The sequence below is a fragment of the Pseudomonas sp. WS 5411 genome (assembly GCF_012985595.1).
In the GTDB taxonomy this organism is placed as follows: domain Bacteria; phylum Pseudomonadota; class Gammaproteobacteria; order Pseudomonadales; family Pseudomonadaceae; genus Aquipseudomonas; species Aquipseudomonas shahriarae.
In genome coordinates this window covers 1-227,635 of sequence record NZ_JAARMC010000001.1, presented here as the reverse complement: position 1 = coordinate 227,635, position 227,635 = coordinate 1, and the positions used below count along the sequence as shown (strand labels likewise).

Genomic DNA, 227,635 nt, shown 5'->3' with positions numbered 1-227,635 from the left:
GAGGCCAGTTCCAGGCTGGCTGCGGAGCCACGAACCATCTGGTGAGTTTGTTCGTAATCGAAAAACAGGTTGCTGTAGAGCGTGTAGACCAGCGCGGCGGAGCAAAAGGCGCCGGCAACCTGGGCGATGATATAGAAGGGCAGTTTGCGCTTGTCGAAATCGGCAAAGATGCACAGCGCGATGCTGACGGCTGGATTGAGATGAGCCCCGGAAATGCCGGCGCTCAGGTAGATCGCCATGCTCACGCCGATCCCCCAGATGATGCTGATTTCCCACAGGCCAAAGCTGGCACCCGCGACCTTGAGCGCAGCGACGCAACCGGTACCGAAGAAGATCAGCAGCGCGGTGCCGAGGAACTCGGCCATGCATTGGCTGGAAAGTGAAGGCTGTTGAAGAGCAGTTGTCATTGAAAACCTCGATTTTTTTTCTTGTCTGGCGCTGTGCCGCAACGGGCGATGCGCGATTTTCACCGTGGTCAGGATCCCCATCCTGCGCACGGCTTACTGCTCGGACACTGTGGATAGATTCTTACAGTATTCGGAAACGAAAAAATATAGACAAGAAACGCCGCTGTCAAAGGTCGAAAGTGAACGGCCGGTCATTTTCAAACTATTCGCGTGATGAATGATCTCGGCAACCCATCGGCGGGGCTGGCGGCAAGCGTGGCCAGGATCTGCGCGGATTCGTCGCACGACCCCCTGCACTAGAGCGTTTTGCCCGGGTTTGTCCTAGAATCGGCGGTCTGTTTTTCCACGTTTTCCCCAAGCCTGGAGCCTCCATGACACCTGCATTGGACTTGTTGAAAAAAGTTCGCGCCGAACATCGCATCCACAGTTATGAACATGACCCCAAGGCGGCATCCTATGGCCTGGAGGCCGCGGAAAAGTTGAGCCTCGACCCGGCGCAGGTGTTCAAGACGTTGCTTGCCAGCAGCGAAAAAGGCGAATTATTGGTGGCTGTGGTGCCGGTCGTCGGAAGTCTTGATTTGAAGGCCCTGGCTCACGCGGCGGGCGTAAAGAAAGTCGAGATGGCCGACCCGGCGGCGGCGCAGCGCTCGACCGGTTATTTGTTGGGCGGGATCAGCCCTCTGGGGCAGAAGAAGCGCTTGCGCACCTTCATTGATGTGAGCGCAGAGCCTTTTGCGACAATTTTTGTCAGCGCGGGCAGGAGAGGGTTGGAAGTGGAGTTGGCGGCGGTGGTGTTGGCCGAGCATACCCAGGGAAAATTTGCGCCGATTGGCCGGGCGTGATTTCAAGAGCGGTGGAGTCAGATCTGGGAGCCAGCCTCTGTGGGAGCTGGCTTGCCTGCGATAGCCTCACCTCGCTGTAGCTGACAGCCCGAGGCGCCTGCATCGCGGGCAAGCCCGGCTCCCACACAAGCCCGCTTCCATCTTTTTGACTCGGTTTGTTCAACTGGCGGTGCTGTAGCGCCGCACACCGGACTCCACCTGCGGGATCTGCGCCGCCGTGCTCCCCGAAGCCTGGAACAACACCAGATGCTCGGCCGCCACGCGGATCCCCACGTGTACACCCACCTGATGATCGGCATGGCTGGGGAAAATCGACTCCAGCTGGGCGCCGGTCGGCAACTGCAGGCGGTACAGGGTCGAGGCACCCAGGAAGGTCTTGCCGACGATCAGCGCGTTCAGCGGGCTGTCCGGTGCATACACGATGTCATCCGGGCGCAGCAACACATCCACCGCGCAGCCGGTTGGCCAGGTATAGGCACGATTGCCGCGCAGCTCGCCCAGTTCGGTAGTGACCGACTCCGGGGTGCTCAATTGGCCACGGATGAAATAACCCTGGCCAATAAAACTCGCGACGTAGGGCGTCAGCGGTTCGTGATAGAGGTTGTAGGGCGTATCCCACTGCTCCAGGCGGCCTTCCTTGAACACGCCGACATGGTCGCTCACCGCAAAGGCTTCTTCCTGGTCATGGGTCACCAGGATCGCACTGGTGCCACGGGCCTTGAGGATATCGCGCACTTCATGGCTGAGCTTGCGCCGCAGTTCGCCGTCGAGGTTGGAGAACGGCTCGTCCAGCAACAGCAATTGCGGTTCCGGCGCCAGAGCACGGGCCAGGGCCACGCGCTGTTGTTGGCCACCGGACAGTTCGTGGGGGAAGCGCTTGCCCAGGTTCTTCAGGTTGACCAGCTCCAGCAGTTCGGCGACCACCCGCTCTTTGTGCGGGTGTTTGCGAATGCCGAAGCCGATATTGTCGGCCACGCTCAGATGTGGAAACAGCGCGTAGTCCTGGAACACCATGCCAATGCGACGCTTCTCCGGGGCCAGGGTAAAGCCGGCGCTGGAGATCACTTCGCCAGCCAGGTTGATCTCGCCTTCGTGCACCGGCTCAAACCCGGCAATCGCCCGTAGGGTGGTGGTCTTGCCACAGCCCGAGGAGCCCAGCAGGCAACCGATATCTCCAGCGTTGAGGTGCAGGTTGAGATTCTGCACCACCCGTTGGTCCTGATAGCCGCATGCCAGATTGCGCAGGTTCAGCAGAAGTGGCTGGCTCATGCGTGGTGATACGCCGGTGGGACCAGGAATTCCAGCAGGGCCTTCTGCGCATGCAGGCGGTTTTCTGCCTGGTCCCAGGCGACGGAGCGCGGGTCGTCCAACAGGTCGAGGCTGATTTCTTCGCCGCGATGGGCCGGCAGGCAGTGCATGAACAGCGCATCCGGGGCGGCGAGGTCGAGCAATTCACGGGTGACTTGATAAGGCGCGAACAGGGCCAGGCGCTTGGCGGTCTCGTCTTCCTGGCCCATGGAGGTCCAGACGTCGGTGCTCACCAGGTGCGCGCCGATCACCGCGTCTTTCGGGTCACGCACGATTTGCACGCGGGCGTCGGCCTTGGCCAGGAATTCGGCGCTCGGCTCGTAGCCCTCGGGGCAGGCGATGCGCAGGTGGAAGTCGAACTGGATCGCCGCTTCTATATAGCTGTTGCACATATTGTTGCCATCGCCGATCCAGGCCACAGTCTTGCCCTGGATCGAGCCGCGATGTTCGAGGAACGTCTGCATATCGGCGAGCAACTGGCACGGATGCAGGTCGTCGGACAGCCCGTTGATCACCGGCACTCGCGAGTTGGCGGCAAATTCAGTCAGGGTGCTGTGGGCGAAGGTACGGATCATCACCGCATCGAGCATGCGTGACATGACGATGGCGCAATCGCTGATCGGCTCGCCACGGCCCAGTTGGGTATCCCGAGGCGACAGGAAAATCGCCTGGCCGCCGAGCTGGATCATGCCGGCTTCGAAGGACAGGCGGGTACGGGTGGACGACTTCTCGAAAATCATCCCGAGTACGCGGTTTTTCAGAGGCTCGAACAGTACGCCGCGATTACGCAGGTCTTTAAGCTCAATGCCTCGACGGATCACGCTGACCAGCTCTTCGGGCGTGCAATCCATCAGGGAGAGAAAGTGCCTTGCGCTCATCATTAACTACCTTTTTGCAACAGACCGCAGATACTCAAAGCCTTGTTTATTGTGACAACGGGCGAGACCTGCGGCGAAAGCCGCACGGGGCGACGAAATAGGGGAAGGCGCGATATTGACATTAAATGTCGCGTCTTACCAATAGGCTACGGTTTTTTAGGGGTGTTCAAAGGGGCGGGAATTGCACTTTTGAGGCCTGTTTACGGACAGCAGCGGGTCATTTGTACACTGGCGCCGCGACCTTTTGCAATGTGTGATGGCGGCCCCGGGCCGGTTGCGTCGGTTTCCGGGGCGGTGTGGGCGGTTTCTGAAACATTTGCTCATGCTTGCCCATGGTCTGGCCTGATGCCCATTGATTCACGGGGCGAACGATGCTGGTGCCGCCGCTGGCCGCAGCCCATAGTCGGGCCAAAGCCCTAATAAAGAGACTGGCCATGACCAAGACTCTCCATCACCGTGCCTGCCACCTGTGCGAAGCCATTTGCGGCCTGACCCTGGAAACCACCACTTCGGATGATGGCAGCATTGCCATCACCTCGATCAAAGGGGACGCCCAGGATACCTTCAGCCGTGGCCATATATGCCCCAAGGCCGTGGCCCTACAAGATATCCAGAACGATCCCGACCGCCTGCACCAGCCGATGTTGCGGGTGGGCAGCGAGTGGCAGCCGATCCCCTGGGACGAGGCCTTCGCCCTGGTGGCCGAACGGCTGGCGGGGATCCAGGCGCGGCATGGGCAGAATGCGGTGGCGGTGTATCAGGGCAATCCCAGTGTGCATAACTACGGCTTGATGACCCACAGTAATTACTTCCTCGGGCAGTTGAAGACGCGCAATCGCTTCTCCGCGACGTCGGTAGACCAACTGCCCCATCACCTCACCAGCCACCTGATGTACGGCCATGGCCTGTTGCTGCCCATCCCGGATATCGACCAGACCGACTTCATGTTGATCCTGGGCGGCAATCCACTGGCCTCCAATGGCAGCATCATGACCGTGCCGGACGTGGAGAAACGTCTGAAGGCCATTCAGGCACGGGGCGGCAAAGTGGTGGTGGTCGACCCCCGACGCAGTGAAACGGCGGCCATGGCCGACCAGCACCTGTTTGTGCGCCCCGGCGGGGATGCGGCGTTGCTGTTCGGGCTACTCAACACATTGTTTAGTGAGCACCTGACCCGCGACAGCCATTTGCCGGTGGACGGCCTGGAGGAGGTGCGCCGGGCTGTCGCAGGCTTTACCGCCGAGGCCATGAGCGCCCACTGCGCGGTGCCGGCCGAGCAGATCCGCCAGTTGGCGCGGGATTTTGCGGCGGCAGACAAGGCGGTCTGCTATGGGCGGATGGGGGTATCGACCCAGGCGTTCGGTACCCTTTGCCACTGGCTGGTGCAGTTGATCAACCTGGTCACCGGTAATCTGGACCGGGTCGGGGGCGCCTTGTGCACCGAACCAGCGGTGGACCTGGTGGCCGCCACGTCTGGTGGGCACTTCAACCGTTGGCAGAGCCGGGTGTCCGGGCGTCCCGAATACAGCGGCGAGCTGCCGGTGTCGGCCTTGGCCGAAGAAATGCTCACCGAGGGCGAAGGACAAATCCGTGCGCTGGTGACAGTGGCCGGCAACCCGGTGTTGTCCACCCCCAACGGACGCCAATTGGAGCAGGCCCTGGACGGTCTGGAGTTCATGGTCAGCGTGGACCTGTATATCAACGAAACCACGCGCTATGCCGACCTGATCCTGCCATCGACCTCGGCCCTGGAAAACGATCACTACGACACCACCTTCAATATGTTTGCGGTGCGTAACGTCACGCGCTTCAACCGGGCGATCCTGCCCAAGCCCGAGGGCGCGTTGCACGACTGGGAGATTTTTGTCGGCCTGGCCCAGGCGTTTGCGGCCCGCACTGGCAACCCGCTCAAGCCAACCCTGGCGCCGGCGCAGATGATTGACCTGGGCCTGCGGGCCGGGGCCTATGGCGATGCTTCCTCGCACAAGCTGTCGGTGGCGATGCTGGCCGAGCATCCCCATGGCCTGGACCTGGGACCGCTGAAGGCCAACCTGGCGGGACGCTTGAAAACCGCCAATGGTCGGGTGCAGGCGGCGCCAGCAGTGATCCTCGTGGACCTGGCGCGGTTTGCCGCATTGCCGTTGCCCACGGTTGATGAGTTGCTGCTGATCGGCCGCCGGCACGTGCGCAGCAACAATTCGTGGATGCATAACTATCACCGACTGGTGAAGGGCAAGCCGCGGCATCAGTTGCTGATGCACCCGGATGACCTCGCCAGTCGCCAACTGAGTGACGGCCAGCGCGTGCGGGTCAGTTCGCGGATCGGCATGATCGAGGTGCACGTACTGGCCAGCCTGGAGATGATGCCCGGCGTGGTCAGCCTGCCCCACGGCTGGGGTCATGACCGGCCGGGTGTGCAGATGAGTATTGCCAGCGCGCAGCCGGGGGCGAGTGCCAACGACCTGACGGATGAGCGTCAGTTGGACGAACTGTCAGGTAACGCGGCGTTGAACGGCGTGCCGGTGCAGGTCGCGGCGGCGTGACGCAGTGAGTCTGTCGGGGAGCCCGAGCACCACGCTGGGATTTTGCGTTACAATGCGCCACCGTGCCGACCTGTGAGTCGCAAAGTTCCAGCCGAGGTGTTCCATGGATATCATCGAAACGATTAAAGAGCAGATTGCTAACAACACCATTCTGCTTTACATGAAGGGCGCACCGAATGCCCCGCAGTGCGGCTTCTCCGCGAAGGCCTCCCAGGCCGTCATGCAGTGTGGCGAAAAGTTCGCTTACGTCGATATCCTGCAAAACCCGGAAATCCGCGCCAACCTGCCGAAGTACGCCAACTGGCCTACTTTCCCACAACTGTGGGTGGCCGGTGAGCTGGTCGGCGGTAGCGACATCATCACCGAAATGGCGGCTGATGGTTCGTTGCAAGCGCTGATCAAGGACGCAGCTGAAAAAGCAGCGGCCAAGACCGAAGCGTAATTCGCGCGCAATAAAAAGCCCCGCTTCTCATTCGAGAGCGGGGCTTTTTTGTGCCTGTTGGCGCGGTTATTCACCCATCTGCGATTGCAGGTAGTTTTCCAGGGTCACTTTGTCGATCAGGCCGATCTGGGTTTCCAGCCAGTCGATATGCTCTTCCTGGTCTTCAAGGATATCTTCCAGCAGTTCGCGGCTGCCGAAGTCGCCCTTGGTCTCGCAATGTGCAATGGCGGCCTTGAGGTCGGCATGGCTCTTGCGCTCGAAGCCCACATCGCTGTTGAGCATTTCCAGGGTGTGCTCGCCGATGTTCAGCTTGCCCAGGTCCTGGACGTTCGGCAGACCTTCGAGGAACAGGATGCGCTTGATCAGCGCGTCTGCGTCCTTCATGGCCTTGATCGACTCTTTGTACTCACGCTTGCCGAGCTTTTCCAGGCCCCAATCGTCATACATGCGTGCATGCAGGAAATACTGATTGATCGCGACCAGTTCATTGGCAAGGATTTTGTTGAGTTGCTGGATGACTGAGATGTCGCCTTTCATGATTGGGGTCCTGCCCTGTATTCGTTGTATATAAGGCGGAGTTTGAGCTGCACAACTACTAGTGTCAAACCTAAGTTATTGAATAATAAATGAAAATTAATCGGAATAAGAATGTTTGTGTTCCGCGTCTTGGCGCTAACTATTTGAATTACAGGCATAAAAAAACCGGACGCTAAGTCCGGTTCTTTAAAACACGCCACTTCAGGCGTGTGTAAATTCTGCCGAGTAGGGGATCGCGGCCTGGGCTGTTTGCAGCGATGTCAGGGTTTCCCGTACCACTTGCTTGGCAAGGCAGGCACATTTGCCACATTGGCTGGCAACGCCGGTGGTTTCACGCACTTCCTTGTAGCTGCAGCAACCTTCATAGATCGCTTCGCGGATTTGTCCGTCGGTGACGCCAGTGCAGAGGCAGACATACATAAGGGAGAACCATCGCGGTTTAAGGCTTAAGTGCGATGGATCTTAATGTTAACGAGAATGATTGTCAAAGTGCTTTCTCAAACCTTTGCCCGCCGTGGGCCCCTCACTGACGAACGGCTTTTTTCAGGTATGATGGTCGGTCTTTACGAAGCGTGATCGCGTCACAGGCCTGTCGTCAATTCACGGCAGACTCAGGGGCGGTCCATTTACTTCAATTACCATCAGGAGATAACCAATGAGCGTACTCGTCGGCAAACAAGCCCCGGATTTCGACGTACCTGCCGTCCTCGGCAATGGCGAAATCGTTGACAGCTTCAAGCTGTCTGAAGCCATCAAAGGCAAATACGGCCTGGTGTTCTTCTACCCGCTGGACTTCACTTTCGTCTGCCCATCCGAGCTGATCGCCCTGGATCACCGCATGGACGACTTCAAGGCACGTAACGTTGAAGTGGTTGCCGTGTCCATCGACTCCCATTTCACCCACAACGCCTGGCGCAACACTGCCATCAATGATGGCGGCATCGGCAAAGTCAAATACACCATGGCTGCCGACATGAAGCACGACATCGCCAAGGCCTACGACGTTGAGTCCGAAGGCGGCGTGGCTTTCCGTGGCGCGTTCCTGATCGACGACAAGGGCGTTGTGCGCTCGCAGATCATCAACGACCTGCCGCTGGGCCGTAACATGGAAGAGCTGATCCGCCTGGTCGACGCTCTGCAATTCCACGAAGAGCACGGCGAAGTCTGCCCAGCCAACTGGAAAAAAGGCGACAAAGGCATGAACGCTTCGCCAGAAGGCGTTGCGGCTTACCTGACCGAGAACGCTGGCAAGCTGTAAGCCAGATTCGCGGTAAAAAAACCGGCCTGAGAGGGCCGGTTTTTTTATGCGTGGGATTTAGCGACCTGATCAGTCGCTGAAATCTTCCCAGCCGCCCATCTGCTTCCAGCGGTTGACGATGCCGCAGAACAGATCGGCAGTCTTCTCGGTGTCGTAGCGAGCCGAGTGGGCTTCACGACCGTCGAAGTCGATACCGGCAGCCTGGCATGCCTTGGCCAGTACGGTCTGGCCATAAGCCAGGCCAGCCAGGGTCGCGGTGTCGAAGCTGGAGAACGGGTGGAACGGGTTGCGCTTCATGTCCAGGCGCGCCACGGCGGCGTTGAGGAAGCCCAGGTCGAAACTGCTGTTGTGGCCGACCAGGATCGCGCGTTTGCAGCCGTTGGCCTTCAGGGCCTTGCGAACGCCACGGAAGATGTCGGTCAATGCCGCTTCTTCGCTGACGGCCATGCGCAACGGATGGTCGAGCTTGATTCCGGTGAACTCCAGGGCCGCCGCTTCGATGTTGGCACCTTCAAAAGGCTCGACGCGGAAGAAATGGGTGTGTTCTGGATACACAAAGCCCTGTTCGTCCATGCCGATGGTAGTCGCGGCAATTTCCAGCAGCGCATCGGTGGCGCAATTGAAACCGCCGGTTTCTACGTCGATAACGACAGGCAGATAGCCGCGAAAACGCTCGGCCATCGGGTGGCGCGAACCGCCGCCACTGTGTTCCTGTTCGTCGTCGTAATGGTCTTCACTCACGTGTGTTCCTCCAGCAGGCGCCAGCGCAGTGTTTCACCGGCGCGCAGCGGGATAACGGTCAGCTCGCCAAATGGCAGGCTGGTGGGGGCGGTCCAGTCTTCACGGACCAGGGTAATGCGGTCGGTATTCGCCGGCAGGCCGTAGAAGCGCGGGCCATTGAGGCTGGCGAAGGCCTCGAGTTTGTCCAGGGCGTTGCGTGCCTCGAAAGCCTCGGCGTACAGCTCGATCGCCGCATAGGCGGTGTAACAGCCGGCACAGCCGCAGGCAGCTTCCTTGGCGTGCTGGGCGTGGGGGGCCGAGTCGGTACCGAGGAAGAACTTCGCATTGCCACTGGTGGCGGCATCGAGCAGTGCCACCTGGTGGGTGTTGCGCTTGAGGATCGGCAGGCAATAGAAGTGCGGCCGGATCCCGCCCACCAGCATGTGGTTGCGGTTGTACAGCAGGTGATGCGCGGTGATGGTCGCGCCAACGTTGGCCGAAGCCTCGGTGACGAATTGCACGGCGTCGGCAGTGGTGATGTGCTCGAACACCACCTTGAGGGTCGGGAACAGCTCGACCACACGGCGCATGTGTTCGTCGATGAAGATCTTCTCGCGATCGAACACATCGACATCACCACGGGTGACTTCACCGTGGATCAACAGCGGCATGCCCACTTCGGCCATGGCTTCGATGGCGGGCAGGATCTTGTCGATACTGGTCACGCCGGAGTCGGAGTTGGTCGTGGCGCCGGCCGGGTACAGCTTGGCGGCATGCACGTAACCGCTGGCCTTGGCCTCGCGGATTTCTGCGGGCTGGGTGCGGTCGGTCAGGTAGAGCACCATCAACGGTTCAAAGCGGCTGCCGGCCGGTCGTGCAGCGAGGATGCGCTGGCGATAGGCGTCGGCTTCTGCGGCATTGCGCACCGGAGGTACCAGGTTAGGCATGATGATGGCACGGCCAAACGTGCGCGCTACATCAGCCACGGTTTGGGGCAACGCAGCACCATCGCGAAGATGAATATGCCAGTCGTCGGGACGCAGCAGGGTCAGGCGGTCGGACATTGGGGATTCCAGGCGGGTCAATCTGGTGGGAATGCTACCGGAAAAGACTCTTGCAGGCACTCGCTATCAAGTTTTGCAGGGCGCGACCGATATCCCTGGGTATGCCTTAACGATGTATGACGCCTTGTTGTGTTGTAGAAACCAGTGGAGCCGCCCGTGCGCCAGCAATATCTAGCCCTGCTCAGCGTGTTCGCCAGCCTGCCTGCGATGGCCCTGACCTTCCAGACGCGCCTGGAAAATATCGAGTGGAAGGTGGAAGGCGACAAGTTCGAGTGCCGCTTGAGCCAGCCGATCGCCGATTTTGGTTCGGGTGAGTTCGTGCGCCGGGCCGGCGAGCAGGCGACATTTCGCTTGAAGGCCTACAACAGCGCGCTGGGCGTCGGCTCCGCAACACTCTTGGCGGCGGCGGCGCCGTGGCAGCCGGGGCGCGGTGATATCAACCTCGGTGCGGTGCGTGCGGGCAGCGGCGATGTGCTGTTCAACAGCTCCCAGGCCCAGGCCGGGCGCCTGTTCAATGGCTTGCTCGATGGCCGCAGCCCGACTGTGCGCCACTATTCCCGGGATGGTGGCTATTCGGAAATCCGCTTGCTGCCGGTGCGCTTCAACAAGGCTTACAGCGATTACCAGTTATGTACTGCGAAATTGCTGCCGATGAATTTCGAGCAGGTCAAACAGGCTGAAGTCGGCTTTCCGGGTGGCGGTATCGACCTCGACCCGGCGGCCAAGGCCAAGCTGTTGGTCATGCTTGAGTTCATCAAGGCCGACCCTACGGTCAACCATATCGAACTGGACGGCCATTCGGATAACAGCGGCAATCGCCTGACCAATCGCGACCTGTCCCGGCGTCGAGGCCTAGCGGTGATGGACTTCTTCAAGGCCAATGGCATTCCCGAATCGCAGATCGTCCTGCGCTTCCACGGCGAGCGCTATCCGCTGGTGCCCAATACCAACCCGGCCAACCGGGCGAAGAACCGGCGGGTGAATATCCATCTCGACCGGGTGCCAGCCCCCGAGAAACCGGCACCCCAGGCCACCGCCCCGGCGAATGCGGCGGCGACCTCGTAGGCATCGGCCATTCGTCGCTCGCCCGACATAATCTGTCGCTTTATCTTCATTTGCTGTCGCGCCCCTGTAATTTCACGGTTTTGATCGGTAGAATCGACGCCTTTCCGTAAAACCCCGTGGAGTGATGGCATGGCCGACGTAAACAAGGTCGTTCTCGCGTATTCCGGCGGCCTGGACACTTCGGTGATCCTCAAGTGGCTGCAGGATACTTATAACTGTGAAGTGGTGACCTTTACCGCTGACCTGGGTCAGGGCGAAGAGGTCGAACCTGCACGAGCCAAGGCGCAAGCCATGGGCGTCAAAGAGATCTACATTGACGACCTGCGCGAAGAATTCGTCCGCGATTTCGTTTTCCCGATGTTCCGCGCCAACACCGTCTACGAAGGCGAGTACCTGCTGGGTACTTCCATCGCACGTCCGCTGATTGCCAAGCGCCTGATCGAAATCGCCAACGAAACCGGCGCTGACGCCATTTCCCATGGCGCCACCGGCAAAGGCAACGACCAGGTGCGTTTCGAACTGGGCGCCTATGCCCTGAAGCCTGGCGTGAAAGTGATTGCTCCTTGGCGTGAATGGGACCTGCTGTCCCGTGAAAAACTGATGGATTACGCTGAAAAGCACGCCATCCCGATCGAACGCCATGGCAAGAAGAAGTCCCCGTACTCGATGGACGCCAACCTCCTGCACATCTCCTATGAAGGCGGCGTGCTGGAAGACACCTGGACCGAGCACGAAGAAGACATGTGGAAATGGACCGTCTCCCCGGAGAACGCTCCTGACAAGCCGCAGTACCTGGAACTGACCTACCGCAACGGCGACATCGTCGCGCTGGACGGCGTCGAAATGACCCCGGCCACCGTACTGGCGACCCTCAACCGTATCGGTGGCGAGCACGGTATCGGCCGTCTGGACATCGTCGAAAACCGCTACGTGGGCATGAAGTCCCGTGGCTGCTACGAAACCCCGGGCGGCACCATCATGCTGCGCGCTCACCGCGCCATCGAGTCCATCACCCTGGACCGTGAAGTGGCTCACCTCAAAGACGAGCTGATGCCTAAATACGCCAGCCTGATCTACACCGGTTACTGGTGGAGCCCTGAGCGTCTGATGCTGCAGCAGATGATCGACGCCTCCCAGGTCCATGTGAACGGTGTGGTGCGCCTGAAGCTGTACAAGGGCAACGTGATCGTCACCGGCCGCAAGTCCGATGAGTCGCTGTTCGATGCCAATATCGCGACCTTTGAAGAAGATGGCGGTGCCTACAACCAGGCTGACGCTGCTGGCTTCATCAAGCTCAACGCACTGCGCATGCGCATTGCGGCCAACAAGGGCCGCAAGTTGTTCTGAAGTACCTGACGCGTCATAAAGAGTGGCCCCTTGAAAAAGGGGCCATTTTTTTGTCCGTCATTCAGGAGGTCCGGGTTTTGTTTATCAGTGTTTAATGTCTTGCCGATGTGTTTGGGGCGTTGCTGTTTATTAGTTTTGCTTTTGTTTTTTTTGTGTCGGGAAGTTGGTGCTTCAGGCATGCAGCCTTGTTTGTGTTTAAAATCATTCGGTTGTTTAGTAGGAAAGAGATGGAGTTCTATTTTATTTGTGGAAATATCTGTCAGATAATTCCAAGTGTTGTTAATGACTGTTGCACCGAGGGAACTTTTTTGCAGGGGCAATGGCCGCGTCGAGGCACGCAGGTCTGGCCCGTGCAAGGGGCATTTCCTGAAAATGGCGTGCGTCATGTTTACTTTTCTAGGGTAAACGGTGCTTTTTTTGCTCAAAATATGTTTGCCCACGGAAAGTTCTGAAAGGCTGAACAATAACCGACACATCCATAGAGGCGTTTTTTTGTAGGTCTATTCTCATAACTTTGTGGGTTGGGTCTCTGCTTGTCGTTACTTGGGGGGGAGTGCTATGCCAAGGAGGAAACGACTAGGCTATTGTGCTGGCTCTGAATAATTCGAACAGCGAAATTGGACTTGCCCATGAATAAAGTGCTGATCGTGGATGATCATCCCGTCATTCGCCTTGCTGTACGCATGCTAATGGAGCGTCATGGTTATGAGGTCGTTGCAGAGACCGATAACGGAGTCGACGCGTTACAACTAGCGCGGGAGCATATGCCGGATATTGTCATCCTGGATATTGGAATTCCCAAACTTGACGGTTTGGAAGTTATTTGTCGCCTGTCTTCCACAAAGCAGGCGCAACCCTTCAAGGTGTTGGTGCTGACCTCCCAGGCTCCCGGTCACTTCTCCATGCGCTGCATGCAGGCGGGGGCGGCGGGCTATGTGTGCAAGCAGCAGGACCTTACCGAGCTGCTGAGCGCAATCAAGGCCGTGCTGTCTGGCTACAGCTATTTCCCCAACCAGGCACTCAACTCGGTGCGGTCCACCCAGGGCAATACCAGCGAGGCGGATATGGTCGAACGGCTCTCAGGCCGGGAGATGATGGTGCTACAGCAGTTGGCCCAGGGAAAAACCAACAAAGAAATCGCCGACGGCATGTTCCTCAGCAACAAGACGGTGAGTACCTACAAGACGCGTCTGCTGCTCAAGCTCAATGCCCGGTCCCTGGTGGACCTGATCGAGCTCGCTCAGCGCAACGGCCTGGTTTAAGAAGCAGGGAGCAACAGGCAGGAAAAGCCTCCATCGCGGAGGCTTCTGTGTGATCGTTTGGCTAGAGATCGAAATCGTAATCGGCCAACTGTTTTTGCAGGCGTCGCTCTTCCAGAAGATTGTCGATGGTGCGGCGTTTGCTCAAATTGGTCTTGGCCACTTCTACGGGCGCCTCGGCTACTTCGTCAGTGTCCGTTGCCACAAAGTCATCTTCTACATCCAGTTGTTCTTTGCCAGTGCTCATAAGGTTAACTCCAGGCTAAGACTGCCGTTGGCGCTCCTTATATCGGCAATTGCGCACCGGGTAAAAAAGATTTTTTCAATCGACTCATCAATAAAAGCAATGACGGCTCAATCGTCAGACGTCTTTTCCTTGTATTCACACAGATCCTCGATGCGACAGCTGCCACAACGCGGCTTGCGGGCCTGGCACACATAACGGCCGTGCAGAATCAACCAGTGGTGGGAGTCGAGCAGGTAAGGCTTTGGCACAAATTTCATCAGTTTTTTCTCCACCTCCACCACATTCTTGCCCGGTGCGATCCCTGTGCGGTTACTCACGCGGAAAATATGTGTGTCCACCGCCATGGTCAATTGGCGAAACGCTGTATTGAGCACCACATTGGCCGTCTTGCGACCCACGCCGGGCAAAGCTTCAAGTGCTTCCCGGGTTTGTGGCACTTCGCCGCCATGCAACTCGACCAGCAGTCGGCAGGTTTCTATGACGTTTTTTGCCTTGCTGTTATACAGGCCAATGGTCTTGATGTACTGCGACAGCCCCTCCACCCCCAGGGCATGGATCGCCGCTGGAGTATTGGCCACCGGAAACAGCTTGGCCGTGGCCTTGTTGACGCCCACATCCGTCGATTGCGCAGACAGGATCACCGCAATCAGCAGCTCGAACGGCGACGAGTAGGCCAGCTCGGTCTTGGGTTCTGGGTTGTCCTCGTGAAACCGACGAAAGATCTCCAGGCGTTTTGCGGCATTCATGGGGCGAGCGGTTCCTTCAGTGTGGTTTGCGGCGTTGGGTCCAGGCTTGCCACCCGGCAAGCCACAACCCGAGCAGGATAAACCCTGTGGGGGCGAGGGTGGCGATGCTGCTGCCGAGTAACAAGCGCGAGAGGGTGATTGCAACCAATAGCCCGGTAGCAACGGTGAATAGCTGAAGCTGCGCCCTGCGCTGGTTGGCGGCGAACAGGCCGGCATGTTCAAGCAATACGCATTGCACGCCAATTAACCCCAGGTACGCTCCCAGGGCCATAGACGGGCCAAAGGCCAGGGCCTGGGCCACCAAATGTGCGCAACTGACCCAGGTGGTGGCCAGCAACACATTGGCAATCAGCCGCCAATTGCCACTGAGGCGATTACGCACCCAGGCGCAGCTCCAGCCATGCAGCGTCACGATCAGCACCCACAGGGCCCAGAAGGCAGCGGCGCCGGCCGGGGTGGCGCTGACACCCAGCAGTGCAGGCAGCAGCAACAGGCTGCCAAGGGCGAATGGTTTAGTCATGGCTGGCAGTCTCCAGCAGCGCCTGACGATGTTCCTCAAAATACCGCAAGGCATCATGGGTTGCGTTAATCACCGCGCGGGAGGTGATGGTCGCGCCCGCCATCTGGTCGAACTGGCCACCGTCTTTCTTCAGCGCCCATATCTGCGGACTTTCCCCCGACAACCCTTTGAACGAGGCAAGCCAGGGATTGCCGGGCTCGCCAATAGGTCCGCCCAATGTGGGGGTTTCTGCGTGGGCCAGGGTCTTTACCCCGAGCAGCTTGGCGTTGTGGTCGATGGCAATCAGCAATTGGATACGTCCACCGTAACCATCGACCTGCGCGCGCAGCACGACGGCGCTGGGTTTACCGGCCAGGGTCGCGAGGTAACCACCCAGCAGTTGACTGTTATCCAGCATTTCCGAGGCGATACCCAGCGGGCGCTCCAGGGGGTGATTGTCATAACTGCCAGCGGGCAGTACATCCAGCAACGCCCGACTTTGCATCTCACGCTGCTGCGCGGCAATGGGCTTGGTCGTCAGCTGTTGCAGGCCAACGGTCAGGCCCACCGCGCCGACGGCGATCAACAGCACGATCAAGGCTTGCCAGGTGCGCGTCATGCCTTCACCGCCTGCGGCCGTGCCCAGCGCTCCAGGGTCGGCACCGCGAGGTTCATCATCAGTACGGCGAACGCCACGCCATCCGGGTAGCTGCCCCAGGTGCGGATCAGGTAGGTCAGCAGCCCCACGCCCACCCCAAACAGCAAGCGTGCCCGCGCACTTTTCGCGCCCGACACCGGTTCGGTGATGATAAAGAAGGCCCCGAGCATGGTGGCCCCGGTCAGCAGGTGAAACAGCGGCGAGCCATTGGAGTCCGAGCCCGAGCCGTTCCAGCCCAGCAGGCTGATGACAAACAGGCTGGCGAGCATGCCCACCGGCGCATGCCAACTGAATACCCGTTGCTGCAGTAAAAAGACGCCGCCGGCGAGAAACGCCAGGTTTACCCACTCGCTGCCGGTGCCGCCGATCTGGCCGAACGCCGGGTTGCTGGCAAACAGTTCATCAATGGTCAGGCTGTTATTGATGCGTAACGTATCCAGCGCCGTGGCCCGGGCCCAGGCATCGGCGGTCTCGCCGTGCAGGCCGAACACCTGTTGCAGGCCGGCCAGCAGGTCCAGGCCGTGGGATGCCGGCCAATGGGTCATTGGCTGGGGAAAGGCCAGCAGCATCAGCGCATAACCGAGCATGGCCGGGTTGAAGGGGTTCTGCTTGCCGCCATACAGGTGTTTGCCCAGCAGCAATCCACTGCTCACAGCGCCCACGCATAGCCACCACGGGCAGTAAGGTGGCAGCGCCAGGGCCAGCAGGACCGCGCTGACCAGGCCACTGAGGTCGCCACCGCCCTGGCCGCGCAACCGGCGCACCCCGGCTTCGACGGCCCAGGCACAGGTGCCGGCCAGCAACAGATTGATCAACACGCCCCAGCCATACAGCCAGAACAGCACCAGCACGCCGGGCGTTACCGCCATCAACAGGCGCTGCATGGCCTGTTGCTGGCGCTCAACAACGTCAGGCCCCGACATGTTCATCCACCAACCGCTGAGCGTCAGCCAGGCGTTGTCTGGCGTCGATTAACGCGTTGGTACTGCTGGCGGGCTGGCGTTCGAGTTTGTTCAGGTCGGCGCGGGCATAGGCCAGGGCGGTCTTCAATTGGCGCAGTTGGCTGTCGATGGGCCGTTTCTCGACACGTTGCAAATCAGGCCTGGGCTGCTCGGAGGCTTCTTCGGCCGCATGCAAGGCTTGTTCAGCGTCGGCCAGGGCGGCGCCCAGGGCGGCCAGTTGTTCGGCATCGGCCAGTGCGTCCTGAGCTTTTTTCAGCTCGGCGCGACGCATGGCCAACTGGATTTTGGCGCGTTTGAGCGCTGGGTCTTTATTGGCCTGGGGGATCACAACAGCGGGGGCGTTGGTTTCAAGGGCGGCCAATGCCTGTTCGGCGGATTCAAATTGCTGTTGCAGGATGATCAACTGCGACTGTTGCTCAAAGGTCGGCGGATGGCCGAAGGCTTTCAGGGATTTATGCAGTTGCGCCCGGCTCATCGCCAGGTTGATCTTGGCCTTTTTTAGCGCTGCGTCGATGTCGGCGTCTTTTTGCGCGCGCACGCGCTCGATGGCAGCCTGCAGCGGGTCGCCGTTGCTCTCTGCGCTGGGGGCCGGGCGTTTGCTGCGGGCCAGGCGTTCTGCCAGCTTGTGCTCTTCCTCGCGTTGCAGCCTGGCGTTGCGTTGCTCGAAGCGGCGGCGGGCGCGCTCACGCTTGGTCCCGCGCTCTTGGCGCTCCTCGGCGGTGCTGGCATAGCCCGCGACAATTGGCAGCACCGTGGCCAGCGGCAAGGGCAGCATGTCGATGCAGTCCACCGGACAGGGCGCGACACACAAGTCGCAACCGGTGCATTCATCCACGATCACGGTGTGCATCAACTTGGCCGCGCCGACAATCGCATCCACCGGGCAAGCCTGGATGCACTTGGTGCAACCGATGCACTCGGCCTCACGGATAAAGGCAATCTGCGCGGGGGCTTCACCACGAGTACTGTCCAGCTCCAGGGGCGCCAGGTTCAACAGCTGCGCCAGCTCGGCGATGGTTTCTGTGCCGCCTGGCGGGCACTTGTTGATAGCCTCACCCCGGGCGATGCCTTCGGCGTAGGGTCTGCAACCCGGGTGCCCGCATTTGCCGCATTGGGTCTGGGGCAGCAGGGCGTCGATACGTTGAATCAGGCTCATGGTTTGATCATTGCGTTTAAGCCCAGCAACGCCACGGCCATCAGCCCGGCACTGAACAGGTCCATGGGCAGGCCTTTGAAGGGCTGGGGGATATCGTTGTGGTCTATGCGCTGGCGCAAATCGTTGAACAGGCTGAGGGTCAGCCAGAATGCCGGGCCGATGCCCAGGCTATAGATCAGTTGGGTGGTATTGCCAGGGCCCAGGAATACCACGCTGAGCACGCCGGCGTTCGCCAGCAGCGGCAGCCACAACCCGTCGAAGGGCAGTGCGGGCACGCGGCGGGAAAGTACCGTCAGCAATGGCTGGCTCAACAAGATCGCCACCGGCACATAAGCAAACAGCCATAACGCGTCCAGCGCCAAGGGGTGCAACACAAAGTGAACAACCAGGTAGCTGAAAGCGCCGCTGAGGGCGACCAAGAGTGTGGTCGCGAACCCCAGGGCGTGCACCCGCCGTCGTTCCAAAGGCGGATCCCCGGGCAGCGCAACACGCAGCAGGTATTGGCTGATCAGGGCAGCGCAGGGAAGGGCGACAAGCAGTTCGGTCATGGTCGAGCCGGTTAAGCAAACAGGGCCTGATTATCCGGCAAGCAGGGAGAGGGTACTAGCGCAAACCGCCCTGTCGCGGCCAATCACCGCGACAGGGTTTTCCGGTTACTTGATGCGCTGGCCAGGCTTGGCGCCACTGTCCGGGCTGAGCAGGTAGATTTCCTCGCCGCCAGGGCCGGCTGCCATCACCATGCCTTCGGAGATGCCGAACTTCATTTTGCGTGGCTTGAGGTTGGCGATCATCATGGTCAGGCGACCATCGAGCTTGGACGGGTCCGGGTAGGCACTTTTGATCCCGGAGAACACGTTGCGTTGCTCGTCACCGATATCCAGGGTCAGGCGCAACAGCTTGTCGGCGCCTTCCACGGCTTCGGCCTTGATGATCAGCGCGACCCGCAGGTCCACGGCGGCAAAGGTATCGAAGTCGATTTCCGGCGACAGCGGATCCTTGGCCAGCTCGCCATTGCCCGCTGGGGCGGCGTTGCCGGTGTCGGTCTGGCTGGCGGTCAGGTCTTCCTTGGAAGCATCCGTCATGGCCTGCACCTTGACCGGGTCGATACGGGTCATCAGCGGCTTGAATTCGTTGAGCTGATGGTTGTTGAGCAGGCTGGTGTGGTCATTCCAGGTCAACGGTGCAACGTTGAGGAACGCCTCGGCGTCGGCGGCCAGCAACGGCAGCACCGGCTTGAGGAAGATCACCAACTGGCGGAACAGGTTGATGCCGGTGGCGCAGATGGCCTGGACTTCATCCTGCTTGCCTTCCTGCTTGTTCAGCGACCACGGTGCCTTGTCGGCGATCCAGGCGTTGGCTCGGTCGGCCAGGCCCATGATCTCGCGCATGGCGCGGGCAAAGTCGCGGGCTTCATAGGCGTCGGCGATGCTTGGCGCGGCCGCCAGGAACGCGTCGGTCAGCTCCGGTGCGGCGTTGACCGGCACCATCACCCCAGCGTTGCCTTTGTGGATAAACCCGGCGCAGCGGCTGGCGATGTTGACCACCTTGCCCACCAGGTCCGAGTTGACCTTCTGCACGAAGTCTTCCAGGTTCAGGTCCAGGTCGTCGACGCCACGGCCCAGCTTGGACGCATAGTAGTAGCGCAGGTATTCCGGCGACAGGTGGTCCAGGTAGGTGCGCGCCTTGATAAAGGTGCCACGGGACTTGGACATCTTCTGGCCGTTGACCGTCAGGTAGCCGTGCACGGCGATGCCGGTCGGCTTGCGGTAGCCCGACCCTTCGAGCATTGCCGGCCAGAACAGGGCGTGGAAGTTGACGATGTCCTTGCCGATGAAATGGTACAGCTCGGCGGTGGAGTCCTTGCCCCAGAACGCGTCGAAGTCCAGCTCCGGCGTGCGGTCGCAGAGGTTCTTGAAGCTGGCCATGTAGCCAATCGGCGCGTCCAGCCACACATAGAAGTACTTGCCCGGCTCATCGGGGATCTCGAAACCGAAATACGGCGCATCGCGGGAGATATCCCACTGTTGCAGGCCGGCATCCAGCCATTCGGCGATCTTGTTTGCCACGGCGTCCTGCAAGGTGCCGCTACGGGTCCAGGTTTGCAGCATTTCCTGGAAATCCGGGAGCTTGAAGAAGAAGTGCTGGGAATCCTTGAGCACCGGGGTGGCGCCCGAGATCGCCGACTTCGGATCTTTCAGATCGGTCGGTGCGTAGGTGGCACCGCATTTTTCGCAGTTATCGCCGTACTGGTCTTCGGTGCCGCACTTGGGGCAGGTGCCCTTGATGAAGCGGTCGGCCAGGAACATTTTCTTTTCCGGGTCGAAATACTGGGTGATCGAGCGGGTGGCAATGTGCCCGGCATCACGCAGTTTCAGATAGATCTGGCTCGACAGCTCGCGGTTCTCTTCGGCGTGGGTCGAGTGGAAGTTGTCGAAATCCACCAGGAACTCGGCAAAGTCGGCGCTATGTTCAGCCTGGACGTTGGCGATCAGTTGTTCCGGGGTGATGCCTTCCTTTTCGGCGCGCAACATGATGGCCGAACCGTGGGCGTCGTCCGCGCAGACATAAATGCATTGATTGCCGCGATGCTTCTGGAAGCGCACCCACATATCGGTCTGGATGTACTCAAGCATATGGCCAAGATGGATGGAACCATTGGCATAGGGCAGGGCGCTGGTGACGAGGATCTTGCGTGGCTCGGACATGGGGCTCGGCTACTTGATGAAACGGAGGTCGGCCACTATAAAGCGCTGGGGAATTTATTTCACCCCGTGAGGCTGTTTCAGGGTTTTCCAATATCGCGAAAGCATGCCCCTCACGCCTCGGAACGGTTAGGATAGCCGCCTGTTTTAGTCTGTCTTTTCCGGGAGTAGCCCATGAGCGCCGTCAATCGCGCAGCGGTGGAAGCCGTTCTTCGCCAGTACACCGACCCCTACCTGAACCAGGACCCGGTCAGCGCCGGCTGTGTCCGGGCCATTGAGGTGCAGGGCGATCAGGTCACGGTCCAGCTTGAGCTGGGCTACGCCGCAGGCCTGTTCAAGAGTGGCTGGGCGCAGATGCTGCAAATGGCCATTGAAGGCCTGGACGGCGTGCGCTCGGCCAAGGTCGACATCCAGTGTGTGATCGCCGCGCATAAGGCCCAGGCACAGATCCCCGGCCTGGCCAACGTCAAGAACGTGGTGGCGGTGGCGTCCGGCAAGGGCGGCGTGGGCAAGTCGACCACGGCGGCCAACCTGGCCCTGGCCCTGGCCCGTGAAGGTGCGCGGGTGGGCATCCTCGACGCGGATATCTATGGTCCCAGCCAGGGCGTGATGTTTGGCATCGCCGAAGGCTCGCGGCCAAAGATCAAGGACCAGAAGTGGTTCGTGCCGATCCAGGCCCATGGCGTGGAAGTGATGTCGATGGCGTTCCTGACCGATGACAACACCCCGATGGTGTGGCGCGGGCCCATGGTTTCCGGGGCCTTGATGCAACTGGTGATGCAGACCGACTGGGGCAACCTGGACTACCTGGTGATCGACATGCCGCCGGGCACCGGTGATATCCAGCTGACCCTGGCGCAAAAAGTGCCGGTGGCCGGTGCAGTGATTGTCACCACCCCCCAGGACCTGGCGTTGCTGGATGCGCGCAAAGGCGTGGAGATGTTCCGCAAGGTCAACATCCCGGTGCTGGGTGTCGTGGAGAACATGGCGGTACACATCTGCTCCAACTGCGGCCATGCCGAGCATCTGTTCGGTGAAGGCGGCGGCGAAAAGCTCGCCACCCAATATGGCGTTGAGCTGCTGGCTTCGCTGCCGCTGGCGATGGGCATTCGTGAGCAGGCAGATGGTGGCAAGCCGACGGTCGCCGCCGAACCCGATGGGCAGATCGCCATGGTCTATCAGGAACTGGCCCGTCATGTAGGCGCGCGGATTGTCTTGCAGGAAGCCGGTGCCCAGGCAATGCCGACCATCACTGTCAGCGACGACTGATCGACCTGAAGGCAGACAAGCCTCGACCCTGTCGGGGCTTTTTCTTGTCTGGCGTAAACCTTTTGGGAGGGTGGGTGCGCATTTCCCTAATGGACGGTGTAAGCATTCGCTTACTTTTTCGTAAGTGTTTGGTTTTTTAACCGGACCTGGATGCCTCGAATCACCTGGACATATTTCTATATTATTGAAATATAACGCTTATTTATTTGTGGTCGAGAGCGGCGGCGGGGTGTGCTTGGGAATGGATCCCGTTGAACTTGTCTGGGAAGTCTCTACTATCAGCCCTGTGTCCACGGATTGACACAGTCATCACGGAACGATGATTCAGGGAACCTCGCAGGATGCGATTCATCAGGACGATGAAAAGGAACACAGGGACTAGGGAAAAAATGTGGGCGGGTCAAACCGCCCCTTTTTTTTGCCTGCAGAAAAGTAAAAGACCCGCGCGCAAAAACGCAAAAAGGCCCGCAAGGGGCCTTTTAGAGGGGCGCGACGCTGTTAGCGTTCGAGGTCTTTGATCTTGCCTTTAACGCCATCCCACTCTTCCGCATCTGGAAGCGATTCTTTCTTTTCAGTGATGTTGGGCCAGATTTCCGCCAGCTCGACGTTCAACTGAATAAATTCCTGCATGTCCTCCGGGACTTCATCCTCGGAGAAAATCGCAACGGCCGGGCATTCTGGCTCACACAGGGCGCAGTCAATGCACTCATCCGGGTGGATTACCAGGAAGTTCGGGCCTTCGTAAAAGCAGTCCACCGGACACACTTCTACGCAGTCGGTGTACTTGCACTTGATGCAGTTGTCGGTGACGACGAAGGTCATTTCTAGTTTTCTCCTCAGGCGGCGGCAGCGAAACCCCTTCTGGCAGGGCTCGCGAGGTTTGGGAGCGATAGTCTGCAGGCCAGGCTAAAAGCCCGCAGCATCCCAAACCGCGCGAGATTCTATCAGCTTGCACGCGTCTGCGTTAGACCCGTGTCTTCAGTGCATAGAGCAATTCCAACGCTTTTCGTGGAGTCAAGTCGTCCAGGTCAAGCTTTGCCAACTCATCCAGTACCGGGTGGGGCAGGCTGGCGAACATATCGCTCTGCATGGGCACACCCGGTTTGCTGGTGGCCTTGGCTGGGCTTGCAACCACGGTTTCGTGGGGCAGGGCGGTGGTTTCCAGGCGGCTGAGGTGCTCGCGGGCGCGCAGGATCACATCGTTCGGCACACCGGCCAACTGGGCCACGGCCAGGCCGTAACTCTGGCTGGCCGGCCCTGGCAGCACATGGTGCAGGAACACGATGCGCTCGTTGTGCTCGGTGGCATTGAGATGCACGTTAGCCACCAACGGCTCGCTTTCCGGCAGCACGGTCAGTTCGAAATAGTGGGTGGCGAACAGCGTGTAGGCCCGCAGGTGGGCCAGGCGCTCGGCAGCAGCCCAGGCCAGGGACAGGCCGTCGAAGGTACTGGTGCCGCGCCCCACTTCGTCCATCAGCACCAGGCTGCGGTCGCTGGCGTTGTGCAGGATATTGGCGGTTTCGCTCATTTCCACCATAAAGGTCGAACGGCCACCGGCCAGGTCATCGCTGGAACCGATCCGGGTGAAGATGCGGTCTACCAGGGACAGCTCGCAACTGGCCGCCGGCACAAAGCTGCCGATATGCGCCAGCAGCACGATCAAGGCGGTCTGGCGCATGTAGGTGGATTTACCGCCCATGTTCGGACCGGTGATCACCAGCATGCGGGTATCGTCGTCTAGCGACAGATCGTTGGCCACGAACGGTGTGGTCAGCACTTGCTCCACCACCGGGTGGCGACCCTGGACGATGCGCATGCACGGCTCGCTGACAAAACGCGGGCAGTTCAGGTCAAGGTTCAGGGCGCGCTCGGCAAGGTTGCTCAACACATCCAGCTCGGCCAGGGCCGCTGCGGTGTCCTGCAGCGGTGCCAGCTTGCCGATCAGGTCCTCGAGCAGGGCTTCATAGAGCATTTTTTCCCGGGCCAGGGCGCGGCTCTTGGCCGACAGCGCCTTGTCTTCGAATTCTTTGAGCTCGGGTGTAATAAAGCGCTCGGCACCTTTAAGGGTCTGGCGACGCTGGTAATCGATAGGTGCCTGCTCGGCCTGCTTGCTTGGCAACTCAATGAAGTAGCCGTGCACACGGTTGTAGCCGACCTTCAGGTTGGCCAGGCCGGTGCGGGCTTTTTCGCGGGCTTCCAGGTCGATCAGGAACTGCCCGGCGTTCTCGCTCAAGGCTTGCAGCTCATCCAGCTCGCTGTCGTAACCGGTCTTCAGCACGCCGCCGTCGCGGATGATCGCGGGCGGGTTGTCAATAATGGCTTTTTCCAGCAGCGCAGCCAGTTCCGGGTAGGTGCCGGCCGTGACAGCAAGTTGTTGCAGGTGCGGCGCGTCCAGTTCGGTCATCGCCTGTTGCAACTCGGGCAGCACGCCCAGCGCGTCACGCAGGCGCGCCAGGTCACGCGGGCGGGCGTTACGCAGGCCGATCCGCGCAAGAATCCGCTCGATATCACCGATTTCCTTGAGCTGCGGTTGCAGCTTTTCAAAGCGGTAGCCGTCCAGCAGGCAGGTAATGGACGACTGGCGCGCCTGCAATACGGTCAAGTCGCGCAGCGGACGGTTCAGCCAACGGGTCAGCAGACGGCTGCCCATGGCGGTCTGGCAACGGTCCACCACCGACTGCAGGGTATTGTCGCGCCCGCCGGCCAGGTTGGTGTCCAGCTCCAGATTGCGCCGGCTGGCGCCATCGAGCACCACCGTATCGTCCAGGCGCTCATGGCGCAGGCTGCGCAAATGCGGCAGGGCGGTGCGCTGGGTTTCCTTGGCGTAATTGAGCAGGCAACCGGCGGCGCCGATGGCCAGGGTCAGGGTCTCGCAACCAAAACCCTTCAGATCCTGTACGGAGAATTGCTGGCACAGACTTTTCAGCGCCGAATCGCGCTCAAAATCCCACGGCGCACGGCGCTTGGCCCCACGGCGTTTTTCCGCCGGCAGATCCTTTGGCCAATCATCCGGGATCATCAGCTCCACCGGATTGATGCGCTCCAACTCCGCCAGCAGGTTCTCCCAGCCCTTGATTTCCAGGACCGTGAAGTTGCCACTGGTGATATCCAGCACCGCCAGGCCGAACAACCGCTCGTCCCCCAGCACCGCCGCGATCAGGTTGTCGCGCCGCTCATCCAGCAGCGCCTCATCACTCACCGTCCCCGGGGTAATGATGCGCACCACCTGACGCTCCACCGGCCCCTTGCTGGTCGCCGGGTCGCCGATCTGCTCACAGATCACCACCGACTCACCGAGCTTGACCAGCTTGGCCAGATAACCTTCCAACGAATGATAAGGAATCCCGCACATCGGAATCGCCTGCCCAGCCGACTGCCCGCGCGCGGTCAGGGTGATATCCAGCAGCTTGGCGGCCTTCTTCGCGTCTTCATAGAAGATCTCGTAGAAGTCGCCCATGCGATAGAACATCAACTGATCAGGGTGCTGGTTTTTCAGGCGCCAGTACTGCTGCATCATTGGGGTGTGGGAGGACAGATCGGACGTGTTTTTACTCATTGGGTAGTAGGCAAATTCGTTGAAAGTGATGGGGCAAAGGGGGCGCTTGGCCCAGCATTTTTTGCGATGGCGGCAAGGTTAACATGCAAGGTCCGTGCTTCGCAGTTCACAAACGGCCAGTACATCCACATACCCCATGCACAAAATATGCAAATTAGCATTTGCCAACCCCAAAAACTCCCGTCACTATCCCCGTTATGCAAAAACGCAACGTTTCAATCGTCTTAAGAGAGCTGCTCGATCGCGACGGGATCTCCCCCACGGAGCTTCACCGGCGTACCGGCGTGCCTCAATCCACTCTGTCACGGATTCTCAGCGGCAAGATCGTTGATCCGTCGGACAAGCACATCTCGCGTATCGCCGATTACTTCCGGGTGAGCACCGACCAGTTGCGCGGGCGCGCGGGGTCGGCGTGGCAGGATGAGCGCGACCCGATGCATTCGGAGCTCAAGGATATAAGCCTGTGGGACGACGACACGCCCGTTAATGATGACGAGGTGTCGATCCCCTTTTTGCGCGAGGTTGAATTGGCTGCTGGATCAGGAAGATTCGTCATCGAGGAAAGCGAGAAGGCCAGCCTGCGTTTTGGTAAGCGCAGCCTGCGGCATAACGGTGTGCAGTTCGACCAGGCCAAGTGTGTGACGGTACGCGGCAACAGCATGCTGCCGGTGTTGCGTGATGGCGCCACGGTGGGGGTGAATGCCGGCAAGAGCGGGATCGGCGATATCGTCGATGGCGACTTGTATGCCATCAATCACAACGGTCAATTGCGGGTCAAACAGCTCTATCGTCTGCCTTCGGGGATCCGCCTGCGCAGTTTCAATCGTGATGAGCACCCGGATGAGGACTACAGCTTCCAGGATATCCAGGAAGAGCAGATCAGCATCCTCGGTCACGTTTTCTGGTGGGGCATGTACGCCCGCTAACCCTTCTCTGTAAGAAACAGCCCGCCTGAGAGCGGGCTTTTTTTCGCCTATGGAAAACCGCCCAGGGCCCACCACTCAAGGGGTTTATGCGCCAATGCATTATCCGAGTAAAAATAAATGCATTTGTGCATTGACTGTATATGCATACATGCATATTCTCCATCTCAAGCCAGCCAACAAGGTCTGGTGGAGGCGGCAAGGATGCTGCCAAGGAAGACAAGGAAGGCACGCAACACTGGCATGGACGCCACCGAGTGATGGCAAGGACGCCAGGCAACACCGGCAAGGATGCCGACGCTCTTTAGTTTCACGGTTTACAACAGGCAGCGATGAACCGGCCTTGACGGTTCAGAGGGTTGGCAACTGACCCGGGTGTGCAGCGTAAAGCACCACAAGCAGTTATCCGGCAGACAGGGATCGTGGTCGGAAAAACATCGAGGAAAGATCCGTACCGCGCCAGTAGCGCCGAAAGATCCAAGGACCGCATTACTGAAAAGCCCGGGCTACCGGGCTTTTTGGAATGCCTACCGACACACCCATCCATCTATTTATCAAAGCACCGGCCACCTGCCGGTTTTACGCATTCCAGGAGGCGTGACATGACAAACGAGCAGCAAGCGTTGGCAGAAATGCCTATCTGGCTGGTGATTATTCTGGCCCTGATCGGCGGCGTGTCCGGGGAGATGTGGCGCGCCGACAAGGAGGGTGCCCGCGGTTGGTCGCTGGTCCGCCGCCTGGCCCTGCGTTCCGGGGCGTGCATGGTGTGCGGGGTGTCGGCGTTGATGCTGCTGTACGCCGCCGGCATGTCGATCTGGACGGCGGGCGCCCTCGGCTGCCTGACCGCCATGGCCGGTGCCGACGTCGCCATCGGCCTCTACGAGCGCTGGGCCGCCAAGCGCATCGGGGTGAATGAGCCGCCCGGTTCGCCCCCGGACTCAAAGTGATCGTTGCAAGGAAGCCACACCATGACCCTCATTGAAAAACCGTCACAACTGCCAATAGCCATCGGCCAGGCCCTGCGTAAGGCGTTCCCGGCGTTACGGGTGGGCAGCCCGCCGGGCATCCTGGCGGCGGATGAAACCGCCGTGGCAATCACAGTCGAGCGTAATGGCCCGGGCGTACGTTCCCTTGAAGGACGCAAGGCCCATGTGTTGTCGATCTCGCTCAAGGTCATGGCCGCCGAAGGCGCGCAAGCTTTTGACGCCTGTGACCTGGCGAGCCGGCTGATGGACCTGGTGCTGGATAACCGTTGGCAGTTGCCGGCGGCCCAGTGCGATGTGCCAGTCAACATTGTCGCGCTGCCATCGACCCTGGCGGGGGCCGACACCCAGTACGACAGTTGGACCGTGTCCTTCAACCAAACCCTCTACATCGGCCCGCCGCTGCTGGACGACCCTATGGGCAAGCCGCTGTTTGCCCGCACCTGGGAGGTGTCGAATATCGACGACCCCGATCAATACCGGCCCCTGCAGGAGTAGCCCCATGTTCGACGCACTGTTACGCCTGCAATTGGCGCCCATCGTCGAGCGCCTGGCGCAGATGGAAACCCAGCTTGAAGACCTCTATCGGCGGGCCGAGAGTTTTTGCCGGATCGGCGTGTGTCATGAGGTCGACGCGGCCAGCAATACCTGCAAGGTCAGGCATGGCGAGTTGCTGACCCCGGCGATTCGCTTTTTCAACCCCAGCGCCGGGGCGCAGACCGAAACGCGGATCCCCACGGTGGGGGAGCAATGCCTGCTGCTCAACTACGGCGGCGGCGAGGGCGGGGGGCAGTCGGTGGCGCTGTTTGGCCTGAACAGTGATCGCTTCCCGCCGCTGTCCAGTGTCGCCAGCCTGACGAGTCGGCGTTACCCGGACGGCACGCAAAGCGCCTACGACGCCGCCGGTCATGTGCTGGATTGGAGCAACGGCCCCACGGCATTCACTGGCTCTCGCGAGCAGGTGGAAATGAGTCTGGGCGCTGCCCGTTTGGTCATGACCGCCGCAAACATCAGCGTGCACGTCGGTGCAGTCGGCCTGCTGCTGGATGCGTCCGGCGTTCACTTGAGTGGCCCGGTGGTGGACCACCAGGGTCGAGTTATCAGCACGGCATAAGGATTTGCCATGATCGGAATAGAGAGAAACACCGGAGCCGTGGTGGACGACTGGCCGCAATTTGTCCAGCGCGCCACCCGGGCCCTGACCACACCTTTGGGCACACGGCAGAAACGCCCGCTGTACGGTTCGCTGATCCCGCAACTGCTGGGGCAGAACCTGGGCGACGACCTGTTGATCCTCGCCCAAAGCCACGCTGCCCAGGCTTTTTACAACCCACAGAACGGCATCGCCGATTTTGTTCCGCAAGTCATCGTCGCCAATCGCCAGGGCGCTGGCCTGTTGCTGCGGTTTGCCGGCACCTGGAAAAACCGCAAGCAATCCTTCGAGGTGGTGACATGAGCATGTTGATCCCCGGGCAGAACCAATTGGCGCCGCCCGACCTGATCGCCGTCGACGAGTTCGAGCCGCTGTTGGCGCAGTTCAAGGCGTTTGTCGTCGACTATGTCGCCGCCCGCGCCCCGCAAAGCGCGGCCAAGCTCAAGGTCAGCCTGGATAACGAAAGCGAGTTGCTGACCCTGGCCCTGGAAGCGTTTTGTGTGCGCCTGCAAACCCATGAGCGCAAGTACAACGCGCGCATCCAGCAGATGCTGGCGTGGTGGGCCACCGGCAGCAACCTGGATGCGCGCCTGGCCGATATGGGCCTGGAGCGCCAGGTGCTCGACCCCGGCGACCCGGCGGCATTCCCGCCCGTGCCGCCGACCCTGGAAAGCGATGATGATGCTCGTCTGCGTTACTACCTGGCCCCCCACGCACCGGCTGCCGGTTCGCGCATGCAGTATCGGCGCGAGGTCTTTACCCTCGGCGAGCGGCCGGCGGTGAAAGTCCACGGTACGGCTGCGGGGGTGGTGACGGTCAGCTATACCTTCGACCCGGATGGCTATGCCGCCCAGGTCAAGGACGGCAACGCCCGGCGCACCGCGCCTGGGCAAGTCATGGTCACCGTGCTGTCCCGCACCGGCAATGGCACGCCGTCGGCGGATTTGCTTGAAGGGGTGCGGCGCCATTTCGCCCGGCCCGATGTACGCCCGGAAACCGATTGGGTCACGGTGCAGGGCGCGCAGATCGTGCCGTACAAGATCCGCGTGGTGGCCAAGATCAACGCCGGCCCGGACTCGGGGCTGACACAAGTGGCGGCCCAGCAGTTGCTGCAGACCTATGCCGAGTCCTGTCACTGCCTGGAAGGGCGCGTGGACCCGAGCTGGATCGACTACACCATCCACACCGCCGGGGCGGCGCAGCTGGAGATTCTCGAGCCGCTGGCGCCGATCATCACCACGGCGTTCCAGGCCCCGTATTGCACGGGTGTCGAGGTGGAGGTGCGCAGCTTATGACTGAACAATCTCCCAGCCTGTTGCCTGCCAACAGCTCACCGCTGGAGAAGGCTTTGGACCTGGGCTTTGGTCGACTGCTCGAACGGGTCGTCCCGCCCTTCCCGGCGCTGATGAACCCGCTGCAAACGCCTGCGCCGTTCCTGCCTTACCTGGCCGCCGACCGTGGCGTCAGTGAGTGGAATGCCTCTGCCGATGAAACCGAAAAACGCCTCACGGTGGCGCTGTCCTGGCAAATCCAGCGCCAGGCCGGTACGCCCAAGGCGTTGAGCCACGCGGTCGAATCCCTGGGGTTTACCCCCAATATTCTGGCCTGGTACCAACAGCGCCCACAGGCCCAGCCCTACACCTTCGACGTGCAGGCGATCATCGGGCGCAGTTGGTCCAGTGGCGACCACAACCGCTTGATCCGCCGTATCAACGCGGCCAAGAGCGAGCGCGACCTAGCCACCATCACCCTGGTGCATGAAGTGCACGGTGGGCTGCCGATGACCGGCGCCGCCCACCGGGCGTTGAGCGACGGCGAGTTGTCGCTGTGGGGCGCGCTGCCGGAACTGATGCTCAGTTCAAGGCTTAACAGTGCGGGCGTGGCCCAGCACTACACCATTAACGACTACGACCTCAGGGCGCAGCCATGACCGATGACATCACACGCCTGGTGCGCTTCACCTCCAAGGGATTGGATGAAGTGCTGCAGGCAAAGAACCAAGGCTTGAAAGGCGAAATCACCCACATCGCCGCCGGCACCGGCCGCTACAACCCCACCGGCAACGAAACCGCCCTGCGCAATGAGCGCCAGCGGGTGGCGATTGTGGACTACGAAGACCTGGGCCAGCGCCAACTGCGCATGGCCGCGCTGTTTGATGGCGATGGCGAGTATGAGATTGGCGAGTTTGGGTTTTATCTCGCCAGTGGGACGTTGTTGGCCGTGTATTCGGTGGCGGGGCAGTTGCTGACGTATAAGGCGGCGGCTGCTCGGGTGCTGCAGAAGTTTACGTTGGATATTTCGCCGTTGCCGGCGGATAGCGTCACCGTGATCGTGGGCTCGGAAAACCTCAACATCCTAATGGTGGATGAGTTGGCGTCGCTCTCGGCGGCCAGCATCGACAATATGGCGCGAGGAGTCGGAGTTTTATTTCGATTGATGGCGCTTGAAGCGAAGGCTTAACACAAGATCAATGCACTACAAGGAGTTTAAACATTGAGTACTGAACAGCAATTGGCCGCGGTTGTCAGCGCGGCAAATAATCTGACGGGTGTTGTGACGGGCAAGATTGGCGAGATTGATAAAGCCCTTGAGGCGGCACAGCGAACTTACCGTGAACAGATCGCAAGTTTGGATCAGCGATTGCCCAGGCTGGCGCTTACGCAAAATTTTAGTATGGCGCCGGATGCCACAGGCAATTTGATCCAGGGATGGGATATCCATCAGCAGGTAACTACAACGAAATTGCGGGCAATCACTACTGTTTCTCAGAAAGCTGGGCGCCCCCAAGCAGATATCGATTTTATGCTACAAGTCCAAGCTGATGTTCGGGAACAGTTTCCTGATTTTGATATTAGGGCCTCTGAATATTGGAGAAATGTTATTCATGTCTGGCAAATGAAATGGTCGAGTACTACGGCAGGTACTTGGCTCGCTTATCCAAGGTCAGCCGATGACGGAAAGTTAAGTGGTGGCCGCCCGTTGATTCTGAACTCGAGCCTGACGATAGGTGCTTTTGTTCGGATTGTTGAAGGGGAGGTTAATAACGCGTGGTGTACAGGGGCCGTAAAGGGCAAGTGGCGTTGGTGTTCAGTAGTCATGCAACCGACTCATATGTTTGGCCATTACTGGTTTATCCACCCAATGTGTATCACGGCAGATGGGGTCGTTGAGGTCATGCTTGCAGGCGCCTGTACGGGTGTCGTTACTCATCCCTCTGATTGGTCATACATGTTGGCTTTGGATTAAGGAGAACGTTAATGAAACCTGTTTTTACACTTGCTGAACTGCATCCTCTGATTAAGTGGGCGGAAATCCGAGCGTCCCGAGACGCCGATCTTTCCGCCAGCGATTATGCGGCAATGCCTGATTACCCCATGGCGGATAAAGACCGCCCGGTGTTCGTCGCCTACCGCAAGGCACTGCGCGATATCCCCGACCAGGGCGCCGACCCGGACGCCGTGATCTGGCCTGAAAAGCCGGCCTTCCTGAAGTAATTCACCCCACCGCGACAGCGGTTTTTTTTCGCTCGCCCAAAGCCCCTCCCGCAGGGGCTTTGCGCTTTTTGCATCCGGAGAATTCCCCCCATGGCCAACCGCCAAACCTACACCGTCCTCATCCCATTCCCCACCGGAGGTGGCCACTGGTCCGCCGTCGGCCAGGAACTGGACCTGCTGGACGTCGAAGCAACCGCCCTGCGCACCGCCGGCCGCCTGGAATTGACCAGCGTGCTGGCTGCCGCCCAAGACACCCCACCGGCCAAGAAGGCCGTCACCAAGAAGGCTGAATAATCATGGCTGAGGTTTTGAACTTCGAGCATAACGGCATCACCGTCAATGCCAGCGAATCCCCCGAGGCCATGGGTGGCCTGGGTGACAACGTGATCGGTCTGGTCGGCACCGCGCCCAATGCGCACCTGTCGATCCCGAAAAACGCCCCGTTTCGCATCAACAGCTTCACCGCCCAGGCGCTGCTGGACCCGACCGGCGCCGAGTCGGGCACGCTGTTTCATGCGGTGTACCAGATCCTCAAAGTGGTCAAGGTGCCGGTGTATGTGGTTATCGTCGAAGAGGGCGCGACCCCGGCCGATACCCTCAACAACGTGATCGGCGGCAACGAGCCGGTAACCGGTCGCAAACTGGGCCTCGCGGCGCTGAGCAGCGTCCCCGAAGACCTGACCATCATCGGCGCCCCGGGCTTCACCGGGACCAAAGCGGTGGCCGGTGAATTTGCCGCGTTCGGCAAGCGCATCAAGGCCCGTGTGGTGCTGGACGGCAAAGACGCCAGCGTCGCCGACCAAGTGACCTACAGCGGCGAGCTGGGTGGTGCCGACCTGGGTTTCGACCGCTGCTTGCTGGTGCACAACATGCCGTCGGTGTACTCCAAGGCGGCGAAGAAAAACGTATTCCTCGCGCCGTCGTCCCTGGCCATCGCCGCATTGGCCAAGGTCAAGCAATGGGAAAGCCCGGGCAACCAGGTGACCTTCGCCGAAGACGTGTCCCGCGTGGTCGAGTACAACATCCTCGACACCTCCACCGAAGGCGACCTGCTCAACCGTTACGGCGTGAGCTACTACGCGCGCACCATCCTCGGTGGCTTCTCGCTGCTGGGTAACCGCTCCATCACCGGCAAGTTCATCAGCTATGTCGGCCTGGAAGACGCCATCAGCCGCAAGCTGGTCAAGGCCGGGCAGAAAGCCATGGCACACAACCTGACCAAGTCGTTCATGGACCAGGAGGTCAAGCGCATCAACGACTGGCTGCAAACCCTGGTGGCCGACGAAACCATCCCTGGCGGCAGTGTGTATCTGCACCCGGAACTCAACAGTGTCGAGAAGTACAAGAACGGCACCTGGTTCATCGTGATCGACTACGGCCGCTACGCGCCGAACGAACACATGGTTTATCAACTCAATGCCCGCGATGAAATCATCGAGCAGTTCCTGGAGGACGTTCTCTAATGTTTACCAACCGAGTCAGACAGGCCATTGCGGCGACCCTCCAAGGCCTGCCGCTGTCGGCGACTGTCGAGGAATTCACCCCGCCGAAGATCGAATTCGAGATGGAGTCCATGTCCGGCGGGCGCTTTATCGCCGAGGAAATGGCCAAGAGTGCCAAGGTGCTCAGCGCCAAGCTGGTGCTGCAAGGCGCCGGTCCCGAAATCATGCTGGCCCTGGGCGTGCGCCTGGGCGAAGACATTCTGCTCAACGTGCGCGAAGCGGGTCAGGACCAGGACGGCAAGACCTACTTCACCTACCACACCGTCGGCGGCAAGCTCAAATCCCTGGAGGAAGCCAAGCTGAAGATGGGCGAAAAGGCCACCACCACCCTGGACCTGTCCTGCCGCACCTACCATCGCCTGGACAACGGCGTGCCGGTGATCGACATCGACGTGCGCACCCAGAAGTTTGTGCTCAACGGCGTCGACATCCTCGGCGATGCCCGGCGTGCGGTGTTGATGCCGTAAGCCCTTCCACAAATCGGAAATAGGCACGGCCAGTGTGGGAGCTGGCTTGCCTGCGATAGCGGTCTACCAGTGACAAATGAGGCTGCTGACACAGCGCGATCGCAGGCAAGCCAGATTCCACATTGACCGTGTCCACGTGTTCAACATTGTTCATCAAGGAATTTCGCCCATGGCCTGGAAGCCACCCCTGCATATCCTGCTGGCGCCCATCACCGCCGACAGCGGTGCGACGATCGAGCAGATCCAACTCAAACCCTTGTTCTACGCCCCACAAAAACAGGCCCTGGCCCGTGCGGGCGATGATGAGGACGACCAGTTCTTCGAGCTGGCCAAACTGGCCACCGGCCTCTCGGAAAAGGAACTCGACCAACTCAAGCGCCCGGACTACGTGAGCATCGTCCAGTACGTGCACGACCTGTCGACGCGCCCGGCTTCGTTCTTTCTGGAAGGTTCCACCGAGCCCGGCGAGCAAGTGCAACTGCTGCTGCCACTGGAAGTGGCCGGCCGCGTATTGACCAGCGTCACCCTGGAAATGCCTGCCCTGCGTGCCACCCAAGTGATGAAAAAACTCGCCACCAACAAAGAGCGCGCCGAGTTCATCACCTCGCACTGCACCGGCCTGATGATCCCCGATCTGGACGGCCTGACGGTGCCTGATTGGACGGAATTGCAGGAGCGCATCGACGATTTTTTAAACAAACCGGCGGACTTCTTTCGCAGCGCGACATCGAAGTAATCCTCGACGTTGTACCGCTGGTTTACTCGGTAAACGAAGCGGAAATCCTCGAATGGGATGCCGCAAAAGCATTGCGCCGCTACGACATCGCGATCAATCGCCTTGGCGTCAAATAGGAGTAGAGCGAGATGCAAGACCCTCGATATACGCTCAAGCTCGCCGACGAAGACAAACGCTGGATGACCTTTCCCGCACTGGCCGAAAGTGGCGCCTTGCAACTGCCGGGCCTGCTTGAAGCACAGGACGAAAGTCTGGTTGGCGCCTCCAGTGTGGGCGGCGCAACCGAGCCGCCGTCTGAGCTGAGCCTGGCCCTGGCCAACGCCAGCCTGCATATCCACGCGTTGACCGAGGAACAGGTGCGCCTGCGCGAGAGCCTGGAAACCCTTAATGGCACCCTGTTTATCACGGGTGGGCCGCTGGGCGGCACGGTCGCTGAAGCCATGACCAGTGCGCCGCAAGCTGCGTCCAAAGACAAGGCCTCGGCGACTGAGTCCTGGTTGAGCAAGAGTTCCAAATGGGTGGGTGAAAGCTTGCTTGATACGGTCAAGAGCCGGGTATCGGGCAAGGTAGTCGATGCAACGCTGGGCAAGTTGCCCTACGTCGGGAAATTGTTCCGGGACGATAGCAAGGACTGCTGCTGCCCAGGCGCCAGCGAACCCTTGACCGGGCGGGCTCGTTACGGGCCCAAAGGGTCACGAAAAACGGTGAGGCAAAACGGCACTGGCCGCACAAGCCCACCGATGCCGAGAAAAACCTCAGGGACCGGCAGGAGCGCCACTGGGCCCATGGCAATCATGAGGAGCCTGGGCGAGCGCGCAGGCAAGGTGTTTGACGGCCTGAAAACGGGGTTCCTGGCGCGGGTGACTTCGGTAAGCGCTAGCCTGCGAAGGGTTTCTACCCGTGCGTTGAACACAGGCAAGGCGTTGCTATTAAAGAGTGCATCAGCCCTCGGCCTGCGCAAGGCCCCAGCCTCCCGCCTGGTCCCAACCCTGAGCCGGCTGGGATCTATCGGCGTGCGCAGGTTGACGCCATTGCGCTCCGCCGAGGCGGCCATCAACGTCGTCCGGGGCGTGCGCAGCGGCAACATGCGAGCCGTCGGCAGCGGCCTCGGTACCGCCGGTGCCGCATGGGCCGGCGCTTCTGCCGGGGCGGCCCTTGGCACCCTGGTATTCCCTGGCGTGGGCACTGCGGTGGGCGGCGTTATCGGTGGCCTGTTGGGCGGCGAGGGCGGTAGTTGGTTCGGTGAAAAATTGTTCGGCCCCAGTGACCGCCTGCCATCGCCCGATGCCGTGAGCAAAGAGCTCAACAGCGCCCGCTCGGACAACGTCCAGGTCACCCTGGCGCCGAGCATCCAGATCACCGGCGTCAACCCTGCCGACGCCCAGCAGGTGGTCGACCGGGTCCTGCAAAGCCTGCAAAACCAATGCGTGCCGATGCTCAGCGATTCACTGGCGGTTCGGCGCAATGCGGCACTGACCGACGGAGGTGATTGATGCGACAGCAGATGGTGTTGGGCGACTTTATTTTCGGGCTGTCCCGAGGGTTCGCCTATTCCGCGCTCCAGCGCAGCAGTGATGGTGGCTGGGGCGACCTGGAGATTATTGCCAGCAAGCCCCAGTCGCGACAGAACGGTCAGAAGCTGGAAAAACTGACCTTCAATGGAACCGCCATGGCGGCCGTCGGCATGCAGCGCCTGGACCAATTGCGCGCCTTGCAGGATGCACGGGCACCGCTGCCGCTGGTCGATGGCATCGGCCGCAATTGGGGGTTGTGGCGCATTACGGCGGTCACGGAAAACCAGGCCAGTGTGATTGATGACGGCACTGCCATGGTGATCAAGTGGACGCTGGTGCTGGAGGAATTTATCAATGCGTAGAGTCCGAAGTATTGCCGGTGATTCGGTCAACCTCCTGCTCTACCGTGAGCTGGGGCGGTGCGATGACGCGGCCGAAGAAACCCTCTGGCGCTTGAACCCCGGGCTTGCCGAGTATGGCCCAGTGTTGCCGGCGGGCATCGGGGTGATCGTGCCCGAGATGGACGCGCAACCGGGTGTTGCAAAGCCGGTTTCGGCCTGGGATTAAGGAGGCAACATGGCAATGGGATTTACCCCGGTCGTGGAGATTTATGGCGCCAACGCGGCCTTGATCAACCCACGGCTGATGCAGTGGAAGCACACCGACGCGGCGGGGATCGAATCCGACCGCCTCGAACTGACCATCAATATCGAGGGCCTGGAAGGCCTGCCGAGCCTGGGCGCCAAGATCGGTTTGCGCGTGGGTTACCGCGAGTCGGGCCTGGTGGAAAAAGGCGAGTTTGTGATTACCCAGCGCACGCCTTACCTGTTTCCCATGCGCCTGGTGATCGTGGCCACGGCGGCGCCGTTCAGCGTGATGGACCAGAGTGGCTACCGCCAGCGCCGTTCCGCCAGCCATGGGCCCACGACCCTCGGTGCGCTGTTTCGCCAACTGGCGACGCGGCATGGGTTTTCGCCCAGGGTGGCGCCGTCGCTGGATGGGATTGCGATTGATCATATCGACCAGTCCAACGAGACGGACATGGGCTTTATCACCCGACTGGCCGGGCGTTACAACGCGGTGACCAAGCCGGTCAACGAGCTGTATGTGCTGGCGGAAAGCGGCCAGGTCAAGTCGCTCTCGGGCCAGCAACTGCCGGATGTGCGGCTGTCGGTGACCCATGACAACCGTCCCGGCGAGCAGGCGTTTATCAGTGCCCGGGTTGATGAAAATGCGCGGGCCAAATACCAGGGGTGCCGTGTCAGTTGGTGGGATGCCGCGGCCTCTCGCCAGCGCGTGGTCGAGGTGGGGATCGCGCCGTTCAAGACGTTGCGCCAACGGTGCCAGAGTGAAACCGAAGCGCGCTCAGTGGCACAGGGCGAGTTGCGCCGGGTGGGGCGTGAAGGTTTGAGCATCACCATCGACTGCCCTGGTAACCCGTTGCTGTCCGCCGAAGGCCTGTTGTTGCTGGATGAAACCTGGCCGGGCTATATGCAGGGGCGCTGGTCGATTGACAAGGTGACCCATGTAGGCGACACGACGACGGGGTATCGCAGTTCGATCATGGCCCGTGGATTGGCCTCTTAAATGCTTGGAGATCAAGGATGATCACGCTGAAGCAGTTGCAACAGATCCTGCCTAACGCCCGCGCCCAAGCGGGCGTTTTTATTTTGGCGCTGAACGCCGCCATGCTCCATCGACACATCACCGGGCCTAAGCGGGTGGCGGCGTTTATCGCCCAGGTCGGGCACGAGTCCGGTGAGCTGCGTTACGTGCGTGAACTGGGCGGCGAGCACTACCTGAGCAAATACGACACGGGCGCCTTGGCTGCACGCCTGGGCAACACTCCCGACGCCGACGGTGACGGCCAGAAGTACCGGGGCCGCGGCTTGATCCAGATTACCGGGCGGCGCAATTACCTGGCCTGCAGCCGGGCGCTGTTTGGCGATGAACGTCTGCTGCATTTCCCCGAACTGCTGGAGCAGCCGCAATGGGCGGCCGAATCCGCCGCCTGGTTCTGGCACAGCAACGGCTTGAATGAATTGGCCGACCAGGACCAATTCACCACCATCACCCGCCGTATCAATGGTGGCCTCAACGGACTGGAGCACCGCCAACAGCTGTGGGAAAAGGCGAGGGCGGTGTTATGCCGTTGAGCGGGCGCATATGGGCGGTTGCCCTGCTGATGGCTATCTCGGCGGCAGCCAGTTGGCAGGTCCAGGCCTGGCGTCATGGCCTGGCCTTTGAGCGCCAGGCCGCACGACATTCAGCCCTGCTCAACCGGCAAAGCCAGGAAGCACAGGGCCAATACCGGGCCGAACAGGACAGGCGTCGGGCGTTGGAGCAACAGCTTCACGCCAGCGATCAACAACACACGCGGGAGTTGAGCGATGCACAGCGTCACCAGGTTTATCTGCGCGATCGGTTGGCCACTGCTGATGTGCGCTTGTCAGTCCTTCTCGACGCCACCGACCCCGCCAATGGCCGCGCAATGCCGGCCACCGCCGCCGGCAGCGTGGTTCATGGAGCCCCGCGAGGTCGACTTGACCCGGCGCATGCTCAACGAATTATCGGCATCACCGATGCCGGCGATAACGGACTGATCGCGTTGCGGGCCTGCCAGGCGTATGTAAGTGCCATCACCCGGTAATCTGTTGAAGCCGTCTGCTGCTTGCGTGGCCGATGGGCTCCTGTAGGGTAGGCAAACCCCCGCACTTTCCTGGAGACGACCGTGAAGGAAATTACCCAACTCGCCGCCGAACTTGGCCGACGTTTGCAGGTGCTCAATGCCCACGTCACCACCGCCGAATCCTGCACCGGTGGCGGCATCGCCGAAGCCATCACCCGTATTCCGGGGAGTTCGGCCTGGTTCGAGGCCGGGTATGTGACCTATTCCAATCGCCAGAAGACCCGTCAGCTCAATGTGCCGGAAGGGTTGTTTCCCAAGGTCGGCGCGGTGAGCCGTGAAGTGGTCGAGGCCATGGCCCGGGGCGCCCAGGAAAAAAGCCTGGCGCGGTTTGCGGTGGCGGTCAGCGGCGTGGCGGGCCCCGATGGCGGCTCGCCGGACAAACCGGTGGGTACTGTCTGGCTGGCCTGGGGTGTCGGTGACGAGGTTACGGCTGAGTGCCAGCACTTCCCCGGCAACCGCGACGAGGTCCGCCGACAAACGGTAAAAGCCGCATTAGAGGGGCTGTTGCGACGAGCTGCAGCAGAAATAGAAAATCAGGGGTAGGCGATCCCCGATCTTTATGGAACAATACTGTCTACTTATACAGGTGTTGGCCGTCAGGCCTTATTGATTACGTGAGGACTTTAATGGACGACAACAAGAAGAAAGCCTTGGCTGCGGCCCTGGGTCAGATCGAACGTCAATTCGGCAAGGGTGCCGTAATGCGTATGGGCGATCACGACCGTCAGGCGATCCCGGCTATTTCCACTGGCTCTCTGGGTCTGGACATCGCGCTCGGCATTGGCGGCCTGCCAAAAGGCCGTATCGTTGAAATCTACGGTCCGGAGTCTTCTGGTAAAACCACCCTGACCCTGTCGGTGATTGCCCAGGCACAAAAAATGGGCGCCACTTGTGCGTTCGTCGATGCCGAGCACGCCCTGGATCCTGAATATGCTGGCAAGCTGGGCGTCAATGTCGACGACCTGCTGGTTTCGCAGCCGGACACCGGCGAGCAAGCCCTGGAAATCACCGACATGCTGGTGCGCTCCAACGCCATCGACGTGATTGTGGTCGACTCCGTGGCAGCCCTGGTACCAAAGGCTGAAATCGAAGGCGAAATGGGCGACATGCACGTCGGCCTGCAAGCCCGTCTGATGTCCCAGGCGCTGCGTAAAATCACCGGTAACATCAAGAACGCCAACTGCCTGGTGATCTTCATCAACCAGATTCGGATGAAGATCGGCGTGATGTTCGGCAGCCCGGAAACCACCACCGGTGGTAACGCGCTGAAGTTCTACGCTTCGGTCCGTCTGGACATCCGCCGTACCGGCGCGGTGAAGGAAGGTGACGAGGTTGTCGGTAGCGAAACCCGCGTCAAGGTTGTGAAGAACAAGGTGGCTCCGCCATTCCGTCAGGCTGAGTTCCAGATCCTCTACGGCAAAGGTATTTACCTGAACGGCGAGATGATCGACCTGGGCGTGCTGCACGGCTTTGTCGAGAAGTCCGGTGCCTGGTATGCCTACAACGGTAGCAAGATCGGTCAGGGCAAGGCCAACTCGGCCAAGTTCCTGCAGGACAACCCGGATATCGCGGCGACCCTCGAGAAGCAGATCCGCGACAAGCTGCTGACCCCGGCGCCAGACGTCAAGGCAGCGGCCAACCGCGAACCTGTTGATGACATGGCAGAAGCCGACGCTGATATCTGAGTCCAACGATGACAGTTGTACTCGATACGCTGGTTGCCGTACGGCGTACGGCAATGGACCTGCTCGCACGACGCGAGCACGGTCGTGTCGAGCTGACGCGTAAACTGCGTCAGCGTGGCGCCCCCCCCGAAATGATCGAAACAGCCCTCGACCGCTTGACGGAAGAGGGGCTGCTTTCCGAAGCCCGTTATCTCGAAAGTTTTGTTTCCTACCGGGCACGCTCGGGCTACGGCCCTGCGCGGATTCGTGAGGAATTGAGTCAGCGGGGCTTGCAGCGCGCCGATATTGAACTGGCGTTGCGTGAGTGTGGCATCAGTTGGCAAACGCAACTGGAAGACACCTGGCGTCGCAAGTTTGCCGGCCATCTGCCGATTGATGCCCGTGAGCGTGCCAAGCAAGGGCGCTTTTTGAGCTATCGCGGGTTTTCAATGGAGATGATCAGCCGCTTGTTGAGCGGTCGAGATCTGGACGACTGATTCTTCGGCAAGCGGCGATCAAAGGGGCTCGACAGCTCCCACATAAAACAGCACTAAAACAAAAGGCCCGCTATGAAAATAGCGGGCCTTTTTTGCGTTTTACGGCCTCACGCCGGTTCCGGCGCTACGCGTTGCTGTGTTTTACCCTGGGCTTGGGCCCAGTTCTCCGGCAAGTTGATGTAATCCACCAACTCCCGCAACCGCCCCTGATTACGCCCGGTGAAGTTGAACACCAGTCGCGTCAGGTGGCTGAAGTGCGCCTCATCGTGCTCTTCGCCCCCATAGGCCAATTGCTGGAAGTCATCACTCAGCCGCAGGTCAGCGAATGCCGTCTGTATATGCGCCAACGCACGCTCGCTGAGAGGGTGGTTCATGCGCACCACAAACTGGCGTTTCAACCAGCGGGTGGAGTGGAAGTTCGCGTAGAACTGGTTGATTTCGTTCACTGCCTCTTCGGCGCTGTGCACCAGGCGCACCAGCTTGAGGTCGGTGGGCAAGATGTAGCGGTTGGCCTCCAGTTGGCTGCGAATAAAGTCCAGGGCGCCTTGCCAGAATCCACCGCCGGGCTCGTCCAGCAGTACTACTGGAACCAGCGGGCTCTTGCCGGTCTGGATCAGGGTCAAGACTTCCAAGGCTTCATCCAGGGTGCCGAAGCCACCCGGGCACAGCACTAACCCATCGGCTTCCTTGACGAAAAACAGCTTGCGGGTAAAGAAGAAGTGGAACGACAGCAGGTTTTCCGTGCCATCAATGGTCGGGTTGGCATGCTGTTCAAAGGGCAGGGTGATATTGAACCCCAGGCTGTGGGCCAGTCCGGCGCCTTCGTGGGCGGCAGCCATGATGCCGCCGCCACCACCGGTGATGACCATCAGGTCCGAACGGGCCAGGGCCGCGCCCACTTCGCGGGCCAGGGCGTAGAGGGGGCTTTCCACTGGGGTGCGGGCCGAACCGAAGACGGTGACCTTGCGGCGGCTTTTGAACTGTTCGAGTACACGAAACGCGTGGTCCAGTTCATTGATTGCTTTCAAGGTGATCTTGGCGTTCCAGCGGTCACGGTCGTCCTGGGCCATGCGCAGCACGGTGAGGATCATGTCGCGATACAGCGAAATATTCGGGCTACTGGGGGCAATCAGGTTGAGTTGCGCTTCGACCTGCTGGGCGAGGTCGGTCCCGTTTCCTGGAAAATGACGGTTCAGCAGGTCATTCGGTTGATCAGGCATTCAGCTTCTCCTTCGTTACAGAGCCCCGGCGTCTTATTGCAGGCTGCTGACGGCGACGAAACAGGCTCTGTATGTTCCTTGTGATTAAAAACCTTTGCACTGCAAGTCGCGCGAGGGCAACCTTTTTTGCCCTGGAAATGTTACCGGATGGCTCGATCATGAGCCCCTAAAGTCTTGTCTGGCAATAACTTAATAGGGATTGATCAAGGTTTTGCAGGAAGGGCTGTGGCGAGGAGGCTTGTCTGCCGTTGGGCTGCGTAGCAGCCCCCCTGAGGTCTGGCAGATAGGCCGACAACTCAGGTTTCAGGGCTGCTGCACAGCTCAACAGGGGCCATGTTGGCGCTTGGGGAGGGACTTACTTTTTCTTCTTGGCCGGAGCCGGGCAATCCGCTTCGACGAACTTGACCGACGCCACCGGGCGGTTGGTCTTGTTTTCGGTGATTTCGTAGCGCATCACCGCGCCCTTGGCCATCAACTCGCGATAACCTTTGTTCAGGCAGACGCTCTGTCCCAGCTGGAAATACACGGCCTTGGGGTTGGCGCGCATCTGTTCGGCGCGCTCTGGCAGGACGCTCAGGTGGTCAATCAGTTGCATGCCTTCGACGGTGTAGGCCACTTCCAGGGTTTGTTCATCAATTTCCCTGGGCAGGTCCTTGTTGCTTTCTGCCGCGACGCTTTGCAGTTTCTTGTTCATTTGCAGCTCCACCAGGGAGGCTGCCTGGGCGCCGACGGGTAATACCAGCGCCAGGGCGACGGTCGGGGCGGCAAGACGCAACATAAGACGCAGCATGAAACTCTCCTGATTCGGTTACTGGTCCATAGACCCGTCACTGCGCTATGCGTTCAGTGGCGCGGGATTATAGGTGACCTGTCGCCGCGACGGCCAGGCGTATTGGTTGGGCGGCTCTGGTAAACTGCCGGCACTTTTGCTGCCCCGAGTTTTGCCCGTGTCGATTTTCATCGTTTCACAACGGCACCCGCTATGAGTCATGCGGTCTTCCGTCTGCGTACCCAACGCCTGGCCCGTGCCGTCAGCCCCTTTGTCGCACGCGGCTCGCGTGCCGAACGTTGCCCCAGATGCCGGGTCATCCCCGAATACTGCTTGTGTGCGTGGCGCCCCAAGGTCCAGGCCAGGTCGGCCATGTGCCTGTTGATGCATGACGTGGAACCGATGAAACCGAGTAATACCGGTTGGTTGATAGCGGATGTAATCGACGATACAAGTGCTTTTCCCTGGGCGCGCACGGCCGTCGAACCTGAGTTGCTGGCGCTGCTGGCCGACCCGCAATGGCAGCCCTATATCGTCTTCCCCGGCGAGTTTGTAGCGCCGCAGCGGGTGGTCAGCGAGGTCAAGGTGGCGGATGGCAAGCGTCCATTGTTTATCCTGCTGGACGGCACCTGGAGCGAAGCGCGCAAGATGTTCCGCAAGAGCCCGTATCTGGAGCACCTGCCGGTACTGAGCCTGGAACCGGAGCAGTTATCGCGCTACAAGTTGCGCCGCTCCAAGCGCGATGACCATTTCTGCACTGCCGAAGTGGCTGCCTTGTGCCTGGAATTGGCCGAGGACCAGCAGGCCAGCGAAGTGCTGGACGCCTACCTGGATGTTTTCAGTACCCATTACCTGGCGGCCAAGTTCCAGTTGGCGCTGGATCCGACGGACAGTGTCCATACCCGTCTTGCACCTTATCTGTAGGACTTCGCGGCCAGATGACATTTGCATGATGGCACTGCATCGCCTGAGGCGGCTAAAATGCCATCAAGCGTAACTGTTCGTGACAGCCGCTGGCTGGCACCTCGTACGTTGGTGAGCACCGAACCCATCGGTACTCCCATAAAAAACAGGATCATTTAATAAATGGCCACATACGAAATCCTGATTGCCGATGACCATCCGCTGTTCCGTAGCGCGCTGCACCAGGCGGTTACGCTGGAGCTGGGCGCGGATGTACGCCTGGTTGAAGTGGGCAGCATCGCTGAACTGGAAACCCAGCTCACTGACAAGACTGATTGGGATCTGGTGCTGCTGGACCTGAACATGCCCGGCGCCTACGGGTTTTCCGGCCTGGTACTGTTGCGCGGGCAATATCCGCAGATTCCGGTGGTGATGGTGTCGGCCCAGGAAGAGGCAGACGTGGTAGTGCGCTCCCGTGAGTTCGGGGCCAGTGGCTTTATCCCCAAGTCCAGTTCCATGGAGCAGATTCGAGCTGCGGTACGTACGGTGCTGGACGGTGATGTCTCATGGCCGCCCCAGGCATTTGAAGAAATCAACGTGTCTGCCGAAGCCAAGGCCGCCCAGGAAGGGCTCGCCAGCCTGACGCCCCAGCAGTTTCGTGTGCTGACCATGGTCTGCGAAGGCTTGCTGAACAAGCAGATCGCCTATGAGCTGAGCGTATCCGAGGCGACCATCAAGGCGCACGTCACCGCGATTTTCCGTAAGCTGGGCGTGCGCACCCGCACCCAGGCGGCGCTGCTCTTGCAACAGCTTGAGTCAATTTCCCATTAATAGAGCGGTGCTGTTCACGCTTTTTTGACTTGACGTGCTCTAGCTTCCTTCCATCATTTTTTGCTCAGTTGCCTGCCTATGTCGCCGTTCAAGGGTCAAACCGGTATCAAACGTATCTTCAACGCCGGGGGCTATTCCCTGGATGGTTTGCGTGCGGCTTTCACCGGCGAGGCGGCCTTTCGCCAGTTGGTCCTGCTCAACGTGATCCTGATTCCGTTGAGCTTCTTCCTCACGGTCAGCCGCGTAGAGCGCGCACTGTTGATTGCCGTGTGCCTGCTGGCGCTGATTGTCGAGTTGCTCAACTCGGCCGTGGAGGCGGCGATTGATCGGATTTCCCTGGATCGCCATCCCCTATCTAAAAATGCCAAGGACATGGGTAGCGCCGCGCAATTCGTGGCGCTGACCATGATCACCGTGGTGTGGGCAGTCATCCTGATCTAGGCGATATTCGGCAGCACGATCTCGTCACTGCGCTGTACCCCGGCGGTAAAGGCGCGGCACAGCTCGAGGAATTCGCGCATGGCCGAGGTCTGGTACTTCTGTTTATGCCAGATAAAGTAGAACTGCCGGGCCAGGTCCAGGTCCGGGGTCTCCACCGGCACCAGGCTGCCGCGCCGGAACGCATCCCGTAGTGCCAGCCGGGAAATGCAACCAATCCCCAATCCTGACTCCACTGCGCGCTTGATCGCCTCGGTGTGCTCCAGCTCCAGGCGAATATTCAGCGCGCTGCGATGATGGCGCATAGCCTGATCAAACGTCAGGCGCGTCCCGGAGCCCTGTTCCCGCAGGATCCAGGCTTCATGGGTCAACTGCTCCATGGTCGCCTGCCCGCGCAGGGCCAGGGGGTGTTGGGGCGCGCAGAACACCACCAGTTCATCCTCGACCCAGGTTTGCACCTCGATGTCCGGGTGGCTGCAGTCACCCTCGATTAGACCCAGATCAATTTCGTAATGCGCGACCTGATGCACGATATGTGCAGTGTTCTGTACATGCAGCTTCACTTGGCTCTCGGGATGCTGCTGCATGAAGCTGCCGATCAGCAGCGTCGCCAGGTAATTGCCGATGGTCAGGGTGGCGCCGACCGCCAGGGAGCCGAAGCCGGACTTGCCGTTGAGCAGGTCTTCGATTTCCTTGGCCTGGTCCAGCAGCGCCACCGCCTGGGGCAGCAATTGATGACCCAGGGCATTGAGGCTCAGGCGTTTACCGGCGCGGTCGAACAATTGGCAGCTGGATTGGCGCTCCAGCTCGGTGATCGAGGTGCTGGCGGCGGATTGAGATAAGGCCAGAAGGCCAGCAGCGCGAGACACGCTTTCCTGCTGGGCGACGGCGACGAAGACTTGCAGTTGACGGAGAGTAAATCGCATATCTATATAACCGATAACCCTTATCTTAATAATCCAGTTAACAGATATTGTCGCCGCCATTAGAATACTGTGCAATTGCGCACCTATCATTTTTGGCGCTGACCCATTTCCAGGAGTTCCCCGTACATGAGCAACATGAACCACGAGCGTGTCCTCAGTGTTCATCACTGGAACGACACTCTGTTCAGCTTCAAGTGCACCCGCGACCCGGGCCTGCGCTTTGAGAACGGTCAGTTCGTGATGATCGGCCTGCAACAGCCCAATGGCCGCCCGCTCATGCGCGCTTACTCCATCGCCAGCCCTAACTGGGAAGAGCATCTGGAGTTCTTCAGCATCAAGGTTCCGGATGGCCCGCTGACTTCCCAATTGCAGCACTTGAAGGAAGGCGACGAGATCATCATCAGCAAAAAACCGACGGGCACCCTGGTGCTGGACGATTTGAAGCCGGGCAAACACCTGTACCTGCTCAGCACCGGTACGGGCCTCGCGCCCTTTATGAGCGTGATCCAGGACCCGGAAACCTACGAGCGCTTCGAAAAAGTGATCCTGTGCCACGGCGTGCGTTACGTCAACGAAGTCGCCTACCGCGAGTTCATCACCGAGCACCTGCCGCAGAACGAGTTCTTCGGCGAGGCGCTGCGTGAAAAGTTGATCTACTACCCGACCGTGACCCGTGAGCCGTTCGAAAACGAAGGCCGCCTCACCGACCTGATGCGCAGCGGTAAGCTGTTCAGTGATATCGGCCTGCCGCCGATCAATCCTGAAGACGACCGCGCCATGCTGTGCGGTAGCCCGAGCATGCTCGACGAGACCAGCGAAGTGCTGAACAGCTTCGGCCTGAAGGTTTCGCCACGCATGCGTGAGCCGGGTGACTACTTGATCGAGCGTGCGTTCGTCGAGAAGTAAGCACGACTATAAAAATGTGGGAGCTGCCCGATGTGGGAGCTGACTTGCCTGCGATGGCATCACCGTGGTGTAGCTGATACACCGAGGTGCCTATATCGCAGGCAAGCCAGCTCTCACACCGGCCAGCTCCCATATTTGTTTTTGGCGTTTATTCGGCCGCAACCACTTCAAGCACGCAAATCACCCCAGCCTCGGGATAGTGCCAACGCACGTCCACATCCCAGAACCGCACACCATACTCGCGCTCCGGCCCTGGCGTCTGATACGCCGGCCGGGGGTCCTGTGCCAGGCACTGCTCAATCAGCTCCACCAACGGCTCGCCAAGGCGCTGGGCGTGGCCTTGTGCCTGGTGCAGCGCGGTCTTCAGCCACTGCACGGGAATCAGCTGTGGCGCGCTGCTTGCGATGCGGTTGGTGGCCGTGTCGATGATGTCGGCATAGGGCACATACGGCTTGATATCCAAGACCGGCGTGCCATCGAGCAAGTCGATCCCGGAAATCCACAGCCGGCCCGGCTCCACCTTGTCCAGCTTCACCACCGACTGGCCGATGCCATTGGGGCGATGGGTCGCGCGGGTGGCAAATACGCCCATGGACGTGTTGCCACCCAGGCGCGGCGGGCGCACTTTCAAGCGCGGTTTGTCTTCCAGGGCCTTATGAAACAGGAACAGCAGCCACACATGGCTGACCTGCTCCAGGCCCTGTACGGCCTCACCCTGGTCGAACGGCGCCACCAACTCCAACACGCCCCTGGCGGCGGGCGCCAGTTGGGGTTGGCGCGGGATGGCGAACTTCTCCTTGAAGCAGGAGCGCACGAAACCTACGGGCGAGACGTTGTAATTCATGGCTTACGCGCGAACCCGCAGGGTCAGGCCCTTGAGGAAGTTACGCAGCAACTGGTCGCCGCACGGGCGATAGTTGGTATGGCCGAACTTGCGGAACAGTGCGCTCAATTCCGGCTTGGACACCGGGAACTCGGCCGCCTTGAGGATGGCGTGCATGTCGTCTTCCTTGAGCTCGAAGGCCACGCGCAGCTTCTTGAGGATGATGTTGTTGGTCACCGGGGTTTCGATCGGCTGTGGGGGACGGCTTTCGTCCTTGCCGCGCTTGAAGATCACCAGGCCATCGAGGAAGTGCGCCATGACTTCGTCGGGGCAGAACACAAAGCCTTCTTCCTCGTCTTTCTTGAGGTAGGTCAGCAGGTCGTCCTTGGACACTTCCATGCCGCCGATCTTGATGATCTCGACCATCTTGTTGTCGCTGATGTCGAGCATGTAGCGCACGCTGCGCAGTACGTCGTTGTGAATCATGGTGGGCAATCCTGGTATTCGACTGTAGACATCGCCCGGGCGGGCGATCTCGAGAAATAGGGTGGCTTAGAACTTTTCCTTGCCGGACATGTAGCGCCATTGGCCGACCGGCACCTTGCCGATGGACACGCCGCCAATGCGGATGCGGCGAATGGCCACAACCTTCAGGCCAATGGCTTCGCAGAACAGGGCGATGATGCCGGGCTGCGGGTTTTTCAGGGCAAAGCGCAGGCGGTTCTCGTTCTGCCAGCTGGCTTTGACCGCAGGCAATTCCTTGCCTTTGTACATCAGGCCATGGGCGAGGCGGTTCAGACCGTGCTCTGCCACGTCGCCGGAGACCTCAACCACATACTCCTGCTCGATCTTGGCGGCATCGGCCGTCAGCTTGCGCAGGATTTTCCAGTCCTGGGTAAACACCAACAGGCCGCTGGCCTTGGCCTGCAGATCGGCGCTGGCGGTCAGGCGCAGGAAGTGGCCCTTGAGCGGGCGCTTGCTGAAGCGGTGCTCTTCAGACAGGGTTTCGGCGCTCAGGGACTGCATCGCGCTGTCGACATCCACACCAACCGGTGCATGAAACAGGATAGTCACAGGCTCTGGAGCCGTGGCCTTGGCCTCGGGATCAAGTTCGACTTTTTGTGTCGTGACCTTGAACTGTGGCTCATCAATCACTTCGCCATCTACCGAGACCCAGCCGCCTTCGATGAACAGCTCGGCCTCCCGACGGGAGCAACCGACCAGTTCGATAAGGCGTTTGGAGAGGCGTATGGGGTCAGTCATGACAAGGGCCGTAACAAAAGGGGGCAGCTATTGTACCTGCCTGGAGCCGGTTAATCCCGGCCCCATTTCGCCGCAGTTGCTTTTTGTGGGCGCAGGCAAGCCAGCGCCAACATTTGATTTGGGCTGTGTCAGCCGCTGCGTGTTTGCTGCACCTGGCGCAAACGCATATGCAGCAACGGATAGGGCTGGCCCATGCCGTCATGCTCGGTGCGCCCGATCACTTCAAAACCCTGCTTGAGGTAGAAGCCCAGGGCCTGGGGGTTTTGTTCGTTGACGTCCAGTTCATCGGCATTCATCGACGTAACCGCATACTGCAGCAACTGCTGCCCCAGGCCCTGGCCCCGGTAGTGCGGGTCGATAAACAGCATTTCCACCTTGCCCGCCGCAACGCCGGCAAATCCGGTGATCCGTTGGCGCGCGTCCTTGGTGCAGATCAACATCACGGCATCCAGGTAGCGCGTCAGCACCAAGTGTCTCAGGCGCTCGATGTAGCTATCCGGCAGGAAGTCATGGGTGGCTCGCACCGAGGCCTCCCAGATCCGGGTCAATTCCGGGTAGTCGCTGGTTTTCGGGGTGTGGATAACCGAGTGCTGGCCCATGCCCGCTGCTCCTTGCTGCTTGTTGGCGGTGATGGGGCAAACGATAGACCTAAAAAAGCCCCGCATCTTGTCCAGAAGCAGGGCTTTTTCAATTTTTTACCGCTTAGTCGCGTTTTTGCGCCCAGAGGTCGTACTCATCGGCGTCGGTGACCGTGCACCAGACCTTGTCGCCGGGCTTGAGGCCGCTGGCATCGTCGATAAATACATTACCGTCGATTTCCGGCGCGTCGAAGAAGCAGCGGCCGACCGCGCCTTGCTCGTCCACTTCGTCGATCAGCACTTCGATTTCCTTGCCGATGCGCAGTTGCAGGCGGGCCGAGCTGATGGCCTGTTGATGGGCCATGAAACGCTCCCAACGGTCCTGCTTGACATCATCCGGCACCACCGCCAGGTCCAGCAGGTTGGCCGGGGCGCCTTCCACCGGCGAGTACTGGAAGCAGCCGACGCGGTCCAGTTGGGCTTCGGTGAGCCAGTCCAGCAGGTACTGGAAGTCTTCTTCGGTTTCGCCGGGGAAGCCCACGATAAAGGTCGAGCGGATGATCAGGTCCGGGCAGATCTCGCGCCAGTTCTTGATCCGCGCCAGGGTCTTGTCTTCGAAGGCCGGGCGTTTCATGGCCTTGAGCACTTTGGGGCTGGCGTGCTGGAACGGGATGTCCAGGTACGGCAGGATCTTGCCGGCGGCCATCAACGGGATCAACTCGTCGACGTGCGGGTACGGGTACACGTAGTGCAGGCGCACCCACACACCCAGGCTGCTCAGGGCTTCGCACAGTTCGGTCATGCGGGTTTTCACCGGCGCGCCGTTCCAGAAACCGGTGCGGTACTTCACGTCGACGCCGTAGGCACTGGTGTCCTGGGAGATCACCAGCAGCTCTTTGACCCCGGACTTGACCAGGCGCTGGGCCTCGTCCAGTACATCGCCCACCGGGCGGCTGACCAGCTTGCCGCGCATCGACGGGATGATGCAGAAGCTGCAACTGTGGTTGCAGCCTTCGGAAATCTTCAGGTACGCATAGTGACGCGGGGTCAGCTTGATGCCCTGGGGTGGCACCAGGTCGATCAGCGGGTTGTGGTCCTGGCGCGGCGGCACCACATCGTGCACGGCGTTGACCACCTGCTCGTACTGCTGCGGACCGGTCACCGCCAGCACGCTTGGGTGCACGTTGCGGATATTGCCTTCTTCCACGCCCATGCAGCCGGTGACGATGACCTTGCCGTTTTCCTTGATGGCTTCGCCGATCACTTCCAGGGACTCTGCCTTGGCCGAGTCAATGAAGCCACAGGTGTTGACCACCACCACGTCAGCGTCCTGGTAGGTGGACACAACGTCGTAGCCTTCCATGCGCAGTTGCGTGAGGATGCGCTCGGAGTCGACCAGAGCCTTCGGGCAACCCAGGGAAACAAAGCCAACCTTTGGGTTGGCTTTTGCGATGGTGGTGGACATGTCTAACCTCGGTATTGAATGACGCCGCCAGTCGGGCACGACAGGGCAACGGATGGGCACTTGATGTGCCTCTGATCAAAAAGTGCGCAATTCTAGCGACGGGAAACGCGCTTGACCAGCTTTATGCAGGGAAATACGACGAGTGCTGCGTTATGCTGCGCGCCGTTGCACCGGGGGTAGATCGGTAGTCAACAAATAATCTGTTACTAGAAGTACAGCAGCACGCGCTGTGTATAGCTTAGCGTTGGGCTTAAGTGTATAGCTGTGCTGTTTATAAAAGACCTCAGGTCAAAAGGGCAGGAGTGGTTGATGGGTCAGGTAAATAGTCAGGCGGCAGGTGCCGGGCATTCCAGCGCAAAGCCAATCGGCATGTTGGTGGCGGCGGTCGGGGTGGTTTATGGCGATATCGGCACCAGCCCGCTCTACACCCTTAAAGAGGTGTTTTCCGGCAATTACGGGGTCCAGGTCAATCATGACGGCGTGCTGGGGATCCTGGCGCTGATTTTCTGGTCGCTGATCTGGGTGGTGTCCATCAAGTACATGTTGTTCGTGCTGCGCGCCGACAACCAGGGCGAGGGCGGCATCATGGCCCTGACGGCGTTGGCCCGACGGGCGGCGGGCAATCACCCGCGGCTGCGCAGTTTCCTGGTGGTGTGCGGCCTGTGCGGCGCGGCGTTGTTCTATGGCGACAGCATGATCACCCCGGCGATTTCCGTGTTGTCGGCCATCGAGGGCCTGGAGCTGGCGTTCGACGGCCTGGAGCATTGGGTCGTGCCCGTGTCACTGGTGGTGCTGGTGGGGCTGTTCCTGATCCAGAAGCATGGCACCGACCGCATCGGCAAGCTGTTCGGGCCGGTGATGGTCACCTGGTTTTTGGTGCTGGGTGGCCTGGGTATCTATGGCATCGTCCAGCACCCTGAAGTGCTTAACGCGATGAACCCGATGTGGGGCGTGCGCTTCTTCATGGTCCACCCGGGTATCGGCGTGGCGATCCTCGGCGCCGTGGTGCTGGCCCTGACCGGTGCCGAAGCGCTGTATGCCGACATGGGCCATTTCGGCCGCAAACCCATTGCCCGCGCCTGGTTTATCCTGGTGCTGCCGGCCCTGGTGCTCAACTATTTTGGCCAGGGCGCGATGCTGCTGGGTGACCCCGAGGCCGCGCGCAACCCGTTCTACCTGCTGGCGCCAAGCTGGGCACTGCTGCCGCTGGTGGGCTTGTCCACCCTGGCCACGGTGATTGCTTCCCAGGCGGTGATTTCCGGTGCGTTCTCGTTGACGCGCCAGGCGATCCAGCTTGGTTACATCCCGCGCATGCATATCCAGCACACCTCCAGCGCCGAGCAAGGCCAGATCTACATTGGCGCGGTGAACTGGTCGCTGATGGTTGGCGTGATCCTGCTGGTGCTGGGCTTCGAGTCTTCGGGCGCCCTGGCCTCGGCCTACGGGGTGGCCGTGACCGGGACCATGCTGATGACCACGATCCTCGTCTCCGCGGTGATGCTGCTGCTGTGGAAATGGCCGCCGGTCCTGGCAGTCCCGGTGTTGCTGGGCTTTTTGCTGGTGGATGGCCTGTTCTTTGCGGCCAACGTGCCGAAAGTAGTGCAGGGCGGTGCGTTCCCGGTATTGGCGGGGATCGTGCTGTTTGTGCTGATGACCACCTGGAAGCGCGGCAAGCAATTACTGGTGGAGCGCCTGGACGAGGGCGGGCTGCCGCTGCCGATCTTTATCAGCAGCATCCGCGTCCAGCCGCCCCATCGCGTGCAGGGCACGGCGGTGTTCCTCACCGCCCGCCCGGACGCGGTGCCCCATGCTTTGCTGCATAACCTGCTGCATAACCAGGTGCTGCACGAGCAGGTGGTGCTGCTGACGGTGGTCTATGAAGATATCCCGCGTGTTCCGGCCCAGCGCCGTTTCGAGGTGGATTCCTATGGAGACGGTTTCTTCCGCGTGATCCTGCACTTTGGCTTTACCGATGAGCCGGACGTGCCCGAAGCCCTGAAGCTGTGCCATCTGGACGACCTGGACTTCAGCCCTATGCGCACCACCTACTTCCTCAGCCGCGAGACGGTCATCGCCTCCAAGCTCGAAGGCATGGCGCGCTGGCGCGAAGGGTTGTTTGCTTTCATGCTGAAGAACGCCAACGGCAACCTGCGCTTCTTCAAGCTGCCGGTGAACCGGGTGATTGAGTTGGGCACCCAGGTAGAAATGTAGATCCAACAAAAAGCCCCCGTTGCCTTGCGGCAGCGGGGGCTTTTTGTTGTGCTGGCTATTAACCTGCAATGCGATCAACTGTGGGCGCTGGCTTGCCTGCGAGGGTTCATGATGACAGATGAACACCTGGCACCCCGGGGCGTGCCTACTGGCGTCATCGCAGGCAAGCCAGCTCCCACATTGACCGAGTCCATCAGACGTTACTCTGCCTTGACCTGACGCTTCTCGATGATATCCACCAGGCGCTTGGCCAATGCCGGGTAGTTTTCGTCGAAGTGATGGCCGCCCGGTAGCTTCATGGCTTCGCCCACAGCGGTCTTGTCGGTGCAGCCGCTCTCGTCGACTTCTTCCTCACCGTAGATGCACACCACCTTGGCCGCTGGCAGCTTGGCCATTTCCGGGCCGGTGGCGGCTTCCTTGCCGGCGTTGCCCAGCCAGCCTTCCACTTCGATTTCGAAGCTGCCGGTGCGGGCAAAGGCCAGCAGGATAATGGCGTCGACCCGCTGCTGTTCGGCTTCCGGCAGGCGGTTGTAGATAGCTGGCAGTACATCGGCACCGAACGAGTAACCCGTCAGCACAAAGCGTTTGGTGCCCCATTTCTGCCGGTAGTGCTGCATCAGCTCGGTCAGGTCTTTGGCGCTCTGTTCCGGGCTTTTGTGCTGCCAGTAGTAGCGCAGGGTGTCGACGCCGACCACCGGGTAGCCGATCTTCGCCATCTCGCCGGCCACGTCGCGATCGAGGTCGCGCCAGCCGCCGTCGCCGGAGAGGAACAGGGTCACGGTGTCCTTGGCCTGGCCGGCCGGTACTTCGACCACCGGGATCGCCAGGCCGCCATTGTCCGACCCCACCAGTTGCTTGCGCAGTTCATTGTTCAGCACTTGCGGGTAGTTGATGTCGTAGTCGCTGATGCTGGTGGTGGCACGCGGGGTGTCGCGTACGAAACTGGCGCTTTCGTCGTCGGGGTTGTCGTTCCAGGCCACCAGCCAGTTGCCGTGGGCGGCGGTTTTGGGCAGTGGGTCCGTGCAACCTTCCTGGACCAGGGCAAAGCCCACCGAGATGGCGTTGGCCTTGTCGTCGTTCTGCGTCGCCAGCCAGCGCCAGGCCAGGCCAGCGCCAGGGCCGATGCCGCTGACCAGGGTGGCCGGGCCCTTGAGTTGGCCCAGGGCCGCTTGCAGGGCTTGTTCCTGCAGTTTGCAGTCTTCCTTGGGCAGGATCACTTGCACGATCTGGGCACTGCCGCCCTGGCTCAAGGCAATCAGTTGGTGATCGGTCAGGCTGGCGTCGGCCATCACGGCGACCGCTACGCGGGCCTTGGTGGTAGTGCCAGGTGTTACGCGGGTCATGCTCGAGCCGTCGGCCTGGGGCAACTGTTCCAGGGTCGGTTGAGGAGCAGGGCGATTCCAGTACCAGTAGCCGCCACCCAGGATCAGGGCCAGCACCACCAGACCTGCCAATACATACCGCCAGGAGCGTCGAATCATCAGCGTTTCACCAATCCAGTCAAGCCGCCCGCGATCAGGGCGGCGGTATCGGCCAGTGCCACCAGCGGATCAAGTCCTGCGGGCACGGCCATGTAACGAGGTTCCCAGTCAGGCTGGAACTTGTCTTTGAAGCGGCGCAAACCTTGGAAGTTATACAGTTGCTCGCCACGGCGGAACACCATCGAGCCCAGGCGCTGGGTCAGCGGTGCGCCACGACGCGGTTGCAGGCCCGACAACGGCACCATGCCGAGGCTGAAGCGTGCATAGTTGTGGCTTTTATAATGCTGGATCAAGCCGATCATCATGAACTCCATGGTCTGCTTTGGCGCGTCGGGGTGCGCGCGCATCAGGTCCAGGCTGGCCAGGTCATGGCTGTAGGTCTCCAGCAGGTTGGCGAAGGCCACCGGCTGCCCCTCGAAGCGAATCACCGCGATGCGAAAATGCTTGAGGTATTCATCGCTGAAGCGGCCGAGGGAGAAGCCCTTTTCCCGCACGTTCTTGCCGGTCAGCCAGGCATCGGAAATGACTTTCAGCGCGTCCATGGGCGCCTGCCCCGGCTCGAAGATTTCCAAGGACAGGCCGTCCCGCGTCCCGCGGTTCCAGGTGTAGCGCAGGTCCTTCATCTCCTTGCCCTTGGCTTCCAGGTCAAAGCGCTTGAGATCGACCCGGGCTTCTTCGCCCAGCTTGATCGCCGTCAGGCCGATGTCCATATAGAAGGGCAGGTTCTCTGCGCGCACCTGGTAGAACACCGGGCGGGCGTGATGGATGTCGCACAGGTCGCGGAACTGCCAGATCATCTCGGCCCGTGGCTGGGTCGGGCCGATCGGGTCGTACAGCGCCACCAGGCTGCGGCCACGGCGGGCATACATCAGGAAGGCTTCGTCGTTGGGGTGGAATAGCAGGGCCTTGTCGCCGGTCAGGGCCAGGCCGCCGTCGGGTTGCGACGAGGCCATCAGGATCTTGGTGGCCCGCTCCAGCTCATCGGCGCTCGGCAGGTGGATCACCGGGCGGGCGGTGCGCAACAGCCAGGTCAGCGAGACAATCACCAACAGGATCGCGGCACCCAGCAGTGAGCGCAGGCCACGCGGGGCGTTGGCGTCGAGGGTGAACTGCCACCACAGTTGATGGCTATAAGGCACATCCTGATAGGCAAACAGCAGCAGCCAGATCGACGCACCGAGCACGCAGACGCTGGCCACCAGGTACAGCGGCGAGAACGGCAACTCGGTCAGGCGGCTGGCACGGTAGAACGAGCGGCGGAAGATCGCTAGCAGCACGGCGGTTATGGTCATCAGGCTGGCTTCTTCCCAGTCGAAGCCTTTGAGCAGTGAGAGCAGGGCGCCCACCAGCAGCAGCACCATGGTCAGCATCCACGCTGCCGACAGGCGCCGACGCAGGCCCTGGGCCAGCAACAGGCACAGCACGCCGATCAGGCTGGCGCCAAAGTGCGAGGCGTCAATCAGGCGGTGGGGAATCAGGAAGCCGATGTTTTCCAGGCGTGAGTCGATTTCCGGGGTGGCGCCGGAGAACAGCAGCACCACCCCGGACAAAAAAACCAGCACGGCCAACACCGGTGCCGCGAGGCCCGAGGCCACCCGCAGGCTCTGCTGGGTCTGGAACAGACGCTGAGCCTCGCTGATCAGTAGGAAGATGCACGCGATCAACAGCGGCAGCACCACGTAGATCATGCGGTACAGCAGCAGTGCGGCGGCCAGCGGTGCGGCGCCGAGCGTATCGGCAAATGCGGCCAGCAGGATCGCTTCGAATACCCCAACGCCGCCTGGTACATGGCTCAGGACACCGGCGGCAAGTGCCAGCAGGTAAACCAGCAGGAACGGACCGAATGGCGGCGCTTCTGGCAGCAGCAGATAAAGCACGGTAGCGGCGGCGGCGACGTCCAGGGCGGTGATGATCAATTGCAGGAAGGTCAGTCGGCGCCCTGGCAGGCGCAAGGTGCGGCGGCCGGCCCGGACCAGCAGGTTGTCGGGATAGGGCTGTTCTGGCAGTCGACGGCGGTAAATCCCGATACACAGTACGATCGAGAGCAATAGCACCGCACCGGCGATCCCGCCGAGCAACGTTGCGGGTAAGTGCAGGGCATTGGAGGCGGCGGGCAGGTTGCTGAGGGTGGCCAGGGCGGCGAGCGGCGGTAGGGCACAACCCAGGGCCAGGCTGGCAAACACGGTCATCCGGGCAACTTCCGAAGCCCCGACGCCATGCCGTGCATATAAGCGGTAGCGCACCGAGCCGCCGGACAGCATCGACAGGCCAATCGCATTGCCAATGGCGAACGCGGTAAAGCCGCCGTAGGCCAAAGTCTTGGCCGGCAGTTTTACCCCGGCGTAGCGTGCGCCGGAAAATTCGTAGCCCAATAGAATGATGAAACCGGCAATTGCGGCGGCGAAGGCGCCCAGCAAGGCGGGCTTCGGCACTTCCAGGATCGAGTCGTGGAGGGCGTAAAGGTCCAGCTCTAGCAGCAAGTGGCGGCAAGCGATCAAGGCAATGGCAAACAGCAGCAAAGTGACCGCCAGCCCAATGGGTTGGCGATACTTGCTCAACAGATCCAGCCAGCGCAGACGGGTGGAGGCGATCGGTTGTGTGGCTGTGACGGTGTCTTGTGGTTCAGACGAATTGGCGCGCATCAATCACCTCGTGGATTGTGCGCGACAGGATGGGGGTATCCAGCCAAGTTACCAATCCCTATGTACAAAATAATTACAAATAGTAACGCGGATCACCGGGTCCGGCGACAGCGTCCATTGGTCGCGCAAAAATGGGCTCGACACATGAGCATAGCTTGCAAATGGACGGGCTCTGAAACCCATGGGCGGTTTCATCAAAGATGCCATGCCATTGTTTCAAAAGAACTTTTCCATCAGACACAAAAAAGGCCACTCTTTCGAGTAGCCTTTCTTGATGTTTGGTTGCGGGAGCCGGATTTGAACCGACGACCTTCGGGTTATGAGCCCGACGAGCTACCAGACTGCTCCATCCCGCGTCTGTGGGCGGCATTCTACAGCGCAACGACGAGGTGTCAACCGTTAATGGCATAAAGGGCCAAATAACTGCAAATTAGCCTAAGTGCTCGATTGAACACGACTTTTCACTGCGTCGGCATATTGCATCAGGCGGCAGGGCAAAAACCTGCGCGCACAAAAAAGGCCACTCTTTCGAGTAGCCTTTCTTGATGTTTGGTTGCGGGAGCCGGATTTGAACCGACGACCTTCGGGTTATGAGCCCGACGAGCTACCAGACTGCTCCATCCCGCGTCTGTGTGTCGGCATTCTACAGAGGAATGACACGGTGTCAACCGCGGATTCAAAGAAAAGCGCTTGTGCTTCAATCGCTTAGCTCTCCAAATCAACTGCTGGAACGGTTTGCGGCCAGTCTGGCCGTGGCTTCCAGCTCTATTGGGGCGTGTTCTTCGATTGAGAAAATAAATTCATCCGGGCTTTTTCCTACCGCTTTGTCAGATGATTCAAAGTACTGGTGCTATATACAGGTGTGAATGCGATACTGGCGATCCGTCCACTTTATGTCCTGATCACGCCTCTCTTTATATGACGCAGCGCAAAATCATCCACGTCGACTGTGACTGTTTCTACGCTGCCATCGAAATGCGGGATAACCCGAGCCTGGCGCAAAAGCCCCTGGCGGTAGGTGGCTCGGCGGACCGGCGCGGGGTGATCGCCACCTGCAATTACGAGGCGCGGGCCTATGGCGTGCGGTCGGCCATGTCTTCGCGCCATGCGTTGAAACTGTGCCCCGACCTGACCATCGTCAAGCCGCGTATGGATGCCTATAAAGAAGCATCGAAAGAAATCCACACGATTTTCCGTGACTACACCGATCTGATCGAGCCGTTGTCGCTGGACGAAGCCTATCTGGATGTTTCCGATTGCGCGCATTTCGGCGGCAGCGCCACGCGTATTGCCCAGGATATCCGTCGGCGGGTCTCCAATCAGTTGCATATCACGGTTTCTGCGGGGGTGGCGCCGAACAAGTTCCTGGCCAAGATCGCCAGCGACTGGAAAAAGCCCAATGGACTGTTTGTGATCACCCCGGATCAGGTGGAGGACTTTGTTTCGGCGCTGCCCGTGAGCAAGTTGCATGGCGTCGGCAAGGTCACTGCTGAAAAACTGGCGCGGCTGGGAATAGAGGACTGCCTGCAACTGCGCGAGTGGAACAAGTTGGCGCTGGTGCGGGAATTCGGCAGTTTTGGTGAGCGGTTATGGAGTTTGGCGCGTGGGATTGATGACCGTGCGGTGCATAACGACAGCCGCCGGCAATCCATCAGCGTAGAGAATACCTACGATGTCGATCTACCGGACCTGCCCAGTTGCCTGGAAAAACTCCCTGAGCTGATGGAGACCCTGGCCGGGCGCATGCAGCGTATCGACAGCAGTTATCGGCCGGGTAAACCCTTTGTCAAAGTGAAGTTCCATGATTTTACCCAGACCACCCTGGAACAGGCGGGGGCAGGGCGGGACCTGGAGAGTTACCGGCAGTTGCTGACCCAGGCGTTCAATCGCGGGGGTAAGCCGGTGCGATTGCTGGGGATTGGTGTGCGCTTGCTCGATTTGAGCATGGGCAATGAACAGCTGGAGCTGTCCTGGTAGACGGCTGAAGGTGGGCCTTATGTGGGAGCGGGCTTGCCCGCGATGGCAGTGGGTCAGTCGAATAAATCTAACCTGACACTCCGCTATCGCGGGCAAGCCCGCTCCCACACAAGCCCGCTCCTACATTGAGTGCTGCCTCAGCGGGTACCCGGGTCAGCCACCAGACGGCCGCCATCCTGGGTCAGCGCCTTGAGAAATTCCTGCTGCAACTCCGGATCATTGCGCGTCAGTTCAATCAGGCTCTGTTCCAGTTCGCTGGCTTCTTCTTCCAGGCCCAGCTCCGACAAGCGCTTGACCCGATGCACCCATTGGCTGACTTCGTCATCCTCCAGGTCGTCGTAGATCAAGGCATGGGCTTCCAGCAGCTTGCCGCGCAAAGTGGTGCTGATGGCCAGGGATGAGTCCGAGTGCACGTCGTCCTGGGCATCTTCAATGCTGATCCGCAAGGTGCGGACCTGGCTCAGGTCCTGCTCGGCAAACGGGCTGTCCAGCAGGTTCAGGCGCAGGACGCCATTGCGGTCGGTAGTCATCTCGTGGGTCTGCTTGCCGGCCTTGACCTGCACCGGTCGCTCGCTCCACGGCAGGCTGGTGTATTCCAGGCGGCGGTCACGCTGGATTTCGTCGATGCCTGCCAGGTTCTGCTGCGCCCGGCCGTGTGACTGCACGTTCATGAACGGGTTGAGCCCGGCCACGCCGTAGCTGATCCAGTCATGGGTCATGCTGTCGGGCAGGTTGCCCAGGGCAAAGATGTTCGCCACATTGGCCCCGGCGCCCGCGACCACTGCCACGGCACCCAGCGGGATCTCATAGAGTTCGCGCCAGGGCTGGTAGGGCGTGTAGCGATCATAGTGGCGCGTGACTTCAAACTCAGTGACTTCGAAAGTCCGCTGTTCATGAATACGCACGCGGCGTTGCGGCAGCTCAAGTACTTTGGGTTCGCCGACATCAATCTGCAGGCTGTGGTCGAGCAATTTGCGCTCGATCCGTTCCTCGTGCTCGCTACGCTGCGACATGTGATTGGCGCAGCCGCTGACCAGCAGGGCGCCGCACAAGGCGGCGCCCCCCAGGGCTTTGGTGTTTCGCTTGAACATGACTTCTCTTGATCTGGTTTTCAGCGACGAATACGCGCCTGAAGGAAGGGCAGCACGTCAGCCACCGGCAACGGTTGGGCTTCGGCTTCGGTCCGGCTCTTGTATTCCAGATTGCCATCGGCCAGGCCGCGGTCACTGACCACGATCCGGTGAGGGATGCCAATCAGTTCCATGTCGGCAAACTTGATGCCCGGGCTGGTCTTCTTGTCGCGATCATCAAGCAGCACTTCGAAACCGGCGGCCGTCAGTTCGGCATACAGTTTGTCGGTGGCTTCGCGAACCTGCTCGGTTTCGTAGCGCAGCGGTACTAGGGCGATCTGGAACGGCGCCAGGGTGTCGCTCCAAATAATGCCTTTCTCGTCGTGGTTCTGCTCGATGGCAGCGGCCACCACGCGGGAAACGCCAATGCCATAGCAGCCCATTTCCAGGGTCACCGGCTTGCCGTTTTCGCCCAGCACTTCGCACTTCATCGCCTTGCTGTACTTGTTGCCCAGCTGGAAGATGTGCCCCACTTCGATGCCGCGCTTGATTTCCAGGGTGCCCTTGCCGTCCGGGCTTGGATCACCGGCCACCACGTTGCGCAGGTCGGCCACGGTTGGAACCGGCAGGTCACGCTCCCAGTTGACGCCGAAGTAGTGCTTGTCGTCGATGTTGGCACCGATACCGAAGTCGCTCATCAGCTCGACCGAGCGGTCGATGATGATCGGCAATGGCAGGTTCAGCGGGCCCAGGGAGCCGGCGCCGGCGCCAATGGCGTCACGCAGTTCGGCGTCCGAGGCCATGACCAGCGGGCTGGCGACGCCAGGTTGCTGGGCAGCCTTGATTTCGTTGAGTTCGTGGTCGCCACGGATCACCAGGGCGATCAACTTGCCTTCTTCCTCGGCATGCACGATCAGGGTCTTGATGGTCTTTTCAATCGGCAGATTGAATTTTTCGACCAGGGCCGCAATGGTCTTGGTGTCTGGGGTATCGACCAGGCGCAGTTCTTCAGCCGGCGCAGGACGGGAAGTTTCCCGTGGCACCGCTTCGGCTTTCTCGATGTTGGCCGCGTAGTCGGAGCCGTCGCTGAAGACGATATCGTCTTCGCCGGACTCTGCCAGCACGTGGAACTCATGGGAGCCCGCGCCGCCGATGGAGCCGTTGTCCGCTTCGACCGGACGGAATTTCAGGCCCAGGCGGGTGAACACGTTGCAATAGGCCTGGTGCATGCGGTCATAGGTGACCTGCAGCGAAGGCTGATCGGCGTGGAACGAATAGGCGTCCTTCATGATGAACTCGCGGCCACGCATCAAGCCGAAGCGTGGGCGGATTTCGTCACGGAACTTGGTCTGGATCTGATACAGGTTGAGGGGCAGCTGTTTGTAGCTGCTCAACTCGTTGCGCATCAGGTCGGTGATCACTTCTTCATGGGTCGGGCCTGCGCAGAAGTCGCGGCCATGACGATCCTTGAAGCGCAGCAACTCAGGGCCGTACTCTTCCCAGCGCCCGGATTCCTGCCACAGTTCAGCCGGCTGAGTGCTCGGCATCAATACTTCCAGAGAGCCGGCGGCGTTCATTTCTTCGCGAACGATCGCTTCGACCTTGCGCATCACCTTCAAGCCCATGGGCAGCCAGGTGTACAGGCCTGAGGCCAGTTTGCGGATCATACCGGCGCGCAGCATCAGCTGGTGGCTGATCACGACCGCGTCGGAAGGCGTTTCTTTCTGTGTGGCGAGCAAATATTGACTGGTGCGCATGGTAGGCCGTTGTCGGTTGCTTGGACTTGAAGTGACCTGGGATTGTACGGGCGGTCGCCGCCAGAGTACAGGCATCAGGTGGTGACTGGATTTCTGTGGGGTGCTGGCTTTAGCCAACCCCCACAGGTATCAGCCTTCTTCGGGCGGGTTCAAACGGATCCGCCGGCTTTCCTGGTACCAGTGCAAGGCAATCAGCAGCAGTGTCGGCACACCGAGCATCGCGGTGATCAGGAAGAAGTTGTGATAGCCGAACTTTTCCACCATGACCCCCGAGTAACCACCGATCAGTCGTGGCAACAGCAACATGATCGAGCTGAGCAGGGCGTATTGGGTGGCGGAGAACTTCAGGTTGGTCAGGCTCGACAGGTAGGCGACGAATGCCGAGGTCGCCAGGCCCGAGCTGAAGTTGTCCAGGGAAATGGTGAAGATCAGCATCTGCAGGTCGGCACCCATGTCGGCGAGCATCAGGAACAGCAAGTTGGTGCCGGCCGAGGTGATGCCACCGATAAACAGGATTGGCAGGATGCCGAATCGCACGATCAACAGGCCACCCATGCCGGCGCCGACCAGGGTCATGATCAGGCCGAAGATCTTGCTGACACTGGCGATCTGGTCCTTGGTGAACCCCTGGTCGATATAGAACACGTTGGCCATCACGCCCATCACCGTGTCCGACATGCGGTAGGTGGCGATCAGCCCCAGCAGCAACAGGGCCTGCCAGCGGTAGCGCAGGATAAAGTCGTTGACCGGCGTCAGCACCGGCGCCAGGCCTCGACGGCCCATGGCCGAGAGGCACAGGGCGGTGAGGGTGATATAGAGGATGGCGCGCAGGAAGGCGCGGTCTTCCAGCAGCAGGTCGAGCAGGCTCACGCCTTCGAACAGCACGCTGGCGAAATCGGTGTTGTACAACTGGGTGAACATCGCCGGGACCGACACCAGCAGGACGATCAGCACAAACACCGACATCAGTTGGTGGGCAAACGTGTAGCGCCCGGCCTGCAACTGGGTGCGCAGGGGCACGTCGGGTTCACGCATGAAAAAGCTGGTGAGCAGGGCAGGGATCATCAACACGCCGAACAGCACGTAGGTGCCGGTCCACGCCGAATGCTTGTAGTTGAAGCCGGTGGAACCAAAGCCTTCGGCAAAGAACAGCGCGCCCGCCGTGGCCAGCAGGGCGGCGATGCGGTAGCCGGACATATAGCTGGCGGCCAGCGCGGCCTGGCGGCTGTCATCGGCGATTTCCAGGCGATAGGCGTCTACCGCGATGTCTTGGGTTGCGGAGGCGAACGCAACGATAACGGCAATGGCGATCAGCCACGACAGGTGTTTCTGCGGGTCGCAGAAGCCCATACCGATCAAGCCGAGAATTACCAGGGATTGGGACAGCACCAACCAGGAACGACGACGACCCAACTTGCCCAATAGCGGCAGGCGCCATTGGTCCAGCAGGGGTGACCAGACCCACTTGAACGCATATGCCAGGCCGATCAGGCTCGCATAGCCAATGGTCTCGCGTGCCACACCGGCTTCGCGCAACCAGACTGAGAGCGTCGAGAACACCAACATGTAAGGCAGACCGGCGGCAAAGCCGAGCAATAACAGCACTAACGTCGAGGGGCTGGCATAGGCAGCGAGCGCGGCGCGCCAGGTTTTACGGGGCATGGGCTGGAGTCTGCCTCAGATTTACGGAAACAAAGCGCGCACTCTAACCGCTGTGCTCTACCGGGCGCCAGCCATGGCGCTGAATATCAACGCGATTGTTCAGGATACTGACACCTTCGCTGCGCAAACGCGCACGTTGTTCATCACCTGAAGCGCTGCCCGCCGGCAGACTTATCCGACCGCCGGCGGCGACCACCCGGTGCCAGGGCAATTTCGAACCCTCTGGTAGCTGGCTCAGGGTGCGGCCTACGAAGCGTGCGGCACGCCCCAGTCCAGCCAGGTGCGCCAGTTCGCCATAACTCACCACGCAGCCTTCGGGCACTTGGGCCAAGGTCAGGTACAGCGCAGTACGGCGCATTTCGGACGGGGTTTGCGGCGTTTCGGCGGGCTCGTTCACTGTTCTGGCTGGCTCGGTTGAAATCAGTCGTTTCTATGTAAGAAACATCTGTAAAGATGGCGTTGAGAATTGAACTCAATAGAAAACCTTGAGTCAGTCCTTGCTAAGACTTCAGCTACGCCGATAATGCCCCTTTTTTCGCCAAACTTGAGCCCCGTAAACGCTTATGTTGTCCAGAACCCTGCTGTGCCTCGCTGTTTTTACTGCCCCTACCCCTGTGCTGGCCGATACCATCTGGTTGAAAAACGGTGATCGCCTGACCGGCAAGATCAAGGTTTTCGACGGCGGCAAGCTGTTGATCCAGACTGAATACGCCGGGGCGATCCCGGTGGACTGGAAACAGGTGAAAACCCTGGAAAGCGACCAGGAACTGCTGGTCAAGCAAGACGCCTACACCGGCGAGAAGGCCAAGTCCCTGCACCCGGCCGAGGATGGCAAGGTGATCCTGGCCAACGGCGAGGCTCCCAAGACGGTGGAGTTGGCCAGCATCCAGCAGATCATCAAGCCAAAGCCGGTGATCGAGGATCTGGTGTGGAAGGGCAATGTCGACGTGGCGCTGGACTACAAGCGTGCGGAAAAAGACACCGACGACTACGACATCGACTTCAAGACCACCGCCCGTCACGGCAAGTGGCGGCATATTGCCGAAGGCGAATACAACCGCGAATTCCAGAACGATGTGGTCACCACCGACAACTGGAGCGCCGAGTACGCGCTGGACCGCTTTATTACCGACCAGTGGTTCTGGCAGGGGCGCTTGACCTACAAGCACGACAAGGTTGAAGACCTGCGTCGCCAGCGCACCGTCGGTACCGGTCCGGGTTATCAGTTCTGGGACGATGAACTGGGAGCGTTCTCCCTGGGCTCGCTGCTCAACCGCACTGACTATGAGTACCAGGAAGGCGGCAAGGACAACTTCTATTCCCTGGCCATGAAGTGGGACTACAACCGCTACCTGATCGGCAAGACCGTGGAGTTCTTCACCAACGGCGAAGTGGGCAAACCCCTGGCCGGTCCGGCCGACTACGCCCTCGATGCCGAAATGGGCCTGCGCTATAAAGTCACCGAATGGGCTTCGCTCAATCTCAAGGCCGAGCGCGACATCATCAGCGGCGCCTCGGACAGCAGCCTGAGCAAGACCCGTTACACCGCAGGGTTTGGCGTGACCTGGTAACTGGAATGTAGGAGTTGGCTTGCCTGCGATAGCATCACCGCGGTTTCTCAGTATTACCGAGGCGATGCTATCGCAGGCAAGCCAGCTCCCACACGCCCGGCCCTACACGAGATTTTGCGGTGTCAGTTACAACCGCAGCCCGCCATCCAGCTCCAGGATGCGCCCGGTGTAATAGTCGTTCTCGAAGATGTACGCCGCCGAATGGGCGATTTCTTCCGGGCGGCCCATGCGCTTGAGCGGGATCCCCGACGTCATCTTCTCCAGCGCTTCAGGCTTCATGCCCAGCGTCATCTCGGTCTCGATAAATCCCGGCGCAATGCCCGCCACGCGAATGCCATAGCGCGCCAGTTCCTTGGCCCAGGTCACCGTCGCTGCGGCCACGCCGGCCTTGGCCGCCGAATAGTTGGTCTGGCCCACGTTACCCGCGCGGGAGATCGACGAGATGTTGATAATGGCGCCCTGGTTGTTCAGCTCTACCATTTTTGCTGCCACTTCGCGGGTGCAGAGGAACACGCCGGTCAGGTTGACGTCGATCACCGCCTGCCACTGGGCCAGGCTCATCTTGGTCATTTCGCCGTCCTTGACCTTGAGCAACAGGCCATCACGCAGGATCCCGGCGTTGTTGATCAAACCGTGGATCGCGCCGAAATCCTCGGCGATCTGCGCTACGGTATGAGTCACCTGATCTTCATCTGCCACATTGCACAGATAGCTGCGTGCGGTGACACCGTGGGACTGGCAGGCAGCCAAGGCCGCATCGAGCTTTTCCTGATTGAGGTCCACCAGTGCCAGATGGGCACCTTTGCTTGCAAAATACTCGGCCATGGAGCGGCCCAGGCCCTGGCAACCGCCGGTGATAATGATTACTTTGTCGTTGAGATGCATTCGCATGTCCTATGAGCAGATTTAAGCGGTTGCCCCAGTCCGTTTTCTGACGGAATTTATCGAAGGAGTCATAAATTGAGCGTCCACGTTGCCAAGAATGCACGAGAACTACTGCTCAAGGAATACCGTGGGGCGCTCGCCACCCACTCCAAGGCCATGCCCGGCTTCCCCTTTGGTTCGGTGGTGCCTTATTGCCTGGATGCCGAAGGCCGGCCGCTGATCCTGATCAGTCGTATTGCCCAGCACACCCACAACCTGCAAAAAGACCCCAAGTGCTCGTTGTTGGTGGGCGAGCGCGAGGCTGATGATGTGCAAGCTGTCGGGCGCCTTACCTATCTCGCCGAAGCCGAAAAGCTCGAGGACGAGGCGGCCATTGCCGCCGCCGCCGAACGCTACTACCGGTATTTCCCGGACTCGGCCAACTACCACAAGGCCCATGACTTCGATTTCTGGGTGCTCAAGCCGGTGCGGCATCGCTACATCGGCGGTTTTGGGGCGATCCACTGGGTCGATCAGTTGACCCTGGCCAATCCGTTCGCCGGCAAGGCCGAGTTGAGCATGATCGAGCACATGAACAGCGATCACACCAAGGCCATCGCCCACTATGTCGAACTGGCCGGCCTGCCGACGTCCGAGCCGGCGCAACTGGCCGGTATCGACAGCGAAGGCATGCACCTGCGCATCGGTCAGGGCCTGCACTGGTTGCCCTTTGCGGGTACTTGCAACACGCCGACACAAGTGCGCGAGGCCTTGGTTTTCCTGGCTCACGCCGAGGCTTGGCCGAAAAAAGCCACCTCGCAAGCTTGAATTCACGAAAGGGCGACGTCATCTAGGGTCTAGTAGCAAGGCATTCTTGCGTTGAGGAACCATTTGATGCGCCCTTTTTTATTGCTCTTTCTGCTGTTTCCGGTGCTGGAGCTGTTCGTATTCGTCAAGGTCAGTGGGGCTATAGGGTTTTTCCCGGCGCTGCTGCTGATTATTCTCGGCTCGATGCTCGGCGTGTTCGTGCTGCGTATCGCCGGCCTGGCCACTGCACTGCGTGCCCGTGAAAGCCTGAATCGCGGCGAATTGCCGGCCCAGACCATGCTTGAAGGCTTGATGATGGCTTTGGCCGGTGGCCTGTTGATCGTGCCGGGTTTTGTCAGTGATGTGCTGGGTTTGATCCTGCTGCTGCCATTCACCCGGCGCTTGCTGGCAGGCAAGCTGCGCCAGCGTGCCGAAGAAGCGGCGATCCGCCAGCGTGCGTTTGCCGATGACCTGCAGCCTCGTGGTGGCCCGGCACCTCGCCAGCCGTTGGGGCGTGAAGGTGATGTGATCGAAGGTGAGTTCGAGCACCGCGACTCCAAGTAACGCCATCCCTGGCAGGGCACCTTCGGGTGCCCTGCTGACACAAAAATTTTCATCTGCGGCCCTTGTAATAAGCATATACGCCCTTATGTAACGGTCACCGCAAGGTTTCTGGTGGCGACACCAGACAGACTTCCGCGTTTCGCTTGGCGAACCGCGACCGGCACCGCCGGAATACCACCCGCCGGTACTGATACCGGCCGATGAAACTTACAATTAGGAGAGATCGACAATGAGCAAGCTTCGTCCTCTGCACGACCGCGTCGTTATCCGTCGCAGCGAAGAAGAAAAGAAAACCGCTGGCGGTATCGTTCTGCCAGGTTCGGCTGCTGAAAAAGCCAACCACGGTGTGATCGTCGCTGCAGGCCCAGGCAAGACTCTGGAAAACGGTGAAGTGCGTGCGCTGGCCGTTAAAGTCGGTGACAAGGTTGTATTCGGTCCTTACTCCGGCAGCAACACTGTGAAAGTCGACGGCGAAGACCTGCTGGTTATGGCTGAGAACGAGATTCTCGCTGTACTGGAAGGCTGATTCCCCGCTCATTTTCCCGTTACTACAAAGTATTTAAGGAATATCGATCATGGCTGCTAAAGAAGTTAAATTCGGCGATTCCGCCCGTAAGAAAATGCTCACCGGTGTCAACATCCTGGCTGACGCAGTAAAAGCGACCCTGGGCCCGAAAGGCCGTAACGTGATCATCGAGAAGAGCTTCGGCGCTCCGACCATCACCAAGGACGGCGTTTCGGTCGCCAAAGAAATCGAACTGGAAGACCGTTTCGAAAACATGGGCGCGCAGCTGGTCAAAGACGTTGCCTCCCGTGCCAACGATGACGCCGGCGACGGCACCACCACCGCCACCGTTCTGGCTCAGGCCATCGTCAACGAAGGCTACAAAGCCGTCGCTGCCGGCATGAACCCGATGGACCTCAAGCGCGGCATCGACAAGGCGACCATCGCCATCGTTGCTGAGCTGAAAAACCTGTCCAAGCCATGCGCTGACACCAAGGCTATCGCTCAGGTAGGTACCATCTCCGCCAACTCCGACAGCTCCATCGGCGACATCATTGCCGAAGCCATGGAAAAAGTCGGTAAAGAAGGCGTGATCACCGTTGAAGAAGGCACTGGCCTGGAAAACGAACTGTCGGTTGTAGAAGGCATGCAGTTCGACCGTGGCTACCTGTCCCCGTACTTCGTCAACAAGCCAGAGACCATGGTTGCCGAGCTGGACAGCCCGCTGATCCTGCTGGTCGACAAAAAGATCTCGAACATCCGCGAAATGCTGCCAGTACTGGAAGCCGTTGCCAAAGCCGGCCGTCCACTGCTGATCGTTTCCGAAGACGTTGAAGGCGAAGCCCTGGCGACTCTGGTTGTGAACAACATGCGCGGTATCGTTAAAGTCGCAGCCGTCAAGGCTCCAGGCTTCGGCGATCGTCGCAAGGCCATGCTGCAGGACATCGCCGTCCTGACCGGCGGTACCGTAATCTCCGAAGAGATCGGCCTGAGCCTGGAAAGCGCCACCCTGGAAAACCTGGGTAGCGCCAAGCGCGTGACCATCTCCAAAGAAAACACCATCATCGTTGACGGTGCTGGCGTTGAGCAGGACATCCAGGCGCGCATCACCCAGATCCGTGCCCAGGTTGCCGAGACTTCCTCGGACTACGACCGTGAAAAACTGCAAGAGCGCCTGGCCAAGCTGTCTGGCGGCGTTGCAGTGATCAAGGTTGGCGCTGGTTCCGAAGTTGAAATGAAAGAGAAGAAAGCCCGCGTTGAAGACGCCCTGCACGCAACCCGTGCGGCCGTTGAAGAAGGCGTGGTACCTGGCGGTGGCGTTGCACTGATCCGTGCTCTGGAAGCCCTGACCAACCTGACCGGCGACAACGCTGACCAGAACGTCGGTATCGCTGTGCTGCGTCGTGCTGTTGAAGCACCGCTGCGCCAGATCGCTGCCAACTCCGGCGACGAGCCAAGCGTTGTAGTCAACGAAGTCAAGAACGGCAAAGGTAACTACGGTTACAACGCTGCGACTGGCGTCTACGGCGACATGATCGAAATGGGCATCCTGGACCCTACCAAGGTGACTCGTTCCGCGCTGCAGGCTGCAGCCTCCATCGGTGGCCTGATCCTGACCACCGAAGCTGCAATCGCTGACAAGCCGAAAGCAGAAGGCTCGGCTGGCGGCGGTATGCCAGACATGGGCGGCATGGGTGGCATGGGCGGCATGATGTAAGCCAGCCTTACCCCCGATGCATAAAAGCCCCGCCTGAGTGATCAGGCGGGGCTTTTTTATCGATTGAAAACAGTAATCGGTTGACCGTTCAGGCCTAGCGGTAAGCCATACTTGGCCTTAAGCTGCGCGAGCCAACACGGCTGTTACCGCGTACGGAGACACTGCCCATGCGAATTTTATTGGTTGAAGACAACCGCGATATTCTGGCCAACCTGGCGGATTACCTCGGACTCAAGGGCTATACCGTGGACTGTGCGCAGGACGGTTTGTCTGGCCTGCACCTGGCGGCCACCGAGCATTACGACCTGATCGTGCTCGATATCATGCTGCCTGGGATTGATGGCTACACCCTGTGCAAACGCCTGCGTGAAGACGCGCGCCGCGACACACCGGTGATCATGCTCACCGCCCGCGACCAATTGGACGATCGCCTGCAAGGCTTCAAGTCGGGGGCCGATGACTATCTGCTCAAGCCGTTTGCCCTGTCGGAACTGGCCGCACGTATCGAAGCCGTGCTGCGTCGCGCCCAGGGTGGCGGCCGGCGCGAGCTGCAAGTCGGCGATCTGTCCTACGATCTCGACACCCTGGAAGTGACCCGCGAAGGACGCCTGCTCAAGCTCAACCCTGTCGGCCTGAAATTGCTCGCGGTGTTGATGCAGAAAAGCCCGCATGTCCTGCGCCGCGAAGTGCTTGAAGAGGCCCTGTGGGGCGATGACTGCCCGGACAGCGACAGCCTGCGCAGCCATGTCCACCAACTGCGCCAAGTGATCGACAAGCCATTTGCCAAACCCTTGCTGCAAACCGTGCATGGCGTGGGTTATCGCTTGGCCGAGGGGCGTGATGGAGTTTAAGCAAAGCCTTGCCCAGCGGATCATCATCGCCTTTGCGCTGATGAGCGCGCTGGTGGCGGGGGCCTTCGCCATGGGCATCGTCGCCACGGTGCACCTGGTGGAAGAAAAACTGATTTCGGCGGGGCTGGGCGGCGACCTGCAGCGTCTGCTGTTGATGGACAGTGTCGAAGACTGGCGCCACCGTCCCGAGCCGGACCAACTGTTCTATTTCAGCGGCGGACGCGGGGATTTCCAACTGCCCAAGGACTTGCGGCATCTGGACGCCGGCTTTCACGAAGTATTTCGCGATGCGCTTTCCTACCATGCCATGGTCGAGATCGTCGACGGCCGTCGATATGTCCTGCTGCAAGACCAGAGCGATTTCGAAGAGCGCGAGCGCGTGTTGTTTGCAGTGGTGCTGGTAGGGTTTGTACTCAGCCTGGCACTGGCGGTATTCCTCGGCTGGGTCCTTGCTCGTAAGGTGATGGCACCGGTGGTGCGCCTGGCGCGCCAGGTGCGGCATCGTGACCAATTACTGGGGCTGGCGCCGCCGCTGGCGCCGGACTATGCGGCCGACGAAGTGGGCGAACTGGCAGTGGCCTTCGACGCCACGCTTGGCCGTCTGCGCCAGGCCCTGACCCGTGAGCGCCTGTTCACCAGCGATGTCAGCCATGAACTGCGCACGCCGTTGATGGTGCTGGCCAGTTCCTGCGAACTGCTGCTGGAAAACCCGGCGATTGATTCACGGGGGCGTAAACAGGTCGAGCGTATCGCCCGGGCCTGCGAGGAAATGCGCGAGCTGGTGCAGACCTTCCTGATGCTGGCCCGTGACCAGCATGACGACACCACGATGTCGCCCCAGGTCAGCCTCTCCGAGGTTGCGGAGGGCTTGCTGGGGATCTGGCGCGAACCTATCGAGCGCAAGGGCATCGAGTTGTTCTACCTGCCGGGCAACCCACTCGACACCCGCTACAACGCCACCTTCCTGCATGCGGTCATGGGCAACCTGCTGCGCAACGCCCTGCACTACACCGAACACGGGTTTATCCGCCTGACCCTGGAGCCTACCGGCTTTGTGGTGGAAGACAGCGGGGTGGGGATTCCCGAAGACAAGCGCGAAGCCATGTTCGAGCCGTTTGTACGCGGTAACGAAAAGCGCGGTGACGGCCTGGGCCTGGGTTTGTCACTGGTCCAGCGCATCTGCGAGAGCCAGGGCTGGGTGGTCAGCCTCAGTACCATGGAGCCCAGTGGTTGTCGCTTCCATGTTGAATTGAATCAGGTCAAATCCTGAGCCCTTTCCTGCCCCTTCCCCAGGGGCAGATTCCCGCCTGTTCGGCGAAGATGGCTTCATGCCATGCTTTTTCCCTGTAAAACCTTGTAATTCTTTAGGGTTAGACGGGACGTTTTTTTCACAAAGGGTTGACCTGCGGATGACGTGCGACTGCTTAAGGTTGCAGGCATCAGTCTAGGAGATCCGTTGATGGCTACCCCTATCAAACTTGAATTTTCCGCCAAGTACGACGACCGGCACGCTCAACAATATCTGCTTAAACATCAGGGCAAGTTGGCGCGGCGGCTGTCGCACAAACGGGATGAGCAATTGGCCCGCGGTGCGCTGGCGATGGCCGGTGAGCCTGGTCTGGTGTTGGATTTACCGTGCGGTGCCGGGCGCTTCTGGCCACTGCTGGCCGAAAAGCCCAACCGGGTGATTATCGGCGCGGACAATTCCGAGGCCATGTTAAGCATCGCCACTGCGTCGCAACCGGCGGATGTGCTCAAGCGGGTACGGCCCTTGCAGACATCAGCGTTTGATATCGACCTGCCAGACAACGCAGTGGACAGCATTTTCTGCATGCGTCTGCTACACCACATCGGCGACCCGGCGCATCGGCTGGCGTTATTGAAAGAATTTCAAAGGGTTACCCGCGATAGCGTGATCATTTCGTTGTGGGTGGATGGCAACTTCAAGGCCTGGAAACGCAAGCGCCTGGAAATGCAGCGCCGCAACAAAAGTGAGCAGGAGAGTTACCGAAATCGTTTTGTGTTACCGGCTGCTACTGTTGAAGCTGAGTTTGAGCAAGCTGGTTTCCGCGTCCAGGAGTATTTGGACTTCATACCGCTGTACGCCATGTGGCGAGTGTATGTATTGCGCAAGAGGTAGCAGGATGGCAGTTGAGTACGTAGCAGGCAGTCACGTAGCTCCCGAAGAGCGCTTCGATTACTTCTGGCGGCAGCAGGGCGAGTGGGTCGAGGAGCCCAATCGGCGTCGAGGGGGCGAAAGCGGAGTACAGCGGGTAATCGGCACCAATGGGCGCTTGCTCTACAGCAAGCGCCAGACAGGTCACACCTATCGCAGTTGGCTGCATCCTTTTGGGCGGCCCACGGTGTTGCGCGAGCGCGATGCGCTCAGGGGCCTGCGCTTGCTCGATGTGGGGGTTCCGGAACTGGTGTTCTGTGGCGCCCGTCGTGATCCGGACCAACAGTGGAAGGCTTTGCTGGTGACGGCGGCTTTGGATGGCTTTGTGGATATCGACAGTTGGTACGCCGCCGGTGGCCGCGCGCAATGTGGGGAACTGGCGCATGAGCGCCTGCTAGCTGAGTTGGCGCAAACCCTGGCGCGCATGCACAAGGGGCGCTGGCAGCATGGCTGCCTGTACAGCAAGCATATTTTTGTGCGGGTCAGCGGGGCGGCAGAGGGCGCGACGGTCGAAGTGGCGCTGCTGGATCTCGAGAAGAGTCGCCAACGCTTGACCGCCCGCCGGGCCGCTGACCATGACATGCAGCAGTTGCGGCGCCATTCGTCGTGGAATGCCGCCGACTGGCAAAAACTCAGCTACTTTTACGAAGCGGCGTTTGGCAGCGCTATCAAGGGTTTAACCTAATGAAGCTAGAAATAGCACGAGGTTTGTTTCTGTTGGGGGCCTTGGGCATCGCCTCCCTGGCCCTGGCTGCCTGGGAGCAGCCCCGCACAGAAGTCCTCAGCGCGGCGCACAACGGCGGGCAATGCCCGGTGCCGCGGATCGCCAAGACCACGGGGGTTACGCAGCCTGATCATCAGCTTTTGCTGTTTATGTTTGGGATGTCCCAAGGGATGAGGCCTGCGAGTTGAAGAGATTGACGCCCCTGTAAAAGGCCCCGCAGTGCGGGGCCTTTTGTTTTTTGCGTGTTGCTGCGTTCTTGGTCTGGGATGGCGGCTATACGCTCAGCCCTGGCGGGGCGCCTCAGATCAAGATCAAAAGCAGAGCCACAGTAGAACCGGAGCGCGAAGCCGCGTTCCCCGGTGGGTGTGGGAGCTGGCTTGCCAGCGATGGCGCCGGCACTGCTAGCTTTTATGTTGTCTGACACACCGCTATCACAGCCTCGCAGGGCGAGACAGCTCCCACAGGGGCCGCAGAAACGGATAGGTACTCAATCAATCCACCGCAGCCAAGACCTCACGCTTAGCCAACAACGTATAAACACACGGCAACACAAACAGCGTAAACAACGTACCCACAGACATCCCCGTAGCAATCACCATCCCGATATCAAACCGACTGACCGCCCCGGCCCCTGTGGCAAAGATCAACGGCACCATGCCAAACACCATCGCTGCCGTGGTCATCAATACCGGGCGCAGGCGAATCGCCGCCGCTTCTTCCACTGCTTCACGGGGCGTAAGGCCCTTGTCCTTGCGCAGCTGGTTGGCAAACTCGACGATCAGGATACCGTGCTTGCTGATCAGCCCGATCAAGGTCACCAACCCCACCTGGGTGTAGATGTTCATGCTCGACCAACCCAGGAACAAGGGGATCAACGCGCCGCAGATCGACAGCGGCACCGTCACCAGGATCACCAGCGGGTCACGGAAGCTCTCGAACTGTGCCGCCAGCACCAGGAAGATGATGGCCAACGCCAGGCCAAAGGTGACCCACAGCGCGCTGCCTTCCTGGATGAACTGGCGTGAGGCGCCGCTGTAGTCGAAGGCGTAGCCGGCCGGGGTTTCTTCGATGGCGATCTGGCGCACGGTGTCGATGGCCTCGCCCATGCTGACAATCGGGAAGCCCGAGATCAGCGCCGAGTTGAGTTGCTGGAACTGGTTCAGTTGGCGCGGGCGCGCGCGGTCACTGATGCTGATCAGGGTCGACAGCGGCAACAACTCGCCCTGGGTGTTTTTCACGTAGTAACTGTTCAGCCACTCGGGGTTGTCCCGGTAGGCCCGCTCGACCTGGGCGATGACCTTGTAGCTGCGCCCATCAATGGTGAACCGGTTGATTTCCGCCTCCGCCAGCAAGGTCGCCAGTGTGCTGCCCAGATCCTGCATCGACACCCCCATCTGCGCCGCCTTGGCACGGTCGATGTCCACCACCACCTCGGGTTTGTCGAACGCCAGGTCGATATCGACAAAGGCGAACTTGCCCGACTCCATGGCCCGTTTCTTCACGCGGTCGGCCACTTGCAGCAACGACTCATAGTCATTGGGTGTGTTGATCACAAAACCGAAGGGCAGGCCTTCGCCGGTACCGGGCAGTGATGGCAGGTTGAAGCCGAATACCTGCAAGCCGGGGATCTGCTCCAGGCGTTTCTGCACCTCAGGCAGGATCTGCATCTGCGTGCGGTCGCGCTCGTTCCACGGTTTGAGCAGGAAGCCGCCGATACCCGATTGCACCCCGTTGAACCCATTGATCTGGAACGAGGAGTAGTACTCCGGGAAGTCCTTGAAGATCGTGATGAACTCGTCGGTGTAGGTGTTCAGGTAGTCCAGGTTGGTCGGCTGCGGTGCGCTGGCCATCATAAAGATGATGCCCTGGTCTTCATCCGGGGCCAGTTGCGACTGGGTGAATTTGAGGAACACCGGGATCAGGCACAGCACGATCAGGGCAAACACGATTACCACCGGCCGGGTGTTCAGTGTGCCGTGCAGCATTGTCTGGTAGCGGCGCTTGAGGCCTTCGAAGATGCGGTCCAGGCGATGGGCCAGCCCCGTGGGGTTTTCGTCGTGGCGCAACAGCAGGGCGCACATCATCGGTGACAGGGTCAGGGCGACGATGCCGGAAATCACCACCGCACCGGCCAGGGTCAGGGCGAACTCCTTGAACAACGCCCCGGTCAGCCCCTCGAGGAAACCGATGGGCGCATACACCGCCGCCAGGGTGATGGTCATCGACACCACCGGCACGGCAATCTCCCGCGCGCCTTCCAGCGCAGCGTCCAGTGGCGTCTTGCCTTCTTCAATATGGCGGTGGATGTTCTCCACCACCACAATGGCATCATCCACCACCAGGCCGATGGCCAGCACCATCGCCAGCAGTGTCAGCAGGTTGATGGAGTAGCCCATCAGTTGCATGAAAAACAGCACGCCAATCATCGACAGCGGGATGGTCACCACCGGGATCACCACCGAGCGCAGCGCCCCGAGAAACAGGAACACCACGACGATCACGATCAGCACCGCTTCAAATAGGGTCTTGACCACTTCGTTGATGGACGCCTGGATAAACAGCGTGGCGTCGTAGGCGATTTCTGCTTTGAGATTGGGCGGCAACTGGGATTCCAGCTCCGGCATCAGCTTGCGTACTTCTTTGATCACATCCAGCGGGTTGGCACTGGGCGTGGCCTTGATGCCGATGTACACCGAAGGCGTACCGCCAAAGGAACTGATGGCGTTGTAGTTTTCCGCGCCCATTTCCACCCGGGCCACGTCGCCCAGCAGCACCCGGCTGTCGCCATCGGTCTTCACGGTGATGGCGGCGAAGGCCTCGGCGGTCTTCAAATCGGTGTTGGCGTTGATGCTGGTGACCACATACTCGCCCTTCACTTCGCCGGCGGCGGAGAGGAAGTTGTAGTGGCGCACGGCATCGGTGACGTCACTGGCGCTCAGGCCAAAGCCCGCGAGCTTGACCGGGTCCAGCCACAGGCGCATGGCAAATACCTGGTTGCCGAGGATCTCGGCTTCGGCCATGCCGGGCAGGGTCGCCAGCTTGGGCTGGATCACCCGCGACAGGTAGTCGGTGATCTGCGGGTTGCTCAGTTGCTGGCTGGAGAAGCTGATGTACATCAGCGCCGAGGCATCTGCGGCCTCCTTGCTCAACACCGGGTCTTCGGCGTCCTGGGGCAGTTTGTTCTTGACCTCGTTGGCCTTGGCCAGCAGCTCGGTGAACAGCCGGTCGCTGTTGGCGCCGATCCGCGCATAGATGGAAATCACCGAGAAGTTCTGGCGACTGACCGAGGTCATGTAGTCGATACCTTCGGCACTTGCCAGGCTTTGCTGCAACGGCTGGGTGATATAGCCCTGGATCGTCTCGGCATTGGCCCCGGGGTACGCGGTAGTCACCGTGATCAGGGCATTTTCCATGGATGGGTATTGGCGCAGTGGCAGTTTGCTGTAGGCCTGGAAACCCAGGAGCACGATCAGCAGGCTGACCACCATGGCCAGCACCGGGCGGCGGATAAACGTGTCGGTAAACGCCATGGCTCAGTTCCTTGAACCGTCGTTGCGCGGAGGTTGGCCAGGGGCGGCCGGCAGGTTTTTATCCGCAGTGATGGCGATATGCGCACCGGTGTCGAGCTTGATCTGCCCGGCGCTGACCACTTGCTCGCCACTGCTCAGGCCTTTGGTGATCAGCACCAGGCCATCGCGCCGTTCGCCGGTTTCGATAAAGCGCCGTTCGGCGATCAGGATCGGTTGACCGTTGGCATCTTTTTCGAGGCTGCCGTCCTCGCTCTTTTTCTGTGTTACCACGTAGGCTGAGTTGCCGTAGAGGGTGTAGGTAATGGCACTTTCCGGTATCACCACCTGCGCTTGCGGGTCGGGCAGCAGCACTTGCAGGCTGCTGAACATGCCCGGTAGCAGTTTATTGTCCGGGTTGGCCAGGGTCGCTCGAACCAGCACGTTTCGGGTGCTGCTCTCGACTTTCGGGTTGATCGCACTGAGGGTGCCGGGGAAGGTCAGTTTCGGGTAGGCCGAGACTTGCACCTGCACCCCCTGGCCCACGGCCAGCTTGGGCACCGACTGCTCGGGCACATAAAAGTCCACATAGAGGCTGCTCAGGTCCTGCAAGGTGGCAATCACCGTGCCGCTGGCCAGATAGTCGCCCACATCGACCTGACGAATGCCGATAGTGCCGCTGAACGGCGCGACGATGTGTTTCTTGGCCAGGGACGCTTTGAGCTGGTTGACCGTGGCCTTGTTTTTTTGCAGTTGCGCCGAGAGCCGGTCGAACTCGCCCTTGGAGATCGCCTGGCTGCCCACCAGTTGGCTGCCGCGCCCGTAATCGAGCTGGGCCAGGCCCAGGTCGGCCTGGGCGGTTTGCAGCAGGGCGTCTTCCACCGCACTGTCGAGTTGCACCAGCGGCTGCCCGGCCTTGACCTTCTGCCCCGACTCGAACTGCACGTCCTTGACCGTGCCGGCAATCTCCAGGGCGAGGTTCACCCCCTGCAAGGCCTTGAGCGTACCCACCGCCGGCAGGCGCTGTTGCCACGGTTGTTCGACCGCGGTGGCCACCGCCACGCTGATCGGCGGTTTGGGCGCGGAAAAGACCTGGATCTGCTGATAGATGGAAAAGGCTTTATAGCCCCCCAGCAGCAGGACGATGAGCAGCACAACGGCCAACATGATCAGCATGCGACGACGCAGCATATTCCGGTTCCTTGGAAAAAACTGAGGCAGACGAAGACGAACGATTCGGCACATTACTCCGAGTTTCGGGGGGATTCCAACTGGTAAATTTCAGCGCTCGTGGGCAGGCTCAAGCGCAATGGTTTTAAGGCGCAGGGGAATAGGGAAAGGGGTGTCAGGCCTTTCCCATATGAGGTCAGGGGGCGGGCATGTCACGCTTGGCCAGCGCCGTATATACCGACGGCAGGACGAACAAAGTGAACAAGGTCCCGATCGACATCCCGGTGGCGATCACCATGCCGATATCAAACCGGCTGACCGCGCCGGCACCGCTGGAAAACACCAGCGGGATCACCCCCAGCACGGTAGCGATGGTGGTCATTAGCACCGGCCGCAAGCGGATCGCGGCGGCTTCTTCGATGGCGGCACGCGCCGACAGCCCCTGCTCCTTGCGCAACTGGTTGGCGAACTCGACGATCAGGATGCCGTGCTTGCTGATCAGGCCGATCAGCGTGACCAGGCCGATTTGTGTGTAAATGTTCAGGGTCGACCAGCCGAGGAACAGCGCAATCAATGCGCCGCAGATCGACAGCGGCACCGTCACCAGGATCACCAGCGGGTCACGCAGGCTTTCAAACTGGGCCGCCAGCACCAGCCCGATGATCGCCAACGCCAGGCCGAACGTACCCCATAGCGCATTGCCCTCCTGCACAAACTGGCGCGTGGCGTTGCTGTAGTCGAAGGTGTAGCCCGCCGGAGCCTCTTCCTGGGCGATGGCTTGTACGGTCTCCAGGGCGTTGCTCATACCGACAATCGGGTAAGCCGAGACCAGCACCGAATTGAGCTGCTGGAACTGGTTCAACTGTCGCGGGCGTACCTGTTGGCTGGAGACGGTGATCAACGTCGACAGGGGCAGTAATTGGCCCTTGGCATTTTTGACGTTGTAGTGACTCAGCCAGTCCGGGTTGTCGCGGTAGGTGCGCTCGACCTGGGCAATGACCTTGTACAGATTGCCATCAATCCTGAAGCGGTTGATTTCCGTTTCAGCCAGCAGGGTCGCCAGGGTAAGGCTCAGGTCCTGCATGGACACGCCCATTTGCGCGGCCTTGGCCCGGTCAATGTCGATCACTACTTCGGGCCGGTCGAAGGCCAGGTCGATATCCACGTAGGCAAACTTCCCGGAGTCGATGGCCCGCTGTTTGACGCGCTCGGCCACCGCCAGCATCGACTTGTGGTCCTGCTGGGAACTGATGACAAAACCAAAAGGCAGGCCTTCGCCCGTACCCGGCAAGGACGGCAGGTTAAAGGCAAATACTTGCAGGCCGGGGATGCTGTCGAGCTTTTTGCGCAGCGGCGCCAGCACCTCCATCTGCGTGCGCTCGCGCTGGTCCCACGGGCGCAGTTGGAAACCGCCCACCCCCGAATGCACGCCATCGAGGCCATTGATCTGGAACGAGGCCTGGTACTCGGGCAGGGTCTTGAACAGCGCGATGAAGTCCTGGGTGTAACGGTTGAGGTAGGCCAGGTTGCTCGGCTGCGGTGCGCTGGCGAGGATAAAGATCAGGCCCTGGTCCTCATCGGGGGCCAGCTCGGAGAGGGTGAAGGTGAGCATGGCGGGAATCAGGCCGAGGATCAGCAGGGCGAACACGATGACCACCGACTGCGCCTCCATGATCTGATGCAGGCGGCGCTGGTAACGCTGCTTCAGATGGTTGAACAGCCGGTCCAGGACCAGGGACAGGCCCCGTGGCTGTTCTTCAGGGCGCAATAACAGGGCGCACATCATCGGTGACAGGGTCAGCGCAACGATACCGGAAATCACCACGGCCCCGGCCAGGGTCAGGGCAAACTCCTTGAACAGCGCCCCGGTCAACCCCTGCAGGAAACCGATGGGCGCATACACCGCGGCCAGGGTAATGGTCATCGAAATCACCGGCACGCACACCTCCCGCGCGCCTTTGATCGCGGCCTCAAGGGGCGACTTGCCTCGTTCGATATGCCGATGAATGTTCTCCATCATCACAATGGCGTCATCCACCACCAGGCCAATGGCAAGGACCATGGCCAGCAGCGTCAGGACGTTGATCGAGTAGCCCATCAGTTGCATGAAGAACAGCGTGCCGACCAGCGACAGGGGAATGGTGATGACGGGAATCACCACGGCGCGCAAAGAGCCCAGAAACAGGAACACCACCAGCACCACAATCAGGATGGCTTCCAGCAGGCTCGACAGCACATGGTCGATAGAGGCGTTGATATACAACGTCGAGTCGTAGGCGATATCGGCTTGCAGATGAGGTGGTAACTGCGCCTGCAGCAGGGGCATCAGTTCGCGTACGCGCTTGCCCAGCTCCAGCGGGTTGGCGTCGGGGGTCGGCTTGATGCTGATGTAGGTCGCGGGCAGGCCATTGAATGAACTGAAGCTGTCGTAGTTCTGCGCACCCAGCTCCACCCGCGCCACATCCCCGAGGCGGACCTGGCTGTCGCCGTTGGTTTTCAAGGTGATGGTCCGGAAGCCTTCAACCGACTGCAGTTCGGTATTGGCCGTGACACTGGTAACGACTAATTCACCTGTGGCGTCGCCGGCAATGGACTGTACGTTGTAGCGCTTGATGGCCTGGGTCACATCGCTGGCGCTCAAACCAAAGCCTGCGAGTTTCAGCGGATCAAGCCAGATACGCATGGCAAAGCTTTGGTTGCCGATGATCTGGGCCTCGGCCATGCCCGGCAGAGTCACCAGGCGAGGCTGGATCACACGCAGCAGGACGTCGGTGATTTGCGCATTGTTCATGGTGTCGCTGGAAAAACCCAGGTACATCAGCGCGGTGTTATCCGCCGCGACCTTGTTCAGCACCGGATCCTCTATGTCCCGGGGCAGTTGGTTCCTTACTTCATTGGTCTTGGCCAACAGCTCGGTGAACAACCGGTCGCTGTCGGCCCCGACCCGCCCGTAGATGGAAATAATCGACACATTCTGCCGGCTGGTGGCGCGCATGTAGTCGATGCCTTGCGCGCTTGCCAGGCTTTTCTGCAGAGGTTGTGTGATGTAGCTCTGCACGGTCTCGGCACTGGCGCCTGGAGAGACCGTGGTCACCGTGACCAGCGCACTTTCCATCTGCGGGAATTGGCGCAATGGTAATTGCCCAAACGCCTGCCAGCCCAGCAACACGATCAACAGGCTGACCACCAGGGCCAGTACGGGGCGGCGGATAAACAGGTCGGTGAACGTCATTTGTCGTTCTCCCGTTGGGCCGCCAGTGGACGCTCATCAGGTTGGTTCCGGTGGATGCTGATGCGCACCGGGGTACCGTTTTGCAATTTGATCTGGCCGGCAGTAACGACCTGTTCGCCCTTGGCCAGCCCTTTGGCAATCACGATGGTGCCGTCGCGTCGCTCGCCCGTTTCGACCAGGCGTTGTTCGGCGATCAGCAGCGGCTTGCCCTCGGCATCCAGCTCGTCACGGCCTTCGCTGTTTTTGCGCGGGGCTACGACGTACACATACTGGCCATAGGGGCTGTAGGCGATTGCGCTCTCCTCGATCACGATATGCAAACCCGGGTTCGTCAGCAGCACCTGCAAGTGGGCGAACATTCCCGGCAACAGGTCGGCGGGCGGATGAGTCAGGGTGGCGCGCACCAACACATTTCGCGTCTGGGTGTCGACGATGGGGTCGATGGCGCTAATGGTGGCGAGACTGGAAAGTCCTGGGCGTGCCGAAACTTCAATGCGCACGGACTGGCCGATCTTGATCAGTTGAACAGCGTGCTCGGGGATGTGGAAATCGACGTAAAGGCTATGGGCGTCTTGCAGGCTGGCGATCACGGTGGCGCTTTGCAGGTAGTCGCCGATGTTGACTTGGCGGATGCCAAGGGTGCCGTTGAACGGGGCGACGATGCGTTTTTTGTCCAGCGCCGTGCGGCGTTGTGCAACGACGGCATTGTTGCGGTTGAACTCGGCGGACAGTCGGTCGAACTCCTCTTGGGAGATGGCGTTGATCGCCACCAGCTCGCGGCCGCGCTGGAAGTTCTGCCGGGCCAGGCTGCGGTCCGCCAGGGCTACGTCCAGCGCGGCCTGCTCGGCCTGATTCTCAAGTTGCAGCAGGGTTTGCCCCTGCTTGACCACTTGCCCGGAGTCGAAGTGCAACTGGGTGACGACGCCGGGCACCTCGATACTCAGGTTGATGCCCTGCAATGCCTTGAGGGTGCCAGCGGCGGGCAACTGGCGCTGCCAGGGTTGTTCGAGGGCGGTTGCCACCGCCACGCTGACGGGCGGCTTTGGCGCATGCAGCAGCTGCAGCTGTTGGTAAACCCAGAACGCTTTATAGCTGGCGAGCATCAGCACGACCAGCAATACGATGCTGAGCATGGTAATCATCCGGCGGCCCGGCATAGTTGCTTCCTTGTGAAGGTGACAGGGTGCGGAGGGCGCGCGCAGGGGCGCTCGCTGGCACGATGAGCCAGGCAGTCTTCATCAGAAAGGCGAGTGCTATAAGGCGGAAAGTCGGACGTGTCTGTGAGATGAGTAGTCCCCGTGGCGGGGTTTTTTCACAGGTTGCGTAGGGTTTTTCTGGTGAGTCGGCTCCCAGGTGTGGGCCCGGGAGCGCGACAGTGGCTTTAGATCAGATGCAGGTGGTTATCCCAGAACCCAGCTGGCAGATCCAGGGGCTTGGCCACCAGTTGGGGCTGCCGGCAATCGTAGAAACGGCAACGACCCTGGCCAGAGGTCACGACAAACCCGTCGGCCACTGCGCCGACGCCGGCGCAGTCGGGCAACGGCCCGTCCAGGCGCAGTTCGCCACTGTCCATGTCCCAGATAAAGAAGCGATTGCCCCGTGGCGCGGTCAGTGCCACCAGACGCAACTCGCTGTGTACGGCCACGCTGGCGGTGTAGTGCCCCATGGCCTGCAATTGCTCATCGGCCACCGGGAACGCCACGAACGGTTGCCCCGGACGCTTGATCGCCAACAGTTCGGAACGCTCCTGGGAAGGCCCCATAAACTGTTGCCCGGTGAGGATCGTGCCATCGCTGGCGATCCCCATATGGCGCACGCTGTTCATTGGCTGGCTCAGGGTTTCCTTGCTCAGCAGGGTGCCGTCGCGCTGCATCAGCACCAGGCTCGGCTCCATGGCGTTGAGGTTCATCTCGACCCGGCTTTCGGCCTCGGTGCGAATGCCACCATTGGCCACGATCAGAGTCTCGCCATCGGGCATCCACGACACCTGGTGCGGGCCGATGCCGTGGGTGGACATCTCCCCGCTGTGTACCAGGCGCTCACCTTCGAACCTGTACACGCCCAGTAGGCCGCGACCGGGGTCGGTGGTGTCGTTTTCCGTGGCGTATAGCCAGTCGCCGCTCTTGTGGATGACTGCATGCCCATAAAAGTGCCGGTTGGCCTGGGACGTCACGGTTTGCAGCAGCGTGCCGTCGCGCAGGTCCACCAGGTAGCTCTCGGTGCCCGGACGGCGGGCCACGAACAGCGCGATGGGCAGGCTCGGGTGGTTGATGATGTCGTGGCAACGCTGGCCAACCTGGGTGGCGAACACCTGGCTGCCGTCCAGGCGATAGCCCACGGCGTAGTGCTTGCCGTCGGCATCATCCCGGGCCGACAGCAACAGCGGGCTGTCGCCCTTGCGCTTGAACAGCGTCCAGCCGCCCAGGGTGATTGCACTGAGCAGCACGCTGCCGATGGCCAAAGCCTGTCGCCTGAGCATCATCAGTCACCGTCGTTGGCATTGAAGCCCAGTTGGATGCCCAGCGCCTTGGCCAGTTCGCCTTCATGCAGGCGGTGGACCACGTTGAGGCTGTCGTAGATAGCGTTGAGTTGCTCGCGCCCGGCGTCGTCGGCCAGCAGTTCATTGAGCGAACGCTGGTTGCTGTCGAACAGCTTCAGGGCGGCGGCGTAGGCGGCGTCGATCTTTTCGGCCAGAGGTTTCTGGTCGGCAGGCAGCAGGCCGCGCAGGCCTTTGTTGTCGACCCCGACCCACACGGTCTGGGCCGCTGCGAGGCTGGCTCGCAAGCCTTGCAGGGACGACTGGCTGCGCCACGCATCGGCCTGGAATGGCTGCGGGATGCCCTTGGACAGGCGACCCATCGGTGTGCCGAGCTTTTTCTTCAGGGTATCCAGGGCCGTGACCTGCACGCGCAGCAGTTCGGCGATGGCTTCGTGGGAATCGGCGTAGCGCTGGTTAGGAAACTTGGTCATCTGCGCGAGCATGCCGTCGGTGCTGTTCCAACTGGCCAGAATCTCTTCGGCCAATTGCTTCTGGCGCTCGCCGATGGCCATCAGCAGCGGGCAGTAGCGGGCTTTCTGGGCGTCGTTGGCGATGTCGGTCTTGGCGTCATACAGGATGTATTCGTAGGCCGACAGGCCTTGCACTACCACGCTGGACTTGGCCAGGGCGGCGGCGTCGATCTGTGGCTGGGCGGTGGCCAGTTGCTCGACCTGGCGGCCGACGAGGTTTTTCTTGTCGGGCCAGAACTGCACCTGCCAGGCGCGATTGCCTTCGGCCAGCGGGCCGATCAGCAGCGGTTGCAACTCGGCCCAGGCTTTTTGCGCATGGAGGAAGTCGGCGCGGGCGGTCTCCAGGGATTCCTTGCCTTGGCAGTAAGCCAGGGCGCTGACGGCCAGCTGCCGGTCAGCTTCGACCCAGCGGCTGTAGGTCGGCAGGATCACTTGCTTGGCGATGGCTGCCGAGGTGACCGCTTGCGGATCCTGCGGCGAGCAGGCGCCAAGGGCCAGGGCGGCCAGGCTGGTGAACAATAACTTGGGACGGAACATGTCGAGCTCCCTTCAATAATTGGGGCAAAGCTTATAGAGAATTCAGGAACGCGAGCAATGCTGCTCGCTGCTGCGCATTAAAAGACAACACCTGTTGCTGCGCCGCCTGGGCCTCACCGCCGTGCCACAGCACGGCTTCGAGCAGGTTGCGGGCACGGCCGTCATGCAGGAACTGGGTGTGGCCACTGACGTTTTGCGTCAGGCCAATGCCCCACAACGGCGGCGTGCGCCAGTCGCGGCCACCGGCCTTGAACTCGCTGCGGTTATCGGCCAGGCCCTCGCCCATGTCGTGCAGCAGCAAATCGCTGTACGGGCGGATGACCTGGTTGGCCAGCTCCGGTTCGGCGGCATTGCTGGCGGTGGTGAACTTCGGTGTGTGGCATGCCTGGCAACCGGCCTGGAAAAACAGGTTCTTGCCGTCCAGCACTTGTTGCGCGTTGACGTCGCGTCGGGCGGGCACGGCCAGGTTCCGGGTGTAGAACAGCACCAGGCGCAGGATGTTATCGCTGACTTCCTGCTCGCCATTTTCGCCGTTGCCGTTGGGCGCCTGCTTACAGGCAACCTGTGCGTCGGTGCAGTCGTCCATGGGCCGCAGGCTGGTGGTCAGGCCCATATCACCAGAGAACGCGTGAACATTTTGTTGATTGAGGTTCGGCTGCCCGGCTTTCCAGCCAAAGCGCCCGAGCACGGTTTTTTGCTGGGCATCGTCCCAGACCCAGTTCGGGCGGCCGAGCACGCCGTTTTTGTCCGGGCGTTTGCTGGCGTTTTGCAGGATGTCCGCGTCGCTGATGGCTTCGAGCAGGCCCAGGCCGATCATCGGCGGTGCTACACGGGCGGAAAACCGCGTATCCGGGTGCATCGGCCCGTAGCCGAGCTGGGTGATCTGCAGGCTCGGCTTGCGCAACTCCACCACCGTACCGTCATTGAACGTAACGTTGACCGGTGTGTAGTCGACCCGCACTTTGCCTTCCGGGACGACACCGGGCACGGCCATGTCCTGCAACTGCCCGCCATACACCGGCTCGGGCACGATCCCCAACTGTTCGATGACCTTGGCATAGGGCGGCGAATCCGGGATCGACAGGCGTACCAGCATCGACACCGCATTGTTGGCCTCAGGCGCGGGCGGATGGCCGCGCCCGTCCTTGATATGGCAGTTCTGGCAAGCATTGGTGTTGAACAGCGGCCCCAGCCCGTCGCGGGCGGTGGTGGTGGCCGGGGCGATCACCCATGGATTGCGGAAAAAACTGTTGCCGACGCTGAAGTCCAGGCGGCGGGTTGGTGCCAGGTTGGCCGACGGCAGAGAAAAGGCATTCTGGTCGGTCTTGCGCACTGTGGTGCTGCCCCCCGAACGGGCTTCACCGGGCTCGGCCTGGGTAAACGTCGGCGGCGGGGCGTCATCGCAGGCACTCAGGCTCACGGCCATCAAGAGTGCAGACAGGCGAAGAAGCAAACGGGGCATCAAGAATCCTGGAAGACGGGCGAGGGTGGATGAAATTCAGGGGCAAAGTCTAACAGGGCGGGGCGGATTGAATAAGAGCAATTATCGTTTGCTCCAATCTGATGCATTCCCGCTAGAATGACCGCACATTTTTTTTGGAGGTGGCCAATGCAGGCTCTCGACGCTTTGCTCAACCGTGTTTCCGTACCGCGCCTGCTGGAACCGGCCCCTACTGCCGAGCAGCGCGAAGTGCTGTTCGCGGCAGCCATGCGTGCGCCGGACCACGGCCAACTGCGGCCGTGGCGCTTCCTCACCGTGGAAGGCGCAGCCCGCGAGCAAATGGGCACCCTGCTGGCCGAAGCGGCCCGCCTGCAAGACCCCGAGGCCCCGCAAGCGGTGATCGACAAGGCGCAGAATGGCCCGTTGCGTGCGCCGTTGGTGGTGGTGGTGATTGCCCGTCTGCAGGAGCACTTCAAGGTGCCCAAGTCCGAGCAATTGCTGGCGGCGGCCTGTGCGGCCCACGGTATTTTGCTGGCGGCGTATGCCCAGGGTATTGGTGCGGTGTGGCGGACCGGGGATTTGTCGTATTCGGCGCATGTGGCCAAGGGGTTGGGGCTGAGTGCGGGTGAGGAAGTGATTGGCTTCCTTTATTTGGGCACTGCGCAAAACCCGCCGCGGACGGCGGCGAAAGAAGACATCACGGCGTTTGTCAGCGCCTGGACCGGTGTCTGACTCACCGCAAATCTGCTGGTGCTGTATGTGGGAGCGGGCTTGCCCGCGATAGCGCAGTGTCAGTCGCCGGATTTACTGACGGGTCCACCGCTATCGCGAGCAAGCCCGCACACACATGGGGTATTTCATCGTTTCCGGACCTGGGTCTACACCCGGAACTGATCCATCAGTTTCATCTGCTGGTTGGCCAATGCATTCAACTGGCTGCTGATCGCTGCCGATTCAGTGGCCTGACCGGTCAAGGTCTCGGTCACGGTACGGATCGCCGAAACGTTGCGGTTGACCTCTTCGGCCACGGCGCTCTGTTCTTCGGCAGCGCTGGCGATTTGCAGGTTCATGTCGCTGATCACCGTCACCGCATCGCTGATCTTGCCCAGGGCCTGGACCGCCTGCTGGATCTGCCCGGCGTTGTTCTGCGCCTGGCTCTGGCTCGAATGCATGGTGGTCACTACCCCACGGGTCGCGCTCTGGATACGTTCGATGACCAGGCGGATTTCTTCCACTGAGTCCTGGGTGCGTCGCGCCAGGTTGCGCACTTCGTCTGCCACTACCGCAAAACCCCGTCCGCTTTCCCCGGCGCGTGCCGCTTCAATCGCCGCGTTGAGCGCCAGCAGGTTGGTCTGCTCGGCAATGCTGCGGATCACCTCCAGCACCGAGCCGATCTGCTCACTGTTGACCGCCAGGGCTTCGACCTCGGTCACCGCCTTGCTGACTTCTTCGGCGAGGGTGGTGATATCGCGGGTACTGCGCTCGATAATCGCCATGCCTTCACGGGCCGATTGATCGGCGCCGCGTGCTGCACTGGCCGCATTTGAGGCGCTGTTGGCCACCTCATGGGCGGTGGCGCTCATCTCGTTGGAGGCGGTGGCCACCTGGTCGATCTCGCGAAATTGCACCTGCATGCCTTCGCTGGTCTGGCGCGCGATTTCCGAGGACTGATCCGCAGTGCCACGGGCTTCAGTGATGCTCTGCTTTATCTGGGCGATGGTCGGCTGCAGCTTGTCGAGGAAGCGATTGAACCAACTGACCAGCTCCCCCAGTTCGTCTTTTTTCGTGTAAGTCAGGCGCTGGGTCAGGTCGCCGTCGCCGCTGGCAATATCCTTGAGCATCGCCGCCACGCTGTTGATCGGGCGAGTCACACCCGTCGCGGTCAGCCACATCAGCAGCAGGCCCAGCAGGCCAGCCACGGCGCCCACCAGCAACGCCTGGAGTGTGCCGCGGGCCTGGGCGTCATCGAGCACGCCTTGCAACTTGACCGAATCGGCCAGCAGCACGTCCTTGGGCAGCTTGATCAACACGCCCCAGGGCTTGGCACCAGCAATCGGCTTGAGCGGATATACCGCGCGGATCGTGTCGTCCTGCTCGCGGACCTTGCGCGTTTCACTGGCCAGCAGTTGCACGATCTCTTTGCCTTCGCCGCCAAGCATATCGACGATGCTCTTGCCGACCTTGTCCGGCTCGCCACTGTAGCCGGCGATCAGGCCACTGCTGGAGAGGATTTCCATGATTCCGGCGCCGTCGAACAGCTCTTTTTGCGCGGTATTGGCCGCCGCTTGCAGGGCGTCCAGGGCAATGTCGATGCCGATCACCCCAATCACCTTGCCGTCGGCCAGCAGCGGCAGGGAGATGGTGGTCATCAGCATCGACTTGCCGGCCACTTCGTCGGCGTACGGGTCCAACAGGCAAACGCTGCGGGTATCCCGTGGGCAGGTGTACCAGATGTTGTAGGGCGTGCCGCTGAGATTGAGGGTGGTCTTGGTCAGGTCCGCTTCCACCATGATCGTGTTCAGGCCTTCACCGCCGGCCCGGCTCCAATAGCTGGAGAAACGCCCGGCTTCGTTGGAGGCGCGCAGCTTGTCGTCGATAAATTCGCTGTCCTTGCCATCCAGGCCGTTGGGTTCAAACGACAACCAGATCCCCAGCACCTTGGTGTTGCGCTCGAAGGCGGTCTTGATCTGCTGATTGAGTTCCTCGCGCACGGCCCCTGCTTCCAACGAGCGCTTGGCGGCCATGTTGCGCAAGTCCTTGACCTGATCGGCGAGGGCGGTGACCACCAACAGGCTCTCGCCGAAGGCTTTCTGTACCTGTACCGCCTGCTCGGCGGCCTTGGCCTGGAGCAGGTTTTCCACGCTGGTGGTGAGCATCTGCGAACTTGAGGCGCTGACCAGTTGGTCGTTCTGGTTGGTCTGGTAGATGTTCAGACTGACGATCAGCGCAATCACCCCCAACAGGCAGAGGCCGGAGAGCAGCACGATTTTCAAGCGGATGGAGAGGGTGTCGAACATGGGCTTACTCGCGATTGGACTTGTTGGTGTGCAAGCAGGGCAACGGCCAAGTCCATTCGGCGCTATGCCCGGAACATCGGCACCGACGGGTAATTCATGAGGAACAGGCGATGAGCGGTAGGGCGCTCAGGCGGGGGTTCGCGCCAGGCGTTCGGGGCGTGACCAGATCCACAGGTTGCCCAGGCTCATGCCGGCGATCGCCAGGTAGATCGGCCAACCGTGATCGAGCATCACCAGCATCAGGCCGGCACACAGCAGCATGCTCACGGTGGCGCTGACCTTGGCCCGGCGCGCGATGATCTTGCCGTTGCGCCAGTTGAACAGGATCGGCCCGAACAGCCGGTGGTTTTCCAGCCACGCGCTCAGGCGCGGCGAGCTCTTGGTGGCAGCCCAAGCGGCCAGCAGGATGAATTCGGTGGTGGGCAGGCCCGGTATGACAATTGCGATCAAGCCGATCCCCAGGCTGACATAGGCCAGCAGGCCGAACAGGATTCGGGCGAGCTTGGAGGAGGAGGGGGCGGGGGCTGTCATAGGTACGATTTGTCTGGGTTTCGAAAAATCTGCAAATGGAGCGCGATCAACATGTGGGAGCTGGCTTGCCTGCGATGCAGACGCTTCGGTGTATCAGTTAGACCGAGGCGATGCTATCGCAGGCAAGCCAGCTCCCACATACGCCAGCTCCCACATTCATGACATGCCAGCAGCGGGTCAGGCCAGTTCTGGGGCGCTAGCGTACGCCTGTTCCAGCAACACGGTGAAGCGTACAAAGGCATCCACTGCACCTTTTTCCGCCGCCGCTTCTTCTTCGGCGCTCAGCTCCAGGCTATCGAGGGTGCGGGTGAAGCGCTTCCAACCTTCGGCACGGCCACCGGCCGGCTCGCCGAGGTGGCGGGCCCCGAAGGTTTCGCTCAGGCCCAGGCCAACGGCACGTTTGATCAGGAATGCCGCGCCCAGCTTGGAGCCTTCGGAGACGAACAGCCAGCCCAGGGCCTCGGCCTTGCTCGGGTTCTGCACGGCACCGGCCACGGGGGCAGGCACTTCGGTTTCCAGGTCGGCCAGGTCCAGCTTGGCGGCGTCGGCGCGGCAGCGCTCGGCCAGGTCGGGCACCAGCTTGATCAGCTCGGGATCGTTGTACAGCGCCACCAGTTCCGACTGGAACAGGTACTGCGCGACCACGAAACGGGCGAAGTTGGCCTGGGTTTCAAACGGGGCGTGAGCCTTGACCAGGGCGTCGAGCTTGGTGTGTGGCTCGTGGGTGATCTGGTTCAGGCGCTGGGAGCGCAGGCTTGCGCGTTCTGTGGTGGTGGAAGCGGTCATTGGATGTCCTTGAGAAGGAAAAGCGCCTTGTTGCCAGGCTGTTATTACTAGACGAACAAGAAGACGCGTCACAGTAAAAAATCCTCACCCCGGCCGGCGATAAAGCCGGCGAGGCGGGGTTGCGTGGGTCAGATGTCCCAGATCAGGTTGATCGCAAAGTTACGCCCTGGCTGGGTCAGGCGGTCCAGGCTGGCCGGCGAGGTCACGCCGGCTTCGCCCACGCCGTCGTAGCTGCGCACGTCATCCCAGTTCCAGTATTTCTTGTCGGTCAGGTTGTACAGGCCGCCGTTGACGGTCAGCTCGTCGGTGACTTTGTAGAAGCCGGTCAGGTCGACGATGCCAAAGCCCGGGGTCTTGAACGGGCCGTTGGCCTTGATGCCGGTCGGGGTAAAGAACGTGGCGCTGTCCACCCGGTTCTGTTTCTTGACCAGTGTCCAACTGACCAGCGCACCGTAGGTGTCCTGGTCGTAGCCCAGGCCGAACACACCCTTGAGCGGGTTGACGCTGTTCAGCGGCTGGCCGGTTTCGTCGTTGCGGCCGTGGGCGTAGGCAATCGCGCCTTTGCTGTACAGGCCTTGCGGCGCGCCGAAGGCGTCCAGGTTCAAGCGCCCTTTGACCTCCATGCCCTTGATGGTGGCGCGCTTGATATTGCCGGGCTGGAAGATGGTACCGGTTGGACTCAGTGCGGCGTTGTCCTCGTCAATGAAGTCACGGTACTTGTTATAGAACACCGCGACGTCGAAATTGCCTGAGTCGAAGTTGCCACGGATTCCGGTTTCGTAGCTTTTGCTGGTTTCCGGCTTGAGGTTCGAGTTGGGCTCGACGACATAGTTTTCTTCCAGGTTTTCAAAACGGCCATACAGCGCTTTGGCTGATGGCGTGCGGAAACCTTCGGCGTACTGGCCAAACCAGGTGTACTGCTCGGTCAGTGCGTAGGTCACGCCCAGTTTTGGCGAGAAGCGATGCCAGGTTTTGTTCGAGTCGTCGTGGGGGTACTTGCGGTCCGGGTCGGTGGTATTGAGGAACGCTTCGGTCAGTTTGGGTTTGAGCTGGATGTAGTCGTAGCGCAGGCTGGGCAGGAAGGTCCAGTCATTCCAGCTGATCTGATCCTGGGCAAACAGCGCGTAGCTGTTGATGGTCGGATCGGGGAAATCGCTGGCTTTTTTCACGCTGTCGGCAGGGGTTGGGCTCGGTGCGCCGATGGCAGTGCAGCCCGCGCCTACAGCCAGGCAGGTCGCCGCACCTTCGCGCGAACCGGTGACTTTCTGCTGCTTGATCGTGGTGCCGTAGGTCAGCAGGTGATCGGTATCGCCGATGACGAAGGCCTTGTCCAACTGCGCGTCGAACACCCACTGCTTTTCTTCGTAGAGGGTGTCGCGGGTACGCAGCACGCGGCGGCCGGCCTGATAGATTTCGCTGGTGGCCTGGTCGGTCTTGGCGATCTGGTAGTTGAGGCTGGTCTTGATGTGATCGGCAATCGGCGAGTCGAGTGAAAACTTGTTCTCCAGGCCAAAGCGTTCGCGGGTGATGGTGTCGTTACCGCGGCGGTCACGGTACATGTTCGTGCCCTGGCCCTCGAGGAAGATCCCGCCCACCGCACTTTTCTGGTTGATGTCGCGGTCGTCCTTGTACTTCTCGTAGGTCAGGCCCAGGCGGTTGTCTTCGCCGTAGTTCCAGCCCAGCTTGGCCAGCACGTTGGTAGTGCGCACGTCTTCCGGGTTGGCGCCGGTGCGGGCCAGGCCGGTGGCGTTGTTGCCGTTATGAGACTCCATCTCGTGGCCGTTGCGCTGACTCAGGTGCAGCAAACCGTCGAAGTCCTGCACCCGGCCGGCGACGGTGCCGGAGGTCAGCCAGCTTTCGTCCGCCGAGCTGTAGCCGGTCTTCAGGCGCGCGCCCACATCCTGGCCGGGCTTGATGATGTCATCCGGATCGAGGGTGAAGTAGCTGACGGCGCCGCCGATGGCGCTGCTGCCGTACAGGGCCGAGGCCGGGCCACGGATGATTTCCACGCGCTTGACGATTTCCGGGTCGACATAGTTGCGCCGGGTCTTGGCGTACGGGCCGTTGAAGAAGTTGTCCGGCACCTCTACACCGTCGACCTGGGTGAGGATGCGGTCGCCGTCGATCCCGCGAATGTTGTAGCCGGTGTTACCGGAGCGGGTGCCCGCGCCACCGACCGAGACGCCCGGTTCGTAGCGCACCAGTTCGCGGATGGTGTTGACGTTCTGGCGGTCCAGCTCCTCGCGCTCATGCACGGTGACGGTGCTGGGCACGCTGTCTACCGCTTGTTCCTGACGGGTGGCGCTGATGGTCATTTGCTGCAGGGTGATAGCACTGCCCGCCGTGCGCTTTTCCAGGACGATGTTGTTGTTGCCCAGTTTGCGGTAGTTCAGGTTGGTCCCCACCAACAGCCGATCCAGGGCCTTTTCCGGTGTCAGTGAGCCCCGTGCGCCGGGGGAGGAAACCCCTTGGCCCAGTTCGGCGGGCAGGCCGATCTGCCAGCCGGTGACGGCGGTAAAGGCGTTGAGCGCCGACACCAGGGATTGCTGCTCGATGCTGAAGGTGTAATTGGCGTGGCTGCGCGCAGCGGGTTCGGCGGCAGCGGCCGTCAGGACCGGGCTGCCTGCCAACAGGATCGCGGCGGCCAGCAGGCAAAGTGTGGGCGAAGAGGACCGGCGGTTGAAACGAGAGGACATCGAGAGCGCTCCGAGGTACGAGTCTTATAGTTGCGAGCCTGAATCAAATAGGAATCAGTTGCATTGGCTAAGACGAGACGTACCAGCAGAGGTTATCGAGTAAAAATAATTATTCTCAATTGAGAATGACTAGCGCGGGGAACTCCGAGAGCCTGGCCGAGGTGATATGCGCCAGGGAGCGCACTACGTCCAGGGGCTGGTCCAGGCGGTAATTACCGGTCACCGCGACGCTGGCCAGTTGCTCGTTGGTGTTGACGATCCAGCCCGGGTAATAGCGCCGCAGCTCTGCCAGCACTTCACTCATCGGGCAGTTTTCAAAGACCAGTCGGCCCTGGACCCACGCCAGCTCCTTGGTCGCATCGAGTTTGGAGGGTTGGCCGAAGCCCTCGGGGCCGACGCGGATGCTTTCGCCGGCACTCAGGCGCACCCGGTTGTTGCCGAAGGGGGTACTCAGGTCAACGTCTCCGCGTTGCACCTGAACCTGGGCCTCACCGTTGAGATAACGCACAGCGAATGCCGTATCGCTGACACTGGCGCGCACTGGGCCGGCGTCGATTTGCAGGGGCAGGCCACGGTTGGCCGCGACTTCGAAAAACGCCTCGCCCTGGTACAGGCGGGCGATGCGCTGATGTTCGTCGATGGTGCTGGAAAACGCCGAATTGGTATTGAGCAGCACCTTGGAGCCGTCATCCAGCTGCAGGCGCTGGCGCTCGCCGACCACGGTCAAATGGTCGGCCTGCAGGCGCACCGGCAGGTTGCTGAAGCTGAACAGCCCGAGCAGCAACACCGCCGCCGTGGCCAAGGGCTTCCAGTGCGGCTTGATGCGCCGCCAGGCGCTGGGCTTGCGCGGTGCATTGAGGGCCACGGCGGCGCTGTGTACCGGCGCACCGCCCCAGGCGGCCTGGGCTTTGGCGAAGGCTTGGGCGTGACTCGGGTCGGCGGCGAGCCAGGCCTGGAACTCGGCCTGCTGGCCTGGCTGCGGGCATTGCAAAGCGATCAGCCAGTCGAGGGCTTGGTCCATGGCCGCATGTTGCAACACCTCATGAGCCAGCTCATGGGGGCGCAGTTTGTTCGGGTCCGTCACGGTGTTCCTCGGGTCTTCGCCACGTTTTATTCAGTGTCTTGCGTATTTTTGCGACATTTCTGTCGGCTTGTCCCGACAAAGCTTAAGGGTGATCGAGTCGTTCGGCCACACCTATGCAGATGGCCATGATCAATTTCAGTTCCTTTTGCACGGTGCTCAAGGACACCTGCAACTGGTCGGCAATCTCCTGATAGCTGCAGCCGTGCAGGCGGCTGAGGATAAAGATCTGCTGCTGGCGGGCGCTCAACTGTCCGAGGCTGACACTCAGGTGCTCCAGCAATTGCTCGGCGTGGGCGGCATCTTCGGGCGTCGTGACCGGGGAGGCGACGCTTTGCAGGACATCCAATGGGACATCTTCCTGCAAGGTGCGGGACTGGATCCGACGCGCGCGCAGATGGTCGAGGGCCAGGTTGCGTGCGGTCTGGAACACGAAAGGTTCGAGGTGATCAATCGGTCGCTCGCTGAGCGCCCGGGTGACGCGCAGGTAGGTTTCCTGCAACAGGTCCTCGGCGGTGCTGTGGTTATTCACCATCCGCTGCAAGGTGCGCAGTAGCACCACCCGTTGGGTGAGGAAGACTTGATTGAAGCGAGATAGGCTCACAGTGATACCGGACCAATTGGCAGTTAATGATAATGCTTATCATCAACGCAAATGGCAAGTGGCTATTTCTCTGAACCCACGCAAGACAAATGTGGGAGCGGGCTTGCTCGCGAATGCGGTGGGTCAGTAATGAATGTATTGACTGACCCACCGCATTCGCGAGCAAGCCCGCTCCCACAGGGGGGGTTACTCGGCGTTACACAGCGCCAGGCAGTTATCCAGCATACGGTTGGAGAAGCCCCATTCGTTGTCGTACCACGCCAGTACCTTGAGCAGCTTGCCGCTGGACTTGGTGTGGTTGGCGTCGAAGATCGACGACAGCGGGTTATGGTTGAAGTCACTGGAAACCAGCGGCAGGGTGTTGTAGCCGAGGATTTTCGAGTGTTGGCTGGCTTCTTTGAGCAGCGCGTTGACCTCATCGGCCGTGGCTTCTTTTTTCAGTTGCACGGTCAGGTCCACCAGCGACACGTTGATCACCGGCACGCGCACCGCCATGCCCGTCAGCTTGCCCGCCAGTTCCGGCAGGACCAGGCCCACCGCTTCGGCTGCACCGGTCTTGCTCGGGATCATGTTCTGCGTGGCCGAGCGGGCGCGGTACGGGTCGGTGTGGTAGACGTCGGTCAGGTTCTGGTCATTGGTGTAGGCGTGGATGGTGGTCATCAGGCCGCTTTCGATACCCAATTCGCGGTGCAGCACCTGGGCCACCGGCGCCAGGCAGTTGGTAGTGCAGGAGGCGTTGGAGATGATCTGGTGGGATTGACGCAAGATGTCATGGTTGACCCCGTAGACCACGGTGGCATCCGCGCCCTTGGCCGGGGCCGAGATAATGACCTTGCGCGCGCCGGCGCTAATATGGGCCGCGGCCTTGTCACGGTCGGTGAACAGACCGGTGCATTCGAACACCACGTCGATCTTGTGCGCCGCCCACGGCAGGTCGGCGGGGTTGCGAATGGCACTCACGGCGATCCGGTCGCCATTGACGGTCAGGCTTTCCTGATCGTGAGCAACCTCTGCATCGAAAGTGCCATGGACGGTGTCGTATTTGAGCAGGTGGGCATTGATCGAACTGTCGCCCAGATCATTGATGGCGACGATCTGCAAATCCTGGCGGTAACCTTGGGTATAAAGTGCGCGCAGGACGTTGCGGCCAATACGGCCAAAACCATTGATTGCAATCCGAAGAGTCATTTGAAAGCGCCTGTCGTCGATTTGTTGTAAGAATTACAAGATTATTCGCATAAAAATAGAAAACAAGCCTTTTTAGTGGCAATATTTTGTTCAATCTACAACGAGTGACCTGAATCAACTGGTCCGATGATCCAAACGACTCCCTGCCATCCCATGAGCGGTGGGCGTTTGATCAGCATAGACACTCAGGTCGCCACATCCGTTAGCCTGGAGTTCTACACATGCATCCCCGCGTACTTGAGGTCACCGAACGCCTTATCGCCCGCAGCCGGGCAACCCGTGAGGCGTACCTTGCGCTGATTCGCGGCGCGGCCAGCGACGGGCCGATGCGCGGCAAGCTGCAATGCGCCAACTTTGCCCACGGCGTGGCCGGGTGCGGCACTGAAGATAAAAACAGCCTGCGGATGATGAATGCCGCCAACGTGGCAATTGTTTCGTCATATAACGACATGCTCTCGGCGCACCAGCCGTACGAACATTTCCCGGAACAGATCAAAAAAGCCCTGCGCGAAGTCGGCTCGGTCGGCCAGTTCGCCGGCGGCACCCCGGCCATGTGCGACGGTGTGACCCAGGGCGAGCCGGGCATGGAGCTGAGCCTGCTCAGCCGCGAAGTGATTGCCATGTCCACGGCGGTAGCGCTGTCCCACAACATGTTCGACGCCGCGCTGATGCTGGGGATCTGCGACAAGATCGTCCCGGGCCTGATGATGGGCGCCCTGCGTTATGGCCATCTGCCGATGATCTTCGTGCCCGGCGGGCCGATGCCCTCGGGGATCTCCAACAAACAGAAGGCCGATGTGCGCCAGCGCTATGCCGAAGGCAAGGCCAGCCGCGAAGAACTGCTGGAATCGGAGATGAAGTCCTACCACAGCCCCGGCACCTGCACCTTCTACGGCACCGCCAACACCAACCAGTTGCTGATGGAAGTGATGGGCCTGCACTTACCCGGCGCTTCGTTCGTCAACCCGTACACACCGCTGCGCGATGCACTGACCCGCGAGGCTGCGCACCAGGTCACGCGCCTGACCAAGGCCAATGGCAACTTCACACCGATCGGCGAGATCGTCGACGAAAAATCCCTGGTCAACTCCATCGTCGCTCTCAACGCCACCGGCGGCTCGACCAACCACACCCTGCATATGCCGGCCATCGCCATGGCCGCGGGCATCATCCTCACCTGGCAGGACATGGCCGACCTCTCGGAAGTGGTGCCGACCCTGTCCCACGTCTACCCGAACGGTAAAGCTGATATCAACCACTTCCAGGCGGCGGGCGGCATGTCGTTCCTGATCCGCGAGTTGCTGGAAGCCGGCCTGCTCCACGAAGACGTCAACACCGTGGCCGGCCATGGCCTGAGCCGCTACACCCAGGAGCCATTCCTGGTGGATGGCGAACTGGTCTGGCGTGAAGGCCCGATCGAAAGCCTCGACGAAAGCATCCTGCGCCCGGTGGCCCGTGCCTTCTCCCCGGAGGGTGGCTTGCGAGTGATGGAAGGCAACCTCGGCCGTGGGGTGATGAAAGTCTCGGCCGTGGCCCTCGAGCATCAAATCGTCGAAGCGCCGGCCGTGGTGTTCCAGGACCAGCAGGACCTGGCGGACGCGTTCAAGGCCGGCCAGTTGGAGAAGGATTTTGTCGCGGTGATGCGCTTCCAGGGCCCGCGCTCCAATGGCATGCCGGAATTGCACAAGATGACGCCGTTCCTTGGTGTGTTGCAGGACCGGGGTTTCAAAGTCGCATTGGTGACAGACGGGCGCATGTCCGGCGCCTCGGGTAAGATTCCCGCCGCGATTCACGTCAGCCCCGAAGCCCAGTGCGGTGGGGCGCTGGCGCGGGTCAAGGATGGCGATATCATTCGCGTCGATGGCGTCAAAGGCACCCTCGAGCTTAAGGTGGACGCCGAAGAATTTGCAGCGCGCGCGCCTGCCACGGGCCTGTTGGGCAATAACGTGGGGGCCGGTCGCGAGCTGTTTGCATTTATGCGCCTGGCCGCAAGCTCCGCAGAGCAGGGCGCCAGCGCCTTTACCTCTGCCCTGGAGACACTTAAGTGAAACTTGCGCTGGTTGGTGACATCGGCGGTACCAACGCCCGGTTTGCGTTATGGCGGGACCAGGCACTGCATTCGATCCGGGTGCTGGCCACGGCGGATCACGCCAGCCCTGAAGAGGCGATCAAGGTCTACCTCGCCGAGGAAGGCCTGGCGCCGGGTTCCATCGGCGCGGTGTGCCTGTCGGTGGCCGGGCCGGTAAGTGGTGATGAGTTCAAGTTCACCAACAACCATTGGCGCCTGAGCAAGACCGCGTTCTGCAAGGCCCTGCAAGTGGACGAGCTGCTGCTGGTCAATGACTTCTCGGCCATGGCCCTGGGCATGACCCGCCTGCAACCCGATGAGTACCGCGTGGTCTGCGCCGGCACCCCGGAGCCGTGGCGCCCGGCCGTGGTGATCGGCCCAGGCACAGGGCTGGGCGTGGGCACCTTGCTGGACCTGGGCGCCGGCCGCTGGGCCGCGTTGCCGGGCGAGGGCGGGCATGTCGACCTGCCCCTGAGCAGCCCACGGGAAACCCAGTTGTGGCAACACATCTACAACGAGATCGGGCATGTCAGCGCCGAGACCGCCCTGAGCGGTAGCGGTCTGCCACGCCTGTACCGGGCGATCTGCGCGGTGGACGGCCATCCGGCGGTATTGGAAACCCCGGAGGCGATTACTGCGGCAGGGTTGGCTGGCGATCCGGTGGCGATGGAGGTCCTCGACCAGTTCAGCATCTGGCTGGGCCGCGTGGCCGGCAATAACGTGCTGACCACCGGCGCCCGGGGTGGGGTGTATATCGTGGGCGGGGTGATCCCGCGGTTTGCCGAGTTCTTTATCAACAGTGGCTTTGCCAAGAGCTTTGCGGACAAAGGTTGCATGAGCGACTACTTCAAAGGGATCCCGGTGTGGTTGGTGACGGCGCCGTATTCCGGGTTGACCGGGGCGGGTGTGGCGTTGGAGCAGGCATTTGCGTAGGCAGTGATGGCCTCTTCGCGGGCAAGCCCACTCCCACATTTGATTGTGTTCACAAATCAAAATGTGGGAGTGGGCTTGCCCGCGAAGAGGCCCTAGAGAGCACCCCATAACAACAAGGAGGCCCCCGTGAGCGTAATCAGTAAATCCATTCTTCTCGTCGATGACGACGAGGAAATCCGCGAGTTGCTGCAAACCTACCTCAGTCGCGCCGGCTTCCAGGTGCGGGGCGTGCCCAATGGCGCAGGGTTTCGCCAAGCCATGGACGAAGCCCCATGCGACCTGGTGATCCTCGACGTCATGCTGCCCGACGAAGACGGCTTCAGCCTCTGCCGCTGGGTACGTCAGCACCCGCGCCAGGCCCAGGTGCCGATCATCATGCTCACCGCCAGTTCCGACGAGGCCGACCGGGTAATCGGCCTGGAGCTGGGCGCCGACGATTACATCGGCAAACCCTTCAGCCCCCGTGAGCTGCAGGCACGCATCAAGGCCCTGTTGCGCCGCTGCCAGTTTGGCCAGGAGCGCAGCGGTGGCGATGTGCTGGTGTTTGATGAGTGGCGGCTGGACATGATCAGCCATCGCTTGTTTCACGTTGATGGCGAGGAAGTCATCCTCTCCGGTGCCGACTTTGCCCTGCTCAAACTGTTCCTCGATCACCCGCAGCAAATCCTTGATCGCGACACCATTGGCAATGCCACCCGTGGCCGTGACCTGATGCCCCTGGACCGCATTGTCGATATGGCCGTCAGCCGCCTGCGACAACGCCTGCGCGACACCGAGAAACCGCCACGGCTGATCCGCACCGTGCGCGGCAGCGGTTACCAACTGGCGGCCAGTGTGGTTGCCAGCAATGCCCACTGAGCGCCGGCGCATTCCGGTCCCGCGTTCCTTGTTGGGGCGCATGCTGCTGCTGACCCTGTTGGCGGTGCTGTTTGCCCAGGCTTTATCCAGCGTGATCTGGGTCTCGCAGCTGCGCGCCACCCAGCTTGAGGGCCTGGTCACCAGCGCCCGCAGCCTGGCCCATTCGATGACCGCCAGCGTCAGTTATTTCCGTTCCCTGCCGGTGGCTTATCGCCCGCTGGTGCTCGACCAGTTGCGCAGCATGGGCGGCACGCGCTTTGTGGTGACGCTCAACGACAAACCGCTGGATATGCAGATCTTGCCGCAAACCCCGCGCAAACAGGCGGTGCTCGGCGCGGTGGACGAAGTGCTGCGCCAGACCCTGGGCGGTGACGTGCATTTTTCGGTGGAGTTTGTCAGTGCAGAAGACCTGCGCATCTTCAATGCCGGCCTGAAACTCGATGAGCTGCCACGTTCCTGGGCGCATTACGCGCTGACCCTGGAGCCGGTCAACCCGCCGGTACTGGTGACGCAGATCGAGTTGGGCGCCGGCGAATGGCTGTATATCGCCTCGTTGCTGCCCGAGCCCTACACCAGCCTCGAAGAACAGGGTCTGCCGTCCCAGCAAGTGTGGTTTATCGTGCTGACCAGCGGCTTTCTGTTGCTGTTTATCGGCTTGCTGGTGCACTGGCAAAGCCGGCCGCTCAAGCGCCTGGCGCGGGCGGCGCGGGACCTGTCCCTGGGCGCCGACGTGGAGCCGGTGGCCGAAGGCGGCGGCAGCGAAGTGGTGGAGGTAGGCCGCGCGTTCAATGCCATGCGCGAGCGGATCAGCCGCTACCTGACCGAACGCAGCCAGTTGTTCAGCGCAATTTCCCACGACTTGCGCACACCAATCACACGCCTGCGGCTGCGGGTGGAACTGCTGGAAGACGAAAAGCTGCAAGCCAAGTTCGGCCGTGACCTGGATGAGCTGGAACTGCTGGTCAAGGGCGCGTTGCAGTGCGTCAAGGACACGGACATCCACGAGAACATCGAGCCAGTGGACCTCAACCATGTGCTCGACTGCCTGGTGGAGCCGTATCTGGCGCCCAACGGCAATGGCCGGGTGACCCAGCACGGCCGGGCGTTGACGGCCTATCCGGGCAAGCCGCTGGCGCTCAAGCGCTGCATTGGCAACCTGATCGACAACGCCTTGAAGTACGGGCAGAACGCCCATCTGCGTATCGAGGACGATGGTGCGCAGTTCATCCTGCATGTGGATGACGAGGGGCCCGGTGTACCGGAGCAGCGTCTGGAGCAGGTCTTCGAACCGCACTTTCGTCTGGCCGGGCAGCAGCAGGGCTATGGCCTGGGGCTGGGGATTGCACGCAATATCGCCCATAGCCATGGCGGCGAAGTGAGTTTGCAGAATTTGCGCGAAGGTGGCCTGCGGGTGACCTTGCAACTGCCCCGCACCCCGGACTAAGTAGCGCTGCCGAGCCTATGTGGGAGCTGGCTTGCCTGCGATAGCGGTACATCTGACCCACCGCCATCGCAGGCAAGCCAGCTCCCACAGCGGTCCGCAGTAGGTCAGAGGCTCTGGCGCAACCTGGCCAAATCTCTAAGCGGCGGCGCCCCAAACAATCGGCTGTATTCCCGGCTGAACTGCGACGGGCTCTCATACCCCACCCGATACCCCGCCGCCGAGGCTTCCAGGCCTTCGGCGATCATCAGGCGCCGCGCTTCCTGCAAGCGCAGTTGCTTCTGGTACTGCAACGGACTCATGGCCGTGATGGCCTTGAAGCGGTGGTGCAGGGTCGACACGCTGAGATTCACTTCCTTGGCCAGGTCATCAATGCGTAGCGGTTGTTCGTAGTTGCCGTTCAGCCAGGTGATTGCGCGGCTGACCCGATGGCTCTGGCTATTGGCCACGGCAATTTCGTACAGGCGATAGCCCTGTGGCCCACGCAGCAAGCGGTAGAGGATTTCGCGATTGATCAACGGCGCCAACATCGCGATATCTTTGGGCGTATCCAGCAGGCGTGCCAGGCGCAAGACGGCGTCGAGCAACTGGGTGTCGATCCGGTCGACATACATACCGCGCGCGGTCGGGCGCGTGGGCACCCCCATCGGGCCAGCTTCGGCTATCAGGGCGGTCAGTTGCGCCGGGTCGATATTGATGCGCACCGACAGGTTGGGGTCTTCGACCGTGGCGTCGATGACTCGCCCGGCCACCGGCATCGCGACCGAGAACACCAGGTAGTTGAGGGGGTCGTAGGCAAAGATTTCGTCGGCCAGGCGCACTTCCTTGCTGCCGTTGGCGAGGATGCACAGGGCAGGTTCAACCAGCACCGGCATGAAGTCGCGCGGCGTATTGTGGCGGTTCAGGTAGAGCGAAGTGATCGCGGTGCCGTAGGAACCGTCCTCCCAAGTGTGCCGGTGCACAATGCTGGCCAGTTCGGCGCGCTGTTTTTCCATCTCGGCATCGAGGGGAATGGACTGCTGTTCGGGCGACGACATGGAGCGTCCTCTGCATGCTTCTTTGATGGGCACAGCTTAGCGGTGGCGCTGCAAGCAGTGTTATGTCGATTCTGCACAATCCTTGCCTGATTCTGCGGCGCGTCTGGAATCAGGCAAGCCCCTCGGCCTGTCATCTGCCTGAAACAAGGCGCTTGTCCCTGCAATAAAGCCTGGGGCCGAGCCGGGTGTCTACGCTTCTGGCAGGATTGTGCAATAAGCCGGCAGGAATCGACTAACCGCGCAGGGGCCTGCGCCCGTATCTTTGATTGTGTGGCAACACGCCCTCACAGTGCTTGCCGAGCATCACTTCTCAACGGGAGAGTCGAACATGTCCACCCCCATTCCCGCGAGCCATCTGGCCTTTATCCGCGCCCGCAGCGGGTGCAGCACCGAACTGGGTGCACGCTTGAGCAGTTTGATCGAACCGGGCCGTCAGGCTCAGGGTTGCCTGCAATTCTCGTTGCAGCATTCCCAGGTTGACCCCGATGTCTGGCTGGTTTCAGGTTTCTGGAGCAGCGAACAGGCCATGAGTGCCTACTTCAGCTCGCCGGCGCTGGTGCTGTTTACCGAGTTGTTGAACGACAGGGTCGTGCGCAGCATGGACTTCCAGACCTTCACTGACGCCTGCGCCGACAAGGCTTATGGCGAGTACCTGCAACTGGCCGGTTAGGGTTTAGAATGGCCGACTTTCCATTGGCCAGGACCTGCAACATGGCACGTAAAGAATTTGCCCACCACGAAGCTGTTTCCGCCCTAGTGCGCGAAGACCAGGGCGGCTATAGCGCCGCCATTGCCGTCAAGGCACTGGACGGCATGAGCGCACCGTGCTTTCACAAGATCCTCGATGGCCAACTGTTCAAGACTGCCGACGACGCCGACGATGCGGCGGCCCAGCAACTGGAGCGCTTGAGCGATATCGACGAAGAGGGCCAACTGGCCTGGGCAACCGCAACAAACTAAAGAACACCACCGACCCAACGGTGGGCGCGGGGGGTTGTGTGGGAGCGGGCTTGCTCGCGAAAGCGGTGGATCAGTTCCAAATTGGCTGGCTGACACGACGCTTTCGCGAGCAAGCCCGCTCCCACACAAGCCCGCTCCCACATTTTTAATTGCATTCGATCCAATCAGGGTTTGGTAGCCCCTGGGCGGTACATCTTGAACAGCGCTTCCGGCCCCAGCTGGAAATAATCCGCTGGGCCGCCGCCCCGCAGAATCGGCTCGGCCGCCGCAGTGTCGTACACCCCATCCTTGAGCAACCATTTGGCGATATGCACCGCGACCACTTCGCCAAGCACCAGCCAACTGGGCACCAGTTCCTTGTCGGCCCGTTGCAGCTGAATGATCTGCGTGACCTTGCACTCGAACGACACCGGGCTTTCGCCGACCCGCGGCACAGCGATCACTTTGGAGGCCACTGGCGTCAGCCCGGCCAATTCAAACTCGTTGACCTCTGGTGACACGGCGGCGCAGCTCTGGTTCATCTGCTCGGCCAGCGGGCGCGTGGCCAGGTTCCAGACAAATTCGCCGGTCTGTTCGATGTTATTCAGGCTGTCTTTACGCCCGACACTGGAAAAACCAATGATCGGCGGGATGTAGTTGAAGGCATTGAAAAAACTGTAGGGCGCCAGGTTCAGGCGGCCTTCGCGGTCCTGGGACGAAATCCAGCCAATCGGGCGTGGGCCGACGATGGCGTTGAACGGGTCATGGGGCAGGCCGTGGCCGTTGGCGGGTTCGTAGAAATGGATATCGTCAGGCATGGACGGGGGTTCCTGCGGCGGGGAAAAGCGCAATAGTGCAGGCCCAAGGGCAGGATTTCTAGCGGATTGGCGGTGCCGCATGGAATTTTCATCCATCACCCACCTATTTTTCACAGGGCTGCGGCCAGTCTGCACGCCAGGTCGATACCCCCCATGAGTCGGCCTTTCGAGACTGAACTCTGGAGCCTTCTGCACAATGAACAAACTTCCTCAGATTACCCTGGCGTTCTGGGTTATGAAGATCTGTGCGACCACCCTTGGCGAAACCGCCGGGGACTTGTTGTCGATGACCTTGAACGTCGGCTATGCCATCAGCTCGATGATCCTGCTCAGCGTGTTCCTGATCACATTGCTGACGCAGTTATGGTCGAAATCCTACAACCCGGTGCTGTACTGGATCGTGATTCTGTCGACCAGTACGGCGGGCACCACCATGTCCGATTTTATGGACCGCACCCTGGGCCTGGGGTACGCCTCTGGCTCGATGATCCTGATTGTCCTGTTACTGATGGTGTTCGCCCTCTGGCACCTGAGCGGCAATTCGCTGAACGTGAACAAGGTGCAGACCCCGCGCGGCGAGCTGTTCTACTGGGTGGCAATCCTGCTCTCCAGCACCCTGGGCACGGCCCTGGGGGACTTCCTGGCCGACGACTCGGGCCTGGGTTTTGCCGGCGGTGCGATGTTGATCGGCGCGAGCATCCTGCTGGTGGTGGCGCTCAAGTACTGCACGACGGTTTCGTCGGTGGTGTTGTTCTGGGTAGCGTTTGTGTTGACCCGGCCCTTTGGCGCGACCCTCGGGGATTTCCTGACCAAACCCCATGAAAAGGGTGGCCTGGACTTTGGCACTGTCGGCTCATCGGCGGTGCTGGCGGCGGTGTTGCTGGTGATGATCGCCGGTGCCTGGTATGTACAGCGCCGGGATAACCGCCAGCTGCTGGCAGAGCTGTCCTGACGGGATAAAAAAGGGGCCATATCATTTGCATGACATGGCCCCTTTTCTACACCTGGCGAACCCTTAGTCCGTGGTGATCCGCGAATGCTTGCGGGTGTCTTTCATAGTGATGTAGACCAGCAGCGACACGGCAATACACGCGGTGACGTACCAGTAGTAGCCGGTTTCCATGCCGATGCTCTTGAACCACAGGGCGATGTATTCAGCGGTACCGCCGAAGATCGACACGGTCAGTGCGTAAGGCAGGCCGACGCCCAGTGCACGGATTTCGGTAGGGAACAGCTCGGCCTTCACCACGGCGTTGATCGAGGTGTAGCCGCTGACGATGATCAGCGCCGCCATGATCAGGAAGAACGCGCCCCACCAGGTCTGGACGGTGTGCAGAGTGGTGAGGATCGGCACGGTGAACAGGGTGCCGAGGATGCCGAAGGCGATCAGGATCGGCCGGCGACCGACCTTGTCCGACAGGCCGCCGACAATCGGTTGCAGGCACATGAACAGGAACAGTGTGGCCGCAGAAATGGTGGTGGAGTCGGAAATGCTCATGCCGACAGTGTTCACCAGGTACTTCTGCATGTAGGTGGTGTAGGTGTAGAAGGCCAGGGTGCCGCCCATGGTCAGGCCGACCACGGTCATCAGTTCCTTGGGGTGGCGCATCAAGGTGCGCATTGCGCTTTCCTTGGCTTTTTCCTTCTTGGTGAACGACTCGGTTTCTTCCATGCCGCGTCGCAGATACAGGGCTACGACCGCGCACAGGGCGCCGATGGCAAACGGGATACGCCAGCCCCAGGCATACAGCTCTTCGGTGGTGAGGATCTGTTGCAGCACGATCAGCACCGCCAGTGCGATGAGCTGGCCGGAGATCAGGGTCACGTACTGGAAGCTGGAGAAGAAGCCGCGACGTTCCTTGGTCGCCATTTCACTCAGGTAGGTGGCCGAGGTGCCGTATTCGCCACCGACCGACAGGCCTTGCAGCAAGCGGGCGAACACCAGCAGGATCGGCGCGCCGACACCGATGGTTTCATAACCGGGGCTCAGGGCGATGATCAGCGAGCCGAAGCACATCAGCAGCACCGACGCCATCAACGCGGCTTTACGGCCTGCGCGGTCGGCGTAGAGGCCCATCAGCCAGCCGCCAATCGGGCGCATCAAAAAGCCCACGGCGAAGATCGCGGCGGTGTTGAGCAGTTGGGCGGTAGTGTCGCCTTTAGGGAAGAAGGCCTTGGCGAAGTACAGCGAGAAAGCAGCGTAGACGTACCAGTCGTACCACTCGACCATATTGCCGACCGATCCGCTGAAGATCGACTTGATGCGGCTGGAGGTGGTGCGTGCTTGCGCCGGCGCAGCCGCCGACCCCAGAGGCAGGGAATTGGAGTTATCCATTGAAGGATCCTTCATGTCATTGTTTTTGTGGAGCGCGCGTCAGCGCAGCCTGGTTGGACCTATAGCAGGAGCTGTGCCAAGCAGGTGAGGGCCCGATCTAGAAGGGTTGGGGGATTATTTTGAGCGGAAAGTCGCTGATGATTTTTTGTTGATGAGCGGAAATCCGCTTATGGCGGCTGTCCTCATCGCAGGCAAGCCAGCTCCCACATTCTGATTTGTGAATACATTCAAGTGTGGGAGCTGGCTTGCCTGCGATGAGGCCCTCGGGGGGACCTCAATCCATCGACAGAAACATTTCCCGGGTCAGCCCATGGCGCTGCATCTTCTCATTGAAGGTCCGCCGTGGCAGTTGCAGTTCGGCCAGAACCGCCTTGATATCGCCCTTATGCCGGGTCAGCGCGGCTTTCAGGCAATGGGCCTCGAATGCCTCCTGCTGCGCCGCCAGGGATTGCCCGGCCTCGATACCTTCCGGCTCCGGCTCGCCCAGGCCCAGCACCTGGCGTTCGGCGACGTTGGCCAGTTCGCGCACGTTGCCCGGCCAGTCATGGCTCAGCAACTGCCCCAATTGCGGCCCGTTGAGGGGCACGGTCTCGCGGCCCAGGCGTTCGGCGGCTATCTGGGTAAAGTGGTCGAACAGCAGTGGGATATCTTCGCGGCGTTCGCGTAACGGTGGCAGGCGCAGTTGTGCCACCGTCAGGCGGTAGGCCAGGTCTTCACGAAAACGCCCGGCGCGGGCTTCGTCCAATAGGTCGGGCTTGGTGGCCGCAATGATGCGCAAGTCGACCTTGATGCTCTGGTTGGAACCCAGGCGCTCCAGTTTCTGTTCCTGCAACACCCGCAGCAGCTTCACCTGCTGGGCCAGGGGCATGCTTTCGATCTCGTCGAGAAACAACGTGCCGCCGTTGGCGTACTCCAGCTTGCCGATGCGCTTGCCCTGGGCGCCGGTGAAGGCGCCGCTTTCATGGCCGAACAGTTCGGCTTCAAACAGTTGCTCGGGAATCGCCGCACAGTTAAGCGCGACAAATGGCTTCTTTGCCCGGGGCCCGAAGTCATGCAGGCAACGGGCGACGAGTTCCTTGCCGCTGCCGGTCTCGCCGCGGATCAGCACATTGACCGGCAAACCGGCCAAGTCCAGCACCTGGCGCCGCAGGTTCTGCAGGCTGCGCGATACCCCCAACAGGGTCGACTCCAACTGGGCGCGATGATCGGCCTGTTGGTGCAGGCGGCGGTTTTCCAGGATCAGTCCGCGTTTGTCCAGGGCCCGGCGCAGGCTGGCGAGCAGGGCGTCGGGGCTGAAGGGTTTCTCGAGGAAGTCGTAGGCGCCGTCGCGCATGGCTTCGACGGCCATCGGCACGTCGCCATGGCCGGTCAGCAGGATCACTGGCAAATCGGTATCGCGCCGTTGCACCTCGGCCAGCAGCTCCAGGCCGCTTAGGCCCGGCATGCGCACGTCGCTGAGAATCACCCCGGGGAAATCCCTGGGCAGTTTGGCCAAGCAGTCCTCGGCACGGCTGAACAACTGCACCTCGAACCCGGAGAGGCTCAGCCACTGTTCCACGGCCGTGCGGATACTGGCCTCGTCATCAACCACGATCACCGCGTTCAGCATAGGTCTGGCGCCTCCAGCGCGATGGGCAGGATCAGGGTGAAGACGGCGCCGTCCCCCTGGTTGGCAGCAATCAGGCGCCCCCCCAGTTCATGCACGATAGCGTACGACACCGCCAGCCCAAGTCCGAGCCCGTCCCCCACCGGCTTGGTGGTAAAAAACGGGTCGAAAACATTGTTCAGGTGTTCCTCGGCAATCCCACCGCCGCTGTCGCTGACGCTCAGGTGCCACAGTTGTTGATCAGCATGCAGGCGGATTTCCAGGCGCTTGCGTGGCTTGTTGGCCATGGCGTCCAGGGCATTGCGCAGCAGGTTGATCAGTACTTGTTCCAGGCGAATGGCATCGCCGCGCACCCAGGCCGGGCGGGTCAGGTCGAGCACGGTGCCGATGGCTTCGTCCCGCAGGCGTGCGTCGAGCAACTGCAGGGACTGGTCGACCACGGTCGCCAGGTCCAGGCGTTCGCGCAGGCCACTGGGGCTTTTGCGGGCGAAGGTCTTGAGATGGCCGGTGAGGGCGGCCATGCGGGTGAGCATGTCGTCCAACGGCGTCAGGGCCTGGTAGGCGTCGTCGATACGCCCGTGGTCGAGCAGCAGGCGCAAGGTGGCCAGTTGCATGCGCTGGGCAGTCAGTGGCTGGTTGATTTCATGGGCCAGGGCCGCGGACATCTGTCCCAGCGCCGCCAGCTTGGCCGACTGCACCAGGCCATCCTGGGCGGTGCGCAAGGCCCGGGTGCGTTCTTCCACCAGGCTCTCAAGCTCTGCGCGGCTGCGCTGGCGCAAGCGGGCGAGGCGCCAGCGCTGGCTGAGGAACAGCACCAGGAACACCAGGGTCAACCACAGGCCAGCGGCGGCGAGGCCGGCGTTACGTTGGTCTTCAAAGGCGACCTGGGGTTTGCGCAGCAGGTGCAAGGTCCAGCCTTCGGCTTTGAGAGGCAGGGATTCCCAGATGTAGTTGGCATTGCCTTCGGGCCCGGCGACGCGCATCAAGTGACTGTTTTCGTCAAAGCGCTGCAAAGTCTGGGTGTCCAGGGGCTGCAGTTGTTTTTTATCGTATTGGCGCGTGGCTTTGAGCTCGGCCAGATCGTTGGCCGACAGCGGGCGCAGGTTGCGGTAACGCCATCCGGGTTTATTGGCGATAAACACAATGCCCCGGGCATCGCTGACCAATAGCAGGTCGTCGCCCTGGGCCCATTCGCGCTCCAGTTCCGGGAACTCCAGTTTCACCACCATGGCGCCGAGAAACTGCTCCTGCTCATCCAGCACTGCGCTGGACAGGAAATACCCCGGAATCCCGGTGGTCACCCCCACCGCATAAAAGCGCCCGGTGCCCTGGCTGCGGGTCTGGCTGAAATACGGGCGAAACGCATAGTTGTGGCCGACATAGCTACTGGGCAACCGCCAGTTGCTGGCCGCCACGGCCAGGCCGGTGCGGTCCATCAGCTCCAGGGTCGACGACTGCGCGGCACCGTTGATGCGTTCCAGTTTGTGGTTGAGCACGTCCTGGGTCGCCGGATCCAGCGGGCCTTGCAAGGCGCGGATCATTTCCGAATCCAGGGCCAGTACGGCGGGCAGGGCGCGGTAACGTTCAATCAGGGTGTGCAGGGAGTTGGCGTACAGCGCCAGTTGCTGGTTGGCACGGCCGGCATCGTCCACCAGGGACTGGCGTTCAGCCTGGCGCATGGCAAGAGCGGCGGCCAAAACGGCACCGGCGATAATCAGCAGGGAGTAGAAGGTCAGACGCAATGGGCGAGGGATCGCGATCATACGAGAATGAACAGCTGCAGTAGGGGGCGAGCACCATACCATGCAGCAGGACGAGCGCAGTACTTGTGGCGAGCGGGCTTGCCCGCGATTGCATCGAAGCGTTCTGCAGCCAGACCGCAGTGCCTGCATCGCGGGCAAGCCCGCTCCCACAAAATCGTCGGTCATAAAAAAGGCGACTGCGGCATGGAGCCGCAGTCGCCTTCTATCCTTGCGGGGAAGTGCTTACTGCACCTCTACCGCCAGGCTCTCACTGATCTTTTTCTGCCAGATGGCAGGGCCAGTGATGTGTACCGACTCGCCCTTGCTGTCGACGGCAACAGTGACCGGCATGTCCTTGACGTCGAACTCGTAGATCGCTTCCATGCCCAGTTCGGCGAAAGCTACCACGCGCGACTTCTTGATGGCTTGCGCCACCAGGTAAGCAGCGCCGCCGACGGCCATCAGGTACACGGCCTTGTGGTCCTTGATCGCTTCGATGGCGGTCGGGCCGCGCTCGGATTTGCCGATCATGCCCAGCAGGCCGGTTTGTTCGAGGATCTGGCGGGTGAACTTGTCCATCCGCGTGGCGGTGGTCGGGCCAGCCGGGCCAACCACTTCTTCGCGCACCGGATCTACCGGGCCGACGTAGTAGATGAAGCGACCCTTGAGGTCCACCGGCAGGGTTTCACCCTTGTTCAGCATCTCGACCATGCGCTTGTGCGCCGCGTCGCGACCGGTGAGCATCTTGCCGTTGAGCAGTACGGTTTCGCCCGGCTTCCAGCTTTGCACGTCTTCCGGGGTCAGGGTGTCGAGGTTGACGCGACGGGCCGACGGGCCGGCTTCCCAGACGATTTCCGGGTATGCGTCCAGCGGTGGCGCTTCCAGCGAGGCCGGGCCGGAACCGTCGAGCACGAAGTGCGCGTGACGGGTGGCGGCGCAGTTGGGGATCATGCACACCGGCAACGAGGCGGCGTGGGTCGGGTAGTCCATGATCTTCACGTCGAGCACGGTGGTCAGGCCACCCAGGCCCTGGGCGCCGATCCCCAGTTGGTTGACCTTCTCGAACAGCTCCAGGCGCATCTCTTCGATACGGTTGGACGGGCCGCGCTTTTTCAGCTCGTGGATGTCGATGGATTCCATCAACACTTCCTTGGCCATCACTGCGGCTTTCTCGGCGGTACCGCCGATGCCGATGCCGAGCATGCCCGGTGGGCACCAGCCGGCGCCCATGGTCGGAACGGTCTTGAGCACCCAGTCGACAATCGAGTCGGACGGGTTGAGCATGGCCATTTTCGACTTGTTCTCGGAACCACCGCCTTTGGCGGCCACGTCCACTTCCACGGTGTTACCCGGGACGATGGAGTAGTGGATCACGGCCGGGGTGTTGTCCTTGGTGTTTTTGCGCGCACCGGCCGGGTCGGCGAGGATCGAGGCGCGCAGGACGTTTTCCGGCAGGTTGTAGGCGCGACGCACGCCTTCGTTGATCATGTCGTCCAGGCCCATGGTGGCGCCATCCCAACGCACATCCATGCCCACGCGTACGAACACGGTGACGATCCCGGTGTCCTGGCAGATCGGGCGGTGGCCGGTGGCACACATGCGCGAGTTGATCAGGATCTGCGCCATGGAGTCACGGGCTGCCGGCGATTCTTCGCGCAGGTAGGCCTCGTGCATCGCCTGGATGAAGTCAACGGGGTGGTAGTAGGAAATGAATTGCAGGGCGTCGGCAACGCTCTGAATCAGGTCGTCTTGCTTGATCACGGTCATGAGTCGCGCTCCTCTATAAGGGAACATTCAATAAAGGTGGCTTCAGATGGGTGCATCGGTCGCTGAAGCCACCTTTTCCAAGGCACGCCGGGTAGTGCTGGCGCGACGCTAAAAAGGCGCGGCAGTATAACCCGGCGCGATGGCCGATACACCCGACGATGGTCAAACGCTGCCGACCACCCTCCTGGAGGAGCCGACTCCTACAAAAAGCAGTTACAGTGATCGCACATTTTGATGCGAGGCCTTTCATGCCTGAACTGCACGTCGGCGAACGCCGCTGGTCGGTCTCCACCGGCAGCAATCTGCTGGATGCCTTGAACCAGGCCGGTGTGGCTGTGCCCTACAGTTGTCGCGCGGGCAGTTGCCATGCGTGTTTGGTGCGCTGCCAGGGCGAGGTTGATGACAAGCAGCCCGATGCCCTGAACCCGGCACAACGCCAGGACGGTTGGCGTCTGGCCTGCCAGTGCCAGGTCGTGGGCGATGTACAGGTCGAGACCTTTGACCCCTTGCGCGACGGCGCGGCGGCAACGGTGCTGAGCGCCGATTGGTTGAGCCCGACAGTGTTGCGCCTGCGTCTGCAAGCGGAACTTAGGTTGCGCTACCGGGCCGGCCAGCACCTGGTGTTGTGGGCGGGCACGGTGGCGCGGCCGTATTCCCTGGCCAGCCTGCCCGAGGAAGATCCGTTCCTGGAGTTCCACCTCGATTGCCGCCTGCCCGGCGAATTCAGCGACCTTGCGCGGCAGTTACAGGCCGGCGATCCATTGCGCCTGGGCGAGTTGCGCGGCGGCGCGTTGCACTACGATCCGGACTGGCAATCCCGGCCGCTGTGGCTGCTGGCATCCGGCACTGGAATGGGCCCGTTGTGGGGCGTGTTGCGTGAGGCGTTGCGCCAGGATCACCAGGGCGCCATTCGCGTGATTCACCTGGCCCATGATGCCGACAGCCATTATCTGGCCGAGCCCCTGAGGCAACTGGCCGCGAGCCATCCCAGCCTCAGTGTGGAGCTGTGGACGGCGGCGCAGTTGACCGAGGCTTTGGCGCAACTGCGGCTTGTTTCCCGGCAAACCCTGGCCTTACTCTGCGGGCACCCCAGCAGTGTCGAGGCCTTTTCCAAGCGCCTGTTCCTGGCTGGCTTGCCGCGCAATCAACTGCTGGCCGATGTGTTCCTGCCCCGTGGTTGAGCGCTGATGTCTATCTGCGAGACTCACCATGACCGACGCCATCCTGCTGCACCGTGACCGTGGGCTGCTGATCCTGCAGCTCAATCGCCCCGACAAGAAAAATGCCCTGACCCGCGCCATGTACAGCCAATTGGCGGCGGCGCTGGAGCAGGCCGATGCCGACACGACGGTCAATGCCGTGCTGATCCAGGGCAGCAGCGACTGCTTTACCGCCGGCAACGACATCGGCGACTTCCTTGAGCAGCCGCCCACAGACCTGGACAGCCCACCCTTTCATTTCATGCAAAGCCTGCTCAACTGCCGCAAACCGGTGATTGCCGGCGTGGCCGGGGCGGCGGTGGGCATTGGCACCACGCTGCTGCTGCATTGCGACCTGGTGTATGTCAGTCGCGATGCACGGTTGCGCATGCCATTCGTCAACCTGGGGCTGTGCCCTGAGTTTGGCTCCAGCCTGATCCTGCCGCGCTTGCTGGGGCACGCGAAAGCTGCCGAGTTGCTGCTGCTGGGCGAAGGGTTCAGTGGAGAGCAGGCTGCGCAGTGGGGGATCGCCACCGAAGCATTGGGCAGCGGCGAAGCGGCCCTGGCCAAGGCGCGGGAAGTCGGCGGGCGCTTTGAGACCCTGGCGCCGGGGGCGGTGCAGGTGACCAAGCAATTGATGAAGAGCGTCGACCGCGAGCAATTGCGCCAGGTGATCGAGGAGGAGGGTGCATTGTTTACCCAGCGCTTGAGGTCGCCGGAGGCGATTGCGGCGTTGTCTGGGTTTATTGCCCGGCGCTGAAATCCAAGTGGTTGGACTGGCGTTATCGCGGGCAAGCCCGCTCCCACATTGGAGTGCATTTCAAGTGTGGGAGCGGGCGTGCCCGCGATAACGCCAGTCCAGTCACCACATCACCATGACTTGAAATGCAAAAGGCCCTGTCACTCACGTGCCAGGGCCTTTGCTTTTCAGCGGGTCACTCAGACCATTGGATCGCCAACGTGCAGGATCTTCATGCCGTTGGTGCCACCGATGGTGTGGTAGCTGTCGCCCTTGGTCAGGATCACCCAATCGCCTTTCTCGACTACGCCACGCTTGAGCAGTTCGTCGATGGCAGCCTGGCTGACTTGCTCAGGCGGCAGCGACGCCGGGTCGAACGGTACGGTGTAGACGCCACGGAACATGGCCGCACGGGCCTGGGTTTCGCGGTGCGGGGAGAACGCGTAGATCGGGATCGAGGAACGGATACGCGACATGATCAACGGCGTGTAGCCACTTTCGGTCAGGGCAATGATCGCCTTCACACCGGGGAAGTGGTTGGCGGTGTACATGGCGGCCAGGGCGATGCTCTGGTCGCAGCTTTCGAACACTTTGCCGATGCGGTGGCTGGAGGTCTTGCTGGTCGGGTGCTTTTCAGCTCCGACGCAGATACGCGCCATGGCCTGGACTGCTTCCAGCGGGTACGGGCCGGCAGCACTTTCCGCCGAGAGCATCACGGCGTCGGTGTAGTCGAGCACGGCGTTGGCCACGTCGGACACTTCGGCACGGGTCGGCATCGGGTTCTGGATCATCGACTCCATCATCTGGGTCGCGACGATCACCGCTTTATTGTGGCGGCGTGCGTGCAGGATGATTTTCTTCTGGATGCCGATCAGTTCTGCGTCACCGATTTCTACACCGAGGTCGCCACGGGCAACCATCACTGCATCGGACGCCTTGATCAGGCCGTCGAGGGTTTCGTCGTCGGCCACGGCTTCGGCGCGCTCGATCTTCGCCACCAGCCAGGCAGTACCGCCGGCTTCGTCGCGCAGTTGGCGGGCGTATTCCATGTCGGCAGCGTCGCGCGGGAAGGATACGGCGAGGTAGTCCACTTCCATTTCGGCGGCGAGCTTGATGTCAGCCTTGTCTTTTTCGGTCAGGGCCGGTGCAGTCAGGCCACCACCGCGACGGTTGATGCCTTTGTGGTCGGACAGCGGGCCGCCGATGATCACGGTGCAGTTGAGCTCGGTGACGGTGGCGGTGTCGACACGCATGACCACGCGGCCATCGTCCAGCAGCAGTTCGTCGCCGACGCCGCAGTCTTTGACCAGGTCCGGGTAGTCGATACCCACGACCTGCTGGTTGCCTTCGGTCAGCGGATGGCTGGTGGAGAAGGTGAATTTGTCACCAATCTTCAGCTCGATGCGCTTGTTGGCGAATTTGGCGATACGGATCTTCGGCCCTTGCAGGTCACCCAGCAGCGCGACGAAGCGGCCATGCTTGGCGGCGAGGTCACGTACCAGCTTGGCGCGAGCCTTGTGCTCGTCCGGGGTGCCGTGGGAGAAGTTCAGACGGGCAACGTCCAGGCCAGCCAGAATCAGCTGTTCGAGGACTTCCGGCGAGTTACTGGCCGGGCCAAGGGTGGCGACGATTTTGGTACGACGGACGGACATGCACGGACTCCTGAGTTCTAGCGCTGGGGAAGGCTACTATGCTCTTTGGCTGTAGTCATTGTTCGTTTGCACTACTTATTGTCGATTCGCTTGTTTTCACTCGATGACGCCAGACGAACAACCTTGAAGATTTTCGCCCAAGGGTCGATACACTGCTCAAGACAGGAGAACACCCATGCGAGTTTTGATCATTGCAGCCCTGGCCGTCAGTGTTGTCGGCTGTACCCGTTGGTCGATGGACCATCATTTGAACAATGCCTACCGGGCCTATAACGTAGGCGACTGCGAACGGGTCACCCTGGAATTGTCCCAGGTCGACCGTCAAAGCCGGTCCCGTCGCTACGTGCAGCCGGAGGTCTCGATGCTGCGTGGGCAGTGCCTGGAACGGCAGAAGTTGTTCGTGGATGCCGTGCAGACCTATCAGTTCATCATCAGCCAATATCCGTCGAGCGAATACGCATTCCGTGCCCGCGCACGCCTGGATACCCTGCAACAACTGGGGCATTACCCGGGTGCAAGTACTGCACGAGCGCGGCCAGCCGCCTTGTGATGGCATTTGTAATTTGATAGCTGGCCTCTTGCCAGAGTTGGGCTATTCTTTGGATGTCTGTTTGTACAACTTTCAATCCAGATAGATGTAGCCCCTGATTCGATGGCGTTAAAGCGACAGGGCAAAGGCTGCTGTTGTAGCGAAGTCCGGGGGAGAGCGGGGTGCTGCTGGCAGCGCTCCGGTCCGAATCACAGGAACGGCCAGAATCATGGCCATTGGACGGCGATCTCATCATGTTTACCGACCGAAGGATTGAGCGACACCAGTTGCCCTGTTTTTTACAGGTGTTCAACCTCCACACGGATAAACCCATCGGTTACTTGGGTAACATCTCCAGCGACGGGCTGATGTTGGTCAGCCGATTACCCATGATGGTCAACGCGGATTTTGAGCTGCGCTTGAAGATCCCCGGACCTGAGGGGGATGTGCATGCCATTGACTTCACTGCTACCTGCCTGTGGAGCCGTGAGGATATCAACCCCCAGCATTACGATTCGGGGTTCACCCTGCTGCAGGCCCCCGACGAGTACGGGCAATTGATTGCCGCGCTGTTGCAGTACTTCAGCTTTGATCCCTTGCAGGCTTCGGCCTAGCGTCATGCGCCACTCATAGCACGCCGGCCTTTTTCCAGCCCAGGTAACGGGTTACCAGGTCTGCGCCGAGGTCCGAGGGTCGGGCGTCCAATACCGCCAGGCCCTGCGCCTTCATGCGGTCATGCAATTCTTCCCGGGCATTGAGGTAGTCGACGCTGCCACAGTAGGCCAGCGCTTCCGGCAAGGTTTGCACAGGCGCCTGGCGCACTTGATCCAGCACTTCTTCGCGCAGGCTCGCGACCAATACCCGGTGCTGGCGGCTGATGCGCTTGACGGCGGTCAGCAGATCCTCATCGTCCTCATCACGCAGGTTGGTCACGATAATCACCAAGGCCCGGCGTTTCTGGCGGGCCAGCAGTTGGTTGGCCGCAGCCTGGTAGTCGGCCGCGCGCCGGGTGGTGTCCAAGTCGTATACCGCGTTGAGCAACTGGTTCAACTGGCCGCTGCCCTTGACGGGTGCCAGGTAGCGCGGCTGGTCGCAGGCGAAGGTACACAAGCCCACGGCATCGCCCTGGCGCAGGGCCACATAGCTGAGCAGCAGGCACGCGTTGAGAGCGTGGTCGAAATGCGCCAGCTCGTTGTCCTGGCTGCGCATCCGCCGGCCGCAGTCGAGCATGAACACAATCTGCTGGTCGCGCTCATCCTGATATTCCCGGGCAATCGGCGTGCGTTGCCGGGCCGTGGCCTTCCAGTCGATCTGGCGCAGGCTGTCACCCTCGCGAAATTCCCGCAACTGGTGAAACTCCAGGCCCAGGCCGCGACGCTGGCGCTGGCGTACACCCAGTTGGCTGAGCCAGTTGTCTACCGCCAGTAATTGCGCGCCGTACAGGCGGGCAAAATCCGGATAGACCCGGGTGGCATCCTTGACCGACACCTGGCGCTTGGCAGTCCACAGCCCCAGGAGGCTGGGGAGGTGCACCTCACAGCGCTCAAAACTGAAATGCCCACGGCTCAAGGGGCGCAGGCGGTAGCCCAGTTCGCTCTGTTCCCCGGGGCGCAGGGCGATGGACTGGGGCAGGTTTTGCACGCTCAAACCATCCGGTACGTGATCAAACACCTCCAGGACCAACGGCTGTGGATAGTCATGTTCCAGGGTGATCCGCACCTCGCTCCAACGCCCCAGCGCCAGGCTGCCGGGCATCTGCCGGCGCAGGCGTGGCGAGGGGCGGCGTTTCAGCCGGCCAGCATCGAGCAAGGCCAGCAAGAGCAGCGCCAGGAGCAGGCCCCAGGCGATGGAATGCAGGGCGGCCGGCACGTTGAGTTGCAGGGCCACGGCCGTCCCGAGGGCGATGTTCAGGCCCAGCAACACGGCAAGCCAGGCCAGCAACAGGCGAGTCGGTTTCATGGGCATGTCACTGGCGTGGTGCCGGCACTTGGTCGAGCAACTGGGTCAGCACCTGATCCACCTCCAGGCCTTCGATATCCAGCTCCGGGGCGATGCGTACCCGATGGCGCAACACTGCCAGCGCACAGCTCTTGATGTCGTCCGGCGTGACGAACTCGCCACCTCGCAGCAGGGCGCGAGCACGGGCACCCCGCACCAGGGCGATGGACGCACGCGGGCCCGCGCCCAGGGCCAGACCGGGCCAGGTGCGGGTGGTACGAGCCAGGCGCACGGCGTAGTCGAGTACCTGTTCATCCAGGGCCAGCTCACTGGCGACCTGCTGCAACAGCAACACGTCAGCGGCTTGCAGCACGGTGCGCAGTGGTTGCACGTCGAGCATGTCGGCGCGCGATGAGCGGGTCACTTCACGCACCATATCCACCTCTTGCTGCGCCTCGGGGTAGTCCATGCGCACCTTGAGCATGAACCTGTCGAGTTCGGCCTCCGGTAGTGGATAAGTGCCTTCCTGTTCGATGGGGTTCTGGGTGGCCAGCACCATAAAGGGCTGGCCGATAGGCAGGGCTTCGCCTTCGAGGGTGACCTGGCGTTCCTGCATGGCTTCGAGCAGGGCGGCCTGGGTTTTTGCCGGGGCCCGGTTGATCTCGTCCGCCAGCAGCAAGTGGGTGAACAACGGCCCCTTGCGCAGTTTGAACTGCTCGGTGTGCAGGTCGTACACGGCATGCCCGGTTACATCACTGGGCATCAGGTCCGGGGTGAACTGGATACGCGCGAAGTCGCCGTCAAAGCAGCGGGCCAGGGCCCGTACCAGCAAGGTCTTGCCCAGGCCGGGAACCCCTTCGAGCAACACGTGGCCGCCGGCGATCAATGCGGTCAGCACGTCATCAATCACTCCATCCTGGCCAATCACGGCCTTACGCAACTCGGTGCGCAGCGCCTGGGCCAACTGGGTGGCCCGACCGGTGTCGAGGGTGTTGGGTGAATCCACTGGAGAGTCGCTCATAGGGCATTCCTGAGGGTTTGCAGGCAGGCCACCTGGCGGCTGAAGTCGGCGCTGGAAAGCCGCTTTGCCGGGAGTGGGCCCAGGGCCTGGCTGATAATGGATGGCGGTTGGCGAGTCAGGCGTTCAAGGGCTTGCCATTGCCCGGCAGTGTCCAACTGTTCGAAGCCGGGGTGGCGGCGACGGGCGGTGCGCAGGATGTCCCGCTGCAGGGCGTGCAACAGGCTGTTTTGCCCGCTGCGGCGCAGCAGGAAATCGGCACTGGCATTCAAGTGCTCCAGCAGTTGTCGGCGCGCCTTGGGCGCGGGTGCCTGGATGGGCCCCTGGCGTACGCCGGCGCGCCACAACCCCAGCACAATCAAGGCGGCGAGTGCCAACAGGGCCTGGGGGAAGTAACGCAGCAACAGGCTGAACAGGTTCTCGACATCCGTGTTGGACAGTAGGGTGACATTGCTGCCCTGGGTCAGGTACCAGAGCAGCCAGGCATTATCGTGCAGGCCTATATCCGGGGTTTTCCACAGTTCGCTGTCGGTGATCACTGTCACACGGCCCTGCCCGAGATCGAGTTGCATCAAGTGGCTGGACTTGGCGCTGTTGGCCGAAAACTGGGCCAGGTGCCTGGGGTCGATCAAGGTGAAGTCGGTGTCGAAACTGAAGAAGGCCGGTGCGGTTTCATTATCGACATACAGTCGTGTCAGGTCCGGTTTCTTGCCCTTGCGAGGTGGGGCTGGCTGGTCGAAGTCATCGCTGAAGGCCTGGCGCAACTGCAGGCGATCGAGCAGCAGGTCGCCGCTGTCCTGGGTTTCTTCATCCCATATAGCTTCGGCCACCAGCAGCAGGTGGCCGCCGGCCTGGGTCCACTCCAGCAACTGGTCGACCTGGCGCGGGGTCATGTTGCTGCGTTCGCTGAGCAACAGCAGGCTGCCGCCCTTGGCGGGCAGGGTAGCCAGGCGTTCCAGGCTGTTGGCGTGCTCAACGGCTATGCCTTGCTGGCGTAGGAAATGCTCCGCCGCCAGGTAGGGATTAGCCTGGGCTTCGGGTGATGGCCCGCGCTCGACCACTTCCTCGTAGGGGATCGCCTTGTGCCAGGCGTAGAAGCCCCCCGCCGTCAGCAGGCAGGCCAGGATCAGCGCGAGCCAGATCAGTGGCCGGTTCATCCCGTGGCCTCGCTGTCGAACAGCGCGCGCCAGTGGGCGCACAGTTGTTGTTGGGCCTGGGCAGGCGGTACGCGATGGCCATAGGCGAGGTTTTGCCAGTGGCGGGTCAGGTCGTCGCTGAATGCCAGCAATTGCGGCTGTTGCAAGTGACGCACGCGCTCCAGGACCTGGCCTTCGGTATCGGCGTTTTTCAGGGGCAGGTTGAAGTCATGCAACAGGCGGCTAAGCAGGCCGCGATAGAGCAGGCCAAGCGCTTCACGGGGCTGGGTGGCCCACAGTTGCTCGGCGGTACCGGCGATGTCATCGGGTAATGTTTCCACGCCCATGTCCAGGCCGAACAGTTGTGACGGCACGGGCTGGTCAACGGTGCGGGGGGCGCGGCGATGGCTGACAAAGGCGTGCAGCCAATCACGATAGCGCCAGGCCACCAAGGCAATACCGGCGATCAGCAGGCTCCACAACAGCACCTCCATGACCAGGGCCAGGGACTTGAAGGTGTCGCTGTTGAGGTTGTCGAGCAAGGATTTAAGCCAGGCAGGCAACCGGGCATCCCCTGTGGGCTTGGGTTTGTCGATGGTCTTGTCTTCGCCGAAACGGTAGCGGGTTACGGATTCCGGATTCTTGAACGGGGGCTCTTCCAGCAGGCGCTTGATCGCCTGGCTGGCGGCTGGCGTACTCAAGGGTTGTGCAGCCACGGGTTGATCGGCCATGGCCTGGGGTGTTGGCGGGAGCAGCAGGCCGACAGCCAGCAGCAGGACGGCCACCGTTGATCCCAGGCGCTGGCGCAGACGGCGGAACACCAACTCCAGGTCCCAGGCTTCGAGCACGGTACGCCGGTTCAGGTAGAGGCTGAACCCGCAGGCCACATAGATCGGCTCCCAGAGCACCAGGACCAGGGCGTACAAGGCATTGGTCAGGTGTTCCAGCCAGAGCCAGTCCTGGCTGCTGGTCAGCGCCAGTTGTTGCCAGTCCCAGTCGAGCTCGACCTGTTGTGGCAGGAACAGGTAGAACAGCGCCATCAAGCCAACCCACAGTGCTGTTTCCAGGTGAATACCGATCAGCGTCAGCCAGCGCGCTGCGCCGGCATTGCGCTGTTGCAGCACCCCCAGCCGTTGTTGGCGGGCCAGGCCGCCGAGGCCTTCGAGTTGCACCACGGGCATGACGAAGCTGCGACTGAGGCTCAAGCGCCTCCAGGTCAGGCTGGCCAGCAGTTGACCTTTGAGCAGGCGCGGCCATTGGCGCAGCGCCTGCTTGAGGGTAGGCGTTTCGCCAAACAGTGCTGTGGACAGGATATACAGCGGCAGGCGCTCAAAGGCCGGTTTCAACCACCAGAACACCAGTACAGCAACAGATGGGTAGTCCCACAGCGCAAGGCTGATCAGGATAAAGATCGGCAGGCTGACCAAGGCCCAACTGCTCATCAAGAGCACGCGGTGCTTGCGGGCCAGCAATACCCCCAGGTCCATGGCTTCCCACGTAGTGCGGGGGCGGATTACCACGCTGGCGTCACTCAGGCGCATGACGACCCCTGCCGGCAAACAGCAGATAGGCGAGCACCATCGCCCAGAGCGCGGCGCCCACCAGGTACTTGCCCCAAGGTTCCACGGCGGTGGTGGAGGACCAATAGGCCTCTATAAAGGCCGCGATCAGCAGGAATAAAATCACGCCGCAGATCATTTTCACGCTTTTGCGGGCTGCCAGGCGCAGTGCTTCACCCCGGGGCAATGCTCCCGGCGCGATCAAGGCCCAGCCCAGTTGCAGGCCGGCCGCGCCGGCCAGGGCGATGGCCGTCAGTTCAAAGGCGCCGTGGCCGATGACAAAGGACCAGAAGGTCTGCCCATAGCCGATTTCGGTCAGGTGACCGGCGATGGCGCCGATCATCAGGCCATTGAAAAACAGGAAAAACACGCTGCCCAGGCCAAACAGCAGGCCGCCGGCAAAGGTCTGGAAGGCGATGCCGATGTTATGCATGACGTAGTAGCCGAACATCATCCAGTCTTCGCTCGACGCCCGCGCGGCTGCGCGGCCCAGGCGACTGGCGTCGGGGTCGTACATCTCCTGCATCTCGGACACTTGCGGGGCACTGACAATGGTGTAGATCAGTTCGGGGAACAGGTAGACCAGCAGCGCAATGCCGATCAGGCTGCCAAAGAACAGCAGGCTGGCGACCAGCACGAAGCGCCATTGTTCGCGAACCGTGCGGGGGAAATCCGCCAGCAGGAAGCCCAGCACCTTGGCACCGAGCTGGCTGCGATGGCGATACAACTGTTGATGACCGCGCAAGGCCAACTGTTGCAGCGGGTCTATCAGGTAGCTGCTGTAGCCCCGCTCCTGCGCCAGTGCCAGATGTTGGCACAGGCGTCGGTAATCTTGAGGGAAACGCGTCAGCTCCTCGGCCTTTGCCTTGCCTTGTTCAAGCAGTGCCAACTGGCTGGCAAATGCCTGCCAGTGCGGCTGGTGACGGGTTTCGAACAGGCTTTGCTTCATGTCGGCCCCAGCAGGCCGCGGGCCACGCCATTGAGCTGTTCCACGGCGCGCGCGGGGGAGACTTGCAGGGGCGTGGCCAGAATCGCCGCCAGCTCGTGGGTCCGTTCGGCGGACAGCTCACCCTGGCGCTCGGCAAAACCCAGGATCGCACGTTGCTCGTCCAGCTCAAGGGCAAAGGGCAGGCGCAATGCCGGGGCCTGGGGCAGGTGAGGGCGGGCCAGGGGCTGTTCGCGATAGATCACCAGGGTACCGGCCGCAATGTCGCCCAGGCGTTTGAAGTGGGGATGTTGCAGGCAACTGATGGCCCCGAGGAAATAGCCGAACGGCAACATATCGACAAACCGCAGCAGGTTGCGGATCAGGGATGCGGACCAGCCAATGGGCGTGCCGTCATCCTGTACCACGCGCAGGCCCATGATCTGTTTGCCCGGTGAACTGCCCTGGTTGAGCACTTCGAACAGCACCATGTACCACCAACTGACGAGGAACAGCAGGATCGAGGCCAGGCCGATGCCCAGGTTGCCGAGAAACGCCAGGGCGATGAACAGGACACCGAGGATCAGGCCGCGCAGGCCCAGGTCGAAGCCGAATGCCAGTGCCCGGGGCATCAGCCCGGCGGGGCGCAAGGGCAGGTCGATGCCTTCCGGGGTCTCGATCTGATAGCGGGTGTCCAATGGTGCGGTGGGCATTGCATTCCCTGGCAGTGCGGTGTGGCTGGGCATGGGCAACCTCGTCGGGCAGCCGGCAATTCGAGAGGCCGATGCTAGCAGTGTCGTGGACGGAAGTAACACCTGAAAATGCGCCAAGGTTTCACTGAATGTTTATCCAGTGCACACGGCGCTGGCCCCGGGCGGCGTCCAGCGCCTAGACTTTGTCGGTCTTCAGCACAGGAATAGCCCGTGACCTCGATCTTCTGGTACGACTATGAAACCACCGGCATCAACCCACGCAGCGACCGTGCGCTGCAGGTTGCCGGGATTCGCACCGACCATGACCTCAATGAGGTCGGGCCGCCGGTCAACCTCTATTGCCAGCCCAGCGACGATATCCTGCCGCACCCGGCCGCGTGCATGATCACGGGCATTACCCCCGGCCAACTGGCGGAAAAAGGCCTGGCCGAAGCCGACTTCATGACGCGGGTGCATGCCGAGCTGGCCGCCCCCGGCACCTGTGGTGCGGGTTACAACACCCTGCGTTTCGATGACGAAATGACCCGCTACAGTTTGTATCGCAATTTTTTCGACCCTTACGCACGGGAATGGCAGAGCGGCAACAGCCGCTGGGACTTGATCGACGTGATGCGCACGGCCTATGCCCTGCGCCCCGACGGCATTGTCTGGCCCGAGCAGGACGGGCGCGTGACCCTCAAGCTGGAGCGCCTGACGGCGGCCAATGGAATTGACCATGGCCAGGCTCACGAAGCTTTGGCTGACGTGCGGGCCACCATCGCCCTGGCGCGGCTGGTCCGGGAAAAACAACCGAAGTTGTACGATTGGTTGTTTCAACTGCGCAGCAAGCAGCGGGTCATGGATCAAATCCGCCTGTTGCAGCCCATGGTGCATATTTCCGGGCGCTTTTCCGCTGAGCGCCATTACCTGGGGGTGGTCCTGCCCCTGGCGTGGCATCCGCGCAATCGCAACGCGTTGATTGTCTGCGACCTGGGGCTCGACCCACAGGCGCTGCTGGACCTGGATGCCGAAACCCTGCGCCAGCGCTTGTATACCCGGCGCGATCAATTGGCGGAGGGTGAGTTGCCGGTGCCGCTCAAACTCATTCACATCAATCGTTGTCCGGTCGTCGCGCCGCTGAATGTGTTGCGGGCGCAAGACCAGCAGCGATTGAACCTGGACATGCGTGAATATCAGGCCCGGGCACTGCGGCTAACTGACGCACAGGAACTTTGGCTGGATAAATTGCCGGCGATTTATGCCGAGGACGATTTCGCCGCAAGCGCCGACCCGGAGCAACAGCTCTACGATGGTTTTATTGGTGATCGGGATCGACGTTTATGTGAGCAAGTCCGCACTGCTGAACCCGAGCAACTAGCGCGCCAGCAGTGGCCTTTTGATGATCATCGTTTGCCGGAATTATTATTTCGCTATCGTGCCCGCAACTTTGCGCACACCTTGGACAGTGAAGAGCAACAACGCTGGAAACTCTTCTGTCAGCAACGCTTGTCAGATGCGGATTACGGCGCGCCAAATACCCTTGAGAGTTTCAATAAGGCCAGGCTTGAATTGGACGCTAGTGCTACATCGTTTCAGCGTCAGGTGCTGGATGAGTGGCAGGAATATGCTGACGCTTTAAGCCAGCGCCTGGACCTGTAATCGGCGTTCGATAAAAAGTGGGCAATAAAAAACGCCAGCGAACTGGCGTTTTTTATTGTGTCGCGAATCAGGTGACGATCTGGCGAACCTTAGTCCAGCAGGGTAGCCCAGCCTTCAACCACGTCACCGCCCCACTTGGCTTTCCACTCTTTCAGAGTCTTGTGGTTGCCACCTTTGGTTTCAATCACTTCGCCGTTGTGCGGGTTTTTGTATTGCTTGACCTTGCGCGCGCGCTTGGTACCGGTAACTTTCACGGCGGCGCGTGGTGCTTTAACTTTCGATTCCGGATCCAGCAGCGCGATGATGTCACGCAGGGATTTGGAGTATTCACCCATCAGGGTGCGCAATTTGCCTTCGAATTCCAGCTCGGTTTGCAATTTGTCGTCTTGGGACAGATTCTTCAAACGTTCTTGCAGCTCTTTGATAGCGGATTCGGTGGCACGGTATTCGTTGATCAGGGACATGTGGACTACCTTATACGGGGCGCTGAGGGACAGGGATAGTGGCCTAATAATAGTCAGACAGTTTGCCCAAGTAAACATTTAAGCTCGGTTTTATGTAATTTACTTTGAATGTTTGTAGCGAAAGGCTCGGAGTGCATTATTTAGTGCGCCCCAGCCAGCTATAGATATTCTCATTAGATCTCGGCTAATTGCGGTAACAGCTGCTTGTACTGACATAGTGCCCAGGTAAAAACCATACGCTGTTTAGGGCCGCCACAAGGAATCGCGCGAATAAGCGCTGAGGAGTACTGCAGTTTTTCTACGGTGTCGCTAGAATGGCGGCCTTTGCGAAGTTCTGGAGTTTGCCCCTAATGCGCACTTTTCGTCTGGTGATTGCTTGCCCGGATCGGGTTGGTATCGTCGCTAAAGTCAGTAACTTTCTGGCCTCCCACAATGGCTGGATCACCGAAGCGAGTCATCACTCGGACAATCTCAGTGGTTGGTTTTTCATGCGCCACGAAATTCGCGCGGACACCCTGCCGTTTGGCCTTGAAGCGTTTCGCGAGGCGTTTGCGCCCATCGCCGAAGAGTTTTCGATGACCTGGCGTATTACCGACACCGAGCAGAAAAAGCGCGTGGTGCTGATGGCCAGCCGCGAATCCCACTGCCTGGCGGACTTGCTGCACCGCTGGCACAGCGATGAGCTGGATTGTGAGATCGCCTGTGTGATTTCCAACCACGACGACCTGCGCAGCATGGTGGAGTGGCATGGCATTCCGTACTACCACGTCCCGGTCGACTCGCAGAACAAACAGCCGGCCTTCACCGAAGTCTCGCGTCTGGTCGAGCAGCATCAAGCGGACGTTGTAGTCCTGGCGCGCTATATGCAAATCCTGCCGCCGGAACTGTGCCGCGAATATGCCGGCAAGGTAATCAACATTCACCACAGCTTCCTGCCATCCTTTGTCGGGGCCAAGCCGTATCACCAGGCGTCGCTGCGCGGCGTGAAGCTGATTGGTGCAACCTGCCACTACGTCACCGAAGAGCTGGACGCAGGTCCCATCATCGAGCAGGACGTGGTCCGCGTCAGCCACAGCGACAGCATTGAAGACATGGTGCGTTTCGGCCGCGACGTCGAGAAGATGGTCCTGGCCCGTGGCCTGCGCTATCACCTGGAAGACCGCGTGCTGGTGCACGGCAACAAGACCGTGGTGTTCTGATCGACTGTTTTTGGGTTGAAGCAAAAAGGGCTTGGGCGTTAAATCACCCAGGCCCTTTTTATTAGTGTCAGTTGCGAGGATCGAACCATGAGTGATCCCCTGGATAAAGCCACGTCCAAGGCGCCCGCCACCTTGGGGGAGGGCTGTTTGAGCCGCTATGACCCGGATGCCCTGGATGCCGAGGACGGCACGGACTTCCCCGATGCTGCCCGGTTGTGGGAGCAGTTGCAGGAGGAGTCAGAGCCGCACGACAAGCCCGGCCCTGACAGAAACAACGTTGGCTGAATGTAGGCGCTGCTGTGTTGAGGTCTAGATGCGGAAGCTCCCCACCAATTGTTTCAAGCGCGCCGCTTGCTGCTCCAGATCGGAGCAGGCGCGCAAGGTGGACTGCAGGTTTTCCACACCCTCCTGATTGAGCGTGTTGATCTCGGTGATGTCGATATTGATCGACTCCACCACCGAGGTCTGCTCTTCCGTCGCGGTAGCCACCGATTGGTTCATGCCGTCGATTTCACCGATGCGCTGGGTCACGCTGCTCAGGCGTTCGCCTGCCAGGTTGGCGATCTCCACGCTTTCGAGGCTGTGGCGCTGGCTGTCGCTCATGGTGCTGACCGAATCCCGGGCGCCGACTTGCAGCTCCTCGATCATCTTTTGCACCTGTTGCGCCGATTCCTGCGTGCGGTGGGCCAGGTTGCGCACCTCGTCGGCCACCACCGCAAACCCGCGTCCGGCTTCCCCGGCTCGCGCGGCTTCAATGGCCGCGTTGAGTGCCAGGAGGTTGGTTTGCTGGGAAATACTGGTGATCACTTCGAGGATCTGGCCGATATTCACGGTCTTGCTGTTAAGTGCCTCGATATTGCTGCTGGAGGCACTGATCATCTCGGACAGTTGCGTCATGGCCTTGATATTGCGCTCCACCACTTGCTGGCCATCTTCGGCCAGATGGCGTGCGTCGCTGGCCTGGTTCGAGGCCTGGGCGGCGTTGCGGGCAATTTCCTGGGCAGCGGCACCCAACTGGTTGATCGCTGCCGCGACACTGTTGGTGCGGTTGGCCTGTTCGTCGGAGTTGACCATCGATGAGTTGGAGGCGCTGACCACGCGCAGGGCCACTTCATTGACCTGGCCGGTGGCGGAGGACACTTCGCGAATCGAGGTATGAATCCGCTCCACAAAGCGGTTGAAGGCTTTGCCCAGAATGCCGAACTCGTCGTGGTTCTGGATCGTCAGGCGGCGCGTCAGGTCACCTTCGCCATCGGCGATGTCTTCCATGGCCCGGGTCATGACATGCAGCGGTTGCATCAGCACGCGGATCAGCATGCCCAGCAGCGCGATGATGATCGCCACGGCAATCACCGTGGCGATAATGGCCGAGGTGCGGAATTCGCTGAGCATTGCGAAGGATTTGTCTTTATCTACCGACAGACCGATATACCAGTTCACTGACGGCAAACCCTTGATCGGGGCGAAAGTGACGATACGGGTTTTGCCCTCGACCTCGATTTCGCTGAAGTCGGCACTGATCTTGACGGTCTGGTTCGGGTACGCCTCGCCCAGGGTCTTCATCACCAGGTTTTTTTCCGGGTGCACCAGGATCTTGCCGTCGGCACTGACCAGGAACGCGTAGCCCATGCCGCCGAAGTCCAGCGCGCCGATATTGTCCACCAGGGTTTGCAGGCTCAGGTCACCGCCGACCACGCCGACGCTTTGTCCGGCCTTGCTGCTGGGGGTGGCGATGGAAATGATCAACTGGCCGGTGGCGGCGTCGATGTAGGGCTCGGTCAGGGTCGAGCCATTGCTGCTCTGGGCGCCCTTGTACCAGGGGCGCACGCGTGGATCGAAGCCGTCGGGCATCTTGGCATCGGGGCGAATGGTGAAGCCGCCTTTGCTATCGCCCAGGTAGGTTGCCATGAACGAAGATGTCAGGGCTTTCTGCTCTAGCAGACTGGCGATGACGCTCGGCTCGGGGTTGATGGCGATGTTCTGGGCGGCGTTTTCCACCAGCACAATACGTCCGGCCAGCCAGCTCTGGATATTGCTGGCGGTGACATCCCCCATTTCATGGAGGTAGCTGTCGAGGTCATTGCGAATCGCGTTGCGTTGCAGGTAGTCGTTGTACAGCGTAAACAACGCAAATGCGGCAATGACGATAAGGGCGGCTGCAAGCAGGATTTTGTGGCTGAAGCGCAGATTTTTATTCATGGCTCGTCGTGTCCGCTAGGGTCTTAATGTCCAAGGCGCGTCTTTTATGGCAACGCATAAATGACAGCGTTAAATAAAGTGTGATATTTCCATTTGCTCCTGCAGGAATTATCTGGCCTAACTTTTTTAGACTTTTTGGGTCTCTCGCTTTATCTGTATCGACCGTGCAGGGCTAAAGATTAACCATGGGTGACAAAATGCCTGACTCCTCGCAACTTCTTATTGGCGCAGACCTTGAAGGCCAACCCATCGCCCAGGCCATGCGCCTGGCTAACCGCCATGGCCTGATCGCCGGCGCTACCGGCACCGGCAAGACCGTGACGTTGCAGCGGCTGGCAGAGGCGTTCAGTGATGCTGGCGTGGCGGTGTTCGCTGCAGATATCAAGGGTGACCTGTGTGGCCTGGGCGCTGCAGGCAATCCCCAGGGCAAGGTGGCCGAGCGGATCGCCGGCATGCCGTTCCTGAATTACGCGCCTAAGGCATATCCGGTAACGCTGTGGGATATCCACGGTCAGTCCGGTCATCCGCTTCGTACAACCTTGAGTGAAATGGGCCCACTGTTGCTGGGCAGCCTGCTGGAGTTGACCGACAGCCAGCAGTCGACCTTATATGCGGCGTTTAAAGTGGCCGATCGCGAGGGCTTGTTGCTCTTGGATCTCAAGGACCTCAAGGCCCTGCTCAATCACCTCAAATTCCACCCCGAATTGCTCGGCGATGATGCGGCCCTGATGACCACGGGCTCCAGCCAGGCTTTGCTGCGGCGCCTGGCCGTGCTGGAACAGCAGGGCGCAGAGGCCCTGTTCGGCGAGCCGGCGCTGCAACTGGAAGATATTCTGCAACCGGCCAGCGATGGGCGAGGGCGTATTCATTTGCTGGATGCCAGCCGCCTGGTGCACGAGTCACCCAAGGTCTATGCGACCTTCCTGCTGTGGTTGCTGGCGGAGCTGTTCGAGCAGTTGCCGGAACGCGGAGATGCCGACAAGCCGCTGCTGGCACTGTTCTTCGACGAAGCGCATTTGCTGTTTGCCGATACGCCCAAGGCCTTGCAGGATCGCCTGGAGCAAGTGGTGCGGTTGATTCGCTCCAAAGGTGTGGGGGTGTATTTTGTCACCCAGTCGCCGGGCGACTTGCCGGATAGCGTACTGGCGCAACTGGGTTTGCGGATCCAGCATGGCCTGCGGGCGTTCACCACCAAGGAGCAAAAATCCCTGCGGGCGGTGGCCGATGGTTTCCGACCAAATCCTGCGTTTGATGCGCTGGCGGTATTGACCGAGCTGGGCACGGGTGAGGCGCTGGTGGGTACGCTGCAGGAAAAAGGCACCCCCGAGGTGGTCCAGCGGGTGCTGGTCGCGCCGCCGCAGTCGCGGATCGGGCCGTTGACTGCCGCCGAGCGGGCAGGGTTGATTGCCGGCTCGCCCCTACAGGGGCGCTATGACAAGCCGATTGATCGTGAATCCGCCTATGAAGTGCTGATGGCACGCAAGGAGCTGGGGCCCGAGGCGAGTGCTGCGCCTGCCGCTGAAGAACCGAGCTTCACCGACAAGGCCGGGGCGTTTCTTGGCACGACCGCGGGCAAGGCCCTGAAATCGGCGATGCAGCAGGCGGCCAACCAGATGGGCCGCCAGTTGGTGCGCGGGCTGTTGGGGTCTTTGCTTGGCGGTAGCAAGCGCAAGTAGCCATCCAGGTCTATGCAACCCAATGGGGGAGCGGGCTTGCCCGCTCTCAGGTCTTGGGCTTGGCGTGACTGGCCAGGCGCTCCAGCGCTGCGCGCAACTTCGGATCTGTAATCCCGTCTGCCGTCGCCTGGATGGTTTCGGCGGCATTCACCGACAAATCCATGGTATGCCCCACCGCACCTTGTTGCACGGTCGGTGGCTGGACCTTGAACTGGATGCGCTGCAGGCTCTCAAATACCTCAAATGCCTGTAGCTGGCGCTGCAAGCGTTTTTGTTGGTAGCGCAGGCGGGTTGCCCAATGCCCATCGGTGACGATCAGCAGCAGCGTACCTTCACGCCACGACGCCACATGACAGTGTTCGCGGGCAGCAGGTTGCAGTTGGCTTTCCAGGAGGCGTTGCAGATGGCCCAGGCGTTGCGCATGGCCAAAGATGGCTTTTAAAGGCTTGGCTTCGCGCAGCAACACGGCGGGAGCACGGGCCGTAAGAGGGCGAAATGCCATGATCTAGACACCTTAGGTAACAGAGCCGCCATGGTAGCAGAAAGCGTGTGCGGCACCGTGGTCATTGCTTTGTCAGCAGTTTATCCATTAAATCAATAAGTAACTTCTCACTCGAATGGGTTGAAGTTCAGCAAAAAGCCCCTATTTTAAACAAGCCCTCTGGGAACGCTGTGCCTGCATCGTGGAACAACGCCACTTTCCTCACCCTCGTTTCCGGGTAGAATGCTCGTTCGCATGCGGCCGTGAGGGCTGCTCGGGCGACTCACGGGGCGCCCCTTCATCCCTAATGTGTGGAAGAACCTGCCGATATGTTTGCGCCTTTGTTAAAGAAACTTTTTGGAAGCAAGAATGAGCGCGAAGTCAAACGCATGCTCAAGACGGTGCAGCTGGTCAATGCCTTCGAAGAGCAGATGGTTGCTTTGTCGGACGAGCAATTGCGCGCCAAGACCGAAGAGTTCAAGGCCCGCATAGCCAAAGGTGAGACCCTCGACAAACTGCTGCCTGAAGCCTTTGCGGTCGCCCGCGAAGCCGGTAAGCGGGTGATGGGCATGCGCCACTTCGACGTCCAGTTGATCGGCGGCATGACCCTGCATGAAGGCATGATTGCCGAAATGCGCACCGGTGAAGGCAAGACCCTGGTGGCAACCCTGGGTGTTTACCTCAACGCACTGTCCGGCAAGGGCGTGCACGTTGTGACGGTGAACGACTACCTGGCCCGCCGGGACGCCAACTGGATGCGTCCGCTGTATGAATTCCTCGGCCTGACCGTTGGAGTCGTGACGCCGTTCCAGCCGCCGGAAGAGAAGCGTGCCGCCTACGCCGCCGACATCACCTACGGCACCAACAACGAATTCGGTTTCGACTACCTGCGCGACAACATGGCGTTCAGCATGGAAGAAAAGTTCCAGCGCGAACTCAACTTTGCCGTGATCGACGAAGTCGACTCCATCCTCATCGACGAAGCCCGTACCCCGCTGATCATCTCCGGCCAGGCCGAAGACAGCTCGCGCCTGTACACCGAAATCAATAAACTGATCCCGCGCCTTGAGCAACATATCGAGGAAGTGGAAGGCGTGGTGACCAAAGAAGGTCATTACTCCATCGACGAGAAGACCCGTCAGGTCGAACTCAACGAAGCCGGTCACCAGTTCGTCGAAGAAATGCTGACCCAGATCGGCCTGCTGGCTGAAGGCGAAAGCCTGTACTCGGCGCACAACCTGGGCCTGTTGACCCACGTGTATGCCGGCCTGCGCGCCCACAAGCTGTTCCATCGCAACGTCGAATACATCGTTCAGGACGGCCAGGTGGTACTGGTCGACGAACACACCGGCCGTACCATGCCCGGTCGTCGTTTGTCCGAAGGCCTGCACCAGGCCATCGAAGCCAAGGAAGAGCTCAATATCCAGGCCGAGAGCCAGACCCTGGCCTCGACCACCTTCCAGAACTACTTCCGCCTGTACAACAAGCTGTCCGGCATGACCGGTACTGCGGATACCGAAGCGTTCGAATTCCACCAGATCTACGGTCTGTCGGTGATGGTTATCCCGCCGAACAAGCCGCTGGCGCGTAAAGACTACAACGACCTGGTGTTCCTGACCGCCGACGAGAAATACGCGGCCATCGTCGCCGACATCAAGGAATGCATGACCCATGGCCGTCCGGTCCTGGTGGGTACTGCCACCATCGAAACCTCCGAGCACATGTCGAACCTGCTCAACAAGGAAGGTATCGAGCACAAGGTCCTCAACGCCAAGTTCCACGAAAAAGAAGCCGAGATCATTGCACAGGCCGGTCGCCCAGGCGCGCTGACCATCGCGACTAACATGGCCGGTCGTGGTACCGACATCCTGTTGGGCGGCAACTGGGAAGTGGAAGTGGCGTCCCTGGACAACCCGACCCCTGAGCAGATCGCCCAGATCAAGGCCGACTGGCAGAAACGCCACCAGGCAGTGCTGGAATCCGGTGGTTTGCAGGTGATCGCGTCCGAGCGTCACGAATCGCGTCGTATCGACAACCAACTGCGTGGCCGTGCCGGTCGCCAGGGTGACGCCGGTTCCAGCCGCTTCTACCTGTCCCTGGAAGACAGCCTGATGCGCATCTTCGCCTCGGATCGGGTGAAGAACTTCATGAAGGCCCTGGGCATGCAGTCCGGCGAAGCCATCGAGCACCGCATGGTGACCAACGCCATCGAAAAGGCCCAGCGCAAGGTCGAAGGTCGTAACTTCGACATTCGTAAGCAACTGCTGGAGTTCGATGACGTCAACAACGAACAGCGTAAAGTGATTTATCACATGCGTAACACGTTGCTGGCCGCCGACAACATTGGCGAAACCATCGCCGACTTCCGTCAGGACGTGCTCAACGCCACCGTCAGCGCCCATATCCCGCCACAGTCCCTGCCTGAGCAGTGGGATGTTGCCGGCCTGGAAGCGGCGTTGAAGAGCGACTTCGGTGTCGATCTGCCGGTCCAGCAATGGCTCGACGAAGACGACCACCTGTACGAAGAAACCCTGCGCGAAAAACTGATGGCCGAACTGCTGGCCGCGTATAACGAGAAAGAAGAGCAAGCCAGTGCCGAAGCACTGCGCACCTTCGAGAAGCAAATCGTTCTGCGCGTGCTGGACGACCTGTGGAAAGACCACCTGTCGACCATGGATCACCTGCGTCACGGTATCCACCTGCGCGGCTACGCCCAGAAGAACCCGAAGCAGGAGTACAAGCGCGAGTCGTTCACGCTGTTCTCCGAGTTGCTGGATTCGATCAAGCGCGATTCGATTCGTGTGCTGTCCCACGTTCAGGTGCGTCGCGAAGACCCGATCGAAGAAGAAGCCCGTCTGCGCCAGGAAGCCGAAGCCCTTGCCGCGCGCATGCAGTTCCAGCATGACGAAGCACCGGGTCTTGAAGCACCTGAAGTGCTGGGCGAAGAAGTCGACGTGGCCCTGGCCCAGGCGCCGGTGCGCAACGAGCAGAAGCTGGGTCGCAACGAGCCGTGCTGGTGCGGTTCGGGCAAGAAGTTCAAACACTGCCACGGCGAAATCAACTAAGATTTTTGCCTGACGCTGCAATACCCCCGCGCCGCGACCGGCATCAGCCGTCGCGGCGTTTTGCCATTTAATCACCGTCGACGACGACGGTGCAGACATCGTTAAGGAGCGCATTCATGGCTGTTGGTCTTGGTCCTTTGCCCACGTTGCACCCGGTTGCCGGTTTTGAACTCGGTATCGCTTCGGCCGGCATCAAACGCCCTGGGCGCAAAGACGTGGTGGTGATGCGCTGTGCCGAAGGCTCGACCATCGCCGGTGTTTTCACCCTGAACGCGTTTTGCGCCGCGCCCGTGATCCTCGCCAAGCAACGCGTCGAAGGCCCGGTACGTTACCTGCTGACCAACACCGGCAATGCCAACGCCGGCACCGGCGAACCAGGCCTGGCCGCTGCCGCGCGCACCTGCGCCAAGCTGGCGGAGTTGACCGGCGTGGACGCCAGCCAAGTGCTGCCGTACTCCACCGGGGTGATCGGTGAGCCACTGCCCGTGGAAAAAATCGAAGGCGCCCTGCAAGCCGCGCTGGACGACTTGTCGGTGGATAACTGGGCGGCCGCGGCCACCGGGATCATGACCACCGACACCTTGCCCAAGGGCGCCAGCCGCCAGTTTGTGCATGACGGCGTGACCGTCACCGTGACAGGTATCAGCAAAGGCGCGGGCATGATCCGCCCGAACATGGCGACCATGCTCGGCTACATCGCCACCGACGCCAAAGTCTCCCGTGACGTGCTGCAAAACCTGATGCTTGATGGCGCCAACAAGTCGTTCAACCGCATCACCATCGACGGCGATACCTCGACCAACGACTGCTGCATGTTGATTGCCACCGGCAAGGCCGATCTGCCGGAAATCACCTCGTCCAACGGCCCGCTGTTCGCGGCGTTGAAGCAGGCGGTGTTTGAAGTGTGCATGGAAGTGGCCCAGGCCATCGTGCGTGACGGCGAAGGCGCGACCAAGTTCGTTACCGTTGAAGTCAACGGCGGCGGTAATCACCAGGAGTGCCTGGATGTGGGTTACACCGTGGCCCACTCGCCATTGATCAAGACCGCGCTGTTTGCGTCCGACCCGAACTGGGGCCGGATCCTCGCGGCGGTTGGCCGTGCCGGCGTACCGAACCTGGATGTGAGCAAGATCGACGTGTTCCTCGGCGATGTGTGCATCGCCAGCCGTGGCGCCCGTGCCGAGACCTACACCGAAGCCCAGGGCTCGGCGGTGATGCAGCAGGAAGAAATCACCATCCGTATCGAGTTGGGGCGCGGTGAGTGCAGCGAAACCATCTGGACCACCGACCTGTCCCACGAGTACGTGAAGATCAACGCCGAATACCGTACTTGATACCTGCCCGGGGCATTGGCAATGCCCCGGCAGGCGCCGGCTTAGAGGACGTAAAACCGTGAAACGAGTTCATGTAGCAGCCGCAGTCATTCGCGGTACCGATGGCCGGATTCTGTTGGCCCGTCGTGCAGATACCCAGCACCAGGGCGGCCTCTGGGAGTTTCCCGGTGGCAAGGTGGAGGCCGATGAGTCGGTGCTCACCGCACTGGGGCGAGAGCTGCAGGAAGAATTGGGTATCCAGGTCACCACGGTCCGGCCGTTGATCCAGGTACAGCATGATTACCCGGACAAGCAGGTGTTGCTGGATGTCTGGGAGGTCTCGGCGTTTACCGGCGAGCCCCACGGCGCGGAAGGGCAGCCCCTTGAATGGGTGGCGCCACGGGACTTGCAGAACTACGAGTTTCCCGCGGCCAATGCGCCCATCGTTGCTGCTGCCCGTTTGCCCGCCGACTACCTGATCACCCCAGGCGAACTGGAAACCCCGGTGCTGTTGCGTGGTATCCAGAAAGCCGTTGCCGGTGGTATCAAACTGATCCAGTTGCGTGCGCCCAATGGCTACGACCCCAAATACCGCGACCTGGCGGTGGACGCCGTAGGCCTGTGTGCTGGCAAGGCGCAATTGATGCTCAAGGGGCCGTTTGAATGGCTCGGTGATTTCCCGGCTGCTGGCTGGCACATGACCTCGGCGCAACTGCGCAAATACGCGAGCAAGGGCCGACCGTTGCCCAGGGACCGCTGGTTGGCGGCGTCTTGCCACAATGCCGAGGAACTGGCATTGGCCGAACTGATGGACGTGGATTTTGTCACTCTGTCGCCGGTGCAGCCGACCCAGACTCACCCTGATGCGCAGCCTCTGGGTTGGGAAGAGGCGGCGCAGTTGATCAAGGGCTTCAGCAAACCGGTGTTTCTGTTGGGCGGGGTTGGGCCTGACGAGCGGGAGAAGGCCTGGGAGAGCGGGGCGCAGGGTGTGGCGGGGATTCGGGCGTTCTGGCCTGAGGTGTGAGTTGTCATTGCTGGCCCCATCGCAGGCAAGCCAGCTCCCACATTTGAATGTATTCACAAATCAAAATGTGGGAGCGGGCTTGCCCGCGATGAGGCCCAGTCAAACAATACAAAACCCGCAGAATTTCAGTGCGGCTTAGCCGCCTGCCACAAAATCCCCACATTTGAATGTATTCACAAATCAAAATGTGGGAGCGGGCTTGCCCGCGATGAGGCCCAGTCAAACAATACAAAACCTGCAGAATTTCAGTGCGGCTTAGCCGCCTGCCACAAAATCCCCCACACTTGAATGTACTCACAAATCAAAATGTGGGAGCGGGCTTGCCCGCGATGAGGCCCTGCCAAACAATACAAAACCCCGCAGAGTCTCAGTGCGGCTTAGCCGCCGCCTGCCACAAAATCTCCGCAATCCCTTGCCTCCGGGCAATCACCCTTGCTGCCACAAATAGCAAATCCGATAGCCGATTGATATACGCCAATCCCACCCCTTCCAACGGCTCCAGCGCATTCAGTTGCTGGCAGCGCCGCTCGGCGCTACGGGCCAGGCTGCGGCACACGTGGGCCTGGGCAATCAGCGCCGAACCGCCGGGCAGGATGAAGTTCTCCAAAGGCCCGACTTCTTCATTCCAGCGATCAATCGCGGCTTCCAGGCGGTCCACCTCGCCCGCATTGAGCGCCTTGTAGACCGGCATTGCCAGCTCGCCACCGAGGTCAAACAGTCGATGCTGGCAGGGTGTTAGTACCTCGATCACATCGTTCAGTGCGGGATGCTGGCCGCTTTGCTCCTCAAGGCCGGCCAACAGCAGGCCCAGTTGGCTGTTGAGGCTGTCCACTTCACCGATCGCCTCCACCCGGGGGTGATCCTTGGGCACGCGGCGGCCATCACCCAGGCCGGTTTCGCCCTTGTCGCCGGTACGGGTGTAAATTTTCGACAGGCGAAAGCCCATGGTCAGTGCTCCAGTTGAGTCAGTTCGTGGGGGGCAAGCTGGCTGCCGGCCAGTGGCAGGCGCAAGGTGAAACAGGTGCCCTGGCCCAGGGTGGAGTGAACCTCCATCTGGCCCTTGTGGTTGTTGGTGATGATGAAGTACGAGACCGACAGGCCCAGCCCCGTGCCCTGGCCGATTTCCTTGGTGGTGAAGAACGGTTCGAACGTGCGTTTGCGCACGTTCTCACTCATGCCGATGCCATTGTCTTCCACCTGGATCTCGGCCCAGGGTGGGTTGAGCCGGGTGCGCAGGATGATGCGCCCCGGCTCGCTGTCGTCTTCGCGCAGGTGGATGGCCTGGGCGGCGTTTTTCAGCAGGTTGAGCAGGACCTGCTCCAATTCGTTGGCGGTGCCCGGCACGGGGCCCAGCAATGGGTCGAACTGGCGGATGATCGCCTGGCCCTTGAAGTCGAAGCCGATGGTCAGGTCGAAGTCGTTACCGGCAATTTCCACGGCCTGGTCAATCAGGGCCGGCAGGTCGCAAGGCGCCATCTGACGGTTGCTGCGGCGGCTGAAACTGAGCATATGGGTGACGATTTTCGCTGCACGGGCCCCGGCTTGCTGGATGCCGTCGAGCAGCTGCGGTACTTCGCGGCTTTGCAGGTAGCGGTTGACCGTTTCCAGTTCCACGCCCACCTGCTCGGCATGCTCCTGGTTTTTCGGCAGGTCCGCCGACAGGCGTCGCCGAATGTTCTGCACGTTGTGCAGGATTGCCCCCAACGGGTTGTTGATTTCGTGGGCCATGCCTGCGGCGAGCCCACCGACTGACAGCATTTTCTCCGATTGCACCATCATTTCTTCCAGGGACAGGCGCTGGGTAATGTCGTCGATACGGATCACCACCCCGCGCCCGGCGCCACCCATCAGCGGGTAAAAGGTCAGGGCATAGTGCTTGGGTTCGTCGTCTTTGATCCAGGTAACGCGCTCGATGCGCTCCACCGTGTGCTGCTCTACCGTGGCCTTGAGCTGGGGCAGATAGGGCTTGAGCGGTTCGAAGGCGAGGAAGATCGGCTGGTTCAGGGCTTCATCCAGGCGCGTGCCGGACAGGGCGCTGGCTTCCTGGTTCCATTGGGTGACGTAGAGCTGCTCGTCCAGGGCAATCAGGGCGGAGGGCATGGAGTCGATGATGCTGTTGAGATAGTTCTGAAAGCCGGTGAGTTTTTTCTCGATCTTGCTGCGAACCTGCACTTCCAGTTCCAGCTTGCGGTTGGTATGCCGGGTTTCCTCGGCCAGACCCTGGGCCTGGTCGTAGGCGGCCTGGGAGTCGTCCCGTGCGCGCTTGAGTTGCTGCTCCCGGGCTTCGATACGCGACAGCATGGTATTGAACGCTTCGGCCAGGCTGCCGATTTCGTCATGGTTGCCGCGACCGGCCCGCAGGGCGTAGTTCTCCTCGCGGGTGACCTGGCGCGACAACTCTTCCAACTCGTGGATGGGCCGGGTAATCAGGCGTTTGATCTGCCGGGCGATCACCATCCACAGCAGGATGCTGAAAATCAGGATGCCGAGGCTGGCGGTCAGGGTGCCGGTGTAGAAGGCGACTGGCAGTTCGCTGCTGGCCACCAGCAGCAGATGCCCTGAGGGCAGGCCGGGGCGGGGCAGGGTGATGACTTGATTGCTGCGAAACTCGGTAACCCGCCACGCCTCGATGTCGCGATAGTGCGCCGGCAGTTGCAGGCGATCACCGTGTTGCAGTTGCGCCAGGCGACTACCTTCGCCGTCATACAGGGCCGCCGCCCGCAGTGGCGAATAGCTGGTCAGCTCGTTGAGCAAGGCATCGGCGTTGGCGGGAGAGTCCAGAGCTTGCGCGGCGAGGGCGGGGTTGGAAACCAGCCGGCCAATTGCCTGCAAGGCTTGCGGGGCCATGCTTTCCTGGGAGATCCAATAGGCGGCGCTGATAAAGGTCAGGTTGGCCACCAGCAGCACGGTGGTCAGCAGTACCAGCAGGGCCGCCAGCAGTTTCTGCCCGACGGGGAGGTTTTCGAGACGCTGGCGCAGTGGCATCAGGTGGTTCGCAGGCAAGGATCCAGTTGGCAGGGTAGCGCGTGCCTCAGTCGCTGGGCAATCCGTGTGCGTCCAGGTAGCCGGCCAGGCGTACCTGCAGTTGTTGCAGATGCGGCAGGCTCAAACGATGGCGCAAGGCCGCCTGGCAGGCATGGCCGAGCAGATAGCTGATCTCGGTGCGCCGCCCGTTGGCCACATCCTGGTACATCGACGAGAAGTTGGCCGCTGTCGCCTGGATCACCCGCTCCACTTCGGCCTGCAGATTCTCGGCCGCCGCGGGCTGGCCGCAGCACGTCAGCAGCTCGCCGAGCTCGGCACACAAGGTCGCCACCTCGCAGTGATGCGCCTGCAATCCGCCATTGCGGCATTGATAGAGCACCGTCAGTGGATTGATCGCACAGTTGAGTGCCAGTTTTCGCCAGAGCCGCGTGAGGATCTCGGTGCTCCACTGGTGGGGAATGTCGGCAGCGTGCAGGTCGTCCAGCCACAGCGGCGCCGTGGGATGGCTGGCGTCACCGAGCCAGGTGAAGCCGTGGCCGGCGAATACCACGCTGCCATCACTTTGCCGAAACGCACCCTCGGTGCTGGAGGCGAAGATACAGCGTGCCTGGGGCAATAGGGCGGCAACCGCATCCTGGCTGCCCAGGCCGTTCTGCAGCAGGATTACCTCGGCATTGGGTGTCAGGCGTCGTACCAGCTGTGCGACAGCGCCAGGAGCATCGTAGGCTTTACACGCGACCAGCAGGCGATCAATTGGCTCGGGGCTGTCGGATGTTTGTGCAGCCACCGGATAAGTCTGGGCATGCCCTTGCTCGACCAGGGTCAGCCCGGGAGATGCCCGATAGCGGCTCAGGCGCGCCTGATCGCGCAGGATCAGCGTGACGGGCAGGCCAGCGCGGGCCAGGCGTGTGGCCCATAATGTGCCGAGACTGCCTGCGCCGAGGACATGCCAGGTGGTGGACATCAATTTTGCTCCGTAAGCCGCTGGGTGAGCCAAGCAGCTCAGGGTAAAGAGTCGTTATAATGCCCCGGCATTTTACCCGCAAGCCAGGCGCGCTCCATCTTTACTGAGCCGCGCCCCTTTTTTATTGGAGAAACTACATGCCGTCGTTCGACGTGGTATCTGAACTGGACAAGCACGAAGTCACCAACGCCGTCGAGAACGCCGTCAAGGAGCTGGACCGTCGTTATGACTTGAAAGGCAAAGGCAGCTTTGAGTTCAAGGAAAAGGAACTGACGGTCAACCTGACCGCTGAAGCCGATTTCCAGCTGGAAGCGATGATCGAGATCCTCAAGCTGGCCCTGGTCAAGCGCAAGATTGATGTGCAGTGCCTTGAGGTCAAGGATGCCTACGCTTCGGGCAAGTTGATGAAGCAGGAAGCGGTGCTCAAGGAAGGTATCGACAAGGAGCTGGCGAAGAAAATCGTCGCTCACGTCAAGGACGCCAAGCTCAAGGTCCAGGCCGCGATCCAGGGCGAGCAGGTGCGTATCACCGGCAAGAAGCGCGACGATTTGCAGGATGCGATTGCCGCCCTGCGCGCCAAGACCTTTGATATGCCGCTGCAGTTCAACAACTTCCGCGACTGATCCGGTTTTCGGGAACCCGTAAGGGATTTCGACGTCCCACGCCCCAGAACCTGCAGAAACGATTGAGCCCTACGGGGCTCAATTGCTGTGGCGACCTTTATATGCAGTGCTAAACAGGAGAATCTAGATGGACTTGAATGCTGAAGTGGATCAATTGATCAAGGCTTCCCAAGCCTGGGTCCCGATGATCATGGAGTACGGCAGCCGGGTATTGCTGGCGGTGCTGACCCTGGCCATTGGTTGGTGGTTGATCAACAAGTTGACCCACAAGGTAGGGCGCCTGCTGGCCCTGCGCAATGCTGACCTGGCGTTGCAGGGCTTTGTGACCAGCCTGGCGAACATCGTGCTCAAAGTGATGCTGATTGTCAGCGTCGCCTCGATGATTGGTGTCGAAACCACCTCGTTCGTCGCCGCGATTGGTGCCGCGACCCTGGCCATTGGCCTGGCGTTGCAAGGCAGCCTGGCTAACTTTGCCGGTGGTGTGCTGATCCTGCTATTCCGCCCGTTCCGCATCGGTGACTGGATCGAAGCCCAGGGCACGGCGGGTACCGTCGATAGCATCCAGATCTTTCACACGGTGATCCGTACCGGCGACAACAAGACGGTCATCGTGCCTAACGGCATCTTGTCCAACGGCATCATCACCAACACCAACCGCCAACCGACCCGCAAGGTGGTGTTTGACGTAGGTGTCGACTACGAAGCCGACCTGCAAAAGGCCCGTGAAGTGCTGCTGGAACTGGCCAAGGACCCACGGGTTCTGGCGGACCCAGAGCCGGTCGCCGTGATTTCGACCCTGGGTGACAGTTCGATCACTGTTTCCCTGCGCGTATGGACCAAGACTGCAGATTATTGGGATGTGATGTTCATGTTTAATGAACTGGCGCGGGATCGCTTGAAAGCTGCAGGGATTGATATCCCATTCCCGCAGCGCGTTATTCGCGTGATGCAAGAAGCACCTGCCAAGTAATGACGGGAGCAGGGATCGAACTTGGCTGAGTGGTCAAGTTTAATCGCGGTAACAAACTAGATAGCTAGCTTGCTAGTTATTTAAGCGGTAGAAATATTAGTGCAATAAAAAGCCGCTCACTGGTTAACAGTGAGCGGCTTTTTAATTAGGGGCCGAAGCCCCTGGGCATCTTCGATTACAAGATGTTCAGCGGGTATTGCGCGATCAGACGCAGTTCGTCGATCGACGAAGAACCGTAGTAAACGCCATCAGACGAACGATAAGTCGCTTGGCGAATACGCAGGCTCAGGTCTTTGGCCGGGCCGCTCTGGATCACGTATTTGGCTTCGAGGTCACGTTCCCACTCTTTGCCGTTCGAGGTCAGGGCGGTATTGGCGCCGCTACCGGTGACGTACGCAGCCAGGAAGCTCAGGCCAGGTACACCGAAGGTGGCCATGTCGAGGTCGTAACGGGCTTTGAAGGATTTTTCACCTTCGGCGTTAAAGTCGGAACGGGCGACGGAGTTGGCCAGGAACACTGTGCCGCCACCATCAATGCCGTAACCGTAGTCGCCGTCACCGGTAACCTTCTGGGCAGCCAGGGTGAAGGTGTGTGCACCGATGGTGTAGGCACCCTGCAAGCTGAACGCACGGTTGTCGAGTTTGGTCTCGTTGTCTTTGAAGGCGCGTTGCAGGCCGGCACCGTCGCTCTTGGTGTCGTAGATGTTGAAGTCTACAGCCACCGACTGGTCATCGCTCAGAGCATGGGTCCAGTTGACGTTGGCGTAGTATTTGCGCCAGTAGTCTTCGACTTTCGAGTAGTAGAGGCTGGTGGTGAACTCAGGCGTCCAACCGTAGGTACCACCCACGAAATTGGCTTGCTTGATACCCCGGGAGGTTTCAGGGAAGTCGAGGATACTGTCCCTGTAGGTTTGCGCCTGGGCAACGCTGGAAGTGAAGTGACCGGCTTCAAGCTTGAGGTCTTTGATCTCGTTGCTGACGATCGAGATACCTTGCGGCAGCTCCGGCAGCAAGCGACTGTCGTCGGACGCGAAGACCGGCGCAGTGGTGTACTGGTCGCCGACTTTCAGCACGGTATTGGAGAGGCGGAACTTGATGGCGCCGCCGCCCTTGGAGTACTCATCCTCTGAGCGGCCATCCGAGCCTTCCGGGAACAAGCCAGTGCCATTCCGGCCTCTGCCGCTGTCCAGTTTCACGCCCAGCAGGCCGATTACGTCAACACCCACACCGATGGTGCCCTGGGTGAAACCCGATTGGTACAAACCGTTGAAGCCCAGGCCGCTTTCCCGGGTGTAGCTTGTACCCGACTTGTTGTTGCGGTTATCCCGGCTGAAGTACAGGGCGCGGGTGTTGATGCTGAAGGTACTGTCTTCGACAAAGCCTTTGGCATCATCTTGGGCGGACGCCATAGCGAACTGTGAGGTGCCTGCTGAGACAGCGAGGGCGATCATGCTCCACTTCATCACGCGCATCGTGATTTGCTCCTTTGGTTTTAGGAAGAGTACTGCCGTCCCACCTGTATTTTTGTCTGGGCGGCTCTTTCTTTTTTGTGACAGCGCAAACTTATAGCACGCTGGCAATAATTGGCGATACTTGCACATCTGTCCTTTCAGCTTCTTTACGAGGCTGTCGTAAATTGCTAGATCCATGTCGCAAATCTACAGTCTGTTTGTCACCAGACTGACAACTTCAATACTGTCTTTAATACCCTGTACAGGGGTGCAAAGTACCCTGTTCAAAGTTTTAAAACTTCCTGTAGGTGTATTGACTCACTGTTGTTTTTATCGTGAAACACTGCCTTCCTGGCAAGTGCCGTTGTCGACGATATGGGAGTGAATGCAACAAGCGTGCTCAAACTGCCGGGCAGATGTCATTTTTTCGTGAAAAATGTGTTGGATCTGTGAAAAGCGCCTGGAAACGGGGCTTTTGCGTGGTTTTTTTTGGAATTCGTGGTGCCGGCTGTACGGGATTTCGAACGCGCAAAAATACGTTTCTGTCAGAAATGTTACCGGTCCACCCTGTGGAGTGAGTAATCGGCGGATAAGCCCTGCCCGATGTAGGGCATAAAAGACTCATTTTGGTGCATCTGCCGATTGCCGCAGGTGTCGCGCGGATTGCCCCGTGAAGCAGTCGCCATTCGCAGGTATGCTGGGCGCCTGAAACTGACTAGCCGAACGGAGTGACTGCGGTGTTCGCCTTGGATCCACGTCTGCAAAACGACACCTTGCCCATCGGGGAATTCCCCCTGTGCCGGCTGCTGCTGTCCAATGACTCTAACTACCTTTGGCTTATCCTGGTGCCGCGCATTGCCGGCATCAGCGAAGTGTTCCAGCTCGACGCTGGCGACCAGTCCCGGTTGTGGCACGAAACCACCACGTTGGCACAGTTGCTCAATGACGGGTTCGGCGCCGATAAAATGAACATCGGTGCGCTGGGTAACGTGGTCAACCAGTTACATGTGCACGTGATTGTGCGCAAACGCGACGATGCGGCTTGGCCTGCACCGGTCTGGGGCAAGCACCCGGCAGTACCTTATAGCGACGATCAGGTGGCGCTGATTCGTACCCGCCTGCGGGAGCTGCTGCCGCCCGAATTCATTTTTGCCCAGGACTGAATCATGGACCTGCAAGACCGCGTGATGGACCTTGAGAGCCGCCTGGCTTTCCAGGACGACACCATCGAGACATTGAATGACATCCTGGTCGCCCAGCAGCGTGCGGTAGAGCGTCTGCAATTGCAGATGACGGCCTTGCTCAAGCGTCAGGAAGAAATGGGCGGGCAGTTCGAGTCTTCCGAGGAAGAAGCGCCACCGCCTCATTATTGAGGGTTCGGGAAAAGTCCCGGCGATAAAAAACCGCGATGCAGTGTTAGCTGCATCGCGGTTTTTTTTGAGGCTTGCTCTGGGGTCAGCGACGCGGCAGGGCGGCGATCACGTCTTCAGCTTGCAGGCCTTTGTCGCGGTTCATCACGGAGAACTCCACGCGCTGGCCTTCCACCAGGACGCGATGGCCTTCGCCGCGGATGGCCCGGAAGTGGACGAAGATATCGTCGCCCGAGTCCCGGGAAATAAAGCCGAAGCCTTTGGAGGTGTTGAACCACTTGACGGTCCCGGTATCCCGGTTGGTCATGTCGTAGTTTTGCGAGCTGGCCGGGGCAGACGAACGGTAGAAGCTGATGGCCAGGTGAAGAACGATCGCGACCACCGCAATGGCCAGGCTGAGCAGGATGGCTGGATGGCCGCCGACTTCAGGCATAGGGGCCAGGAGGGTGAGGGTTTGTACCACGACAGCCAGCACCAGCAAGGCGCTGACCAGGTTTTGCAGTTGATGGCGTGTGCCTTTGTTCCAGTAGGGAATCACTGGCGCCAGCGTCAGGTTGAGAAGGCCGAACAGAGCCAGGTACAGCGCGTCGTGTTGTTGCAGGTACGGCAGGCTTTCTGGTTGCAGGCTCGGGATAAAGGACAGCAGCAACGCTGCAGCGCCCGTTAGCAGGTGGACGATTTTCAACATTTTGATTAACTCACGTTAAGACGGATCACGAAGGAAGAGCTGACTGGCACGGTTCGCTTCTGAACAATGGGAGGCGTTGGGCACGTGCGCGATTATTCAGCCTATGCCGCTTGCCGCAGGAAATAGCGGCGGCGACACGCAGCCTATTTAACAGCAAAGCCTGTGCCTTCTCAAATCAAGCGTTTCAGGGCGTTGCAAAGATCATCGCATTTGTGCGGCAAACCCTTGTCCTAGACAGGTGCGGGTGTTTTTAACCGTGGCAGGCCTTGCCGCCCGTGGTCGAGCGCGATGCAAAGGGGCGATTTGCCGCAGGCCACCTGCGGCGGTAGGGCTGCGCAAGGCGAGGACTCTTGCTAGAGTGGGTAAGCACCTGATCAATGAATTTTCATCAATTGAAGGGAATAGACATGGCAATCGATATCGGTATCAGCGAAGAAGATCGTAAATCCATTGTTGACGGACTTTCACGGCTGCTTTCAGATACCTATGTACTTTATCTGAAAACCCATAACTTTCATTGGAACGTCACGGGGCCACAGTTTCGTACATTGCACTTGATGTTTGAAGAGCAATATAACGAACTGGCGCTGGCGGTTGACTCCATTGCCGAACGTATTCGTGCCCTGGGCTTTCCTGCGCCGGGTGCCTACTCTATCTATGCCCGTCTGTCTTCGATCAAGGAAGAAGAAGGCGTGCCCAGTGCTGAAAACATGATCAAGCAACTTGTCGATGGGCAGGAAGCCGTTACCCGCACCGCACGTGGGATCTTCCCGTTACTTGATAAAGTCAGCGATGAGCCGACTGCGGACTTGCTGACCCAGCGTATGCAGATCCACGAAAAGACCGCCTGGATGCTGCGCTCGCTGCTCGAAGGCAAGTAAGCACCGCAGGCCAGTGGTGCCTGGCAGGCGCCACTGGCTTCAGCTGATTGCTTCCTGATACCTGCGTTGGCTTGTCCTACGCACAACAACTCTCCGTCTTCTGGCTGCACTTGCCTGCTTGATGTTTTATAGGCTCAACGGCCAATAACAGCCGTTTGTTCAAGAGCCGTTTGGCAAGGGAGTGTCAGGTGTATGTCGCGTAGTACGGGTAAAGGTGTGCTGGAAACTTCCGGCGTCTACAAGATAAAGATCGACCCTTTCGTCAAAGGGTTCGATATGGCATTGGCACGGCCACTGTCGCGCTCTGTCCGGTTGAATGGTTTTTCAACATGCCTGCGGCTTGAAGAAGTGTATTGGAATATTCTTGGCGAAATCGCCAGGATCAATACCTGTTCGGTCAGTGCGTTGCTGTCCTACGTGGATCGCGAGGTGCACTTGCGTTATGGCGGGGTGAAGAATTTCAGCGGTCTGGTCCGGGTCGTGTGTGTGGTTCATGCGTTGAAAGGGCAGGCTTCAGCCGTCAATCAGGCGGGCCTTATATAGCCGGGTTAGCCGAGACCGGAGCCGCAGGGGTGTTTCTATATAGTGCGTTGCACGTTGCCACGGCTGCACAGCCTCGATTTAACGGATATAATCTCGCCCTTTGCTGCGCAACCGGCTCTACCCGGGCGCAGCGCAGCAATGACGTGATCGCCGAGACATCCCATGCCCATGTACGATTACCAATGCGCTTCCTGTGGTCACCAGTTGGAAGCCATTCAGAAGATCAGCGACGCGCCGTTGGTCGATTGCCCTGCTTGCCAGGCGCCCGAGCTGAAAAAGATGCTGTCCATGCCGGGTTTTCGCCTGAGCGGTAGCGGCTGGTACGAGACCGACTTCAAGACCGGCGCCAAGAAGAATCTGGCGGGCGGCGACAAAGCAGACTGAGTTGAACTCTACGCGCGAGCTCCTGCATTATCCGTGGCCTGACTTAAAAGGTGCGGTGTCCGAGCAGGAACTCCACCGAATTTCGAATTACGAGAAGTGAAACCACTACCATGATGCGCAGCCACTATTGCGGCCAACTGAACGAGACCCTGGAAGGTCAGGAAATCACCCTTTGCGGATGGGTTCACCGTCGCCGCGACCATGGCGGGGTGATTTTCCTCGATATCCGTGATCGTGATGGTCTGGCCCAGGTGGTATTCGACCCGGATCGCGCCGAGAGCTTCGCCGCCGCCGACCGCGTGCGCAGCGAGTACGTCGTGAAAATCACCGGTAAGGTCCGCCTGCGTCCGGCCGGTGCCACCAACGCCAACATGGCGTCGGGCATGATCGAAGTCCTGGGCTACGAGCTCGAAGTGCTGAACGAGTCGGAAACCCCGCCGTTCCCACTCAACGAGTTCTCTGACGTTGGCGAAGAAACCCGCCTGCGTTATCGCTTCCTCGACCTGCGTCGCCCGGAAATGGCCGAGAAGCTGCGCCTGCGTTCGCGCATGACCACCAGCATCCGTCGCTTCCTCGACGAGAACGGCTTCCTCGACGTCGAGACGCCGATCCTGACCCGCGCTACGCCAGAAGGCGCACGTGACTACCTGGTGCCAAGCCGTACCCACGCCGGTAGCTTCTTCGCCTTGCCGCAATCGCCACAGTTGTTCAAGCAACTGCTGATGGTCGCCGGCTTCGACCGTTACTACCAGATCGCCAAGTGCTTCCGCGACGAAGACCTGCGCGCCGACCGCCAGCCGGAATTCACCCAGATCGACATCGAGACCAGTTTCCTCGATGAAAAAGAGATCATGGGCCTGACCGAAGAAATGATCCGCAACCTGTTCAAGGAAGTGCTGGGACTGGAATTCGGCGAGTTCCCGCACATGACCTTCGAAGAGGCCATGCGCCGCTACGGTTCCGACAAGCCAGACCTGCGTAACCCGCTGGAACTGGTTGACGTTGCCGACCAGCTCAAGGAAGTCGACTTCAAGGTGTTCAGCGGCCCGGCCAACGACCCTAAATGCCGCATCGCCGCACTGCGTGTGCCAGGCGGCGCGAGCATGCCGCGCAAGCAGATCGACGACTACACCAAGTTCGTGGGTATCTACGGTGCCAAGGGCCTGGCGTACATCAAGGTCAACGAGCGCGCCAAGGGTGTTGAAGGCCTGCAGTCGCCAATCGTCAAGAACATCCCGGAAGACAAGCTCAATGTGATCCTCGATCGCGTTGGCGCAGTCGATGGCGATATCGTGTTCTTCGGTGCCGACAAGGCCAAGATCGTCAGCGAAGCCCTGGGCGCGCTGCGGATCAAGCTGGGTCACGACCTCGACCTGCTGACCTGCAAGTGGGCCCCGATGTGGGTTGTCGACTTCCCGATGTTCGAAGAAAACGACGACGGCAGCTTCAGCGCCCTGCACCACCCGTTCACCGCACCCAAGTGCACGCCACAGGAGCTGGAAGCCAACCCAGCCGGCGCGCTGTCCCGTGCCTACGACATGGTGCTCAACGGTACTGAGTTGGGCGGCGGTTCGATCCGTATCCACCGTAAGGAGATGCAACAGTCGGTGTTCCGCCTGCTGGGCATCAACGAAGCGGAACAGGAAGAGAAGTTCGGCTTCCTGCTCGATGCCCTGAAATACGGTGCTCCACCCCACGGTGGCCTGGCCTTCGGTCTTGACCGCCTGGTGATGCTGATGACCGGTGCCCAGTCGATCCGTGAAGTGATTGCCTTCCCGAAAACCCAGAGTGCTGCGGACGTCATGACCCAGGCTCCAGGTGTGGTGGATGCCAAGGCACTGCGCGAGCTGCACATCCGTCTGCGCGAGGCGCCGAAGGCTGAGTAAGGCTGCGGCGTGAAAGCGCGATAAGGTTGTACGCAGTCAAAAAGGCGCATCTTCGGATGCGCCTTTGCGTTTAAAAGAGGGAAATCTCGCCTGGGGCGGGATTGAAAGGTTTCTAGAGAATTTCGGAGTTGTGTTATGGCTGGCCATTCCAAGTGGGCGAACATCAAGCACCGCAAAGAGCGTCAGGATGCCAAAAAAGGCAAGATCTTCACCAAGTGGATTCGTGAACTGACGGTGGCTGCCCGCCAAGGTGGCGGTGATCCAGGCTCCAACCCGCGCCTGCGCCTGGCGCTGGACAAGGCCCTGGGCGCCAACATGAGTCGCGACATCATCGACCGCGCCGTGGCCCGTGGCGCCGGTGCGGCGGATACCGACGACATGGTCGAGCTGACCTACGAAGGCTACGGCCCGGGCGGCGTCGCGGTGATGGTCGAGTGCATGACTGACAACCGCAACCGTACTGCGGCGGCCGTGCGCCATGCGTTCAGCAAGTGTGGCGGTAACCTCGGCACGGATGGCTCGGTGGCCTATCTGTTCGAGCGCAAGGGGCAGATTACCTTTGCGCCGGGTACGGATGAAGATGCGCTGATGGAAGCCGCGATGGAGGCAGATGCCGACGACGTGGTGACCAACGAAGACGGCTCCATCGACGTGTTTACCTCGTTTGCCGGCTTCTACGCGGTGCGTAACGCCCTGGAAGCCGCTGGTTTCAAGGGCACCGACGCGGAAATCGTCATGCTGCCGACCACCAGTGCCGAACTGGACCTGGACGGCGCGCAGAAGGTGCTCAAGATGCTGGATATGCTTGAAGACCTGGATGATGTGCAGAACGTCTACTCCAACGCCGACATTCCAGAAGACGTGGCCGCACAGCTAGTCTGAAGGCTGGTGTAGACCAAAATGTGGGAGCGGGCTTGCTCGCGAAAGCGGTCAGTCAGTACATGCGTTGACTGAAACACCGCTTTCGCGAGCAAGCCCGCTCCCACATTGGATCTTCGCTGTATCAAAAAATGTGTTTACCCAACCTGCAGGCGTTATGACTTTAATCCTAGGTATCGACCCCGGTTCACGCATCACCGGCTTTGGCGTGGTGCAGCACACCCCGCGTGGCTGCGTCTACGTGGCGTCGGGTTGTATCCGCACTGGCGCCGGCGAGTTGGCCGAGCGTTTGCAGATCGTCTATCGCGGCGTGCGTGAAGTGATCCAGACCTACGGGCCGGTGACCATGGGCATTGAAAAGGTGTTCATGGCCAAAAATGCCGACTCGGCCTTGAAACTGGGCCAGGCGCGGGGCGCAGCCATTGTTGCCGGGGCGGAGGAGGGCATGGAAATCGCCGAATACACCGCGACCCAGGTCAAGCAGGCGGTGGTCGGTACCGGCGCGGCGAATAAAGAGCAGGTGCAGATGATGGTCATGCATATGCTCAAACTCACCTCCAAGCCACAGATCGACGCCTCTGACGCCCTGGCCATTGCCATTTGCCATGCCCACACCCGTTCCAGCCTGCTGCCCCATGGCCTTGGCACGGCACGCAGTCGTGGCGGGCGCCTGCGTCTCTGATAGCATCAGCGCAATCGTTATGGTCGGGCCTCGATCTGACCTCAAGCTTTAAGGATCTGAACCGTGATTGGACGCTTGCGCGGCACCCTGGCTGAGAAACAGCCGCCGCACCTGATTCTGGATGTAAACGGGCTGGGGTATGAGCTGGAAGTGCCTATGACCACCCTGTACCGCCTACCGTCGGTCGGTGAGCCGATAACCTTGCACACCCATCTGGTGGTGCGCGAAGACGCGCAACTACTCTATGGTTTCATCGGCAAGCGCGACCGTGACTTCTTCCGTGAGCTGATCCGCCTCAATGGTGTGGGCCCGAAACTGGCCCTGGCCTTGATGTCGAGCCTGGAAGTGGACGAACTGGTACGTGCCGTTTCGGCCCAGGACACCTCGGCGCTGACCAAGGTGCCAGGGGTCGGTAAGAAAACCGCTGAGCGCCTGTTGGTGGAGCTCAAGGACCGCTTCAAAGCCTGGGAAGTGGCGCCCAGCATGTTTGCCCTGGTGCCGAACCAGCCGGATATGCCGGCGGCCCAGGTCGCCAGTGCCGAAAGCGATGCCGTTAATGCGCTGATCTCCCTGGGCTACAAGCCGCAGGAAGCCAGCAAGGCAGTGTCGGCCATCAAGGACAAGAACCTGAGCGCTGAAGACATGATCCGCCGAGCCCTGAAGGGAATGATTTAAGTGATTGAAGCTGATCGTCTGATTGCGGCCACCGGCCCTCGCGACCGTGAAGAGGTCCAGGACCGGGCCATCCGCCCCCTGAGCCTTGCCGACTACATCGGCCAGCCCACTGTGCGTGAGCAGATGGAGCTGTTCATCCAGGCGGCGCGCGGGCGTGCCGAATCCCTGGACCATACGTTGATCTTCGGTCCGCCGGGGCTGGGCAAGACCACCCTGGCCAATATCATCGCCCAGGAAATGGGGGTGTCGATCAAGAGCACCTCCGGTCCGGTGCTGGAGCGCCCCGGCGACCTGGCTGCGTTGCTGACCAACCTTGAACCCCATGATGTGCTGTTCATCGACGAAATCCACCGGCTGTCGCCCATCGTCGAAGAAGTGCTGTACCCGGCCATGGAAGATTTCCAGCTGGATATCATGATTGGCGAAGGGCCGGCGGCGCGCTCGATCAAGCTCGACCTGCCGCCCTTCACTCTGGTCGGCGCCACCACCCGTGCCGGCATGCTGACCAATCCGTTGCGAGACCGTTTCGGCATTGTTCAACGTCTAGAGTTTTATAGCACTGCCGATCTGGCGACGATTGTCAGTCGGTCGGCAGGGATTCTCGGCTTGCCGCTGGACCCTGAGGGTGCCTTCGAGATTGCCCGTCGGGCGCGTGGCACGCCGCGGATCGCCAACCGCTTACTGCGGCGGGTGCGCGATTTTGCCGAAGTGCGGGCCAAGGGGCATATCACCAAGGCCGTGGCCGACCTGGCGCTGAACCTGCTGGATGTCGATGAACATGGCTTTGACCACCAGGACCGGCGCCTGCTGTTGACCATGATCGAGAAGTTCGATGGCGGGCCAGTGGGCGTGGACAGCCTGGCGGCGGCGATCAGTGAGGAGCGCCATACCATCGAAGATGTGCTGGAGCCGTACCTGATTCAACAGGGTTACATCATGCGCACGCCGAGGGGCCGCGTGGTCACGCGCCATGCGTATTTGCACTTTGGGTTAAACATTCCGTCACGATTGGGGGAGATGCCTGTGGTAGACGAATTCCTCGATGCAGTGGACGATTAAAAAGGTATGGCGGGTCGATTTATTCGACGTTTGTGCTGTCCTAGTGGCTGGCGTCGTCATTCTTTCGTTAGAAATGCTGCAGAGAATGAAAAACAGTTGCCTGGCCGGATTGGCAACCTGAGGAGTAAGCACTAGAGTATGCGCGCGCAAAACGGGGATCAGTCGTTCGCACATCGCTGTCGCGTTTATTACGAGGACACCGATGCGGGCGGCATCGTGTATTACGTCAATTATCTAAAGTTCATGGAGCGGGCTCGAACCGAGCGGCTACGGGAGCTGGGCTTTGCCCAATCCCAGCTGGCAGGGGAGGACCTGTTATTTGTCGTGCATTCCAGCGAGGCCCGTTACTACGCGCCGGCGCGACTGGACGATGAATTGCTGGTCAGCGCGGAAGTAATCGAATTGAACCGTGTCAGCCTGCGCTTTAAACAGCAGGTCAGGCGGGCAACGGATGCAACGCTGCTCTGTGAGGGGCAGTTCCTGGTGGCGTGTGTGCGCACCAACAGTTTGAAACCCAGGGCCATTCCCGAAACTCTACGTGCGGCCTTTGCCAACGTGAGCGGCGCGGGTCAACAATCAAAGCAGGAGATTTAGCGTGGAACCTACCGTCGTCGACCATTCCTCCATGTGGAGCCTGGTCAGCAATGCCAGTGTCGTGGTTCAACTGGTCATGCTGACCCTGGTAGCCGCATCGGTTACCTCATGGGTCATGATTTTTCAGCGCAGCAACCTGCTGCGTGCCGGTCGACGTGCCCTGGAGAGCTTCGAAGAGCGCTTCTGGTCGGGTATCGACCTGTCCAAGCTGTATCGCCAGGCGGGCAGCAACCCGGACCCGGATTCGGGCGTCGAGCAGATCTTCCGCGCCGGCTTCAAGGAATTCTCCCGCCTGCGCCAGCAGTCCGGCGTTGACCCGGAAGCCGTCATGGAAGGCGTGGCCCGTGCGATGCGCGTAGCGATCTCCCGTGAGGAAGAAAAACTCGAGCAGAGCCTGCCATTTCTGGCCACCGTCGGTTCGGTCAGCCCGTATATCGGCCTGTTCGGTACCGTATGGGGCATCATGAACTCCTTCCGTGGCCTGGCAACGGCCCAGCAAGCGACCCTGGCCACCGTGGCCCCGGGTATCGCCGAAGCGCTGATCGCCACTGCCATCGGCCTGTTCGCTGCAATCCCCGCAGTAATCGCCTACAACCGTTTCGCCGCCACCAGCGAAACCCTGATTGGCCGTTACTACACCTTCGCCGATGAATTCCAGGCGATCCTGCACCGTAAAGTGCACACCAGCGAAGAATAAGCAGGTAATTCCCAATGGCTTTAATCGCTCGAGCTCGCAAAAAGCGCAAGCCGGTCGCCGAGATGAACGTAGTGCCTTACATCGACGTGATGCTGGTGCTGCTGGTGATCTTCATGGTGACCGCGCCGATGCTCAATCAGGGGGTGAAAGTTGATCTGCCCAAGGTTTCCAGCGAAGCCTTGCCGCAGGACAACAACACCCAGGTCCTGACCATTTCGATCAAGGCTGACAAGACCTATTACTGGAACCTTGGCAGCGAAGTCGATACCCAGAAGCAGCAGGACAAGGCCATGACCTTGCCGCAAATGACCGACGCCGTGACCAAAATCATCCGCGCCGGCAACGAAGGCGGCAAGCACACCCAGGTGTTCATCCGCGGTGACAAGTCGGTCGACTATGGCTCCGTCATGGGCGCCATGGGCGGGCTGCAGAAAGCCGGGGTCGGTAATGTTGGCTTGATTACCGAGGCGCCCTGATGCAGCAACAGCGAGAGCCGTCCGCCTCGGAAAGCTTCTTCTGGCCTAGCGTCTGGGCAATAGCCCTGCACGTTCTGGTGTTTGGCATGCTGTTTGTCAGCTTTGCCATGACCCCGGAGCTGCCGCCAGCCAAGCCGATCGTGCAGGCGACCCTGTATCAGCTGAAATCGAAAAGTCAGGCCACCACCCAAACCAATCAGAAGATTGCGGGTGAGGCCCAGAAGTCGGCTGCGCGCCAGACTGAAGTCGAACAGATGGAACAGAAGAAGGTCGAGCAGGAAGCGGTGAAGGCTGCTGCGGAACAAAAGAAAGACGAGGCGGCTCAAAAGGCCGAGGAATCGAAAAAGGCTGACGAAGCGAAGAAGGCCGACGAGGCGAAAAAGGCTGATGAAGCCAAGAAAGCCGAGAAAGCTGCCGAAGCTAAAAAAGCCGAAGAGAAACAATTGGCTGATATAGCCAAGAAGAAATCTGAAGAAGAAGCCAAGAAAGCGGCTGAAGAAGAGGCCAAGAAAAAGGCCGCTGAAGAAGCCAAGAAGAAGATAGTCGAAGACGCGAAGAAGAAAGCCGCCGAAGACGCCAAGAAAAAAGCTGAAGCAGACGAGGCGAAGAAGAAAATCGCCGACGACGCGAAGAAGAAAGCTGCCGCCGACGCCTCCAAGAAAAAGGCCCAGGAAGCAGCGCGCAAATCCGCCGAAGATAAAAAGGCCCAGGCCCTGGCAGATTTGCTTTCCGATACGCCGCAACGTCAGCAAGCCTTGGCCGATGAACGTGGTGATGAAGTCGCGGGCAGTTTCGACGATCTGATTCGCGCGCGCGCAGCGGAGGGCTGGACACGTCCACCTTCGGCACGCAAAGGCATGACAGTCGTGCTGCAGATCGGCATGTTGCCGGATGGTACGGTGACTTCGGTCAGCGTGGCCAAGTCCAGTGGCGATGGTTCGTTCGACAGTTCGGCGGTTGCAGCGGTCAAGAATATTGGCCGGCTGACCGAGATGCAGGGAATGAAACCAAGCGACTTCGCTCCCTATCGTTCATTCAAGATGACATTCACACCTGAGGATCTAGCCTTGTGAGAAACCTTCTTCGAGGAATGCTTGTCGTTATTTGCTGCATGGCAGGGATAGCGGCGGCGGATGAAAAGAACATCCTGGTAACCAGCGGGAGCGATCGGGCCACTCCGATTGCGGTTGTACCGTTTGGCTGGCAGGGCGGCAGCGTGCTGCCGGACGATATGGCGGAAATCATTGGTAATGACCTGCGCAACTCGGGTTACTACGCGCCAATTCCGAAACAGAACATGATCAGCCAGCCGACCCAAGGCAGCGAAGTAATCTACCGTGACTGGAAAGCCCTGGGCGCCCAGTACCTGATGGTAGGTAGCATCGTTCCAGCAGGCGGTCGCTTGCAGGTGCAATACGCCCTGTTCAACGTGGCCACCGAGCAGCAAGTGCTGACCGGTAGCGTGTCGGGCAGCGTCGATCAACTGCGAGACATGGCGCACTACATCGCCGACCAATCGTTCGAGAAACTGGTCGGTATCAAAGGTGCGTTCTCCACCCGCATCCTGTACGTGACGGCTGAGCGTTTCTCGGTGAACAACACCCGCTACACCCTGCAACGTTCGGACTACGACGGTGCCCGTGCAGTGACTCTGTTGCAATCGCGCGAGCCAATCCTGTCGCCGCGTTTTGCTCCGGATGGCAAGCGTATCGCCTACGTGTCGTTTGAACAGAAGCGTCCGCGCATCTTCGTTCAGCACATTGATACCGGTCGCCGTGAGCAGATCACCAACTTCGAAGGCCTGAACGGCGCGCCAGCCTGGTCGCCGGATGGCAATCGCCTGGCATTCGTGCTGTCCAAGGACGGTAACCCGGATATCTACGTGATGAACCTTGGTTCGCGCCAGATCACCCGCGTCACTTCCGGTCCTGGCATCAACACCGAACCGTTCTGGGGCAAGGATGGTTCGACCATCTACTTCACTTCAGACCGTGGCGGCAAACCGCAGATCTATAAGAGCAGTGTTGGCGGTGGTGGTGCGGAGCGTGTGACCTTTATCGGTAACTACAACGCCAATCCGAAGCTTTCGGCTGACGAAAAGACCCTGGTAATGATCCATCGCCAGGATGGTTTCACTAATTTCAAGGTGGCGGCCCAGGATTTGCAGCGCGGAAGCGTAAAAATCCTCACAGATAGCACTCTTGATGAGTCGCCTACTGTTGCGCCCAACGGCACCATGGTAATCTACGCCACCCGCCAGCAGGGCCGGGGAGTCTTGATGCTCGTGTCCATTAATGGACGCGTAAGGCTCCCGCTTCCTACCGCACAAGGCGAAGTCAGAGAACCATCCTGGTCCCCTTACCTGAACTGACGCGGCGCTACAAAAAGAAGTACTTAACACACTGGGGTTCATTAGGAGTTTCACGATGGAAATGCTGAAGTTTGGTAAGTTTGCTGCTCTGGCTCTGGCTCTGTCCGTAGCCGTTGGTTGCTCGTCTAAAGGCGGCGACAATGCCGGTGAAGGCGCAGCTGTTGATCCAAACGCTGGTTACGGCGCTAACACTGGTGCAGTTGACGGCTCCCTGAGCGAAGAAGCTGCTCTGCGCGCAATCACCACTTTCTACTTCGAATACGACAGTTCGGACCTGAAGCCAGAAGCCATGCGCGCTCTGGACGTTCACGCGAAAGACCTGAAAGGTAACGGCGCTCGCGTTGTTCTGGAAGGCAACACCGACGAACGTGGTACTCGTGAGTACAACATGGCACTGGGCGAGCGTCGTGCGAAAGCCGTTCAGCGCTACCTGGTACTGCAAGGTGTTTCCCCAGCTCAGCTGGAACTGGTTTCCTACGGTGAAGAGCGTCCAGTTGCTACCGGCAACGACGAGCAATCCTGGGCTCAAAACCGTCGCGTCGAACTGCGTAAGTAATTCGTCATGCGAACGTGCCGTCGTGTAGTAACCGTATTGGCTCTCAGCCTCGCACCGCTTGCGGTGTGGGCTGCGGTTCCCGTGGAAGATAGCAACTCTGGCTATAACAATAGTGGGAGTAGTTATCCACCAGCAGGTTATGGCACGAACGGCGCCTATGCAGGGGGAGCGGCTACTGCCGCTCCCTCGGCACAGGGCGAGCTGTTTAACCAGCTGCAACGCATGCAGGATCAATTGGCACAGCAACAAGGTGCGATTGAGGTTCTGCAAAATGAAGTTAACCGCCTGAAGCAAGAAGGCCTGGAGCGATACCAGGATCTTGATCGGCGTATAGGAACCGGCATTACACCTGCCGCGACTCCTGAGAATTCTTCTGCCGGTGGCGCTGCAAGCGCCGCCGGTGGTGCAGCCGCAGGCGCCGCACAGGCCCCTGCAGCCAGCAGCGAACCGGCTGATCCGGCCAAGGAAAAGCTGTATTACGATGCAGCCTTCGACCTGATCAAAGCCAAGGACTTCGACAAGGCCAGCAAAGCGTTCACCGCTTTCCTGGGACGTTATCCAAACAGCCAGTACGCGGGCAATGCCCAGTACTGGTTGGGTGAGGTCAACCTGGCCAAGGGTGATTTGCAAGGTGCAGGCCAGGCGTTTGCCAAGGTCAGCCAGCTTTACCCCAAGCATGCCAAGGTGCCTGATTCGTTGTACAAACTGGCTGACGTAGAGCGCCGCCTGGGTCATACCGACAAGGTCAAAGGCATTCTGCAGCAAGTAGTGGCCCAATATCCTGGGACCTCTGCTGCCCAGTTGGCTCAGCGCGATTTGCAGCGTTTGTAAGCACTGCTGTCCCGCTTGGAAGAAACCCGCGCCTGTCGCGGGTTTTTTCGTTAGAATCCACGCCCTTTTATGAAATACGCTTTTTGGGGTTCACGCTTTGCCGGGATCCCATGAAGTGCCTGACGGAGGCGGACAGCCTGTTTAGCTGTTACGCCCGTGGCGACTATGCAAGACACATTACGCATCACCGAAGTTTTTTACTCGTTACAGGGTGAAACGCGCACTGCCGGCCTGCCCACAGTATTTGTGCGCCTCACCGGCTGCCCGTTGCGCTGCCAGTACTGTGACAGCGCCTACGCCTTCAGCGGCGGCACCATTCGCACCCTCGACGACATCCTGGAGCAGGTTGCAGGCTTCCGGCCGCGCTACGTCTGCGTGACAGGCGGCGAGCCCCTGGCCCAGCCCAATGCCATTCCTTTGCTCAAGCAGCTGTGTGACGCCGGTTACGAAGTGTCGCTGGAAACCAGTGGTGCCCTGGACATTTCCGCGGTCGATCCTCGCGTCAGCCGAGTGGTTGACTTGAAAACCCCGGACTCCAAGGAGGCGCATCGCAACCGTTATGAGAACATCGAGCTGCTGACGGCCAACGACCAGGTCAAGTTCGTCATTTGTTCGCGGGACGACTATGACTGGGCCAACTCCAAGCTGATCCAGTACGGCCTGGACCGACGCGCCGGCGAGGTGTTGTTCTCTCCAAGCCACCATGACTTGAACGCTCGCGACCTCGCTGATTGGGTGGTTGCGGACAACCTGCCGGTGCGCCTGCAATTGCAGCTGCATAAATACCTTTGGAATGACGAGCCGGGACGCTGAAATGACTGAACAAACGACTGATCAAAAACGTGCGGTAATCCTGCTGTCCGGCGGCCTTGACTCCGCCACCGTAGTGGCGATGGCCCGTGCCGAGGGTTACAGCTGCTACACCATGAGTTTCGACTACGGCCAGCGTTCCCATGCCGAGTTGCACGCCGCCGCCCGGGTTGCTCGCGACCTCGGCGTGGTGGAGCACAAGGTAATCGGCCTGAACCTCAATGGTATTGGCGGCTCGGCCTTGACCGACAACACCATCGACGTGCCTGAGGCGCCCACAGAGGGCATTCCGGTCACCTATGTGCCGGCCCGTAACACCGTGTTCCTCTCGCTGGCCCTGGGCTGGGCAGAAGTGCTCAACGCCCGTGACATCTTTATCGGCGTCAACGCGGTGGACTACTCCGGCTACCCGGACTGCCGCCCAGAGTTCGTCGAATCGTTCGAGCGTATGGCCAACCTGGCGACCAAGGCCGGCGTAGAAGGCCACGGCTTCCGTATCCAGGCGCCGCTGCAAAACCTGAGCAAGGCGGATATCGTCAAGGCGGGTGTAAGGCTGGGTGTCGACTACTCGCTGACTGTTTCCTGCTACCAGGCGGACAATGATGGTCGTGCCTGTAGGAAATGTGACAGCTGCCGACTGCGCGCTGAAGGCTTCCAAGCGGCCGGAATTACTGACCCAACGCGTTATTTCTGATTTATTTAAAATAAGGTGTTGAATAATCCTTAGAAATCAGTATTATACGCGCCACCACACAGCGGGTCGTTAGCTCAGTTGGTAGAGCAGTTGGCTTTTAACCAATTGGTCGTAGGTTCGAATCCCACACGACCCACCATTTTTGGCGGTTTAGAAAATCCGGAAGGCCCACGCAAGTGAGGATTTCCGGGTTTTTTTTTGCCTGGTGCAAAAGCACGCGCAGGGCTCTCTGGGAGCGTGACGTGCTGCTTGCCGGTTAGACATGCAGCCGTCTGCGGCGACCATTCATTTCGTGGGTGGGTTGATGTCGATCGGCTGAAGATGGGCTTCGGCTGCCCCTGAACCGCGCCCCAACCCTAGGCTCAAAGTTGCTTGGCTCCATTCATCCAAGGGCTGTAGTCCACCTCCACGTAACCCTGGGGCAGGCCTTGAGGGTAGTTGGCAAACCCCGGCATCTGTCGCAAGTCCAGTCGTTTGCACTGCGTGACAAGGCGCTGCTGCAACGCGCTATCTACCTTGAAGCCTTGTGAGCGGTACGGGCTTTGATTCAGGTTGACCATGCACTCACTCACTTTGCCCTGGGCATCGGCGATGAAGTGGAAGCTCGCGACGCCAATACTCTGGGGGTCATGCCCGACAAACAATTGCTCACGGAAGAAGCGGATCTGCCGGTAGAGGTCGATGCGCTTTTTCTGCAGTTGTTGCTGTTCTTCCGAAAGCCCAATCAGAGGGGTGAACACCATGGGGGCGATAATCTTTTGGGTGTCCTTGGCATCGGCGAAGACCTTGGGCGAGACTTCGGGAAACAAGGTGGTCCAGCACAGTTCGGTGACCAATTTGGCCAGCTTGGCCTGGCGCAGGTTGTTCTGGCCCTCGTTGGGCAGCAGGGTTCCGCGTTGGGCTGAGCAGTCCACTACGTGGTTCTGCGCATCGACGGTCAGGATCATATTCATCACCCCCGTCAGTTCCTGTTCATTGGCGGCCAGGGCATAGCCGCGCAATATCGTTTGGAACGTAGTGACGAATTTTTCGTCTTTTTGTTGCAGCTGTGCTGCCGCTGAGGCTGCCGCCTGTTCGGGGGTGTGGCTCTGGCAGCCGGACAGTGACAGCAGGCTTGCACCGAACAAGGCCAGGAGCCAGCGGGACGAAGAAGGCGCGTTGAATTCCATTTCTTGGGGGCTCGTGCACAAAGAGATTGGGAAGAGGTAGACGGGAACCATTCTCACCCATCAGGCGGTAAAGTGCGATTCGAAATACAAAAACCACACTGCTGATGGTTTTGGTTGTAATAGCTGACGTTTATCCAACGCTGGTTTGCTCTGTAGACTCATATTGTCTATATTTGAATCTATAGATTAATTCCGAGGTGGCAACCATGAGCCTAGCCCTTCAAGCACAGCCCTTCACCCGGGAGCAATGTGTCGCCGGACTCCGGGCGGCCGTGGGCATCCTGGAAAAATGGCAGGCCAGCAGCGACCAGGCCTGTCGCATCCTGCGTATCTCGCGCAGCACTTATACCCGTGCGCGGCAGCGCGATGCCGCGTGGTCGGTGAGCCTGGATGCCGACCAGATGCAGCGCATCAGTTTTGTGCTGAACATCCACGCCACGCTGCGCATGGTGTTCGATAACCCCGAGAACGTGTACGGCTTTGCGGCGATGGCCAACGACAATGCGTTTTTCAACGGGCGCTCGCCCCTCGAGGTTATGGCCCAGGGCGATATGATTTCCCTGTACGAGACCTTCCGCCGTATTGACGTGTTGCGTGGTGCGCAATGGTGAAGGTGAGCCAGTTGGGCGATTTGCCCAGCGGGCCGTTGCACGCCTATCGCCTGGTCAATTCCAAATTCCCGCCGATTGCGTTGTTTGACGATGTGGCGGATGCCGACGAGTTTGAGGCGCTCTATCAGATCCAGGCCCTGACCAACCCACGATTGGGCAATGAGGTCGGTCGGATCGAGCTGATACCCCGTAGGGAAATCCCCTTCGGGATTGTGGGATGTTCCTACGCCATTGCCCCGTTCACCCACGTCAATCCGGCCGGATCGCGTTTCAGCGCGGGTGATTTTGGCGTGCTGTACCTGGCGGCCACGGTCGAGACGGCACTGGCAGAAGTGCGTTATCACCAGAACCAGTATTGGTCCGGAGTTCATGGCCTTAACTATGAGCGCTTTGTTTTCCGGGGGCTGTCTTGCACCTTTGCCGGCGACGCCATGAAGGATGCGACGTCGGTGCCGATGAGCGATCCGATCTACGACCCTGACGACTACAGCTACGCCCAGCGCTTGGGGGGCGCGCTAAAGAAGGCCGGTTGTCCCGGCCTTCGTTACCTGTCGGTGCGCTCAGAAGGCGATCACTGCTGGGCGTTGCTGACACCCAGGCCGGTGTCGTCGATTGTCCAGGCCGCCCATTACGAGATGGTCTGGAATGGACAGATCACCAGTGTCAGCAAAATCAGCGAAGCCTGAGGCTGGCGGGTCAGATCTGCCCGCGCACCAGGATTGACTCATCAATCTGCGCAATCGACGTAACCCCGGTCAGGGTCATGGCCACGCGCATTTCCTTGGCAAAGATATCCAGCAGATTCTCTACACCGCGCTGGCCATCGGCAGCCAGCGCATAAGCAGGCGCTCGTCCCAGCAATACGCCACGGGCGCCGAGGGCGAGCATGCGCACCACGTCCAGCCCCGAACGCACCCCGGAGTCCACCAGCACCGTGAGGTCGCTGCCAACCGCCTGGGCAATCTCAGGCAGAGCCTTGGCGGTGGACAACACACCATCGAGCTGGCGGCCGCCGTGGTTGGACACGACGATGCCGTCGGCGCCGAAACTCACCGCGTCCTTGGCGTCCTGTGGGTCGAGGATGCCCTTGATGATCATCGGGCCCTTCCAGAACTCGCGGATCCACTCCAGGTCTTTCCAGCTGATGGAGGGGTCGAAGTTGGTAGCGAGCCAGCCGATGTAGTCTTCAAGGTGGGTCGGCTTGCCCAGGTATTTGGAGATATTGCCCAGGTCGTGGGGGCGGCCCATCAGCCCTACATCAAGAGCCCAGGCCGGTTTGGTCACGGCCTGCAACATGCGCCGCTGGGCGGCGTACGGGCCGGACATGCCGGAGTGGGCATCACGGTAGCGGGCGCCGGGGGTGGGCATGTCGACGGTAAACACCAGGGTTTTCACCCCGGCGGCTTGCGCACGCTCCAGGGCGTTTTTCATGAAGCCGCGGTCTTTCAATACATACAGTTGAAACCAGATCGACTGCGCCGTCTGCGACGCTACTTCCTCGATCGGGCACACCGACACGGTCGACAGGCAAAACGGCACCCCTTTATTGGCCGCCGCGTTGGCCACCTGGACTTCCCCGCGTCGGGCAAACATGCCGGTCAGGCCTACCGGGCTCATGACCACCGGCATCGCCAGCGGTTGGTCGAACAGCGTGGTCTCCAGGCTCAGGCTTTCGACGTTGCGCAGGACACGCTGGCGCAGGCTGATGTCTGCCAGGTCCGAACTGTTGGCCTTGAGGGTGTGCTCGGCGTACGCGCCACCGTCAATATAGTCGAACAGGAAACGCGGCAGTTTGCGGCGTGCGGCTTCGCGGTAATCCGATGCGGACGAAATGATCATGAACAGTGAGGCCCCGGAATAAAGAAAACGGTGGGTGGAGGATAGTCAAAGGCATTTCATGGTAAAAACAACTTTTACAACTTCATTCAAGTCGCAAATGGAATAGTCATGAACCTGCGAACGCTGCGAGCCTTTGTCGAAGTGGTGCGCCAAGGCAGTTTCTCACAGGCGGCCGAGATGGTTTCGCTTACCCAATCGAGCGTCAGCAAAGCGGTCAAGACCCTTGAAGAAGAGTTGGGCACGCCGTTGTTCAGTCGTATCGGCCATAAGAGCGAACTGACAGCAGCCGGTGAAATTGCCTACCGCCGCGCCCTGGTGTTGCTCGCCGAGCGCAGTGACTTGGTCGCCGAGATCAACGACCTGCTGGGGCTCAAGCGTGGCGTATTGCGCATTGGCTTGCCGCCGGTGGGCAGTGGTGAATTGTTTGCGGCGATGTTTGCAGTGTACCGCCAGCGTTACCCACAGATAGAGATTGAGCTGATCGAGCACGGTAGCAAGAAGCTGGGTGAGTGCCTGCAAGCGGGGGAGGTGGATGTGGCTGCGCTACTGGTGCCGGTGGAGGGCGAGTTTGAGTATCAGGACGTGCGCGTCGAGCCGCTGATGGTCGTCCTGCCCAGCAGCCATCCATTGGCCGGGCGTGAGAGTGTGGATTTTTCCGACCTGTCCGACTCGCCATTCATACTGTTCGAAGCCGGTTTTGCCTTGAACCGCATCATTCTTTCCGCCTGCGAGCGTCGCGGTGTATCGCCGAAGGTTTCGGTGCGCAGCGCCCAGATCGACTTTATCGTCGACCTGGTGGGCGCGGGCCTGGGAGTCGCCTTCCTACCGCGCATGCTGGCCTACAAACACTTGCATGCCGGCATTGCCCTGATTGCCCTGGATGAGCCTCAGACCGACTGGCATATTGCTTTGACCTGGCGGCGCAATGCTCATCTGCCGCCGGCTGCACGAGCCTGGTTGGACCTGGCCAGGGAAATGGGCAATGTCCCTGCGCCCTAAACGATGCCAATGTCGCGGGATATCACCCGTATGCTCCCGCCGGGTAGGCGTTTTGCGGCATATTAGGCTTTTGAATCTATTCGATATTCTGTAGCCTTGCGCAGCTTCACCTTAACCCGTGCTTGATGAACACAATCACTTCGTCCGGCGGTGCCCGAAGGGCTCCGGAGCCGGTGGTACACTCGACTTTCGCGCAACTGCGCCTGCAGGTCTTGCGAACATGACGCAAATTTCCGAACGCCTTCTGGTCCAAGCCCACCTCGATGCCAAGCAGCCCAAGGTGCTCAGTGCCGAGCAAGAGGCAAGCTTACGTTCTGCCATTGCTGCCGAGCTCAAGGCTCAAGACGCGGTGCTGGTGGCGCACTTCTATTGTGACCCGGTGATTCAGGCCCTGGCCGAAGAAACCGGTGGCTGTGTTTCCGACTCCCTGGAAATGGCCCGCTTCGGCGCCGCCCACCCGGCCAAGACCGTACTGGTCGCCGGCGTGCGCTTTATGGGCGAGACAGCGAAAATCCTCACCCCCGAAAAGCGCATCCTGATGCCGACCCTGGAAGCCACATGCTCCCTGGACCTGGGTTGCCCGGTGGAAGAGTTCTCGGCGTTCTGCGACCAGCATCCGGAACGCACCGTGGTGGTGTATGCCAACACCTCGGCGGCGGTCAAGGCCCGTGCCGATTGGGTGGTGACCTCCAGTTGCGCCCTGGAAATCGTCGAAAGCCTGATGGATAACGGCGAGACCATTATCTGGGGCCCGGACAAGCACCTGGGCACCTATATCCAGCGCCAGACCGGTGCCGACATGCTGCTGTGGGACGGTGCCTGCATCGTCCACGAGGAGTTCAAGTCCAAGCAGTTGGAAGACATGAAGGCGCTGTACCCGGACGCAGCGATCCTGGTACACCCGGAGTCACCGACCTCGGTCATCGAGTTGGCCGATGCCGTGGGTTCCACCAGCCAGTTGATTGCGGCGGCGCAGCGCTTGCCGAACAAGACGTTTATCGTCGCCACTGACCGCGGCATTTTCTACAAGATGCAGCAGTTGTGCCCGGACAAGGTGTTTGTCGAAGCGCCAACCGCCGGCAACGGCGCGGCGTGCCGCAGTTGTGCGCACTGCCCGTGGATGGCGATGAATACCCTGGAGCGCACGTTGCAATGCCTGCGGGAAGGCAGCAACGAGATCTTTGTCGAGCCGTCCTTGATCCCCCATGCCGTGCGCCCACTCAAGCGCATGCTGGACTTTACCCAGGCGGCCCGCCTGAAGCTGGCGGGCAACGCCTGATCCACGGCTGATGCAGCAAAAAATGTGGGAGCGGGCTTGCCCGCGATAGCGGTGGATCAGTCTGCACATGTAGTGACTGACACACCGCCATCGCGGGCAAGCCCGCTCCCACATTTGGATCTTATTGGCCTGGGGCTATTTCTTTTTCTTCGGGATCCGCACCAATTGCGTGTCCGAATAGATGTCATGCCAGGCCCGCTGTTTCTTGTCCACCAGCGACCAGATAAACCCCAGCCCCGCGCACAACCACGACGCAATCGACACCACAAAACGCAACAGCGCCTGCCACAGGCTGATGCGCGAGCCGTCCGCATTCTGCACACGTACGCCCCACACCTGCATGCCCAGGGTCTGTCCGGAATGGGTCCAGAACTTGGCGAAGAAGCCAAACAGCACAAAAAACAGAATCGTCGACAGCAACGGATCACCGTCCAGGGCGCCAGACTCCGAGAGCGTGCGCATCTTCGCTTCACCGACAAAGGCAATCCACACCAGCTTATAGAGGAAGGCGGTGACGATCAGCAGGGCGGTACACAACAGGAAGTCATAGAACATCGCTGCCAGACGACGGCCCAGGCCAACGGCGGGGAATTCGCCTTGGGGGCTTAGCAGGTGTTTCGACATGGCTCGGCTCTCTGGAGGAAAAAAGCCATTTTACGGACAAACGCACATAAAAAAGCCTCTGATGTCACCATCAGAGGCTTTTTGTCGCAGTAAGGATCAGGCTTCTGCTTGTACTTCGTCAGCCTGCATGCCTTTCTGGCCCTGCACGGCGATGAAGGTCACTTTTTGGCCTTCTTTCAGGCTCTTGAAACCGTTGCCCTGGATAGCGCGGAAATGCACGAACAGATCCGCACCGCTTTCTGGAGTGATAAAACCAAAACCTTTCTCGTCGTTAAACCACTTGACGGTACCGCTCTGACGTTCAGCCATTTTCTTATTTCCTTGACGCTAAAAATTAATGACAGCCCCTTTCACCTGAAAGAGTACTGGGCTGGGTTGCAGGAAAGTAAGAGACGTCGAACGGGTTGTAGCAAACTTTGGCTACTGCCCAGGTCCAGGTTCAAAGCGACCCATGCAAACACAGTGGGCAAACTCTACGACAACTAACACAGAAAAAACAAGCCCTCTGCAAGCCACGTATTTACTCGCCTTCATGACACTTCGGTCAACATTGCGGCACTGTGTTATTCGATAGCGTGGGTCACTTGTTATAGGTTAATCGATATAACATTGACTATCGTCAGTGCACTGTTTTATGGCGGTTGCGTTACAGATTAGTGCAAATGAACACAACCGCGTTACTTATAGGAACAGTCGATCAGCCACGGTAGTAACGTTGTGGCACGAATGGCATTTTACTTACACGAAGTGGCACCTTTTTCCCACGTACTAATGCAGAGACTTCGCTCTCCAGCGCGGTAAAGGCCGTGTCGAGGTAGCCCATGGCGAGCGGGCCGCCGAGGCTCGGGCCAAAGCCGCCGCTGCACACACGGCCGATCACGGTGCCGTGTTCATCGACAATCTCGGCGCCTTCACGGACCGGGGTGCGTTCCTGGGGCAGCAGGCCAACGCGCTTGCGGCTGACGCCGGTTTGCTGCTGGGTGAAAATCCGATCTGCCCCCGGGAAGCCCCCGGCACGCGCGCCATCGGCGCGACGGGCCTTGGAAATCGCCCACAGCAGGCTGGCTTCAATCGGCGTGGTCTCGGTGTTCATATCGTGGCCATAGAGGCACAGGCCGGCTTCCAGGCGCAGGGAGTCGCGGGCGCCGAGGCCGATAGCTTCGACTTCAGTTTCGGCCAGCAGGCTACGGGCCAGGCTTTCGGCACTGGCCGCAGGCACCGAGATCTCAAAACCGTCTTCGCCGGTATAGCCGGAACGGCTGACGTAGCACTCGACCCCCAGCAGGCGCAGGGGTGCGAACTGCATAAAGGTCATCTTGGTCACTTCCGGCGCCAGGCGCGCCAGCACTTTCACCGCTGCCGGGCCTTGCAGGGCCAGCAGGGCACGTTCTTCAAACAGTGGCTCGATCTGGCATTGGTCGCCCAGATGCTGGCGCAGGTGCGCCAGGTCTTGATCCTTACAGGCGGCGTTGACCACCAGAAACAGCTCGTCGTTACCCAGGTTGGCGACCATCAGGTCATCGAGGATGCCGCCCTGGTCGTTAGTGAACATGGCGTAGCGCTGCATGCCCACGGGCAGGTCGATGATATCCACCGGCACCAGGGTTTCCAGGGCCTTGGCGGCGTTGGACCCGGTCAGGCGGATCTGGCCCATGTGCGACACATCAAACAACCCGGCCTGTTCACGGGTGTGCTGGTGTTCTTTCATCACGCCCAGGGGGTATTGCACCGGCATGTCATAACCGGCGAACGGCACCATGCGTGCGCCCAGTTCAAGGTGCAGGGCGTGCAGCGGGGTTTTCAACAGGGTTTCGGTGGACATATTCAGCTCCTGAAAAACGTGCTGGCGCGTTTATAAGCATCAGCACTCGATAATGTTGACGGCCAAACCGCCACGGGCGGTTTCCTTGTATTTGCTTTTCATATCGGCGCCGGTCTGGCGCATGGTGCGGATCACCTTGTCGAGGGACACGAAGTGCTGCCCATCACCGCGCAAGGCCATGCGCACCGCATTGATCGCCTTCACCGAACCCATGGCATTGCGCTCGATGCAGGGCACCTGCACCAGGCCGCCAATTGGGTCGCAGGTCAGGCCGAGGTTATGCTCCATGCCAATTTCGGCGGCGTTCTCCACCTGGGAGACGGTGCCGCCCAGCACTTCACACAAGGCTCCGGCGGCCATGGAACAGGCCACGCCCACTTCGCCCTGGCAGCCGACCTCAGCCCCGGAGATCGAGGCGTTTTCTTTGTAGAGGATGCCGATGGCCGCGGCGGTCAGCAGGAAGCGCACCACCCCGTCCTCATTGGCGCCGGGGATAAAGCGCATGTAGTAATGCAACACCGCCGGCACAATCCCGGCGGCACCGTTGGTGGGCGCCGTGACCACGCGCCCGCCGTTGGCGTTTTCTTCGTTGACCGCCAGGGCATACAGGTTGACCCAATCCAGCACCGACAGCGGGTCGCGCAGCGCCGATTCCGGGTTCTTGCACAACTGGCGATGCAGCGCGGCCGCACGGCGCTTGACCTTCAAGCCACCGGGTAGGATGCCTTCATTGCGACAGCCGGCCGCCACGCAGTCCTGCATGACTTGCCAGATCTTCAGCAGGCCGCTGCGGGTCTCGGCTTCCGGGCGCCAGGCGCTTTCGTTGGTCAGCATCACCTGGCTGATGGACAGCCCATAGGTGGTGCAATGGCCAAGCAAATCCTTGGCGTGCTTGAAAGGGAAGGTCAGGGGCGTGGCGTCTTCGACGATCCGGTCGGCGCCGGCCGCGTCTTCATCCACCACAAAACCACCGCCCACCGAGTAGTACTCACGGCTGCGGATCTGGATGCCGGCTGCGTCAAACGCACGAAAGATCATGCCGTTGGGGTGGTAGGCGAGGGGTTTGCGAATCATCGCCAGGTGTTCTTTCTCGTTGAACGCAATGCTGTGTTCACCGAGCAGGTTCAAGCGAGCGTCGCCGCGCATCTGCACCAGGCGCGCGGCCACGGTTTCGGTGTCGACGGTGTCCGGGTGTTCACCTTCCAGGCCGAGCAGCACGGCCTTGTCACTGCCGTGGCCTTTGCCGGTGGCGCCGAGTGAACCGTAGAGTTCCACCTTGACGCAGGTGGTGGCGTGCAACAGGTCGTCCCGCTTGAGGCCCTCGGCGAAGCGGGCGGCGGCACGCATCGGGCCAACGGTGTGGGAACTGGAGGGTCCGATGCCAATCTTGAACAGGTCGAACACGCTTAAAGACATGAGTTGTTCTCCGGTTTCTTATTATTGGAAGCAAGCTGTCCTGCGCAATGCGATCACTGTGGGAGCCGGGCTTGTGTAGGCGCTGGCTTGCCTGCGATGCAGACACCTCGGTCTATCAGTGGCGCCGAGGTGAGGCTATCGCAGGCAAGCCAGCTCCTACACTGACTGCGTCTCTTCAGTCAGATCACGCGTAGCTCTCGATCGACGGGCACGCACATACCAGATTGCGATCGCCAAACACGTTGTCGACCCGGCCGACCGGCGGCCAGTACTTGCCTTCGATCAACGACGCTACCGGATACACCGCCTGTTCACGGCTGTACGGGTGGCTCCATTCACCGACGATTTCAGCTGCCGTGTGCGGCGCGTTTTTCAGCGGGTTGTCGTCCTTGTCCAGCGTGCCGTTTTCCACCGCGCGGATTTCCTCGCGGATAGCGATCATGGCGTCGCAGAAGCGGTCCAGTTCTTCCTTGGATTCGCTTTCGGTCGGCTCGATCATCAAGGTGCCGGCCACCGGGAACGACATGGTCGGGGCATGGAAACCAAAGTCGATCAGGCGCTTGGCCACGTCATCCACGCTGATGCCGCTGCTGTCCTTGAGCGGGCGCAGGTCCAGGATGCACTCGTGCGCCACCAGGCCGTTGCTGCCGGTGTACAGCACCGGGTAGTGCTCTTCCAGGCGACGGGAAATGTAGTTGGCATTGAGGATCGCCAGCTGCGAAGCGCGCTTGAGGCCCGCACCGCCCATCATGCTGATGTACATCCAGGTAATCGGCAGGATGCTCGCACTGCCAAATGGCGCTGCGCAGACTGCGCCTTCCTTGCGCTGCATGGCCGCGTGGCCGGGCAGGAATGGCGTGAGGTGCGACTTGACGCCAATCGGGCCAACGCCCGGGCCGCCACCGCCGTGGGGGATGCAGAAGGTCTTGTGCAGGTTCAAGTGCGACACGTCGCCGCCGAACTTGCCCGGGGCGCACAGGCCGACCATGGCGTTCATGTTGGCGCCATCGATATACACCTGGCCGCCGTTGTCATGGATGATCCCGCAGATTTCGCGGATGCCTTCCTCGAACACGCCGTGGGTCGACGGGTAGGTGATCATCAGCGCGGCGAGGTGCTCGCGGTGCTCGATGGCCTTGGCGCGCAAGTCTTCGATGTCCACGTTGCCACGGGCATCGCACGCGGTGACGACTACGCGCATGCCGGCCATGTTGGCGGTGGCCGGGTTGGTGCCGTGGGCCGACGAAGGAATCAGGCAGATATCGCGGCGTTCTTCGCCACGGCTCTGGTGATAGGCACGGATCGCCAAGAGGCCCGCGTACTCGCCCTGGGAACCGGCGTTCGGCTGCAGGGAGATGGCGTCGTAGCCGGTGGCCGCGCAGAGCATGGCTTCCAGTTCAGTGGTCAGTTGCAGGTAGCCGGCGCTTTGCTCGGCCGGGGCGAACGGGTGCAGGGCCCCGAACTCGGCCCAGGTCACCGGGATCATTTCACTGGCAGCGTTGAGCTTCATGGTGCACGAGCCCAGCGGGATCATGGTGCGGTCCAGCGCCAGGTCCTTGTCGGCCAGCTTGCGCAGGTAGCGCATCAGCTCGGTTTCCGAGTGATAGCGGTTGAACACCGGGTGGCTGAGGATCGGCGATTGGCGCAGCAGCGCGGCCGGCAGAGTGCTGTCGACGCTGGCGGCGAGGGCGGCGAAGTCCGGCAGGGCTTTACCGCCTGCGAACACGCTCCACAGGGTTTCGATATCGGCCTGGGTGGTGGTTTCATCCACCGACAGCCCCAGGCGTGCCGCGTCCACGACCCGCAGGTTGATGCGCTGGGCACGGGCCTGGTCGTGCAGGGCCGCAGTGTTGGCGCCGGTGGCCAGGGTCAGGGTGTCGAAGAACGTCTCTTGTTCAACCTTGAGGCCCAGGGCACCCAGGCCTTTGGCGAGGATTGCGGCCAGGTGATGAATGCGCGTGGCGATCTGCACCAGGCCTTTGGGGCCGTGGTACACCGCGTACATGCTGGCAATGTTGGCCAGCAGTACCTGGGCGGTGCAGATGTTGCTGGTGGCCTTTTCGCGGCGGATATGTTGCTCGCGGGTCTGCATGGCCAGGCGCAGGGCCGGCTTGCCGAAACGGTCTACGGACACACCGACCAGACGCCCCGGCATATCACGCTTGAACGCGTCCTTGGTGGAGAAGTAAGCGGCGTGCGGGCCACCAAAGCCCAGCGGCACGCCGAAGCGCTGCGCACTGCCGATGGCCACGTCGGCACCGAACTCACCCGGTGGGGTCAGCAGGGTCAGGGCCAGCAGGTCGGCGGCCACGGCCACCAGGGCGTTGGCGGCGTGGAAGCGCTCGGTCAATTCACGGTAGTCGAACACATCACCGTTGCTGGCCGGGTATTGCAGCAGGGCGCCGAAGAACGGGCTGACATCCGTCAGTTCACGCTCGTCGCCCACTACCACCTCGATGCCCAGCGGCTCGGCACGGGTGCGCAGCACGTCGAGGGTCTGCGGGTGGCTGTGCACGGAGGCAAAGAACTGGTTGCTGCCCTTGTTCTTGCTCAGACGCTTGCAGAAGGTCATGGCCTCGGCGGCGGCAGTGGCTTCGTCGAGCAGGGATGCGTTGGCGATCGGCAGGCCGGTAAGGTCACTGATCAGGGTCTGGAAGTTCAGCAGCGCTTCCAGGCGGCCTTGGGAGATCTCGGGCTGGTAAGGCGTGTAGGCGGTGTACCAGGCCGGGTTTTCCAGGAGGTTGCGCAGGATCGGCGACGGCGTGTGGCAGTTGTAATAGCCCTGGCCGATGTAGGTCTTGAACAGTTGGTTCTTGGCGGCGATGGCCTTGATCGAGGCCAGTGCATCGGCCTCGCTCAGGCCGTCGCTCAGGCCCAGCACGGCGGTGCCCTTGATGCTTTCCGGGATCACGCTGGCGCTCAAGGCTTCCAGGGAGTCAAAACCCAGGGTCGCGAGCATCTGTTGCTCGTCGTCCTGGCGCGGGCCGATGTGGCGGGCGATAAATTCGTTGGCGGTGCTCAGGTTGATACTCATGGCGCGCTCCTCAAGCTTCAGCGTTGGCTTTGATCAGGCGGTCGTACGCATCCTGATCCAACAGCTTAGCTACTGCATCGGCGTCAGCCGGTTTAAAGCGGAAGAACCAGCCTTCGCCCGTCGGGTCTTCGTTGACCAGTTCCGGGCTTTCGCTGAGCTGGTCGTTGACTTCCAGCACTTCGCCGGTCAGGGGCATGTACACGCCGCTGGCGGCCTTGACCGATTCCACAGTGGAGGCTTCGGCGCCCTGCTCGTAGGCCTGCAGCTCCGGCAGTTGCACGTAAACCACATCACCCAGGGCGTTTTGCGCGAACGCGGTAATACCTACGGTGACGCTGCCGTCAGCTTCGGCACGCAGCCATTCGTGATCTTCAGTAAAACGCAATTCGCTCATGGAAACTCCTCAGGGCCAGAATCGTCTGGTGGACGGGATTGGAATGGGAGAGTCCTTAGCAAAAATGCGGCCAATATAAAATTATTGTTATTAATCAATTGTTTATGGATATGTGGTGGTGAGTGAGGGACGCGCCCTGTAGCGAAATCGCTACGGATCGACAGTGGAAAAAAAGCCTATTTGGATCAAAGCCTTGCATGGCGAAGGCGGACCAGGCGTGTATTGAAAACGTTCCGCTGTAGCGTTTTCGATACGGCTGCGCGAGATGTATGTAGCGCACGGGCCGGCAGGGGGCGGCTTATTTTGCCGTTATCCAATGATTAGGACGCGCGGCATGAGCCATTCAATAGCGGCATTTCAGGGCACTTCCCAGCTAAACGCATCCCGCGATTTTCTCCGGCGCCTGTTTGCCCAGCGCCCGACGTTGACGCAAGTGGCCGAGTCCATGGTCCAGGACTGGATCGCCGAGGGGTTCGCGGCCTCCCGTTTACGGGCCAACATCACCTGGATCGGCGTGAGGCAGCCCGCTCAAGCCGGCGCTGACAGCTATACCCAGCTCACGACCCTGGGTGATGCCTTGATCAGGCGCTGCATGAGCAGCGAAGTGCTGAACTACGTGGCCGGTCATCACTGCCTGTTGGTCAGTTCCATAAGCCATGGCTTCGTGCCGATAACCGATATGGTGTCGGTCGATGATATTGAGTTCATGCTCAACGCCCTGGCCCCCCAGTTGCTCGCCGGTTTTAACGCAAGGCTGGTGGCCTACTGGAACGCGCCTGCCCCCGGCGATGCAGGGCTTAGTCGCTGGGGCGCAGTCGGCACGCAGTTGCGTGAGTGTTTGCTCAGCGCCCGGCAGACTCCGCCCCTGACACCGCAGCAAGCAAGCGCGCTGCTGGGGCTGGGGGACGGGCCGCAGGAGTTGTGGGGTCATCAGGTGGACCGGCAAGCGCTGGGCGGGGCCGATGTACTGCGGATCTATCAAGTCTATGCCGGCCAGGAGGGACGGCCCGGCGAGTGGCTGCCTTTGTTGGTCTTGCAGCGTCAGGTCGCGCAGCAACAGGTCAACCTGGTTTATGTTCCCGCGATAAGCCTGCTCAAACTGACTGCGTTGGACGAGTTGGGCAGCCTGCTGCCGCGCTACATGAGCCACTACACCCCCGGACGGCTCGTCAATTGGGTGCTCAAGGAGCCGCAAGGTGATGTGTTCGATGCACAGGCCCAGACCTTGCTGGAGCGCCAGTTAAGGGCGTTGCAGCAGCTCAATTGGTCGGCCCTGCCCGGCGTCGACAGCTACAAGCGCCTGTTCAGCCAACTCACCGCACCCGAGGTGTGGTTCGAGGGCGATTACCTCCAGCAGCCCCACGAAGAGCAGTTGCCGCTGTGGTTGCAGGTCGCCAGCGGGGCCGACCGGAACACCTACGGCCAATGGCTGGAGCGTCTGGCACTCCTGCAAAAACGCACGGGCGGTGCATCGTTTCTCGACGGGCTGGAGCCGATTGACGTGTATGCCCGCCAAGCGCTGCAACGCCAGATGCGCCTGGATTTCCCGCAAGAAACCGCGATCAATCCGGATGATTACCTGCTGACGTTTGAACGCACCCAAGGCGCCACGGTGGGCTGGACGCAGCGCACCACCAAGTCCTTGACCTCATGGTCGTTGGAAAACCCCTTTGCTACCCCCTATGCCAGTGTGCAGATCGCCCATCAGGCGGCGCCGGGGCAGGAGGTTGCCGCGTGGATCAGGCCGGCGTACCTGGAAAAACTGATTGAGACGGTCGATGTGGGGCGGCATTACCCCGCGTTACTCAAACGGGCGCTGGTGTCGGACCCGGCAGAGTCTGCACGGCGCCGACGCTTGTTTGTCGAGCAGATGGCCTTGCAGCTTCCATTGCGCGCCCTTGAGAACAGCCTGCGCCAACGCAACGGGTTTACCCCGCCCGGCGCAGAGGTGGTGCAAGCCTTGCTGCAGAGCGACCCGCTCAAGCGGGCGGTCGGGAACCAAGTGATCATCGCCCGGCCCTTGGCTTTTCTGACGCATGCCGGGGGAACGGTGCATAAAGCCAGCAACCTGTTTGTCATCGGTCCGCGGGATAACAGCCCGTTGCCCCATATTCTGTACCGGCCTGATCAGGCCGAGGCGCTGCTCCAGCAGTTCGCCAGCCGCCAGGCGCTGCTCGACGAGATCACTCGAACGGGCAGTGACCTGCAGGCGGTGGTGCTTGAGCAACTGTCTGAAAACAGCCGCGCATTGTTTGCCAACGGCGGGTTTTCAAGCCCCCATGTCCAGCGCTTTCTACAGGGGGACGAATACAGCGAGCACGCTGCGGCCAGCCCGGCATTGCTCAGCGACGAGCCAGTACCTGGGGTGTTTCTTGAGACGGTATTTGATGAAAACGCCAGGAGCCTTTGGCAGTCCGCCGAAAAACGCGCCACCTCTATCGAGGCGCTGCGTTGGACGCTGTTCAAGAATAATCTCTGGCAGATCTTCAATGCCCTGCTGCCCCTGCTCAGGGGATCGGTGGCAGTGGCGGGGTGGTTGTCCCAGGTGTATGTCAGCTTTCGCACGGTGCTGGCTTTGCCGGCCGCAGCCAGTCAGGAAGACACCGCCGGTGCCCTGGTCGATTTGCTCGGCAGCCTGGCCGGCCTGCTGTTGAGCCCGGTGGTCAGCCTTGATCAGCGTTTGCGGTTGAGTGAGACCCGGCCACTGTCTACTGGCGCGATCGAAACCACGGCGGTCAGGCATGTCCAGCAGACGCCGTCGACGTTTGCCTGGCAGCGTTCACTGGCCGATGTCACGGGCATGGACTTTTCCTGGGCCAACGCGCGGTTGCGCCTTGATCCCGCGCAACAGGCACAGCTTGAGACCTTCCGCTGGTCCCCAGGGCCGGGCGAGCAGTGGCCGGGAACGCCCACGGTCAGCTCGCCAGACAGCCCTATACGCGGCCGGGTCGCGGTGCGGCGCGCCGGCGGCACGGTCAGTCATGAAGATTACCTGTTGATTGACAGCCTGCTGTATGGGGGCAAGCAGGTGGATGGGCGTTGGCGCATCGTGGACCTGAGAAACCCCCAGCGCGCCGGCCCCTGGCTCAGGAAAGATTCACGCGGGGTGTGGAAAGTCGACCTGGGCCTGCAATTGCTCGGTGGCCATCCCAAGCTGTCGGCTGCCAGCCGCCGCGCCAATATCCAGCGTCAGAACCAGATGTTTGAACATCATTATCAAGAGATGACGGAACGCCTGATGGAGGCTGAAAAAGCTGCGGCGGCCGCTGAAGAGCGCTTTGAACACGCCCACGGCGGCGATCAGCAAAAACTCTTTGATCCATCCCTGCAAGCGCTGCGGGCCAGCTATCTGGCCGCCCTGGAGAAACAAAGCCGGGCGCAGTTCAACCGGCTGGACGCGTTGATCGCAAAAAATGCCAACAAACCCGTGGAGCGGTTCGAGCCGGAAAAGATTCTGCAATTGGAGGACCTTGTCCAGACCCTGCGTGTGCAGATGGTAATGCTGATCGCAAACCGCTCGAACGAGGTGTTTCCCGGTGAGCGTCGCAGCCAGTTGGGTGAACAGCTGGAGCATGAAGACGTAGCCGTTGTTCAGGCTGCGCACCACACGCTCGTCGAGTCGATGCAGGCAATTATTGGCTACAACGACCAACTGATCGACTTGAGCATCCTGGAGCGAAACAACTATGCCAGGCTGGCCCAGGTACCCGGGTATGACTCGCGGCCTGAAGCCTTGCTTCCCTCCACGCTTGGCACGCCGCTGGACTGGAAGTCGTTGCAGTTGAAGGCATTGGGCGGGGTGATAGTGCGCAGGCCGCCGAAGCCCGAGGAATATGAGGATTTCATCCGGATCGGCTCGTTGGTCGATGAGGCGACCCAATCGGTGCAGTCACAAAAAAACCTGCAGGAGGCAGGCCCCCTGAGTGTGCAACAGCGCATCGACGGCTATGACGCGATTTTGCTCGACTATGACAACACCCAAGCGTCCCTGCGTGAGTACGGCGACATGGATTCCGACCTGCTCTATGAGGGCAGCATCGAGCGCTTGAATCGCATGCTCAACGCCTTGGAGCATGAAGCGCGCGGTTCCCTGGCGGCGCTGCTGCGTGAGCGCGAGCAGACTCCTGCACGCGCGCCCGGGCCCGCGCTTGGCTCTGGCAAGCGCCTGATCCGTGACCGCAAGAGCCGCTATCTGGTGGGCCAGGTTCGGGCGCGTACGCCGCAGATGAACGAGCACATTGTTGATGTCATCAATCCGGTCGATCAGAGTGTGGTGGCGAGCTTTCGGCAGGCGCCTGGCAGTGATGAGTTTGAGGCAATCACCCAGGCCCGTACGCCGCCAGTGCGCCCGGTGCGCTCCCTGGAAAGGCTCAGGGACGATGGGCGCAAGCTGCTGGCGCGCCAGTCGACTGTGCTTGAGCAGGCGCGTAACGAAGCGCGCCTCTCCAGCCAGCCCGCCAGCGTCGAGGCCCGATTGTTACGGCATGCCGGGAAAATCAATGGGGTGGCCGATAAGATCCGCAAGGCCCTGGGGCAGGAGCAAAGCCAAACGCAGGAGCCCCTGCTCAAGGAGCTGGGGCAGGCCTCCAGCCGCCTGGCGGAGCACGGCAGGCTGATCCGTATCGAGATGGTCAAGCGCCTGGCACCTGATGAAGAGGGGATTGCCTACCTCAAGAGCCAGAATGAGGTGCAAATCCTACCGATAGAGGGGCGCATAGCGCTTAAACGGGAGAATGATTTCCTGCAGGAATACCTGGTCAAGGACACTGGCGGCAAGGTATTGGCCTACGCCCATTTTCATTACCGCACACGTGAGGCGGCCAACGCGCCATACAGCGCCGGCCATTTGAAACGGCCGGAACAACGCTTTATGAGCTTTCGCAGCCTGGCCGACAAGACCGACAGCGATGTGATTGCGATCTACTATTCGCGGATCAGTCCAGCCATGGCCCAGCAGCTGTTTTTCAGCGCGACGGGGGCGGTGATCCAGCGTGGACGCAGGGTCCTGTGGTGATCAGGGTTTGCCGGGGATGCCGTATTTGCGCAACCGATGGGCGATAGCGGTGTGAGACGTCTGTAGACGGTTGGCCAACTGACGTGTCGAGGGGTAGGTGCTGTAGAGCTTTTCGAGCAGGCTGCGCTCAAAGTCCTCGACGGCCTGCTCCAGGCTGTTCACCTCGCCGTCGCTTTGGCGGGCGACCGAGGTGCCGGCGATATCCAGGTCGCCAATGTCCACCAGGTTGCTTTCGCAAATGGCGGCGGCGCGGAAGATCACGTTCTGCAACTGGCGCACATTACCCGGCCAGCGGTTGCCCAGCAGCGCCGGGTAGGTGCCTGGAGCCAGGCGGCAGACCGGGCGCTGGATCTGCGCGCAGGCCTGCTGCATGAAGTAGCGGGCCAGCAGCAGGATGTCCTGGCCACGTTCGCGCAGGGGCGGTACTTCCACATTCAGCACATTGAGGCGGTAGAACAGGTCTTCGCGGAAGGTGCCTTCGCTGACCATCTTTTCCAGGTCGCGGTGGGTGGCGCTGAGGATGCGCACATTGACCTTGACCTCGCGGTCGCCGCCGACCCGGCGAAAGCTGCCGTCATTGAGAAAACGCAGCAGCTTGGCCTGCAAGTACGGCGACATCTCGCCGATCTCATCGAGAAACACCGTGCCCTGGTTGGCCAGTTCCATCAGCCCTGGCTTGCCGCCGCGCTGGGCGCCGGTAAAGGCGCCGGGGGCGTAGCCGAACAGCTCGCTTTCGGCGAGGTTTTCCGGCAGCGCCGCGCAGTTCAGCGCCAGGAACGGTGAGCTGTGGCGTGCGCTGATGGCATGGCAGGCGCGGGCCACCAGCTCTTTGCCGGTGCCGGTCTCGCCCTGGATCAACAGCGGGGCGTCGAGGGCCGCCACCCGTTGCGCACGGGTCTTGAGGGTGCGGATGGCCACGGACTCGCCCAGCAACGCATCGAAGCCTTCGGCATGGTCATGGTGCAGCGCCGAGAGCCGCTCGCCGATGCGATTGGGTTGGTACAAAGTCAGCAGCGCGCCGGCATCGGTAATCGGCGTGGCATCCAGCAGCAAGGTCTGGCCGTTGACGCTGATCTCGCGCAGGGGCAGGCGAAAGCCATGTTCGAGCAAGGCTTCCAGCAGTGCCGGATCGTCAAACAGCTCGGCGATACTTTCGCCAGCCGGCTCGCGGCCATAGAGGGCGATCAGCGCCGGGTTGGCCAGCAGCACCTTGCCGGCGCTGTCCAGGGCCAGGACCGGGTCGGTCATGGCCGCCAGCAGGGCGTCGAGTTGCAGGTGGCGGCGCTGGCCGGGAAGGATATCCACCACCGTCACCGCCTGTACGCCATGGACGCTGAACAGCGCGTCGCGCAACTCTTCCAGCACCTCCACGCTCAGGGTCGGCGCGTCGATGTAGACGTTGGGCGGGATCATCTCCACCGCATCCAGGTTGAGATTGCGCCCACCGAGCAGGGCCAGGACTTCCTGGGTAATGCCGACGCGGTCGATGAAGCTGACGTGGATACGCATGGGGCGGACTTTGATTCTGCAATGCGGAGGGTGGCCAGTATGCCTGAGCGACGGTGGAGATCAAAAATGTGGGAGTTGGCTTGCCTGCGATAGCCTCATCGAGGTGTGACTGATACATCGAGGTGCCTTCATCGCAGGCAAGCCAGCTCCCACACAAGCTGGCTCCCACATTTGATCTGTTTTGGCCGTGGAGCAGTGGTTATTCCAGGTGTTCAGGCTTGATCGGATCGCCCGGCTTTACATCCAGTTGGTGGCGCACATCCTCGAACATCAGGTCGTACTGTTTATGCATGCCTCCGTTGAGGACCGCGGTTTTCGGCATGCCGTATTTCTGCGCGATGTTCATGGCATGGCGGGCAAAGTCGAAGGCCTGGTCCTTGGGCAGGAAGAATTCTTCCTTGAGCTCTTTGCCCTGCACCGAACCATGCATCTTGAAGAGCATTCCCTTGCCTTCCTTTGGATCCTGGCTGACTTCATAGTCGATGCACAGGTCGTAGCTGTGGTCCTGGGCATTCAAGGCGTGGCGTTCAACATGCAAGTGACCGGGTTCAAAAATGGCCATAGGCGTCTCTCCCTAACAAGGCATTGGAGAAGGGCGGCTGCAACAGCCGCCCGGGGTGTATTTATAAGTAGGTGATGCCAGGTTTTGCCGTGCTGATACGGGTACCGGCGGTGCCCTGGACGATCGCTTCGATGTCCGAGAGTGAACCGATCACTGCGGTTTTGCCAGTGTTGCGGGCGAACTCGCAGGCGGCCTGGACCTTGGGCCCCATGGAGCCGGCGGCGAAGCCGAGTGTTTCCATGTCGTCGGGGTGGGCCTGGGCGATAGCCTTTTGCGTCGGCTTGCCGAAGTCGATAAAGGCGGCGTTGACGTCGGTGGCGATCACCAGCAGGTCTGCTTCCAGTTGCTGGGCCAGCAGCGAGGAACACAGGTCTTTGTCGATCACGGCCTCGATGCCCTTGAGCTTGCCGTTCTCGTCATACATGGTCGGGATGCCGCCGCCGCCGGCACAGATCACGATGCTGCTCTTTTCCAGCAGCCACTTGATCGGGCGGATCTCAAAGATGCGTTTGGGCCGTGGGCTGGCCACTACCCGGCGGTATTTATCGCCATCAGGGGCAATCGCCCAGCCTTTTTCGGCGGCCAGTTTTTCCGCTTCGGCTTTGGAGTAGACCGGGCCGATCGGCTTGGTCGGGTTCTGGAAGGCCGGGTCGTTGGCGTCCACTTCAACCTGGGTCAGCAGGGTGGCGAATGGCACCTCAAAGTCCAGCAGGTTGCCCAGTTCCTGTTCGATGATGTAGCCGATCATGCCTTCGGTTTCGGCACCCAGCACGTCCAGCGGGTAGGGCGAGACCTGGGTGTAGGCGGCGGCTTGCAGGGACAGCAGGCCGACTTGCGGCCCATTGCCGTGGGCGATCACCAACTCGTTGCCGGGGTGGATCTTGGCAATCTGTTCGGTGGCGATCCGGATATTGGCGCGTTGGTTGTCCGCAGTCATGGGTTCACCACGGCGGAGCAGGGCGTTACCGCCCAGAGCAACGACGATACGCATAGCGGTTGTCCTTTTAGAGTGCGGCTTTGTGAACACCGGACAAAATGTCGGAGCTGGCTTTATGTGGGAGCTGGCTTGCCTGCGATGGCATCACCTCAATATGCCTGGCAGACCGAGGTGACTGCATCGCGGGCAAGGCCGCATAAAGCCCGCTCCCACATTGACCGTGTTACATCAGTGGGAGCGGTGTTGGATTACAAGTCAGCCAGCGTCGAAACCAGGATCGCCTTGATGGTGTGCATGCGATTTTCCGCTTGCTCGAAGGCGATGCAGGCTGGGGACTCGAACACGTCGTCGGTCACTTCGATGCCGTTGGCCAGGTGCGGATACTGCTCGGCAATCTGTTTGCCGATCTTGGTATCGCTGTTATGGAACGCCGGCAGGCAGTGCATGAACTTGGTGCGTGGGTTGCCGGTGGCTTTCATCAGTTGGGCATTGACCTGGTACGGCAGCAGTTGCTCGATACGCTCGGCCCAGGCTTCCACTGGCTCGCCCATGGAGACCCAGACGTCAGTGTGGATAAAGTCCACGCCCTTGACCGCCGCTTTCGGGTCTTCGGTGAGGGTAATGCGTGCACCGCTTTCTTCCGCGTATTTTTTGCAGCGACCGACCAGGTCATCGTGGGGCCACAGGGCTTTGGGTGCGCAGATGCGTACGTCCATGCCCAGTTTGGCGCCGACCAGCAGCAGCGAGTTGCCCATGTTGTTACGGGCGTCGCCCAGGTAGGCGTAGCTGATGTCGTGGATCGGCTTGTCAGCGTGTTCACGCATGGTCAGCACGTCGGCGATCATCTGGGTTGGGTGGTACTCGTCGGTCAGGCCGTTGAACACCGGTACCCCGGCAAATTTCGCCAGTTCTTCGACGATTTCCTGCTTGAAGCCACGGTATTCGATGGCGTCGTACATGCGCCCGAGTACGCGGGCGGTGTCTTTCATGCTTTCTTTGTGGCCGATCTGCGACGAGTTCGGGTCGATATAGGTGACGTTGGCGCCCTGGTCATAGGCTGCGACTTCGAAGGCACATCGGGTGCGGGTCGAGGTTTTCTCGAAGATCAGCGCGATGTTGTTGCCTTTGAGGTGCTGCTGCTCGGTGCCGGTGTACTTGGCGCGCTTGAGGTCGCGGGACAGGTCCAGCAGGTAGCGCAGCTCGCGCGGGGTGTGGTGTTCCAGGCTCAGCAGGTTACGGTTGTGGATGTTGAACGCCATGATGATTCTCCTTGGATTCGGTAATCGGCCCGGTCGGCATCGGGTAGGTGCCGACCGGGGAGACGGTCGTTTAGTAGTCGATAGGATCGCGGATGATTGGGCAGGTCATGCAGTGGCCACCGCCACGGCCGCGGCCCAGTTCACCGGCACTGATAGTGATGACTTCCACACCGGCCTTGCGCAGCAGGGTGTTGGTGTAGGTGTTGCGGTCGTAACCGATCACCACGCCAGGCTCTACCGCTACCACGTTGTTGCCGTCATCCCACTGTTCGCGTTCGGCGGCGAAGCTGTTGCCGCCGGTTTCCACTACGCGCAGGGTCTTGAGGCCAAGGGCTGCGGCCACGGTGTCGAGGAAGTTGGTTTTCTCCCGTTGGATATCAATGCCGTGGGGCTTGCTTTCGTCAGGGCGCAGGGTGAAAGGAACGATCTGGCTTACCACTTCGGGGAAGACGGTGACCAGGTCGCGGTCGCAGAAGCTGAACACGGTGTCCAGGTGCATCGCGGCGCGGGATTTCGGCAGGCCGGCAACGATGACTTTTTCCACGGCCTTGTTCTTGAACAGGTTGCGCGCCAGTTGGCCGATGGCCTGGTGGGACGAGCGCTCGCCCATACCGATCAAGACTACGCCGTTGCCAATTGGCATCACGTCGCCGCCTTCCAGGGTGGCTGCACCGTGTTGCAGGTCAGGGTCGCCGTACCAGATCTGGAAGTCGGCGTTGGTGAACTCGGGGTGGAACTTGTAGATGGCGGTGGTCAGCAGGGTTTCCTGACGTCGCGCCGGCCAGTACATCGGGTTGAGCGTTACGCCACCGTAGATCCAGCAGGTGGTGTCGCGGGTGAACTGGGTGTTGGGCAGCGGCGGCAGGATAAAGCTTGAGTGGCCGAGGAAGTCGCGGAACATCTCGATGGTCTTGCCACCAAAGCTGCTCGGCAGGTCATCGGCCGACACGCCACCGATCAGGAACTCGGCGATCTTGCGCGGCTCCAGGCTGCGCAGCCAGGAACCGACTTCATCGGCCAGGCCCAGGCCAACTGTATCGGCAGTGATCTTGCGCTCCAGGATCCAGTCCAGGGCTGCGGGGATGGCAACAATGTCGGTCAGCAGGTTGTGCATTTCCAGCACATCAATATCGCGTTCGCGCATCTTGGTGACGAAGTCGAAATGGTCCCGCTTGGCCTGGGCAACCCAGAGCACGTCATCGAACAACAGTTCGTCGCAATTGTTGGGGGTCAGCCGCTGATGGGCCAGACCTGGGGAACACACCATGACTTTGCGCAGTTTGCCGGCTTCGGAATGTACGCCGTACTTAACTTTTTCCGTGGTCATTACAGATCCTCCAGTGAACATAAAGATTCAGGTGTTACAGGGTCAGGAAGCCGTCGTAGAGCCCATAGGCCGCCACCAGGGCGCCAATGACCACTGCGGCGAAAATCAGCTTCTCGACGTTGGTGAAAATCGGTTTGCCCAGTTCACGCTTGGCTTTGGCGAACAGGATCGCGCCAGGGGCGTAGAGCAGGGCGGACAGCAGCAGGTACTTGGTGCCACCGGCATACAGCAGCCAGACCGCGTAGATCAGGGCGACGGCGCCGATAAACAGGTCTTTCTTGCGCTCGGCCAGGGCCGCCTCGTAGGTCTCGCCGCGCACTGCCAGCAGCAGCGCGTAGGCCGCCGACCACAGGTAGGGCACCAGGATCATCGAGGTGGCGAGGTAGATCAGCGACAGGTAGGTGCTGGCGGAAAACAGGGTGATCACCAGGAAGACCTGGACCATGGCATTGGTCAGCCACAGGGCGTTGACCGGCACATGGTTGGCGTTTTCCTTACGCAGGAACTCCGGCATGGTGTGGTCTTTGGCAGCGGCGAACATGATCTCTGCACACAGCAGCACCCACGACAGCAGCGCACCCAGCAGCGAGATGATCAAGCCGACGCTGATCAGCACCGCGCCCCAGTGGCCGACCACATGCTCCAGCACGGCGGCCATCGACGGGTTCTGCAGCTTGGCCAGTTCCGGTTGGGTCATGATGCCCAGGGACAGCACGTTCACCAGCATCAGGAACAGCAGCACGGTGATAAAACCGATGACGGTGGCCTTGCCCACGTCCGAGCGTTTTTCGGCACGGGACGAGAAGATGCTCGCGCCTTCGATACCGATAAATACCCAGACGGTGACCAGCATCATGTTGCGCACCTGGTTCATCACGCTGCCCAGGTCGGGGTTTTTCAGGCCCCAGATATCAGCGGTGAAGATGTCCAGCTTGAACGCGAACAGCGCGATCAATACAAACAGCACCAGCGGTACGATCTTGGCGACGGTGGTCACCAGGTTGATAAACGCCGCCTCCTTGATCCCGCGCAATACCAGAAAATGCACGGCCCACAACAGCACCGAGGCGCCGATCACTGCCGCCGGGGTGTTGCCTTCGCCGAAGATGGGGAAGAAGTAGCCCAGGGTGCTGAACAGCAACACGAAGTAGCCGACGTTGCCCAGCCAGGCACTGATCCAGTAGCCCCAGGCTGACGAGAAACCCATGTAGTCGCCAAAACCGGCCTTGGCGTAGGCGTACACGCCGCCGTCCAGGTCAGGTTTGCGATTGGCCAGGGTCTGGAATACAAAGGCCAGGGTCAACATACCCACGGCAGTGATAACCCAACCAATCAACACCGCACCGACATCGGCGCTGGCGGCCATGTTCTGTGGCAACGAGAAGATCCCGCCGCCAATCATTGAGCCCACAACAAGAGCAACAAGGGCGCCTAATCGAAGTTTTCCGGGAGATTCAGACATTGCGTGACTCCAATGCAGGAGAAGAGAGACCACAGAATAAAACTGTGCGCTATTCAAATAGCTGACTTAGATCACTTCATTGGCACATTCCATTGTGAATTAAAGACTTATGAATAAATGCTACAGGCGTATAATTGCCCGGATATGCTCATTTCAGAGCATCTCTCCGTTCGGGTTAATCCTTTTGTGCGCAAGACGTGGACGCTTGAAGCTAGCCCGTTTTCGCAGATGTGCAAACTTTTTCAGAGGCTTTGCCAAATACCTCCCATGGATAAAAGACAAGCCGTATTTAAATTCTAAATTTACCTAAACTCGACTAATTGAAATGTCATTAAGTTATGAGGCGAGCAGTTTTATTCGCTATAGCTAATAAACATTGATTGATTTCGATAAATTAGCTGAGTGCAGCGCTCAATAACTGTTTTATCTGCAGGAGTTTCTATGTCGCAACCGGCACAAAAGCTGCGTCTCAGTGCCCTGGTGGCATTGGTGGTGGGCTCGATGATTGGCGGCGGAATCTTCTCGTTGCCACAGAACATGGCTGCGCGGGCCGAGGTAGGGGCGATCCTGATCGGTTGGGGGATCACTGCCATTGGCATGTTGACCCTCGCGTTCGTGTTCCAGACCCTGGCCAACCGCAAGCCCAACCTCGACTCCGGGGTGTATGCCTACGCCAAGGCGGGGTTTGGCGACTACATGGGTTTCTCGTCAGCCTGGGGCTACTGGATCAGTGCCTGGATGGGCAACGTCGGCTATTTCGTGTTGCTGTTCAGCACCCTGGGCTATTTTTTTCCGGTGTTCGGCCAGGGCAACACGCCGGTGGCGATCGGTTGCGCGTCGTTGCTGCTGTGGGCTGTGCATTTTCTGGTGATGCGCGGGATCAAGGAGGCAGCGTTTATCAACCAGGTCACCACCGTGGCCAAGATCGTACCGCTGCTGATGTTTATCGTGATCGCCGCCGTGGCCTTCAAGGCGGATGTATTCACCCGGGATATCTGGGGCCTGGGCAACCCGCAGTTCGGTGGGGTGATGGACCAGGTGCGCAATATGATGCTGGTCACCGTGTTTGTGTTTATCGGTATCGAAGGGGCCAGCGTGTACTCGGCGCGCGCGGAAAAACGCTCGGACGTGGGCCGCGCCACGGTGATCGGGTTTGTCGGAGTGCTGGCCCTGCTGGTGCTGGTCAACGTGCTGTCCCTGGGGATCATGAGCCAGCCCGAGTTGGCCAACTTGCAGAACCCCTCACTGGCGGGCGTGCTGGAACATATCGTCGGCCCCTGGGGCGCAATGTTGATCAGCATCGGCCTGGCGGTGTCGCTGCTGGGGGCGTTGCTGTCATGGGCCTTGCTGTGTGCCGAGATTCTCTACGCCACTGCCCATGACAAGACCATGCCGGCCTTCCTGAAAAAGGAAAATGCCAACCGCGTGCCGGTCAATGCGTTGTGGCTGACCAATGTGATGATCCAGCTGTTCCTGGTGATCACGCTGTTTTCGGCCAGCACTTACACCACGTTGATCTACCTGGCGTCGTCGATGATCCTCGTGCCGTATTTATGGTCGGCGGCCTATGCCGTGTTGTTGTGCGGGCGCGGAGAAACCTACGAAGAAGCCCATGGCCAGCGGCTCAAGGACCTGCTGGTCGGCGTGATTGCCCTGGGCTATGCGGTGTGGCTGCTGTATGCCGGGGGCTTGAAATACCTGCTGCTGTCGGCGTTGCTGTATGCACCTGGGGTGATTCTGTTTGCCCAGGCCAAGCGCGAGCAGGGCCAGCCGCTGTTTACCTTGCTGGAAAAGGGGATTTTCAGTTGCGTGATTGCCGGGGCGAGCCTGGCGGCGTATGGGTTGTATAGCGGGGTGCTGACCCTGTGAGCATGACGCTTGGTTGATTGTGCTGGGGAGGGCCTTATCGCGGGCAAGCCCGCTCCCGCAGTTGATCGTGTACCCGGTCAACTGTGGGAGCCGGGCTTGCCCGCGATAACCATTTCAAGGTCACCACCGTGCCCGATGCGCGCCCAATTCCCCAGCCGGCAAATCCCACTGCAGCGGTGTCCCGGCAAGAGTGACCGGCGCCAGCAACCGATGCGCCGGCCCCCAGGCCGTCTGCTCCACCAGCAGCCCCTGATCACTCGGTTCTTCTTCACGCAACGCTGGCTGCTTCACGTCTTGTCCCGCCTCGATCAACAATTTCGCCGTACGCGCCAGCGACAGCCGGGCCGACCCCCCATGCCCGCTGCTTAAACGCTCGGCCAAGGCCCGTATCGCACTGGCCGCCATCAGGTAACCGGTGGCATGGTCCAGCGCCTGCACCGGCAGCGGCACGGGTTTATCCGCCTGCTTCCATTGCATGCCGGTGTGGGCGATGCCGCTGCTCATCTGCACCAGGCTGTCGAAGCCCCGGCGATTGCGCCACGGGCCGCTCCAGCCGTAGGCGTTGAGGCTGACGTCGATCAGGCCGGGGGCGAGTTGCTGCAGTGCGCTCGCGTTGTAACCCAGCTGCTCCAGTGCATCGGCCCGATAACCGTGAAACAGAATGTCGGCATCCTTGAGCAAACCTTCGAACAATTGCCGGTCGTCGGTGTTTTTAAGGTCCAGGCGCGCGCAGCGTTTGCCCAGGGTCATTTCCGGCACGACCCCTGGTTCGTTCCAGGTGGGGGAGTCGATGCGTAATACGTCGGCGCCAAGCCCTGCGAGAAAACGGCTGGCCACAGGACCGGCCAGAACGCGGGTCAGGTCCAGTACCTTGACCCCCGCCAACGGGCGCGCCACGTTGCCCTGCCAGGTGGTGTTGCCGGCTGCCTCGAAGCGCTCCCATGCCACCAACGGTTCCTGATGGACCGCCAACCCTTGGGGATGAGCCTGCCACTGCTGCCAGGTGCGCATCTGCGCGGCGCAGCCGGCCTCATCGACAATCGCCTGCTCAAGCTCGGCGGCGTTCCAGGAGGCGACCTTGAGCGCCATCGCCGCCCGATCCGCGACCTGCCCCAGTACACGCTCGGCAGCTGCGCGGTGGTGGGGGGCGTTGGTGTGCAGACGAATCCAGCCGTCAGCGCAGGCGTAGTCGCCGGCAATCGGATCCCACAGCGGCGGCACGCTCCAGCCCAGTGGGCGCAGGGAGCTGGAGAACCAGAAGGAGGCCAGGCGCGGGTCGACGCAGACCAGGGGCAGACGCCCGGTTTGTTGTTCCAGCAGCCGGGCTATGGCCTGACCTGCAGCCCCGATGCTGGCGCAGGCCAGCTCGGTGACAGCGAAGGTTGACGGCAGGGCGCCGGCTTCAGTGGTCGCCAGCGGCGTGGGCGGCAGATCGAGTGCACGCTGAATCGAGGTGAGCAGATCAGTCATCAAAGGCCCTCCATAAGAGAGGGGCCATCATAGAAGATCTTCAGGGGTGTGCTGCAATCCCCGGCTGCAAAGGCAAGTCCAGGGTGGCGATAAATCCGCCCTCGGGGTGATTGGCCAGGCTCAAGCTGCCGCCATGACGTTCGGCGGCCCGGCGGGCGATGGCCAGGCCCAGCCCATGACCTTGGGCGGTTTGCCCGGGGGCGCGGTAAAACGGCTCGCCCAGTTTTTGCAGGTGTTCGGCCTCCACGCCCGGGCCGTGGTCGCGCACGCTGATCACAATGCGTTCGCCTTGGCGCTGGGCCTGGACTTCAATCGGCTGGGTGGGAGGGTTGAAGCGCTGGGCATTACGCAACAGGTTGTCCAGCGCCCGCTCGATCATATGGGGCCAGCCCTTGAGTTGCAGCGCCGGCTCGGCTTGCAGTTGCACCAGCTGCTCCGGGGCGCCGAGCTGGGCGTCCTTTTGCAGGGTCTTGAGCAGGGCGTTGAGGTCGATGTCTTCGGCGCTCGCGTTGTCGGCGTCGACCCGCGCCAGCACCAGGATCTCGCTGATCAAGGCTTCCAGGCGATCACATTCCAGGGTCAGGCGCGGCCAGAGCTTCTCCCGGGCTTCGGGCGTGGCCCGTTCCGCCAGGGCCAGGGCGATCCGCAGGCGCGCCAGGGGCGAGCGCAGTTCGTGGGACACATCGCGCAGCAATTGCCGCTGGCTGCCGATCAGGCTTTGCAGGCGAGCGCCCATGCGGTTGAAGTCGGTGGCCAGTACGCCAAATTCATCACGTCGGTCGGCCAGGCGCGCCAGGCTGTTTTGCTGGTACGTGGTCTGGCCCAGGTCATGCACTGCACCGCGCAGACGGCTGAGGGGGCGAGTGATGGACAGGGTCACCAGCAGGCTGAACAGGGTCAGCACCACCAACGCAATCGCCAGGGCACTCAAGGGCCAGAGCAGGCTGCTGCGGTGCCAGGCATCCAGTTCCGGCAGGGCGATGCGGTAGATCAGCAGGTAGGTATCGCCGGTTTTTTCACTGGTGTACTCGGCCGTCAGGCGGCGCCACGGTAGCCGGCCCTCATGGCTCTCATGCTGGCGGGCTTCGAAGGCGGCGGCGCGGCGAGGAAAGGTGCCACGCACCACCGGGTCGCCGCTCTCGTTGAGCACCTGCACATCGACGTGGTACTGGCGTTTGCGCTGTTGCAACAAATCCTGGGCGGCGTCCTCGCCCTGGGTTTCATAACGCTGGGTCCATTCTTCGGCCAGGTTGTTGAGGCCGGGATGGCGGCTGAGAATCCAGGCGTCCTGGTTGAGCATATGCCCAAGCAGGATCGACAGTCCGGCAACCAGGGCGATAGCCAGCCAGAAACTGGCAAGGATGCGCCAGAAGAGTGAACGCACAGGAAACCCTCAAACAGGAAAAGCCCAGCGGCACGGGCCACTGGGCTGGGAGGTTGCTAACGCATTATTGCGCTTTTTGCGGTTGTTGCGCTTTCCAGGCCTGGAACTGCTGCCACTCGGCTTGACGCTCGGCGCGCTTCTTCGCCATTTCGTCGAACTTCTTCTGCTGGTCAGGCTTGAGCAGGGCGCGGATATCCGCCTGGGTTTTCTGCTTGGCGGCGGCCATTTCGTCCTTCATGGCCTTCTGGTCAGCGGCCGGGAGTTTGTCCAGGTACTTCTTGACCAGTTGTTGGCGGCCTTCCCGTTGTTCGCCCATCAGTTTGCCGATCTGCTGGCGCTGCTCGCGGGTCAGGTCCAGTTGGCTGAACGGGCCGCCTTTGCCGCGCATGCCGTGTTCACCGCCGTGGCCCGGGCCACCCATCATGTGGCCTTCAGGGCCGCCCATCGGGCCATGGCCTTCTGGCATGGCCATGGCGACGGTCGGCAGGGCTGCGGCGAACATCAGAGCGATAAGGGTCTTGCGCATGGTGTTTCTCCTTGTCTCGGTTCCGGTGAGTCCGGATGTGAGTAGATTACGAAGATCAAGGTCAGCGGCGGTCAGGGAAGGGTAAAGCTTGGGTAAAGACGGATTGGACGGGGGCTTACAAACCTGTAGGTGCCGGCTTGCCGGCTCCTGCAGGGGATGTCAGAGGCTGTAGTAGTAGCCACGGCTGCGCAATGCAACGATCCGCGGGCGGCCGTCGGCATGCGGGCCGATTTTCTTGCGCAGGTTGCTGACGTGCATGTCCAGGCTGCGGTCATACAAGGTCAGCTTGCGCCCCAGGGCGATCTGCGCCAGCTCCTGCTTGTCCAGGGGCTCGCCCGGCTGGCGCAGCAAGGCTTCCAGCAGGCGGCTTTCGGACAGGGTGAGGGTCAGTTCCTGATGGTCGATGATCACCACACCACGCACTGGGCTGAAGCACAGGTCGCCCAGTTCCAGCTGGGTCGACACCGCCGTCGGGTGGCTGCGGCGCAGTACCGCCCGTAGGCGTGCGGTCAGTTCGCGGGGGTCGCAGGGCTTGGCCAGGTAGTCATCGGCACCCAGTTCCAGGCCGAGGATCCGGTCCAGGGGCTCGCCCCGGGCCGAGAGCATCAGTACCGGCAGCTCCGGGTGGTCGGCGCGCAATTGCTTGAGCAACTCCAGGCCGCTGCCGTCGGGCAGCATCACATCCAGCACCACCGCCGCCGGCGCGGCTTCGGCCAGGGCTTTGCGCGCGCTCACGCCGTCATGGCAAGCGCGCACCTGGAAACCTTCCTGGCTCAACCAACTGGTCAGCAGCTCACAAAGCTCCTGGTCATCATCTATCAGTAACAGCTCGCTCATGACTCACTCAATTTAGCCATTGTCGACGGCGCCGATGCCCGCCACTGGCGAAGATACCGCACAGCAGGGCGACCAGCGCAACTCCCGCACCAATCACAAACCACTGCTGCTGGTCAGTGAGCCAGCGTGGCAGGGCGCCACCTTGTGCTTCCTTGAGTTGCTGGGCCAGGCGCTGATTGTCCTGGCGCAGCCGGCTCAGTTGCGCACTCTCGCGGGCAGCATCGGCAGTCTGCAATTGTTTGCTCAGCTCTTCGCGCAGGCGTTCGCTTTCTTTCAAGCGTTGCTGCAACTCGGTGATCTGGCTGCCGGCACTCAAGGACAGGGGCGTGGAACTGCCGGTGTTCGAGGTTTCTTCAGCCTGGGCCGTAGCCCCGATCGTTAACACTGCCAACAGACACAACTGACGTAAGCGCATCGGAACTCCTGATTCCACACGAATATTCAGAACGTTGTCGGCAGGTTACCGAGAATAATGAGCGATTAGGCGTTTGCCGAGCCCAATAGGTTCAGCACCACCGGGATCAGGGCAGGACTTGTTTGAACGGTTTGACCACGACATCGGCATAGGCGCCGGCCGCCACATACGGATCGGCCTTGGCCCAGGCCTGGGCATCGGCCAGGGAGGCGAACTCGGCGATGATCAGGCTGCCGGTGAAGCCAGCGTCCCCCGGATCATTGCTGTCGACCGCCGGGTGCGGGCCGGCGATCACCAAGCGCCCCTCGGCCTGTAGCGCCTTGAGGCGTTCCACGTGGGCCGGGCGAACGGACAGGCGTTTTTCCAGGGAGTTGGCGACGTCGGTGGCGATGATGGCGTAGAGCATGTCAGTCCTCGGTTTTTGGCGTGGTGGGGTCGGTGTCATGCAGATGGCGCGACAGGTAGATACCCTGGGCAACCAGGAACACCACGGTCATGCCCAGGCTGCCGAACACCTTGAAGTCGACCCAGTAGCTCTGGAAGGTAAAGGCCACGAACAGGTTGGCCGCACCACAGAACAGGAAAAAACCGATCCAGGCGATATTCAGGCGGGTCCAGATCGGCTCCGGCAGGCTCAGGGCGTGGCCCATGATCCGCTTGATCAGCAGGCGATCACCAATGAAGTGGCTACCGATAAAGGCCAGGGCAAACAGCCAGTTGACCACCGGGGCTTTCCATTTCAGGAAGGTCTCGCTGTGGAAGGCCAGGGTCAGGCCGCCAAAGACCAGGCAGGCGATCAGGGTCAGCCACTGGCTTTTTTCCAGCTTGCGCTGGGAGATGAAGATCGCGCCGTAGACCACCAGGGAGCTGATGATCAGCACCGCCGTGGCGCTGTAGATGCCGCCGAACGACAGCTCATGGCCGCCGATATCAAGGACCCGTGGATCGGTTTTGAAAACGATGAAGAACAGCAACAGCGGGATGAAGTCGATGAATTGTTTCACAGTAAGAGCCAGAAGCTGGATGTGGCGGCATAATAACAAACATCCTTGGTAGCGAAAGCGCCAGCTGACTTGAGGTTACACACTTCCGTGAATGTTGATTTGCACTGCCACAGCACGGCCTCCGACGGCGCCCTGGCGCCCGCGGTACTGGTTGCGCGTGCGTTTGAAAAAGGCGTGCGAGTCCTGTCGCTGACTGACCACGACACCCTCGAAGGCCTGGAAGAGGCGCGTAGTGCCGCCACGGCCCTGGGGATGCATCTGGTCAATGGCGTCGAATTGTCCTGCACCTGGGGCGGCGCGACCATTCATGTCCTGGGCTACGGTTTTGACGTCACGGCCCCGCCATTGGTGGCGGCCATTGCCAATTTGCACGATGGCCGCTGGCTGCGGTCCGAAGAAATAAGCCGCAAACTGGCGCTCAAGGGAATGCCCAACGCGCTGGAGGGCGCCCGAGCGATCCAGCAGGAGCTGGGCGACAGCGGCAACGCGCCGGCCCGTCCGCATTTTGCCGACTGGATGGTGCGTGAAGGGTTCGTCAAGGACCGCGCCGAAGCGTTCCGCAAATGGCTGGGCGCCGGGAAGCTGGGGGACGTCAAGCTGCACTGGCCGACTCTGGAGGACACGGTTGCCACGTTGCGTGCTTCCGGGGCCTGGGTCAGCCTGGCGCACCCCTGGCATTACGATTTTACCCGCAGCAAGCGTCGCAAGCTGATAGGCGACTATATTCAAGCGGGTGGCCACGCCATCGAAGTGGTCAATGGGCATCAACCCGCCGAACAGGTTGGCAGCCTGGCGATTCTTGCCCGTGAATTTGGTCTGCTGGTCAGTGCCGGCAGTGATTTCCATGGCCCAGGCGGCTGGTCGGAGATCGGCGAATATCGCCCGGTCCCGGAAGACTTGCCGCTCCTGTGGGGGCGATTCAAGCATGACCCCATTACCGCCACCGTCTGAACAGGTAGAGAACGTGAGTCAATTTTTCCAGATTCACCCGGAAAACCCGCAAGCGCGGCTGATCAAGCAGGCCGTGGAGATCATTCGAGGCGGCGGCGTGGTGATCTACCCCACGGATTCCTCCTACGCCATCGGTTGCCAGATCGGCGACAAGAACGCCGTGGAGCGCGTAAGACGCCTGCGCGAACTGGACAAGAATCACAACTTTGCGCTGATCTGCAGCGACCTGTCGCAATTGGGCCTGTTCGCCAAAGTCGATACCGGCACTTTCCGCCTGCTCAAGGCCCATACGCCGGGGCCGTACACCTTTATTCTGAATGCCACCCGCGAGGTGCCGCGCCTGTTGCTGCACCCGAAAAAGCGCACCATTGGCCTGCGGGTGCCGGAGCACCCCATTGCCCTGGCGCTGCTGGCCGAGTTGGGTGAGCCGCTGATGAGCGTGTCGTTGATCATGCCCGGCGACACTGAGCCGCTGGAAGATCCCTATGAAATGCGCCAGCTCCTGGAAAAGCACGTAGACCTGATCATCGACGGCGGGTACGGCGGCAACAAGGCGTCCACCGTGATCAACCTGGCCGACGGCGAGCCGGAGGTGATCCGTGTGGGTTGTGGCGATCCGGCACCGTTCCTGGTCGAGGCCTGAATGTCGGCCGTGGAAACCGTCGACAGTCAGGCCGGCGCCCAGCAGGAGCTGCCATTTGCCATGGTCTACGGCCAGGCGGTCATGGAAATGCCCCTGGACCTGTATATCCCGCCGGATGCCCTGGAAGTGTTCCTTGAGGCCTTCGAGGGTCCGCTGGACTTGCTGCTGTACCTGATCCGCAAGCAGAACATCAATATCCTCGATATCCCTGTGGCGGAAATTACCCGCCAGTACATGGGCTATGTCGAGTTGATGCAATCGGTGCGCCTGGAGCTGGCCGCCGAGTACCTGGTGATGGCGGCGATGCTGGCGGAGATCAAGTCGCGCATGCTGCTGCCGCGTTCCGAGACAATCGAAGCCGAAGAGGACGATCCCCGCGCCGAGCTGATCCGCCGCCTGCAGGAATACGAGCGCTTCAAGGCTGCCGCCGAAGGCATTGATGGCTTGAGCCGCGTGGGCCGTGACGTAGTGGTGCCCAAGCTCGATGCCCCGGAAGCCCGGGCGCGCAAATTATTGCCGGATGTGAGCCTGGAAGAACTGTTGATGTCCATGGCCGAGGTGCTGCGCCGTGGCGATATGTTTGAAAGCCACCAGGTCAGCCGCGAAGCCTTGTCCACCCGCGAGCGTATGAGCGATGTGCTGGAGCGCCTCAAGGGCGGCGGCTTTGTGCCGTTTGTCGAGCTGTTTACCGCCGAAGAAGGGCGCCTGGGCGTGGTGGTGACCTTTATGGCGATCCTCGAGCTGGTCAAGGAATCCTTGGTCGAGCTGGTGCAGAATGAGCCTTTTGCGGCTATCCACGTGCGGGCGCGAGCCGAATAACGAGCTGAATTGATGAATCTGACTGAACCTCGCGAACTGGCACCGCTGTTGGAAGCCTTCCTCTTGGCCTCGGGCAAGCCGCAATCGCTGGAACGCCTGTTTGAACTGTTTGAAGAGGCCGAGCGCCCGGAACCGCCGGTGTTCAAGAAGGCCCTGGAAATCCTGCGCAAATCCTGTGACGGCCGCGCTTTTGAACTGCGCGAAGTGGCCTCGGGCTATCGCTTGCAGATCCGTGAGAAGTTTTCGCCGTGGGTGGGGCGCCTGTGGGAAGAGCGCCCGCAACGGTATTCCCGGGCGATGCTGGAAACCATGGCGCTGATTGCCTATCGCCAGCCCATCACCCGTGGCGAGATCGAAGACGTGCGCGGCGTGGCGGTGAACAGCCATATCGTCAAGACGCTGCTGGAGCGCGAGTGGATCCGTATCGTCGGCTACCGCGACGTACCCGGCAAACCCGCGATGTTCGCCACCACCAAGGTGTTTCTCGATCACTTCAACCTGAAGAACCTCGACGACCTGCCGCCCTTGGTCGAGCTGCGCGAGATCGAGGCCGAACCGGTGCTCGATTTCGACGATGCCCCGGTGCCGCCCGGCTTGCAGGAGCTGGCTGATGCCAGCGCCGAGCCGGAAGAGCCGAAGGACGAGACCAGTTTCCACACCTTGCTGCTGGAGCTGGACGATATGGAGCAGGGGATCAAGACCGACTTTGATGACTTGCTGCGTGATGGGGCGGTGGCGCCTGAGTCTGAGCCTGAGCTTGAGGTAAACGTGGAAGCGGCTCCCGAGGAGGATATCCTCGGCGTGGCCGCGGCCCGCGAAAAACTGCTGGCCGCCGTCGCCGCCCTGGAACAACCCGAGTTGAGCGAAGAAGAAGCCGAAGCCCGGGCACTGGCCGAAGCCATCGAAAACGAACGCCGCGAATTCGAAGACTGACCTAGAAGCAAATGTGGGAGCGGGCTTGCTCGCGATTGCGGAGTGTCAGCCACTGGATATATGACTGATCTACCGCAATCGCGAGCAAGCCCGCCCCCACATTGGATCTTCTGCACCAGGGAGAATGTATATGAGCTCCACCAAAGCCCCCTGCATCAGCCTCTGCAAGTTCAGCGACGATATCTGCGTCGGCTGTGGGCGCAGCAAGCGTGAGATCCGGGCCTGGAAGAAGCTCGACAAGGTCGACAAGCGCGCGGTGCTGGCCGAAGCCGAGCTGCGGCTGATCGCCCTGGGTGCCACCGGTCGGCGGAAAAGCAAATGAGCCGGCCCATATCGACTAGTCTCTGATGCGCAATGCGCGCCATGAGCGTATGATTCGCGACCCTTCGGCGATGCGTTCGCCCAAGACAACAGTTTCAATACCTTCAGGCCACGCCTGAATCGACACACCGGGAGGTGCTTAAGATGAAAGACCAAGACCAGAACGACAGCCAGGAAATCGGCCCAGCCGGCGAGAAACTGCAAAAAGTCCTCGCCCGCATCGGCGTCGGCTCGCGCCGCGACGTAGAAGCCTGGATCACCCAGAAGCGCATCAAGGTCAATGGCGTCGAAGCCACCCTGGGCCAGCGCGTCGACCTGCATGATGCGATCACCATTGATGGCAAGGTCATCAAGCGTGAAGAGGCCGCCGAATCGGTGCGCCGCGTGATCATGTACAACAAGCCCGACGGCGAGATCTGCACCCGTGACGACCCGGAAGGCCGTCCAACCGTGTTCGACAAGATGCCCAAGCCTAAAGAAGGCCGTTGGATCAACATCGGCCGCCTGGACATCAACACCACCGGCTTGCTGATGTTCACCACCGACGGTGAACTGGCCAACCGCCTGATGCACCCGTCCTACGAGATGGACCGTGAGTACGCGGTACGTGTACGGGGTGAAGTCGATGACGAGATGATCGAACGCCTCAAGGCTGGCGTGGTGCTGGAAGACGGCCCGGCCAAGTTCACCGACATCAAGCAGGCCCCCGGTGGCGAAGGTTTCAACCACTGGTACCACTGCGTGGTGATGGAAGGGCGTAACCGTGAAGTACGTCGCCTGTGGGAATCCCAGGGCCTGGTGGTCAGCCGCCTGAAGCGCGTGCGTTTCGGCCCGGTGTTCCTCAACTCGGACCTGCCGATGGGTCGCTGGCGCGAAATGAGCCAGTACGAAGTCGACATCCTCAGTGCTGAAGTGGGCCTGACCCCTGTGGCCATGCCGCAGATGAATGCCAAGAGCAAAGACAAGCTGGAGCGCATGCAGCGTAAATCGTCGCGCCCGGTGGCACGTACCGAACGCGTTGCGCGCACCTTGCGCCCGGCGCTGGATGCTCCGGCCACAGGCGGTCGTATTTCCCGTCAGCCGCAGATCGAGGGCGATCGTCGTCCATCGGCTCCAGCCCGTCAGGATGGCGAGCGTGCACCGCGTACCCCGCGGCCTGCCGGTCGTGGCGAAGCACCAACGGGCGGTCGCAGCAACCGTGGCGATACCGGCCGTGGTGCTCCGCAGACTGATCGCCCAGCCGAAGGTGCCAAGCGTCCAGCCAAGCCCGCGCCGAAAAAGCGCCCAGGGCTCAAACTGGTCGCGGACGAGCCGTCGGGCAAGCGCCGTGGCGCACCGGCAGGTTCCGGCCAGCGTCCGGGGTTTGGGCGTAAGAAGCCTTAAGAGCAGCAGCAAGCTTTAAGCTTCAAGCTGTAAGAAAAAGCGTCAACCTGCGGGTTGGCGTTTTTTTTTGCACGCTGTGTGGCGAGCGGGTTTGCCCGCGTTGGGCTGCGCAGCAGCCCCACACTCAGCTGTCTCGGTCTGCCTGGTTGACTGGGTTGTTCTTTCAAGAGACTGCTGCGCAGTCCAACGCGGGCAAGCCCGCTCGCCACGGGGGAGTCGGTGGGGTGTCAGGAATGGCTTCCGCAATGTAACGATTATTTTACGACTGGGCCGAGCCTACGCAGGGCGTGCTCTTGATGAACTTTCTGTGTAAAGAAAATCTTCCATTTGACGAACAATCTCTCCCGCAACCCTCCCTAGCGGATTGAGCGGTGTACAATGCGCCGCGTTTTACTGTGACCCCCCCTTGCGTACCCACGCAAAAGGCCTTCAAGGCTAGCTGCCTTGTTAACTCCGCCCGGCCATAAGCCGGACGGGTTCGATTTCGTCACAGATAAAAACAAACAGGTGACGCATGACCGTTAGAAAGACGCTGGACTCCTGGTGTTTGCGCTGGGGTTTGATCGGCGCTGCTTGAGTCGGTTTCAAAGCAGCATCGTGTATTGAACATCATCAAACCTTGCGTGAGACCCTTTTCATGAGTGGACCCAACTCGCATTCAGGCGAACTGAAGCGCGGCCTGAAAAATCGTCATATTCAATTGATCGCCCTTGGTGGCGCGATCGGTACCGGCCTGTTCCTGGGCTCGGCGGGGGTGCTGAAGTCAGCCGGCCCGTCGATGATCCTCGGCTATGCCATCTGCGGTTTCATTGCCTTTATGATCATGCGCCAGTTGGGCGAAATGATCGTCGAAGAGCCAGTGGCCGGTTCCTTCAGCCATTTTGCCCACAAGTACTGGGGCGGTTTCGCAGGCTTCTTGTCGGGCTGGAACTGCTGGATCCTCTATATCCTGGTGGGCATGTCGGAGCTGACGGCGGTCGGCAAGTATGTGCATTACTGGTGGCCGGAGATTCCGACCTGGGTCTCGGCGGCGGCCTTTTTCGTGCTGATCAATGTGATCAACCTGGCCAACGTCAAAGTGTTTGGCGAAGCCGAGTTCTGGTTTGCGATTATCAAGGTGGTGGCGATTATCGGCATGATCGCCCTGGGCAGCTATCTGCTGGTCAGCGGCACCGGGGGGCCCCAGGCGTCGGTGACCAACCTGTGGGAACACGGCGGGTTCTTCCCCCATGGTGTCGGCGGCCTGGTGATGGCCATGGCAATCATCATGTTCTCCTTTGGCGGCCTGGAAATGCTCGGTTTTACCGCCGCTGAAGCGGACCAGCCACGCACCGTGATCCCCAAGGCGATCAATCAGGTGATCTACCGCATCCTGATTTTCTACATTGGCGCCCTGGTAGTGCTGCTGTCGCTGACGCCGTGGGACAGCCTGCTGGTGACCCTGAATGCTTCCGGCGATGCCTATAGCGGCAGCCCGTTCGTGCAGGTGTTCTCGATGCTGGGCAGCAACACCGCCGCGCATATCCTCAACTTCGTGGTGCTGACGGCGGCGCTGTCGGTGTACAACAGCGGCACCTACTGCAACAGCCGCATGCTGCTGGGCATGGCCGAGCAAGGCGACGCCCCGGCGGCGTTGGCGAAGATCGACAAGCGCGGCGTGCCGGTGCGTTCGATCCTGGCCTCGGCGGCCGTCACCCTGGTGGCGGTGTTGATGAACTACTGGATCCCGCAACACGCCCTGGAACTGCTGATGTCCCTGGTGGTGGCCACGTTGGTGATCAACTGGGCGATGATCAGCTTCTCGCACTTCAAGTTCCGCCAGCACATGAACCGCACCGGTCAGGTGCCGCTGTTCAAGGCGCTGTGGTACCCCTATGGCAACTACGTGTGCCTGGCGTTTGTGGTGTTTATCCTGGGGGTCATGTTGTTGATTCCGGGGATTCAGGTCTCGGTGTATGCGATTCCTGTCTGGCTGGCCTTTATGTGGGTGTGCTATGTGCTCAAGAACAAGCGCAAGGCTCAGGCTGACGTGAGTGCTGTATCCTCGCTGAACCCCTAGCCCACCGCGTAGGGGCCGGCAACCCGGCCTCTACCCTCGCTTACGGACCCGCTTTCGATGTTGGTGATCTCCAGTAACGTGCACCTGCCCGATGCCGAAATCGAGTTGACGGCCATCCGCGCCCAGGGCGCTGGCGGGCAGAACGTCAACAAGGTCTCCAGCGCCGTGCATTTGCGCTTCGATATCGGCGCTTCGTCGCTGCCGCCGTTCTACAAGGAACGCTTGCTGGCACTGCGTGACAGTCGGATTACCAGCGACGGCGTGTTGATCCTCAAGGCCCAGCAATACCGGACCCAGGAACAGAACCGCGCCGATGCCCTGGAGCGCCTGGTGGAGTTGATCCTCAGCGCGACCAAGGTCGAGAAAAAACGCCGCCCGACCAAGCCCACCCTGGGCTCGAAAAAGCGTCGCCTGGAATCCAAGACCAAGCGCGGCAGCATCAAGGCCGGGCGCGGCAAGGTGGATTTCTAGCCGGCGTTACGTTCGTCGCGGTATTTGGGGGCCTGGCGATACAGGTACAGGCTCAGCAGCAGCCCGGCGAAGGCCGCCAGCGCGGCAAACAAAAAGATCGAGGCAAAGCCGAAACCCGCCGCAATCGCCCCGGCCAGCGGCCCGGTGATACCCAATGACAAGTCGATAAACAACGAATAGGCCCCTACCGCCGCGCCACGGCTGGAGGCGGGTACCAGGTTGACCGCTTCAACCCCCAGCGCGGGGAACACCAGGGAAAACCCGAAACCGCTCAAGGCCGCGCCCGCCAGGGCCAGCTCGGCGCTCGGGGCCAGCCATAACAGCAGCAGGCCGAGGGTTTCCACCGACAGGCAGGCAATCGCCACGCGAAACCCGCCGATACGGTTGATCAGGTTGCCGAACAGCAACCGCGCCCCGATAAAGCTGGCGCCGAACAGGCTCAGGCACAGCACTGCGTTATCCCAGTTGCGGGTCGCGTAATACAGGGTGATAAACGTGGCGATGGTGCCAAAACCGATGGAACCCAGGGCCAGCCCGCAGCCGTGGGGCAGCACGCGGCCGAGCACATGCATAAAGGGTAGACGCTCGCCGACCACAATGGGCGCCGCGACTTTCGGCCAGGCCAGCAACAGGCCCAGCACCGCCAGGGCAATAATGCTGGCACCCATGCTCCACAGCCCGAACCGACTGACCAGCAGCACCCCCAGCGGGGCGCCAATCGCCAGGGCGCCATAGCTGGCAATGCCGTTCCAGGAGATGACCTTGGCGGTATTCACCGCGCCGACCCGGCCGATGCCCCAGCCAATGGAGCCTGAACCCACCAGGCTTTCGGCACTGCCCAGCACCAGCCGGCCAATCAACAGGCTGGCCAGGCTCAGGGCCGGCAGGTGGGTCAGGGCGGCGGATGCCAGCATGAACACCCCACTCAAGCCGCAACCGGCCAGGCCGTACATCACCGCGCGCTTGCTGCCGCGGTTGTCGATGATGCGCCCGGCGTAGGGCCGGCTCAGTAGGGTGGCCAGGTACTGCACGCTGATCACCAGGCCCGCGATCACGGCGCCAAAGCCCAGGTCGCTGTGGACATAGCCCGGCAATACGGCCAGGGGGATGCCGATATTCAGGTAGCCGATAAAGGTGAACAGCACGATGGAAACGACTTGCAGCGTGACCGCCATGGGGCGCTGGGTATCTGGCATGGGAAAGATCCACTGTCGCGGCAGGAAAAGATAGGTTGCTTATGATACCGGTGCTTTACGCTGCCAGAAAATCATTCACCACGGCAACTGTGGCAAAGGGGCTTACTGTGACCAGAGGGCTTGTGGTGGCTAGGGGGCTTGCTGTGGCGAGGGGGCTTGCCCCCGTCGGGTGGCGTAGCCGCCCCAAAACCAGCCACCTCGGTTTACCTGACAGGGGGGCTGCTGCGCAGCCCAACGGGGGCAAGCCCCCTCGCCACAGGATAAAAATCAGGGGGTTTCGGGGTCGAGCATGCGCGTGGTCACCAGCGCGGCCAGGGCGTTTTCCTGGGTGCCAAAGCGCTTGAGCAGCAGCGCCTGTTTTTCCGGGCTGAGGCGGCTCCAGACGTCGACCATTTGCAAGGCAGCGCCGAGTAACGCTTCATCGGGGGAATTGTGGGGGGTATCGGGCATGTGGCGTGTCTCTTGATTCAGGCGGTGTGGAAAGCGCGCAATGTCACGCTTTCCACACGGTCTGGGTGCTGCGGTCAGTCGTCGCTATCGCTGTCGACCGGTGTTGCCTGTGCCGGCGCTTGTTTGTCACTGCCGGCCTGTTGCGGGGTTGGCTGCTCAGTCTCGTGCAGGCTTGGGAAGGGGAGATTGGGAATCTCGTGCATCGTCGTCGCTCCTCGCAAGGTCTGTTGTGCAATTGCAGATGTGCCACGCTTTTCACAAAGCCTGGGCAGGATACAGCACTGCAAATGACAAAAAGACTTTTATCTCGCCAAATGCGCAAACCTTCATCTACCCGGCGCAAGTGACAAGAGGTCACAGGCTGGCCTGGCGTTCCATGGCAGCTTTGTAGAGCGAGTTTTTCGGCTGGGCAAAGACCCGCGCCAGCATCGGTTCGAAAAAACTCAGGGGTAGGGTGGCATAGGCGGGGTCGAACGCCGCCGCGTCATACAGTGCGCAGAACTCGATGGTTTGCTCGTACTGCGGGTGTTCGCCAAATTGCTCGCGCAGGTGGCGATCCATACCCAGATGATGAAAGAAATAGTAACCCTGGAAAATCCCGTGCTTTTCCACCATCCACAGGTTCTGCGGGCTGACGAACGGCTTGAGGATGGCGGCGGCAATGTCCGGGTGATTGTAGGAACCCAGGGTGTCGCCGATGTCATGGAGCAGCGCGCAGACCACATATTCTTCGTCGCGGCCATCGTGCCAGGCGCGGCTGGCGGTTTGCAGGGAATGGGTCAGGCGGTCCACCGGGAAACCGCCGAAGTCACCTTCCAGCAGGCGCAGGTGCGCGAGGATCCGTCCGGGCAGTTGGCGGGCGTAGGCACTGAAGTCGGCAGCGATGATTGCCCAGTCTTCCTGGGTGCCGTCCTGCATATGGGTAAAGCGGGCCTGTTGGCTCATCGACATGTCTCTTTCTGTTTTGCGGGTTTAGAACGGTACCTTGCCCAGAATCATGTCGCGGTACATCACGAAATCACCCAGCAGGCTGTAGAACGGATGCTGGAACGTGGCCGGGCGGTTCTTTTCAAAGAAGAAGTGGCCGATCCAGGCAAAGCTGTAGCCGGCCACCGGCAACACCCACAGCAGCCACCAGGCACCTTTGCCGACGGCGAAGGCGAGAATAAAAATCACCAGGCTGGTGCCGATAAAATGCAGGCGCCGGCAGGTGCTGTTGCCGTGTTCACTCAGGTAATACGGATAGAACTCGGCGAAGCTATTGAATTGTCTGACATTTTCCACGTTGGCCGGCCCTCTGTTTGTTGTTGTGCCCGACGGATGTTCGGCGGGGAGCTTATTTGAGTCTAGAGTCATCACAGGCAAGGGCCAGTGACAATAGACGCCACTTTAGTATCCTTGGGTTCCGGGCTGCGGTTTCAGCCGTCCCTTCATAGAACGCGCGCAAGAAAACGCCATGAACGAACGAACCACTTCTGCAAGTTGGGCGATGGGGATAGTCAAGGCGCTGGAGCTCGATGGCCTGGATTGCCGTGCGCTGTTCCAACAACTGGGCCTGGATTATCGCGCCCTGGATGACCCCGATGCGCGTTTCCCCCAGGACTCCATGACCCGGCTCTGGCAGCGCGCGGTTGAGCTGTCGGGCAATCCGGCCATTGGCTTGAATATGGGCAAGGTGGTGCGTCCGGCGTCCTTCCATGTGGCGGGTTATGCCTTGATGTCCAGCAGCACCCTGGCTGAAGGCTTTGCCCGGCTGGTGCGTTACCAGCGGATCATTGCCGAAAGTGCCGACCTGAGTTTCCGCCTGTTACCCGAAGGCTATGCGCTGATCCTCACGGTCCACGGCGACCATCTGCCACCCACCCGGCAAAGCGCCGAGGCTTCACTGGCCTGTGCCCTGGCGTTATGTGGCTGGCTGACCGGGCGCACGCTGCAGCCGCGCAAGGTGTTGGTGCAGGGCGATCAGCCGGTGGACCTGGAGCCTTACAAGCAGGCCTTTCATGCACCGCTGGTGTTCAACGCGCCGTATGACGCGCTGATCTTCGAGCGGGCGGACATGGAAGCGCCGTTGCCCACCGCCAACGAGGCGATGGCGCTGCTGCACGATCGGTTTGCCGGGGAGTACCTGGCGCGGTTTTCCGAGAGCCGGGTGACCCACAAGGCCCGCCAGGTGCTGTGCCGGCTGTTGCCCCAGGGCGAGCCCAAGCGTGAGGTGGTGGCGCAGACGTTGCACTTGTCCCAGCGCACCTTGCAGCGGCGCTTGCAGGAGGAGGGCACCAGCTTCCAGGCTTTGCTCGACGACACCCGCCGCGAGCTGGCCGAGCAGTACCTGGCGCAGCCGAGCATGACCCTGCTGGAAATCGCCTACCTGCTGGGGTTTGCCGACCCGAGTAACTTCTTCCGCGCGTTTCGCCGCTGGTTCGATGCCACACCCGGCGAATACCGGGCGCGGCTGCAGGAAACGTCGGTGAGTGTCAGTGGCGCCAGAACGCCGGAATGCACAGCACAAACACCGTAATGATCTCCAGCCGGCCCAGCAGCATGCCCAGGGACAGGATCCACTTGGCGGCGTCCGGCAGGGTCGCGAAATTGCCAGCCGGGCCAATGGTTTCGCCCAGCCCCGGACCTACACCGGAGACGGTACTGGCGGCGCCGGTCAAGGCGGTCATCCAGTCCACGCCCAGCAGCGACAGGGCCAGGGCAATCATGCAGATGGTGATGGCGAAGAAGAACGAGAACGTCAGGATCGAGCGCACGATTTCTTCGTCGAGGCGATGGCCGTTGTATTTCTGCTTGATCACCGCCCTTGGGTGAATCAACTGGTTCAAGTTGGCCTTGAGCAGGATATAGGCGACCTGGAAGCGGAAGATCTTGATCCCGCCGGCGGTGGAGCCCGAGCAACCGCCGACAAAGCCCAGGTAGAAGAACAGCATCAGGGAGAAATTACCCCACAGGCTGTAGTCGCCCAGGGCAAAGCCGGTGGTGGTCACCACGGACGTGACGTTCAGCGCGACATGGCGCAGTGCATCCAGCCAGTGCAGGTTGGTGGTCCACCAGTACCAGGTGCCGAGCACCACCCAGGTCACCAGCAGCATCGCCAGCAAACCTTGTACTTGCTGGTCCTTGATCAGCGCCTTGCGGTTGCCACGCAATGTCGCGACATACAGGGCAAACGGCAGGCTGCCCATGATCATCACCACGATCGCCACCCAATGCACCGCCGGTTGTTTCCAGTGGGCCAGGGACTCATCGGAGGTGGAGAACCCACCGGTGGAAATGGCCGACATCGCGTGGTTGATCGCGTCGAACAAGCCCATGCCGGCCCACCAGAACCCGAGGCTGCCGAGGATGGTAATCCCCACATAGGCCGCCACAATCAGGCGCGCCACCATATGGGAGCGCGGCATGACCTTTTCGGAGCGGTCCGAGGATTCGGTCTGGAACAGGCGCATGCCCCCGATGCGCAGCAGCGGCAGGATCGCCACCGCCATGCCGATAAAGCCGATGCCGCCGAGCCAGTGCAGCATCGAGCGCCACATCAGGATGCCCGGTGACATGGTATCCAGGCCGCTGAGCACGGTGGCGCCGGTGGCGGTAATGCCGGACATGCTTTCAAAAAATGAGTCGGTATAGCTGATGTGTTGGGTCAGCAAAAACGGCAGCGCGGCAAAGATGCACACCACCACCCAACTGCTGACCGTCAGCAGGTACATGTCCCGGGGGCGCAGTTGCACCTGCTCCGGACGCCCGGGAATCACCAGGGCCAGGCCGGCGATAAAAGTGATCATGCTGGCCCAGAGAAAGGACGGCAGGTCGCTGGTGCGCTCGAAAAACATCAAGGTGGCCATGGGCACGACCATGGCGACCGCGAGGGTAATCAGGAAGATGCCGATGATGAAACCAATGATCCGCAGGGTCGGCATTGCCATGAATAGCGCTCGGGTAACAGTCGGAGGCGCCATTCTACCTACGGTGCAGGGCTTGTAAACCGGGGGCTGCAAAGGGGGGCGCGGATCTGATGTAGGACTTGGCTTAACAGGGGCGCTGGCTTGTGTGGGAGCTGGCTTGCCTGCGATGGCGGTGGGTCAGGCCCGAATGCTTGACTGAACCACCGCCATCGCAGGCAAGCCAGCTCCTACAGGGGAGAGGGCGCCTGCAAACGATGAATACAAAAAAGGCGACCCGAAGGCCGCCTCATTCAAACCGCGTGGATCAGAACTCGTGATCAGCGGTATCCGGGTTCAGGTCACCGATGCCCAGCTTGCCAGCCGCTTGCTCGATGGAGCCGGTCTGCTTGACCAGGGCGGCGATGGCATCGCGCACGATCTGGTTGCCCGCCGTGTTGCCGGCGGCGATCAATTGGTCGTAGTGCTCACCCTTGTTGGCATGGTCGACCATGACCTGGATCTTCGCTTCGGTAGCCGCCAGGTCAGCCTTGAGGGCTGCATCGGCGGCCGGGTCGACCTTGGCCACCAGGGACGACAGGCTGGCGCCGGTCAGCTTGGTGCCATCGGCGCGGGTGTACTCGCCCAGGTAGACGTTGCGGATGCCCTTGGCGTCGTAGAACTGCGAATTGTGGGTGTTGTCGCTGAAGCAGTCGTGCTCGTCTTCCGGCGAGTTGGCTTCCAGGGACACTTTCATGCGCTCGCCCGCCAGTTCACCCAGGGACAGGCTGCCCATGCCGAACAGCATCTTGCGCAGGCCGTCGGTCGCAGGTTCTGCTTCCAGGGTGGCGCGGTAGTTGTCTTCGACGTTGGGTTTCCAGTTGCCGACCATTTCTTCGAGGTCGCTGACCAGCAGTTGGGTCACGGCGCGCAGGTAAGTGCGGCGACGCTCGTTATGCCCACCGGTGGCGCCGTCGCCTTGCAGGTAGTCCGACGCTGGACGGTTGCCGGCGCCAGGGCCGGTGCCGTTCAGGTCCTGGCCCCACAGCAGGAATTCGATGGCGTGGTAGCCGGTGGCGACGTTGGCTTCGGAGCCGCCCAGCTCATTGAGGCTGGCGAGTTTTTCCGGGGTGATTTCCTTGACGTCGACCTTGTCTTCGCCGACCTGGATCTCGGTGTTGGCGATGATATTGGCCGTGGCGCCCGGGTTGCCGAGGGCGTGTTCGTAGGACTTGTCGACATAGTCGATCAGGCCTTCGTCCAGCGGCCAGGCGTTCACCTGACCTTCCCAATCGTCAATGATGGTGTTGCCGAAGCGGAACACTTCGCTCTGCAGGTACGGTACGCGCGCGGCGATCCAGGCGGTACGGGCGGCCTTCAGGGTCTCGTCGTTGGGGTTGGCGAGGAAGGTGTCGATCGCGGTCTGCAGGGTTTTTGCGGTGGACTCGGAGTCGCTGTACACCGCGAACACCAGGTCTGCGTAGTGCGCGACGACTGCCTTGGCGGCGGCCTCGTCAACCTGGCCGGCGGTAGCGGCAGCCGCTGGAGCGGTAGTGCTGGCAGCTGGCGTCGGCGCCTGAGGCGCGGCAGCCTTGTCTTTGCCCTCGCCGCAGCCGGCGAGAGAAATGGCGATGGCCAGCAGACTGGCGGTGGCCAGGGGCATACGAATCATGGCGAACATCCTGCTTCGGTAGTGGATCGGGGCGCAGTGCAGCGCGCAAAACTGCAACATAATGCGAAAGATTTGCATTTTCTGTAAAGGGTTAACGCAGGAAAAGTTTCACAGTCAGGCGCCAGCCCCCCAAGGCCGTGCCTTGGGGGGCATTAAGGCTTTACAGGATGGCGGCGTTATTGCGCTCGGCTTGCTTGAGATAGGCCGCCAGCTCACGGGCGGGCAGGGGTTTGCTGTAGTGATAGCCCTGACCTTCGTGGCAGCCTTCGCTGATGATGTAGGCTTCCTGCTCGGGTGTTTCCACACCTTCGGCGATGACCTGCATGCCCAGGCTTTTGCCCAGCTGGATGATCGCCCGCACGATGGTCGCATCGTCGTCGTCGTCCAGCAGGTCCTGGACAAAGCTCTTGTCGATCTTGATTTTGTCCAGAGGCAGGCTTTTCAGGTAACTCAGTGATGAGTAGCCGGTACCGAAATCGTCGATGGCAATCAGCGCGCCGGAGCGGCGCAGGCTCAGCAAGTGCTGGGCGGCGGTGCTGATGTCTTCCATCAGGCCGGTCTCGGTCACTTCCAGTTCCAGGCTGCGCGGCGGCAGGCGATAGATCTGCAGCAGGTTGTTGACCACCCGTGGCAGTTCGGCGTGGTGCAGTTGCACCGTGGACAGGTTGACCGCCATGCGCAGCTCGGTAAAGCCCTGGTCATGCCATTCGCGCAATTGCCGGCAGGCCTGGTCCAGCACCCACTCGCCAATGGGGATGATGGTGCCGTTCTGTTCCGCCAGCGGGATAAACAGGTCCGGTGGCACCAGGCCGTGTTCCGGGTGCTGCCAGCGAATCAGCGCCTCGACGCCGACCACGCGATGATCGGCATAGCTGATCTGCGGTTGGTACACCAAGTGAAACTGGTCGCGGCCCAGGGCTTCGCGCAAGTCTTTCTCCAGTTCGCGGCGACGGCGCATCTCGCTGTCGACACTGGCGATATAGAACTGATAGCGATTGCGCGAGCGGCTCTTGGCCAGGGTCATGGTCTGCTCGGCCTTTTGCAGCAGTTTCTCGGTGCTGTCGCCGTCTTCGGGGAACAAGGTGATACCGATGGTGGCGCGCAGGCGGATCTGTTCGTGGTCGAGGGCGAACTCGGCTTCCAGGTCATCGAGGATGCTCTGTGCCAGCTCGGCGGCTTCGTAGGGTTGCTCGATATCGGCCTGGACCAGGGCGAACTGGTCGCCGCCCAGGCGCGCCAGGGCGCCGAGGCGCCCACTGTGGGCACGCAAGCGGTCGGCCAGGGCCAGCAGCAACTGGTCGCCGGCCTGGTAGGTGTACTGCTCGTTGACACTCTTGAAGTCATCCAGCCCCACGCACAGCACCGCGACCCGGCGTTGTCGGCGCCCGGCGTCGACCAGGATCTTGTCCAACTGTTCCTGCAGTTTCTGGCGGTTTGGCAGGCCGGTAAGAAAGTCGTACTGGGCCATGCGCAACAGGCTGTTTTCTGCTTCGTGGCGCAAATGGGTGTTGCGCTCGATAGACGCCAGTAACTGGTTGGCAGTGTTGATCCACAGCCCCAGTTCATTCTTTTCGTGGCCTTTGAGTTGCGGGATCTTGTGCTCGCTGGGGCGGTCGGGATTGATCGAGCTCAGGTGGCTGATGATCCGCGACAGGGGCTTGGTCAGCAGCCAGTGATAGACCAGGTACAACACCAGGCCCATGGCCAGGGCGCGCAGCACCCCGGAGATAAAAATGATCCCCGAATTGACGATAAAGCCCCGGCCATAGGTGGCGGTGTCGAGGGTGATGCTCAGGTCGCCGTAATACTCGCTATAAGGCCCGCGCCCTACCAGCGGGGTGGTAAAGGTGCGTTCCCGGCCCAGAATCACGTCCGTCAGCCAGCGGCTGGGGGACTGCTGCAAGTCCCGGCTTTTTTCGGCGAGCATGGGTTCATTGGGATGGCCAATGGAGGCCATGCGCACCGCATCATCCTGAAACAGGCCTTCGATGACTTGCATACCCATCTCACGGTCCAGGCTGTAGACGGCCTGGGTCGAGGGGTCGCGAAACATGTCGAGGATGCGCTGGGCATCGCCTGCCACCGCCTGGCGCGTCTTGTAGGCATCAAAGACGATCTGCGCCACGCTCAGTGCCACGCCCACTATCAGTGCCGACAACAGCACCACCCGGAGCAACTTCACCGACAAGCTGTTTTTGAGTTCCAGCTTCAAAGGGTTATTCCTTGTTCCATGCGGGTAGCCTCAATATGCCATGAGTATTGGCAATCCCGTGGTGGCAGTCAAAGGAACATTGCGGTGCGTGGCGTCTGGACGCTAGCGGGGCAAGATCTGGAAGGCGATGGGCGGATCAAATCTTCCGCCCTTTTGCACGGCTGGCGGGCGTACAGGCGTAGGCTTTTCTGCCTGTCGCAAGAGCACGTCGATGGCCTCAAGGATGCGGGTAGGTAATCTGCATATCGACTTTGGCGTGTACATCTTCGGCTATTTTGCCGGGTTCTTTCTCCTCGTCTTCACCTGACTTGCCCTTTATTGCATTCCCCAGCACTCCCGCCAAGGCACCCACAAGCTCTCCGATCCCTGGCATGGCGCCCTTGGCGAGTTCCATTATTCCAAGCATGGTTGATACTCCTAAAATAGATGAGGGAGTTATTTCTCTCACCGGCTCAGTGGTCAATTCCTGTCGGTGAGTTCCACGGGTGTTGGGGTGAGGTGGTTTCAATCTGGCACAAAAAAGCCCGGCAATTGCCGGGCTCTTTTTTACTGCAAGGGTTACTTACGCAGTGAAGGTTTTGCCTTCGAACTGCTCGGCAACGAACTTCCAGTTGACCAGGTTCCAGAACGCTTCCACATACTTTGGACGCACGTTGCGGTAGTCGATGTAATAGGCGTGTTCCCAGACGTCGCAGGTCAGCAGCGGGGTATCGCCGCTGGTCAGCGGGTTGCCGGCGCCGATGGTGCTGGCCAGGGCCAGGGAACCGTCAGCCTTTTTCACCAGCCAGCCCCAACCGGAACCGAAGGTGCCGACCGAAGTCTTGGTGAACTCTTCCTTGAACTTGTCGAACGAACCGAAAGCGGCGTTGATCGCCTCGGCCAGTGCGCCAGTCGGTTGGCCGCCAGCGTTTGGCGCCAGGCAGTTCCAGTAGAAAGTGTGGTTCCAGACCTGGGCGGCGTTGTTGAAGATGCCACCCGAAGAGGATTTGACGATCTCTTCCAGGGTCTTGCCTTCGAACTCGGTGCCAGGCACCAGGTTGTTCAGGTTCACGACATAGGTGTTGTGGTGCTTGTCGTGGTGATACTCCAGGGTTTCCTTGGAGATGTGCGGCTGCAGGGCATCGTGTGCGTAGGGCAGCGGCGGCAATTCGAAAGCCATGATAATTCTCCTAATCAGGTCAGTTGCGGTGAGCGCAAGGCCGATCACGGGCGGCCAAACAAGCGCCGGGGAGTTTGTACTCTTTGCGGCGCAGGGGCTGGATCATAGCACCGGGGGTGCGGCAAAACCACGCAACAACTGTGTGGGATAGAGGTTCCAGAGCGTTTTGGAATATTCCTCAGGTGCTGATCAATTGATAGGCCACGCTGAACATCATCACCGCCACCAAAAGGTCCAGCAGGCGCCAGGTCGCCGGGCGCGCGAGCCACGGGGCCAGCCACGCCGCGCCCAGGGCCAGGGCGGAAAACCAGAGGAACGACGCACTGGCGGCGCCTGCGACATAAGCGCCCGGCTCGGTTTGCTGGGCGCCCAGGGAACCGATCAGTAACACCGTGTCCAGGTACACATGAGGGTTGAGCAGGGTTACGGCCAGGGCGCTGAGCATCACCGCGCGCAATGAGCGCACCTTCTGGCCCTCGCCTTGCCCCAGGCTTTGCCGCGAACAGGCGCGGCGCAAGGCCAGGGCGCCATACCACAGCAGGAAAGCCGCGCCGCCCCAGCGGGCAATCGCCAGCAGTAACGGGTTGTGCGCCAGCACCGTCGCCAGGCCAAACACCCCGGCGGCCACCAGCAGCGCATCACACACCACGCACAAGGCCGCCACTGGCAGGTGATGTTCGCGACGCAGGCTCTGCGCCAGCACAAACGCGTTTTGCGTACCGATAGCCATGATCAGCCCGAGGGCCACCAGCAAGCCGTTCACGTAACTTTGCCACATAGGATTTACTCCGCGCCCGCTGCCAGTTGTTTCAATACATCCATTGCCCGCTCGGCATCGTTGCGGCCGACAAACAAATGGTCGTGGTAGTAGCCGGCGACCACGTTGCAACTGATCCCGGCACGTCCCAGGGCAGTGGCGAAGGCGGCGGTCAGACCGACGGCCTCCAGGGCCGAGTGCACGTTCAAGGTGATCCATGCCGCCACGTACTCGAAGCTCAGGCCGGCCTGTTCGGCCTGTTGGCGCTCGACAATCACCGTCAAGCCTTCCTGTTCGCGAAAGCTGCCGATCACTTCGCAGTCGGGCAGGTGGCTGTCGGCCAGGGTGCAGAACACATAGTCGCCCACGTTGAGCTGTGGGCTCATGCTGCGCAGCAGGGTTGCCAGGGCGGTTTCGCCAGCCATTGGAAGATCCTTGAAAGAAGATAAACACGGGATGCTGGTCATTCTCCGGTCTGGCGCTGTATAAGAAAAACCAATATTGCTCATCGCTCATTAGGAAAACTGATGTTCGACTACAAATTGCTCTCTGCCCTGGCGGCGGTGGTGGAACAGGCCGGCTTCGAACGTGGCGCCCAGGTGCTGGGCGTGTCGCAATCGGCTATTTCCCAGCGCATCAAATTGCTCGAAGCGCGTATCGGCCAGCCAGTACTGGTGCGCGCGACGCCGCCCACCCCCACGGAAATCGGCCGGCGTCTGCTTAACCATGTGCAGCAGGTGCGCCTGCTGGAGCGCGACCTGCAAAGCCAGGTGCCGGCGTTGGACGAGGAGGGCATGCCGGAGCGCCTACGGATTGCCATCAACGCCGACAGCCTGGCCACATGGTGGGGGCAGGCGGTGGGGGATTTTTGCGCCGAACAGCATGTGTTGCTGGAGTTGGTGGTGGAAGACCAGACCGTCGGCCTCAAGCGCATGCGCGCCGGCGAAGTGGCGGCCTGCGTCTGCGCCAGCGAGCGCCCGGTAGCCGGTGCCCGCAGCCTGCTGCTGGGGGCCATGCGCTATCGGGCCCTGGCCAGCCCGGCGTTTATCGCCCGGCACTTTCCTGGCGGGGTGCGCGCCGATCAGTTGGCCCGGACCCCGGCGCTGGTATTTGGCCCGGATGATTTCCTGCAGCATCGCTACCTCGCGTCGCTAGGCGTGGACGGCGGTTTCGAACACCATTTATGCCCGTCTTCCGAAGGGTTTATCCGCCTGGCTGAGGCCGGCCTGGGCTGGGGGCTGGTGCCGGAGTTACAGGTGCGTGAGCAACTGCAGCGTGGGGTGTTGGTGGAGTTATTGCCAGATAAACCCATTGATGTGCCGTTGTACTGGCATCATTGGCGCAGTGGTGGGCAATTGCTCGGCTTGTTGACCGAGCATCTGGCGCGGGCGACCGGCCAGTTGTTGGTGCCGTTGGGGTGACTGCTGGCGTCAACGCAACTGCGATGAAAAATGTAAAGAACACGGAGTAATACATGAAAATTCTGGTCACCGGCGCAAGCGGCTTCATTGGCGGGCGCTTTGCGCGCTTCGCCCTGGAGCAGGGCCTGGACGTGCGGGTCAACGGGCGGCGGGCCGAGGGTGTCGAGCACCTGGTACGGCGCGGCGCCGAGTTTATCCAGGGTGATCTGAATGATCCGGATCTGGTGCGCAACCTGTGCCGCGACGTCGAAGCCGTCGTGCATTGTGCCGGTGCCGTAGGGTTGTGGGGGCGTTACCAGGACTTTTATCAGGGCAATGTGCAGGTGACCGAAAACGTGGTCGAAGCCTGCCTGAAACAGCGGGTCGGGCGCCTGGTGCACTTGTCGTCGCCGTCGATCTATTTCGATGGCCGCGATCACCTGGGGCTGACCGAAGAGCAAGTGCCCAAGCGCTTCAAGCATCCCTATGCGGCCACCAAGTACCTGGCCGAGCAAAAAGTCTTCGGTGCCCAGGAGTTCGGTCTAGAAGTGCTGGCCCTGCGCCCGCGCTTTGTCACCGGGGCCGGGGATATGAGCATCTTCCCGCGACTGTTGAAAATGCAGCGCAAAAACCGCCTGGCCATCGTCGGCGACGGCCTGAACAAGGTTGATTTCACCAGTGTGCACAACCTCAACGAGGCCCTGCTCAGCAGCCTGCTGGCCACCGGCTCGGCGTTGGGCAAGGCCTATAACATCAGCAATGGCACGCCGGTGCCGGTGTGGGACGTGATCAACTACGTGATGCGCCAGATGGAAATGCCCCAGGTCACGCGTTACCGTTCCTACGGCTTGTCCTACAGCGTCGCGGCGCTCAATGAAGCCTTCTGCGCGATGTGGCCGGGGCGTCCGGAGCCGTCACTGTCACGCCTGGGCATGCAGGTGATGAACAAGGATTTCACCCTGGACATCAGCCGCGCGCAGCACTACCTCGATTACCAACCCAGGGTCAGCCTGTGGACAGCGCTCGACGAATTTTGCCACTGGTGGAAAGTCCAGGAACCGGGCTCCCAGTAGCCTTCGCAACACCGGGAACCGATTTTTCGGTTGCCGCTCGACCAAGGCGACGGGCCAGGGGTTTATACTCCCGCCGCTTGGTTTTTTATGTGGCTATCTCAAGGTTGATTCATGCGTAACGATACTAAAGACGACTTCGACAATGTGCCGAGCCTGCGGGCCGACGTTGGCGATGACGATGATTTTGTGCCGACAGCTGCCACCTCCATCCGCTCGCGCCCGGCGCCGGTGGTCAAGGTCAAGAGTGCCAGTACCGGGCCGTTGTGGGCCCTGGTCGGCGCGCTGCTGTTCGCCTTTGTGGGCCTGGCCTGGTGGAGTTTCCAGCAGATATCCCTGATGGGGCAGCAACTGGTGGCCACCCAGGAAAGCTTTGCGCGCATCAGCGAAGAAGCCGCCGGCCGCTTGCAGGACATTTCCGGCAAGGTGGTGGCCAGTGAGGCCATCGTCAATACCGGTAGCGAAGCGCTCAAGCTGCAGATCAAGCAGTTGGAAAGCCAATTGCTGGAGCAGGGCAAGCAACAGTTGGGCGTGGCGGGCCAGGCCACCGACCTGGACAAGCGCCTGGCGCAGATGAGTGCCAGCACCACGGACCTGGCCACTGCCAATACCCAGTTGCAGGCCCAGGTGCTGAGTCTGGTCAATGAATTGACCGCCCTCAAGGCCGCACAGGCCGAAGCCGCCAAATTGAATGCCGACGTCAAGGAACTGGGCACGGAGGTGGCCGCCTTGAAGAAGCAGGGCAATCCGGCCACGGCCATTGCACGCCTGGAACAGGACCTGCTGGTGGTCAAGAGCGAACTGGACAACCGCGCCGCCACCGAAGGGCCGTCGAATAAAGAGTTCGACGTGTTCCGTATCCAGACCACCCGCAACATCACCACCTTGCAAACCCAGATGCAGAACCTGCAACGGGAGGTGAGTGCGCCGGCCAAGGTCACGCCCCTGGGCCAGTGACGCCATTGTTACTCTTGGGGCCGGCTTGCCGGCTCTTGCCAATGTCACCAATCGGTGACATTTCCTCGCTCTTTCGTTACATGCCCTCTCCCGACCCTTGTTTAGACTGCGGTCATCCCATAAAAACAAAAAGGGCCACCCATGATCATGCAACCACTGCCTGCCAGCAGTTGGCTGAACGCCCCTGCCCATCACGCCTGGCTCGCCGCCGAAGGCCAGCGCCTGCTGGGTTTTGCCAAGGCCTCGCGGCTGCCTGAAGGCTTCGGCAACCTCGATGTACAGGGCCGTCTGCCCGTCGATGCCCACGCCGAAACCATGAACACCGCCCGCATGACCCACAGCTTCGCCATGGCTCACGCCCAAGGGCTGCCGGGCTATGCCGAGCTGGTGGAGCACGGTGTGGCCAGCCTCGGCGGCCCGTTGCGGGATGCCGAGCATGGCGGCTGGTTTGCCGTCGCCGGCGCGGGTGATGGCAATACGGGCAAGGCCGCCTACCTGCACGCCTTTGTCGCCCTGGCCGCCAGTTCCGCCGTGGTGGCGGGTGCCCCTGGGGCGCAAGCTCTGTTGACGGATGCCATGCAGATCATCGACCAGCATTTCTGGTGCGAGGAGGAGGGCGCAATGCTTGAATCCTTCGCTCGGGACTGGAGCGGTGAAGAAGCCTATCGCGGCGCCAACAGCAACATGCACGCCACCGAAGCCTTTCTGGCCCTGGCCGATGTCACCGGCGACACGCGCTGGCTGGGGCGGGCGCTGCGTATTGTCGAACGGGTGATCCATCGGCACGCCGCCGCCAATGAATTTATGGTGATCGAGCATTTCGACCGCTATTGGCAACCCCTGCACCGTTACAACGAAGATAACCCGGCCGACGGCTTTCGCCCCTACGGCATCACTCCCGGGCACGGCTTTGAATGGGCGCGCCTGGTGTTGCACCTTGAAGCCGCACGCCAGCAGGTGGGGCTCGTCACGCCAGCGTGGTTGCTGGAGGATGCCAAGGCTTTGTTCGCCAGCGCCTGCGAGTATGGCTGGTCGGTGGACGGTGGCCCGGGCCTGGTCTACACCCTGGACTGGCACTACCGCCCGGTGGTGCGCGAGCGTCTGCATTGGACCCACGCCGAAGCCAGCGCGGCCGCCCAGGCCCTGCTCAAGCGCACCGGCGAGTGGCATTACGAGGTCTGGTACCGGCGCTTCTGGGAGTTCTGTGAAACCCACCTGATCGACCGGGTCCTGGGCAGTTGGCACCACGAACTCGACCCGCAAAACCTGCCCGCCAGCAAGATCTGGGGGGGCAAGCCGGACCTGTACCATGCCTGGCAGGCCGTATTGCTGCCGGGCCTGCCGTTATCCCCAAGCATGGCCAGTGCGCTGGGGGCCGGTTGCTATGTCACCAAGTGGTGACATTTGCCCGTCCCTTTGTTACGTGCCTGGCAAAAATCCCTGTTTAGAATCCTATGCAGCGCAAGCTCCAGACTTGCATGCATAACAACAAGAAAAAGGTACTCAGATGAACGCGATTAATCGCCTCGCCGTTGCTATTTCCATTGCCTCGTTGTTTCCCCTCAGTGCATTTGCCGCCGACTCCAAAGGGACGGTTGAAGTTGTGCATTGGTGGACCTCGGGCGGTGAGAAGGCGGCGGTGGATGTCCTGAAGGCCCAAGTTGAGAAAGACGGTTTTACCTGGAAAGACGGGGCCGTCGCAGGCGGCGGCGGTGCCACGGCCATGACCGTGCTGAAAAGCCGCGCGGTCGCCGGCAACCCGCCAGGCGTGGCCCAGATCAAAGGCCCCGACATCCAGGAATGGGCGTCCACCGGGCTGCTCGACACCGACGTCCTGAAGGACGTGGCCAAGGCCGAGAAGTGGGACGAACTGCTCGACAAGAAAGTCTCCGACACGGTGAAGTACGAAGGTGATTACGTGGCCGTGCCGGTGAATATCCACCGCGTCAACTGGCTGTGGATCAACCCTGAAGTCTTCAAGAAAGCCGGCATCAGCAAAAACCCTACGACCCTTGAAGAATTCTATGCCGCCGGTGACAAGCTCAAGGCTGCCGGCTTCATTGCGCTCGCCCACGGTGGCCAGCCTTGGCAGGACAGCACGGTGTTCGAAGCCGTGGTGCTCTCGGTCATGGGCGTGGACGGCTACAAGAAAGCCCTGGTCGACCTCGACAACGCGACCCTGACCGGCCCGGACATGGTCAAGGCGTTGACCGAGCTGAAAAAGGTCGCGACCTATATGGACGCCGACGGCAAGGGCCAGGACTGGAACCTGGAAGCCGCCAAAGTCATCAACGGCAAGGCCGGCATGCAGATCATGGGTGACTGGGCCAAGAGCGAGTGGACAGCCGCCAAGAAAATCGCCGGCAAGGACTACGAGTGCGTAGCCTTCCCGGGCACCGACAAGGCCTTCACCTACAACATCGACTCCCTGGCGGTGTTCAAGCAGAAAGATGCCGGCACCTCGGCCGGTCAGCAAGACATCGCCAAGGTCGTGCTGGGTGAGAACTTCCAGAAGGTCTTCAGCATCAACAAGGGCTCGATCCCGGTGCGCAACGACATGCTCGGCGACATGGCCAAATACGGCTTCGACAGCTGCGCCCAGACGGCGGCCAAGGACTTCCTGGTGGATGCCAAGTCCGGCGGCCTGCAACCGAGCATGGCGCACAACATGGCGACCACGCTGGCGGTGCAGGGCGCGTTCTTTGATGTGGTGACCAACTTCATCAACGACCCGAAAGCCGACCCGGCCGACACCGCCAAGAAACTTGGCGCGGCGATCAAGTCTGCCAAGTAACCCCTAGGGGCAATCGGTTTCAGTGTGGGAGCGGGCTTGCCCGCGATGCAGGCGCCTCGGTGTAGCAGTGACACCCAGGTGATGCCATCGCAGGCAAACCAGCCCCCACCTAAAGCCGGCCCCCACAAGGTTATCCATTAGTCCCTTACTCCCTGCCCTGGATTTCCCCATGAGTTCTGTTGCTGTGTTCAGCAAGGCCTCGCCGTTCGATGCATTGCAGCGCTGGCTCCCCAAACTGGTGCTGGCCCCGAGCATGTTCATCGTCCTGGTGGGCTTCTATGGCTACATCCTGTGGACGTTCGTGCTGTCGTTCACCAACTCCACCTTCCTGCCCACCTACAAATGGGTGGGCCTGGCGCAATACGCACGGTTGTTCGACAACGACCGCTGGTGGGTGGCGAGCAAAAACCTGGCGCTGTTCGGCGGCATGTTTATCGGCATCACCCTGGTGATCGGCGTGCTGCTGGCGGTCTTTCTCGACCAGCGCATCCGCCGCGAAGGCTTTATCCGCACCATCTACCTGTACCCGATGGCGCTCTCGATGATCGTCACCGGTACTGCCTGGAAATGGCTGCTCAACCCCGGCATGGGCCTGGACAAACTGCTGCGCGACTGGGGCTGGGAAGGCTTCCGGCTGGACTGGCTGATCGACCCGGACCGCGTGGTGTATTGCCTGGTGATTGCGGCGGTATGGCAAGCCTCGGGCTTTATCATGGCGATGTTCCTCGCCGGCCTGCGTGGGGTTGATCAGTCGATCATCCGTGCCGCACAGATCGACGGCGCGAGCCTGCCGCGTATCTACTGGAGCGTGGTGCTGCCCAGCCTGCGCCCGGTGTTCTTCAGCGCGGTGATGATCCTTGCGCACATCGCCATCAAGAGCTTTGACCTGGTGGCGGCAATGACGGCGGGTGGCCCTGGCTACTCGTCCGACCTGCCGGCGATGTTCATGTATTCCTTCACCTTCAGTCGCGGCCAGATGGGCATGGGCTCGGCCAGTGCGATCCTGATGCTCGGCGCGATCCTCGCGATCATCGTGCCTTACCTGTACTCCGAGCTGAGGACCAAGCGCCATGACTAGTCTCGCCAAACCTTCCATCAGCTTCAGCCGCCTGGCGATCCATGCGGTGCTGATCCTGGCCGTGGTGCTGTACCTGGTGCCGCTGGTGGTGATGCTGCTGACCAGCTTCAAGACCCCGGAAGACATCAGCACCGGCAACCTGCTGAGCTGGCCGACGGTGATTACCGGGATCGGCTGGGTCAAGGCCTGGGCCACGGTAAACGGGTACTTCTGGAACTCGTTCATGATCACCATCCCGGCGGTGCTGATCTCCACCACCATCGGCGCGTTGAACGGCTACGTGCTGTCGATGTGGCGTTTTCGCGGTTCGCAGTTGTTCTTCGGTCTGTTGTTGTTCGGCTGCTTCCTGCCGTTCCAGACCGTCTTGCTGCCGGCCTCGTTCACCCTCGGCAAAATGGGCCTGGCCAGCACCACCACCGGCCTGGTGTTCGTGCACGTGGTCTACGGCCTGGCATTCACCACGCTGTTCTTCCGCAACTACTACGTGAGCATTCCGGATGCGCTGGTCAAGGCTGCGCGCCTGGATGGCGCAGGATTTTTCACCATCTTCCGTCGGATCATTCTGCCGATGTCGACCCCGATCATCATGGTCTGCCTGATCTGGCAGTTCACCCAGATCTGGAACGACTTCCTGTTTGGTGTGGTGTTCTCCAGCGGTGATTCGCAGCCCATCACGGTGGCGCTGAACAACCTGGTCAACACCAGCACCGGGGCCAAGGAATATAACGTTGATATGGCGGCGGCGATGATCGCCGGGCTGCCGACCCTGCTGGTCTATGTGGTCGCAGGCAAGTATTTCGTGCGCGGCCTCACGGCTGGCGCGGTCAAGGGGTAATCATGGCTACGCTCGAACTTCGCAACGTAAACAAGACCTATGGTGCCGGCCTGCCGGACACCCTGAAGAACATCGAACTGTCGATCAAGGACGGTGAGTTCCTGATTCTTGTCGGGCCCTCGGGCTGCGGCAAGTCGACCTTGATGAACTGCATCGCCGGCCTGGAGAACATCAGCGGCGGCGCGATCATGATCGGTGACCAGGACGTCAGCGGCATGAGCCCCAAGGACCGGGATATCGCCATGGTGTTCCAGTCCTACGCCCTGTACCCGACCATGAGCGTGCGCGAGAACATCGAGTTCGGCCTGAAAATCCGCAAGATGAGCCAGACCGACATCGACGAGGAAGTGGCGCGGGTGGCCAAGCTGCTGCAGATCGAGCACCTGCTCAATCGCAAGCCGGGCCAGCTCTCGGGCGGCCAGCAACAACGTGTGGCCATGGGCCGGGCGCTGGCGCGGCGGCCGAAGATCTACCTGTTTGACGAGCCACTGTCCAACCTCGACGCCAAGCTGCGGGTCGAGATGCGCACCGAAATGAAACTGATGCACCAGCGCCTGAAAACCACCACGGTCTACGTGACCCACGACCAGATCGAAGCGATGACCCTGGGCGACAAAGTGGCGGTGATGAAGGACGGGATCATCCAGCAGTTCGGCACGCCGAAAGACATCTACAACGATCCGGCCAACCTGTTTGTGGCGAGCTTTATCGGCTCGCCGCCGATGAACTTCATCCCCCTGCGCCTGCAACGCAAGGAGGGCCGCCTGCTGGCCCTGCTCGACAGCGGCCAGGCGCGTTGCGAATTGCCACTGGGCATGAACGATGCGGGCCTTGAAGACCGCGATGTGATCCTCGGCCTGCGCCCGGAGCAAATTGTCCTGGCCAGCGGCGAGGGCAATGGCTTGCCGAGCATTCGTGCCGAAGTCCAGGTGACCGAGCCCACAGGCCCGGACACCCTGGTGTTCGTGCAGCTCAATGACACCAAGGTCTGCTGCCGCCTGGCGCCGGATGTGGCGCCGCAAGTGGGCGAGAGCCTGACCTTGCAGTTCGATCCGGCCAAGGTGCTGCTGTTCGACGCCAAGACCGGCGAACGCCTGGGCACCGCCGCGTCAGTGCCAGTGCCACACGCCGACAACGTCACCCAATTTAAAGGCCGCTGAAAATCAAAATGTGGGAGCGGGCTTGCCCGCGATACAGGCCGCTCGGTCTACCAGGCACACCGCAGTGATGCCATCGCGAGCAAGCCCGCTCCCACACATTCGATGTGGATGTTTCGGAAATAGCTGTAAACCGCGTTAGATAAAAACAGTTAATAACAATAAAGACGAGGATGTAGGGATGAAAAAGCAACACAACAACACTCGCTTGATCTGCCAGCTGTCAGCAGCGGCAGCGCTGGTTTTGTCCGCCAATGCGATGGCAGACGAGGCCTTCAGTGCCGATTCCAAGTGGATGACCGGCGATTGGGGCGGCGAGCGGACCAAGCTGATCGAGCGGGGTATCGACATCAAGGCCGACTACGTTGGGGAAGCGGGCTACAACGCCCACGGCGGCTACAACGATGACAAGACCGGTCGTTATGCTGACCAGTTCGGCCTCGGCGTAGCGCTGGACCTGCAAAAACTCTGGGGCTGGGACAACACCCAGGCCAAGATCCAGATGACCAGCCGTAATGGCCGCAACATCTCCAATGACCGCATTGGCGACCCGCGTGCCGGCACCTTGAGTTCGTCTCAAGAAGTGTACGGCCGTGGCCATATGGTGCGCCTGACCCAGTTCTGGATTCAGCACCAGATGTTCGACAACAAGCTGGATGTGAAACTCGGTTACTTCGGTGAAGGCGAAGACTTCAACACCTTCCCGTGCGACTTCCAGAACCTCTCGTTCTGCGGTTCCCAAGTGGGTAACTACGTCAACACCTGGTACAACTGGCCGGTCAGCCAGGCCGCGATCCGCGTGAAGTACCACATCACGCCTGAGCTGTATGCGCAGATCGGCGCGTACAACCAGAACCCCTCGCAGCTGGAGCACGGCAACGGCTTCAAGCTCAGCGGCAGTGGCACCAAGGGCACCGTGATTCCGGTGGAGCTGGTCTGGTCGCCGAAGGTCAATAACCTGCCGGGCGAATACCGTGTGGGTTACTACAAGAGCGCCGCCGATGCTCCCGATGTACGTGAAGACGTCAACGGCGACAATGCGGCCACCACTGGCGCAGACTACCGTACCCGCAGCAGCAAAAAAGGCTATTGGTTCGTTGCCCAGCAGCAGCTCACCACCCATAACGGCGACGCTTCCCGCGGCCTGAACATCGCGGCCAACGCCACCTTCCACGACAAGGAAACCAACACGGTCGACAACTATCAGTCGATCATGCTGGTGTACAAAGGCCCATTCGATGCGCGTCCAAAAGATGACGTCGGCATTGGTGCTGCTCGCCTGCATGTCAACGATGACGTGCGCAAGAACGCCGAGTTGTTGAACGAAGCGGGCGGTTTCACCGATTACAGCCAGGCAGGTTATGCGCCACTGCGCGGCACCGAGTACAACTACGAAATCAACTACGGCTTCCACGTCACCAACTGGTTGACCGTGCGTCCCAACCTGCAATACGTCACCCACCCAGGTGGCGTGGATAAAGTCGACAACGCCCTGGTCGCCGGTCTGAAAATTCAGTCGGTGTTCTAACGCGGTTGCGATAAGCTCCTTCTCTCTGTGCGCATTTTGCGGGTAGCCATGGCTATCCGCTTTTTTTTGAGCGGGTGCGCATAACGCGTGTGGGAGCTGGCAAGCCAGCTTCCACAGGTTCACCAAAGAGGTGAGCGATAGTGATCTACAGGACCGTGGCACATGCATGAGCATCCGCTGCAACGCTTTTTCAAATCCCTGCGCGAGCAACCGATATTCGCCTGGGAGCGCTTCCAGATGCGCGACGTATTGGTGATTGACCATCCCCTGTGTCAGGCGGTATTCAGCCGCCAGGGCGCGCAGTTGCTGCATTTCCAACCCACGGGCCAGAAGCCATGGCTGTGGTGCGCGGCCAAGTGGCCGCAGGTCGGGGCGATCCGTGGCGGCGTGCCAGTGTGCTGGCCGTGGTATGGCCGCCATCCCAGCGAAAACGCCTGGCCCTCCCATGGTTGGGCACGCTTGATTGACTGGAAGCTATTGGACAGCAGCACCGATGACGACGGTGTGCGCCTGCATTGGCAATTGCAGCTGTGCGATTGGCAGGTGGACCTGCATGCGCACCTGGGCGAAACCCTCGAACTGCGCCTGAGCACCGAGCATCAGGATGAGCTGCCGTGCCAGTTGAGCCACGCTTTGCACGCCTATTGGCGGATTGGCAACGTGGGCGAGATAGCGCTGTCTGGGCTCGACGGGGCGCAGGGTTACGACCAGTTGAGTCGTCAGGTTTGCCAGCAGCAAGGTGAGTTGCGCGTCGATGGCGGCTGCCAGCGCGTGTTCCAGCATGAGGGGGAGTTGCAGCTCAAGGACCACGCCTGGCAGCGCGAACTGTGCATCGACACTGGCGACAGTGCTGACACGGTGGTCTGGCATCCGGGCAGCCGGCCATTGCTGGGGGTGAGCTTTAACGAGGCATCGGGCTTTGTGTGTGTGGAGTCGGCCATGGCTGGGGCCAGCTTGGCGCCGGGGGAGAGGGCGCATTTGAGTTTGCAGGCCCGGGCGGGGGGGTAGTGGTGTTGCCCTGGGCCTCATCGCGGGCCAGCCCGCTCCCACAAGGTAGCGGGCTGGGCTGGCCCTGCTGGAGGCGATTCCAGCTTTAGTTGAACTCATCCCCCACCGGATACCGGCTGTCATTCAAGCTCTCTTTGATCTTGCGCAGATGGGGCTGGAAATCCACACCACGGCGCAAGGTCATGCCGGTCGCCAGCACATCCAGCACTGTCAACTGAATGATCCGCGAGGTCATTGGCATATAGATGTCGGTGTCTTCCGGCAGCGGGATGTTCAAGCTCACCGTACTGACCTTGGCCAATGGCGAGTTTTCGGCCGTCACGCCCAGCACCGAGGCGCCGTTCTCCCGGGCAATGCGCGCCACTTCCACCAATTCCCGGGTGCGGCCGGTGTAGGAAATGATCACGAATAGCTCGCCGGTATGCGCCACCGAGGCAATCATGCGTTGCATCAATACGTCGGCGTGGGCCGTCACCGACAGGTTGAAACGGAAGAACTTGTGCAGGGCATCCATGGCCACTGGCGCCGAAGCACCGAGGCCGAAGAAGTGGATCTGCCGTGCCTGGATCAGCAAGTCCACGGCCTTGCTGATAAGCGCGGGGTCCAGGGCCTGGCAGGCGCTGTCCAATGAAGCGATGGCGCTGCCAAAAATCTTTTGCGTGTAGGCCTCGGGGTTATCATCGGCCTCCACAGCGCGGCTGACATAGGCCGCGCCACTGGCCAGGCTTTGCGCCAGTTGCAATTTCAGTTCAGGGTAACCGCTGACGCCGAACGAGCGGCAGAAACGGTTGACCGTCGGTTCACTGACCGAGGCGGCTTGGGCGAGGGCAGCGATCGAGAAGCGGGTCGCCTGCTGTGGGTTGAGCAGGATGACCTCGGCGACTTTTTTCTCGGCCTTGTTCAATTCTTCGAGGCGGTTCCGGATCTGTTCCAGAAGATTGCGCACGCGGTCCATTCAGTCTTTCCTTCGGGCGACGATGCAAGTAAGGGCCAGTAACCGGTCGACGAGCGGCCCTTGGCGGTGGCCTATCCTACTGAGGGTAGTTGAACACCACCACTCGCAATGCGTATTTTGGGAAAATGTTGTGGTTATTACTACATTTTTCCTTGAGTGATGCCTTGAAAAAAGGTATTTGTAGCTTAACTTGATAAAAGAACAAACATCATGCCTTCGATAACCGTGGAACCCTGCACCTTTGCCCTGTTTGGCGCCTTGGGTGATCTGGCGCTGCGCAAGTTATTTCCTGCCCTTTATCAACTCGATGGCGCCGGGCTCTTGCATGCCGACACCCGCATCCTGGCCCTGGCCCGTGAAGCTGGCTCCGAGCAGCAGCACCTGGACCATATCGAGCGCGAACTGCGCAAATACGTCGGTCAGGAACTGGATGAAGCGGTAGCTGCGCGCTTCCTCGCGCGCCTGGCCTATGTGCATGTCGATTTCATGAATGCCGATGACTACGTGGCCCTGGCCGCCAAGGCCGGCACCGAACAACGCCTGATCGCCTACTTCGCCACCCCGGCGGCGGTGTATGGCGCGATCTGCGAGAACCTGTCCAAGGTCGGCCTGGCGGAAAATACCCGGGTGGTCCTGGAGAAACCCATCGGTTCGGACCTGGAGTCCTCGCGCAAGGTCAACGACGCCGTGGCGCAGTTTTTCCCGGAAAACCGCACTTACCGCATCGACCACTACCTGGGCAAAGAGACGGTGCAGAACCTGATTGCCCTGCGTTTTGCCAACAGCCTGTTTGAAACCCAGTGGAACCAGCATTACATCTCCCACGTGGAAATCACCGTGGCCGAGCAGGTGGGTATCGAAGGCCGCTGGGGCTACTTCGACAAGGCCGGGCAACTGCGGGACATGATCCAGAATCACCTGCTGCAACTGCTCTGCCTGATCGCCATGGACCCGCCGGCCGACTTGTCCGCCGACAGCATCCGCGACGAGAAGGTCAAGGTGCTCAAGGCCCTGGCGCCGATCAGCCCGGAAGGCCTGACCACCCAGGTCGTGCGCGGCCAGTACATTGCTGGCTACAGCGCCGGCAAGCCGGTGCCGGGTTACCTGGAAGAAGATAACTCCAACACCCAGAGCGATACAGAAACCTTCGTCGCCCTGCGGGCCGATATTCGCAACTGGCGTTGGGCCGGGGTGCCGTTTTACCTGCGCACCGGCAAGCGCATGCCGCAAAAGTTGTCGCAGATCGTTATCCACTTCAAGGAACCGTCCCACTATATCTTTGCCCCCGAACAGCGCCTGCAGATCAGCAATAAGCTGATCATCCGCCTGCAACCGGACGAAGGTATTTCCTTGCGCGTGATGACCAAGGAGCAGGGCCTGGACAAGGGCATGCAACTGCGCAGCGGGCCACTGCAACTGAATTTTTCCGACACCTACCGTAGCGCACGGATTCCCGATGCCTACGAGCGGTTGTTGCTGGAAGTGATGCGCGGCAATCAGAACCTGTTTGTCCGTAAAGATGAAATCGAAGCCGCGTGGAAGTGGTGTGACCAGTTGATCGCCGGGTGGAAAAAATCCGGTGATGCACCCAAGCCGTATGCGGCGGGTTCCTGGGGGCCGATGAGCTCCATTGCACTGATCACGCGGGATGGGAGGTCGTGGTATGGCGATATCTGATTTGAAACTGCCCCAGGGCGTAACACCTCATGAGTACCGCACGCCGGTACTGCTGGCCGAAGGCTTGGCCAACGACGTGGCCGAACAACTGCGCGCGGCCATCAGTGCCCGTGGCGAGGCGACCCTGGTGGTGTCCGGTGGCCGCAGCCCGGTGGCGTTTTTCCAGAACCTGGCCAGCCAGGGCCTGGACTGGTCCAAGGTCACCATTACCCTGGCCGATGAGCGCTGGGTGCCGGTGGAACATGCCGACAGCAACGCTGGCCTGTTGAAGAAACATCTGCTGCAAGGCCCGGCGGCCAAGGCCAAGTTCTTGAGCCTTTACAGCGCCGCCGCGAACCTGGACGGCGCTGCCGAGCAGGCGGATCGCCTGCTGGCCGAACTGCCGGCGATTGATGTGCTGGTGCTGGGCATGGGCGATGACGGGCATACCGCGTCGCTGTTCCCCAACAGCCCGAACCTGGCCGAAGCGCTGCAACCCGATGGCACCCGCCGGTGCTGGCCGATGCTGGCGCCGAGCGTGCCCCATCAGCGCCTGACCATGAGTCGTGCATTGCTGGCCAGCGCCCGTTACACCGTGTTGTCGATTGCCGGCGATTCGAAACTCCATACCCTGAGCGAAGCGCTGGCCAGCGACGATGTTGCCGGCATGCCGATTCGCGCGTTTTTGCAACCCACTCTAGAGATTTACTGGTGCCCATGAGCCAAGGATCAGCCGCTATGAAAAGCCCTCACCCGACCGTGTCCATGGCGGATAAAGTTGCCCTGATCGACAGCCTCTGCGCCAAGGCGCGGATCCTGCCAGTGATCACCATTGCCCGCGAACAGGACATTCTGCCCCTGGCCGATGCCCTGGCGGCGGGTGGCTTGACCGCGCTGGAAGTGACCCTGCGCTCGCAGTTCGGCCTCAAGGCCATCCAGGTCCTGCGTGAGCAGCGTCCGGAGTTGGTGACGGGCGCGGGCACGGTGCTCGATCGCACCATGCTGGCGGCTGCCGAGGCGGCGGGTTCGCAGTTTATCGTCACCCCCGGTATTACCCGTGACCTGCTTGAAGCCAGTGTCGACAGCCCGATCCCGCTGCTGCCCGGCATCAGCAATGCCTCCGGCATCATGGAAGGCTATGGCCTGGGCTATCGTCGTTTCAAACTGTTCCCGGCGGAAGTCAGCGGCGGTGTGGCGGCAATCAAGGCCCTGGGCGGACCGTTTGGCGAAGTGAAATTCTGCCCCACTGGCGGCGTTGGCCCGGCCAACATCAAACACTACATGGCGTTGAAAAACGTGATGTGCGTGGGCGGTAGCTGGATGCTTGATCCGGAGTGGATCAAGAACGGCGACTGGGCGCGCATCCAGGAAGTCACCGCTGAGGCGCTGGCGCTGCTGGACTGATTGGCTTTACCGAATCGTTGTTGCTGTGCTTCACGGCATGTTTGCGGTGCACTTGGTCGGTGTGCCGCTTTTTTTTGCCTATAGAAAAGCGAAATTTCACCGTAATTCAAATGGGGGGGCTTGTGTGGGAACTGGCTTGCCTGCGATAGGCATAGGTATCTACACAACTCGCTTTTTTTGGTTATTGGGTGTGAGTACATATCCGTTGCTGCGGTCACGGCCACTTAGGGTTCCGCCCTTACGGCGGCTCACTTTGGAGAAGCGCCAAAGTAAGCAAAGCGCTCTTGCCCCACCACTCGGTGCCTCGCCTAGGCTCGGCATGCCCGCAGTCAGGCATTGCTCCGTGGGCCCGCCGCGATCGGCCATCCCTGGCCGTGTCGCGGCTACCCCGGCATCCATGCCGGGGTGCCCACTGCGCAATACCTGCCTGCGGCCATCGTGGTTTAACGGGGCGCC

Annotated in this window: 216 protein-coding genes and 3 tRNA genes (1 of these 219 cut by a window edge); 116 read left to right on the top strand and 103 right to left on the bottom strand. The window is 60.7% G+C overall.

The window, feature by feature from the left end:
• Positions 1–407, bottom strand: the 5' end (the start) of a protein-coding gene (locus HBR93_RS01085) for an MIP/aquaporin family protein (RefSeq protein ID WP_057444414.1). The gene continues 448 nt to the left of window position 1, outside the view; the window shows 407 of its 855 coding nt (coding positions 1–407); its start codon is at positions 405–407; its stop codon lies beyond the left edge, outside the window.
• Between the two features lie 371 nt (positions 408–778).
• Here HBR93_RS01085 and ybaK point away from each other — a divergent pair, with 371 nt between their 5' ends.
• Entirely contained in the window at positions 779–1,249 is a 471-nt protein-coding gene (gene ybaK, locus HBR93_RS01080) for a Cys-tRNA(Pro) deacylase (protein WP_169959704.1), read from the top strand.
• A gap of 159 nt (positions 1,250–1,408) precedes the next feature.
• Here ybaK and HBR93_RS01075 read toward each other — a convergent pair whose 3' ends face one another.
• Positions 1,409–2,518: an ABC transporter ATP-binding protein gene (locus HBR93_RS01075; protein WP_115128902.1), complete on the bottom strand. Its 1,110-nt coding sequence runs from the start codon at positions 2,516–2,518 to the stop codon at positions 1,409–1,411.
• A complete protein-coding gene (gene argF / locus HBR93_RS01070; protein ID WP_115128901.1) occupies positions 2,515–3,435 on the bottom strand; it encodes an ornithine carbamoyltransferase in 921 nt (306 codons plus the stop codon). Before argF ends, HBR93_RS01075 begins: the two co-directional genes overlap by 4 nt.
• A 434-nt stretch (positions 3,436–3,869) precedes the next feature.
• Here argF and HBR93_RS01065 point away from each other — a divergent pair, with 434 nt between their 5' ends.
• Positions 3,870–5,978: a molybdopterin oxidoreductase family protein gene (locus HBR93_RS01065; RefSeq protein ID WP_169959703.1), complete on the top strand. Its 2,109-nt coding sequence runs from the start codon at positions 3,870–3,872 to the stop codon at positions 5,976–5,978.
• A 103-nt stretch (positions 5,979–6,081) separates the two neighbouring features.
• Complete coding sequence (grxD, locus tag HBR93_RS01060; protein WP_032858447.1) at positions 6,082–6,420, top strand: Grx4 family monothiol glutaredoxin; 339 nt, start codon at positions 6,082–6,084, stop codon at positions 6,418–6,420.
• A 66-nt stretch (positions 6,421–6,486) separates the two neighbouring features.
• On the opposite strand, the gene bfr is transcribed toward grxD, so the two are convergent.
• The gene (bfr, locus tag HBR93_RS01055) at positions 6,487–6,957 is read right to left on the bottom strand and encodes a bacterioferritin (RefSeq protein ID WP_057439332.1); all 471 of its coding nucleotides are present in this window, start codon (positions 6,955–6,957) and stop codon (positions 6,487–6,489) included.
• A gap of 201 nt (positions 6,958–7,158) precedes the next feature.
• The gene (locus tag HBR93_RS01050; RefSeq protein WP_057958606.1) at positions 7,159–7,377 is read right to left on the bottom strand and encodes a bacterioferritin-associated ferredoxin; all 219 of its coding nucleotides are present in this window, start codon (positions 7,375–7,377) and stop codon (positions 7,159–7,161) included.
• Between the two features lie 235 nt (positions 7,378–7,612).
• Here HBR93_RS01050 and HBR93_RS01045 point away from each other — a divergent pair, with 235 nt between their 5' ends.
• Positions 7,613–8,215, top strand: a complete 603-nt coding sequence (locus HBR93_RS01045; protein ID WP_003172097.1) for a peroxiredoxin — start codon at positions 7,613–7,615, stop codon at positions 8,213–8,215.
• 69 nt (positions 8,216–8,284) lie between these two features.
• Here HBR93_RS01045 and rnt read toward each other — a convergent pair whose 3' ends face one another.
• Together rnt and pyrC are read right to left on the bottom strand one after the other, a co-directional pair.
• Positions 8,285–8,956 (bottom strand): ribonuclease T, encoded by a 672-nt coding sequence (gene rnt, locus HBR93_RS01040; protein ID WP_057958607.1) that lies wholly within the window; start codon positions 8,954–8,956, stop codon positions 8,285–8,287.
• A complete protein-coding gene (gene pyrC / locus HBR93_RS01035) occupies positions 8,953–9,999 on the bottom strand; it encodes a dihydroorotase (protein WP_169959702.1) in 1,047 nt (348 codons plus the stop codon). The genes rnt and pyrC overlap by 4 nt, the downstream gene beginning before the upstream one ends.
• A gap of 156 nt (positions 10,000–10,155) precedes the next feature.
• On the opposite strand from pyrC, the gene HBR93_RS01030 reads away from it, so the two are divergent.
• The 3 genes from HBR93_RS01030 to HBR93_RS01020 all read left to right on the top strand — a co-directional run bounded on the left by HBR93_RS01030 (position 10,156) and on the right by HBR93_RS01020 (position 13,673).
• A complete protein-coding gene (locus tag HBR93_RS01030; RefSeq protein ID WP_057439335.1) occupies positions 10,156–11,064 on the top strand; it encodes an OmpA family protein in 909 nt (302 codons plus the stop codon).
• Positions 11,065–11,193: 129 nt separating this feature from the next.
• Positions 11,194–12,411 carry an argininosuccinate synthase gene (locus HBR93_RS01025; RefSeq protein WP_029295244.1) on the top strand — a complete coding sequence of 406 codons (1,218 nt, stop codon included), beginning with the start codon at positions 11,194–11,196 and terminating at the stop codon, positions 12,409–12,411.
• A 629-nt stretch (positions 12,412–13,040) separates the two neighbouring features.
• Complete coding sequence (locus tag HBR93_RS01020; RefSeq protein ID WP_032858436.1) at positions 13,041–13,673, top strand: response regulator transcription factor; 633 nt, start codon at positions 13,041–13,043, stop codon at positions 13,671–13,673.
• A 61-nt stretch (positions 13,674–13,734) separates the two neighbouring features.
• On the opposite strand, the gene HBR93_RS01015 is transcribed toward HBR93_RS01020, so the two are convergent.
• From HBR93_RS01015 to metG, 8 genes are all read right to left on the bottom strand, one after another.
• Positions 13,735–13,917 carry a hypothetical protein gene (locus tag HBR93_RS01015; protein ID WP_057439336.1) on the bottom strand — a complete coding sequence of 61 codons (183 nt, stop codon included), beginning with the start codon at positions 13,915–13,917 and terminating at the stop codon, positions 13,735–13,737.
• Positions 13,918–14,024: 107 nt separating this feature from the next.
• Positions 14,025–14,663 carry an endonuclease III gene (gene nth / locus HBR93_RS01010; protein WP_115128897.1) on the bottom strand — a complete coding sequence of 213 codons (639 nt, stop codon included), beginning with the start codon at positions 14,661–14,663 and terminating at the stop codon, positions 14,025–14,027.
• 16 nt (positions 14,664–14,679) lie between these two features.
• Positions 14,680–15,183, bottom strand: a complete 504-nt coding sequence (locus HBR93_RS01005; protein ID WP_169959701.1) for an Rnf-Nqr domain containing protein — start codon at positions 15,181–15,183, stop codon at positions 14,680–14,682.
• On the bottom strand, positions 15,176–15,781 hold the full coding sequence (locus HBR93_RS01000; protein WP_169959700.1) for an RnfABCDGE type electron transport complex subunit G: 606 nt from the start codon (positions 15,779–15,781) through the stop codon (positions 15,176–15,178). Before HBR93_RS01000 ends, HBR93_RS01005 begins: the two co-directional genes overlap by 8 nt.
• Positions 15,778–16,749, bottom strand: coding sequence for an RnfABCDGE type electron transport complex subunit D (locus HBR93_RS00995; RefSeq protein ID WP_115128894.1), 972 nt, complete (start codon positions 16,747–16,749; stop codon positions 15,778–15,780). Before HBR93_RS00995 ends, HBR93_RS01000 begins: the two co-directional genes overlap by 4 nt.
• On the bottom strand, positions 16,730–17,938 hold the full coding sequence (rsxB, locus tag HBR93_RS00990; RefSeq protein WP_169959699.1) for an electron transport complex subunit RsxB: 1,209 nt from the start codon (positions 17,936–17,938) through the stop codon (positions 16,730–16,732). The genes HBR93_RS00995 and rsxB overlap by 20 nt, the downstream gene beginning before the upstream one ends.
• Entirely contained in the window at positions 17,935–18,486 is a 552-nt protein-coding gene (locus HBR93_RS00985) for an Rnf-Nqr domain containing protein (protein WP_169959698.1), read from the bottom strand. The genes rsxB and HBR93_RS00985 overlap by 4 nt, the downstream gene beginning before the upstream one ends.
• 105 nt (positions 18,487–18,591) lie before the next feature.
• Entirely contained in the window at positions 18,592–20,643 is a 2,052-nt protein-coding gene (metG, locus tag HBR93_RS00980; protein ID WP_057958614.1) for a methionine--tRNA ligase, read from the bottom strand.
• A 171-nt stretch (positions 20,644–20,814) separates the two neighbouring features.
• Here metG and apbC point away from each other — a divergent pair, with 171 nt between their 5' ends.
• Positions 20,815–21,909 (top strand): iron-sulfur cluster carrier protein ApbC, encoded by a 1,095-nt coding sequence (apbC, locus tag HBR93_RS00975; protein ID WP_057439343.1) that lies wholly within the window; start codon positions 20,815–20,817, stop codon positions 21,907–21,909.
• Positions 21,910–22,407: 498 nt separating this feature from the next.
• On the opposite strand, the gene fdxA is transcribed toward apbC, so the two are convergent.
• Both fdxA and mutS read right to left on the bottom strand, forming a co-directional pair.
• Positions 22,408–22,731, bottom strand: a complete 324-nt coding sequence (gene fdxA, locus HBR93_RS00970) for a ferredoxin FdxA (RefSeq protein ID WP_003222178.1) — start codon at positions 22,729–22,731, stop codon at positions 22,408–22,410.
• A 142-nt stretch (positions 22,732–22,873) separates the two neighbouring features.
• Complete coding sequence (mutS, locus tag HBR93_RS00965; RefSeq protein ID WP_169959697.1) at positions 22,874–25,465, bottom strand: DNA mismatch repair protein MutS; 2,592 nt, start codon at positions 25,463–25,465, stop codon at positions 22,874–22,876.
• A 197-nt stretch (positions 25,466–25,662) separates the two neighbouring features.
• Between mutS and HBR93_RS00960 the strand changes: the two genes are divergently transcribed.
• From HBR93_RS00960 to recX, 23 genes are all read left to right on the top strand, one after another.
• Complete coding sequence (locus HBR93_RS00960; RefSeq protein ID WP_081044189.1) at positions 25,663–26,391, top strand: XRE family transcriptional regulator; 729 nt, start codon at positions 25,663–25,665, stop codon at positions 26,389–26,391.
• A 599-nt stretch (positions 26,392–26,990) separates the two neighbouring features.
• Positions 26,991–27,335, top strand: a complete 345-nt coding sequence (locus HBR93_RS00955; protein ID WP_057439345.1) for a phage holin family protein — start codon at positions 26,991–26,993, stop codon at positions 27,333–27,335.
• Positions 27,336–27,356: 21 nt separating this feature from the next.
• Entirely contained in the window at positions 27,357–27,869 is a 513-nt protein-coding gene (locus HBR93_RS00950) for a hypothetical protein (protein ID WP_115128880.1), read from the top strand.
• Positions 27,870–27,873: 4 nt separating this feature from the next.
• The gene (locus HBR93_RS00945) at positions 27,874–28,485 is read left to right on the top strand and encodes a phage baseplate assembly protein V (RefSeq protein WP_169959696.1); all 612 of its coding nucleotides are present in this window, start codon (positions 27,874–27,876) and stop codon (positions 28,483–28,485) included.
• A gap of 9 nt (positions 28,486–28,494) precedes the next feature.
• A complete protein-coding gene (locus tag HBR93_RS00940; RefSeq protein WP_038442971.1) occupies positions 28,495–28,827 on the top strand; it encodes a phage baseplate protein in 333 nt (110 codons plus the stop codon).
• Positions 28,824–29,819, top strand: coding sequence for a baseplate J/gp47 family protein (locus tag HBR93_RS00935; RefSeq protein ID WP_057439348.1), 996 nt, complete (start codon positions 28,824–28,826; stop codon positions 29,817–29,819). The genes HBR93_RS00940 and HBR93_RS00935 overlap by 4 nt, the downstream gene beginning before the upstream one ends.
• Positions 29,816–30,454 carry a phage tail protein I gene (locus HBR93_RS00930; protein WP_057439349.1) on the top strand — a complete coding sequence of 213 codons (639 nt, stop codon included), beginning with the start codon at positions 29,816–29,818 and terminating at the stop codon, positions 30,452–30,454. The genes HBR93_RS00935 and HBR93_RS00930 overlap by 4 nt, the downstream gene beginning before the upstream one ends.
• On the top strand, positions 30,451–30,984 hold the full coding sequence (locus HBR93_RS00925) for a phage tail protein (RefSeq protein ID WP_169954579.1): 534 nt from the start codon (positions 30,451–30,453) through the stop codon (positions 30,982–30,984). The genes HBR93_RS00930 and HBR93_RS00925 overlap by 4 nt, the downstream gene beginning before the upstream one ends.
• A 33-nt stretch (positions 30,985–31,017) precedes the next feature.
• The gene (locus tag HBR93_RS00920; protein ID WP_169959695.1) at positions 31,018–31,770 is read left to right on the top strand and encodes a hypothetical protein; all 753 of its coding nucleotides are present in this window, start codon (positions 31,018–31,020) and stop codon (positions 31,768–31,770) included.
• Between the two features lie 11 nt (positions 31,771–31,781).
• Positions 31,782–32,018 carry a tail fiber assembly protein gene (locus tag HBR93_RS00915; protein ID WP_169959694.1) on the top strand — a complete coding sequence of 79 codons (237 nt, stop codon included), beginning with the start codon at positions 31,782–31,784 and terminating at the stop codon, positions 32,016–32,018.
• 90 nt (positions 32,019–32,108) lie between these two features.
• Entirely contained in the window at positions 32,109–32,312 is a 204-nt protein-coding gene (locus HBR93_RS00910) for a hypothetical protein (protein ID WP_057444703.1), read from the top strand.
• Between the two features lie 2 nt (positions 32,313–32,314).
• Positions 32,315–33,481: a hypothetical protein gene (locus HBR93_RS00905; RefSeq protein WP_057439351.1), complete on the top strand. Its 1,167-nt coding sequence runs from the start codon at positions 32,315–32,317 to the stop codon at positions 33,479–33,481.
• Complete coding sequence (locus HBR93_RS00900; RefSeq protein WP_128593209.1) at positions 33,481–33,987, top strand: phage major tail tube protein; 507 nt, start codon at positions 33,481–33,483, stop codon at positions 33,985–33,987. The genes HBR93_RS00905 and HBR93_RS00900 overlap by 1 nt, the downstream gene beginning before the upstream one ends.
• A gap of 169 nt (positions 33,988–34,156) precedes the next feature.
• Positions 34,157–34,723, top strand: coding sequence for a phage tail assembly protein (locus tag HBR93_RS00895; protein WP_169959693.1), 567 nt, complete (start codon positions 34,157–34,159; stop codon positions 34,721–34,723).
• 128 nt (positions 34,724–34,851) lie between these two features.
• The gene (locus HBR93_RS26850; RefSeq protein WP_262377131.1) at positions 34,852–36,216 is read left to right on the top strand and encodes a tail tape measure protein; all 1,365 of its coding nucleotides are present in this window, start codon (positions 34,852–34,854) and stop codon (positions 36,214–36,216) included.
• Entirely contained in the window at positions 36,216–36,599 is a 384-nt protein-coding gene (locus tag HBR93_RS00885; RefSeq protein ID WP_115128871.1) for a phage tail protein, read from the top strand. The genes HBR93_RS26850 and HBR93_RS00885 overlap by 1 nt, the downstream gene beginning before the upstream one ends.
• Entirely contained in the window at positions 36,592–36,804 is a 213-nt protein-coding gene (locus tag HBR93_RS00880) for a tail protein X (RefSeq protein WP_057439355.1), read from the top strand. Before HBR93_RS00885 ends, HBR93_RS00880 begins: the two co-directional genes overlap by 8 nt.
• Positions 36,805–36,813: 9 nt before the next feature.
• A complete protein-coding gene (locus tag HBR93_RS00875) occupies positions 36,814–37,824 on the top strand; it encodes a contractile injection system protein, VgrG/Pvc8 family (RefSeq protein ID WP_057439356.1) in 1,011 nt (336 codons plus the stop codon).
• A gap of 17 nt (positions 37,825–37,841) precedes the next feature.
• Positions 37,842–38,393, top strand: coding sequence for a glycoside hydrolase family 19 protein (locus HBR93_RS00870; RefSeq protein ID WP_169959692.1), 552 nt, complete (start codon positions 37,842–37,844; stop codon positions 38,391–38,393).
• Positions 38,384–38,887 (top strand): lysis system i-spanin subunit Rz, encoded by a 504-nt coding sequence (locus HBR93_RS00865; protein ID WP_057958627.1) that lies wholly within the window; start codon positions 38,384–38,386, stop codon positions 38,885–38,887. The genes HBR93_RS00870 and HBR93_RS00865 overlap by 10 nt, the downstream gene beginning before the upstream one ends.
• Positions 38,888–38,968: 81 nt before the next feature.
• Positions 38,969–39,469: a CinA family protein gene (locus HBR93_RS00860; RefSeq protein WP_032858393.1), complete on the top strand. Its 501-nt coding sequence runs from the start codon at positions 38,969–38,971 to the stop codon at positions 39,467–39,469.
• Positions 39,470–39,552: 83 nt separating this feature from the next.
• Entirely contained in the window at positions 39,553–40,611 is a 1,059-nt protein-coding gene (gene recA / locus HBR93_RS00855; protein ID WP_029295312.1) for a recombinase RecA, read from the top strand.
• A gap of 8 nt (positions 40,612–40,619) precedes the next feature.
• Entirely contained in the window at positions 40,620–41,087 is a 468-nt protein-coding gene (gene recX, locus HBR93_RS00850; RefSeq protein WP_057439357.1) for a recombination regulator RecX, read from the top strand.
• Positions 41,088–41,194: 107 nt separating this feature from the next.
• On the opposite strand, the gene HBR93_RS00845 is transcribed toward recX, so the two are convergent.
• The gene (locus HBR93_RS00845; RefSeq protein WP_057439358.1) at positions 41,195–42,307 is read right to left on the bottom strand and encodes a TIGR00730 family Rossman fold protein; all 1,113 of its coding nucleotides are present in this window, start codon (positions 42,305–42,307) and stop codon (positions 41,195–41,197) included.
• A 355-nt stretch (positions 42,308–42,662) separates the two neighbouring features.
• On the bottom strand, positions 42,663–43,097 hold the full coding sequence (locus HBR93_RS00840) for a PA3611 family quorum-sensing-regulated virulence factor (RefSeq protein ID WP_057439359.1): 435 nt from the start codon (positions 43,095–43,097) through the stop codon (positions 42,663–42,665).
• Between the two features lie 192 nt (positions 43,098–43,289).
• Between HBR93_RS00840 and HBR93_RS00835 the strand changes: the two genes are divergently transcribed.
• The 3 genes from HBR93_RS00835 (at position 43,290) to HBR93_RS00825 (ending at position 45,251) form a co-directional block, all read left to right on the top strand.
• Positions 43,290–44,000 carry a tRNA-uridine aminocarboxypropyltransferase gene (locus HBR93_RS00835; RefSeq protein WP_057439360.1) on the top strand — a complete coding sequence of 237 codons (711 nt, stop codon included), beginning with the start codon at positions 43,290–43,292 and terminating at the stop codon, positions 43,998–44,000.
• Between the two features lie 162 nt (positions 44,001–44,162).
• Positions 44,163–44,810 (top strand): response regulator transcription factor ErdR, encoded by a 648-nt coding sequence (gene erdR, locus HBR93_RS00830; protein ID WP_057958630.1) that lies wholly within the window; start codon positions 44,163–44,165, stop codon positions 44,808–44,810.
• A gap of 72 nt (positions 44,811–44,882) precedes the next feature.
• On the top strand, positions 44,883–45,251 hold the full coding sequence (locus HBR93_RS00825; RefSeq protein ID WP_169959843.1) for a diacylglycerol kinase: 369 nt from the start codon (positions 44,883–44,885) through the stop codon (positions 45,249–45,251).
• Here HBR93_RS00825 and HBR93_RS00820 read toward each other — a convergent pair.
• Positions 45,248–46,174, bottom strand: a complete 927-nt coding sequence (locus HBR93_RS00820; RefSeq protein ID WP_032858383.1) for a LysR family transcriptional regulator — start codon at positions 46,172–46,174, stop codon at positions 45,248–45,250. The two genes, HBR93_RS00825 and HBR93_RS00820, sit on opposite strands and share 4 nt — an antisense overlap.
• Before the next feature lie 126 nt (positions 46,175–46,300).
• On the opposite strand from HBR93_RS00820, the gene fpr reads away from it, so the two are divergent.
• Positions 46,301–47,080: a ferredoxin-NADP reductase gene (gene fpr / locus HBR93_RS00815; protein WP_003172178.1), complete on the top strand. Its 780-nt coding sequence runs from the start codon at positions 46,301–46,303 to the stop codon at positions 47,078–47,080.
• A 148-nt stretch (positions 47,081–47,228) separates the two neighbouring features.
• Here fpr and tsaA read toward each other — a convergent pair whose 3' ends face one another.
• The 5 genes from tsaA to rimO form a co-directional block, all read right to left on the bottom strand.
• Positions 47,229–47,924 (bottom strand): tRNA (N6-threonylcarbamoyladenosine(37)-N6)-methyltransferase TrmO, encoded by a 696-nt coding sequence (tsaA, locus tag HBR93_RS00810; RefSeq protein WP_169959691.1) that lies wholly within the window; start codon positions 47,922–47,924, stop codon positions 47,229–47,231.
• A gap of 3 nt (positions 47,925–47,927) precedes the next feature.
• On the bottom strand, positions 47,928–48,389 hold the full coding sequence (locus tag HBR93_RS00805; protein WP_057439364.1) for a DUF1456 family protein: 462 nt from the start codon (positions 48,387–48,389) through the stop codon (positions 47,928–47,930).
• Positions 48,390–48,455: 66 nt separating this feature from the next.
• Positions 48,456–49,166 (bottom strand): rRNA pseudouridine synthase, encoded by a 711-nt coding sequence (locus tag HBR93_RS00800; protein ID WP_057439365.1) that lies wholly within the window; start codon positions 49,164–49,166, stop codon positions 48,456–48,458.
• A 128-nt stretch (positions 49,167–49,294) separates the two neighbouring features.
• Positions 49,295–49,765: a GNAT family N-acetyltransferase gene (locus HBR93_RS00795; RefSeq protein WP_057439366.1), complete on the bottom strand. Its 471-nt coding sequence runs from the start codon at positions 49,763–49,765 to the stop codon at positions 49,295–49,297.
• Positions 49,766–49,868: 103 nt separating this feature from the next.
• Positions 49,869–51,197, bottom strand: coding sequence for a 30S ribosomal protein S12 methylthiotransferase RimO (gene rimO, locus HBR93_RS00790; RefSeq protein WP_169959842.1), 1,329 nt, complete (start codon positions 51,195–51,197; stop codon positions 49,869–49,871).
• 321 nt (positions 51,198–51,518) lie between these two features.
• Between rimO and HBR93_RS00785 the strand changes: the two genes are divergently transcribed.
• A complete protein-coding gene (locus HBR93_RS00785; RefSeq protein WP_169959690.1) occupies positions 51,519–53,420 on the top strand; it encodes a potassium transporter Kup in 1,902 nt (633 codons plus the stop codon).
• 200 nt (positions 53,421–53,620) lie between these two features.
• Here the strand turns inward: HBR93_RS00785 and HBR93_RS00780 are convergent, their stop codons facing one another.
• From HBR93_RS00780 to HBR93_RS00765, 4 genes are all read right to left on the bottom strand, one after another.
• The gene (locus HBR93_RS00780; protein ID WP_169959689.1) at positions 53,621–54,901 is read right to left on the bottom strand and encodes a virulence factor family protein; all 1,281 of its coding nucleotides are present in this window, start codon (positions 54,899–54,901) and stop codon (positions 53,621–53,623) included.
• A complete protein-coding gene (gene mprF, locus HBR93_RS00775) occupies positions 54,901–57,543 on the bottom strand; it encodes a bifunctional lysylphosphatidylglycerol flippase/synthetase MprF (RefSeq protein ID WP_169959688.1) in 2,643 nt (880 codons plus the stop codon). Before mprF ends, HBR93_RS00780 begins: the two co-directional genes overlap by 1 nt.
• A gap of 279 nt (positions 57,544–57,822) precedes the next feature.
• Positions 57,823–57,899 (bottom strand) — tRNA-Met (locus HBR93_RS00770).
• A 194-nt stretch (positions 57,900–58,093) separates the two neighbouring features.
• Positions 58,094–58,170, bottom strand: a tRNA-Met gene (locus HBR93_RS00765).
• Positions 58,171–58,461: 291 nt separating this feature from the next.
• Between HBR93_RS00765 and dinB the strand changes: the two genes are divergently transcribed.
• Positions 58,462–59,520: a DNA polymerase IV gene (gene dinB, locus HBR93_RS00760; protein WP_057439370.1), complete on the top strand. Its 1,059-nt coding sequence runs from the start codon at positions 58,462–58,464 to the stop codon at positions 59,518–59,520.
• 137 nt (positions 59,521–59,657) lie between these two features.
• Here the strand turns inward: dinB and HBR93_RS00755 are convergent, their stop codons facing one another.
• The 4 genes from HBR93_RS00755 to HBR93_RS00740 form a co-directional block, all read right to left on the bottom strand.
• Positions 59,658–60,611: a hypothetical protein gene (locus HBR93_RS00755; RefSeq protein WP_057958637.1), complete on the bottom strand. Its 954-nt coding sequence runs from the start codon at positions 60,609–60,611 to the stop codon at positions 59,658–59,660.
• Between the two features lie 20 nt (positions 60,612–60,631).
• Positions 60,632–62,347: a proline--tRNA ligase gene (locus tag HBR93_RS00750; protein WP_169959687.1), complete on the bottom strand. Its 1,716-nt coding sequence runs from the start codon at positions 62,345–62,347 to the stop codon at positions 60,632–60,634.
• 129 nt (positions 62,348–62,476) lie between these two features.
• Positions 62,477–64,009, bottom strand: a complete 1,533-nt coding sequence (locus tag HBR93_RS00745; RefSeq protein ID WP_057958638.1) for an AmpG family muropeptide MFS transporter — start codon at positions 64,007–64,009, stop codon at positions 62,477–62,479.
• 43 nt (positions 64,010–64,052) lie between these two features.
• A complete protein-coding gene (locus HBR93_RS00740) occupies positions 64,053–64,406 on the bottom strand; it encodes an MGMT family protein (RefSeq protein WP_115128860.1) in 354 nt (117 codons plus the stop codon).
• A gap of 166 nt (positions 64,407–64,572) precedes the next feature.
• Here HBR93_RS00740 and HBR93_RS00735 point away from each other — a divergent pair, with 166 nt between their 5' ends.
• Positions 64,573–65,580: a DUF481 domain-containing protein gene (locus HBR93_RS00735; protein ID WP_169959686.1), complete on the top strand. Its 1,008-nt coding sequence runs from the start codon at positions 64,573–64,575 to the stop codon at positions 65,578–65,580.
• A gap of 126 nt (positions 65,581–65,706) precedes the next feature.
• Here HBR93_RS00735 and HBR93_RS00730 read toward each other — a convergent pair whose 3' ends face one another.
• Complete coding sequence (locus HBR93_RS00730; protein ID WP_169959685.1) at positions 65,707–66,465, bottom strand: SDR family oxidoreductase; 759 nt, start codon at positions 66,463–66,465, stop codon at positions 65,707–65,709.
• 75 nt (positions 66,466–66,540) lie between these two features.
• Here HBR93_RS00730 and HBR93_RS00725 point away from each other — a divergent pair, with 75 nt between their 5' ends.
• From HBR93_RS00725 to HBR93_RS26845, 9 genes are all read left to right on the top strand, one after another.
• A complete protein-coding gene (locus tag HBR93_RS00725; protein ID WP_057439376.1) occupies positions 66,541–67,272 on the top strand; it encodes a HugZ family protein in 732 nt (243 codons plus the stop codon).
• Positions 67,273–67,338: 66 nt separating this feature from the next.
• The gene (locus HBR93_RS00720; RefSeq protein ID WP_057439377.1) at positions 67,339–67,815 is read left to right on the top strand and encodes an FxsA family protein; all 477 of its coding nucleotides are present in this window, start codon (positions 67,339–67,341) and stop codon (positions 67,813–67,815) included.
• A gap of 229 nt (positions 67,816–68,044) precedes the next feature.
• Positions 68,045–68,341: a co-chaperone GroES gene (locus tag HBR93_RS00715; protein WP_017846112.1), complete on the top strand. Its 297-nt coding sequence runs from the start codon at positions 68,045–68,047 to the stop codon at positions 68,339–68,341.
• Positions 68,342–68,390: 49 nt separating this feature from the next.
• The gene (groL, locus tag HBR93_RS00710; protein WP_057439378.1) at positions 68,391–70,037 is read left to right on the top strand and encodes a chaperonin GroEL; all 1,647 of its coding nucleotides are present in this window, start codon (positions 68,391–68,393) and stop codon (positions 70,035–70,037) included.
• 167 nt (positions 70,038–70,204) lie between these two features.
• Positions 70,205–70,888, top strand: a complete 684-nt coding sequence (colR, locus tag HBR93_RS00705) for a two-component system response regulator ColR (RefSeq protein ID WP_029295378.1) — start codon at positions 70,205–70,207, stop codon at positions 70,886–70,888.
• Positions 70,878–72,158, top strand: a complete 1,281-nt coding sequence (locus tag HBR93_RS00700) for a HAMP domain-containing sensor histidine kinase (RefSeq protein WP_169959684.1) — start codon at positions 70,878–70,880, stop codon at positions 72,156–72,158. Before colR ends, HBR93_RS00700 begins: the two co-directional genes overlap by 11 nt.
• 189 nt (positions 72,159–72,347) lie before the next feature.
• Positions 72,348–73,028: a class I SAM-dependent methyltransferase gene (locus tag HBR93_RS00695; RefSeq protein ID WP_057439380.1), complete on the top strand. Its 681-nt coding sequence runs from the start codon at positions 72,348–72,350 to the stop codon at positions 73,026–73,028.
• Between the two features lie 4 nt (positions 73,029–73,032).
• Complete coding sequence (locus HBR93_RS00690; protein ID WP_169959683.1) at positions 73,033–73,749, top strand: lipopolysaccharide kinase InaA family protein; 717 nt, start codon at positions 73,033–73,035, stop codon at positions 73,747–73,749.
• The gene (locus tag HBR93_RS26845) at positions 73,749–73,976 is read left to right on the top strand and encodes a hypothetical protein (RefSeq protein WP_057958645.1); all 228 of its coding nucleotides are present in this window, start codon (positions 73,749–73,751) and stop codon (positions 73,974–73,976) included. Before HBR93_RS00690 ends, HBR93_RS26845 begins: the two co-directional genes overlap by 1 nt.
• A gap of 303 nt (positions 73,977–74,279) precedes the next feature.
• On the opposite strand, the gene HBR93_RS00685 is transcribed toward HBR93_RS26845, so the two are convergent.
• The 7 genes from HBR93_RS00685 to HBR93_RS00655 form a co-directional block, all read right to left on the bottom strand.
• A complete protein-coding gene (locus HBR93_RS00685; RefSeq protein WP_057439381.1) occupies positions 74,280–77,318 on the bottom strand; it encodes a multidrug efflux RND transporter permease subunit in 3,039 nt (1,012 codons plus the stop codon).
• Positions 77,319–77,321: 3 nt separating this feature from the next.
• Complete coding sequence (locus tag HBR93_RS00680; RefSeq protein ID WP_169959682.1) at positions 77,322–78,485, bottom strand: efflux RND transporter periplasmic adaptor subunit; 1,164 nt, start codon at positions 78,483–78,485, stop codon at positions 77,322–77,324.
• Positions 78,486–78,660: 175 nt separating this feature from the next.
• Positions 78,661–81,696 (bottom strand): multidrug efflux RND transporter permease subunit, encoded by a 3,036-nt coding sequence (locus HBR93_RS00675; protein ID WP_169959681.1) that lies wholly within the window; start codon positions 81,694–81,696, stop codon positions 78,661–78,663.
• On the bottom strand, positions 81,693–82,853 hold the full coding sequence (locus HBR93_RS00670) for an efflux RND transporter periplasmic adaptor subunit (RefSeq protein ID WP_169959680.1): 1,161 nt from the start codon (positions 82,851–82,853) through the stop codon (positions 81,693–81,695). Before HBR93_RS00670 ends, HBR93_RS00675 begins: the two co-directional genes overlap by 4 nt.
• Positions 82,854–83,077: 224 nt before the next feature.
• Positions 83,078–84,175 carry a DUF1513 domain-containing protein gene (locus tag HBR93_RS00665; protein WP_057958650.1) on the bottom strand — a complete coding sequence of 366 codons (1,098 nt, stop codon included), beginning with the start codon at positions 84,173–84,175 and terminating at the stop codon, positions 83,078–83,080.
• A 2-nt stretch (positions 84,176–84,177) separates the two neighbouring features.
• On the bottom strand, positions 84,178–85,242 hold the full coding sequence (locus tag HBR93_RS00660; RefSeq protein ID WP_057439384.1) for an imelysin family protein: 1,065 nt from the start codon (positions 85,240–85,242) through the stop codon (positions 84,178–84,180).
• A gap of 31 nt (positions 85,243–85,273) precedes the next feature.
• Positions 85,274–86,704, bottom strand: a complete 1,431-nt coding sequence (locus HBR93_RS00655) for a di-heme oxidoredictase family protein (protein ID WP_057958652.1) — start codon at positions 86,702–86,704, stop codon at positions 85,274–85,276.
• Positions 86,705–86,851: 147 nt separating this feature from the next.
• Here HBR93_RS00655 and HBR93_RS00650 point away from each other — a divergent pair, with 147 nt between their 5' ends.
• A complete protein-coding gene (locus HBR93_RS00650; protein ID WP_057958653.1) occupies positions 86,852–87,415 on the top strand; it encodes a nitroreductase family protein in 564 nt (187 codons plus the stop codon).
• Between the two features lie 146 nt (positions 87,416–87,561).
• On the opposite strand, the gene HBR93_RS00645 is transcribed toward HBR93_RS00650, so the two are convergent.
• From HBR93_RS00645 to gap, 7 genes are all read right to left on the bottom strand, one after another.
• The gene (locus HBR93_RS00645; RefSeq protein WP_169959679.1) at positions 87,562–89,700 is read right to left on the bottom strand and encodes a methyl-accepting chemotaxis protein; all 2,139 of its coding nucleotides are present in this window, start codon (positions 89,698–89,700) and stop codon (positions 87,562–87,564) included.
• Between the two features lie 126 nt (positions 89,701–89,826).
• Entirely contained in the window at positions 89,827–90,231 is a 405-nt protein-coding gene (locus HBR93_RS00640) for a YbaN family protein (protein ID WP_057439386.1), read from the bottom strand.
• Positions 90,232–90,408: 177 nt separating this feature from the next.
• On the bottom strand, positions 90,409–91,017 hold the full coding sequence (locus HBR93_RS00635) for a biliverdin-producing heme oxygenase (protein ID WP_115128847.1): 609 nt from the start codon (positions 91,015–91,017) through the stop codon (positions 90,409–90,411).
• A gap of 128 nt (positions 91,018–91,145) precedes the next feature.
• A complete protein-coding gene (locus HBR93_RS00630) occupies positions 91,146–93,713 on the bottom strand; it encodes a TonB-dependent receptor (RefSeq protein WP_169959678.1) in 2,568 nt (855 codons plus the stop codon).
• 115 nt (positions 93,714–93,828) lie between these two features.
• Positions 93,829–94,797 (bottom strand): FecR domain-containing protein, encoded by a 969-nt coding sequence (locus tag HBR93_RS00625; protein WP_115128845.1) that lies wholly within the window; start codon positions 94,795–94,797, stop codon positions 93,829–93,831.
• 82 nt (positions 94,798–94,879) lie between these two features.
• Positions 94,880–95,398: a sigma-70 family RNA polymerase sigma factor gene (locus tag HBR93_RS00620; protein WP_057439388.1), complete on the bottom strand. Its 519-nt coding sequence runs from the start codon at positions 95,396–95,398 to the stop codon at positions 94,880–94,882.
• Between the two features lie 186 nt (positions 95,399–95,584).
• Positions 95,585–96,586: a type I glyceraldehyde-3-phosphate dehydrogenase gene (gene gap / locus HBR93_RS00615; RefSeq protein ID WP_029295415.1), complete on the bottom strand. Its 1,002-nt coding sequence runs from the start codon at positions 96,584–96,586 to the stop codon at positions 95,585–95,587.
• A gap of 221 nt (positions 96,587–96,807) precedes the next feature.
• Between gap and edd the strand changes: the two genes are divergently transcribed.
• The 4 genes from edd to HBR93_RS00595 all read left to right on the top strand — a co-directional run bounded on the left by edd (position 96,808) and on the right by HBR93_RS00595 (position 101,889).
• Positions 96,808–98,634 carry a phosphogluconate dehydratase gene (gene edd, locus HBR93_RS00610; protein WP_057439389.1) on the top strand — a complete coding sequence of 609 codons (1,827 nt, stop codon included), beginning with the start codon at positions 96,808–96,810 and terminating at the stop codon, positions 98,632–98,634.
• Positions 98,631–99,587, top strand: a complete 957-nt coding sequence (locus HBR93_RS00605; RefSeq protein WP_057439390.1) for a glucokinase — start codon at positions 98,631–98,633, stop codon at positions 99,585–99,587. Before edd ends, HBR93_RS00605 begins: the two co-directional genes overlap by 4 nt.
• Positions 99,588–99,713: 126 nt before the next feature.
• Positions 99,714–100,445 carry a response regulator transcription factor gene (locus HBR93_RS00600; RefSeq protein ID WP_057439391.1) on the top strand — a complete coding sequence of 244 codons (732 nt, stop codon included), beginning with the start codon at positions 99,714–99,716 and terminating at the stop codon, positions 100,443–100,445.
• On the top strand, positions 100,435–101,889 hold the full coding sequence (locus HBR93_RS00595) for an ATP-binding protein (RefSeq protein ID WP_169959677.1): 1,455 nt from the start codon (positions 100,435–100,437) through the stop codon (positions 101,887–101,889). Before HBR93_RS00600 ends, HBR93_RS00595 begins: the two co-directional genes overlap by 11 nt.
• 104 nt (positions 101,890–101,993) lie before the next feature.
• Here HBR93_RS00595 and HBR93_RS00590 read toward each other — a convergent pair whose 3' ends face one another.
• On the bottom strand, positions 101,994–102,923 hold the full coding sequence (locus HBR93_RS00590; protein ID WP_057439392.1) for an AraC family transcriptional regulator: 930 nt from the start codon (positions 102,921–102,923) through the stop codon (positions 101,994–101,996).
• Between the two features lie 328 nt (positions 102,924–103,251).
• On the opposite strand from HBR93_RS00590, the gene HBR93_RS00585 reads away from it, so the two are divergent.
• Together HBR93_RS00585 and HBR93_RS00580 are read left to right on the top strand one after the other, a co-directional pair.
• A complete protein-coding gene (locus tag HBR93_RS00585; protein ID WP_057958661.1) occupies positions 103,252–103,593 on the top strand; it encodes an antibiotic biosynthesis monooxygenase family protein in 342 nt (113 codons plus the stop codon).
• A gap of 8 nt (positions 103,594–103,601) precedes the next feature.
• Positions 103,602–103,883 (top strand): hypothetical protein, encoded by a 282-nt coding sequence (locus tag HBR93_RS00580; protein WP_169959676.1) that lies wholly within the window; start codon positions 103,602–103,604, stop codon positions 103,881–103,883.
• 164 nt (positions 103,884–104,047) lie between these two features.
• Here HBR93_RS00580 and HBR93_RS00575 read toward each other — a convergent pair whose 3' ends face one another.
• Positions 104,048–104,680 carry a flavin reductase family protein gene (locus tag HBR93_RS00575; RefSeq protein ID WP_120734035.1) on the bottom strand — a complete coding sequence of 211 codons (633 nt, stop codon included), beginning with the start codon at positions 104,678–104,680 and terminating at the stop codon, positions 104,048–104,050.
• A 196-nt stretch (positions 104,681–104,876) separates the two neighbouring features.
• On the opposite strand from HBR93_RS00575, the gene HBR93_RS00570 reads away from it, so the two are divergent.
• Positions 104,877–105,632, top strand: coding sequence for a hypothetical protein (locus HBR93_RS00570; protein WP_169959675.1), 756 nt, complete (start codon positions 104,877–104,879; stop codon positions 105,630–105,632).
• Between the two features lie 63 nt (positions 105,633–105,695).
• On the opposite strand, the gene HBR93_RS00565 is transcribed toward HBR93_RS00570, so the two are convergent.
• The 4 genes from HBR93_RS00565 to HBR93_RS00550 form a co-directional block, all read right to left on the bottom strand.
• Positions 105,696–107,015: an MFS transporter gene (locus HBR93_RS00565; protein ID WP_057439396.1), complete on the bottom strand. Its 1,320-nt coding sequence runs from the start codon at positions 107,013–107,015 to the stop codon at positions 105,696–105,698.
• A gap of 274 nt (positions 107,016–107,289) precedes the next feature.
• Positions 107,290–108,624 carry a sigma-54 dependent transcriptional regulator gene (locus HBR93_RS00560; protein WP_057958663.1) on the bottom strand — a complete coding sequence of 445 codons (1,335 nt, stop codon included), beginning with the start codon at positions 108,622–108,624 and terminating at the stop codon, positions 107,290–107,292.
• Positions 108,618–110,384 (bottom strand): ATP-binding protein, encoded by a 1,767-nt coding sequence (locus tag HBR93_RS00555; protein ID WP_057958664.1) that lies wholly within the window; start codon positions 110,382–110,384, stop codon positions 108,618–108,620. The genes HBR93_RS00560 and HBR93_RS00555 overlap by 7 nt, the downstream gene beginning before the upstream one ends.
• 222 nt (positions 110,385–110,606) lie before the next feature.
• The gene (locus tag HBR93_RS00550; protein ID WP_057960547.1) at positions 110,607–112,130 is read right to left on the bottom strand and encodes a fumarate hydratase; all 1,524 of its coding nucleotides are present in this window, start codon (positions 112,128–112,130) and stop codon (positions 110,607–110,609) included.
• Positions 112,131–112,378: 248 nt separating this feature from the next.
• Here HBR93_RS00550 and HBR93_RS00545 point away from each other — a divergent pair, with 248 nt between their 5' ends.
• Both HBR93_RS00545 and HBR93_RS00540 read left to right on the top strand, forming a co-directional pair.
• Entirely contained in the window at positions 112,379–113,311 is a 933-nt protein-coding gene (locus HBR93_RS00545; RefSeq protein ID WP_128593252.1) for an iron-sulfur-binding ferredoxin reductase, read from the top strand.
• Positions 113,312–113,339: 28 nt separating this feature from the next.
• Positions 113,340–114,089 carry an enoyl-CoA hydratase gene (locus HBR93_RS00540; protein ID WP_057960545.1) on the top strand — a complete coding sequence of 250 codons (750 nt, stop codon included), beginning with the start codon at positions 113,340–113,342 and terminating at the stop codon, positions 114,087–114,089.
• A gap of 179 nt (positions 114,090–114,268) precedes the next feature.
• On the opposite strand, the gene pyk is transcribed toward HBR93_RS00540, so the two are convergent.
• Positions 114,269–115,720, bottom strand: a complete 1,452-nt coding sequence (pyk, locus tag HBR93_RS00535; protein WP_029295454.1) for a pyruvate kinase — start codon at positions 115,718–115,720, stop codon at positions 114,269–114,271.
• Between the two features lie 175 nt (positions 115,721–115,895).
• On the opposite strand from pyk, the gene HBR93_RS00530 reads away from it, so the two are divergent.
• On the top strand, positions 115,896–116,270 hold the full coding sequence (locus tag HBR93_RS00530) for a hypothetical protein (RefSeq protein ID WP_057440129.1): 375 nt from the start codon (positions 115,896–115,898) through the stop codon (positions 116,268–116,270).
• A 233-nt stretch (positions 116,271–116,503) separates the two neighbouring features.
• Positions 116,504–116,863, top strand: coding sequence for a PilZ domain-containing protein (locus HBR93_RS00525; protein WP_169959674.1), 360 nt, complete (start codon positions 116,504–116,506; stop codon positions 116,861–116,863).
• Positions 116,864–116,876: 13 nt separating this feature from the next.
• Here the strand turns inward: HBR93_RS00525 and HBR93_RS00520 are convergent, their stop codons facing one another.
• Genes HBR93_RS00520 through HBR93_RS00495 form a run of 6 tightly spaced genes read right to left on the bottom strand, consistent with a single transcriptional unit; the run spans position 116,877 to position 123,538 of the window.
• On the bottom strand, positions 116,877–118,208 hold the full coding sequence (locus HBR93_RS00520; RefSeq protein WP_169959673.1) for a DUF58 domain-containing protein: 1,332 nt from the start codon (positions 118,206–118,208) through the stop codon (positions 116,877–116,879).
• A 7-nt stretch (positions 118,209–118,215) separates the two neighbouring features.
• On the bottom strand, positions 118,216–119,208 hold the full coding sequence (locus tag HBR93_RS00515; RefSeq protein WP_115128840.1) for a MoxR family ATPase: 993 nt from the start codon (positions 119,206–119,208) through the stop codon (positions 118,216–118,218).
• On the bottom strand, positions 119,205–120,362 hold the full coding sequence (locus HBR93_RS00510) for a DUF4350 domain-containing protein (protein WP_169959672.1): 1,158 nt from the start codon (positions 120,360–120,362) through the stop codon (positions 119,205–119,207). Before HBR93_RS00510 ends, HBR93_RS00515 begins: the two co-directional genes overlap by 4 nt.
• Positions 120,359–121,882, bottom strand: coding sequence for a DUF4129 domain-containing protein (locus HBR93_RS00505; RefSeq protein ID WP_169959671.1), 1,524 nt, complete (start codon positions 121,880–121,882; stop codon positions 120,359–120,361). Before HBR93_RS00505 ends, HBR93_RS00510 begins: the two co-directional genes overlap by 4 nt.
• Positions 121,869–122,849, bottom strand: a complete 981-nt coding sequence (locus tag HBR93_RS00500) for a stage II sporulation protein M (protein WP_169959670.1) — start codon at positions 122,847–122,849, stop codon at positions 121,869–121,871. Before HBR93_RS00500 ends, HBR93_RS00505 begins: the two co-directional genes overlap by 14 nt.
• On the bottom strand, positions 122,846–123,538 hold the full coding sequence (locus HBR93_RS00495) for an RDD family protein (protein ID WP_169959841.1): 693 nt from the start codon (positions 123,536–123,538) through the stop codon (positions 122,846–122,848). The genes HBR93_RS00500 and HBR93_RS00495 overlap by 4 nt, the downstream gene beginning before the upstream one ends.
• Before the next feature lie 210 nt (positions 123,539–123,748).
• On the opposite strand from HBR93_RS00495, the gene sbcB reads away from it, so the two are divergent.
• A complete protein-coding gene (gene sbcB / locus HBR93_RS00490) occupies positions 123,749–125,176 on the top strand; it encodes an exodeoxyribonuclease I (protein ID WP_169959669.1) in 1,428 nt (475 codons plus the stop codon).
• An 89-nt stretch (positions 125,177–125,265) separates the two neighbouring features.
• Here the strand turns inward: sbcB and mvaT are convergent, their stop codons facing one another.
• Positions 125,266–125,640, bottom strand: coding sequence for a histone-like nucleoid-structuring protein MvaT (gene mvaT / locus HBR93_RS00485; RefSeq protein ID WP_057440135.1), 375 nt, complete (start codon positions 125,638–125,640; stop codon positions 125,266–125,268).
• 350 nt (positions 125,641–125,990) lie between these two features.
• On the opposite strand from mvaT, the gene purU reads away from it, so the two are divergent.
• Both purU and HBR93_RS00475 read left to right on the top strand, forming a co-directional pair.
• Entirely contained in the window at positions 125,991–126,839 is an 849-nt protein-coding gene (gene purU, locus HBR93_RS00480) for a formyltetrahydrofolate deformylase (protein WP_029295472.1), read from the top strand.
• Positions 126,840–126,926: 87 nt separating this feature from the next.
• Positions 126,927–127,124: a hypothetical protein gene (locus tag HBR93_RS00475; RefSeq protein WP_169959668.1), complete on the top strand. Its 198-nt coding sequence runs from the start codon at positions 126,927–126,929 to the stop codon at positions 127,122–127,124.
• A 24-nt stretch (positions 127,125–127,148) separates the two neighbouring features.
• Here the strand turns inward: HBR93_RS00475 and HBR93_RS00470 are convergent, their stop codons facing one another.
• Positions 127,149–129,038, bottom strand: a complete 1,890-nt coding sequence (locus HBR93_RS00470) for a methyl-accepting chemotaxis protein (RefSeq protein ID WP_057440137.1) — start codon at positions 129,036–129,038, stop codon at positions 127,149–127,151.
• Positions 129,039–129,235: 197 nt separating this feature from the next.
• Here HBR93_RS00470 and HBR93_RS00465 point away from each other — a divergent pair, with 197 nt between their 5' ends.
• On the top strand, positions 129,236–130,714 hold the full coding sequence (locus tag HBR93_RS00465; protein ID WP_057440147.1) for a helicase HerA-like domain-containing protein: 1,479 nt from the start codon (positions 129,236–129,238) through the stop codon (positions 130,712–130,714).
• Positions 130,715–130,760: 46 nt separating this feature from the next.
• Here HBR93_RS00465 and HBR93_RS00460 read toward each other — a convergent pair whose 3' ends face one another.
• Positions 130,761–131,216: a DciA family protein gene (locus tag HBR93_RS00460; RefSeq protein ID WP_057440138.1), complete on the bottom strand. Its 456-nt coding sequence runs from the start codon at positions 131,214–131,216 to the stop codon at positions 130,761–130,763.
• Positions 131,217–131,524: 308 nt separating this feature from the next.
• On the opposite strand from HBR93_RS00460, the gene secA reads away from it, so the two are divergent.
• The 3 genes from secA (at position 131,525) to HBR93_RS00445 (ending at position 136,597) form a co-directional block, all read left to right on the top strand.
• Positions 131,525–134,260 (top strand): preprotein translocase subunit SecA, encoded by a 2,736-nt coding sequence (gene secA / locus HBR93_RS00455; protein WP_115128834.1) that lies wholly within the window; start codon positions 131,525–131,527, stop codon positions 134,258–134,260.
• Between the two features lie 116 nt (positions 134,261–134,376).
• Positions 134,377–135,594: a bifunctional glutamate N-acetyltransferase/amino-acid acetyltransferase ArgJ gene (gene argJ, locus HBR93_RS00450; protein ID WP_057960534.1), complete on the top strand. Its 1,218-nt coding sequence runs from the start codon at positions 134,377–134,379 to the stop codon at positions 135,592–135,594.
• A gap of 58 nt (positions 135,595–135,652) precedes the next feature.
• Positions 135,653–136,597, top strand: coding sequence for a Nudix family hydrolase (locus HBR93_RS00445; protein ID WP_169959667.1), 945 nt, complete (start codon positions 135,653–135,655; stop codon positions 136,595–136,597).
• A gap of 367 nt (positions 136,598–136,964) precedes the next feature.
• On the opposite strand, the gene HBR93_RS00440 is transcribed toward HBR93_RS00445, so the two are convergent.
• The 3 genes from HBR93_RS00440 to HBR93_RS00430 are packed head-to-tail and all read right to left on the bottom strand — an operon-like array spanning position 136,965 to position 140,546.
• Entirely contained in the window at positions 136,965–137,543 is a 579-nt protein-coding gene (locus HBR93_RS00440; protein WP_115128832.1) for a cob(I)yrinic acid a,c-diamide adenosyltransferase, read from the bottom strand.
• A 2-nt stretch (positions 137,544–137,545) separates the two neighbouring features.
• Positions 137,546–139,582: a HAMP domain-containing sensor histidine kinase gene (locus HBR93_RS00435; protein ID WP_057960531.1), complete on the bottom strand. Its 2,037-nt coding sequence runs from the start codon at positions 139,580–139,582 to the stop codon at positions 137,546–137,548.
• Positions 139,583–139,628: 46 nt separating this feature from the next.
• Positions 139,629–140,546, bottom strand: coding sequence for a putative 2-dehydropantoate 2-reductase (locus HBR93_RS00430; RefSeq protein WP_169959666.1), 918 nt, complete (start codon positions 140,544–140,546; stop codon positions 139,629–139,631).
• 137 nt (positions 140,547–140,683) lie between these two features.
• Here HBR93_RS00430 and HBR93_RS00425 point away from each other — a divergent pair, with 137 nt between their 5' ends.
• Both HBR93_RS00425 and HBR93_RS00420 read left to right on the top strand, forming a co-directional pair.
• The gene (locus HBR93_RS00425; protein WP_057440144.1) at positions 140,684–141,169 is read left to right on the top strand and encodes a YajQ family cyclic di-GMP-binding protein; all 486 of its coding nucleotides are present in this window, start codon (positions 140,684–140,686) and stop codon (positions 141,167–141,169) included.
• Positions 141,170–141,296: 127 nt separating this feature from the next.
• Complete coding sequence (locus tag HBR93_RS00420) at positions 141,297–142,139, top strand: mechanosensitive ion channel family protein (RefSeq protein ID WP_115128830.1); 843 nt, start codon at positions 141,297–141,299, stop codon at positions 142,137–142,139.
• 175 nt (positions 142,140–142,314) lie between these two features.
• Here HBR93_RS00420 and HBR93_RS00415 read toward each other — a convergent pair whose 3' ends face one another.
• Positions 142,315–143,610, bottom strand: a complete 1,296-nt coding sequence (locus HBR93_RS00415) for an OprD family porin (protein ID WP_057440145.1) — start codon at positions 143,608–143,610, stop codon at positions 142,315–142,317.
• Between the two features lie 716 nt (positions 143,611–144,326).
• Between HBR93_RS00415 and HBR93_RS00410 the strand changes: the two genes are divergently transcribed.
• Positions 144,327–144,752, top strand: a complete 426-nt coding sequence (locus HBR93_RS00410) for an HIT domain-containing protein (RefSeq protein ID WP_057441386.1) — start codon at positions 144,327–144,329, stop codon at positions 144,750–144,752.
• Between the two features lie 3 nt (positions 144,753–144,755).
• Complete coding sequence (locus tag HBR93_RS00405) at positions 144,756–144,962, top strand: SlyX family protein (protein WP_057441383.1); 207 nt, start codon at positions 144,756–144,758, stop codon at positions 144,960–144,962.
• A gap of 82 nt (positions 144,963–145,044) precedes the next feature.
• Here the strand turns inward: HBR93_RS00405 and HBR93_RS27115 are convergent, their stop codons facing one another.
• Positions 145,045–145,647: a cold-shock protein gene (locus tag HBR93_RS27115; protein ID WP_057441381.1), complete on the bottom strand. Its 603-nt coding sequence runs from the start codon at positions 145,645–145,647 to the stop codon at positions 145,045–145,047.
• Positions 145,648–146,054: 407 nt separating this feature from the next.
• Between HBR93_RS27115 and HBR93_RS00395 the strand changes: the two genes are divergently transcribed.
• The 18 genes from HBR93_RS00395 to HBR93_RS00310 all read left to right on the top strand — a co-directional run bounded on the left by HBR93_RS00395 (position 146,055) and on the right by HBR93_RS00310 (position 159,804).
• The gene (locus tag HBR93_RS00395; RefSeq protein WP_029300319.1) at positions 146,055–146,528 is read left to right on the top strand and encodes a Dps family protein; all 474 of its coding nucleotides are present in this window, start codon (positions 146,055–146,057) and stop codon (positions 146,526–146,528) included.
• Between the two features lie 192 nt (positions 146,529–146,720).
• Complete coding sequence (locus HBR93_RS00390) at positions 146,721–147,071, top strand: ribbon-helix-helix domain-containing protein (protein WP_057441379.1); 351 nt, start codon at positions 146,721–146,723, stop codon at positions 147,069–147,071.
• 162 nt (positions 147,072–147,233) lie between these two features.
• Complete coding sequence (locus HBR93_RS00385) at positions 147,234–147,455, top strand: zinc ribbon domain-containing protein (protein WP_057441377.1); 222 nt, start codon at positions 147,234–147,236, stop codon at positions 147,453–147,455.
• Positions 147,456–147,565: 110 nt separating this feature from the next.
• Positions 147,566–149,341, top strand: a complete 1,776-nt coding sequence (gene aspS / locus HBR93_RS00380; RefSeq protein ID WP_057960524.1) for an aspartate--tRNA ligase — start codon at positions 147,566–147,568, stop codon at positions 149,339–149,341.
• A gap of 135 nt (positions 149,342–149,476) precedes the next feature.
• Positions 149,477–150,223: a YebC/PmpR family DNA-binding transcriptional regulator gene (locus HBR93_RS00375; RefSeq protein ID WP_038442836.1), complete on the top strand. Its 747-nt coding sequence runs from the start codon at positions 149,477–149,479 to the stop codon at positions 150,221–150,223.
• Positions 150,224–150,377: 154 nt separating this feature from the next.
• Positions 150,378–150,902, top strand: a complete 525-nt coding sequence (gene ruvC / locus HBR93_RS00370; RefSeq protein WP_024077147.1) for a crossover junction endodeoxyribonuclease RuvC — start codon at positions 150,378–150,380, stop codon at positions 150,900–150,902.
• A gap of 63 nt (positions 150,903–150,965) precedes the next feature.
• Positions 150,966–151,577 carry a Holliday junction branch migration protein RuvA gene (gene ruvA, locus HBR93_RS00365; RefSeq protein WP_057441376.1) on the top strand — a complete coding sequence of 204 codons (612 nt, stop codon included), beginning with the start codon at positions 150,966–150,968 and terminating at the stop codon, positions 151,575–151,577.
• The gene (ruvB, locus tag HBR93_RS00360; RefSeq protein ID WP_029300308.1) at positions 151,578–152,636 is read left to right on the top strand and encodes a Holliday junction branch migration DNA helicase RuvB; all 1,059 of its coding nucleotides are present in this window, start codon (positions 151,578–151,580) and stop codon (positions 152,634–152,636) included. It abuts the gene before it with no gap.
• 138 nt (positions 152,637–152,774) lie between these two features.
• Complete coding sequence (ybgC, locus tag HBR93_RS00355; protein WP_057441374.1) at positions 152,775–153,230, top strand: tol-pal system-associated acyl-CoA thioesterase; 456 nt, start codon at positions 152,775–152,777, stop codon at positions 153,228–153,230.
• Between the two features lies 1 nt (position 153,231).
• Positions 153,232–153,927 carry a protein TolQ gene (gene tolQ, locus HBR93_RS00350; RefSeq protein WP_029300305.1) on the top strand — a complete coding sequence of 232 codons (696 nt, stop codon included), beginning with the start codon at positions 153,232–153,234 and terminating at the stop codon, positions 153,925–153,927.
• A 23-nt stretch (positions 153,928–153,950) separates the two neighbouring features.
• A complete protein-coding gene (gene tolR, locus HBR93_RS00345; protein ID WP_162473200.1) occupies positions 153,951–154,403 on the top strand; it encodes a protein TolR in 453 nt (150 codons plus the stop codon).
• The gene (gene tolA, locus HBR93_RS00340; RefSeq protein ID WP_029300302.1) at positions 154,403–155,476 is read left to right on the top strand and encodes a cell envelope integrity protein TolA; all 1,074 of its coding nucleotides are present in this window, start codon (positions 154,403–154,405) and stop codon (positions 155,474–155,476) included. The genes tolR and tolA overlap by 1 nt, the downstream gene beginning before the upstream one ends.
• 17 nt (positions 155,477–155,493) lie before the next feature.
• Entirely contained in the window at positions 155,494–156,774 is a 1,281-nt protein-coding gene (gene tolB, locus HBR93_RS00335) for a Tol-Pal system beta propeller repeat protein TolB (RefSeq protein WP_154220440.1), read from the top strand.
• Between the two features lie 55 nt (positions 156,775–156,829).
• Entirely contained in the window at positions 156,830–157,330 is a 501-nt protein-coding gene (gene pal / locus HBR93_RS00330) for a peptidoglycan-associated lipoprotein Pal (protein WP_029300299.1), read from the top strand.
• A 6-nt stretch (positions 157,331–157,336) separates the two neighbouring features.
• Positions 157,337–158,161, top strand: coding sequence for a tol-pal system protein YbgF (gene ybgF, locus HBR93_RS00325; protein ID WP_169959665.1), 825 nt, complete (start codon positions 157,337–157,339; stop codon positions 158,159–158,161).
• 165 nt (positions 158,162–158,326) lie between these two features.
• Entirely contained in the window at positions 158,327–158,974 is a 648-nt protein-coding gene (gene queE / locus HBR93_RS00320; protein WP_057441364.1) for a 7-carboxy-7-deazaguanine synthase QueE, read from the top strand.
• A 1-nt stretch (position 158,975) separates the two neighbouring features.
• Positions 158,976–159,665 (top strand): 7-cyano-7-deazaguanine synthase QueC, encoded by a 690-nt coding sequence (queC, locus tag HBR93_RS00315; protein WP_057960521.1) that lies wholly within the window; start codon positions 158,976–158,978, stop codon positions 159,663–159,665.
• Between the two features lie 63 nt (positions 159,666–159,728).
• A tRNA-Lys gene (locus tag HBR93_RS00310) sits at positions 159,729–159,804 on the top strand.
• 223 nt (positions 159,805–160,027) lie between these two features.
• Here the strand turns inward: HBR93_RS00310 and HBR93_RS00305 are convergent.
• A complete protein-coding gene (locus HBR93_RS00305; RefSeq protein WP_115128826.1) occupies positions 160,028–160,834 on the bottom strand; it encodes a hypothetical protein in 807 nt (268 codons plus the stop codon).
• A gap of 206 nt (positions 160,835–161,040) precedes the next feature.
• On the opposite strand from HBR93_RS00305, the gene HBR93_RS00300 reads away from it, so the two are divergent.
• Positions 161,041–161,445, top strand: a complete 405-nt coding sequence (locus tag HBR93_RS00300) for an antitoxin Xre-like helix-turn-helix domain-containing protein (RefSeq protein WP_057440007.1) — start codon at positions 161,041–161,043, stop codon at positions 161,443–161,445.
• Complete coding sequence (locus HBR93_RS00295; protein WP_057444165.1) at positions 161,439–162,131, top strand: RES family NAD+ phosphorylase; 693 nt, start codon at positions 161,439–161,441, stop codon at positions 162,129–162,131. The genes HBR93_RS00300 and HBR93_RS00295 overlap by 7 nt, the downstream gene beginning before the upstream one ends.
• 10 nt (positions 162,132–162,141) lie before the next feature.
• On the opposite strand, the gene lldD is transcribed toward HBR93_RS00295, so the two are convergent.
• Positions 162,142–163,284 (bottom strand): FMN-dependent L-lactate dehydrogenase LldD, encoded by a 1,143-nt coding sequence (lldD, locus tag HBR93_RS00290; protein ID WP_120734006.1) that lies wholly within the window; start codon positions 163,282–163,284, stop codon positions 162,142–162,144.
• A gap of 108 nt (positions 163,285–163,392) precedes the next feature.
• Here lldD and HBR93_RS00285 point away from each other — a divergent pair, with 108 nt between their 5' ends.
• Both HBR93_RS00285 and nadA read left to right on the top strand, forming a co-directional pair.
• A complete protein-coding gene (locus HBR93_RS00285) occupies positions 163,393–164,283 on the top strand; it encodes a LysR family transcriptional regulator (protein WP_057440005.1) in 891 nt (296 codons plus the stop codon).
• 220 nt (positions 164,284–164,503) lie between these two features.
• Positions 164,504–165,562 carry a quinolinate synthase NadA gene (nadA, locus tag HBR93_RS00280; protein ID WP_029300280.1) on the top strand — a complete coding sequence of 353 codons (1,059 nt, stop codon included), beginning with the start codon at positions 164,504–164,506 and terminating at the stop codon, positions 165,560–165,562.
• A 135-nt stretch (positions 165,563–165,697) separates the two neighbouring features.
• On the opposite strand, the gene HBR93_RS00275 is transcribed toward nadA, so the two are convergent.
• From HBR93_RS00275 to gcvH, 6 genes are all read right to left on the bottom strand, one after another.
• Positions 165,698–166,186, bottom strand: coding sequence for an RDD family protein (locus HBR93_RS00275; RefSeq protein ID WP_029300279.1), 489 nt, complete (start codon positions 166,184–166,186; stop codon positions 165,698–165,700).
• 96 nt (positions 166,187–166,282) lie between these two features.
• Entirely contained in the window at positions 166,283–166,495 is a 213-nt protein-coding gene (locus HBR93_RS00270; protein ID WP_029241865.1) for a cold-shock protein, read from the bottom strand.
• Between the two features lie 388 nt (positions 166,496–166,883).
• On the bottom strand, positions 166,884–168,008 hold the full coding sequence (gcvT, locus tag HBR93_RS00265; protein ID WP_169959664.1) for a glycine cleavage system aminomethyltransferase GcvT: 1,125 nt from the start codon (positions 168,006–168,008) through the stop codon (positions 166,884–166,886).
• Between the two features lie 39 nt (positions 168,009–168,047).
• The gene (locus HBR93_RS00260) at positions 168,048–169,424 is read right to left on the bottom strand and encodes an L-serine ammonia-lyase (protein ID WP_057960516.1); all 1,377 of its coding nucleotides are present in this window, start codon (positions 169,422–169,424) and stop codon (positions 168,048–168,050) included.
• 184 nt (positions 169,425–169,608) lie between these two features.
• Positions 169,609–172,458, bottom strand: a complete 2,850-nt coding sequence (gene gcvP, locus HBR93_RS00255; RefSeq protein WP_169959663.1) for an aminomethyl-transferring glycine dehydrogenase — start codon at positions 172,456–172,458, stop codon at positions 169,609–169,611.
• A 10-nt stretch (positions 172,459–172,468) separates the two neighbouring features.
• Positions 172,469–172,852: a glycine cleavage system protein GcvH gene (gcvH, locus tag HBR93_RS00250; protein WP_057440003.1), complete on the bottom strand. Its 384-nt coding sequence runs from the start codon at positions 172,850–172,852 to the stop codon at positions 172,469–172,471.
• 334 nt (positions 172,853–173,186) lie between these two features.
• Here gcvH and HBR93_RS00245 point away from each other — a divergent pair, with 334 nt between their 5' ends.
• Positions 173,187–177,866 (top strand): hypothetical protein, encoded by a 4,680-nt coding sequence (locus tag HBR93_RS00245; RefSeq protein ID WP_169959662.1) that lies wholly within the window; start codon positions 173,187–173,189, stop codon positions 177,864–177,866.
• On the opposite strand, the gene HBR93_RS00240 is transcribed toward HBR93_RS00245, so the two are convergent.
• The 6 genes from HBR93_RS00240 to arcD (HBR93_RS00215) form a co-directional block, all read right to left on the bottom strand.
• Positions 177,867–179,375 carry a sigma-54-dependent transcriptional regulator gene (locus tag HBR93_RS00240; protein WP_057440001.1) on the bottom strand — a complete coding sequence of 503 codons (1,509 nt, stop codon included), beginning with the start codon at positions 179,373–179,375 and terminating at the stop codon, positions 177,867–177,869. It lies immediately after the preceding gene.
• Between the two features lie 199 nt (positions 179,376–179,574).
• Entirely contained in the window at positions 179,575–179,937 is a 363-nt protein-coding gene (locus HBR93_RS00235; RefSeq protein ID WP_057440000.1) for a DUF5064 family protein, read from the bottom strand.
• Positions 179,938–179,998: 61 nt separating this feature from the next.
• Positions 179,999–180,928, bottom strand: a complete 930-nt coding sequence (gene arcC, locus HBR93_RS00230) for a carbamate kinase (RefSeq protein WP_057439999.1) — start codon at positions 180,926–180,928, stop codon at positions 179,999–180,001.
• Positions 180,929–181,122: 194 nt separating this feature from the next.
• A complete protein-coding gene (locus HBR93_RS00225) occupies positions 181,123–182,133 on the bottom strand; it encodes an ornithine carbamoyltransferase (RefSeq protein ID WP_029296316.1) in 1,011 nt (336 codons plus the stop codon).
• Between the two features lie 70 nt (positions 182,134–182,203).
• The gene (arcA, locus tag HBR93_RS00220) at positions 182,204–183,460 is read right to left on the bottom strand and encodes an arginine deiminase (RefSeq protein WP_115128819.1); all 1,257 of its coding nucleotides are present in this window, start codon (positions 183,458–183,460) and stop codon (positions 182,204–182,206) included.
• Positions 183,461–183,494: 34 nt separating this feature from the next.
• Positions 183,495–184,922, bottom strand: coding sequence for an arginine-ornithine antiporter (gene arcD, locus HBR93_RS00215; protein WP_057439997.1), 1,428 nt, complete (start codon positions 184,920–184,922; stop codon positions 183,495–183,497).
• Between the two features lie 441 nt (positions 184,923–185,363).
• Here arcD (HBR93_RS00215) and arcD (HBR93_RS00210) point away from each other — a divergent pair, with 441 nt between their 5' ends.
• Positions 185,364–186,791 carry an arginine-ornithine antiporter gene (arcD, locus tag HBR93_RS00210; protein WP_057439996.1) on the top strand — a complete coding sequence of 476 codons (1,428 nt, stop codon included), beginning with the start codon at positions 185,364–185,366 and terminating at the stop codon, positions 186,789–186,791.
• Positions 186,792–186,911: 120 nt separating this feature from the next.
• On the opposite strand, the gene HBR93_RS00205 is transcribed toward arcD (HBR93_RS00210), so the two are convergent.
• The 7 genes from HBR93_RS00205 to HBR93_RS00175 form a co-directional block, all read right to left on the bottom strand.
• Positions 186,912–188,261, bottom strand: coding sequence for a CoA transferase (locus tag HBR93_RS00205; protein ID WP_169959661.1), 1,350 nt, complete (start codon positions 188,259–188,261; stop codon positions 186,912–186,914).
• A gap of 40 nt (positions 188,262–188,301) precedes the next feature.
• Positions 188,302–189,645, bottom strand: a complete 1,344-nt coding sequence (locus tag HBR93_RS00200) for a HAMP domain-containing sensor histidine kinase (RefSeq protein ID WP_115128817.1) — start codon at positions 189,643–189,645, stop codon at positions 188,302–188,304.
• A 64-nt stretch (positions 189,646–189,709) separates the two neighbouring features.
• Positions 189,710–190,171, bottom strand: coding sequence for an LTXXQ domain protein (locus tag HBR93_RS00195; RefSeq protein WP_057439995.1), 462 nt, complete (start codon positions 190,169–190,171; stop codon positions 189,710–189,712).
• 159 nt (positions 190,172–190,330) lie between these two features.
• Positions 190,331–191,008, bottom strand: coding sequence for a response regulator transcription factor (locus HBR93_RS00190; RefSeq protein ID WP_057960506.1), 678 nt, complete (start codon positions 191,006–191,008; stop codon positions 190,331–190,333).
• Between the two features lie 7 nt (positions 191,009–191,015).
• On the bottom strand, positions 191,016–191,423 hold the full coding sequence (locus tag HBR93_RS00185) for a hypothetical protein (RefSeq protein ID WP_057439993.1): 408 nt from the start codon (positions 191,421–191,423) through the stop codon (positions 191,016–191,018).
• A gap of 106 nt (positions 191,424–191,529) precedes the next feature.
• The gene (locus HBR93_RS00180) at positions 191,530–191,829 is read right to left on the bottom strand and encodes a YciI family protein (protein ID WP_057439992.1); all 300 of its coding nucleotides are present in this window, start codon (positions 191,827–191,829) and stop codon (positions 191,530–191,532) included.
• Between the two features lies 1 nt (position 191,830).
• Entirely contained in the window at positions 191,831–192,427 is a 597-nt protein-coding gene (locus HBR93_RS00175) for a septation protein A (protein WP_057960504.1), read from the bottom strand.
• An 87-nt stretch (positions 192,428–192,514) separates the two neighbouring features.
• Here HBR93_RS00175 and HBR93_RS00170 point away from each other — a divergent pair, with 87 nt between their 5' ends.
• The 8 genes from HBR93_RS00170 to arfB all read left to right on the top strand — a co-directional run bounded on the left by HBR93_RS00170 (position 192,515) and on the right by arfB (position 200,007).
• Entirely contained in the window at positions 192,515–193,378 is an 864-nt protein-coding gene (locus HBR93_RS00170) for a PHP domain-containing protein (RefSeq protein WP_057960503.1), read from the top strand.
• Positions 193,379–193,391: 13 nt separating this feature from the next.
• Positions 193,392–194,021, top strand: a complete 630-nt coding sequence (locus HBR93_RS00165) for an L-threonylcarbamoyladenylate synthase (protein WP_057439989.1) — start codon at positions 193,392–193,394, stop codon at positions 194,019–194,021.
• 120 nt (positions 194,022–194,141) lie between these two features.
• A complete protein-coding gene (locus HBR93_RS00160; RefSeq protein WP_169851199.1) occupies positions 194,142–194,840 on the top strand; it encodes a ScpA family protein in 699 nt (232 codons plus the stop codon).
• A 12-nt stretch (positions 194,841–194,852) separates the two neighbouring features.
• Positions 194,853–195,773: an SMC-Scp complex subunit ScpB gene (scpB, locus tag HBR93_RS00155; protein ID WP_169959660.1), complete on the top strand. Its 921-nt coding sequence runs from the start codon at positions 194,853–194,855 to the stop codon at positions 195,771–195,773.
• 130 nt (positions 195,774–195,903) lie between these two features.
• Positions 195,904–196,095 carry a DUF1289 domain-containing protein gene (locus HBR93_RS00150; RefSeq protein WP_169959659.1) on the top strand — a complete coding sequence of 64 codons (192 nt, stop codon included), beginning with the start codon at positions 195,904–195,906 and terminating at the stop codon, positions 196,093–196,095.
• A gap of 143 nt (positions 196,096–196,238) precedes the next feature.
• Positions 196,239–197,477 (top strand): 23S rRNA pseudouridine(2605) synthase RluB, encoded by a 1,239-nt coding sequence (gene rluB, locus HBR93_RS00145; RefSeq protein WP_057960500.1) that lies wholly within the window; start codon positions 196,239–196,241, stop codon positions 197,475–197,477.
• A gap of 637 nt (positions 197,478–198,114) precedes the next feature.
• Positions 198,115–199,536, top strand: a complete 1,422-nt coding sequence (locus tag HBR93_RS00140) for an amino acid permease (protein ID WP_057439985.1) — start codon at positions 198,115–198,117, stop codon at positions 199,534–199,536.
• A gap of 57 nt (positions 199,537–199,593) precedes the next feature.
• On the top strand, positions 199,594–200,007 hold the full coding sequence (gene arfB / locus HBR93_RS00135) for an alternative ribosome rescue aminoacyl-tRNA hydrolase ArfB (protein WP_057439984.1): 414 nt from the start codon (positions 199,594–199,596) through the stop codon (positions 200,005–200,007).
• On the opposite strand, the gene HBR93_RS00130 is transcribed toward arfB, so the two are convergent.
• The 5 genes from HBR93_RS00130 to HBR93_RS00115 all read right to left on the bottom strand — a co-directional run bounded on the left by HBR93_RS00130 (position 200,004) and on the right by HBR93_RS00115 (position 202,937).
• Positions 200,004–201,203, bottom strand: coding sequence for an MFS transporter (locus HBR93_RS00130; protein WP_057960499.1), 1,200 nt, complete (start codon positions 201,201–201,203; stop codon positions 200,004–200,006). The two genes, arfB and HBR93_RS00130, sit on opposite strands and share 4 nt — an antisense overlap.
• A 267-nt stretch (positions 201,204–201,470) precedes the next feature.
• Positions 201,471–201,653, bottom strand: a complete 183-nt coding sequence (locus HBR93_RS00125) for a hypothetical protein (RefSeq protein ID WP_115128812.1) — start codon at positions 201,651–201,653, stop codon at positions 201,471–201,473.
• Positions 201,654–201,727: 74 nt separating this feature from the next.
• A complete protein-coding gene (locus HBR93_RS26835) occupies positions 201,728–201,856 on the bottom strand; it encodes a hypothetical protein (RefSeq protein ID WP_258558642.1) in 129 nt (42 codons plus the stop codon).
• A 151-nt stretch (positions 201,857–202,007) separates the two neighbouring features.
• A complete protein-coding gene (locus HBR93_RS00120) occupies positions 202,008–202,598 on the bottom strand; it encodes a hypothetical protein (protein WP_057960497.1) in 591 nt (196 codons plus the stop codon).
• 27 nt (positions 202,599–202,625) lie between these two features.
• Entirely contained in the window at positions 202,626–202,937 is a 312-nt protein-coding gene (locus HBR93_RS00115; protein ID WP_057439981.1) for a DUF962 domain-containing protein, read from the bottom strand.
• Positions 202,938–203,109: 172 nt separating this feature from the next.
• On the opposite strand from HBR93_RS00115, the gene HBR93_RS00110 reads away from it, so the two are divergent.
• Positions 203,110–204,171 (top strand): AraC family transcriptional regulator, encoded by a 1,062-nt coding sequence (locus tag HBR93_RS00110; RefSeq protein WP_115128811.1) that lies wholly within the window; start codon positions 203,110–203,112, stop codon positions 204,169–204,171.
• Here the strand turns inward: HBR93_RS00110 and HBR93_RS00105 are convergent.
• The 7 genes from HBR93_RS00105 to HBR93_RS00075 form a co-directional block, all read right to left on the bottom strand.
• On the bottom strand, positions 204,128–205,582 hold the full coding sequence (locus HBR93_RS00105; RefSeq protein ID WP_057439979.1) for a TrkH family potassium uptake protein: 1,455 nt from the start codon (positions 205,580–205,582) through the stop codon (positions 204,128–204,130). The two genes, HBR93_RS00110 and HBR93_RS00105, sit on opposite strands and share 44 nt — an antisense overlap.
• Before the next feature lie 283 nt (positions 205,583–205,865).
• Complete coding sequence (locus HBR93_RS00100) at positions 205,866–207,209, bottom strand: imelysin family protein (protein ID WP_057439978.1); 1,344 nt, start codon at positions 207,207–207,209, stop codon at positions 205,866–205,868.
• 160 nt (positions 207,210–207,369) lie between these two features.
• Positions 207,370–209,421, bottom strand: coding sequence for a GGDEF domain-containing phosphodiesterase (locus HBR93_RS00095; RefSeq protein ID WP_169959658.1), 2,052 nt, complete (start codon positions 209,419–209,421; stop codon positions 207,370–207,372).
• A 217-nt stretch (positions 209,422–209,638) separates the two neighbouring features.
• On the bottom strand, positions 209,639–209,827 hold the full coding sequence (locus HBR93_RS00090; RefSeq protein ID WP_057439976.1) for a hypothetical protein: 189 nt from the start codon (positions 209,825–209,827) through the stop codon (positions 209,639–209,641).
• 156 nt (positions 209,828–209,983) lie between these two features.
• The gene (locus HBR93_RS00085; RefSeq protein ID WP_003212997.1) at positions 209,984–210,580 is read right to left on the bottom strand and encodes a Fe-Mn family superoxide dismutase; all 597 of its coding nucleotides are present in this window, start codon (positions 210,578–210,580) and stop codon (positions 209,984–209,986) included.
• Between the two features lie 178 nt (positions 210,581–210,758).
• Entirely contained in the window at positions 210,759–211,358 is a 600-nt protein-coding gene (locus HBR93_RS00080; RefSeq protein WP_057439975.1) for a LysE/ArgO family amino acid transporter, read from the bottom strand.
• 5 nt (positions 211,359–211,363) lie between these two features.
• A complete protein-coding gene (locus HBR93_RS00075; protein ID WP_169959657.1) occupies positions 211,364–211,762 on the bottom strand; it encodes an ACT domain-containing protein in 399 nt (132 codons plus the stop codon).
• A 102-nt stretch (positions 211,763–211,864) separates the two neighbouring features.
• Between HBR93_RS00075 and HBR93_RS00070 the strand changes: the two genes are divergently transcribed.
• The 10 genes from HBR93_RS00070 (at position 211,865) to HBR93_RS00025 (ending at position 223,164) form a co-directional block, all read left to right on the top strand.
• Entirely contained in the window at positions 211,865–212,758 is an 894-nt protein-coding gene (locus HBR93_RS00070) for a LysR family transcriptional regulator ArgP (protein ID WP_057439973.1), read from the top strand.
• 53 nt (positions 212,759–212,811) lie between these two features.
• A complete protein-coding gene (locus HBR93_RS00065) occupies positions 212,812–213,810 on the top strand; it encodes an NAD-dependent epimerase/dehydratase family protein (RefSeq protein ID WP_057439972.1) in 999 nt (332 codons plus the stop codon).
• A gap of 111 nt (positions 213,811–213,921) precedes the next feature.
• Positions 213,922–214,764, top strand: coding sequence for a hypothetical protein (locus tag HBR93_RS00060; RefSeq protein WP_057439969.1), 843 nt, complete (start codon positions 213,922–213,924; stop codon positions 214,762–214,764).
• Positions 214,765–214,905: 141 nt separating this feature from the next.
• Entirely contained in the window at positions 214,906–216,165 is a 1,260-nt protein-coding gene (locus HBR93_RS00055) for an AGE family epimerase/isomerase (RefSeq protein WP_169959656.1), read from the top strand.
• A gap of 106 nt (positions 216,166–216,271) precedes the next feature.
• Positions 216,272–217,558, top strand: a complete 1,287-nt coding sequence (locus HBR93_RS00050; RefSeq protein WP_057439967.1) for an ABC transporter substrate-binding protein — start codon at positions 216,272–216,274, stop codon at positions 217,556–217,558.
• A 169-nt stretch (positions 217,559–217,727) separates the two neighbouring features.
• Positions 217,728–218,636: a sugar ABC transporter permease gene (locus tag HBR93_RS00045; protein WP_029296391.1), complete on the top strand. Its 909-nt coding sequence runs from the start codon at positions 217,728–217,730 to the stop codon at positions 218,634–218,636.
• The gene (locus tag HBR93_RS00040) at positions 218,629–219,471 is read left to right on the top strand and encodes a carbohydrate ABC transporter permease (RefSeq protein WP_057439965.1); all 843 of its coding nucleotides are present in this window, start codon (positions 218,629–218,631) and stop codon (positions 219,469–219,471) included. The genes HBR93_RS00045 and HBR93_RS00040 overlap by 8 nt, the downstream gene beginning before the upstream one ends.
• A gap of 2 nt (positions 219,472–219,473) precedes the next feature.
• Complete coding sequence (gene ugpC / locus HBR93_RS00035) at positions 219,474–220,631, top strand: sn-glycerol-3-phosphate ABC transporter ATP-binding protein UgpC (RefSeq protein WP_169959655.1); 1,158 nt, start codon at positions 219,474–219,476, stop codon at positions 220,629–220,631.
• A 178-nt stretch (positions 220,632–220,809) separates the two neighbouring features.
• Entirely contained in the window at positions 220,810–222,156 is a 1,347-nt protein-coding gene (locus HBR93_RS00030; protein WP_057439963.1) for a carbohydrate porin, read from the top strand.
• A gap of 162 nt (positions 222,157–222,318) precedes the next feature.
• Positions 222,319–223,164 (top strand): D-hexose-6-phosphate mutarotase, encoded by an 846-nt coding sequence (locus HBR93_RS00025; RefSeq protein WP_057960488.1) that lies wholly within the window; start codon positions 222,319–222,321, stop codon positions 223,162–223,164.
• An 85-nt stretch (positions 223,165–223,249) separates the two neighbouring features.
• Here the strand turns inward: HBR93_RS00025 and HBR93_RS00020 are convergent, their stop codons facing one another.
• Positions 223,250–224,110: a MurR/RpiR family transcriptional regulator gene (locus HBR93_RS00020; protein ID WP_169866643.1), complete on the bottom strand. Its 861-nt coding sequence runs from the start codon at positions 224,108–224,110 to the stop codon at positions 223,250–223,252.
• A gap of 219 nt (positions 224,111–224,329) precedes the next feature.
• On the opposite strand from HBR93_RS00020, the gene zwf reads away from it, so the two are divergent.
• The 3 genes from zwf to HBR93_RS00005 are packed head-to-tail and all read left to right on the top strand — an operon-like array spanning position 224,330 to position 227,179.
• Positions 224,330–225,796 carry a glucose-6-phosphate dehydrogenase gene (zwf, locus tag HBR93_RS00015; RefSeq protein WP_057439956.1) on the top strand — a complete coding sequence of 489 codons (1,467 nt, stop codon included), beginning with the start codon at positions 224,330–224,332 and terminating at the stop codon, positions 225,794–225,796.
• Complete coding sequence (gene pgl / locus HBR93_RS00010; protein ID WP_169959654.1) at positions 225,783–226,496, top strand: 6-phosphogluconolactonase; 714 nt, start codon at positions 225,783–225,785, stop codon at positions 226,494–226,496. The genes zwf and pgl overlap by 14 nt, the downstream gene beginning before the upstream one ends.
• A gap of 17 nt (positions 226,497–226,513) precedes the next feature.
• On the top strand, positions 226,514–227,179 hold the full coding sequence (locus HBR93_RS00005; protein WP_057439953.1) for a bifunctional 4-hydroxy-2-oxoglutarate aldolase/2-dehydro-3-deoxy-phosphogluconate aldolase: 666 nt from the start codon (positions 226,514–226,516) through the stop codon (positions 227,177–227,179).
• Positions 227,180–227,635 lie beyond the last annotated feature (456 nt).

Excerpts from the sequence above, each read along its gene's own strand:
- queC (WP_057960521.1), top strand. The coding sequence starts at position 158,976 with ATGACTGAACAAACGACTGATCAAAAACGTGCGGTAATCCTGCTGTCC.
- HBR93_RS00870 (WP_169959692.1), top strand. The coding sequence starts at position 37,842 with ATGATCACGCTGAAGCAGTTGCAACAGATCCTGCCTAACGCCCGCGCC.
- HBR93_RS00245 (WP_169959662.1), top strand. The coding sequence starts at position 173,187 with ATGAGCCATTCAATAGCGGCATTTCAGGGCACTTCCCAGCTAAACGCA.
- HBR93_RS01020 (WP_032858436.1), top strand. The coding sequence starts at position 13,041 with ATGAATAAAGTGCTGATCGTGGATGATCATCCCGTCATTCGCCTTGCT.
- bfr (WP_057439332.1), bottom strand. The coding sequence starts at position 6,957 with ATGAAAGGCGACATCTCAGTCATCCAGCAACTCAACAAAATCCTTGCC.
- HBR93_RS00300 (WP_057440007.1), top strand. The coding sequence starts at position 161,041 with ATGAGCCTAGCCCTTCAAGCACAGCCCTTCACCCGGGAGCAATGTGTC.
- HBR93_RS00640 (WP_057439386.1), bottom strand. The coding sequence starts at position 90,231 with ATGACAGCCCCCGCCCCCTCCTCCTCCAAGCTCGCCCGAATCCTGTTC.
- HBR93_RS00460 (WP_057440138.1), bottom strand. The coding sequence starts at position 131,216 with ATGGCATTTCGCCCTCTTACGGCCCGTGCTCCCGCCGTGTTGCTGCGC.
- HBR93_RS00835 (WP_057439360.1), top strand. The coding sequence starts at position 43,290 with ATGAGTCATGCGGTCTTCCGTCTGCGTACCCAACGCCTGGCCCGTGCC.
- arcC (WP_057439999.1), bottom strand. The coding sequence starts at position 180,928 with ATGCGTATCGTCGTTGCTCTGGGCGGTAACGCCCTGCTCCGCCGTGGT.
- HBR93_RS00260 (WP_057960516.1), bottom strand. The coding sequence starts at position 169,424 with ATGTCTTTAAGCGTGTTCGACCTGTTCAAGATTGGCATCGGACCCTCC.
- ruvC (WP_024077147.1), top strand. The coding sequence starts at position 150,378 with ATGACTTTAATCCTAGGTATCGACCCCGGTTCACGCATCACCGGCTTT.
- gcvH (WP_057440003.1), bottom strand. The coding sequence starts at position 172,852 with ATGAGCGAATTGCGTTTTACTGAAGATCACGAATGGCTGCGTGCCGAA.
- HBR93_RS00475 (WP_169959668.1), top strand. The coding sequence starts at position 126,927 with ATGAGTGATCCCCTGGATAAAGCCACGTCCAAGGCGCCCGCCACCTTG.
- HBR93_RS00085 (WP_003212997.1), bottom strand. The coding sequence starts at position 210,580 with ATGGCTTTCGAATTGCCGCCGCTGCCCTACGCACACGATGCCCTGCAG.
- grxD (WP_032858447.1), top strand. The coding sequence starts at position 6,082 with ATGGATATCATCGAAACGATTAAAGAGCAGATTGCTAACAACACCATT.
- HBR93_RS00720 (WP_057439377.1), top strand. The coding sequence starts at position 67,339 with ATGCGCCCTTTTTTATTGCTCTTTCTGCTGTTTCCGGTGCTGGAGCTG.
- rsxB (WP_169959699.1), bottom strand. The coding sequence starts at position 17,938 with ATGAGCCTGATTCAACGTATCGACGCCCTGCTGCCCCAGACCCAATGC.
- apbC (WP_057439343.1), top strand. The coding sequence starts at position 20,815 with ATGAGCGCCGTCAATCGCGCAGCGGTGGAAGCCGTTCTTCGCCAGTAC.
- HBR93_RS00425 (WP_057440144.1), top strand. The coding sequence starts at position 140,684 with ATGCCGTCGTTCGACGTGGTATCTGAACTGGACAAGCACGAAGTCACC.
- HBR93_RS00525 (WP_169959674.1), top strand. The coding sequence starts at position 116,504 with ATGTTTACCGACCGAAGGATTGAGCGACACCAGTTGCCCTGTTTTTTA.
- arfB (WP_057439984.1), top strand. The coding sequence starts at position 199,594 with ATGTTGGTGATCTCCAGTAACGTGCACCTGCCCGATGCCGAAATCGAG.
- HBR93_RS00090 (WP_057439976.1), bottom strand. The coding sequence starts at position 209,827 with ATGCTTGGAATAATGGAACTCGCCAAGGGCGCCATGCCAGGGATCGGA.
- HBR93_RS00905 (WP_057439351.1), top strand. The coding sequence starts at position 32,315 with ATGGCTGAGGTTTTGAACTTCGAGCATAACGGCATCACCGTCAATGCC.
- erdR (WP_057958630.1), top strand. The coding sequence starts at position 44,163 with ATGGCCACATACGAAATCCTGATTGCCGATGACCATCCGCTGTTCCGT.
- HBR93_RS00910 (WP_057444703.1), top strand. The coding sequence starts at position 32,109 with ATGGCCAACCGCCAAACCTACACCGTCCTCATCCCATTCCCCACCGGA.
- HBR93_RS00645 (WP_169959679.1), bottom strand. The coding sequence starts at position 89,700 with ATGTTCGACACCCTCTCCATCCGCTTGAAAATCGTGCTGCTCTCCGGC.
- colR (WP_029295378.1), top strand. The coding sequence starts at position 70,205 with ATGCGAATTTTATTGGTTGAAGACAACCGCGATATTCTGGCCAACCTG.
- HBR93_RS26835 (WP_258558642.1), bottom strand. The coding sequence starts at position 201,856 with ATGCACGAGATTCCCAATCTCCCCTTCCCAAGCCTGCACGAGACTGAG.
- gcvP (WP_169959663.1), bottom strand. The coding sequence starts at position 172,458 with ATGAGTATCAACCTGAGCACCGCCAACGAATTTATCGCCCGCCACATC.
- HBR93_RS00560 (WP_057958663.1), bottom strand. The coding sequence starts at position 108,624 with ATGCTGAACGCGGTGATCGTGGTTGATGACGAGGCCAGTATCCGCACG.
- HBR93_RS00225 (WP_029296316.1), bottom strand. The coding sequence starts at position 182,133 with ATGGCGTTCAACATCCACAACCGTAACCTGCTGAGCCTGGAACACCAC.
- HBR93_RS01000 (WP_169959700.1), bottom strand. The coding sequence starts at position 15,781 with ATGACGCGCACCTGGCAAGCCTTGATCGTGCTGTTGATCGCCGTCGGC.
- HBR93_RS00470 (WP_057440137.1), bottom strand. The coding sequence starts at position 129,038 with ATGAATAAAAATCTGCGCTTCAGCCACAAAATCCTGCTTGCAGCCGCC.
- HBR93_RS00305 (WP_115128826.1), bottom strand. The coding sequence starts at position 160,834 with ATGGAATTCAACGCGCCTTCTTCGTCCCGCTGGCTCCTGGCCTTGTTC.
- HBR93_RS00005 (WP_057439953.1), top strand. The coding sequence starts at position 226,514 with ATGAAAAGCCCTCACCCGACCGTGTCCATGGCGGATAAAGTTGCCCTG.
- gap (WP_029295415.1), bottom strand. The coding sequence starts at position 96,586 with ATGACTCTTCGGATTGCAATCAATGGTTTTGGCCGTATTGGCCGCAAC.
- scpB (WP_169959660.1), top strand. The coding sequence starts at position 194,853 with ATGAATCTGACTGAACCTCGCGAACTGGCACCGCTGTTGGAAGCCTTC.
- HBR93_RS00940 (WP_038442971.1), top strand. The coding sequence starts at position 28,495 with ATGATCGGAATAGAGAGAAACACCGGAGCCGTGGTGGACGACTGGCCG.
- HBR93_RS00150 (WP_169959659.1), top strand. The coding sequence starts at position 195,904 with ATGAGCTCCACCAAAGCCCCCTGCATCAGCCTCTGCAAGTTCAGCGAC.
- HBR93_RS00590 (WP_057439392.1), bottom strand. The coding sequence starts at position 102,923 with ATGTCGTCGCCCGAACAGCAGTCCATTCCCCTCGATGCCGAGATGGAA.
- HBR93_RS00515 (WP_115128840.1), bottom strand. The coding sequence starts at position 119,208 with ATGAGCGACTCTCCAGTGGATTCACCCAACACCCTCGACACCGGTCGG.
- HBR93_RS00545 (WP_128593252.1), top strand. The coding sequence starts at position 112,379 with ATGCCTGAACTGCACGTCGGCGAACGCCGCTGGTCGGTCTCCACCGGC.
- HBR93_RS00125 (WP_115128812.1), bottom strand. The coding sequence starts at position 201,653 with ATGCCCGATACCCCCCACAATTCCCCCGATGAAGCGTTACTCGGCGCT.
- HBR93_RS00375 (WP_038442836.1), top strand. The coding sequence starts at position 149,477 with ATGGCTGGCCATTCCAAGTGGGCGAACATCAAGCACCGCAAAGAGCGT.
- zwf (WP_057439956.1), top strand. The coding sequence starts at position 224,330 with ATGCCTTCGATAACCGTGGAACCCTGCACCTTTGCCCTGTTTGGCGCC.
- secA (WP_115128834.1), top strand. The coding sequence starts at position 131,525 with ATGTTTGCGCCTTTGTTAAAGAAACTTTTTGGAAGCAAGAATGAGCGC.
- HBR93_RS00240 (WP_057440001.1), bottom strand. The coding sequence starts at position 179,375 with ATGCGTATCCACGTCAGCTTCATCGACCGCGTCGGCATTACCCAGGAA.
- aspS (WP_057960524.1), top strand. The coding sequence starts at position 147,566 with ATGATGCGCAGCCACTATTGCGGCCAACTGAACGAGACCCTGGAAGGT.
- HBR93_RS00730 (WP_169959685.1), bottom strand. The coding sequence starts at position 66,465 with ATGCATCTCAACGACAAAGTAATCATTATCACCGGCGGTTGCCAGGGC.
- HBR93_RS00655 (WP_057958652.1), bottom strand. The coding sequence starts at position 86,704 with ATGCCCCGTTTGCTTCTTCGCCTGTCTGCACTCTTGATGGCCGTGAGC.
- rluB (WP_057960500.1), top strand. The coding sequence starts at position 196,239 with ATGAAAGACCAAGACCAGAACGACAGCCAGGAAATCGGCCCAGCCGGC.
- HBR93_RS00415 (WP_057440145.1), bottom strand. The coding sequence starts at position 143,610 with ATGCGCGTGATGAAGTGGAGCATGATCGCCCTCGCTGTCTCAGCAGGC.
- pal (WP_029300299.1), top strand. The coding sequence starts at position 156,830 with ATGGAAATGCTGAAGTTTGGTAAGTTTGCTGCTCTGGCTCTGGCTCTG.
- HBR93_RS00575 (WP_120734035.1), bottom strand. The coding sequence starts at position 104,680 with ATGCCTGACGATATCCATTTCTACGAACCCGCCAACGGCCACGGCCTG.
- HBR93_RS00650 (WP_057958653.1), top strand. The coding sequence starts at position 86,852 with ATGCAGGCTCTCGACGCTTTGCTCAACCGTGTTTCCGTACCGCGCCTG.
- HBR93_RS00935 (WP_057439348.1), top strand. The coding sequence starts at position 28,824 with ATGAGCATGTTGATCCCCGGGCAGAACCAATTGGCGCCGCCCGACCTG.
- gcvT (WP_169959664.1), bottom strand. The coding sequence starts at position 168,008 with ATGTCCACCGAAACCCTGTTGAAAACCCCGCTGCACGCCCTGCACCTT.
- pgl (WP_169959654.1), top strand. The coding sequence starts at position 225,783 with ATGGCGATATCTGATTTGAAACTGCCCCAGGGCGTAACACCTCATGAG.
- HBR93_RS00795 (WP_057439366.1), bottom strand. The coding sequence starts at position 49,765 with ATGGGCCAGCACTCGGTTATCCACACCCCGAAAACCAGCGACTACCCG.
- HBR93_RS00875 (WP_057439356.1), top strand. The coding sequence starts at position 36,814 with ATGGCAATGGGATTTACCCCGGTCGTGGAGATTTATGGCGCCAACGCG.
- HBR93_RS01065 (WP_169959703.1), top strand. The coding sequence starts at position 3,870 with ATGACCAAGACTCTCCATCACCGTGCCTGCCACCTGTGCGAAGCCATT.
- HBR93_RS00080 (WP_057439975.1), bottom strand. The coding sequence starts at position 211,358 with ATGTGGCAAAGTTACGTGAACGGCTTGCTGGTGGCCCTCGGGCTGATC.
- argF (WP_115128901.1), bottom strand. The coding sequence starts at position 3,435 with ATGAGCGCAAGGCACTTTCTCTCCCTGATGGATTGCACGCCCGAAGAG.
- purU (WP_029295472.1), top strand. The coding sequence starts at position 125,991 with ATGCGCACTTTTCGTCTGGTGATTGCTTGCCCGGATCGGGTTGGTATC.
- HBR93_RS00690 (WP_169959683.1), top strand. The coding sequence starts at position 73,033 with ATGGCAGTTGAGTACGTAGCAGGCAGTCACGTAGCTCCCGAAGAGCGC.
- pyk (WP_029295454.1), bottom strand. The coding sequence starts at position 115,720 with ATGTCCGTCCGTCGTACCAAAATCGTCGCCACCCTTGGCCCGGCCAGT.
- tolB (WP_154220440.1), top strand. The coding sequence starts at position 155,494 with ATGCTTGTCGTTATTTGCTGCATGGCAGGGATAGCGGCGGCGGATGAA.
- HBR93_RS00845 (WP_057439358.1), bottom strand. The coding sequence starts at position 42,307 with ATGCCTGATCAACCGAATGACCTGCTGAACCGTCATTTTCCAGGAAAC.
- lldD (WP_120734006.1), bottom strand. The coding sequence starts at position 163,284 with ATGATCATTTCGTCCGCATCGGATTACCGCGAAGCCGCACGCCGCAAA.
- HBR93_RS00805 (WP_057439364.1), bottom strand. The coding sequence starts at position 48,389 with ATGATTCACAACGACGTACTGCGCAGCGTGCGCTACATGCTCGACATC.
- HBR93_RS00100 (WP_057439978.1), bottom strand. The coding sequence starts at position 207,209 with ATGATTCGTATGCCCCTGGCCACCGCCAGTCTGCTGGCCATCGCCATT.
- HBR93_RS00505 (WP_169959671.1), bottom strand. The coding sequence starts at position 121,882 with ATGCGCCTGAGTGACGCCAGCGTGGTAATCCGCCCCCGCACTACGTGG.
- HBR93_RS00395 (WP_029300319.1), top strand. The coding sequence starts at position 146,055 with ATGGCAATCGATATCGGTATCAGCGAAGAAGATCGTAAATCCATTGTT.
- ugpC (WP_169959655.1), top strand. The coding sequence starts at position 219,474 with ATGGCTACGCTCGAACTTCGCAACGTAAACAAGACCTATGGTGCCGGC.
- HBR93_RS01075 (WP_115128902.1), bottom strand. The coding sequence starts at position 2,518 with ATGAGCCAGCCACTTCTGCTGAACCTGCGCAATCTGGCATGCGGCTAT.
- edd (WP_057439389.1), top strand. The coding sequence starts at position 96,808 with ATGCATCCCCGCGTACTTGAGGTCACCGAACGCCTTATCGCCCGCAGC.
- ybaK (WP_169959704.1), top strand. The coding sequence starts at position 779 with ATGACACCTGCATTGGACTTGTTGAAAAAAGTTCGCGCCGAACATCGC.
- HBR93_RS00045 (WP_029296391.1), top strand. The coding sequence starts at position 217,728 with ATGAGTTCTGTTGCTGTGTTCAGCAAGGCCTCGCCGTTCGATGCATTG.
- HBR93_RS00880 (WP_057439355.1), top strand. The coding sequence starts at position 36,592 with ATGCGTAGAGTCCGAAGTATTGCCGGTGATTCGGTCAACCTCCTGCTC.
- HBR93_RS00430 (WP_169959666.1), bottom strand. The coding sequence starts at position 140,546 with ATGTCCACCACCTGGCATGTCCTCGGCGCAGGCAGTCTCGGCACATTA.
- HBR93_RS00570 (WP_169959675.1), top strand. The coding sequence starts at position 104,877 with ATGAACAAACTTCCTCAGATTACCCTGGCGTTCTGGGTTATGAAGATC.
- HBR93_RS00025 (WP_057960488.1), top strand. The coding sequence starts at position 222,319 with ATGCATGAGCATCCGCTGCAACGCTTTTTCAAATCCCTGCGCGAGCAA.
- HBR93_RS00530 (WP_057440129.1), top strand. The coding sequence starts at position 115,896 with ATGCGAGTTTTGATCATTGCAGCCCTGGCCGTCAGTGTTGTCGGCTGT.
- queE (WP_057441364.1), top strand. The coding sequence starts at position 158,327 with ATGCAAGACACATTACGCATCACCGAAGTTTTTTACTCGTTACAGGGT.
- HBR93_RS00295 (WP_057444165.1), top strand. The coding sequence starts at position 161,439 with ATGGTGAAGGTGAGCCAGTTGGGCGATTTGCCCAGCGGGCCGTTGCAC.
- HBR93_RS27115 (WP_057441381.1), bottom strand. The coding sequence starts at position 145,647 with ATGTTGAAAATCGTCCACCTGCTAACGGGCGCTGCAGCGTTGCTGCTG.
- HBR93_RS00630 (WP_169959678.1), bottom strand. The coding sequence starts at position 93,713 with ATGTCCTCTCGTTTCAACCGCCGGTCCTCTTCGCCCACACTTTGCCTG.
- HBR93_RS00885 (WP_115128871.1), top strand. The coding sequence starts at position 36,216 with ATGCGACAGCAGATGGTGTTGGGCGACTTTATTTTCGGGCTGTCCCGA.
- HBR93_RS00275 (WP_029300279.1), bottom strand. The coding sequence starts at position 166,186 with ATGTCGAAACACCTGCTAAGCCCCCAAGGCGAATTCCCCGCCGTTGGC.
- HBR93_RS00440 (WP_115128832.1), bottom strand. The coding sequence starts at position 137,543 with ATGGGCTTTCGCCTGTCGAAAATTTACACCCGTACCGGCGACAAGGGC.
- recA (WP_029295312.1), top strand. The coding sequence starts at position 39,553 with ATGGACGACAACAAGAAGAAAGCCTTGGCTGCGGCCCTGGGTCAGATC.
- HBR93_RS00660 (WP_057439384.1), bottom strand. The coding sequence starts at position 85,242 with ATGTTCCGTCCCAAGTTATTGTTCACCAGCCTGGCCGCCCTGGCCCTT.
- HBR93_RS01050 (WP_057958606.1), bottom strand. The coding sequence starts at position 7,377 with ATGTATGTCTGCCTCTGCACTGGCGTCACCGACGGACAAATCCGCGAA.
- HBR93_RS00895 (WP_169959693.1), top strand. The coding sequence starts at position 34,157 with ATGGCCTGGAAGCCACCCCTGCATATCCTGCTGGCGCCCATCACCGCC.
- HBR93_RS00685 (WP_057439381.1), bottom strand. The coding sequence starts at position 77,318 with ATGGCGTTTACCGACACGTTTATCCGCCGCCCGGTGCTGGCCATGGTG.
- HBR93_RS00140 (WP_057439985.1), top strand. The coding sequence starts at position 198,115 with ATGAGTGGACCCAACTCGCATTCAGGCGAACTGAAGCGCGGCCTGAAA.
- HBR93_RS00755 (WP_057958637.1), bottom strand. The coding sequence starts at position 60,611 with ATGTTCAAGCGAAACACCAAAGCCCTGGGGGGCGCCGCCTTGTGCGGC.
- HBR93_RS00950 (WP_115128880.1), top strand. The coding sequence starts at position 27,357 with ATGACCCTCATTGAAAAACCGTCACAACTGCCAATAGCCATCGGCCAG.
- arcA (WP_115128819.1), bottom strand. The coding sequence starts at position 183,460 with ATGACCACGGAAAAAGTTAAGTACGGCGTACATTCCGAAGCCGGCAAA.
- HBR93_RS00235 (WP_057440000.1), bottom strand. The coding sequence starts at position 179,937 with ATGGCCATTTTTGAACCCGGTCACTTGCATGTTGAACGCCACGCCTTG.
- HBR93_RS00465 (WP_057440147.1), top strand. The coding sequence starts at position 129,236 with ATGCCTGACTCCTCGCAACTTCTTATTGGCGCAGACCTTGAAGGCCAA.
- HBR93_RS00130 (WP_057960499.1), bottom strand. The coding sequence starts at position 201,203 with ATGCCAGATACCCAGCGCCCCATGGCGGTCACGCTGCAAGTCGTTTCC.
- HBR93_RS00995 (WP_115128894.1), bottom strand. The coding sequence starts at position 16,749 with ATGAACATGTCGGGGCCTGACGTTGTTGAGCGCCAGCAACAGGCCATG.
- HBR93_RS00945 (WP_169959696.1), top strand. The coding sequence starts at position 27,874 with ATGTTCGACGCACTGTTACGCCTGCAATTGGCGCCCATCGTCGAGCGC.
- HBR93_RS00840 (WP_057439359.1), bottom strand. The coding sequence starts at position 43,097 with ATGCTGCGTCTTATGTTGCGTCTTGCCGCCCCGACCGTCGCCCTGGCG.
- HBR93_RS00385 (WP_057441377.1), top strand. The coding sequence starts at position 147,234 with ATGCCCATGTACGATTACCAATGCGCTTCCTGTGGTCACCAGTTGGAA.
- HBR93_RS00270 (WP_029241865.1), bottom strand. The coding sequence starts at position 166,495 with ATGGCTGAACGTCAGAGCGGTACCGTCAAGTGGTTTAACGACGAGAAA.
- HBR93_RS00955 (WP_057439345.1), top strand. The coding sequence starts at position 26,991 with ATGACAAACGAGCAGCAAGCGTTGGCAGAAATGCCTATCTGGCTGGTG.
- HBR93_RS00110 (WP_115128811.1), top strand. The coding sequence starts at position 203,110 with ATGAACGAACGAACCACTTCTGCAAGTTGGGCGATGGGGATAGTCAAG.
- HBR93_RS00540 (WP_057960545.1), top strand. The coding sequence starts at position 113,340 with ATGACCGACGCCATCCTGCTGCACCGTGACCGTGGGCTGCTGATCCTG.
- HBR93_RS00865 (WP_057958627.1), top strand. The coding sequence starts at position 38,384 with ATGCCGTTGAGCGGGCGCATATGGGCGGTTGCCCTGCTGATGGCTATC.
- HBR93_RS00040 (WP_057439965.1), top strand. The coding sequence starts at position 218,629 with ATGACTAGTCTCGCCAAACCTTCCATCAGCTTCAGCCGCCTGGCGATC.
- HBR93_RS00900 (WP_128593209.1), top strand. The coding sequence starts at position 33,481 with ATGTTTACCAACCGAGTCAGACAGGCCATTGCGGCGACCCTCCAAGGC.
- tolA (WP_029300302.1), top strand. The coding sequence starts at position 154,403 with ATGCAGCAACAGCGAGAGCCGTCCGCCTCGGAAAGCTTCTTCTGGCCT.
- HBR93_RS01025 (WP_029295244.1), top strand. The coding sequence starts at position 11,194 with ATGGCCGACGTAAACAAGGTCGTTCTCGCGTATTCCGGCGGCCTGGAC.
- mutS (WP_169959697.1), bottom strand. The coding sequence starts at position 25,465 with ATGAGTAAAAACACGTCCGATCTGTCCTCCCACACCCCAATGATGCAG.
- HBR93_RS00285 (WP_057440005.1), top strand. The coding sequence starts at position 163,393 with ATGAACCTGCGAACGCTGCGAGCCTTTGTCGAAGTGGTGCGCCAAGGC.
- HBR93_RS00055 (WP_169959656.1), top strand. The coding sequence starts at position 214,906 with ATGATCATGCAACCACTGCCTGCCAGCAGTTGGCTGAACGCCCCTGCC.
- argJ (WP_057960534.1), top strand. The coding sequence starts at position 134,377 with ATGGCTGTTGGTCTTGGTCCTTTGCCCACGTTGCACCCGGTTGCCGGT.
- HBR93_RS00120 (WP_057960497.1), bottom strand. The coding sequence starts at position 202,598 with ATGAGCCAACAGGCCCGCTTTACCCATATGCAGGACGGCACCCAGGAA.
- HBR93_RS00185 (WP_057439993.1), bottom strand. The coding sequence starts at position 191,423 with ATGCGCTTACGTCAGTTGTGTCTGTTGGCAGTGTTAACGATCGGGGCT.
- HBR93_RS00550 (WP_057960547.1), bottom strand. The coding sequence starts at position 112,130 with ATGACCGTGATCAAGCAAGACGACCTGATTCAGAGCGTTGCCGACGCC.
- HBR93_RS00595 (WP_169959677.1), top strand. The coding sequence starts at position 100,435 with ATGCCCACTGAGCGCCGGCGCATTCCGGTCCCGCGTTCCTTGTTGGGG.
- HBR93_RS00820 (WP_032858383.1), bottom strand. The coding sequence starts at position 46,174 with ATGCGATTTACTCTCCGTCAACTGCAAGTCTTCGTCGCCGTCGCCCAG.
- HBR93_RS00195 (WP_057439995.1), bottom strand. The coding sequence starts at position 190,171 with ATGCGCAAGACCCTTATCGCTCTGATGTTCGCCGCAGCCCTGCCGACC.
- groL (WP_057439378.1), top strand. The coding sequence starts at position 68,391 with ATGGCTGCTAAAGAAGTTAAATTCGGCGATTCCGCCCGTAAGAAAATG.
- HBR93_RS01045 (WP_003172097.1), top strand. The coding sequence starts at position 7,613 with ATGAGCGTACTCGTCGGCAAACAAGCCCCGGATTTCGACGTACCTGCC.
- recX (WP_057439357.1), top strand. The coding sequence starts at position 40,620 with ATGACAGTTGTACTCGATACGCTGGTTGCCGTACGGCGTACGGCAATG.
- HBR93_RS00745 (WP_057958638.1), bottom strand. The coding sequence starts at position 64,009 with ATGCCCCGTAAAACCTGGCGCGCCGCGCTCGCTGCCTATGCCAGCCCC.
- HBR93_RS00665 (WP_057958650.1), bottom strand. The coding sequence starts at position 84,175 with ATGCTCAGGCGACAGGCTTTGGCCATCGGCAGCGTGCTGCTCAGTGCA.
- mprF (WP_169959688.1), bottom strand. The coding sequence starts at position 57,543 with ATGCGCGCCAATTCGTCTGAACCACAAGACACCGTCACAGCCACACAA.
- HBR93_RS00405 (WP_057441383.1), top strand. The coding sequence starts at position 144,756 with ATGGACCTGCAAGACCGCGTGATGGACCTTGAGAGCCGCCTGGCTTTC.
- ybgF (WP_169959665.1), top strand. The coding sequence starts at position 157,337 with ATGCGAACGTGCCGTCGTGTAGTAACCGTATTGGCTCTCAGCCTCGCA.
- arcD (WP_057439997.1), bottom strand. The coding sequence starts at position 184,922 with ATGTCTGAATCTCCCGGAAAACTTCGATTAGGCGCCCTTGTTGCTCTT.
- HBR93_RS26845 (WP_057958645.1), top strand. The coding sequence starts at position 73,749 with ATGAAGCTAGAAATAGCACGAGGTTTGTTTCTGTTGGGGGCCTTGGGC.
- HBR93_RS00390 (WP_057441379.1), top strand. The coding sequence starts at position 146,721 with ATGTCGCGTAGTACGGGTAAAGGTGTGCTGGAAACTTCCGGCGTCTAC.
- HBR93_RS00715 (WP_017846112.1), top strand. The coding sequence starts at position 68,045 with ATGAGCAAGCTTCGTCCTCTGCACGACCGCGTCGTTATCCGTCGCAGC.
- HBR93_RS00785 (WP_169959690.1), top strand. The coding sequence starts at position 51,519 with ATGGGTCAGGTAAATAGTCAGGCGGCAGGTGCCGGGCATTCCAGCGCA.
- HBR93_RS00510 (WP_169959672.1), bottom strand. The coding sequence starts at position 120,362 with ATGAACCGGCCACTGATCTGGCTCGCGCTGATCCTGGCCTGCCTGCTG.
- pyrC (WP_169959702.1), bottom strand. The coding sequence starts at position 9,999 with ATGTCCGACCGCCTGACCCTGCTGCGTCCCGACGACTGGCATATTCAT.
- HBR93_RS00180 (WP_057439992.1), bottom strand. The coding sequence starts at position 191,829 with ATGCTCTACGCCATCATCGCCACCGACGTCGCCAACTCCCTGGAAAAA.
- HBR93_RS00750 (WP_169959687.1), bottom strand. The coding sequence starts at position 62,347 with ATGCGCACCAGTCAATATTTGCTCGCCACACAGAAAGAAACGCCTTCC.
- HBR93_RS00695 (WP_057439380.1), top strand. The coding sequence starts at position 72,348 with ATGGCTACCCCTATCAAACTTGAATTTTCCGCCAAGTACGACGACCGG.
- HBR93_RS00495 (WP_169959841.1), bottom strand. The coding sequence starts at position 123,538 with ATGCCCACCGCACCATTGGACACCCGCTATCAGATCGAGACCCCGGAA.
- fpr (WP_003172178.1), top strand. The coding sequence starts at position 46,301 with ATGAGCAACATGAACCACGAGCGTGTCCTCAGTGTTCATCACTGGAAC.
- HBR93_RS00580 (WP_169959676.1), top strand. The coding sequence starts at position 103,602 with ATGGCCGACTTTCCATTGGCCAGGACCTGCAACATGGCACGTAAAGAA.
- nth (WP_115128897.1), bottom strand. The coding sequence starts at position 14,663 with ATGAATGCCGCAAAACGCCTGGAGATCTTTCGTCGGTTTCACGAGGAC.
- tsaA (WP_169959691.1), bottom strand. The coding sequence starts at position 47,924 with ATGAATTACAACGTCTCGCCCGTAGGTTTCGTGCGCTCCTGCTTCAAG.
- HBR93_RS00800 (WP_057439365.1), bottom strand. The coding sequence starts at position 49,166 with ATGACTGACCCCATACGCCTCTCCAAACGCCTTATCGAACTGGTCGGT.
- arcD (WP_057439996.1), top strand. The coding sequence starts at position 185,364 with ATGTCGCAACCGGCACAAAAGCTGCGTCTCAGTGCCCTGGTGGCATTG.
- HBR93_RS00635 (WP_115128847.1), bottom strand. The coding sequence starts at position 91,017 with ATGACCGCTTCCACCACCACAGAACGCGCAAGCCTGCGCTCCCAGCGC.
- nadA (WP_029300280.1), top strand. The coding sequence starts at position 164,504 with ATGACGCAAATTTCCGAACGCCTTCTGGTCCAAGCCCACCTCGATGCC.
- HBR93_RS00915 (WP_169959694.1), top strand. The coding sequence starts at position 31,782 with ATGAAACCTGTTTTTACACTTGCTGAACTGCATCCTCTGATTAAGTGG.
- HBR93_RS00555 (WP_057958664.1), bottom strand. The coding sequence starts at position 110,384 with ATGATCGCGATCCCTCGCCCATTGCGTCTGACCTTCTACTCCCTGCTG.
- HBR93_RS26850 (WP_262377131.1), top strand. The coding sequence starts at position 34,852 with ATGCAAGACCCTCGATATACGCTCAAGCTCGCCGACGAAGACAAACGC.
- HBR93_RS00105 (WP_057439979.1), bottom strand. The coding sequence starts at position 205,582 with ATGGCAATGCCGACCCTGCGGATCATTGGTTTCATCATCGGCATCTTC.
- HBR93_RS00960 (WP_081044189.1), top strand. The coding sequence starts at position 25,663 with ATGCAAAAACGCAACGTTTCAATCGTCTTAAGAGAGCTGCTCGATCGC.
- HBR93_RS00500 (WP_169959670.1), bottom strand. The coding sequence starts at position 122,849 with ATGAAGCAAAGCCTGTTCGAAACCCGTCACCAGCCGCACTGGCAGGCA.
- HBR93_RS00670 (WP_169959680.1), bottom strand. The coding sequence starts at position 82,853 with ATGCCGGGCCGCCGGATGATTACCATGCTCAGCATCGTATTGCTGGTC.
- HBR93_RS00925 (WP_169954579.1), top strand. The coding sequence starts at position 30,451 with ATGACCGATGACATCACACGCCTGGTGCGCTTCACCTCCAAGGGATTG.
- HBR93_RS00700 (WP_169959684.1), top strand. The coding sequence starts at position 70,878 with ATGGAGTTTAAGCAAAGCCTTGCCCAGCGGATCATCATCGCCTTTGCG.
- HBR93_RS00520 (WP_169959673.1), bottom strand. The coding sequence starts at position 118,208 with ATGAAACCGACTCGCCTGTTGCTGGCCTGGCTTGCCGTGTTGCTGGGC.
- HBR93_RS00070 (WP_057439973.1), top strand. The coding sequence starts at position 211,865 with ATGTTCGACTACAAATTGCTCTCTGCCCTGGCGGCGGTGGTGGAACAG.
- HBR93_RS00030 (WP_057439963.1), top strand. The coding sequence starts at position 220,810 with ATGAAAAAGCAACACAACAACACTCGCTTGATCTGCCAGCTGTCAGCA.
- HBR93_RS00060 (WP_057439969.1), top strand. The coding sequence starts at position 213,922 with ATGCGTAACGATACTAAAGACGACTTCGACAATGTGCCGAGCCTGCGG.
- HBR93_RS00065 (WP_057439972.1), top strand. The coding sequence starts at position 212,812 with ATGAAAATTCTGGTCACCGGCGCAAGCGGCTTCATTGGCGGGCGCTTT.
- mvaT (WP_057440135.1), bottom strand. The coding sequence starts at position 125,640 with ATGTCCCTGATCAACGAATACCGTGCCACCGAATCCGCTATCAAAGAG.
- HBR93_RS00420 (WP_115128830.1), top strand. The coding sequence starts at position 141,297 with ATGGACTTGAATGCTGAAGTGGATCAATTGATCAAGGCTTCCCAAGCC.
- ybgC (WP_057441374.1), top strand. The coding sequence starts at position 152,775 with ATGCGCGCGCAAAACGGGGATCAGTCGTTCGCACATCGCTGTCGCGTT.
- HBR93_RS00735 (WP_169959686.1), top strand. The coding sequence starts at position 64,573 with ATGTTGTCCAGAACCCTGCTGTGCCTCGCTGTTTTTACTGCCCCTACC.
- HBR93_RS00435 (WP_057960531.1), bottom strand. The coding sequence starts at position 139,582 with ATGCCACTGCGCCAGCGTCTCGAAAACCTCCCCGTCGGGCAGAAACTG.
- HBR93_RS00075 (WP_169959657.1), bottom strand. The coding sequence starts at position 211,762 with ATGGCTGGCGAAACCGCCCTGGCAACCCTGCTGCGCAGCATGAGCCCA.
- HBR93_RS00205 (WP_169959661.1), bottom strand. The coding sequence starts at position 188,261 with ATGACTGATCTGCTCACCTCGATTCAGCGTGCACTCGATCTGCCGCCC.
- HBR93_RS01015 (WP_057439336.1), bottom strand. The coding sequence starts at position 13,917 with ATGAGCACTGGCAAAGAACAACTGGATGTAGAAGATGACTTTGTGGCA.
- HBR93_RS00780 (WP_169959689.1), bottom strand. The coding sequence starts at position 54,901 with ATGATTCGACGCTCCTGGCGGTATGTATTGGCAGGTCTGGTGGTGCTG.
- HBR93_RS01005 (WP_169959701.1), bottom strand. The coding sequence starts at position 15,183 with ATGACTAAACCATTCGCCCTTGGCAGCCTGTTGCTGCTGCCTGCACTG.
- HBR93_RS00675 (WP_169959681.1), bottom strand. The coding sequence starts at position 81,696 with ATGACGTTCACCGACCTGTTTATCCGCCGCCCCGTACTGGCCCTGGTG.
- HBR93_RS00565 (WP_057439396.1), bottom strand. The coding sequence starts at position 107,015 with ATGGATAACTCCAATTCCCTGCCTCTGGGGTCGGCGGCTGCGCCGGCG.
- dinB (WP_057439370.1), top strand. The coding sequence starts at position 58,462 with ATGACGCAGCGCAAAATCATCCACGTCGACTGTGACTGTTTCTACGCT.
- HBR93_RS00190 (WP_057960506.1), bottom strand. The coding sequence starts at position 191,008 with ATGAGCGAGCTGTTACTGATAGATGATGACCAGGAGCTTTGTGAGCTG.
- HBR93_RS00585 (WP_057958661.1), top strand. The coding sequence starts at position 103,252 with ATGTCCACCCCCATTCCCGCGAGCCATCTGGCCTTTATCCGCGCCCGC.
- HBR93_RS00680 (WP_169959682.1), bottom strand. The coding sequence starts at position 78,485 with ATGCTGCGTCGTCGCATGCTGATCATGTTGGCCGTTGTGCTGCTCATC.
- HBR93_RS00050 (WP_057439967.1), top strand. The coding sequence starts at position 216,272 with ATGAACGCGATTAATCGCCTCGCCGTTGCTATTTCCATTGCCTCGTTG.
- metG (WP_057958614.1), bottom strand. The coding sequence starts at position 20,643 with ATGTCCGAGCCACGCAAGATCCTCGTCACCAGCGCCCTGCCCTATGCC.
- HBR93_RS00930 (WP_057439349.1), top strand. The coding sequence starts at position 29,816 with ATGACTGAACAATCTCCCAGCCTGTTGCCTGCCAACAGCTCACCGCTG.
- fdxA (WP_003222178.1), bottom strand. The coding sequence starts at position 22,731 with ATGACCTTCGTCGTCACCGACAACTGCATCAAGTGCAAGTACACCGAC.
- HBR93_RS00985 (WP_169959698.1), bottom strand. The coding sequence starts at position 18,486 with ATGACCGAACTGCTTGTCGCCCTTCCCTGCGCTGCCCTGATCAGCCAA.